General features: G+C 66.1%; 208 protein-coding genes and 3 tRNA genes (1 of these 211 only partly in view). 104 read left to right on the forward strand and 107 right to left on the reverse strand.

Annotated elements, in window-relative coordinates:
• Positions 1-293: 293 nt before the first annotated feature.
• From ilvD to IB258_RS19270, 3 genes are all read right to left on the reverse strand, one after another.
• Entirely contained in the window at positions 294-2,162 is a 1,869-nt protein-coding gene (gene ilvD, locus IB258_RS19260; RefSeq protein WP_054459450.1) for a dihydroxy-acid dehydratase, read from the reverse strand.
• 107 nt (positions 2,163-2,269) lie between these two features.
• Positions 2,270-3,085 carry a helix-turn-helix domain-containing protein gene (locus tag IB258_RS19265; RefSeq protein ID WP_175160906.1) on the reverse strand — a complete coding sequence of 272 codons (816 nt, stop codon included), beginning with the start codon at positions 3,083-3,085 and terminating at the stop codon, positions 2,270-2,272.
• A 64-nt stretch (positions 3,086-3,149) separates the two neighbouring features.
• Positions 3,150-4,040 carry a LysR family transcriptional regulator gene (locus IB258_RS19270; RefSeq protein WP_192353057.1) on the reverse strand — a complete coding sequence of 297 codons (891 nt, stop codon included), beginning with the start codon at positions 4,038-4,040 and terminating at the stop codon, positions 3,150-3,152.
• A gap of 113 nt (positions 4,041-4,153) precedes the next feature.
• Here IB258_RS19270 and IB258_RS19275 point away from each other — a divergent pair, with 113 nt between their 5' ends.
• Positions 4,154-4,699: a GNAT family N-acetyltransferase gene (locus IB258_RS19275; RefSeq protein WP_054459444.1), complete on the forward strand. Its 546-nt coding sequence runs from the start codon at positions 4,154-4,156 to the stop codon at positions 4,697-4,699.
• Positions 4,696-5,886, forward strand: a complete 1,191-nt coding sequence (locus tag IB258_RS19280) for an MFS transporter (protein WP_192353058.1) — start codon at positions 4,696-4,698, stop codon at positions 5,884-5,886. The genes IB258_RS19275 and IB258_RS19280 overlap by 4 nt, the downstream gene beginning before the upstream one ends.
• A 33-nt stretch (positions 5,887-5,919) precedes the next feature.
• On the opposite strand, the gene queC is transcribed toward IB258_RS19280, so the two are convergent.
• Complete coding sequence (gene queC / locus IB258_RS19285) at positions 5,920-6,639, reverse strand: 7-cyano-7-deazaguanine synthase QueC (protein WP_054459441.1); 720 nt, start codon at positions 6,637-6,639, stop codon at positions 5,920-5,922.
• 222 nt (positions 6,640-6,861) lie between these two features.
• Between queC and ppc the strand changes: the two genes are divergently transcribed.
• From ppc to IB258_RS19320, 7 genes are all read left to right on the forward strand, one after another.
• Entirely contained in the window at positions 6,862-9,711 is a 2,850-nt protein-coding gene (gene ppc, locus IB258_RS19290) for a phosphoenolpyruvate carboxylase (protein WP_054459439.1), read from the forward strand.
• 96 nt (positions 9,712-9,807) lie between these two features.
• A complete protein-coding gene (locus IB258_RS19295) occupies positions 9,808-10,329 on the forward strand; it encodes a sigma-70 family RNA polymerase sigma factor (protein WP_054459437.1) in 522 nt (173 codons plus the stop codon).
• 6 nt (positions 10,330-10,335) lie between these two features.
• Positions 10,336-11,337 carry a FecR domain-containing protein gene (locus tag IB258_RS19300; RefSeq protein ID WP_119450272.1) on the forward strand — a complete coding sequence of 334 codons (1,002 nt, stop codon included), beginning with the start codon at positions 10,336-10,338 and terminating at the stop codon, positions 11,335-11,337.
• Positions 11,338-11,457: 120 nt separating this feature from the next.
• Complete coding sequence (locus tag IB258_RS19305; protein WP_192353059.1) at positions 11,458-13,917, forward strand: TonB-dependent siderophore receptor; 2,460 nt, start codon at positions 11,458-11,460, stop codon at positions 13,915-13,917.
• Between the two features lie 279 nt (positions 13,918-14,196).
• The gene (locus IB258_RS19310) at positions 14,197-15,132 is read left to right on the forward strand and encodes a 3-hydroxyacyl-CoA dehydrogenase family protein (RefSeq protein ID WP_125470459.1); all 936 of its coding nucleotides are present in this window, start codon (positions 14,197-14,199) and stop codon (positions 15,130-15,132) included.
• Between the two features lie 180 nt (positions 15,133-15,312).
• Positions 15,313-16,653 (forward strand): short-chain fatty acid transporter, encoded by a 1,341-nt coding sequence (locus IB258_RS19315; protein WP_054459429.1) that lies wholly within the window; start codon positions 15,313-15,315, stop codon positions 16,651-16,653.
• Positions 16,654-16,684: 31 nt separating this feature from the next.
• A complete protein-coding gene (locus IB258_RS19320; RefSeq protein WP_054459427.1) occupies positions 16,685-17,413 on the forward strand; it encodes an SDR family NAD(P)-dependent oxidoreductase in 729 nt (242 codons plus the stop codon).
• A 47-nt stretch (positions 17,414-17,460) separates the two neighbouring features.
• On the opposite strand, the gene IB258_RS19325 is transcribed toward IB258_RS19320, so the two are convergent.
• A complete protein-coding gene (locus IB258_RS19325) occupies positions 17,461-18,243 on the reverse strand; it encodes an IclR family transcriptional regulator (protein WP_192353060.1) in 783 nt (260 codons plus the stop codon).
• 145 nt (positions 18,244-18,388) lie between these two features.
• On the opposite strand from IB258_RS19325, the gene IB258_RS19330 reads away from it, so the two are divergent.
• From IB258_RS19330 to IB258_RS19355, 6 genes are read left to right on the forward strand one after another with little or no spacing between them, the layout of a single operon-like run.
• Positions 18,389-19,078 carry a 3-oxoacid CoA-transferase subunit A gene (locus IB258_RS19330; RefSeq protein ID WP_013396544.1) on the forward strand — a complete coding sequence of 230 codons (690 nt, stop codon included), beginning with the start codon at positions 18,389-18,391 and terminating at the stop codon, positions 19,076-19,078.
• Positions 19,075-19,719: a 3-oxoacid CoA-transferase subunit B gene (locus tag IB258_RS19335; protein WP_013396545.1), complete on the forward strand. Its 645-nt coding sequence runs from the start codon at positions 19,075-19,077 to the stop codon at positions 19,717-19,719. Before IB258_RS19330 ends, IB258_RS19335 begins: the two co-directional genes overlap by 4 nt.
• A gap of 52 nt (positions 19,720-19,771) precedes the next feature.
• Positions 19,772-20,047, forward strand: a complete 276-nt coding sequence (catC, locus tag IB258_RS19340) for a muconolactone Delta-isomerase (RefSeq protein WP_043546701.1) — start codon at positions 19,772-19,774, stop codon at positions 20,045-20,047.
• A 13-nt stretch (positions 20,048-20,060) separates the two neighbouring features.
• Positions 20,061-20,357, forward strand: a complete 297-nt coding sequence (locus IB258_RS19345; protein WP_054459424.1) for a YciI family protein — start codon at positions 20,061-20,063, stop codon at positions 20,355-20,357.
• A gap of 19 nt (positions 20,358-20,376) precedes the next feature.
• The gene (gene pcaD, locus IB258_RS19350; protein WP_192353061.1) at positions 20,377-21,156 is read left to right on the forward strand and encodes a 3-oxoadipate enol-lactonase; all 780 of its coding nucleotides are present in this window, start codon (positions 20,377-20,379) and stop codon (positions 21,154-21,156) included.
• A 5-nt stretch (positions 21,157-21,161) separates the two neighbouring features.
• Positions 21,162-22,202: a cyclase family protein gene (locus tag IB258_RS19355; RefSeq protein ID WP_088159054.1), complete on the forward strand. Its 1,041-nt coding sequence runs from the start codon at positions 21,162-21,164 to the stop codon at positions 22,200-22,202.
• A 78-nt stretch (positions 22,203-22,280) separates the two neighbouring features.
• Here the strand turns inward: IB258_RS19355 and IB258_RS19360 are convergent, their stop codons facing one another.
• The 5 genes from IB258_RS19360 to hemA all read right to left on the reverse strand — a co-directional run bounded on the left by IB258_RS19360 (position 22,281) and on the right by hemA (position 26,553).
• Positions 22,281-22,844 carry a UbiX family flavin prenyltransferase gene (locus tag IB258_RS19360; RefSeq protein ID WP_054457626.1) on the reverse strand — a complete coding sequence of 188 codons (564 nt, stop codon included), beginning with the start codon at positions 22,842-22,844 and terminating at the stop codon, positions 22,281-22,283.
• A gap of 7 nt (positions 22,845-22,851) precedes the next feature.
• On the reverse strand, positions 22,852-23,178 hold the full coding sequence (gene grxD / locus IB258_RS19365) for a Grx4 family monothiol glutaredoxin (protein WP_042797530.1): 327 nt from the start codon (positions 23,176-23,178) through the stop codon (positions 22,852-22,854).
• A gap of 94 nt (positions 23,179-23,272) precedes the next feature.
• Entirely contained in the window at positions 23,273-24,097 is an 825-nt protein-coding gene (prmC, locus tag IB258_RS19370; protein WP_054457627.1) for a peptide chain release factor N(5)-glutamine methyltransferase, read from the reverse strand.
• An 8-nt stretch (positions 24,098-24,105) separates the two neighbouring features.
• Positions 24,106-25,188, reverse strand: coding sequence for a peptide chain release factor 1 (gene prfA / locus IB258_RS19375; protein WP_054457628.1), 1,083 nt, complete (start codon positions 25,186-25,188; stop codon positions 24,106-24,108).
• Positions 25,189-25,278: 90 nt separating this feature from the next.
• Positions 25,279-26,553, reverse strand: a complete 1,275-nt coding sequence (hemA, locus tag IB258_RS19380; RefSeq protein ID WP_042796220.1) for a glutamyl-tRNA reductase — start codon at positions 26,551-26,553, stop codon at positions 25,279-25,281.
• 300 nt (positions 26,554-26,853) lie between these two features.
• Between hemA and IB258_RS19385 the strand changes: the two genes are divergently transcribed.
• The 8 genes from IB258_RS19385 (at position 26,854) to IB258_RS19420 (ending at position 36,097) form a co-directional block, all read left to right on the forward strand.
• Positions 26,854-26,929: transfer RNA gene (locus tag IB258_RS19385), tRNA-Phe, on the forward strand.
• A complete protein-coding gene (locus tag IB258_RS19390) occupies positions 26,895-27,182 on the forward strand; it encodes a hypothetical protein (protein WP_192353062.1) in 288 nt (95 codons plus the stop codon). The genes IB258_RS19385 and IB258_RS19390 overlap by 35 nt, the downstream gene beginning before the upstream one ends.
• Before the next feature lie 620 nt (positions 27,183-27,802).
• Positions 27,803-30,301, forward strand: coding sequence for a mechanosensitive ion channel family protein (locus IB258_RS19395; protein ID WP_192353063.1), 2,499 nt, complete (start codon positions 27,803-27,805; stop codon positions 30,299-30,301).
• Between the two features lie 35 nt (positions 30,302-30,336).
• Positions 30,337-30,412 (forward strand) — tRNA-Phe (locus IB258_RS19400).
• Positions 30,413-30,523: 111 nt separating this feature from the next.
• The gene (locus tag IB258_RS19405) at positions 30,524-32,263 is read left to right on the forward strand and encodes an ABC transporter ATP-binding protein (protein WP_225590460.1); all 1,740 of its coding nucleotides are present in this window, start codon (positions 30,524-30,526) and stop codon (positions 32,261-32,263) included.
• 40 nt (positions 32,264-32,303) lie between these two features.
• The gene (locus IB258_RS19410) at positions 32,304-33,071 is read left to right on the forward strand and encodes a hypothetical protein (protein WP_192353064.1); all 768 of its coding nucleotides are present in this window, start codon (positions 32,304-32,306) and stop codon (positions 33,069-33,071) included.
• 135 nt (positions 33,072-33,206) lie between these two features.
• A complete protein-coding gene (locus tag IB258_RS19415) occupies positions 33,207-33,602 on the forward strand; it encodes a hypothetical protein (protein WP_192353185.1) in 396 nt (131 codons plus the stop codon).
• A 128-nt stretch (positions 33,603-33,730) separates the two neighbouring features.
• Complete coding sequence (locus tag IB258_RS19420) at positions 33,731-36,097, forward strand: copper-translocating P-type ATPase (protein ID WP_370539843.1); 2,367 nt, start codon at positions 33,731-33,733, stop codon at positions 36,095-36,097.
• A gap of 36 nt (positions 36,098-36,133) precedes the next feature.
• On the opposite strand, the gene IB258_RS19425 is transcribed toward IB258_RS19420, so the two are convergent.
• The 6 genes from IB258_RS19425 to IB258_RS19450 all read right to left on the reverse strand — a co-directional run bounded on the left by IB258_RS19425 (position 36,134) and on the right by IB258_RS19450 (position 39,819).
• Positions 36,134-36,985, reverse strand: coding sequence for a nucleotidyl transferase AbiEii/AbiGii toxin family protein (locus IB258_RS19425; RefSeq protein WP_192353065.1), 852 nt, complete (start codon positions 36,983-36,985; stop codon positions 36,134-36,136).
• On the reverse strand, positions 36,982-37,581 hold the full coding sequence (locus tag IB258_RS19430) for a type IV toxin-antitoxin system AbiEi family antitoxin domain-containing protein (RefSeq protein WP_119450257.1): 600 nt from the start codon (positions 37,579-37,581) through the stop codon (positions 36,982-36,984). The genes IB258_RS19425 and IB258_RS19430 overlap by 4 nt, the downstream gene beginning before the upstream one ends.
• Before the next feature lie 39 nt (positions 37,582-37,620).
• Positions 37,621-38,325 carry an RNA polymerase sigma factor gene (locus tag IB258_RS19435; RefSeq protein WP_192353066.1) on the reverse strand — a complete coding sequence of 235 codons (705 nt, stop codon included), beginning with the start codon at positions 38,323-38,325 and terminating at the stop codon, positions 37,621-37,623.
• A gap of 20 nt (positions 38,326-38,345) precedes the next feature.
• Complete coding sequence (locus IB258_RS19440; RefSeq protein WP_370539844.1) at positions 38,346-38,720, reverse strand: cupredoxin family copper-binding protein; 375 nt, start codon at positions 38,718-38,720, stop codon at positions 38,346-38,348.
• Positions 38,713-39,240, reverse strand: a complete 528-nt coding sequence (locus tag IB258_RS19445) for a DUF4142 domain-containing protein (RefSeq protein WP_054457637.1) — start codon at positions 39,238-39,240, stop codon at positions 38,713-38,715. Before IB258_RS19445 ends, IB258_RS19440 begins: the two co-directional genes overlap by 8 nt.
• 117 nt (positions 39,241-39,357) lie before the next feature.
• Positions 39,358-39,819 (reverse strand): Lrp/AsnC family transcriptional regulator, encoded by a 462-nt coding sequence (locus IB258_RS19450; RefSeq protein WP_054457638.1) that lies wholly within the window; start codon positions 39,817-39,819, stop codon positions 39,358-39,360.
• Between the two features lie 192 nt (positions 39,820-40,011).
• On the opposite strand from IB258_RS19450, the gene IB258_RS19455 reads away from it, so the two are divergent.
• Positions 40,012-40,656: a LysE family translocator gene (locus IB258_RS19455; protein ID WP_082401232.1), complete on the forward strand. Its 645-nt coding sequence runs from the start codon at positions 40,012-40,014 to the stop codon at positions 40,654-40,656.
• Between the two features lie 43 nt (positions 40,657-40,699).
• Positions 40,700-41,605, forward strand: a complete 906-nt coding sequence (locus IB258_RS19460) for a DMT family transporter (RefSeq protein WP_082401233.1) — start codon at positions 40,700-40,702, stop codon at positions 41,603-41,605.
• Between the two features lie 31 nt (positions 41,606-41,636).
• On the opposite strand, the gene IB258_RS19465 is transcribed toward IB258_RS19460, so the two are convergent.
• The 11 genes from IB258_RS19465 to IB258_RS19515 all read right to left on the reverse strand — a co-directional run bounded on the left by IB258_RS19465 (position 41,637) and on the right by IB258_RS19515 (position 54,292).
• Positions 41,637-42,212: a hypothetical protein gene (locus tag IB258_RS19465; protein WP_054457639.1), complete on the reverse strand. Its 576-nt coding sequence runs from the start codon at positions 42,210-42,212 to the stop codon at positions 41,637-41,639.
• Between the two features lie 112 nt (positions 42,213-42,324).
• Complete coding sequence (locus IB258_RS19470) at positions 42,325-43,305, reverse strand: tripartite tricarboxylate transporter substrate binding protein (protein ID WP_192330185.1); 981 nt, start codon at positions 43,303-43,305, stop codon at positions 42,325-42,327.
• Between the two features lie 112 nt (positions 43,306-43,417).
• A complete protein-coding gene (gene otnI / locus IB258_RS19475; RefSeq protein WP_054457641.1) occupies positions 43,418-44,203 on the reverse strand; it encodes a 2-oxo-tetronate isomerase in 786 nt (261 codons plus the stop codon).
• 70 nt (positions 44,204-44,273) lie between these two features.
• Positions 44,274-45,227 (reverse strand): hydroxymethylglutaryl-CoA lyase, encoded by a 954-nt coding sequence (locus IB258_RS19480; protein ID WP_054457642.1) that lies wholly within the window; start codon positions 45,225-45,227, stop codon positions 44,274-44,276.
• A gap of 11 nt (positions 45,228-45,238) precedes the next feature.
• Positions 45,239-46,429, reverse strand: coding sequence for a CaiB/BaiF CoA-transferase family protein (locus IB258_RS19485; RefSeq protein ID WP_054457643.1), 1,191 nt, complete (start codon positions 46,427-46,429; stop codon positions 45,239-45,241).
• Between the two features lie 10 nt (positions 46,430-46,439).
• Complete coding sequence (locus tag IB258_RS19490) at positions 46,440-47,162, reverse strand: ABC transporter ATP-binding protein (protein WP_054457644.1); 723 nt, start codon at positions 47,160-47,162, stop codon at positions 46,440-46,442.
• Positions 47,163-47,171: 9 nt separating this feature from the next.
• Positions 47,172-48,938 carry an ATP-binding cassette domain-containing protein gene (locus IB258_RS19495; RefSeq protein WP_192353068.1) on the reverse strand — a complete coding sequence of 589 codons (1,767 nt, stop codon included), beginning with the start codon at positions 48,936-48,938 and terminating at the stop codon, positions 47,172-47,174.
• Complete coding sequence (locus IB258_RS19500) at positions 48,935-49,849, reverse strand: branched-chain amino acid ABC transporter permease (RefSeq protein WP_082401234.1); 915 nt, start codon at positions 49,847-49,849, stop codon at positions 48,935-48,937. The genes IB258_RS19495 and IB258_RS19500 overlap by 4 nt, the downstream gene beginning before the upstream one ends.
• A gap of 78 nt (positions 49,850-49,927) precedes the next feature.
• Positions 49,928-51,130, reverse strand: a complete 1,203-nt coding sequence (locus IB258_RS19505; RefSeq protein WP_054457647.1) for an ABC transporter substrate-binding protein — start codon at positions 51,128-51,130, stop codon at positions 49,928-49,930.
• A 43-nt stretch (positions 51,131-51,173) separates the two neighbouring features.
• Entirely contained in the window at positions 51,174-52,805 is a 1,632-nt protein-coding gene (locus tag IB258_RS19510) for a GMC family oxidoreductase (RefSeq protein WP_192353069.1), read from the reverse strand.
• Between the two features lie 17 nt (positions 52,806-52,822).
• A complete protein-coding gene (locus IB258_RS19515) occupies positions 52,823-54,292 on the reverse strand; it encodes an NAD-dependent succinate-semialdehyde dehydrogenase (RefSeq protein WP_175182025.1) in 1,470 nt (489 codons plus the stop codon).
• Positions 54,293-54,484: 192 nt separating this feature from the next.
• Here IB258_RS19515 and IB258_RS19520 point away from each other — a divergent pair, with 192 nt between their 5' ends.
• Complete coding sequence (locus tag IB258_RS19520; RefSeq protein ID WP_054457650.1) at positions 54,485-55,375, forward strand: LysR substrate-binding domain-containing protein; 891 nt, start codon at positions 54,485-54,487, stop codon at positions 55,373-55,375.
• Positions 55,376-55,401: 26 nt separating this feature from the next.
• Here IB258_RS19520 and IB258_RS19525 read toward each other — a convergent pair whose 3' ends face one another.
• The 7 genes from IB258_RS19525 to IB258_RS19555 form a co-directional block, all read right to left on the reverse strand.
• Positions 55,402-56,598, reverse strand: coding sequence for an ABC transporter substrate-binding protein (locus IB258_RS19525; protein ID WP_192353070.1), 1,197 nt, complete (start codon positions 56,596-56,598; stop codon positions 55,402-55,404).
• Between the two features lie 122 nt (positions 56,599-56,720).
• Positions 56,721-57,953 (reverse strand): dihydrolipoamide acetyltransferase family protein, encoded by a 1,233-nt coding sequence (locus tag IB258_RS19530; RefSeq protein WP_192353071.1) that lies wholly within the window; start codon positions 57,951-57,953, stop codon positions 56,721-56,723.
• Positions 57,954-57,965: 12 nt separating this feature from the next.
• Positions 57,966-58,667, reverse strand: a complete 702-nt coding sequence (locus tag IB258_RS19535; RefSeq protein ID WP_054457653.1) for a GntR family transcriptional regulator — start codon at positions 58,665-58,667, stop codon at positions 57,966-57,968.
• Positions 58,668-58,673: 6 nt separating this feature from the next.
• Positions 58,674-59,396, reverse strand: coding sequence for an SDR family NAD(P)-dependent oxidoreductase (locus IB258_RS19540; RefSeq protein WP_192353072.1), 723 nt, complete (start codon positions 59,394-59,396; stop codon positions 58,674-58,676).
• Positions 59,380-61,590 (reverse strand): thiamine pyrophosphate-dependent enzyme, encoded by a 2,211-nt coding sequence (locus tag IB258_RS19545; RefSeq protein WP_192353073.1) that lies wholly within the window; start codon positions 61,588-61,590, stop codon positions 59,380-59,382. The genes IB258_RS19540 and IB258_RS19545 overlap by 17 nt, the downstream gene beginning before the upstream one ends.
• Positions 61,591-61,629: 39 nt before the next feature.
• Positions 61,630-62,403 (reverse strand): SDR family NAD(P)-dependent oxidoreductase, encoded by a 774-nt coding sequence (locus tag IB258_RS19550; protein ID WP_082401235.1) that lies wholly within the window; start codon positions 62,401-62,403, stop codon positions 61,630-61,632.
• A gap of 171 nt (positions 62,404-62,574) precedes the next feature.
• Complete coding sequence (locus IB258_RS19555) at positions 62,575-64,599, reverse strand: TonB-dependent receptor domain-containing protein (protein WP_370539849.1); 2,025 nt, start codon at positions 64,597-64,599, stop codon at positions 62,575-62,577.
• A gap of 242 nt (positions 64,600-64,841) precedes the next feature.
• Between IB258_RS19555 and IB258_RS19560 the strand changes: the two genes are divergently transcribed.
• Positions 64,842-65,549: a FadR/GntR family transcriptional regulator gene (locus IB258_RS19560; RefSeq protein ID WP_054457656.1), complete on the forward strand. Its 708-nt coding sequence runs from the start codon at positions 64,842-64,844 to the stop codon at positions 65,547-65,549.
• A gap of 36 nt (positions 65,550-65,585) precedes the next feature.
• Here IB258_RS19560 and otnK read toward each other — a convergent pair whose 3' ends face one another.
• The 7 genes from otnK to IB258_RS19595 form a co-directional block, all read right to left on the reverse strand.
• Entirely contained in the window at positions 65,586-66,842 is a 1,257-nt protein-coding gene (gene otnK, locus IB258_RS19565; RefSeq protein ID WP_192353075.1) for a 3-oxo-tetronate kinase, read from the reverse strand.
• Positions 66,839-67,747, reverse strand: a complete 909-nt coding sequence (ltnD, locus tag IB258_RS19570) for an L-threonate dehydrogenase (protein ID WP_125470487.1) — start codon at positions 67,745-67,747, stop codon at positions 66,839-66,841. Before ltnD ends, otnK begins: the two co-directional genes overlap by 4 nt.
• Positions 67,748-67,792: 45 nt before the next feature.
• Positions 67,793-68,767: a D-erythronate dehydrogenase gene (gene denD / locus IB258_RS19575; protein WP_192353076.1), complete on the reverse strand. Its 975-nt coding sequence runs from the start codon at positions 68,765-68,767 to the stop codon at positions 67,793-67,795.
• Entirely contained in the window at positions 68,764-69,564 is an 801-nt protein-coding gene (otnI, locus tag IB258_RS19580) for a 2-oxo-tetronate isomerase (protein ID WP_192353077.1), read from the reverse strand. The genes denD and otnI (IB258_RS19580) overlap by 4 nt, the downstream gene beginning before the upstream one ends.
• A gap of 14 nt (positions 69,565-69,578) precedes the next feature.
• Positions 69,579-70,217, reverse strand: a complete 639-nt coding sequence (locus IB258_RS19585; protein WP_175160850.1) for an aldolase — start codon at positions 70,215-70,217, stop codon at positions 69,579-69,581.
• Between the two features lie 177 nt (positions 70,218-70,394).
• The gene (locus IB258_RS19590; protein WP_054457662.1) at positions 70,395-71,312 is read right to left on the reverse strand and encodes an NAD(P)-dependent oxidoreductase; all 918 of its coding nucleotides are present in this window, start codon (positions 71,310-71,312) and stop codon (positions 70,395-70,397) included.
• Positions 71,309-71,722, reverse strand: a complete 414-nt coding sequence (locus tag IB258_RS19595) for a carboxymuconolactone decarboxylase family protein (RefSeq protein WP_054457663.1) — start codon at positions 71,720-71,722, stop codon at positions 71,309-71,311. The genes IB258_RS19590 and IB258_RS19595 overlap by 4 nt, the downstream gene beginning before the upstream one ends.
• A gap of 204 nt (positions 71,723-71,926) precedes the next feature.
• On the opposite strand from IB258_RS19595, the gene IB258_RS19600 reads away from it, so the two are divergent.
• From IB258_RS19600 to IB258_RS19635, 8 genes are all read left to right on the forward strand, one after another.
• The gene (locus tag IB258_RS19600; RefSeq protein WP_119450242.1) at positions 71,927-73,144 is read left to right on the forward strand and encodes an ABC transporter substrate-binding protein; all 1,218 of its coding nucleotides are present in this window, start codon (positions 71,927-71,929) and stop codon (positions 73,142-73,144) included.
• Positions 73,145-73,163: 19 nt separating this feature from the next.
• Positions 73,164-74,024, forward strand: a complete 861-nt coding sequence (locus IB258_RS19605) for a branched-chain amino acid ABC transporter permease (RefSeq protein ID WP_119450241.1) — start codon at positions 73,164-73,166, stop codon at positions 74,022-74,024.
• Complete coding sequence (locus tag IB258_RS19610) at positions 74,024-74,998, forward strand: branched-chain amino acid ABC transporter permease (RefSeq protein WP_119450240.1); 975 nt, start codon at positions 74,024-74,026, stop codon at positions 74,996-74,998. Before IB258_RS19605 ends, IB258_RS19610 begins: the two co-directional genes overlap by 1 nt.
• Positions 74,991-75,731, forward strand: a complete 741-nt coding sequence (locus IB258_RS19615; protein WP_119450239.1) for an ABC transporter ATP-binding protein — start codon at positions 74,991-74,993, stop codon at positions 75,729-75,731. The genes IB258_RS19610 and IB258_RS19615 overlap by 8 nt, the downstream gene beginning before the upstream one ends.
• Positions 75,728-76,441 carry an ABC transporter ATP-binding protein gene (locus IB258_RS19620; RefSeq protein WP_119450238.1) on the forward strand — a complete coding sequence of 238 codons (714 nt, stop codon included), beginning with the start codon at positions 75,728-75,730 and terminating at the stop codon, positions 76,439-76,441. The genes IB258_RS19615 and IB258_RS19620 overlap by 4 nt, the downstream gene beginning before the upstream one ends.
• Positions 76,442-76,558: 117 nt before the next feature.
• Positions 76,559-77,302, forward strand: coding sequence for a GntR family transcriptional regulator (locus IB258_RS19625; RefSeq protein WP_119450237.1), 744 nt, complete (start codon positions 76,559-76,561; stop codon positions 77,300-77,302).
• Positions 77,247-78,479 carry an alpha/beta fold hydrolase gene (locus IB258_RS19630; RefSeq protein WP_192353078.1) on the forward strand — a complete coding sequence of 411 codons (1,233 nt, stop codon included), beginning with the start codon at positions 77,247-77,249 and terminating at the stop codon, positions 78,477-78,479. The genes IB258_RS19625 and IB258_RS19630 overlap by 56 nt, the downstream gene beginning before the upstream one ends.
• Positions 78,476-79,279 (forward strand): N-acyl homoserine lactonase family protein, encoded by an 804-nt coding sequence (locus IB258_RS19635; protein ID WP_192353079.1) that lies wholly within the window; start codon positions 78,476-78,478, stop codon positions 79,277-79,279. The genes IB258_RS19630 and IB258_RS19635 overlap by 4 nt, the downstream gene beginning before the upstream one ends.
• Before the next feature lie 25 nt (positions 79,280-79,304).
• On the opposite strand, the gene IB258_RS19640 is transcribed toward IB258_RS19635, so the two are convergent.
• Genes IB258_RS19640 through acnA form a run of 4 tightly spaced genes read right to left on the reverse strand, consistent with a single transcriptional unit; the run spans position 79,305 to position 85,160 of the window.
• A complete protein-coding gene (locus IB258_RS19640) occupies positions 79,305-80,300 on the reverse strand; it encodes a GTP-binding protein (RefSeq protein ID WP_175182029.1) in 996 nt (331 codons plus the stop codon).
• A gap of 7 nt (positions 80,301-80,307) precedes the next feature.
• On the reverse strand, positions 80,308-81,036 hold the full coding sequence (locus IB258_RS19645) for an isochorismatase family protein (RefSeq protein ID WP_054457667.1): 729 nt from the start codon (positions 81,034-81,036) through the stop codon (positions 80,308-80,310).
• A gap of 33 nt (positions 81,037-81,069) precedes the next feature.
• Positions 81,070-82,431 (reverse strand): dihydroorotase family protein, encoded by a 1,362-nt coding sequence (locus IB258_RS19650; RefSeq protein WP_125470497.1) that lies wholly within the window; start codon positions 82,429-82,431, stop codon positions 81,070-81,072.
• A gap of 29 nt (positions 82,432-82,460) precedes the next feature.
• Complete coding sequence (gene acnA, locus IB258_RS19655) at positions 82,461-85,160, reverse strand: aconitate hydratase AcnA (RefSeq protein ID WP_225590461.1); 2,700 nt, start codon at positions 85,158-85,160, stop codon at positions 82,461-82,463.
• Between the two features lie 298 nt (positions 85,161-85,458).
• Between acnA and IB258_RS19660 the strand changes: the two genes are divergently transcribed.
• From IB258_RS19660 to IB258_RS19680, 5 genes are read left to right on the forward strand one after another with little or no spacing between them, the layout of a single operon-like run.
• Positions 85,459-86,181, forward strand: coding sequence for a GntR family transcriptional regulator (locus tag IB258_RS19660; RefSeq protein WP_054457670.1), 723 nt, complete (start codon positions 85,459-85,461; stop codon positions 86,179-86,181).
• 21 nt (positions 86,182-86,202) lie between these two features.
• Entirely contained in the window at positions 86,203-87,099 is an 897-nt protein-coding gene (locus tag IB258_RS19665) for an oxaloacetate decarboxylase (RefSeq protein ID WP_054457671.1), read from the forward strand.
• A 10-nt stretch (positions 87,100-87,109) separates the two neighbouring features.
• Positions 87,110-87,829: an SDR family NAD(P)-dependent oxidoreductase gene (locus IB258_RS19670; protein WP_054457672.1), complete on the forward strand. Its 720-nt coding sequence runs from the start codon at positions 87,110-87,112 to the stop codon at positions 87,827-87,829.
• On the forward strand, positions 87,826-88,599 hold the full coding sequence (locus IB258_RS19675; RefSeq protein ID WP_192353081.1) for an SDR family NAD(P)-dependent oxidoreductase: 774 nt from the start codon (positions 87,826-87,828) through the stop codon (positions 88,597-88,599). Before IB258_RS19670 ends, IB258_RS19675 begins: the two co-directional genes overlap by 4 nt.
• Before the next feature lie 60 nt (positions 88,600-88,659).
• Positions 88,660-89,688 (forward strand): tripartite tricarboxylate transporter substrate binding protein, encoded by a 1,029-nt coding sequence (locus tag IB258_RS19680; RefSeq protein WP_192353082.1) that lies wholly within the window; start codon positions 88,660-88,662, stop codon positions 89,686-89,688.
• A gap of 51 nt (positions 89,689-89,739) precedes the next feature.
• Here IB258_RS19680 and IB258_RS19685 read toward each other — a convergent pair whose 3' ends face one another.
• From IB258_RS19685 to IB258_RS19695, 3 genes are all read right to left on the reverse strand, one after another.
• Complete coding sequence (locus tag IB258_RS19685) at positions 89,740-91,995, reverse strand: TonB-dependent siderophore receptor (protein WP_119450227.1); 2,256 nt, start codon at positions 91,993-91,995, stop codon at positions 89,740-89,742.
• 325 nt (positions 91,996-92,320) lie between these two features.
• On the reverse strand, positions 92,321-92,767 hold the full coding sequence (locus IB258_RS19690; RefSeq protein ID WP_054457675.1) for a hypothetical protein: 447 nt from the start codon (positions 92,765-92,767) through the stop codon (positions 92,321-92,323).
• A gap of 49 nt (positions 92,768-92,816) precedes the next feature.
• A complete protein-coding gene (locus tag IB258_RS19695) occupies positions 92,817-93,299 on the reverse strand; it encodes a hypothetical protein (protein WP_054457676.1) in 483 nt (160 codons plus the stop codon).
• 195 nt (positions 93,300-93,494) lie between these two features.
• Here IB258_RS19695 and IB258_RS19700 point away from each other — a divergent pair, with 195 nt between their 5' ends.
• Entirely contained in the window at positions 93,495-93,884 is a 390-nt protein-coding gene (locus IB258_RS19700; RefSeq protein WP_054457677.1) for a hypothetical protein, read from the forward strand.
• A gap of 7 nt (positions 93,885-93,891) precedes the next feature.
• Here IB258_RS19700 and IB258_RS19705 read toward each other — a convergent pair whose 3' ends face one another.
• The 7 genes from IB258_RS19705 to IB258_RS19735 all read right to left on the reverse strand — a co-directional run bounded on the left by IB258_RS19705 (position 93,892) and on the right by IB258_RS19735 (position 102,048).
• Positions 93,892-95,754 (reverse strand): sensor histidine kinase, encoded by a 1,863-nt coding sequence (locus IB258_RS19705; RefSeq protein ID WP_119450225.1) that lies wholly within the window; start codon positions 95,752-95,754, stop codon positions 93,892-93,894.
• Complete coding sequence (locus IB258_RS19710) at positions 95,751-96,443, reverse strand: response regulator transcription factor (protein ID WP_054457679.1); 693 nt, start codon at positions 96,441-96,443, stop codon at positions 95,751-95,753. The genes IB258_RS19705 and IB258_RS19710 overlap by 4 nt, the downstream gene beginning before the upstream one ends.
• Positions 96,444-96,549: 106 nt before the next feature.
• Entirely contained in the window at positions 96,550-97,335 is a 786-nt protein-coding gene (locus IB258_RS19715) for an EAL domain-containing protein (RefSeq protein WP_054457680.1), read from the reverse strand.
• A gap of 81 nt (positions 97,336-97,416) precedes the next feature.
• Positions 97,417-97,791 carry an Hpt domain-containing protein gene (locus IB258_RS19720; protein ID WP_054457681.1) on the reverse strand — a complete coding sequence of 125 codons (375 nt, stop codon included), beginning with the start codon at positions 97,789-97,791 and terminating at the stop codon, positions 97,417-97,419.
• 48 nt (positions 97,792-97,839) lie between these two features.
• Positions 97,840-98,469 carry a response regulator transcription factor gene (locus tag IB258_RS19725; RefSeq protein ID WP_054457682.1) on the reverse strand — a complete coding sequence of 210 codons (630 nt, stop codon included), beginning with the start codon at positions 98,467-98,469 and terminating at the stop codon, positions 97,840-97,842.
• A 13-nt stretch (positions 98,470-98,482) separates the two neighbouring features.
• On the reverse strand, positions 98,483-100,186 hold the full coding sequence (locus IB258_RS19730) for an ATP-binding protein (protein ID WP_192353083.1): 1,704 nt from the start codon (positions 100,184-100,186) through the stop codon (positions 98,483-98,485).
• Positions 100,186-102,048: an ATP-binding protein gene (locus IB258_RS19735; RefSeq protein ID WP_192353084.1), complete on the reverse strand. Its 1,863-nt coding sequence runs from the start codon at positions 102,046-102,048 to the stop codon at positions 100,186-100,188. Before IB258_RS19735 ends, IB258_RS19730 begins: the two co-directional genes overlap by 1 nt.
• Positions 102,049-102,569: 521 nt before the next feature.
• Here IB258_RS19735 and IB258_RS19740 point away from each other — a divergent pair.
• The 10 genes from IB258_RS19740 (at position 102,570) to IB258_RS19785 (ending at position 114,740) form a co-directional block, all read left to right on the forward strand.
• Positions 102,570-103,100 (forward strand): fimbrial protein, encoded by a 531-nt coding sequence (locus tag IB258_RS19740; protein WP_192353085.1) that lies wholly within the window; start codon positions 102,570-102,572, stop codon positions 103,098-103,100.
• Positions 103,101-103,182: 82 nt separating this feature from the next.
• Entirely contained in the window at positions 103,183-103,995 is an 813-nt protein-coding gene (locus IB258_RS19745) for a molecular chaperone (protein ID WP_119450220.1), read from the forward strand.
• Between the two features lie 17 nt (positions 103,996-104,012).
• Positions 104,013-106,517 carry a fimbria/pilus outer membrane usher protein gene (locus tag IB258_RS19750; RefSeq protein ID WP_192353086.1) on the forward strand — a complete coding sequence of 835 codons (2,505 nt, stop codon included), beginning with the start codon at positions 104,013-104,015 and terminating at the stop codon, positions 106,515-106,517.
• A gap of 41 nt (positions 106,518-106,558) precedes the next feature.
• A complete protein-coding gene (locus tag IB258_RS19755) occupies positions 106,559-107,572 on the forward strand; it encodes a fimbrial protein (RefSeq protein ID WP_192353087.1) in 1,014 nt (337 codons plus the stop codon).
• Between the two features lie 35 nt (positions 107,573-107,607).
• Positions 107,608-108,408, forward strand: coding sequence for a winged helix-turn-helix domain-containing protein (locus IB258_RS19760; RefSeq protein ID WP_175160813.1), 801 nt, complete (start codon positions 107,608-107,610; stop codon positions 108,406-108,408).
• Positions 108,409-108,746: 338 nt separating this feature from the next.
• Positions 108,747-109,307, forward strand: coding sequence for a fimbrial protein (locus IB258_RS19765; RefSeq protein ID WP_175182041.1), 561 nt, complete (start codon positions 108,747-108,749; stop codon positions 109,305-109,307).
• Positions 109,308-109,320: 13 nt separating this feature from the next.
• Positions 109,321-110,052, forward strand: a complete 732-nt coding sequence (locus IB258_RS19770) for a molecular chaperone (RefSeq protein ID WP_225590462.1) — start codon at positions 109,321-109,323, stop codon at positions 110,050-110,052.
• Between the two features lie 81 nt (positions 110,053-110,133).
• Complete coding sequence (locus IB258_RS19775) at positions 110,134-112,755, forward strand: fimbria/pilus outer membrane usher protein (RefSeq protein ID WP_192353088.1); 2,622 nt, start codon at positions 110,134-110,136, stop codon at positions 112,753-112,755.
• On the forward strand, positions 112,752-113,513 hold the full coding sequence (locus IB258_RS19780; RefSeq protein WP_225590463.1) for a molecular chaperone: 762 nt from the start codon (positions 112,752-112,754) through the stop codon (positions 113,511-113,513). Before IB258_RS19775 ends, IB258_RS19780 begins: the two co-directional genes overlap by 4 nt.
• Before the next feature lie 36 nt (positions 113,514-113,549).
• Positions 113,550-114,740, forward strand: coding sequence for a fimbrial protein (locus tag IB258_RS19785; RefSeq protein ID WP_054457693.1), 1,191 nt, complete (start codon positions 113,550-113,552; stop codon positions 114,738-114,740).
• A 68-nt stretch (positions 114,741-114,808) separates the two neighbouring features.
• Here the strand turns inward: IB258_RS19785 and IB258_RS19790 are convergent, their stop codons facing one another.
• Entirely contained in the window at positions 114,809-117,835 is a 3,027-nt protein-coding gene (locus IB258_RS19790; RefSeq protein ID WP_192353089.1) for a filamentous hemagglutinin N-terminal domain-containing protein, read from the reverse strand.
• A gap of 80 nt (positions 117,836-117,915) precedes the next feature.
• Entirely contained in the window at positions 117,916-119,604 is a 1,689-nt protein-coding gene (locus IB258_RS19795; RefSeq protein WP_192353090.1) for a ShlB/FhaC/HecB family hemolysin secretion/activation protein, read from the reverse strand.
• A gap of 344 nt (positions 119,605-119,948) precedes the next feature.
• On the opposite strand from IB258_RS19795, the gene IB258_RS19800 reads away from it, so the two are divergent.
• Together IB258_RS19800 and IB258_RS19805 are read left to right on the forward strand one after the other, a co-directional pair.
• Positions 119,949-120,680 (forward strand): response regulator, encoded by a 732-nt coding sequence (locus tag IB258_RS19800; RefSeq protein WP_306650739.1) that lies wholly within the window; start codon positions 119,949-119,951, stop codon positions 120,678-120,680.
• 222 nt (positions 120,681-120,902) lie between these two features.
• Positions 120,903-124,286 (forward strand): ATP-binding protein, encoded by a 3,384-nt coding sequence (locus IB258_RS19805; protein WP_192353091.1) that lies wholly within the window; start codon positions 120,903-120,905, stop codon positions 124,284-124,286.
• A gap of 22 nt (positions 124,287-124,308) precedes the next feature.
• Here the strand turns inward: IB258_RS19805 and IB258_RS19810 are convergent, their stop codons facing one another.
• Entirely contained in the window at positions 124,309-125,835 is a 1,527-nt protein-coding gene (locus IB258_RS19810) for a sulfatase-like hydrolase/transferase (protein ID WP_054457698.1), read from the reverse strand.
• Positions 125,832-126,812, reverse strand: a complete 981-nt coding sequence (locus IB258_RS19815) for a tripartite tricarboxylate transporter substrate binding protein (RefSeq protein WP_192353092.1) — start codon at positions 126,810-126,812, stop codon at positions 125,832-125,834. Before IB258_RS19815 ends, IB258_RS19810 begins: the two co-directional genes overlap by 4 nt.
• A 124-nt stretch (positions 126,813-126,936) precedes the next feature.
• Here IB258_RS19815 and IB258_RS19820 point away from each other — a divergent pair, with 124 nt between their 5' ends.
• Positions 126,937-127,902 (forward strand): LysR family transcriptional regulator, encoded by a 966-nt coding sequence (locus IB258_RS19820; protein WP_175213049.1) that lies wholly within the window; start codon positions 126,937-126,939, stop codon positions 127,900-127,902.
• Positions 127,903-127,941: 39 nt separating this feature from the next.
• Here IB258_RS19820 and IB258_RS19825 read toward each other — a convergent pair whose 3' ends face one another.
• The 4 genes from IB258_RS19825 to IB258_RS19840 form a co-directional block, all read right to left on the reverse strand.
• Positions 127,942-130,080 (reverse strand): LamG-like jellyroll fold domain-containing protein, encoded by a 2,139-nt coding sequence (locus IB258_RS19825; protein WP_192353093.1) that lies wholly within the window; start codon positions 130,078-130,080, stop codon positions 127,942-127,944.
• Between the two features lie 160 nt (positions 130,081-130,240).
• Positions 130,241-130,317 (reverse strand) — tRNA-Pro (locus IB258_RS19830).
• Between the two features lie 161 nt (positions 130,318-130,478).
• Positions 130,479-131,444, reverse strand: coding sequence for an octaprenyl diphosphate synthase (ispB, locus tag IB258_RS19835; protein WP_192353094.1), 966 nt, complete (start codon positions 131,442-131,444; stop codon positions 130,479-130,481).
• Between the two features lie 195 nt (positions 131,445-131,639).
• Positions 131,640-132,803, reverse strand: coding sequence for a fumarylacetoacetate hydrolase family protein (locus IB258_RS19840; protein ID WP_054457703.1), 1,164 nt, complete (start codon positions 132,801-132,803; stop codon positions 131,640-131,642).
• Positions 132,804-132,907: 104 nt separating this feature from the next.
• On the opposite strand from IB258_RS19840, the gene IB258_RS19845 reads away from it, so the two are divergent.
• From IB258_RS19845 to proB, 5 genes are all read left to right on the forward strand, one after another.
• A complete protein-coding gene (locus IB258_RS19845; RefSeq protein WP_192353095.1) occupies positions 132,908-133,666 on the forward strand; it encodes an IclR family transcriptional regulator in 759 nt (252 codons plus the stop codon).
• A 284-nt stretch (positions 133,667-133,950) separates the two neighbouring features.
• Positions 133,951-134,262, forward strand: coding sequence for a 50S ribosomal protein L21 (rplU, locus tag IB258_RS19850; protein WP_006216228.1), 312 nt, complete (start codon positions 133,951-133,953; stop codon positions 134,260-134,262).
• A gap of 34 nt (positions 134,263-134,296) precedes the next feature.
• Complete coding sequence (gene rpmA, locus IB258_RS19855) at positions 134,297-134,557, forward strand: 50S ribosomal protein L27 (protein ID WP_006216229.1); 261 nt, start codon at positions 134,297-134,299, stop codon at positions 134,555-134,557.
• 191 nt (positions 134,558-134,748) lie between these two features.
• Positions 134,749-135,885: a GTPase ObgE gene (gene obgE / locus IB258_RS19860; RefSeq protein WP_054457705.1), complete on the forward strand. Its 1,137-nt coding sequence runs from the start codon at positions 134,749-134,751 to the stop codon at positions 135,883-135,885.
• A gap of 56 nt (positions 135,886-135,941) precedes the next feature.
• Positions 135,942-137,078: a glutamate 5-kinase gene (gene proB / locus IB258_RS19865; RefSeq protein WP_054457706.1), complete on the forward strand. Its 1,137-nt coding sequence runs from the start codon at positions 135,942-135,944 to the stop codon at positions 137,076-137,078.
• Here proB and IB258_RS19870 read toward each other — a convergent pair.
• Positions 137,047-137,757, reverse strand: coding sequence for a response regulator transcription factor (locus IB258_RS19870; RefSeq protein ID WP_192353096.1), 711 nt, complete (start codon positions 137,755-137,757; stop codon positions 137,047-137,049). The genes proB and IB258_RS19870 overlap by 32 nt on opposite strands.
• A gap of 79 nt (positions 137,758-137,836) precedes the next feature.
• Between IB258_RS19870 and IB258_RS19875 the strand changes: the two genes are divergently transcribed.
• The 3 genes from IB258_RS19875 to nadS all read left to right on the forward strand — a co-directional run bounded on the left by IB258_RS19875 (position 137,837) and on the right by nadS (position 138,965).
• Positions 137,837-138,289 carry a helix-turn-helix domain-containing protein gene (locus IB258_RS19875; RefSeq protein ID WP_054457708.1) on the forward strand — a complete coding sequence of 151 codons (453 nt, stop codon included), beginning with the start codon at positions 137,837-137,839 and terminating at the stop codon, positions 138,287-138,289.
• A gap of 81 nt (positions 138,290-138,370) precedes the next feature.
• A complete protein-coding gene (locus IB258_RS19880) occupies positions 138,371-138,673 on the forward strand; it encodes a type II toxin-antitoxin system RelE/ParE family toxin (RefSeq protein ID WP_192353175.1) in 303 nt (100 codons plus the stop codon).
• A 1-nt stretch (position 138,674) separates the two neighbouring features.
• Positions 138,675-138,965, forward strand: coding sequence for a NadS family protein (gene nadS / locus IB258_RS19885; protein WP_119450206.1), 291 nt, complete (start codon positions 138,675-138,677; stop codon positions 138,963-138,965).
• Positions 138,966-139,079: 114 nt separating this feature from the next.
• On the opposite strand, the gene IB258_RS19890 is transcribed toward nadS, so the two are convergent.
• The gene (locus tag IB258_RS19890; RefSeq protein ID WP_054457711.1) at positions 139,080-139,640 is read right to left on the reverse strand and encodes a hypothetical protein; all 561 of its coding nucleotides are present in this window, start codon (positions 139,638-139,640) and stop codon (positions 139,080-139,082) included.
• 372 nt (positions 139,641-140,012) lie between these two features.
• Here IB258_RS19890 and thiC point away from each other — a divergent pair, with 372 nt between their 5' ends.
• Positions 140,013-141,926, forward strand: coding sequence for a phosphomethylpyrimidine synthase ThiC (gene thiC / locus IB258_RS19895; protein WP_192353097.1), 1,914 nt, complete (start codon positions 140,013-140,015; stop codon positions 141,924-141,926).
• 994 nt (positions 141,927-142,920) lie between these two features.
• Here the strand turns inward: thiC and IB258_RS19900 are convergent.
• From IB258_RS19900 to gpmA, 7 genes are all read right to left on the reverse strand, one after another.
• The gene (locus tag IB258_RS19900) at positions 142,921-144,333 is read right to left on the reverse strand and encodes an FAD-binding oxidoreductase (protein WP_175160791.1); all 1,413 of its coding nucleotides are present in this window, start codon (positions 144,331-144,333) and stop codon (positions 142,921-142,923) included.
• The gene (locus tag IB258_RS19905) at positions 144,330-145,049 is read right to left on the reverse strand and encodes a FadR/GntR family transcriptional regulator (protein WP_175182281.1); all 720 of its coding nucleotides are present in this window, start codon (positions 145,047-145,049) and stop codon (positions 144,330-144,332) included. The genes IB258_RS19900 and IB258_RS19905 overlap by 4 nt, the downstream gene beginning before the upstream one ends.
• Positions 145,050-145,151: 102 nt before the next feature.
• Entirely contained in the window at positions 145,152-146,339 is a 1,188-nt protein-coding gene (locus IB258_RS19910; protein ID WP_175182282.1) for a GGDEF domain-containing protein, read from the reverse strand.
• A gap of 107 nt (positions 146,340-146,446) precedes the next feature.
• Entirely contained in the window at positions 146,447-147,202 is a 756-nt protein-coding gene (locus IB258_RS19915; protein ID WP_054457716.1) for a molybdopterin-synthase adenylyltransferase MoeB, read from the reverse strand.
• Positions 147,199-148,644 carry a S41 family peptidase gene (locus tag IB258_RS19920; RefSeq protein WP_054457717.1) on the reverse strand — a complete coding sequence of 482 codons (1,446 nt, stop codon included), beginning with the start codon at positions 148,642-148,644 and terminating at the stop codon, positions 147,199-147,201. Before IB258_RS19920 ends, IB258_RS19915 begins: the two co-directional genes overlap by 4 nt.
• A gap of 59 nt (positions 148,645-148,703) precedes the next feature.
• On the reverse strand, positions 148,704-150,323 hold the full coding sequence (locus IB258_RS19925; RefSeq protein WP_175213042.1) for a murein hydrolase activator EnvC: 1,620 nt from the start codon (positions 150,321-150,323) through the stop codon (positions 148,704-148,706).
• Positions 150,324-150,330: 7 nt separating this feature from the next.
• Positions 150,331-151,083 carry a 2,3-diphosphoglycerate-dependent phosphoglycerate mutase gene (gene gpmA, locus IB258_RS19930; RefSeq protein ID WP_054457719.1) on the reverse strand — a complete coding sequence of 251 codons (753 nt, stop codon included), beginning with the start codon at positions 151,081-151,083 and terminating at the stop codon, positions 150,331-150,333.
• A gap of 162 nt (positions 151,084-151,245) precedes the next feature.
• Between gpmA and IB258_RS19935 the strand changes: the two genes are divergently transcribed.
• The 5 genes from IB258_RS19935 (at position 151,246) to IB258_RS19955 (ending at position 154,765) form a co-directional block, all read left to right on the forward strand.
• On the forward strand, positions 151,246-151,668 hold the full coding sequence (locus tag IB258_RS19935; protein ID WP_059378185.1) for a rhodanese-like domain-containing protein: 423 nt from the start codon (positions 151,246-151,248) through the stop codon (positions 151,666-151,668).
• A 51-nt stretch (positions 151,669-151,719) separates the two neighbouring features.
• Positions 151,720-151,977, forward strand: coding sequence for a glutaredoxin 3 (gene grxC / locus IB258_RS19940; protein ID WP_054457721.1), 258 nt, complete (start codon positions 151,720-151,722; stop codon positions 151,975-151,977).
• Between the two features lie 39 nt (positions 151,978-152,016).
• Entirely contained in the window at positions 152,017-152,547 is a 531-nt protein-coding gene (gene secB / locus IB258_RS19945) for a protein-export chaperone SecB (protein ID WP_054457722.1), read from the forward strand.
• A gap of 94 nt (positions 152,548-152,641) precedes the next feature.
• Positions 152,642-153,724, forward strand: coding sequence for an NAD(P)H-dependent glycerol-3-phosphate dehydrogenase (locus tag IB258_RS19950; protein WP_054457723.1), 1,083 nt, complete (start codon positions 152,642-152,644; stop codon positions 153,722-153,724).
• Positions 153,725-153,772: 48 nt separating this feature from the next.
• Positions 153,773-154,765 carry a tripartite tricarboxylate transporter substrate binding protein gene (locus IB258_RS19955; RefSeq protein WP_192353098.1) on the forward strand — a complete coding sequence of 331 codons (993 nt, stop codon included), beginning with the start codon at positions 153,773-153,775 and terminating at the stop codon, positions 154,763-154,765.
• 50 nt (positions 154,766-154,815) lie between these two features.
• On the opposite strand, the gene IB258_RS19960 is transcribed toward IB258_RS19955, so the two are convergent.
• Entirely contained in the window at positions 154,816-155,286 is a 471-nt protein-coding gene (locus IB258_RS19960) for a tRNA (cytidine(34)-2'-O)-methyltransferase (RefSeq protein ID WP_054457725.1), read from the reverse strand.
• 80 nt (positions 155,287-155,366) lie between these two features.
• Positions 155,367-155,912, reverse strand: coding sequence for a ComF family protein (locus IB258_RS19965; RefSeq protein ID WP_370539845.1), 546 nt, complete (start codon positions 155,910-155,912; stop codon positions 155,367-155,369).
• Positions 155,913-156,199: 287 nt separating this feature from the next.
• Here IB258_RS19965 and IB258_RS19970 point away from each other — a divergent pair, with 287 nt between their 5' ends.
• Entirely contained in the window at positions 156,200-157,132 is a 933-nt protein-coding gene (locus tag IB258_RS19970) for a methyltransferase domain-containing protein (RefSeq protein ID WP_119450202.1), read from the forward strand.
• Between the two features lie 56 nt (positions 157,133-157,188).
• Here IB258_RS19970 and IB258_RS19975 read toward each other — a convergent pair whose 3' ends face one another.
• From IB258_RS19975 to rsmB, 7 genes are all read right to left on the reverse strand, one after another.
• On the reverse strand, positions 157,189-158,433 hold the full coding sequence (locus IB258_RS19975; RefSeq protein ID WP_054457728.1) for a YbdK family carboxylate-amine ligase: 1,245 nt from the start codon (positions 158,431-158,433) through the stop codon (positions 157,189-157,191).
• A 308-nt stretch (positions 158,434-158,741) separates the two neighbouring features.
• A complete protein-coding gene (locus IB258_RS19980) occupies positions 158,742-160,211 on the reverse strand; it encodes a TrkH family potassium uptake protein (RefSeq protein WP_054457729.1) in 1,470 nt (489 codons plus the stop codon).
• Between the two features lie 51 nt (positions 160,212-160,262).
• The gene (gene trkA, locus IB258_RS19985; RefSeq protein WP_054457730.1) at positions 160,263-161,642 is read right to left on the reverse strand and encodes a Trk system potassium transporter TrkA; all 1,380 of its coding nucleotides are present in this window, start codon (positions 161,640-161,642) and stop codon (positions 160,263-160,265) included.
• Positions 161,639-162,331 carry a response regulator gene (locus IB258_RS19990; protein ID WP_119450201.1) on the reverse strand — a complete coding sequence of 231 codons (693 nt, stop codon included), beginning with the start codon at positions 162,329-162,331 and terminating at the stop codon, positions 161,639-161,641. Before IB258_RS19990 ends, trkA begins: the two co-directional genes overlap by 4 nt.
• An 11-nt stretch (positions 162,332-162,342) precedes the next feature.
• The gene (locus tag IB258_RS19995) at positions 162,343-164,658 is read right to left on the reverse strand and encodes an ATP-binding protein (RefSeq protein WP_192353099.1); all 2,316 of its coding nucleotides are present in this window, start codon (positions 164,656-164,658) and stop codon (positions 162,343-162,345) included.
• Complete coding sequence (locus IB258_RS20000) at positions 164,655-165,245, reverse strand: DUF4390 domain-containing protein (RefSeq protein ID WP_082401241.1); 591 nt, start codon at positions 165,243-165,245, stop codon at positions 164,655-164,657. Before IB258_RS20000 ends, IB258_RS19995 begins: the two co-directional genes overlap by 4 nt.
• A gap of 40 nt (positions 165,246-165,285) precedes the next feature.
• A complete protein-coding gene (rsmB, locus tag IB258_RS20005) occupies positions 165,286-166,623 on the reverse strand; it encodes a 16S rRNA (cytosine(967)-C(5))-methyltransferase RsmB (protein WP_192353100.1) in 1,338 nt (445 codons plus the stop codon).
• 92 nt (positions 166,624-166,715) lie between these two features.
• Between rsmB and IB258_RS20010 the strand changes: the two genes are divergently transcribed.
• The 3 genes from IB258_RS20010 to rimO all read left to right on the forward strand — a co-directional run bounded on the left by IB258_RS20010 (position 166,716) and on the right by rimO (position 169,372).
• Positions 166,716-167,348: a LysE family translocator gene (locus IB258_RS20010; RefSeq protein ID WP_192353101.1), complete on the forward strand. Its 633-nt coding sequence runs from the start codon at positions 166,716-166,718 to the stop codon at positions 167,346-167,348.
• Between the two features lie 249 nt (positions 167,349-167,597).
• A complete protein-coding gene (locus tag IB258_RS20015) occupies positions 167,598-167,855 on the forward strand; it encodes a DNA-binding transcriptional regulator (protein ID WP_054457735.1) in 258 nt (85 codons plus the stop codon).
• A gap of 179 nt (positions 167,856-168,034) precedes the next feature.
• Positions 168,035-169,372 (forward strand): 30S ribosomal protein S12 methylthiotransferase RimO, encoded by a 1,338-nt coding sequence (gene rimO, locus IB258_RS20020; protein ID WP_054457789.1) that lies wholly within the window; start codon positions 168,035-168,037, stop codon positions 169,370-169,372.
• A gap of 35 nt (positions 169,373-169,407) precedes the next feature.
• On the opposite strand, the gene IB258_RS20025 is transcribed toward rimO, so the two are convergent.
• Positions 169,408-169,725, reverse strand: coding sequence for a multidrug efflux SMR transporter (locus tag IB258_RS20025; protein WP_042796135.1), 318 nt, complete (start codon positions 169,723-169,725; stop codon positions 169,408-169,410).
• A gap of 81 nt (positions 169,726-169,806) precedes the next feature.
• Here IB258_RS20025 and IB258_RS20030 point away from each other — a divergent pair, with 81 nt between their 5' ends.
• Entirely contained in the window at positions 169,807-170,202 is a 396-nt protein-coding gene (locus IB258_RS20030) for a helix-turn-helix domain-containing protein (RefSeq protein ID WP_192330246.1), read from the forward strand.
• Here IB258_RS20030 and IB258_RS20035 read toward each other — a convergent pair.
• Complete coding sequence (locus IB258_RS20035; protein WP_192353102.1) at positions 170,199-170,759, reverse strand: bacterioferritin; 561 nt, start codon at positions 170,757-170,759, stop codon at positions 170,199-170,201. The genes IB258_RS20030 and IB258_RS20035 overlap by 4 nt on opposite strands.
• A 221-nt stretch (positions 170,760-170,980) precedes the next feature.
• Here IB258_RS20035 and IB258_RS20040 point away from each other — a divergent pair, with 221 nt between their 5' ends.
• Genes IB258_RS20040 through IB258_RS20055 form a run of 4 tightly spaced genes read left to right on the forward strand, consistent with a single transcriptional unit; the run spans position 170,981 to position 173,492 of the window.
• The gene (locus tag IB258_RS20040) at positions 170,981-171,568 is read left to right on the forward strand and encodes a TIGR00730 family Rossman fold protein (RefSeq protein ID WP_054457738.1); all 588 of its coding nucleotides are present in this window, start codon (positions 170,981-170,983) and stop codon (positions 171,566-171,568) included.
• A gap of 37 nt (positions 171,569-171,605) precedes the next feature.
• Positions 171,606-172,172 carry a hypothetical protein gene (locus IB258_RS20045; protein ID WP_175163468.1) on the forward strand — a complete coding sequence of 189 codons (567 nt, stop codon included), beginning with the start codon at positions 171,606-171,608 and terminating at the stop codon, positions 172,170-172,172.
• Between the two features lie 49 nt (positions 172,173-172,221).
• On the forward strand, positions 172,222-172,848 hold the full coding sequence (locus IB258_RS20050) for an HAD hydrolase-like protein (protein ID WP_054457740.1): 627 nt from the start codon (positions 172,222-172,224) through the stop codon (positions 172,846-172,848).
• Between the two features lie 17 nt (positions 172,849-172,865).
• The gene (locus IB258_RS20055; RefSeq protein WP_192353103.1) at positions 172,866-173,492 is read left to right on the forward strand and encodes a pyridoxamine 5'-phosphate oxidase family protein; all 627 of its coding nucleotides are present in this window, start codon (positions 172,866-172,868) and stop codon (positions 173,490-173,492) included.
• Between the two features lie 35 nt (positions 173,493-173,527).
• On the opposite strand, the gene fmt is transcribed toward IB258_RS20055, so the two are convergent.
• Together fmt and def are read right to left on the reverse strand one after the other, a co-directional pair.
• Entirely contained in the window at positions 173,528-174,469 is a 942-nt protein-coding gene (gene fmt, locus IB258_RS20060; RefSeq protein WP_192353104.1) for a methionyl-tRNA formyltransferase, read from the reverse strand.
• Between the two features lie 175 nt (positions 174,470-174,644).
• On the reverse strand, positions 174,645-175,157 hold the full coding sequence (gene def, locus IB258_RS20065; protein WP_054457743.1) for a peptide deformylase: 513 nt from the start codon (positions 175,155-175,157) through the stop codon (positions 174,645-174,647).
• Positions 175,158-175,373: 216 nt separating this feature from the next.
• Here def and dprA point away from each other — a divergent pair, with 216 nt between their 5' ends.
• The 3 genes from dprA to IB258_RS20080 all read left to right on the forward strand — a co-directional run bounded on the left by dprA (position 175,374) and on the right by IB258_RS20080 (position 177,989).
• Positions 175,374-176,486, forward strand: a complete 1,113-nt coding sequence (gene dprA / locus IB258_RS20070) for a DNA-processing protein DprA (protein WP_125471772.1) — start codon at positions 175,374-175,376, stop codon at positions 176,484-176,486.
• Positions 176,487-176,598: 112 nt separating this feature from the next.
• On the forward strand, positions 176,599-177,507 hold the full coding sequence (locus IB258_RS20075) for a hydroxymethylglutaryl-CoA lyase (RefSeq protein WP_054457745.1): 909 nt from the start codon (positions 176,599-176,601) through the stop codon (positions 177,505-177,507).
• A gap of 8 nt (positions 177,508-177,515) precedes the next feature.
• Entirely contained in the window at positions 177,516-177,989 is a 474-nt protein-coding gene (locus IB258_RS20080) for a hypothetical protein (RefSeq protein WP_054457790.1), read from the forward strand.
• 57 nt (positions 177,990-178,046) lie between these two features.
• Here the strand turns inward: IB258_RS20080 and IB258_RS20085 are convergent, their stop codons facing one another.
• Entirely contained in the window at positions 178,047-179,063 is a 1,017-nt protein-coding gene (locus tag IB258_RS20085) for an amino acid ABC transporter substrate-binding protein (RefSeq protein ID WP_054457746.1), read from the reverse strand.
• A 193-nt stretch (positions 179,064-179,256) separates the two neighbouring features.
• The gene (locus IB258_RS20090) at positions 179,257-180,498 is read right to left on the reverse strand and encodes a PLP-dependent aminotransferase family protein (protein WP_192353105.1); all 1,242 of its coding nucleotides are present in this window, start codon (positions 180,496-180,498) and stop codon (positions 179,257-179,259) included.
• Between the two features lie 199 nt (positions 180,499-180,697).
• On the opposite strand from IB258_RS20090, the gene IB258_RS20095 reads away from it, so the two are divergent.
• Together IB258_RS20095 and IB258_RS20100 are read left to right on the forward strand one after the other, a co-directional pair.
• Positions 180,698-181,417: a YggS family pyridoxal phosphate-dependent enzyme gene (locus IB258_RS20095; protein WP_192353106.1), complete on the forward strand. Its 720-nt coding sequence runs from the start codon at positions 180,698-180,700 to the stop codon at positions 181,415-181,417.
• Positions 181,418-181,546: 129 nt separating this feature from the next.
• Positions 181,547-182,515 (forward strand): tripartite tricarboxylate transporter substrate binding protein, encoded by a 969-nt coding sequence (locus IB258_RS20100; RefSeq protein ID WP_192353107.1) that lies wholly within the window; start codon positions 181,547-181,549, stop codon positions 182,513-182,515.
• Positions 182,516-182,604: 89 nt separating this feature from the next.
• Here IB258_RS20100 and IB258_RS20105 read toward each other — a convergent pair whose 3' ends face one another.
• Positions 182,605-186,564 (reverse strand): FAD/FMN-binding oxidoreductase, encoded by a 3,960-nt coding sequence (locus tag IB258_RS20105; RefSeq protein ID WP_192353108.1) that lies wholly within the window; start codon positions 186,562-186,564, stop codon positions 182,605-182,607.
• 133 nt (positions 186,565-186,697) lie between these two features.
• Positions 186,698-187,234, reverse strand: a complete 537-nt coding sequence (locus IB258_RS20110) for a YqaA family protein (protein ID WP_054457751.1) — start codon at positions 187,232-187,234, stop codon at positions 186,698-186,700.
• A 73-nt stretch (positions 187,235-187,307) separates the two neighbouring features.
• Here IB258_RS20110 and ilvA point away from each other — a divergent pair, with 73 nt between their 5' ends.
• Positions 187,308-188,816 (forward strand): threonine ammonia-lyase, biosynthetic, encoded by a 1,509-nt coding sequence (gene ilvA / locus IB258_RS20115; protein WP_054457791.1) that lies wholly within the window; start codon positions 187,308-187,310, stop codon positions 188,814-188,816.
• Between the two features lie 173 nt (positions 188,817-188,989).
• On the opposite strand, the gene IB258_RS20120 is transcribed toward ilvA, so the two are convergent.
• Both IB258_RS20120 and IB258_RS20125 read right to left on the reverse strand, forming a co-directional pair.
• Complete coding sequence (locus IB258_RS20120; RefSeq protein ID WP_192353109.1) at positions 188,990-190,102, reverse strand: porin; 1,113 nt, start codon at positions 190,100-190,102, stop codon at positions 188,990-188,992.
• A 433-nt stretch (positions 190,103-190,535) separates the two neighbouring features.
• The gene (locus IB258_RS20125) at positions 190,536-190,919 is read right to left on the reverse strand and encodes a DUF4148 domain-containing protein (RefSeq protein ID WP_054457753.1); all 384 of its coding nucleotides are present in this window, start codon (positions 190,917-190,919) and stop codon (positions 190,536-190,538) included.
• Between the two features lie 383 nt (positions 190,920-191,302).
• Between IB258_RS20125 and IB258_RS20130 the strand changes: the two genes are divergently transcribed.
• Positions 191,303-192,193 (forward strand): LysR family transcriptional regulator, encoded by an 891-nt coding sequence (locus IB258_RS20130; protein WP_013396712.1) that lies wholly within the window; start codon positions 191,303-191,305, stop codon positions 192,191-192,193.
• A gap of 18 nt (positions 192,194-192,211) precedes the next feature.
• Here IB258_RS20130 and IB258_RS20135 read toward each other — a convergent pair whose 3' ends face one another.
• The 8 genes from IB258_RS20135 to purT form a co-directional block, all read right to left on the reverse strand.
• Complete coding sequence (locus tag IB258_RS20135) at positions 192,212-192,766, reverse strand: adenine phosphoribosyltransferase (RefSeq protein ID WP_054457754.1); 555 nt, start codon at positions 192,764-192,766, stop codon at positions 192,212-192,214.
• A gap of 54 nt (positions 192,767-192,820) precedes the next feature.
• Positions 192,821-194,524, reverse strand: a complete 1,704-nt coding sequence (gene cydC, locus IB258_RS20140; RefSeq protein ID WP_054457755.1) for a thiol reductant ABC exporter subunit CydC — start codon at positions 194,522-194,524, stop codon at positions 192,821-192,823.
• A complete protein-coding gene (gene cydD / locus IB258_RS20145) occupies positions 194,521-196,299 on the reverse strand; it encodes a thiol reductant ABC exporter subunit CydD (protein WP_192353110.1) in 1,779 nt (592 codons plus the stop codon). The genes cydC and cydD overlap by 4 nt, the downstream gene beginning before the upstream one ends.
• A complete protein-coding gene (cydX, locus tag IB258_RS20150) occupies positions 196,296-196,421 on the reverse strand; it encodes a cytochrome bd-I oxidase subunit CydX (RefSeq protein WP_043546919.1) in 126 nt (41 codons plus the stop codon). Before cydX ends, cydD begins: the two co-directional genes overlap by 4 nt.
• A gap of 16 nt (positions 196,422-196,437) precedes the next feature.
• Positions 196,438-197,592 carry a cytochrome d ubiquinol oxidase subunit II gene (gene cydB / locus IB258_RS20155; RefSeq protein WP_054457758.1) on the reverse strand — a complete coding sequence of 385 codons (1,155 nt, stop codon included), beginning with the start codon at positions 197,590-197,592 and terminating at the stop codon, positions 196,438-196,440.
• 13 nt (positions 197,593-197,605) lie between these two features.
• Entirely contained in the window at positions 197,606-199,180 is a 1,575-nt protein-coding gene (locus IB258_RS20160) for a cytochrome ubiquinol oxidase subunit I (protein ID WP_119450190.1), read from the reverse strand.
• A 127-nt stretch (positions 199,181-199,307) separates the two neighbouring features.
• Complete coding sequence (locus IB258_RS20165; RefSeq protein ID WP_192353111.1) at positions 199,308-199,853, reverse strand: GbsR/MarR family transcriptional regulator; 546 nt, start codon at positions 199,851-199,853, stop codon at positions 199,308-199,310.
• 265 nt (positions 199,854-200,118) lie between these two features.
• The gene (gene purT / locus IB258_RS20170) at positions 200,119-201,336 is read right to left on the reverse strand and encodes a formate-dependent phosphoribosylglycinamide formyltransferase (protein WP_054457792.1); all 1,218 of its coding nucleotides are present in this window, start codon (positions 201,334-201,336) and stop codon (positions 200,119-200,121) included.
• Between the two features lie 103 nt (positions 201,337-201,439).
• On the opposite strand from purT, the gene IB258_RS20175 reads away from it, so the two are divergent.
• The 9 genes from IB258_RS20175 to IB258_RS20215 all read left to right on the forward strand — a co-directional run bounded on the left by IB258_RS20175 (position 201,440) and on the right by IB258_RS20215 (position 208,941).
• Positions 201,440-202,429 carry an SIS domain-containing protein gene (locus IB258_RS20175; RefSeq protein ID WP_054457761.1) on the forward strand — a complete coding sequence of 330 codons (990 nt, stop codon included), beginning with the start codon at positions 201,440-201,442 and terminating at the stop codon, positions 202,427-202,429.
• On the forward strand, positions 202,426-203,034 hold the full coding sequence (locus tag IB258_RS20180) for an HAD family hydrolase (RefSeq protein WP_175163476.1): 609 nt from the start codon (positions 202,426-202,428) through the stop codon (positions 203,032-203,034). Before IB258_RS20175 ends, IB258_RS20180 begins: the two co-directional genes overlap by 4 nt.
• Positions 203,035-203,071: 37 nt before the next feature.
• On the forward strand, positions 203,072-203,704 hold the full coding sequence (gene lptC, locus IB258_RS20185; protein WP_054457763.1) for an LPS export ABC transporter periplasmic protein LptC: 633 nt from the start codon (positions 203,072-203,074) through the stop codon (positions 203,702-203,704).
• The gene (lptA, locus tag IB258_RS20190; RefSeq protein WP_054457764.1) at positions 203,701-204,330 is read left to right on the forward strand and encodes a lipopolysaccharide transport periplasmic protein LptA; all 630 of its coding nucleotides are present in this window, start codon (positions 203,701-203,703) and stop codon (positions 204,328-204,330) included. Before lptC ends, lptA begins: the two co-directional genes overlap by 4 nt.
• 32 nt (positions 204,331-204,362) lie before the next feature.
• Positions 204,363-205,157, forward strand: a complete 795-nt coding sequence (lptB, locus tag IB258_RS20195) for an LPS export ABC transporter ATP-binding protein (RefSeq protein WP_054457765.1) — start codon at positions 204,363-204,365, stop codon at positions 205,155-205,157.
• 222 nt (positions 205,158-205,379) lie between these two features.
• Positions 205,380-205,718: a ribosome hibernation-promoting factor, HPF/YfiA family gene (gene hpf / locus IB258_RS20200; RefSeq protein WP_013396726.1), complete on the forward strand. Its 339-nt coding sequence runs from the start codon at positions 205,380-205,382 to the stop codon at positions 205,716-205,718.
• Positions 205,719-206,081: 363 nt separating this feature from the next.
• Positions 206,082-206,537: a PTS sugar transporter subunit IIA gene (locus IB258_RS20205; RefSeq protein ID WP_006389881.1), complete on the forward strand. Its 456-nt coding sequence runs from the start codon at positions 206,082-206,084 to the stop codon at positions 206,535-206,537.
• A gap of 21 nt (positions 206,538-206,558) precedes the next feature.
• Positions 206,559-207,485, forward strand: a complete 927-nt coding sequence (hprK, locus tag IB258_RS20210; RefSeq protein WP_013396727.1) for an HPr(Ser) kinase/phosphatase — start codon at positions 206,559-206,561, stop codon at positions 207,483-207,485.
• 22 nt (positions 207,486-207,507) lie between these two features.
• Positions 207,508-208,941: a PLP-dependent aminotransferase family protein gene (locus IB258_RS20215; RefSeq protein ID WP_192353112.1), complete on the forward strand. Its 1,434-nt coding sequence runs from the start codon at positions 207,508-207,510 to the stop codon at positions 208,939-208,941.
• A 7-nt stretch (positions 208,942-208,948) separates the two neighbouring features.
• Here IB258_RS20215 and IB258_RS20220 read toward each other — a convergent pair whose 3' ends face one another.
• Both IB258_RS20220 and IB258_RS20225 read right to left on the reverse strand, forming a co-directional pair.
• A complete protein-coding gene (locus IB258_RS20220; protein ID WP_054457767.1) occupies positions 208,949-210,232 on the reverse strand; it encodes a cytochrome c in 1,284 nt (427 codons plus the stop codon).
• A gap of 12 nt (positions 210,233-210,244) precedes the next feature.
• Entirely contained in the window at positions 210,245-210,997 is a 753-nt protein-coding gene (locus tag IB258_RS20225; protein ID WP_192353113.1) for a c-type cytochrome, read from the reverse strand.
• A 184-nt stretch (positions 210,998-211,181) separates the two neighbouring features.
• Here IB258_RS20225 and rapZ point away from each other — a divergent pair, with 184 nt between their 5' ends.
• Entirely contained in the window at positions 211,182-212,054 is an 873-nt protein-coding gene (rapZ, locus tag IB258_RS20230) for an RNase adapter RapZ (protein WP_054457793.1), read from the forward strand.
• Complete coding sequence (locus IB258_RS20235; RefSeq protein ID WP_054457769.1) at positions 212,051-213,013, forward strand: septal ring lytic transglycosylase RlpA family protein; 963 nt, start codon at positions 212,051-212,053, stop codon at positions 213,011-213,013. Before rapZ ends, IB258_RS20235 begins: the two co-directional genes overlap by 4 nt.
• Positions 213,014-213,043: 30 nt before the next feature.
• On the opposite strand, the gene IB258_RS20240 is transcribed toward IB258_RS20235, so the two are convergent.
• Together IB258_RS20240 and rsmI are read right to left on the reverse strand one after the other, a co-directional pair.
• On the reverse strand, positions 213,044-213,628 hold the full coding sequence (locus IB258_RS20240) for a methylated-DNA--[protein]-cysteine S-methyltransferase (RefSeq protein ID WP_175182291.1): 585 nt from the start codon (positions 213,626-213,628) through the stop codon (positions 213,044-213,046).
• Positions 213,629-213,631: 3 nt separating this feature from the next.
• Complete coding sequence (gene rsmI / locus IB258_RS20245; protein WP_054457771.1) at positions 213,632-214,567, reverse strand: 16S rRNA (cytidine(1402)-2'-O)-methyltransferase; 936 nt, start codon at positions 214,565-214,567, stop codon at positions 213,632-213,634.
• 66 nt (positions 214,568-214,633) lie between these two features.
• On the opposite strand from rsmI, the gene IB258_RS20250 reads away from it, so the two are divergent.
• The 4 genes from IB258_RS20250 to IB258_RS20265 all read left to right on the forward strand — a co-directional run bounded on the left by IB258_RS20250 (position 214,634) and on the right by IB258_RS20265 (position 217,025).
• On the forward strand, positions 214,634-215,116 hold the full coding sequence (locus IB258_RS20250; RefSeq protein ID WP_175213029.1) for a YraN family protein: 483 nt from the start codon (positions 214,634-214,636) through the stop codon (positions 215,114-215,116).
• Between the two features lie 87 nt (positions 215,117-215,203).
• Positions 215,204-215,797 (forward strand): phosphoheptose isomerase, encoded by a 594-nt coding sequence (locus tag IB258_RS20255; RefSeq protein ID WP_054457773.1) that lies wholly within the window; start codon positions 215,204-215,206, stop codon positions 215,795-215,797.
• On the forward strand, positions 215,794-216,534 hold the full coding sequence (locus IB258_RS20260) for a BON domain-containing protein (protein WP_119450186.1): 741 nt from the start codon (positions 215,794-215,796) through the stop codon (positions 216,532-216,534). The genes IB258_RS20255 and IB258_RS20260 overlap by 4 nt, the downstream gene beginning before the upstream one ends.
• The gene (locus IB258_RS20265) at positions 216,531-217,025 is read left to right on the forward strand and encodes a peroxiredoxin (RefSeq protein WP_054457775.1); all 495 of its coding nucleotides are present in this window, start codon (positions 216,531-216,533) and stop codon (positions 217,023-217,025) included. Before IB258_RS20260 ends, IB258_RS20265 begins: the two co-directional genes overlap by 4 nt.
• 133 nt (positions 217,026-217,158) lie before the next feature.
• Here IB258_RS20265 and IB258_RS20270 read toward each other — a convergent pair whose 3' ends face one another.
• Entirely contained in the window at positions 217,159-217,947 is a 789-nt protein-coding gene (locus IB258_RS20270) for a MetQ/NlpA family ABC transporter substrate-binding protein (protein ID WP_054457776.1), read from the reverse strand.
• A gap of 265 nt (positions 217,948-218,212) precedes the next feature.
• Here IB258_RS20270 and argB point away from each other — a divergent pair, with 265 nt between their 5' ends.
• The 5 genes from argB to IB258_RS20295 all read left to right on the forward strand — a co-directional run bounded on the left by argB (position 218,213) and on the right by IB258_RS20295 (position 223,366).
• On the forward strand, positions 218,213-219,115 hold the full coding sequence (gene argB / locus IB258_RS20275) for an acetylglutamate kinase (protein WP_013396740.1): 903 nt from the start codon (positions 218,213-218,215) through the stop codon (positions 219,113-219,115).
• Positions 219,115-219,861 carry a pyrimidine 5'-nucleotidase gene (locus IB258_RS20280; protein ID WP_192353114.1) on the forward strand — a complete coding sequence of 249 codons (747 nt, stop codon included), beginning with the start codon at positions 219,115-219,117 and terminating at the stop codon, positions 219,859-219,861. Before argB ends, IB258_RS20280 begins: the two co-directional genes overlap by 1 nt.
• A 56-nt stretch (positions 219,862-219,917) precedes the next feature.
• Entirely contained in the window at positions 219,918-220,493 is a 576-nt protein-coding gene (gene slmA, locus IB258_RS20285; protein WP_192353115.1) for a nucleoid occlusion factor SlmA, read from the forward strand.
• Between the two features lie 314 nt (positions 220,494-220,807).
• On the forward strand, positions 220,808-222,301 hold the full coding sequence (locus IB258_RS20290) for a DASS family sodium-coupled anion symporter (RefSeq protein WP_054457779.1): 1,494 nt from the start codon (positions 220,808-220,810) through the stop codon (positions 222,299-222,301).
• 12 nt (positions 222,302-222,313) lie between these two features.
• Complete coding sequence (locus tag IB258_RS20295) at positions 222,314-223,366, forward strand: Ldh family oxidoreductase (RefSeq protein ID WP_119450185.1); 1,053 nt, start codon at positions 222,314-222,316, stop codon at positions 223,364-223,366.
• Positions 223,367-224,304: 938 nt separating this feature from the next.
• On the opposite strand, the gene rodA is transcribed toward IB258_RS20295, so the two are convergent.
• The 3 genes in view from rodA to mreD are tightly spaced (at most 15 nt apart) and all read right to left on the reverse strand, a layout consistent with a single transcriptional unit that may run on beyond the window.
• The gene (gene rodA, locus IB258_RS20300) at positions 224,305-225,441 is read right to left on the reverse strand and encodes a rod shape-determining protein RodA (RefSeq protein WP_054456885.1); all 1,137 of its coding nucleotides are present in this window, start codon (positions 225,439-225,441) and stop codon (positions 224,305-224,307) included.
• The gene (mrdA, locus tag IB258_RS20305) at positions 225,441-227,366 is read right to left on the reverse strand and encodes a penicillin-binding protein 2 (RefSeq protein WP_175213027.1); all 1,926 of its coding nucleotides are present in this window, start codon (positions 227,364-227,366) and stop codon (positions 225,441-225,443) included. Before mrdA ends, rodA begins: the two co-directional genes overlap by 1 nt.
• Before the next feature lie 15 nt (positions 227,367-227,381).
• Positions 227,382-227,757, reverse strand: partial view of a rod shape-determining protein MreD gene (gene mreD, locus IB258_RS20310; protein WP_054456889.1) — the 3' portion only. It continues 191 nt past the right edge of the window; 376 of the gene's 567 nt are visible here — the last part of the coding sequence; the start codon falls outside the window, past its right edge; it ends in the stop codon at positions 227,382-227,384.

Raw genomic sequence — 227,757 nt, forward strand, 5'->3', positions numbered from 1 at the left:
CGTGGGAGGCGAGCAACCTCGATGCGCCCGAGGGAATCTGAAGGGAAGGCCGAAGGCCTGGACGAAGATGACGAAGGGGCAGTCCGGAGCGAAGGCTCCGGACCGCAATCGTGGGCGCTCGCCTCCCACGCGCCGGCGCCGACGGGCGGCCTACGAAGCACTACGGCACCGGCACCGGCACCGGCACCCGCACCCGCACGCACGCACGACGTCAACACCAACCAGCACTCACCAGACGCCAAAAAAAAAGCGGCGCTAAAAAGCGCCGCCCTCTTACCCAACAGCAAGCAAAATCAACGCTTGCCCTTCTGCTTCAGCTGCGACAAATCCCGCACAGCCCCGCGATCCGCCGAAGTCGCCAACGCCGCATACGCTTGCAGCGCCTGCGACACGACACGTTCGCGACCGACCGGCTCCCAGCCATCGGCACGAGCATCCATCGCCGCCCGGCGGCGCGCCAGTTCCTCGTCGGACACCGCCAGATGCATCTTGCGGTTCGGGATATCGATCTCGATCACGTCGCCCTCTTCCACCAGGCCGATCGTGCCGCCTTCCGCCGCTTCCGGCGAAGCATGGCCGATCACCAGACCCGACGAACCGCCAGAGAAACGGCCATCGGTAAACAGCGCGCAAGTCTTGCCCAGGCCCTTGGACTTCAGGTACGACGTCGGGTACAGCATTTCCTGCATGCCCGGACCGCCCTTCGGGCCTTCGTAGCGGATCACCACCACGTCGCCAGGAACGATCTTGTCGCCCAGAATGCCTTCCACCGCATCGTCCTGGCTTTCAAAAACGCGCGCACGGCCGGTAAAGACCCATTGCGACTCGTCCACGCCCGCCGTCTTCACGATGCAGCCCTTTTCAGCCAGGTTGCCGTAAAGCACGGCCAGGCCGCCGTCCTTCGAATAGGCGCTTTCCTTGCTGCGGATGCAGCCCGTCTTGCGGTCGGTATCCAGCGTCAGGAAGGTTGCGTCCTGGCTGAACGCCACCGTGGTCGGAATGCCGCCCGGAGCCGCCCTATAGAACTTCTGCGCCTCTTCGCCAGCGCCGCCGGCCACGTCCCATTGCTTGATCGCATTGCCCAGCGTGCCGCTGTGCACGTTGCCGCAGGACAGATCGAGCAGGTCCGCGCGCGCCAGTTCACCCAGGATGCCCAGGATGCCGCCAGCGCGGTGCACGTCCTCGATGTGGTATTTGTCGGTGGCGGGCGCCGCCTTGCACAGGCACGGCACCTTGCGCGAAATGCGGTCGATGTCGGCCATGGTGAAGTCCACGCCAGCTTCCTGCGCCGCGGCCAGCAAGTGCAACACGGTGTTGGTCGAGCCGCCCATGGCCACGTCCAGCGCCATCGCGTTCTGGAACGCGCTCTTGGTGGCGATGCTGCGCGGCAGGACCGACGCGTCCTCTTCCTGGTAGTAACGACGGCACAGGTCCACCACCAGGCGGCCGGCCTGTTCGAACAGACCCTTGCGCCAGGCGTGCGTGGCAACGATCGTGCCGTTGCCCGGCAGCGCCAGGCCGATGGCTTCGGTCAGACAGTTCATCGAGTTGGCGGTGAACATGCCGGAACAGGAGCCGCAGGTCGGGCAGGCGCTGCGTTCGACTTCCGCCACTTCCGCATCCGACACCTTGGGGTCGGCGGCCTTGATCATGGCGTCGATCAGGTCGATCTTGGCGATGACCTTGCCGTCGGTGGGCGACTTGACCTTGCCCGCTTCCATCGGACCGCCCGACACGAACACGACCGGGATGTTCAGGCGCATCGCGGCCATCAGCATCCCCGGGGTGATCTTGTCGCAGTTCGAGATGCAGACCATGGCGTCGGCGCAGTGCGCGTTGACCATGTATTCGACCGAGTCGGCGATCAGTTCGCGCGAGGGCAGCGAATACAGCATGCCGCCGTGGCCCATGGCGATGCCGTCGTCCACGGCAATGGTGTTGAATTCCTTGGCGACGCCGCCTGCGGCCTCGATTTCCTTGGCGACCAGCGCGCCCAGGTCGCGCAGGTGCACGTGGCCCGGCACGAACTGCGTGAACGAGTTCACTACCGCGATGATCGGCTTGCCGAAGTCGCCGTCCTTCATGCCGGTGGCGCGCCACAGGGCGCGGGCGCCGGCCATGTTGCGGCCGTGGGTCGAGGTGCGGGAGCGGTAGTGCGGCATGGTTTGTCTCTGGCTGTAGCTGTTAGCGTAGGCGGCAAAACGTTAAATAATACGCTGGTTCGGGCCGCCCTCGCCCGTCGGCCGCCCCCGGGACGCAGCCGCGGCCATCAGGCGGACGCCATGCCGCGGGCCGCGAAGGCGCTGGGCGGCTCGCCCACGGCCTTGCGGAACATGGCCGCGAAAGCGCTGGGGCTTTCGTAGCCCAGGTCCAGCGCCACCTCCAGCACACGTTCGCCGCGCGCCAGCCGCTCCATTGCCGCCAGGAGCCGCGCCTGCTGGCGCCACCGGCCAAAGGTCATGCCGGTGTGCCGCAGGAACAGCCGGTGCACCGTCTTCGGGTCCACTCCCAGCGCGCGCCCCCAGTCGGCGGCGCCGTCCTGGCGTTCCGGGTGGCGCACGATGGCGCGGCAAATGCGCGCCAGGCGGGGTTCGGAAGGCTGCGGCAGGTGCAGCGGCAGCACCGGCTCCTGGCGCAATTCGTCCAGCAGCAACATCATCAGCCGGCCGTCGCGCGTGTCGGGCGCCCAGTCCAGCGGCACCTCGGCCGCCGCGACCATCAGCTCGCGCAGCAAAGGGGAAATCGACAACACACAGCAGCTGGACGGCAAGTGCGCGGCCGCGCCCGGCTCCACAAACACGGTGCGCATGCGCGGCTCGCCACTCATGCGCAGGCCGTGCGACACCCAGGCCGGCACCCAGACGCCGCGCGTGGGCGGCACCACCCAGATCCCGGCGTCGGTATCCACCACCATGACCCCGGAGATGGCGTACAGCAACTGGGCGCGGCGGTGCCGGTGGCGGCGCACGCGGTGGCCGTCTTCGTAGTCCACCGCCAATCCGGCCACCGGACGCCGCGAGGACTCATAAGGAAACAGGTCCAGCTCTGCGGGCTTATAGGGCTTGCGGGCAGCAGGCTTGTCCATTTTGCGATGATTGTGATTCAAGTGGCGTGGAATGGTCTGCGCCAGTGTACCCACGTCCTTGGGTTCATCCACGCAACGCCAGCAGCGAGTCCTGCAGATGCCGCAACCCCCGGCTGAGCGGTTTGTCCCTTCGCAGCACGATGGCCAGGCTGCGCGACAGGCGCGGCGCCAGCGAGCGCACCTCCAGCGCCTGGCGCTGGCCCGCGCCCGAAACCGCCAGCCTGGGCAGGATCGCGCAACCCAGGCCCGCGGCGACGATCTCCTTCATGGCCTCGGTGCTGCCCAGCTCCATCACGGGCTTGGCGGCCAGCCCGGCGTCCTCGAACCAGTCGTCCACCAGGCGGCGGGTGCGCGCGCCCGGTTCGAACAGCACCAGCGGCAGCTGCGCCAGCGCCTGCGGCGTGGCGGCCGCGGGTATGGCGGCCGGATCGCGGGCGGGAAAGATCGCCACGAACTCGTCATCCAGCACCGGCGTGACCTGGAACATGCGTCCCGGCGCGGGCAAGGTGACCAGGCCGATATCGAGCGTGTTGTTCTCCAGCCCGCGCAGCATGTCCGCCGTATTGCCGGTGCTGGCCACGATATCCAATGCCGGAAAGCGCCGCCGCAGGTCCGCCAGGATCGGCGGCAGCAGATAGGTGCAGGCGGTGGCGCCCGTGCCCAGCCGGATGCGGCCGGACACCTGCGACGCATGCGCGGTCATGGCAAGTTCGGCCTGCGCCAGCGCCGCGTCGATGACGCGCACGTGCGACAGCAGCTCCAGCCCGGCCGCTGTCGGGCCGGCGCGGCGGCCGATGCGTTCCACCAGCTTCAGGCCGAAGCGCCGCTCCAACTGGCGGATCTGCAGGCTGACGGCGGGCTGCGTCACGCCGCCCCGCTCCGCAGCGGCGGAAAAACTGCCCAGTTCGATCACCTGCGCAAAGGTGCGCAGGTGATCCAGGTTAAGGCCACGCATCGCTGAATCCAAAGTTTTACTTATACAAATCATAATGGACCAAAGCTTTATTAATAAATAAGCTTGCGCGACACTGGCGGCTTCTGTTTTCCTTTCCTGCTCACGGCCCGCCCATGTCGTCCCCCCGCCCCACCGTCCTCATCCGCGACAGCGCGGAAGCCGATCTTCCCGCCATCAAGACCATCTACGCCCACCATGTACAGCACGGCACCGCCTCGTTCGAGCTGGAGCCTCCGTCCATCCAGGAAATGCGCCAGCGCCGCGGCGCCGTACTGGAAAAGGAAATGCCCTATCTGGTGGCCGAGATCAACGGTGAGGTCGTGGGCTACGCCTACGTCACGCCTTACCGCCCGCGCCCGGCCTACCGCCACACGGTCGAAGATTCGGTGTACGTAAAGGCGGGCCGCTCCGGCCTGGGCATCGGCGGCAAGCTGCTGGCCGAGCTGATCGAGCGCTGCACCGCCGCCGGCTGGCGCCAGATGCTGGCCGTCGTGGGCGACAGCCGCAACGCCGCATCGCTGGCGCTGCACGCCAGCCAGGGCTTCCATCCCGCCGGCACCCTGCGTTCGGTGGGGCACAAGCATGGCGAATGGCGCGACACGGTGCTGATGCAGCGCGCGCTGGGCGAAGGCGACGCCACACCGCCGCAACGGCCGTGATTGCGCCGCGCGCCATCGTCTGCCTGGGGCTGACGCAACTGGTCGGCTGGGGCGTGACGTACTACTTGATCGGCGCCCTGGGACCCGCAATGGCCGCCGACCTGGGCTGGAACGCCGCCACCGTCTACGGCGGTTTTTCGGCGGCCATCGTGGTGATGGCCCTGGTGTCGCCGCTGGCCGGCATGGCCGTGGACCGCTGGGGCGGCCATCGCGTCATGCCGCTGGGCGCGCTACTGGGCGCGCTGGGCTGCACGGGCCTGTCGATCGCGCACGCCATACCTTGGTACTTCCTGTCCTGGGCCGTGCTGGGCGTTGGCATGCGGCTGAGCCTGTACGACGCGGCTTTCGCCTCGCTGGCGCGCGCGGCCGGCCCCTTGGCGCGCCGGCCCATGTCGCAGATCACATTGTTCGGCGGACTCGCGTCCACGGTGATGTGGCCGGTAGGCCATGCGCTGTCGGGCTGGCTGGGCTGGCGCGGCGCGGCGCTGGCCTATGCCGGTTTGGCGCTGGCCACGGTGCCGCTTTACCTGGCGCTGCCGCGTGCACGCTATGCAGCGGCCCCCGGCGGCAAGGACAAGGCGCCCGCCGGCCTCACCCGCAACGCCGCCGAGCGCCGCCTGGCGGGCGGACTGTACGCGTTGGTCGCCATGCTGACCAACTTTCTGGCGGCGGGCAACGCGGCCCATCTGATTTCATTGCTGTCGGGCCTGGGCTTGGCCGCGGCCGCCGCGGTCAGCGTCGCGGCCCTGTGGGGCGTCGGCCAGTTCGCGGCCCGTCTGGCCGACGTGGCGTTGGGCTCGCGCCTGCATCCGCTGACATTGACGCTGGCGGTCGGCGCGCTGCTGCCCCTGTGCTTCCTGCTGGCGCTGCTGTCCGGCGGCAACCTCTATGCCACCGCCACCTACGCGCTGCTTTATGGCGCCTGCAATGGCCTCTTGACCATCACGCGCGGCACCCTGCCGCTGGCGCTCTTCGATTTCCGCAGCTATGGCACGCTGGTGGGTTCATTGCTGATCCCCAGCTTCCTGGTCACCGCCGCCTCTCCGGTCGCCTATGCCTACATCGTGGACAGCTACGGCGCACGCGGCGCGATGGGGCTGTCGGTGGGCTTGGCCGCGGCTATCGGTGCGGCAGCGTTCGCGCTGCGGTGGAAGTTCATCGCCAGGACGCGCGCGGCGTTTGCCTGAAGCGCCCGCCGCGCGATGGCGGCGGCCGGCGTCTCAACCCTCGGCGGCGGAGGCCACCACCCATTTTTCCCAACCGATCTTGCGCAGCTTGCAGGCGGGACACTCGCCGCAGCCGTAGCCCCAGTCGTGGCGCGCGCCGCGCTCGCCCAGATAGCAGGTGTGGCTTTCCTCGACGATGGTTTCCACCAGCGCGTCGCCGCCCAGCCGATGCGCCAGCGCCCAGGTCTCGGACTTGTCGATCCACATCAGCGGCGTCTCGATCGTGACCCGCGAGCCCAAGCCCAGGCCCAGCGCCACCTGCTGCGCCTTGATGGTGTCGTCGCGGCAATCCGGATAGCCGGAAAAATCGGTTTCGCACATGCCGCCCACCAGCACGTCCAGCTGACGGCGGTAGCCCAGTGCGGCGGCCAGCGTCAGGAACAGCAGGTTGCGCCCAGGCACGAAAGTGTTGGGCAGGCCGTTGGCCTGCATTTCGATGGCGCGGTCGCTGGTCATGGCGGTATCGCCCACCTGGCCCAGCACCTTCAGGTCCAGCAGATGATCCTCGCCCAGGCGCGGCGCCCAGTCGGGGAAATTGCTGCGGATCTCGCGCAGCACGTTCAGCCGCGCAGTCAGTTCAATGTGGTGGCGCTGCCCGTAGTCGAACGCCACGGTTTCCACATGGGCGTAGCGGTCCAGCGCCCAGGCCAGGCAAGTGGTGGAATCCTGGCCGCCCGAAAACAGCACGAGCGCGCGACGTTGATGATTTTGCATAAATGGGGGCTTCTGGAAAGACGAAGGGACTGAAGGCTTGTACGCACAGGTGACGGCCTGCCTTTAGTGTAAACATGCTGCTGGCGGACTTTAAACCGATGCCGGCGGCTGGCGTAAAAAGTCTGCGTAAAATCTTCCAGATTCTCTTTCCCGGTTTACCTGCAACGCCTCTTCTTTCCTACCCCTTCCCCTCTCTCAGCAGCCTCGACGGATCCCCGCCAGATGAATGCCATGCGCCCGCAGTCCGATTCAGCAGAACCCTTGCGTCACGATATCCGGCTATTAGGCCGATTACTGGGCACCGTCATCGAGGAATGTGAGGGCAAACGCGTCTTCGACACCATCGAAACCCTGCGCCGCACGGCCGTAAAGTTCCGCCGCGAAGGCAACGACGCCGACGGCAAATTGCTGGAGCAGCGCGTCAAGCGCCTGCAAGGCAGCGACCCCAACTCGGTGGCGCGCGCCTTCAGCTACTTCCTGCACCTTTCCAATATCGCCGAAGACCGCGACCAGAATCGCCGCCAGCGCGCCCGCGCCATCGCCAGCGGCGCGCCCGAGCGCGGCAGCCTGCGGGACGCGGTGCAGACCCTGGGCCGCCAGGGCGTGGGCGTAGCCCGCATCCGCCGGCTGCTGGCCGAAGCCTGCGTCATGCCGGTGCTGACCGCGCACCCCACCGAAGTGCAGCGCAAGAGCACGCTGGACGTGCACCGCGAGATCGCCGGCGCGCTGACGCAGCGCGAAGGCACGCTCACGCCGGAAGAGCTGGCCGACCTGGACGCCTCCCTCCTCGGCCGCGTCGCCACACTGTGGCAGACCCGCATGCTGCGCTACACGCGCCTCACGGTGGCCGACGAAATCGAGAACGCGCTGTCGTACTACCGCAGCACCTTCCTGCAAGTCATTCCGCGCGTGTACGGCGACCTGTCCAAGCTGCTGAGCCGCGAGTCCGCCAAGCCCTTCGCCGCTCCGCCCGCGCCGCTGGAGCCCTTCCTGCGCATGGGCAGCTGGATCGGCGGCGACCGCGACGGCAACCCCAACGTGGATGCCAGCACCCTGGAACGCGCGCTGCTGCGCCAGGCCACCGTGCTGTTCGAACACTATCTGCAAGAGGTCCATGCGCTGGGCGCGGAGCTGTCCGTCACCACCTTGCTGATTGGCGTGGATGCCGAACTGCTGGCCCTGGCCGACGCCAGCGGCGACGATTCGCCCCACCGCCGCGATGAGCCCTACCGCCGCGCGCTGGTCGGCGTGTACGCCCGCCTGGCCGCCACCGCGCAGCGCCTGACGGGCCAGGACCTGGCGCGGCGCAGCACCGTCGCGGCAGCCCCCTACGAAGGTCCGCAAGAGCTGTCCGCCGATCTGGCCGTGATCGCCGCGTCGCTGGCCGCCCACCATGGCTCGCCCATCGCCAAGCTGCGCCTGGCCGGCTTGCAGCAGGCCGTGGAAGTATTCGGCTTTCATCTGGCCACGGTGGACCTGCGCCAGAGTTCCGACGTGCACGAGCGCGCGCTGGCCGAGCTGTTCACCCTCGCCGGCACGCAACGCGACGGCAAGCCGCTGGACTACCTGGCGCTCACCGAAGAGCAACGCGTCGAACTGCTGCGCGCCGAACTGGCGCAGGCCCGTCCGCTGGCCTCGCCCTGGATCGCCTATAGCGAAGACACCACGCGCGAACTGGCGGTGCTGCGCGCCGCCGCCGCCGGCCGCGCGCGCTACGGCAAGCAGGCCGTGCGCCAGACCATCGTGTCGCACACCGAAACGCTGAGCGACCTGCTGGAAGTCATGGTGCTGCAAAAGGAAGCCGGCCTCATCGCCCCGGCGGGCCAGGAGATCCAGCCCGAGGACGGCCTGATGGTCGTGCCGCTGTTCGAGACCATTCCCGACTTGCAGCGCGGCGCCGAGATCATGGCTGCCTGGCTGGACCTGCCCGAAATCCGCCAGCGCGTGAAGCTGGCGCAGAACGGCGCGCAGGAAGTCATGCTGGGCTATTCGGACAGCAACAAGGACGGCGGCTTCCTCACGTCCAACTGGTCGCTCTACCAGGCCGAGCGCGCGCTGGTCGACGTGTTCTCGGCCCGCAACGTGCGGCTGCGCCTGTTCCATGGCCGTGGCGGTTCGGTAGGCCGCGGCGGCGGCTCCAGCTTCGACGCCATCCTGGCACAGCCCCCGGGCACCGTGGCCGGCCAGATCCGCCTGACCGAACAGGGCGAAGTCATCCAGAGCAAGTACAAGGACGCCGAGGTCGGCCGCTGGCACCTGGAACTGCTGGTCGCGGCCACGCTGGAATCCAGCCTCGCGCCGCGCGCCGAAGCCACCAGCGCGGAAGACGCGCACATGGCCCAGCACGGCCCGGCCATGTCCTTCATGTCCGAAACCGCGCAGCGCACCTACCGCGGCCTGGTCTACGACACCCCGCGCTTTGCCGATTACTTCTTCGCCGCCACGCCCATCAGCGAAATCGCAGGCCTGAACATCGGCTCGCGTCCCGCCTCGCGCAAGAAAGGCCAGCGCATCGAAGACCTGCGCGCCATCCCCTGGGGCTTTTCCTGGGCGCAATGCCGCCTGATGCTGACCGGCTGGTACGGCATGGGGTCGGCCATCGAGGCCTATCTGGAAACCGGCGCCCCCGACGCGCCCCGCTCGCGCCGCGGCCGCCTGGCCCAGCTGCGCGAAATGGCGCGCGACTGGCCCGCCTTCCGCACGCTGCTGTCCAACATGGAAATGGTGCTGGCCAAGTCCGACCTGGCGATCGCCGCGCGCTACGCGCAGCTGGTGCCGCAGCGCGGCGTGCGCGAACGCATCTTCGGCGCCATCAGCGCCGAGCACGGCCGCACGCTGGCCATGCTCAAGCTGCTGACCCAGCGCGAACTGCTGGCCGACAACCCCACGCTGCAGGCGTCGTTGCGCGAGCGCTTCGCCTACATCGATCCGCTCAATTACCTGCAGATCGACCTGATCCGCCGCCACCGCGCGGCGCAGAAGCATCCCGAGGCCGAGGTCGACAAGCGCGTGCAGCGCGCCATCCACCTGACGATCAACGGGATTGCGGCGGGGCTGCGCAACTCGGGCTAGCGATTGCTGGTGAAATGGCGCGCGGTATAGAATGAGTCTGATTCTCATCCTTTACCCGCGCCATTTTTGCCGCCTTCGCGCGTTGCAGGGGCCCGCATGTCGACCAACCAATCCGCAGCGCAGCAGGGCATCGAAGGCCTGTATGCCGATCATCACAGCTGGCTGAGAAGCTGGCTGCGTCGAAGGCTGGGCAATGCGTTCGACGCGGCGGATCTGGCGCACGACACCTATCTGCGCATCCTGCACACTGGCCGGCTGCCCGAACCGCACCAGTCGCGCCAGCATCTGGCGCAGGTCGCCCGCGGCCTGGTGATCGACCTCTACCGCCGCCGCCAGATCGAGGCCGCCTATCTCGAAGCCCTCGCCGGTCTGCCGCAGGCGCATGCGCCGTCGGAAGAAGCCCGCGCCATGGCGGTACAAGCCCTGGTCGAGATCGACGCCGTGCTGCAGAGCCTGCCAGCCAAGGCGCGCGAGGCGCTGCTGCTGCGCAAACTGGACGGTTTGAGCTACCGCGACATCGCGTCGCGGCTGGCCGTGTCGGTGTCGTCGGTGGAGAAATACGTGGCTTCCGCGCTGCTGGCCTGCTACCAGGCCCTGCACGCGCCCCCTGGCGGCTGACCGGGCATGTCCGCCACGCCCGGCATTCCGTCAAATCCCCAGGGCTTGAATCGGGCCATCGACCCCGCCATCGTGCAGCGGGCAGCCGAATGGATGGCGCGCTTGTGGTCGGAAGACGTCAACCCCACCGACCAGTCCGACTGCGCCCGCTGGCGCGCGCAACATGCCGACCATGAACTGGCTTGGCAACGGCTGCTGGAATTCGAGGACAAGCTCGGCAGCGTATCGCCGCAGGCCGCCAGCCACGCTCTGCGCAAACGCCCGGCTGGCGTCTCGCGGCGCCGCGCGATCAGCCTGCTGGGGCTGGGCGCAACCATCGTGGGCGTGGGCTACATCCTGCGCGGCACCGACTCCTGGCAAACCGCAACGGCCGACTACCGCAGCGGCACTGGCGAAATCCGGACCATCACCCTGCCGGATGGGTCCAGCGTGACGCTGTCCACCGCGACCGCCATCGACCTCAGGTTCACCGCGGACGAACGCGTGGTGGTGCTGCACGCCGGAGAAATCCTGGTAGCAACCGCGCCAGATCTCGCAGCCATGGCCCGGCCGTTCCGGGTGCGCAGCCGCCACGGCTCCATCCAGGCCCTGGGCACCCGATTCTCGGTCAGGGACGATACCGAAACCTCCCGCGTGGCCGTGTTCGAAGGCGCCGTGGAAATCCGTCCCCTCGGCGCACCGGAACAGGCAGTCCTGCTTCAAGCCGGCCAGGGTTCGCGCTTTTCGTCAGGCGGCGCCGCGGCACCTAGTCCTGCGCAGGAAAGCGCGGCGGCCTGGAGCCGCGGGGTATTGGTGGCCGATGCCATGCGCCTGGACGAATTCCTGGCAGAACTGGCCCGCTACCGGCCAGGCCTGCTGCGCTGCGATCCCGAGGTTGCGGGCCTGCTGGTGAGCGGCGTCTTTTCCGTACGCAACACGGACCGGGCGCTGGACAACCTCACGCGGGCTCTGCCGGTGGCGGTTAGCTACCGGACGCGCTACTGGGTGACAGTGCAGGCAGCGCAATGACGGCCAATCGGCTGTCGCCGTTACAAACTTTTCGAGGCGGCAATTGCGGATTCGGCGTTCTTGCTCGGGATATAGGGTGACCCCCTTTCATCTCCAGCACGAACCGCAAGGCATCACCCAATGTCCCGTCACCCGCAGCCCAGGTCCCATTCCCACGCGCCAGCCACGCCAGCGCTCCGCCCCGCGATTCCCCGCCTGATGCGCCTGGCGCTGTTTCTCAGCGTGGCGTTCTGCGTCATCCCTGGCGCGACCGCCACCGCGCAGGCGCAGAGCGTCGAGACCAGGCGCAGCTACGACATCGCCGGCGGCCCGCTGAGCCAGGTGCTCAATGCCTACGCCAGCGCGGCCGGCGTAGAACTGAGCATGGACGCCGCGCTGCTGCATGGAAAGCGCAGCAACGGCCTGTCAGGCAGCTATTCGGTGCGCGAAGGCTTCGGTGAATTGCTGCGCGACCAAGGCCTGCAAGCCCTGCCGGAAAGCAACGGCAGCTACACGCTGCGCCCCGCGCCGGCGTCGCACCACGACGCCACCACTCTCGAAGCCGTGACCGTCACCGCGCAGGCCGCGGAGACCGCCACCGGCCCCCTGCATGGCTACGCGGCCCGGCTCAGCGCGACCGGCACCCGTACCGACACGCCCATCATCGAAACGCCGCAATCGATCTCGGTCGTGGGCGCGGAGGAAATCGACACCCTGAAATCGCAGAGCATTCAAGATGCGCTGGGCTACGTGGCGGGCGTCAGCCGCGCTGAAGGCATGGACCGCACGTCTGACAGCCTGTTCCTGCGGGGCTTCCGCAGCAACCTGGGCAACTACTACCGCGACGGCATGCTGTACACCGTGAACATCTACAACGGGCGGCAGGAGGTGTATGGGCTGGAGCGCATCGAGTTCCTCAAGGGCGCATCCTCCGTCCTCTACGGCTCCGCGTCGCCCGGCGGCATCATCAATACGGTCAGCAAACGCCCCACCGTGGAGCCGCTGCGCGAACTGAACGTTGAAGCGGGCAACTACAGCCGCAAGCAGATCTCCGGCGATTTCGGCGGCGCGCTCGATGAAGATGGCAAGTGGTCGTACCGATTGACCGCCTTGCTGCGCGAGAGCGATACGTTCATCGACCATGTGCCTGACGATCGGACCTACATCGCGCCTGCCATCACGTGGCAGCCAAGCGCCGCCACCTCGCTGACCCTGCTTGCGGAATACCAGAAGGACCACACCGTCTACGTTTATGGCCTGCCGGCGCAAGGCACGGTGCTCCCCAACGTCAACGGCCGGATCCCACGCAATCGTTTTACCGGCGAGCCTGGTTTCGACAAGTTCAACATGGAACGCTATTCGATCGGCTATCTGTTCGAACACGCCTTCAACAGCCAGCTTAAGCTGCGCAACAGTGCACGCTATTTCCATGCGGACAGCACCTATCACTCCACCGACATCTGGCAGCTCGCGCCCGACCAGCGCTGGACCGCCGATCGCGGCGCCATGCCACGCTGGGATCGCTCCTCCGCCCTGATCTCCGATACGTCCTTGCAATACGAGGTGGGCAGCGGCATGGTGCGCCACACGCTGTTGGCGGGCATCGATTACTCGCTGCCCAAACACGAAACCGAACGCTATATCCGCAGCAACAACAACATCGACCTCTACGATCCTGTGTATGGCATGCCGCTAGGCCCCGTCGCGCCGTTCCCCGGGTCCTCCTCCGTCACCGACATGAAGCGCCTGGGCATCTACGTTCAGGACCAGATCAAGATCGCCGACAAATGGGTCGTCCTGCTGGGCGGACGACAGGATTGGGTCACGGTCGACGAGCACAACTTCTTCACCGACGAAAAATATGCGGACGGCGAAAAGAGCAAGGCCTTCACCGGCCGCGCCGGCCTGGTCTACCTGGCCGACAACGGGCTGGCGCCGTTCCTCAGCTATAGCGAGTCATTCGAGCCTACCAGCGGCCAGGACCGCCAAGGCAGCCGCTTCCAGCCCACCACCGGCCAGCAGTACGAAGCCGGGCTGCGCTACCAGCCCGCCGGCTCGGACACCATGCTGTCGGCGGCGGTCTACCAACTGACCCGCAAGAACATGACCGTGACCGACCCCTTGGACACGTCCTATCAGATACAGGCCGGCGAGGCGCGGACCCGCGGCCTGGAACTGGAGGCGCGCACCCGCATCGGCCGCAATGCCAACCTGATCGCCGCCTACGCCTACACCGACGCGCGCACGCTCAAGGCCAGCCCCTTGCAGCCCGACGAGGAAGGCAAGCGCCTGAGCTCGGTCCCCTACAACCAGTTCTCGCTATGGGGCGACTATGGTTTCGGCGACTTCGGCCTGCCTGGCTTGAGAATCGGCGCTGGCCTGCGCTATGTGGGCAGCACCCGCGGCATGGCGCACGGCATGCCGGTGGAGGTGCCATCCTTCACCTTGTTCGACGCCATGATCAGCTACGCGACGGGGCCATGGAAGTTCGCGCTGAACGCGTCCAACCTGACCGACAAGACCTATATCGGCAGTTGCACCTACGGCTGCTTCTACGGCGAACCGCGCCGGGTGATCGGCACAGCCACCTACCGCTGGTGAGGTCAGGCCGGCCCGCGCTCGCGCCAGAGCGCGGGCCGGCGTCCCCTGCCTGCGCACCGTCCACCAGCCGGACACCCAAAATCCCCCATTTGTCCGCCCCCCGCGACTTTTAGTACTATCTCTTTCAGAAATTCTATATACGCACAAATGTTCGTATATAGAACATAAAGATTTTTCTGGCCAGGCGCACAGGAAGGCACACCCGGAAGAGACAGAAAGCATCCTGGTTCCGCACGTGCCCGCCCGCAAGCCCGGCGTGTCAGCACCGAGCGAACCATCATGGATACTCCCCTCAAGAATCTCGCCATCGTCGGCGCAGGCGCCATGGGCAGCGGCATCGCCGCGCTGTTCGCCTCGAAGGGATTGAACGTCGTCCTGATCGACCCGATGGAAGGCGCGCTGGACCGCGCGCTGCAGACCATAGACCGCCAGTTGAATGTCTATGCCCCGGGCAACGTCCAGGAAGCGATGCAGCGCATTCAAGTCGCACCGGGGCTGGAAGCGGCCTGCAACAGCGACCTGGTGATCGAGGCCGTGCCCGAGAACCTGGAGCTCAAGCGCGGCATCTTCGCCAAGCTCGATTCCCTGTGCCCCGCGCACACCCTCTTCGCCACGAACACCTCCGGCCTGTCCATCAACGCCATCGCCAGCGCGGTAGTGCGGCGCGACCGTTTCGTGGGCACCCATTTCTTTACGCCCGCCGACGTGATTCCGCTGGTGGAAGTGGTGCGCAACGACGGCACCTCCGAGGACACGGTCGCCCGGGTGATGGCCACGCTGCGCTACGCCGGCAAGCGTCCGGTGCTGGTGCGCCAGGACATCCCCGGCTTCATCGCCAACCGCATCCAGCACGCCCTGGCACGCGAGGCCATCTCGCTGCTGGAGAAAGGCGTGGCCAGCGCCGAGGACATCGACGAAGTGGTCAAGTGGAGCCTGGGCATCCGCCTGGCCCTGTCGGGACCGCTGGAACAGCGCGACATGAACGGCATCGACGTGCACTACGCGATCGCCAGCTATCTCTACAAAGACCTGGAAAACCGCACCGAACCTTCCGAACTCCTGAAGAGCAAGGTCGAAAGCGGCCAGATCGGCGCCAAGAGCGGCCAGGGCTTCTACACCTGGAGCCCCGAACGCCGCGAGCGCGTGCTGCGCGAGAAAAGCGCCGCGCTAGGCGAACTGGCTGACTGGCTCAACGGCAAGGCCAACGGCTCCTGACGGCCGCGCAAGCAAAGCATTCACTACATAAGGCGCGGGGCATCCCGCCACCAGCGCCAGCGGGCCACAAGCCCAACCACACAAAGAAAGCAATCGTCCCACCCGCCCCCGCCGACACCCGGCGCCGGGCGGCGCAAGACGCGAGAAAACTTAGCCTTACCGGAGTTTGTAGGAGGCACCATGAATAAACTGGCTTCATTCTTTACGGAGCTGATGCGCAAGTATCTGCCCGACCCCTTCGTCTTCGCGATCGCGCTGACCCTGCTCACCGTGCTGCTGGCCATGGGCGTCGAGGGCAAGGGCATCGGCGACATCACGCGCGCCTGGGGCAACGGCTTCTGGAGCCTCCTGGCCTTCACGACCCAGATGGCCGTGATCCTGGCGATGGGCTACGTGCTGGCCACGGCGCCGCTCACCGACCGCATGCTCAACCGCATCGTCAGCCACGTGCACAAGCCGCACACCGCCATCATCGTGGCGACGCTGGTCGGCGGCATCGGCAGCTACCTGAACTGGGGCTTCGGCCTGGTCATCGGCGGCATCGTCGCCAAGAAGCTGGCGCTGAAGGTCAAGGGCGTGCACTACCCCCTGATCATCGCCGCGGCCTACAGCGGCTTCACCATGTACGGCCTGGGCCTGTCGGCCAGCATCCCCGTGCTGGTCGCCACCCCCAATCACCCCACCGCCAAGCAGATGGGCACCATCCCGCTGTCGGAAACCATTTTCTCGGTGCCGATGCTGATCACCAGCCTGGTGATCATCGTGACGCTGCCGCTGCTCAACGCCTGGCTGCACCCCAAGAAGGGCGAGAAGATCGTTGAAGTGGACCCGGCCATCGACCGCGACGCCAACACGTCCAGCGCCGCCGAAGACATGCTGGAAAAAGGCACCATCGCCTCCAAGCTGAACAACAGCCGCATCCTGAGCCTGCTGATCGGCGCGCTGGGCATCGCCTACGTGACCTTCCACTTCATGGACGGCGGTTCGCTGGACCTGAACCTGATCAACTTCATCATCCTGTTCCTGGGCATCATCCTGCTGGGCACGCCGGCCGCCTACGTGGCCAAGCTGACCGAAGGCATCAAGACGATCTCCGGCATCATCCTGCAGTACCCCTTCTACGCCGGCATCATGGCCATCATGGCCGCCTCCGGCCTGGTCACCACGATCTCGCAAGTGTTCGTCGACGTGGCCACGCCCGAGTCGCTGCCGTTCTGGGGCCTGATCAGCTCGTTCGTCATCAACTTCTTTGCGCCTTCGGCCGGCGGCCACTGGGTCATCCAGGGTCCGTTCATGATCGACGCCGCCAAGGAAATCGGCAGCGCGCTGAACCAGACCACCATGGCCGTCATGCTGGGCAACGCCTGGAACGACCTGGTGCAGCCCTTCTGGATCCTGCCCGCGCTGGCGCTGTCCAAGCTCAAGCTGCGCGACGTGATGGGCTATACCGTCATCATGATGCTGTGGGTCGGCGTGATCCACATCACCGCCGTCCTCCTTTGGGGTTATCTGACCCACTGACCGGCGCGCTTACTCTAGGAACGGAACCGATATGAGCAAACCTACTGCGTATCTCGTGACCGGCGGCAGCGCCGGGATCGGGGCTGCGATCATCCGCATGCTGCTGGATGCGGGACACAAGGTCGTCAACATCGACTACAAGCTGCCCGAGAATCCGCCCGCGGGGCTGGTGTCTTATCAGGCCGACCTGACCGACGAAGCGCGCACCAAGGAAGTCGCCCGCGAAGTGACCGCGGCCTACAACATCGTGGGCCTGGTCAACAACGCCGGCGCGACCCGCCCGGGCACGGCCGACACGGCCACGCTCGCGGACCTGGACTACGTGGTCAACCTGCACCTGCGCACCGCGCTGATCCTGGTGCAGGCCGCGCTGCCCGCCATGCGCGAAGCCGGCTTCGGCCGCATCGTGAACATGTCGTCGCGCGCCGCGCTGGGCAAGCCGGACCGCGTGGTCTATTCGGCCACCAAGGCCGGCCTGGTGGGCCTGACCCGCACGCTGGCCATGGAACTGGGCGGCGACGGCATCACCGTCAACGCCATCGGTCCCGGCCCCATCGCCACCGATCTGTTCACCAAGAGCAATCCGGCAGGCGCGCCGCAGACCGAACGCATCATCAACAGCATCGTGGTCAAGCGCCTGGGCACGCCCGAAGACGTGGCGCGCGCCGCGATGTTCTTCCTGTCGCCGGACAACGGCTTCGTCACCGGCCAGATGCTGTACGTCTGCGGCGGCACGACGCTGGGCGTCGCGCCCATCTGAGATCCGCCGTGCGCACGCCAGCCGCCCTCGTCTCTCCCCTGCCCCGCCTAACGGCGAAGCAGGGCGTGGTTGATCTGGTCGGCCGCGCGGCGCAATGGCGGCAGAAACGCCGCCAGCATTTCCTCGCGCGTAAAGCGGTTGGCATGGCCGCTGACGTTCATCGCGGCGATCACGCGACCGCTGCGGTCCATGATGGGCACGGCCACCGACTGCAGCCCCGGCTCCAGCTCCTGCGCGACGCAGGCGTAGCCGTCGGCGCGCACGCCGGCCAGCACGCGCTTCAACTCCGCGAGGTCCGTGACGGTGTGCGGGGTGTAGGACTGGATCTGGCTCAGCGCCAGCACCCGGTCCAGCTCCGGCTCCGTCAGCCCCGCCAGCAACACGCGGCCCATCGAGGTCGCCCAGGCCGGCAGGCGGCTGCCCACGGCCAGGTTGATGGTCATGACCTTGTGCGTGGACAGGCGCAGGATGTAGACGATGTCCGCGCCTTCCAGCACCGAAACGGAACACGACTCCCGCGTCTGCTCGGCCACTTCTTCCATGTACGGCAACGCCAGGTTCCACAGCGGCGTGCCGGACAGGTAGGCGTAGCCCAGCTCCAGGATGCGCGGGGTCAGCGAGAACTTGCGGTCGTCGACGGTGACGTAGCCCAGGTGCTCCAGCGTCAGCAGGATGCGGCGCGCGCCGGCGCGAGTCAGCCCGGTCACGGCCGCGACCTCGGACAAAGTCATCTCGGAACGGTCGGGGCCGAAGGCCCGGATCACGGACAAGCCGCGCGCGAAGGACTGCACGTAGCTGTCGCTGGGTTGCTGGGTATCTTGCTCGGCCATCCGTCTACCGCAAAAAGAGTAAATGGGGATGACGCCGCGCCGGCTCGCCTTGACGCCCGGCTCATCCCCATGAAACGATGTTCTTCAGAAGAACGAAAGTTCTAATTAAGAACAAATTATGACACGCCACCTATGAGCAAACATCATGATTTCTAAGCTTGTTGCAAGCGCGGCGGCCGCCCTGGCGGACGTACCCGACGGCGCCACCGTCATGATCGGCGGCTTCGGCACAGCCGGCCAGCCCATGGAACTGATCGACGCCCTGCTGGAGCAGGGCGCGAAGGACCTGGTCATCATCAACAACAACGCCGGCAACGGCACCACCGGCCTGGCCGCCCTGCTGGGCGCCAACCGCGTGCGCAAGATCATCTGCTCGTTCCCGCGCCAGGTGGATTCGCAGATCTTCGACGGCCTGTACCGCAGCGGCAAGATCGAGCTGGAACTGGTGCCGCAGGGCAACCTGGCCGAGCGCATCCGCGCCGCCGGCGCCGGCATCGGCGCGTTCTTCACGCCCACCGGCTACGGCACGCCGCTCGCCGACGGCAAGGAAATCCGCGAGATCAACGGCCGCCAGTACGTGCTGGAGTATCCGCTGCACGCCGACTACGCGCTCATCAAAGCCGAACGCGGCGACCGCTGGGGCAACCTGGTCTACCGCAAGACCGCCCGCAACTTCGGCCCCATCATGGCCAGCGCGGCGCGCGTGGCGGTGGCGCAGGTGCGTGAAGTGGTCGAACTGGGCGAGCTGGACCCGGAAACCGTCGTCACCCCCGGCATCTTCGTGAAACGCGTCGTGCAGATCGCAGCCACCCCGGCCGCCAAGGAGCAGCAATGAGCACCAAACTGACCCGCGACCAGATCGCCGCCCGCGTGGCGCAGGACATTCCTGAAGGCGCCTACGTGAACCTGGGCATCGGCCTGCCCACGCTCGTCGCCAACCATCTGCCGGCGGACCGCGAAGTCATCCTGCACACCGAAAACGGCATGCTCGGCATGGGCCCCGCCCCCGCCAAGGGCGAGGAAGACTACGACCTGATCAACGCCGGCAAACAGCCCGTGACGGAACTGCCCGGCTGCTCGTTCTTCCATCACGCCGACTCGTTCGCGATGATGCGCGGCGGCCACCTGGACATCTGCGTGCTGGGCGCCTTCCAGGTTTCGCAGCACGGCGACCTGGCCAACTGGCATACCGGCGCGCCCGACGCAATTCCCGCCGTGGGCGGCGCGATGGACCTGGCGATCGGCGCCAAGGACGTGTTCGTGATGATGGAACTGCAGACCCGCGAAGGCCAGAGCAAGCTGGTCGAGGCCTGCACCTATCCGCTGACCGGCGTGCGCTGCGTGTCGCGCGTGTACACCGACGTGGCGGTGTTCGACATCCGCGCCGACGGCGTGACCGTCATCGACATGTTCGGCGACACCACCGCCGACGAGTTGCTGCGCCTTACCGGCCTGCCGCTGAAGTTTTCCCGCTGAATTTTGTGCGCGCTCCGGCATCGCCGGAGCGGCTTTACAGGAGAGAGTCATCATGTTGTTCATGGTTCAAATGCAAGTCAATCTTCCCGTCGACATGCCCGCCGACCGCGCCGACAAGCTGAAGGCCGACGAAAAGGCCCTGGCGCAGCAGCTGCAGCGCGACGGCAAGTGGAAGAACCTGTGGCGCGTGGCCGGCCGCTACGCCAACGTCAGCATCTTCGACGTCGAAAGCAACGACGAGCTGCACACGCTGCTGTCCTCGCTGCCGCTGTTCCCGTACATGGACATCAACGTCACGGCGCTGGCGCGCCACCCCTCGGCAATCTGACCAGGAGCGGCTGATGCCCTACATCATCGAAACCTTCGACAAGCCCGGCCACCAGGAAGTGCGCCAGCAGCATCGCGCCGCGCACCTGGAATACCTGGACGCGAACAAGCAGCTGCTGCTGGCCTGCGGCGCCAAGCTGCAGGACGACGGCAAGGACGCCGGCGGCGGCCTCTACATCGTGGCCCTGGAAACGCGCGAAGCCGCGCAGCAGTTCATCGACGCCGACCCGTTCTCCCAGGCCAATCTGTTCGAGCGCGTGACCATCACGCGCTGGCGCAAGGCCTATGTCGACGGCGTCTGCCACCTGTAAACGCAAGGAATAAACCCGCATGTCTTACGCCGATCTCAGCCAGGCACGGCTGTACTACGTCATCGATGGCCCCGCCGACGCGCCGGTGCTCGTGCTCTCCAACTCGCTGGGCACCTGCTCCGACATGTGGGCCCGCCAGATTCCCGAACTGAGCAAGCACTTCCGCGTGCTGCGCTACGACACCCGCGGCCACGGCAAGTCGTCGATCCCCGAGGGCGAATACAGCTTCGAGCAGCTGGGCAACGACGTCGCCGAACTGCTGGCGCACCTGAACATCAAGCGCGCGCACTTCTGCGGCCTGTCGATGGGCGGCCCCACCGGCCTGTGGCTGGCGCTGGCGCGTCCCGAACTGCTGGACAAGCTGATCCTCTGCAACACCGCCGCGCGCATCGGCTCGGCCGAAGGCTGGAGCGCCCGCATCGCCGCGGTCGCCGAACAGACCCTGGAAAAGATGGCGCCCACGCTGGTCGAACGCTGGCTCACCGACAGCTACCGCGCGGCCGAGCCTGGCCTGACCCAGGTGCTGATCGACATGCTGCGACGCACGCCGGACGCTGGCTACTCGGGCAACTGCGCCGCGCTGCGCGACGCCGACTTCCGCGAACAAGTGGCCTCGATCAAGGCGCCCACGCTGGTCATCAGCAGCACGCACGACCTGGCCGCCACCCCGGCCCAAGGCCGTGAACTGGCTGAGGCCATCCCCGACGCGCGCTACTTCGAAATGAACACCTCCCATATCTCGAACTGGGAGCAACCCGAAGTCTTCACCCGCACGGTCGTCGACTTCCTGAAGGGGTAAGCGGCATGCAGCGCTGGAAAAACCGGCCCGAAGGCTCCAACTGGGGCGACTTCGGGCACGACGACCAACTCGGCCGCCTGAACCTCATTACCGAAGAACAAGTCCTGAAAGGCGCGCGTGAAATCCGCGCCGGCAAGACCTTCTGCCTGTCGCTGCCGCTGGACCTGCCCGGCGGCAACGTGCTCAACCCGCGCCGTCATCCGCCGCAACTGAGCCCCACGCGCCTGGCGGACACGCCCTACCTGAACTTCCCGCTGCGCAACGTCAACCCGGACGCGGTGGACGTGCTCAGCGATGACCAGGTGCTGCTGTCGATGCAGTATTCGACGCAATGGGACGCGCTGGCCCACGTGGGCGCCTTGTTCGACGCCGACGGCGACGGCAAGCCCGAACTGCGCTACTACAACGGCTACCAGGCCGGCGTGGACGTCGTCGGCCCGGCCGACGGCGACCATACCGGCTGCGGCTGCAACAGCGGCGGCCCGTCGGCGGCGCTGAAGCTGGGCGTGGAAAACCTGGCGCAGAAGGGCATGCAGGGCCGCGGCGTGCTGGTGGACCTGTTGCGCCACTACGGCCCCGGCCGCACACTGATCGGCCATGCCGAACTGATGCATGTACTGAAGACGGACGGCATCAGCGTCGAAACCGGCGACATGCTGGTGCTGCGCACCGGCTACGCCGAAGCGGTGGTCGCCATGAACGGCACGCCCGACGCCGAGACGCTGCACACCTACGGCGCCGCGCTGGACGGCACCGACCAGGCGCTGCTGCAATGGATCACGGACAGCGGCATCGCCGCCATCTGCGCCGACAACTACGCCGTGGAAGCCTATCCCGCGCGCGAGAAGACCGGCCCGCGCGCCATGCTGCCGCTGCACCACCATTGCCTGTTCAAGCTGGGACTGCCGCTGGCGGAACTCTGGTACCTGAAGGACCTGGCGGACTGGCTGCACGCCAACGGCCGGCACCACTTCATGCTGACCGCCCCGCCCCTGCGCCTGCCGCATGCAATCGGTTCGCCGGTCACGCCGATCGCAACGGTGTAATCGCCAGCAACCCGGCGCCATCGCGCAAATGAAAAGAGCTCCAGACCTGGAGCTCTTCTTTTTTTGATGCGGCGATCGTTACTTCATGCCTTCCCAATGCGGTCCGGGCACGATGATGTCGAACAGCTCCAGCACCCGCGCCACGGTATGGTCCACCATCTCTTCGATGGAGGCGGGCCGGTGGTAAAACGCGGGCAGCGGCGGAAACACGATGCCGCCCATTTCGGTGACGGCAGTCATGTTGCGCAGGTGCGCCAGGTTGAAGGGCGTCTCGCGCACCATCATCACCAGGCGCCGGCGCTCCTTGAGGGTCACGTCGGCGGCGCGGGTAATCAGGTTATCCGACAGGCCGTGGGCCACGGCCGCCAGCGTGCGCATGGAGCACGGCACGATGACCATGCCGGCCGTCTGGAACGCGCCGCTGGCTAGCGTAGCGCCCACGTCGCGCACGCTGTGCACGTGGTCGGCCAGGGCATAGACATCATGGCGGCTGACGTCCAGCTCGTGCTTGATGTTCAGCACGCCGGAGGCCGACACCACCAGATGCGTTTCGACATCGTCCACGCCGCGCAATGCCTGCAGCATGCGCACGGCGTACAGGGAGCCCGTGGCGCCCGTGATGCCGATGACCAGTCGCCGCATGGGCTGATCAGGCCGTTGCGCCGGACTGGTCCAGCAGCGTCTTCAGTTCGCCGGATTCGTTCATCTCGTTCATGATGTCCGAGCCGCCGATGAACTCGCCGGCCACGTACAGCTGCGGAATCGTGGGCCAGTTGGAGAATTCCTTGATGCCCTGGCGGACTTCGTCGTCCTCCAGCACATTGACGGTGACCAGCTTCTTCACGCCACAGCCCTTCAGGATCTGAATGGCCTTGCCGGAAAAGCCGCATTGCGGGAACTGGGCGGTGCCCTTCATGAACAGCACGACGGGGTGCTGGGTCACGGTTTCGCGGATGAATTCTTGAACGTCGCTCATGGTGGTCTCTTGGACAGGCATAACGGAATACGCCAATTATAGGTACAGCGGGAAAATTCGCCCGGATACCCCGGGCGTCCCGCCGGGAATGCGGTCAGGCGGGCAGCCGGCCGCCGGAAATACGCTCGATGCCGGCCAGGTCCTGGCGGCTGTGCACGTCCTGGAATCCGGCCGCGGCCAGCAGGCCCCGCACGGCTTGTGCCTGGTCCCAGCCATGCTCCATCCACAGGGATCCCCCCCGTTTCAGGTGACGGCCGGCGCCCTGGACGATGCGGGCCAGGTCTTCCAGACCGCCCGCGCCGTCGGTCAGCGCCCCGCGCGGCTCGAAGCGCACGTCGCCCTGGTCCAGGTGCGGGTCGTCGCAGGCAACATAGGGCGGATTGGACACGATCAGGTCGAAGCCCTCGCCGGCTGGCACGGCCTCGTACCAGCTGCCTTCGACCAGGCGCACGGATGCGGCCAGGTCCCAGGCGTTGCCGGCGGCGACCGCCAGCGCGGCGGAGCTGACGTCGGACGCCATCACCCGGGCGTCGCGGCGCGCCAGCGCAATCGAAATGGCGATCGCGCCGCTGCCTGTGCCCAGGTCCAGCACCGCGGGCGCGGCCAGGCCGGCCAGGCATTCCAGCGCGGTCTCCACCAGCACCTCGGTGTCCGGGCGCGGAATCAGCACGTCCGGGGTCACGCGGAAGCGGTGACCCATGAATTCGCGGTGGCCCAGCAGATAGGCCATGGGTTCCCCGGCCAGGCGCCGCTGGGCCAGGGCCTCGTAGGCCGCGGCCGTTTCAGGCAGCAAGGGGTCGGTATCGTGCGCCAGCAGCCAGGCGCGCGGCTTGGCCAGCACGTGCTCCAGCAGCATGCGCACCTCCAGGCGGGGCAGGCGCGTGTCGAGCAGCAGGCTTTTCAGCTGGGGCGGCGTCATGGCCGGGCTCAGATGTCGTCGCCCAGGGCCGCCAGCTGCTCGGCCTGGTGTTCGGAGATCAAGGCGCCGGTCAGCTCTTCCAGATCGCCTTCCATGATCTGCTGCAGCTTGTACAGCGTCAGGTTGATGCGGTGGTCGGTCACGCGGCCCTGCGGGAAGTTGTAGGTGCGGATGCGCTCGGAGCGATCGCCCGAACCGATCAGGCTCTTGCGCTCGGCGGCTTCCTTGCTCTGCCGTTCGCGGGTTTCCTTGTCCTTCAGGCGCGCGGCCAACACCTGCATGGCCTTGTCCTTGTTGCGGTGCTGGGACCGGTCATCCTGGCATTCCACCACCAGCCCCGTCGGCAAGTGGGTGATGCGCACCGCCGAATCGGTCTTGTTGATGTGCTGGCCGCCCGCGCCGCTGGCGCGGAAGGTGTCGATGCGCAGGTCGCTGGGGTTGATGACGATTTCCGACATCTCGTCCGCTTCAGCCATGATGGCCACCGTGCAGGCGGAGGTGTGGATGCGGCCCTGCGCCTCGGTGGCAGGCACGCGCTGCACGCGGTGCGCGCCGGACTCGAATTTCAGGCGGCCATAGGCGCCATCGCCGTCGATGCGTGCGATCACTTCCTTGTAGCCGCCCAGCTCGGATGCGCTTTCGGACATCAGTTCCACGCGCCAGCCGCGCTGTTCCGCGTAGCGCGTATACATGCGCAGCAAGTCGCCCGAGAACAGCGCGCTTTCATCGCCGCCCGTGCCGGCGCGGATTTCCAGGAACACGCTGCGCCCGTCGTTGGGGTCGCGCGGCAACAGCAGCAACTGCAATGCGCCTTCCAGTTCCTCGAGCTTGACGCGGCCGGACTTGATCTCGTCCTCGGCCATGGATTTCAGGTCCGGGTCGGACAGCATTTCTTGCGCCGCGGCCAGATCATCCTCGGTGCGGGCAAAGGCGGTGAACGCCTCAACCACGGGTTCCAGTTCAGCGCGTTCACGCGAGAGCTTGCGGAAACGGTCCATGTCGGACGCGGTTTCCGGTTCGGCGAGCAGCGCGTCGACCTCGATCAGGCGGTGACACAGGTGCTCCAGCCGGCTGCGCATGGAAGATTTCATGGGGAATGACCAAAAAGAAAAGCGGGAAAGCGGATAGCGGGCGCCCAAAAGACGAACGCCCGCCAGGAGGCGGGACGTGGGGCAGAGTCGCTAACGGCGGGAGTCGCGGCCGGGGAACAGGCGCGGCATCCAGGCAAGCAGTTGCTTGCGGTCGTCGCCTTCGCTGCGGTTCAGGGCCGCCAGCGGGCCGTGCAGGTACTTTTGAGTCAGGCCGTGGGCCAGTTGTTCCAGCACGGCTTCCGGCGATTCGCCCCGCGCCAGCAGGCGGCGGGCCCGTTCCAGCTCGGCGCTGCGCACGTCCTCGGCGGCCTGGTGCAGGTCGCGGATGACGGGCACCACTTCGCGGGACTGCATCCAGTGCATGAAGCCCTGGACGCGGGTTTCGATGATGGCTTCGGCCTGCACCACGGCCGCGCGGCGCGCGTCCGTGCCGGTCTGCACCAGCCGGCCCAGGTCGTCCACCGAATACAGATAGACGTCGTCCAGGCGGCCGACCTCGGGTTCGATGTCGCGCGGCACGGCCAGGTCGATCATGACCATGGGGCGGTGGCGGCGCAGGCGCGTGGCCCGTTCCACCATCCCCAAACCGAGGATGGGCAGGGAGCTTGCCGTACAGGAAACGATGACGTCGAACTCGGACAGACGGTCGGTCAGGTCCGACAGCTTCATGGTGCTGGCGGCAAAGCGGTTGGCCAGGACCTCGGCGCGTTCGGCCGTGCGGTTGGCCACCACCATGCTGCGCGGACGCTGCGCGGCGAAGTGCGTGGCGCACAATTCGATCATTTCGCCCGCGCCGATGAACAGCGTGCGGGCCTGGTCCAGATTGCCGAACACGCGTTCGGCCAGGCGCACCGCGGCGGCGGCCATGGACACCGACTGCGCGCCGATGGCGGTCTGCGACCGGACTTCCTTGGCCACCGAGAAGGTGCGCTGGAACATCTGGTGCAGCAAGGTACCCAGCGAGCCGGCTTCGCCGGCCGCGCGCACGGCGTCCTTCATCTGGCCCACGATCTGGGTTTCGCCCAGCACCATGGAATCCAGGCCGCTGGCCACGCGGAAAGCGTGGCGCACGGCGTCGTCCTGATGATGGCGGTATAGATGCGGGCGCAGCGTGCCGGCGTCCAGGCGGTTGTAATCAGCCAGCCAGGCGGGCAGCTGATCGGCCACGTGGCCGTCGGCGGCGCAATAGATTTCGGTGCGGTTACAGGTGGACAGGATGGCGGCTTCGCGGACCGAGCCGCCGAATGCCGAGCGCAGGCCTTCCAGCGCGGGCTTCACCAGATCGACGGGCATGGAAACACGCTCGCGGACCGAAACCGGCGCGGACGTGTGATTCAGACCGAAGGCAAGGACAGCTACCGACATGTGGGAAGGATGGCCGGGCCATCCGCGCGTAAGCGTTAAGTACTGCCACTAAGAACGAGGCGCCGCACCGGGATATTCAAACCTGGATGCAGCGTCAGACCGCTAATCATTATACCCCTGCGGGTTATCCCCAGGCCATTTCACCCCCGGGGCGCGACCCTGGGTCGCACCTTTCGTGCCGTCTGACCAACAGTCAGCCCATGATTCATGCGGCGGCCCGGCCGGGAAACGACATATCTCAGGATTTTCGCCTCCGACTGGCGCAAGCCTCAAAAATTGTGTATAGTTGCGGACTTCGTTGGCCTGGTAGCTCAGTCGGTAGAGCAGAGGATTGAAAATCCTTGTGTCGGTGGTTCGATTCCGCCCCAGGCCACCAAAAGATTCAAGCACTTAGCCCCGCGAAAGCGGGGCTTTTTGCTTTGGTCTGTCGCGACGGCCAGTTCTGCGCCCAGTTCCCCACGTCCATCGATGATGTTCAACACATCTTCCAGGTCATGGCTGTTCATGAAGTCGCCGCCGCCTCGGCTGGCGAAAGCTCCAAGTTTGGTGACAAGCTCACGCTCGCGGGCGCGCCCGGTGCGCAAGGCATCCAACAACGCGAGCAGGCGGTGCAGCGCCGGGTCCGATAGAGCAGCCTGCGGTGTTGTGCGGTAGAGCGGCGAAAGCGTGGGCCCTTTTGATGAGCCCGTGGGGTATGCCCAGACGGGCGCCTCTCCTGGAGCTGCCGTCAATTGGCTGGCCAGGGGGTCGCTGCCGACAGCTATCGGGACGCCACTCTTGACCGGGCCCAGTGTGGCCGGCCAGACGTAGCGCACGCCGTACACGACAAACTCTAGAAGGTTGGCACGTACCGGTGACCATTGGACGCGTGCCGGCGCCACCGCCAAGCCCGAAGCCACGGAACGCTTCACGCTCGCATGGGTTTCCGAAGCGCTCATGGACAGCGCTGCGCCCAGCGCGGCATAAGTCCAGCGCTGCGGCGGATGGGCGGCCACCTTTAGCAATACCAGCAGGTCTTGGGGTTTTAGTTCCATCTCAGGGTGATATTCGCTATTCGCGAATAGCGAATATCACCGACGAGACAGTTTTTGTGCGAGTGTCCTACCTTCTATCCGAGGCCAAAAAAAGCCCAGCCCTCACCGGCTGGGCTTTTTGCTTTCCGGACGCCCCTTTCCCTCAAGCGCGCTTCCGCGATATCGTAAGACGCCATTTTTCGTAGCCCGCCGCATCCATCCACCGGAGCCGCGACATGCGCGCCCAAGCAACAGCAAGAGCAAAAGCGCTTTTCGGTCTGATTGCACTGCTGGCCAGCCTGCTCGGTTCCCCCTACGCGCAGGGCGCCGCGCCGGCGCCGGCCTCCCCCGCCCCGGCTTCCACGCAAGCCCACGCGATCCTGGTGGCAGAGATTCCGCTGCGCGCGGACACCGACCACCGCTATGCCGAAAGCGTCATGGAGCGCATCACGGGGGCCGACCCCACCGACTCGCTGGCGCCGCGCCTGGAATCGATTTCCCGGTCCGTGGACGAAAAGCTCCAGCAATTCCTGCCGGCCCAATTGCGCACCCTGCCGATCATGCGGCTGGAAAGCCTGGAGCGGCACTGGATGTTCGATGCGAGACGTTTCGCCGACTGGCAGGAGGACATGCGCCAGGCGACCGCCGCCTACGCCAGCGATGCCGCCGAGCTGGCGCGCCGCCGCGAAGCCTGGCAGGCGCTCAAGGGAGCCCCCGGCGCCGCCGATCTGCCGCCGGCCCTGACCGCGCGGATGGACTCGGTCATCGCGCAATTGGCTCGGGCCGAACAGGCGTTATCGGTGCCGCTGGGCCGCCAGATCGCGCTGGGCCAGCGCGCCAACTCCGTCGAAGAGCGCATCCAGGCCGGACAGCGCTCGGTGGCCGACGCCATCCGTTACATCGATGCCCGCCTGCTCGAACTGGACGGACCGCCGCTGTGGGCCGCCACCTTCACGCCCACCGCCCGCAGCGATGCAAAGGCCTACCTGCGCAGCGGCCTGGACATGGAATTGCGCTTCGCCCGCCAGTACGCGGCGGCCGATACCGGCAACCAGCTCGCCCTGCACGTGCTGCAAGTGGTGCTGCTACCCCTGTTGCTATGGCTGGCCTGGCACAGCCGCCACGCGATCCGGGCCGGCGAAATGAGCGAGACGGCCGCGCGGGTGCTTGGGCGCCCGCTGTCAGCCTGGCTGCTGCTGGCCATGATGGGCGTGCAGCTGCTGGAGTCGGACGCGCCGCTGATCGTGCTGCAGATCGCCCTGCTGCTGGCGGTCGTCCCGGTACTGCGCCTGCTGCCGCCAACCGCGCGCGAGCAGTTGGACCTGTGGCCCTATGCCATCACCGGCCTGTATCTGGCCGAGCGGCTGGGCATTTTCTTCCTGGCCAGCGAAACGCTGTACCGGCTGCACAACCTCGTCATCACCCTGCTGGCCCTGGCCACGGCGCTGTGGCTGCATGCCCGGGCCAAGCGCCGCGGCAGCGCTGCCCAGGCTCCCGGCCGGCTGCACCGGGCCGTGCGCATCGGCGCCTGGGCCGCGGTGGCGCTGCTGGCCATTGCCGGCGTCGCCAACCTGATCGGCAACCTGTCGATGGCCGAGATGCTGACCAGCGCCGTCATCAGCAGCGGCTATTTCGGGCTGATGCTCTACGCCGGGGTCACCATCATCGTCACCCTGCTGCAACTGATGCTGGCGCGGCCCGGCGTGTCGCGCTTTCGCATCGCGCGCGAGCATGCTCCTCCGCTGGTGCAATTGTTGATCCGCCTGGTGATGGCCAGCGCGGTCGCGGGGTGGGCCATCTACACGATGGACCGTTTCCGCATCCTGCGCGCGACCTACGCCTTCACCACGAAGGTGCTTTCGTACACGCTGGCGCTCGGCGACATCACCATCAGCCTGGGCAACATCCTGGTGTTCGCGATCTCGGTGCTGATCGCGTTCTGGGCCGCGCGCGCGATCCGCCTGGTGCTGCACGACGAAGTGCTGGCGCGCATGCCGCTGCCGCGCGGCGTGGGCAACAGCATCGCCTCGCTGACCTACTACTCGGTGCTGCTGCTGGGACTGGCAGTGGCGCTGTCGGCCGCCGGAGTCAGGACCAGCCAATTGGCCCTGGTGCTGGGCGCCCTGGGCGTGGGCATCGGCTTCGGCCTGCAGAACGTGGTCAACAACTTCGTGTCGGGCCTGATCCTGATGTTCGAGCGCCCCATCCAGCCCGGCGATGTGGTGGAAATCGGCGAAACCTCCGGTCAGGTACGCGAGATCGGGATGCGCGCGACCCGCATCAGGACTTTCGAAGGCGCCGACGTGGTGGTCCCCAACGGCACCCTGCTGTCGGAAAAACTGACCAACTGGACCATGCTGGACCGCAACCGCCGCATCGAGATCAACGTGGGCCTGGCCTACGGCACGGACCCGGCGCAGGCCATCGAACTGCTGGGCTCGGTGGCGCGCGGCACCCTGGGGGTCTCCACCCAGCCGGCTCCGATCGCGCTCTTCATGGGATTTGGCGCCAGCACGCTGGATTTCAGCATCCGCGCCTGGACGCCGGATTTCGATCAGTGGATGTCCATCCGCAGCGACATGCTGTCGCGGATGTACGAGGCGCTGACGCAGGCCGGCATCGAGATCCCCTATCCGCAGACCGACCTGCACCTGCGCAGCATTTCCCCGGAAGCCGGCGCCGTCCTCGCGCAAGCCCGCCGCGCGGCGCCCGATGGCGGGCCGCCGCCCACATGACGCGGATATTGTGTATAGTGGCGGACTTTCGCGTTGGCCTGGTAGCTCAGTCGGTAGAGCAGAGGATTGAAAATCCTTGTGTCGGTGGTTCGATTCCGCCCCAGGCCACCAATGAATTCAAGCACTTGGCCCCGCCTTTGGCGGGGCTTTTTGCTTTGGAGCGCGGTGGCGCCTGTCGGATAGCATAATCATGCCGTGCCCCCCTGACTTCCCCTCCACGCGATGAAGCCTGATTCTTCTTCCCCCTCTTCCTCCGTCGGCATGGGCCGCGCGGCGATCGTGCTGTGTCGCGCGCTCTGGCACTATGCCGACGGCGCGCGGCGGCAGCTGATGGGCGCCATCGCGCTGCTGTCGGGCGCGCAACTGGTCAAGCTGACCCTGCCCTGGCTGGCCTCGCACGCCATCAATGCCTTGCAGCAGAACGACATGCCCACCGCCGGCTTGTGGATCCTGTTCCTGGTTGGCAGCTACATGATGTCCTGGGTATTCCATGGCCCCGGACGCGTCCTCGAAGGCAATGTGGGTGTGCATGTCCGCGAACGGCAGGCCGACGATCTTTATGCCCGCATCGCTGCCGCCCCGTTGACCTGGCGCGACGGCAGGCATTCCGGCGACCTGCAGCATCGCGTATTGCAATCCAGCCGCGCACTGGCCGCTTTTGCCCGCAGCATGTACGGCTACCTGCACAGCGCCTTGAACTTCATCGGCCCGCTGGTGGCGCTGACCTTGCTGTCCCACGTCAGCGGCATCATCGCCGTAAGCGGTTACCTGATCATCGCCCTGGTCACCTTGCGCTTCGACCTCGCGCTGATGCGGCTGGCCCGCGACGAAAACGACCAGGAACGCCGCTACGTCGCGGCGCTGCTCGATTTCGTCAGCAACGCCGGCACCGTGATCGGCCTGCGGCTGCAAGCCGCCTCGCGCAAGATCCTGGGCCGCCGCCTGCAGGCGGTCATGAAGCCCTTGCGCCGTGCCCTGTGGATCAACGAAGTGAAATGGTGCGTGGTGGACCTGGCGGGCATGTGCCTCACCTGGATCCTCGTCGTGGAGTACGTGCTGCGGCACCGCGAGCCCGGACAGGCGCTATTGCTAGGCACCACCTTCATGATCTACCAGTATGCCCAGCAGGCCGCGTCCGTGGTCAGCGCCATCGCCTCCAACTTCCAGAGCTTCGCGCGCATGCACACCGACTACAGCAGCGCCGAACCCATCTGGCAGGCCCCGGGCAACCCCAATGCCGCCGTCCCCGCGGTCCAAGCCGACGCGCCTTGGCAGACCCTGGAGTTGCGCGGCGCCACCTGGCGCTATTCGGACGAAGGACGCGGCGGCCTGCATGGCGTCGACCTGGTGCTGCGGCGCGGCTCGCGCGTCGCGCTGATCGGCGCCAGCGGCGGCGGCAAGAGCACGCTGCTGCGCACCCTTGCCGGACTCTATCCGCCGCAACACGGCGAACTGCTGCGCGACGGCAAGCCGGTGGACTGGGCAGAACTGCGCACGCTGGCCACGCTGATTCCGCAGGAAGCCGAAGTCTTCGAAGCCAGCGTGCAGGAAAACCTCACCTTCGGCGAACCCGCCGACGCGGCCGCGCTGCAAGCCGCCGTGCATACCGGCGTGTTCGACGAAGTGCTGCAACGCATGCCCGAGGGTCTCGCCAGTCCGATGAATGAACGGGGCAGCAACCTGTCCGGTGGGCAACGCCAACGCCTGGCCCTGTCGCGCGGGGCGCTGGCTGCGCAGGGCAGCTCCTTGCTGCTGCTGGACGAGCCCACCAGCGCGCTCGACCCGCAAGCCGAAGGCCGGGTGTTCGACCGCATGTACGCCGCGTTTCCGACCGCTTGCATCGTGGCCTCGGTGCACCGGCCCAGCCTGCTCAGCCGTTTCGATACCATCGTGGTGATGGAAGCCGGACGCGTGGTGGATGCGGGCCCCCGCGACGAAGTGCTGGCCCGGCATCAGCCTTGATGAACTCCCTCTGCCGACCAGGCGTCTACACTCAGCATCCATGACACAGCCGCCCGCCACCCCAACTGCACAGCGCCAGCCCAGTCGACGGCTCGCGAATCTGCTCTTCTATGTCTGCCTGGCGATCAGCCTGACGTTCGTCTACCTGGGCTCGCAAATGATCCGGGACGGCGCCGATGCAGGCATTCCCGTCACGCTGTTCTTCGGCGTCTGCGCCGCGACTGCCGTCCTGCAGATCTGGCCGCAACTGCTGCAGCGCGACTCGCGCTCGGCCGCAACACTGCTGGCGCGGTACCCAGGCCCCCTGGAACTCAAGGCCGCGAAAGGCAAGCTGCTGGCGTTCTCGCTGCTGTCCGCGGGCTTCGGTGGCGTGATCCTGTGGATGCTGCTGCAGGAATCGCTGCCGCCTCTCAAGCAATTGATCCTCTGGCCGGGCGCCGCATTCTTTCTGCTCGGCGCGGTCATGCTGCTGGTGCGCGCCGCCAAGGACGACATCGGCCTGCGCCTGGGGCGCGACGGCTTTCAAGCGCGACAGGTGTGGAACGGCAGGACAATACGCTGGCGAGACACCAGCGAGTTCAACGTGATCAGAGCCAGCCGCGCGGTGCCCAAGCTGATTGTTTTCGACGATGCTGCGGTCGAACGCAGCGGCACTGCCGGGCTCAACAAGCATTTCGTCGGCCGCAATTCCAGCCTGGGTGAAACTTACGGGCTGACCCACGAAGCTTTGGCCGACCTGCTCAATGCTTGGCGCAAGCGCGCGCTGGAGCAGGATGCGATTTTTACGCGATGGCCTGATAACCAATGACCGCCGCATCGTGTCGGATGTACGCCCGCCTGCCCCGCAACATTACAAAAAAGTAATCCGCGCGTAACCTCCTCGCCCCGGTCAGCACTCCAAACTGGAGTTAATGCACTTCCAGACCACAGAAAGGAGCTGACCATGAAGACCCTGACCACCTTGTTCAGCGCGTGCGCGTTGAGCCTGGGATTACTCGGCGCGGCCCACGCGCAGGCGGGGAACGGCGACCATGCCACGCATCATCCCGCGTCGCCTGCGGCGGGCGAATCGGCCACGAAGCCGCAAATGGCGCCGGACGCCGGCATGATGAAGAACATGGAGGCGCACATGCAGGCCATGAACGGCATGCACCAGAAAATGGCCGCCGCCCAGACGCCCGAAGAGCGCCAGGCCTTGATGGCCGCCCACATGAAGTCCATGCCCGCCAATGGCGCCGACATGCAAGGTTGCCGCCAGATGATGGGATCGATGATGAACCCGGCGGGTGATGCACCCTCGGCGGCGGAACCCGCGACTCCCCCGGCGGCCAAGGGCTGATCGCCATGGGCCATCGCTGCGGCCGGCTCCGCGGCGATACCACTGCGGCCAGCGGTTGCGCCGCAAACACCCCAGCCTGGGCATAATAGGCGCACGAAGGATCACACCAGTACTCGAAAGGGATGGGTATGAATCACTCTCGTCACGGCGACGCGGCATCGAAAGACGGCACGCTCTACGTGTGTCCCATGCACCCGGAAATCCGCCAGGACCATCCGGGACGCTGTCCGAAGTGCCAGATGCATCTGGTGCCGCAGGGACAGCCAGAGGATCAGGCTGCGCATGCATACGGCGGCCATGATGCGCACCAGCATCACGGTCACGGCAAGCGCCACGCGGGCCACGACGATGCCACCGCGCTTCCAGCCGCGCCCGCCGACGCCCCCACCGATGTCCCCGCGGGCACGATCTACACCTGCCCCATGCACCCGGAGATCCGCCAGGATCACCCCGGGAACTGCCCCAAATGCGGCATGACGCTCGAACCGCTCATCCCGCTGGACGAGGAAGACAACAGCGAACTCAAGGACTTCCAGCGCCGCTTCTGGTGGACGCTGCCCCTGACCCTCATCGTCGCCGTGATGGCCATGTTCGGCCATCGTCTGGGCTGGTTCGACATGGCGACCCAGAGCTGGCTGGAACTGGCGCTATCCCTGCCGGTGGTGTTCTGGACGGGTTGGCCCTTCTTCGTGCGCGGCTGGCAATCCCTTGTGCATCGCAGCCCGAACATGTGGACCTTGATCAGCCTGGGCACGGCGGCGGCTTTCATCTACAGCGTGGTCGCCACGCTGGCGCCGGGCGTGTTCCCGGATTCCTTTGTATCGATGGGCCGCGTGGCGGTGTACTTCGAAGCCGCCGTGGTCATCATTTCGCTGACCATGCTGGGACAGATCCTGGAGTTGAAGGCGCGTTCGCAGACGTCCGCCGCGATCAAGGCCTTGCTCGGCCTGGCGCCCAAGACGGCGCGGCGTATCAACGCTGACGGCAGCGAGGAAGACGTGCCGCTGAACCATGTGCATGTGGGCGACCTGCTGCGCGTGCGGCCCGGCGAGAAGATCCCGGTGGACGGCGTCGTCACAGAAGGCCGCAGCGCCGTGGACGAGTCCATGCTTACCGGCGAGCCCGTGCCCGTCAGCAAGCGCGAGAACGACAAGCTGATCGGCGCCACCCTCAACACCAGCGGCACCCTGGTGATGCGATCGGAGAAGGTCGGCGCGGCCACCATGCTGGCGCAGATCGTGCAGATGGTCGCCAACGCCCAGCGCTCCAAGGCGCCCATGCAGCGCATGGCGGACGTGGTGGCGGGCAAGTTCGTCATTGCCGTGGTGCTGGTGGCGATCTCCACGCTGCTGGTGTGGGGCTTTTTCGGGCCGGAGCCTAGCTGGGTGTACGGCCTGATCAACGCGGTCGCGGTGCTGATCATCGCCTGCCCCTGCGCGCTGGGGCTGGCCACGCCCATGTCGGTCATGGTGGCCACGGGCCGCGCCGCGGCGCAGGGCGTGCTGTTCCGCGACGCTGGCGCGATCGAGAAAATGCGCGAGGTGGACACGCTGATCGTGGACAAGACCGGAACGCTCACCGAAGGCAAGCCAGCCTTCGACACCGCCATCGCCGCCCCCGGATATACGCCCGACGAAGTGCTGCGCCTGGCGGCCAGCCTGGACCAGGGCAGCGAACACCCGCTGGCCGACGCCATCGTCAGCGCGGCGCGCGCCCAGGGCCTGGCGCTAGCCAAGGCCGGGGACTTCGATTCCGGCAGCGGCATAGGCGTGCGCGGCACGGTGGAAGGCAAGCGCCTGGCGCTGGGCAACACCGCCCTGATGGAGCAGGAAGGCGTGCGGGTGGACGCGCTGCGCGCGGACGGCGAGCGCCTGCGCGGCGAAGGCGCCAGCATCATGCATTTGGCCGTGGACGGCCAGTTCGCCGGCATCCTGGCGGTGACCGACCCGATCAAGCCCAGCACGCATGAAGCCATCCAGAACCTGCACGACAGCGGCCTGCGCATCGTGATGGCGACAGGCGACGGCCTGACCACCGCCCGCGCCGTCGGCGCCGCGCTGCGCATCGACGAGGTGCACGGCGAGGTCAAGCCGGCCGACAAGCTGGCGCTGGTGGAAAAACTGCAGAAGGACGGCCACGTGGTGGCGATGGCGGGCGACGGCATCAACGACGCCCCCGCGCTGGCGCGCGCCGACGTGGGCGTGGCCATGGGCACGGGTACTGACGTAGCCATGAACAGCGGCCAGGTGACCCTGGTCAAGGGCGACCTGCGCGGCATCGCCGCCTCGCGCCAGATCTCGATCGACACCGTGCGCAACATGCGGCAGAACCTGATGTTCGCCTTTGTCTACAACGGCATCGGCGTGCCGATAGCGGCGGGCGTCCTGTATCCGTTCACGGGTTGGCTGCTGTCGCCGATGATCGCGGCGCTGGCGATGAGTTTGAGTTCGGCTTCGGTGATATTCAATGCGTTGAGGTTGCGGGGTGCGAAATGAGCGGTCCAGGACAACCGCAGCCGCGCGATATCAAGGTTACTTTTTCAGTGCTGCCAGCCATAGCGGCCGTATCGCCCCCACGGCTTCGTTCAACGACACTTTCGCCAACCCATTCTTGCGCAGAAAGGCATCCCACTGTTGCACCTTTCTTTCGTCTTGGACGAATTCGTCAGCCAATCCCAAAGGGAAATCTGTCGGAAGCGGTGTTTCGCGGCGTGCAAACGTCGCGCGCACCGCGCGTGCGAGCATCCCATCATCGAGTTCTGCGCGCCGCGCCATCACCCAAAGATCGAAGTAATCCTTCATGCGTGTATTGCCCATGCCCAGTGAAACGATAGCCTCCAGCTTTTCTGCGACAACTGTGTACTGGGGATAAACCTGCAGGCGTGGCGCAGGCATGTCGCCGAAGATGACGGGATACTGCGCCTCTTCCGGCCCAGGAACGACCGCATCTCCAAAGCCTATATCGATCTGTACCGGACATCGTGCGCCGTCCAGAGAGCCGGCCAGATTTACGCGTATGCCCGCATAGTTGGCTTCTTTGCGAATTTCGGCAGCCCTTACCGACTCAGGCCGAAAGGTCATGCCGTCCTCGCAGGCGATGGCGCTGATCTCTTGAAACACGGCCATCAAGTGCGGCACTTCCGCGAGCGTGAATCCGAGAAGATCGGTATCGTGCGTCGGACGATGCGGCATGTCAAACCACAGGTCAAACAGCAACGAACCCTTCAACAAGAACTGCTCGCGGTAGGGTGAGACACTCAGGCGATACAGAATGCGCTCCAACGCATAGCGGGTGAGCAGCAGGTTGAAATTCTGCTTGTCCGCGCGCGCCTTGTTGAGCAGCCGCGCCCGCACCGATGCCGCGATATTGCGAGCGACAGTCATTCCAGACTTTCAAGATAGGGGCGCATTACGTTGGCCACCCTGCATAGCTTCGCATAGCGCCACATTTCATCGCTGGTCATGCGTTTTTCGCGCCACGCTTCACGCAACGCCTCCAGGGCAACGTCCAGGCCAATCTTATTGCGGAACTTGAAGCAATCTGCCACGGTCTTGGCGACTCCCGTGACGTGGATGAGTACACCATCAACCACATGCTCCTCTACCCCTGCGGCCAGCGCAATTGTGGAAAACCGCAGAACACGCAATGGCGGATAGTCAAGCTTCGGGGCCGCCGCTTTGTTGCCGATGGCAAGCCACACTTCACTCGGCGCCTGGGTCGTAAGGCCATGAAAGCGGAGTGCCGACAGCAGACAAACGACTCCCTTGGGTACGCGCCGGGCCGTCTCGGCCAGTGTCGCGTGCTCGGAAATCCGGCGGGATGACAAGCCATACAGTCCACGGCCTATGCGCTGCAATTGGCCCTGGCGCACGGCACGGGTAAGCGTCACGCGGGCAATGCCTTGCGGGACCAAGTCGCGGGCGCGGATCAGCCCCTCGTCGCGGGCCAAGGCCAGAAGTTTTTCAGTGGCGCTCGTCATCCGGCGATGATGTTCCAATAAATAGGTATATGTCAATAATTACCGATTTTTTGGAACACCAACACCCCCGCCCAACCGCGCCAGCGTCCTCGCCACCACCCTGTCGCAATCATCCCCATCGAACTCGAACAAGCTCTTCTCCGCCACCCCGATATCCCGCGACAGCGCCTCGCGCAGCAAGGCATTGGCGCGGAAATGGCGGCTGCGGACGGTGGCCTCGGGGATGCCCAGGCAATGCGCCGTTTCCTCGACGGACAGTTCCTCGACCGAGCGCAGCACGAACACGGTCCGGAACGAGACCGGCAAGGCGTCCAGCCGCGCTTCGAGCAGGCCCCTGAGCTCGGCTCGGGCAGCGGCGTGGTAAGGCGGGTTGAAGTCGTTGATGGTCATCGCATCAACCTCTTTCTCGATGTCGTCGGCGATGGGCAACAGCGCTACGCGGCGGCTGTGCTTGCGCCGCCGGCCGTAGCATTCGTTGAGCAGGAGCCGCGACAGCCAGGTGAACAGCGTCGAATCGCCACGGAACCTGTCGATGTTCCGGTAGGCCGCCAGGTAGGCTTCCTGCAAGGCATCCTCGGCGTCGGCATCGTTGCGCAAGGTGGCCCGCGCCAGGCGGTAGAGCCGCCGGTTGTGCCGCCGCATCATCAATTCGAACGCGGTCTGCTCGCCCGCCGCGATGCGGTGCGCGAGCGCCAGGTCGTCATCCTCGGCCGGCGTCGCCGCCAGCGCTGCAAGTGCAGTCATAGGTCGACCTCCGCCATGCGTCATTGCGCGATCAAGGTGCCCTGCATCGTCGGATGGAACAGGCAGACATAGGCGCTGCTGCCCTCCTCACGCACAGTGTAGGTCCAGGAGGCGCCGGCGGCGATAAGCCCTGAGTCGAACGCCTTGGAAACGGCGGTGGCGGTATGCGGGACCAGGTCCTTGTTGATCCACGTCACCTTGTCGCCCCGCTTGACGGTCAGCTCGGCGGGCGTGAACTGCATCCCTTCGATGGTCACCACATGTTCGGCCAGCCGGGTGCCGGCTGGGTTCTGTTGGGCGGCGGCCAACCCGCCCGCCAGCAACAGGCCCGCAGCCAGCGCGGCCAGGCTTGCGCGTCCGGACCCGCGCGCTCCGGGGGTCGTTCTTTCAGCCACCGTTGAGCCTCTTTTGCAGGGATTTGGCATGCTCCAGGTGCGCGATGAACGCGGGCCGCACCTTGACCAGCAAGGCCTTCAACTCCGCGTTGTGGGCGCCCGGAATCAGGGTCGTGTCCAACGCCTGGATCACGGCCTCGTGATAGGCCACCTCGTGATCCACATAAGCCTTGTCGAAGGCGGCGCCGCTCATGCCCTTGAGCGCGGCGAGGTTCTTGTCGCCGCCCTGCTGCAGGCTGTCGCTGGTCGGGTTCGGTTCGGGGGTGACCTTCAGCTTCTGCACCAGTTCGCCGGCCGACTTGTTGACGGCGGCATGGTCGGTCACCATCAGCGTGGCGAACTCGCGGACATCCTTGTTGCCGGTTTTATCCTGCGCCAGCTTGCCGGCGTCGATGTCGACCTGGTTGGCCACCACCACGATCGCCGCGATCTGCGGATCCGTCGGCCCGTTGCCATGGGCAAATACCCCGCAGCTCACCAGGGCCAGCGCATAGAACCATCTTGCTTGAATCGCTTTCATCTCATCCCCCAAACCCTGGATGCAGGCGCGGCCGGAATGGCCAGGAATCTTGCCTGCTTATGGGGTTGGATGTCGCGAAAACGCGCCGCGTTCCGGCGCAGAAAACATACGGAGAAATCAGCCCACCGGCACCGCCATGCCGTACTTGGCGCGGTTCAGCACCACCAGCGTGGAAAAGCGCTTGACGTTGGGATTGCCCCAGAAATTGCGCTGGGCGAAGGCCTCGTATTCGGCCATGTCGCGCATGGTGATGGTCAGGACGAAGTCCACCTCGCCCGTCACCGACAGGCACTGCATGATTTCCGGCGCGGACTGCATGGCGCGCTTGAACTGGTCGAGCTTGTCGGCGCGTTCGCTCTCCAGCGTCACCAGCACGACCATCATGATGCCGCGGCCCACGGCGGCGGGATCGACCACGGAAACGTCACCCAGCACCACCTTGGATTCGCGCAGCCGCTTCATGCGGCGCAGGCAGGAAACCGGCGACAGGTTCACGCGCTGCGCGACTTCCTGGCTGGTGCGCTGGTTGTCTTCCTGCAGGCTTTGCAGGATCTGGAGGTCGAAATCGTCTAGTTCCATAAGGGTCTCGGAACGGCTGGAAACGGGCTGGAAAGGGCTCGCCAACAGATTCTAAGCCCGGCCGCGCCGGAATCCGGCCCCATTTTGACGGGAAACTTCATTTCCGCGTCCCGCGATGCAGGAATTATTCAGCAGGCTTGCTTACACTGAGAGCCCTCTGCCCGCGCCGCGGGTACGTCCGCCCCTCGTATCATGCCGTCACTCCAGCTTTTCCTGCTGTTCCTCGCCGCCGACGCGGCGCTCAAGCTCACGCCCGGCCCCGACATGGCGCTGACCCTGTCCCGAGGCATGACGCAGGGCTTCCGGCCCGCCTTCCACAGTGTCCTGGGCAACGTCGCCGCCGGATTCATCCAGGTGCCGGCGGTGGTGCTGGGCCTGGCCTCGGTGCTGCAGGCGTTTCCGTCGCTGTTCATGGGCATCAAGGCAGCTGGCGGCCTGTACCTGGGCTACCTGGGCATCAAGGCCATCGTCCGCTGCGCGCGCTCGGCCGACGTATCGCTGGCCGCACGCCCCGGGGATGCGCGCGACGCCTTCTGGCAAGGATTCACGACCAATCTGCTGAACCCCAAGGTGTTGCTGTTCATGATCGCCTTCCTGCCGCAGTTCACCACGCCGGACAACGGGCCGGTCTGGGTGCAGATGCTGGTGCTGGGCGTGACGATGAAAGTGTTGAGCCTGCCCTACGGCAGTTTCTTTGCCTACGGCGCCTCGCGCATCCGCGGCTGGGTGGGGCGCAATCCCTGGTTCCTGCGCATGCAGCAAGGCCTGCTTGGCGCCGTCATGCTTGGGCTGGCGCTGTATGTGCTTTACTCCACCGCCGCACACCTGACGCCCTGAACCTGCCGCCGTTCCCTACGCATTCCGCTTTTCCGCCATCGCCATGACCGCCGCAACCCTGAATACCGGACGCAACGCGTCGTCCTCCACCCTGCTCCCCATCCTGTCGTTGATCGGCGCGATGGCCTCGCTATGCGTCGGCACCTCGTTCGCCAAGTCCCTCTTCCCGATGGTCGGCGCGCAGGGCACGACCGCCTACCGCATCGCCATCGGCGCGCTGATTCTGGTGGCGATCTGGCGCCCGTGGCGCTTTCCGCTGACGCGCCAGGCGGCAGCCAAGATCGCGCTGTATGGCGTGACGCTGGCCTGCATGAACCTGCTGTTCTACATGGCCTTGCGCACGCTGCCTCTGGGCGTGGCCATTGCCATCGAATTCATCGGCCCGTTGACCCTGGCGGTGGCGCTGTCGCGCCGCGCCATCGACTTCGTCTGGATCGGCTGCGCCATCGCCGGCCTGGTGCTGCTGATTCCCACGGGGCAATCGGTGCATGACCTGGATCCGGTCGGCATCGCCTTTGCGCTGGGCGCGGCGGTGTGCTGGGCGCTCTACATCATCTTCGGCAAGATGGCCGGCAACGTGCATGGCGGACAGGCCACGTCGCTCGGGCTGACCGCGGCGACGCTGGTGGCGCTGCCCATAGGTGCAGCGCATGCCGGCGCCGCCCTGCTGGATCCGACCCTGATCCTGGCCGGCATCGCGGTGGGCGTGCTATCCAGCGCCTTGCCCTATTCGCTGGAAATGGTGGCGTTGCGGCGCCTGCCGCAAAAGACCTTCGGCGTGCTGCTCAGCATGGAGCCCGCCATGGGCGCGCTGGCCGGCGTGATCGTACTGAACGAGCAGCTGTCGCAAACGCAATGGCTGGCCATCTGCGGGATCATCGTCGCTTCCGCGGGCTGCGCGGCGACCGCCCGCCGGCAAAACACCGCCCCCACGCCCGCGCCGGACTGAGCGCGGACGCGCGCCGCCGCCCGAGGCCGTTTCAGCCGAATCCGATCTCGCGGCGGGGCGGCGCCAGCGGATCGAAGTCTTCCCAGTGGTTGTTGCGCCAGCGGCCGTTGGCGTGTTCCACGTCCGCGCCGCCGGCATCGCGCAGGATGCGGCACGCCAGCATTTCGCGCTGCGGCCGCGTGCGCACGGCAACCATCACGCCGGCCTGCCGGATCTCGGCATGGGAATCAGGATTGAAGTGGCCATGCTGGGTGCTGCCGTGGCCCGTCACCCAAAGCGCGCCGAAGAGCGATCCCAGATAGGCGCCGACCCCGGCCGCGGCCAGGATCAGTGGCGTGGAATCGCTGATCTCGGACATCACGAACCCGCCAAACACCGCGAAACCTGCTCCCACCCCGCCCGCCCCCAGAAAAGCGCCGATATCGGCGCGTCCCGAGTCCGGGTCGGAACGGCGGTCGCCGCCCAAGGGGTAGCGGCCGTGCTCGCCGGCCGGATTGACGTAGAAGGTATTGATGTCCCAGTCTGGAAAACCGCTGGCGGACAGGCGCTCGGCCGCGGCGTTCGCCGCTTCGAAACCCTCGAACCGGGCTGCTACGATCAGAGACATGATGTGCTCCTTGCCCGGGCTGCCGGGCAGGATATACGTGTCTTTATCGTACGCCCGCGGCGCGGGCGCGAACGCGCCGGTTACACCTTGCGGCGGCTGTTACCGTCCGCCGTCAGTTGGCGGAAATGTTCTTGCTCCGGATCACCGCGCCCCAACGCTCGTATTCCTTGCGCGCATAGTCCGCGAAGGCCTGCGGCGTGCTGCCCGTGGGCTCCATGCCCTGCAGCTTCAATTGCTCGGCCACCTCTGGCGAACGCAAGGCCTGCTCGATGGCCCGGCTGAGTTTCTCCACCACCGGCGCCGGCGTGCCCGCGGGCGCCACCACGCCCTGCCAGGCAGCAGCCTCGAATGCCGGGCCACCCGCCTCGGCGAAGGTCGGCACCTGGGGCAATTGCCCGGAGCGCTGCGCGGCCGGCACCGCGATGGCGCGCAGCTTGCCCGCCTGGATCAGCGGGCGGGCGGCGGCCAGATCGGCCATCATCATCGGCACCACGCCGGACGCCACGTCCTGCAGGGCGGGCGGCGTGCCCTTGTAGGGAATGGCCGTGGCGCGGCCCTGGACGGTATCCAGGAACAGCTCCATGGCCAGGTGATGGGGGCTGCCCACGCCCAGGGACGCATAGCTGCCCGGTTTGTCGCGCTTGAGGTATGTCTTCACGTCGGCCAGCGTATGCATCTGGGTATCGGGCGACACCACCAGCACGATGGGCAGCGACACGAGCGTGGAAACGGGGGTCAGGTCCTTCCCTGGATCGTAGGGCAGCTTCTGATACAGCCAGGGGTTCAGCGCCAGGGTGCTCATCCCCGCCGTCAGCAGGGTGTAGCCGTCAGGCGCGGCGCGGGCGGTTTCCTGGGCGGCGACGATCGTGGCCGCGCCCGGACGGTTTTCCACCACCACCGGCTGGCCCAGCGCGTCGCCCACGTGCTTGGCGACGATGCGGGTGGCGATGTCGCTACCCCCGCCCGCGCTGAACGGCACCAGCCAGCGGATCGGATGATCGGGAAACCCGGCCGCCGCAGCCTGGCCCGGGACGATTGCAGCCCCTGCCAGCGCCGCCGCCAGCAAGGCGCGATGCAGTATGCCTTTGAACATGTGCGCTCTCCTCGCCTGCCTATTTATTTAACATATTAATGATTTATTATCGGACGCAGGACGCTGGCGCACATCACAGGAAAAACCCGCAGTCCAAGCATCAGGACCGGCGTCAGGTGCGCGCGGCGGCCAGCCAGCGCAAGCCGGCCGAAGTGCCGGCGGCCGGCCGGTACTCGCAGCCTATCCAGCCGCCGTATTCCAGTTCGCGCAGCACATTGAACACCCAGCCATAGTCCAGTTCGCCACGGTCAGGCTCCTGGCGCAGCGGCACGCCGGCGATCTGCAGATGGCCGACCCGCCCCGTGGGCAGGTATTCGCGCAGCTTCATGGTGAGGTCGCCTTCGACGATCTGGCAGTGGTAGAGATCCATCTGCACTTTCAGGTTGGACGCATTGACCGCCTGCACCACGGCATGCGCCTCGTCCTGGCGGTTCAGGAAATAGCCGGGTATGTCGCGGGTGTTGATGGGTTCGATCAACACGGTGACGCCCGCCGAACGCGCCTGGCGCGCGGCCCAGTCCAGGTTCTCGCGATAGCAATCCAGCATGGCCTCGCGCGATGCGCCGGGTTGGACCAGGCCCGCCATCACATGGAGATTCGGGCAGGCCAGCGCGGTAGCGTAGGACAGCGCCTGTTCGATGCCCGCCTGGAATTCCGCCTGCCGTCCCGGTTGCGCGGCCAGTCCGCGATCGCCGCGGGCGGCCACGCCGGGCGGCGCGTTGAAGAGCACCTGCGTCACGCCGGCTGCGTCCATGCGTTCGCGCACGAAGGCGGCCGGAGCCTCGTAGGGAAACATGCATTCCACGCCGGCGTACCCGTCCGCCGCAGCGGCCGCGTAGCGGTCCAGGAACGCGTGTTCCGTGTACATCATCGAAAGATTGGCGGCGAACTTCAACATGGCGGAGGCTCCGGACCGGGCGGCATGCATGGAAATTAGCACAACCGCCCGCCCCGCCATCGCCGCAGCGCTAGGCGCCGAAGTCGGGCGCCGGGTGCAGGGTCAGCCGCGGTCCCGCCTTGAGCAGCTGGCTGGGAATGTCGTGCCCCACCAGCGCGGGCAAGGTCGCCGATACGCCAAGTATGGCGTCCAGGTCCACGCCGGTGTCGTAGCCCATCAGTTCCAGCATGTGCACCAGTTCCTCGGTGCAGACGTTGCCGCTGGCCCCCGGCGCGTACGGGCAGCCGCCCAATCCGCCCAGCGATGCGTCGAAGCGGTCGATGCCGGCCTCGATGGCCATCAGCGTATTGGCCAGCGCCATGCCGCGCGTGTTGTGGAAGTGCATGGTGGTGGTCAGTCCCGGGAACAGCTTGCGGACCTCGCGCCCGATTTTGCCGACCTGCGTGGGATAGGCCATGCCGGTGGTGTCGCACAGCGTCACCCCGTCCACCCCCAGCGCCGCGAAGCGTCCCACCAGTTCGAACACCTCGAAAGCATTGATGTCGCCTTCCATCGGGCAGCCGAACACGGTGGACAGCGACACGTTGATGGCGACGCGGCTGCCGCGCACCGCATTGACCACATCGCTCAATTGCTCGAACGACTGCTCCCGCGTCATGCGCAGGTTGGCGCGGTTATGGGTCTCGCTGACCGACATCACCAGGTTGACCTCGTCCACCTTGCACTCCAGCGCCCGCTGCGCGCCGCGCACATTGGGCACCAGCACGGTGTAGACGACGTCCGGATTGCGCTCGATCTCGTGCATCACGATCTCGGCGTCGCGCAAGGCGGGAATGGCCTTGGGCGAGGTAAAGGACGTGGCCTCGATCTTGGCGAATCCGCTGGCGGACAGCCGGTTGATGAAGGCAATCTTGTCCTGGGTTTCGATGAACTGCTTTTCGTTCTGGAAGCCGTCGCGCGGCGCGACTTCCTGGATGTACAGCCGCGGGCGGCTGGCAGTGGTTCCGGGGTTGGTCACATTCATGGCTGCCTTCCTCAGATGATGCCGCGCGCGCGCCAGTCCTGGCGCTGCGCCTCGCCTATGCCCAGCCCGGCCAGCACCTGGTCGGTGTCCTGGCCCAGGGCGGGCGCCGGGCTGCGCACTTCGCCCGGGGTTTCCGACAGCTTGGGCACGATGCCCGGCACCTGCACGGGCGTGCCGTCAGGCAGCGTGCCGTCCAGGATCATGCCGCGCGCCTGGTAGTGCGGGTCGGCCGCGATATCGGCCACGTCATAGATCTTGCCCGCGGGAATCTGGCCGTCATTCAAGCGCTCCAGCACCAGGTCCAGCGGATGCTGGCCGGTCCATTGCGAAATCGCGTCGTCAAGCATGACCACGTGCTTCACGCGCCCGGCGTTGTTCGCCAGTTCCGGCGCATCGGCCAGATCGGGCCGGCCGATCACGCCCATCAGGCGCTTGAAGATGCTGTCGCCATTGCCGGCGATCAGCACGTACTTGTTGTCCTGGCAGCGGTAGGCGTTGCTGGGCGCGATGCCCGGCAGGCTGCTGCCGGCCGGCTGGCGGATCTCGCCGAACACCGAATACTCGGGCAGCAGGCTCTCCATCATGTTGAAGACGGATTCATACAGCGCCACATCGATCATCTGACCCGTGCCATTCTGGTCGCGCGCGCGCAGCGCCAGCAGGATGCCGATGACGCCGTGCAACGCCGACAGCGAATCGCCGATGGACACGCCCACGCGCACCGGCGTGCGGTCAGGCTCGCCGCTGAGGTGGCGCAGGCCGCCCATGGCCTCGCCGATGGCGCCGAACCCGGGCAGATCGCGGTACGGACCTGTCTGGCCGTAGCCGGACACGCGCAGCATCACCAGCCGCGGGTTGATGGCGCGCAGTTCTTCCCAGCCCAGGCCCCAGCCTTCCATGGTGCCGGGCTTGAAGTTCTCGACCACCACGTCGATGTCCTTGACCAGGGACCGGATCAGGTCCTGCGCCTCGGGCTTGCGCAGGTCCAGGCTGACCGACTTCTTGTTGCGCGACTGCACTTGCCACCAGACGGAAGTGCCGTCGTGGATCAGGCGCCAGTTGCGTAGCGGATCGCCCTTGCCGGGCGGTTCGATCTTGATGACCTCGGCGCCGAATTCGCCCAGCATCTTGGCGGCGAACGGTCCGGCGATCAGCTGGCCCAACTCCAGCACTCGGATCCCGCTCAATGGTTTGGATGACATGATTGCCTCGTCAGCTCTTGTGTTTGCCCAGATAGGCCTCGCGCACGCGCTCGCTGGCCAACAACTCCTGGCCCGTGCCCTCCATCACGATGGAGCCCACTTCCAGGACATATGCGCGGTCGGAGATCGCCAACGCCTGGTTGGCCATCTGTTCGACCAGCAGGATCGTCATGCCGCGCTCTTTCAGCGACTTGATGATCTTGAAGATCTCGGCCACGATCAGCGGCGCCAGTCCGAGCGAGGGCTCGTCCAGCATCAGGATGCGCGGCTTGCTCATCAAGGCGCGGCAGATGGCCAGCATCTGCTGCTCGCCGCCGGAAAGCGTGCCCGCGTATTGCGCGCGGCGCTCCTTCAGGCGCGGGAACATCGCAAAGCACTGCTCGATCTCCGCAGCCAGTTCAGCGGGCGATTCCTTGCGCAGAAACGCGCCCAGCATCAGGTTGTCGTAGACGGTCTGGTCGGGGAACACCTGGCGCCCTTCCGGCACGTGGGCGATACCCAGCCCCACCCGCTTGTGCGCGCTGATCCCGCCCAGATCCTGCCCGGCGAACGCGATGTCGCCAGTGGATTTTTCGATGCCCGACAGCGCGCGCATCATGGTGCTCTTGCCCGCGCCGTTGCCACCGATGATGGTCACGATCTCGTTCGTGTCCACATGCAGCGACACCTGCTTCAGGGCATTGACGGCGCCATAGCTGACCGCCAGGTTCTTGATGTCCAGTAAACGGCTCATTGCGGTCTCCTATGCCGGCGCGCCCAGGTAGGCTTCGATGACTTTCGGATTCTCCTGGATGTGGTTCGGCAGGCCCGAAGCGATCTTCACGCCGTAGTCCAGCACCACGATATGGTCGGAAATGGCCATGACCAGATCCATGTGGTGCTCGATCAGCAGGATGGTCAGGCCCATGTCCTTGAGCTTCACGATCAGGTCCGTAAGCTGGTCGGTTTCCGCAGGATTCAGGCCTGCGGCAGGCTCGTCCAGCAACAGCAGGTCCGGCATGGCCGCCACCGCGCGGGCGATTTCCAGGCGGCGCTGCAGGCCGTAAGGCAGGCTGTTGGCGGCATCGTCCGCGTAGCGATCCAGCTCGAAAAACCGGAGAATGGCGTAGGCCTGGCGGCGGATGCGCCGCTCTTCGGCCAGGCTGCCGGGCAAGCCCAGCAGGTTGGAGAAGAAGCTGGACTTCTGCACCCGGTAGAAGCCCACCATCACGTTCTCCAGCGCGCTCAGCCCGTCGAACAGCTTCAGGTTCTGGAACGTGCGGCCAATGCCGGACGCAGCGATCTCATTGGGAGACAAGCCGACCATCTGGCGGTTCTTGAAGCGGATGCTGCCGGCGTCCGGCACCACCAGGCCCGACAGCAGGTTCAGGGTGGTGGTCTTGCCGGCGCCATTGGGGCCGATCAGCGACACGACGGAACCGCGCTCCAGCGAGAACGACACCTTGTTGGTAGGCACCACGCCGCCGAAGGCTTTGTACAGGTCCTTCACTTCCAGGAAGCCGGACGCCGCGCCGCCGCGGTCGGCAGGAGGCGCCGGCGTCCAGTCGGCGGCGCCCGCCTCGGCAGCCAGCGCCTCGCGCTGGCCGCGCTTGGGCAGCACCTTGGCCAGCAGGCCCGCCAGCCCTTCCGGCATGGCGTACAGCGCGAACAGCAGGATCAGACCATAGGCGAAATGCTGCACTTCCGGCCAGCGCGCCAGCATGGCGTCGATCACCGTCAGCACCACTGCGCCCAGGAAAGAGCCCCCCGGCGTGCGGCCGCCGAACAGCACCAGCACCAGGAAGAACACCGACAGGTTGAAATTGACGAAGTCCGAATTGATGTACTGGTTCTGCTGCGCCACCAGGCCGCCCGCGATGCCGCAGGTGATGGCGCTGATGGCGAAGGCCAGGATCTTGAAGCGGTAAACGCTGATGCCCACGCTCTCCGCCGCAATCTCGGACGTGCGCACCGCGGCGAAGCCGCGGCCGAAACGGCCGTTCAACAGCAGCGAGGTCATGGCGTGCAGCGCCAGGCCCAACACCACGACCACCACCACCCACTGGCGGCTGTCCAGCGTGGCGCCGCCGAAGGTCAGGCCGGTGATGCCGTAGAAGCCTTCCTGCCCCTTGAACACGTCGGTCCATTCGGACACGATCTTTTCGATCAGAAGGCCAAAGGCGATGGTCACCATCGCCAGGCTCGGCCCCTTGACCTTCAGCGCCGGAATGGCGATCACCACGCCGAAGACCGCTGAAACAACCGCGGCGCAGCCCAGCGCCAGCCAGGGATCGACTTGGTAATTCACGGTCAGGAGCGCCACCGTGTAGGCGCCGACGCCGAACAGGCCGGCATGGCCCAGCGACTTCTGCCCGGTCTGGCCGACCAGGATGTTGAAGCCGGTGGCAGCGATGTAATAGACCCCGATGTTGAACAGGATCAGCAGATAGAAGTCATTCAGGCCCGAATAGGCGTAGCCGATGGCAAGCGCCGCGATGACCAGCGGAACGAGGATTTTGGAGAGCTTCATACTTTCTCCGCATGCACGCGACCGAGGATGCCGGCCGGACGGAAATACAGCACCACGATGATCAGCGCGAACACCGCGATCTCGCGCAGGTTCGAATACCAGAGGCCGATCAGCGATTCCAGCAGCCCGATCAGAAAGCCTCCAAAAATGCAGCCGCGCGGATTCTCCAGCCCGCCCAGGATTGCGGCCGAAAAGGCCTTGAGCGACAGCAGCGTGCCCACGAACACCGAGGCGGTGGCAATCGGCGCGACCATGACGCCGGCGATCGCGGCCAGCGCCGAACTGATTGCGAACACGGCAATCGCAACCGCGTTGGCATTGATGCCCATCAGGCTGGCGGCGGTCTTGCTGAACGCCACCGCGCGCACCGCCTTGCCCATCTTGGTCTTGTGCAAGGCCCAGTCGAACACGATCATCAGCGCCAGCGTGGTGCCGAACACCAGAATTTCTTGCGGCCGCACGCCGGTACCCAGGACCGTGATGATGCCCTCGCCCAGCGGCGACGCCACCGCGATGGGCGCCGGGCCCCAGACCAGCAGCGCCAGGTTCTGGATGATGATGCCAAAGCCGATGGTGCTCATCACCCAGGACAGCCCCGCCTCGCCCACGAAGTGGCGGATGGCGGTGATGTAGAGCACGTAGCCCAGCAGGCTCAGGACCAGCATGGCGGCCAGCAGGGCGAACAGGAACGTGCCCCAGGTTACGTCCTCCGGATTCGGAAAACCGATCAGCTTGCCCTGGCTGACCAGCAGGATGGCGCTGATGCCGATCAGGCCGGCCAGCGCCAGGAATGCGCCCTGTCCGAAGTTGAAGGTCTTGGTCGTGGTGTACGTGATGCTGAACCCGAACGCGACCAGGGCATAGACGCTGCCCATGGCCAGCCCGCTCAAGATGGCTTGTAGTATTTGCATGCTGGATGCCCCCCTATTGACGACTCCCCGGCGCGCCTCCGCGCACCGGGGAGAGATCTTTCTCGTTGCCGCGCCTTCTTACAGCTTCAGGTCTTCCGGCTTGATGGCGCGGGTGTATTCGTCATCCACCGACACCACCTTGCCGTCGATCCAGCGCACCAGGCGGAAGTCCTTCACCGACAGGGCTTCGTGGCTTTCCGCTGTGAACGGCTTCTCGTAGGTCTTGATGACGCCCTTGGCCTGCGCCAGGTTCTGCAGCGCGGCTTGCACGGCTTCGCCTTCGGTCGACTTGGCCTGCTCCATGGCGGCGGCAATGAGCTTGACCGAGTCATAGGCCTGCGCGGCCATGACGTAGGTCGGCACGCGGCCGTCGCGCTTCATCAGCGTGTCATACAGCGCCTTGGACTCGGGCGAGGAGTCTTCGGTGATCGAAGCCGTGAAGATCATCTTGCTGGCCAGCTCGGGACCCGCGATGCGCAGGAACGGCGAGCTCAGGTTGGCCCAGGAAGCCAGCGTGGTCGGGAAGTAGCTGATCTTCTCGAGGCTGCGCATGACGTGCGCGTTGGAATCCGCCAGCGCGTAGACGATCAGCGTGTCGGCGCCCGAACTCTTGATCTTGTTCAGCTGCGACGACATGTCCGTGTCCTTGGGACCGAACTTCTCGTTGGCCACGGGCGTGATCTTGTGCAGCGCCAGGATCTCGACCGCATCCTTGGCGCCTTGCTGGCCGTAGCCGGTGGTGTCGGCGATGATGGCGACCTTGCCGTTCTTGCTGGCGCGGGCGGCGTAGGCCGCCAGCAGCGCGATCTGGTCGCGGTCGCGCATGGACACGCGGAACACGTAGTTGGCGGGCGACTTGGCGTAGCGGCCGGTGATGTCGGTGGCGGTGGCCACGGGCGAGATCGTCGGAATCTTCTTCTGCTGCACCAGGTGCAGCCAGGCCAGCATGTTGCCGGAGTTGACTCCGCCCAGCATGGCGTTGACCTTGACGTTGTCGACCAGTTCGTTGGTGTTCTGGATGGCCTTGGGCGGCGCGCCAACATCATCGCGCTCGACGATGACGACCTTCTTGCCCAGCACGCCGCCAGCCGCGTTCAGCTCATCGGCCGCCTGGCGCGCGCCGGCCAGCGCGGAAATGCCGAAGTCCGCCGAGCCGGTGGCCGACATGTCGCTGTTGAAGCCGATCTTGATGTCGTCGGCCAGCGCGGCGCCGCTGGCGCCCGCCAGCGCCGCCGCCAGCAGCAGGGACTTCATGGTCTTGGGGAAATGCTTGAAGTACATCTTGTCTCCTTCTGGATCACTCTGGTGACCGCTGATTGGCAATTCAGGGTTGTTTGATGAGGTCGGCGGCCTTGTTGCCGATCATCATCGTGGCCGCGCAGATGTTGGCCGACGGCATGGCCGGCATCACCGAGGAATCGATGACGCGCAGATTGCCCACGCCGTGCACCCGCAACTGCGGGTCGACCACTGCGTACTTGTCATCGGCCTGGCCCATGCGGGCCGTGCCGTTGACGTGATACGACGACACGCCATAGCGGCGCGCGAAGTCCAGCAATTCGGAATCGGATTCGCACAGCGGACCGGGCAGCACTTCGCTGTCGAAATACTGCGAAAGCGCTTGCGAACGCAGCAGCTGACGCGCCAATCGGATGCCGCGTACCAGCGTCATCTGGTCGCGCTCGTTTTCGAGGTAGTTGGCCAGGATCACGGGGTCCTGCAGCGGGTCCGCCGAACGGATGCGCACCTGGCCGCGGCTCTCGGGCCGGTGCTGCCAGACGCCCGCGGTCATGCCGGGGAAGTCATCCAGCATGCCCACATAGCCTTCCTTGTAGCTGGCGGGCGTGAACACGCCCTGCAGGTCAGGCAAAGCGAGGTCAGGCGTGGACTTCCAGAAGTAATGCAGCAGCGACGGGCTCAGCGCCATGATGCTGGGACGCTTCATCATCCAGCGGCTGATCTGGCCGGCCAGGCTCAGGCCCTTGACCAGCTGGTTCATGGTCTGGCTGTTCTTCACGCGCGCCACGACCCGCACCGAATAGTGGTCGCTCAGGTTTTCCCCCACGCCCGGCAGGTCGCACACCACGTCGATGTTGTGCTGGCGCAGCAGGTCCGCCGGTCCCAGGCCCGACAGCTGCAGCAGCTTGGGCGTGTTGATTGCGCCGCAGGACACGATCACTTCGCGGCGCGCGCGCACTGCGCGGACCTGCGAAGGGTGGGCCGGGTGGCAATAGGCCACGCCAGCAGCCTTGCCGCCATCGAACAGGATGCGGGTTGCCTGCGCGTAGGTACGCACTTCCAGGTTCTTGCGGCCCATGGCGGGCTTGAGGAAGCACTTGGCCGTGCTCATGCGCCAGCCGCGGTCGATGGTGCGCTGGAAGTAGCCCACGCCGGCCTGATCCGCGCCGTTGTAGTCGGGGTTGCGCGGGATGCCCTGTTCCACCGCGCCGGCGATGAAGGCCTCGCACAGCGGGTGGATCCAGTCTATGTCCGTGACCGGCAGTTCGCCCTTGCGGCCGCGGTAGCGGTCGTCGCCGCCCATGCGCCGTTCCATGGACTTGAAGTACGGCAGCACCTCGTCATAGGACCAGCCGGTATTGCCCAGCGCGGCCCAGTGGTCGAAGTCCGCCGCCTGGCCGCGGTTGTAGACCAGGCCGTTGATGGAAGTAGACCCGCCCAAGGTTCGGCCCTGCGGAATCGGCACGCGCCGTCCGTTGGTCTGCGCCGTGCCTTCGCTGGAGAACTGCCAGGCGTACTTCTTGTTGAAGACCGCCTTGATGAAGCCGGCGGGTACGTGCAGGTACGGACTGCGGTCCGGCGGGCCGGCCTCCAGCACGCAGACCGTCGAGCCGTCCGCGCTCAGGCGGTTGGCCAGGATGGAGCCGGCCGCGCCGGATCCCACGATCACATAGTCGAACTGATCCGCGTCGCGGAGGGAAGGCTGTGCTTGGCTCATGTCTGGATCCGCGGGCGTCAGGGAATCGCGTTGAACGACTTGCCGGCAAGGCAGACGTACTTGATTTCCAGGAACTCTTCGATGCCGTACTTGGAACCCTCGCGGCCCACGCCCGACTCCTTGATGCCGCCGAAGGGGCCGACCTCATTGGACACGGCGCCGGTGTTCACGCCGACAATGCCGTATTCCAGCCCTTCCATCATGCGCCAGACCCGCTCCAGGTTGGCGGTGTAGAAATAGGCGGCCAGGCCCGAGGCACTATCGTTGGCGCGCGCCAGCACGGCGGCTTCGGATTCGAAGGTACTGATGCCCACCACCGGGCCGAAGATCTCTTCGTGCGCCAGCTCCATGGCATCCGTGATGCCGGCCAGCAGGGTCGGCTCATACAGCAGCGTGCCCGGCTCGCGCAGCTTGCCGCCCGCCAGGAGGCGCGCGCCGCGCGCCGTGGCGTCGTCCACCAGGCGGGCCACCTTGTCCACCGCGCGCTGGTCGATCAGCGGTCCTTGCGTAACGCCTTCTTCCAGCCCGCCGCCCACCTTCATGCGGCGCATTTCCGCCAGCAGCTTGTCGTTGAAGGCGTCTGCGACGCTGGCATGGACGTAGACGCGGTTGGCGCATACGCAGGTCTGGCCGGCGTTGCGGAACTTGGACTGCACCAGGCCTTGCACGGCCTCGTCCAGATCGGCGTCCTCGAACACGATGAAGGGCGCGTTGCCGCCCAGTTCCAGCGACAGCTTCTTGATGTTGGAAGCGCTTTGCTGCATCAGCAGCCGGCCCGTCTGGGTGGAACCGGTGAAGGTCAGCTTACGCACCGTGGGGTTCTGCGTCAGCTCCGTGCCGATGGGCGCGGGGTCGCCGATGACCACGTTGAGCACGCCGGGCGGGATGCCGGCCTGCTCGCCCAGCCAGGCCAGCGCCAGCGCAGTGAACGGCGTCAGCTCGGATGGCTTGAGCACCACCGTGCAACCGGCGGCCAGCGCCGGACTGACCTTGCGCGTGACCAGGGCCGAGGGAAAGTTCCAGGCGATGATCGCCGCGCACACGCCCACGGGTTGCCGGATGGCCAGCATGCGCTGGTCGCCGCGCGTATGGGGCAGCACGTCGCCATACACGCGCTTGGCTTCTTCCGCGAACCATTCGACGAAGGACAAGGCGTAATTCAGCTCGCCGCGGGCTTCGGCCAGCGGCTTGCCCTGCTCCAGCGTCAGCAGCAGCGCCAGGTCGTCGGCGTGCGCCTCGATCAGGGCATGCCATTTCCGCAGGATGGCGCCGCGCTCCTTGCCCGTCCTGGCCCGCCAGGCCGGCAGGGCGTCATCGGCGGCCGCGATGGCGCGGGCCGTCTCGGCCTGGCCCAGATTAGGCACCGTACCCAGCACGCTGGCGTCAAAGGGATTGCGCACCGTAATGGTGGCGCCATTGTCGGCGTCGCACCAGGCGCCGCCGATGTAGGCCTGCTGCCGCAGCAGCTGGCTATTCTGCAGATTCATTTGTCTCGCGCTCCATCCATCATGCTCCGCACGGTCCGCGCTGGGGGGCCGGGCGAAATTTTTTGGGGAGAATAGCCCTGGCGCCCGCCTGCGCAACAGCAGTCATTAGCGATGCCGCCATCACCATCCGCGATGACAAGCCTGCCCATGGCTACAATGGAACTTCTCGTCCGCTTTCCCGCCCGTCCCGCCATGCGTCTCGATCCCACCTCCCTCAAGCTCTTCATCAGCGTGGTCGAGCAAGGCACCATCGCCGCAGCGGCCGAACACGAGCACATCGCCGCGGCCGCCATCAGCAAGCGGATCAGCGAGCTGGAAGAGAACCTCAAGATCCGGCTGCTCATCCGCACCAACAAGGGCATCCGTCCCACGCCGGCCGGCGTCGCGCTGTCCACCATGGCGCGGCGCGCCCTGCACGAACTGGATGAAATCTCGGTCCACATGCGCGACTACTCGCGCGGCCTGCGGGGCTTCATCCGGGTGCACGCCAATATTTCCGCGATCACCCAGTTCCTGCCCCAGGACATCAAGCTCTTCCTGAACGACTACCCCAACGTGCAGGTCGACCTGGAAGAGAAAATCACCTCGACCATCATCAAGTCGGTCGCCGAAAACGCAGCCGACGTAGGCATCTTTTCCGGCACCGCGCCAGACCACGACGTGGAAATCCACCCCTACCGCGAGGACACGCTGGCGCTGGTGGTGCCCGCCGACCATCCCCTGCGGGACAGGCCGGGCTTTCGCTTCGCCGACGCGCTGGAACACGATTTCGTCGGCTTGCACCGCGGCAGCGCCATCAACCGCATCCTGTCCAACGCCGCCAGCGATGAAAAGCGCAACATCCAGCTCAAGGTGCAGGTCACCGGCTTCGACGCGCTGTGCTTCATGGTGAATTCGGGGCTGGGCATAGGCGTGCTGCCGCTGGACATCGCGCGCCGCTACTCGGCCATGTTCGACATCCGCATCATTCCCCTGACCGAACCCTGGGCGCGGCGCCAGATCCAGATCTGCGTGCGCTCCTTCGACGCCCTGCCCACGGCTGCCAAGCTCTTCGTGAACCACCTGAGCAAGCGCCAGCCCTGAACCCGGGCCGGCGCCTGCCTGCCACCCTACTGCTTGAGTTCGTCCGGCTTGATGCTGCGGCTGACTTCGTCGTCGACCGTGACCACCTTGCCATCGATCCAGCGCACCAGACGAAAATCGCGGTACGACAGCGCTTCGTGGTTTTCCTTGGTGAAGGCCGGCGCGTAGGTCTTGATCACGCCGTCTACCTTACCCAGCTTGTCCAGCGCCTGCTGCACCTTCTCGCCGTCGGTGGAATTGGCCTGCGTCATCGCCGCCGCCAGGATCTTGACCGAGTCATAAGCGTGCGCCGCGAACACATATGTCGGCAGCTTGCCGTCCTTCTTGATGATGGCGTCGTAGAGCGCGCGCGATTGCGGCGTGGAATCCTCGGTGATGGAGGCGGTGAAGATCATCTTCTTGGCCAGCTCCGGCCCCGCGATACGCAAGAACGGCGGACTGAGGTTGGCCCAGGAGCCGAGCGTGACCGGGAAGTAATTGATCTTTTCCTGGCTGCGCATCAGGTGGCCGTTGGCGTCAGCCAGCGCATACACGATGACCGTGTCCGCGCCCGCGGCCTTGATCTTGTTCAGCTGCGACGACATGTCCGTGTCCTTGGGACCGAACTTCTCGTTGGCCACGGGCGTGATGCCGTACAGGCTCAGCACATGCGCCGCATCCTTGGCGCCCTGCTGCCCGTACCCGGTGGTGTCGGCGATGATGGCGATCTTCTTGTTCTTGGTGGCCTTGGCGGCGTAGGCCGCCAGGAGCGTGATCTGGTCCAGGTCGCGCATGGACACGCGGAAGACGTAGTTGGCCGGCTCCTTGCCATAGCGGTTGGTGATCTCCGTGGCCGTGGCCGACGGCGAAATCGTCGGCACCTTCTTCTGCTGCACGATTTGCAGCCAGGCCAGCATATTGCCGGAGTTCACCCCACCCAGCATTGCCACGACCTTCTCGTTGTCCACGAGTTCGTTGGTGTTCTGGATCGACTTGGGCGGCGAACCCACGTCGTCGCGCGGCACGATGACCAGCTTGCGGCCCAGCACCCCGCCCGCCGCATTGATCTCCTCGGCGGCCTGCCGCGCCCCGGAGAGGGCCGACACGCCGAAGTCGGCGGAGCCGCTGGCGGACATATCGCTGTTGTAGCCAATCTTGATGTCGGCCTGCGCCCAGGCGCCCGGCGCCAGGGCCACGAAGGCCGCCGCGCAGGCAATGCGGATTAGCTGCTTCTGCTTACTCATTACTTTGTCTCCTGACTAGATGTAATGCTGCTTCGACTTGCTTCCGCCATCGGTCTGTGCGCCGTTCGCGGTCCACCCTGCGCGCTGATGCCGTGGAAATCGTCCAGGTCCCGCCCAGGACGCTAGAGAATCAATTCGATCGGATTCTCCAGCAATTGCTTTACCGCCCCCAGGAAGCGCGCGCCCAGCGCGCCGTCCACCACGCGGTGATCCGCCGACAACGTAAGGCTCATGACGTGGCCCACGCGGATGTCGTCGCCGTCGACCACCGGCTGCCTGACCACGGCGCCCGCGGCCAGGATGACGCTTTGGGGAGGGTTGATGATGGCGGCAAACTCGCGCACGCCATGCATGCCCAGATTCGACAGCGTGAGGCTGCCGCCTTCGTATTGTTCGGGTCGCAAACGGCCACGGCGCGCCTGTTCCGCCAACTGCGCGATCTCGGTGGAGAGCTCGCGCAGGGATTTCCGGTTCGCGTTGCGCACGATGGGCGTGATAAGTCCGGACTCCAGCGCCACGGCGATGCTCAGGTCCACCTGGCCCAGCTGCACGATGCCTTCGTCCGTCCATTGCGCATTGATGCCCGGGACTTGGCCGGCCGCCCGTGCCACCGCCATCGACAGCAGATCGTTAAGGGAATGGCGCATGGGCTCACGCGCAGACTCGCTGCGCGCATTCAATGCGGCACGGGCGGCCAGCAGCGCGTCCATGCGGCAATCCACCGTCAGGTAAAAGTGCGGCACCTGCTGCTTGGACTGCACCAGGCGGCGCGCGATGGTGGCGCGCATGGAACTGTGCGGCTGCAAGCCGGCGCTGGAGACCGGCACGGCGGGGGTAGCCCCGGATTGTGCGGATGCCGCGGCGGCATTCTCGATGTCGATCCGTACGATGCGGCCGTTCGGGCCGCTGCCGGAAAGCGTGTGCAGGTCCACGCCCAGCGCGCGCGCCAGGCGTCGCGCGGATGGGCTGGCGAACAGGCGCTGCTCAGCCAGGCCCGAACGATCCCCGGATGGCAGGTCGGCCGCAAGGGCAGGACGCGTGACGGCCTGGGGAGCCGCTGCTGGCGGGTTCGCGATTGCCGGCGGCGGACTGGCGGCCGGCTGCATCGCACCGCCCCGGCGCAGCAGCGTCGCGATGACGCCGCCTACCGGTACCTCGGCATCGCCCGCGGGCACATGGATGCGGTCCAGCACCCCATCGTCCAGGGCTTCCAGTTCTATGACGGCCTTGTCGGTCTCGATCTCGGCCAGGATATCGCCCACCTTGACCGTGTCGCCGGACTGCTTCAGCCACTGCAGTATCTTGCCCTGCGTCGTGCCCGCGCCTATGGCGGGCATCACGACCTCGATATCCATGTCTTACTCGCTCTATGTGTTGGCCAGATTGCCTGTCTTCTCGATGTACAGGGCTGCGTCCGATATGTCCGCCACGATGGCCGCGCGCGCAGCTTCGCCGTCGCGGCGCTTCAAGGCGTCCAGCAAGGCGGCGTGGTGGCTGAAGGATTCCCAGCTTTCGGACTTGCGGTCCTTGCTGCCCATGCTGAGTGAAAACAGCGGCGCGATCTGCAGCCAGATGTTCTCTATCATCGTGACCAACAGAGGCATTCCGGCCGCCTCATACAGCGTGAAATGCAGATTGCGGTTGGCCTCGATGGTCTTCAAGGTATCGATCTTGCGTTGATGCCCAAGTTTGTCGAACTCGTCGGCGTAGCGCTGTATGCGCGCCACGGTCGCATCCGTCATGATCTGGGCCGCCTCGGCCGCCGCGAAGCCTTCCATGCAGCAGCGGATGCGCACGATCTCGCGGAACTTGGTCAGGCCGGGCTTGGGCACGCGCAGGCCACGGCTGGGCAACATTTCCAACGCCCCTTCGGCGACAAGTTTGTTGACCGCTTCGCGTACCGGCATGGGACTGGTGTTAAGCACCGAGGCCAGCCCGCGCAAGGTGACTTTCTCTCCCGGCGGCACGGCGCCGCTCATCAGGAGTTCACGGGTCCGTTGATAGATCTGATCCGCGACGGTGACGCGTTCCTGCTTTTCGAGCAGGCCTTCCAGTGTGCTGTTGTCCATGTCGTCTCAATTCATGTAGACGCCACCGTTCACGTCCAGGGTGGCGCCGCAGATGTAGCTCGCGCCATCGGAACAGAGAAAGGCGATGGGCAAGGCGATTTCGCGAGGCCGGGCTATGCGCCGCAGCGGAATTCTATTCGCATCGAAGGCCTGCCCACGGGTCATTCCCGTCTCGGTCACGCCTGGCGCGACGCTATTGACGGTGACGGCGGAATCGGCCGCCTTGCGGGCCAGCCATTTGACGAAAGCCTGCGTGCCGCCCTTGGCCGCAACGTAGTGTGGACTGGCGGCCAGCCCTCCCATGCGCGCGGCGACGGAAGACACCAGCACCATGCGGCCGGCGCCCTGCGCGCTCATCTTCGCCAGCACGGCGCGCGTCAGGTGCATCAGCCCCAGCAGATTGACGTCGATGACATGGTGGAAGACCTCGTCCCAGCCCGCCTCGTGCCAGTCGTCCCAGGGGCAATAGCCCGCATTGGCCACCAGCGCGTCCAGGCGCCCGATGTCGGCCACGGCCGCCTCGGCGGCGGCCCGGTCCGTCACGTCGAAGGCGATGGCGCGCGCCGGCACGCCCTTGGCTTGCAACTGCGCAACCAGTTCCTGCGGTGGTTCGCGATCGGCCAGCACCAGCGATGCGCCCTGCTCGCCGCAGACTTCGGCGGTCGCGCGGCCGATGCCGCCGGCCGCGCCGGTGATCAACACGGTCTTGCCCTCAAGCGCGCGCGGCATGAGCTTGCTCCTGTTGGCCGACCGAGAGCGCACTGTCGGCCTGCATTTCACGAATCAGGGCGCGGATGTCGTCCTCTCCCGCCAGCGCCGCGCGCTCCAGCGCCTGCGACACCACGGGAGGCGCCCAGCGGCCGGTGACGCGCTTGACCGGCTGGTCCAGGTAGTCGAAGTAGCGCCGCTGGATCTCGTCGGCGATCAGCGCACCCAGGCTGGCGCCGCGCGTGGTCTGTTCGACGATGGCGACGCGCCCCGTCTTCATGACGGACCGGCCGATGGTTTCGTAATCAATGTCCCGCTGCGACAAGGTGCGCAGGTCGATGACGTCGGCGCGTATGCCCGCCTCTTCCACCATGCGGCAGCATTCATCCACCATGGTCAGGGTCGTCAGCAGCGTTATCTGGTCCCCCTCGCGTACGCGCTTGGCGCGGCCGATGGGGATGTAGTAGTCCAGGTCCTTGGGCACAGGCGTCTTGCGCTTGTGCAGCTGCTGCGGCTCGATGACCAGCACCGGGTCTTTGCAGCGCAGCGCCGAGTTCATCAGGCCCACGTATTCGAAAGCATTGGACGGCGCCACGATGCGCCACCCGGGAAACAGCGCGAACACGCCTGCCGGGTCCATGGAATGCTGCGAGCCATAGCCTTCCGGCCCGGGGATGCGCGCGCGCAGCACCAACGGCACTTCGGCCGTGCCATTGAACAAATGACGGATCTTGCCAGCCTGGTTCAGCAGCTGGTCGCCCGCCACCAGGAAGAAGTCGCTATACATCAGCTCGACCACGGGCTTCAGGCCCGACAGCGCTGCGCCGGTGGCCAGGCCGCAGAATCCGTTCTCAGTGATCGGAGTATTCACCAGCCGGCCGGCGTATGTCTCCGTCAGTCCGCGGGTGGCGCCCACGGTGCCCCCGCCCATGTTGGCCACGTCCTCGCCGAACACGTGGATTGTTTCGTCTTCGGCCATGCGCGCGCCCATGGCCCGCGAGATCGCCTCGATGTAGGACAGGGGTTCCATCTCTTCGGCGGCATAGTCCTCCGCCTCGGCGTAGCGCACGCCATCGAACTCCGACATGTCGCTATTGAGGTGTTCGTCCACGCTGGCCGCCGCCGGCCAAAGGCCGGCGCGTATGCGGGCCAACGAGCCTGCGCCTTCGATGCAGGAGGCGGCGGCCGTTTCCACCGCGTCCGTCACCGCGGCGTCGACGGCCGCCAACTCTTCCTCGCGCAGAATGCCGCGCGCCTTCAGTTCCTGTTGCAGGAACAGCCAGGGATCGCGTGCCTTCCACGCGTTTTCCTCTTCGCGCGTGCGGTAGCCGAAGGCGCTGCCCGGAATCGACGAACTCTGGTGGTAGTAACGGTACACCTCTGCCAGGACGAAGGCCGGGCGCCCGGTGCGGACGATATGGTCTTGCGCCCAGCGCGTGGCCAGCCAAGTGGCGAACGGGTTCATGCCGTCCACCTTGACTCCGGCGATGCCGTGGCCCTGCGGCCGGGTCAGCAATTCCGTCTCGAAAGTGGATTGCTCCACGCTCATGGAGACGGCGTACTTGTTGTTCTCCAGGAAGAAGATCATGGGCAGGCCGTACAGCGCCGCCAGGTTCATGGCTTCGTGGGTGGCGCCCTGGTGCACCGCGCCATCGCCGAAAAACGTGACCATGGTCTTGCCCGAGCCACGCTGCTTTTCCGCGTAGGCGTGGCCGCAAGCGATGGGAATGCCGCCCGCGACGATGGCATTCGTGCCCATGATGCCGAGCTCCGCGCGGCGCAGGTGCATGGAACCGCCACGGCCGCCGGTCCAGCCGTCCTTCAAACCCAGGATCTCGTGCATCATTCCCTGGATTTCCTGGCGCATGCGCAGCGTCAGGCCGGCCGCGGAGGGGTCCAGGTCGCCGTCGTAGAGCGCGTTGATGGCCTTGGCAATGCACTGGTGATGCGCGCGGTGCGTGCCATTCATCAGCGTGTCGACGGGCAATGCGGCGATACAACCGGCCGCGGCGCCTTCCTGGCCGATGCTGGAATGCGCCGGCCCGTGCACCAGGTTCAGCTTGTCCAGCTGCAGGATTTTTTCCTCGAAGCGGCGCGCGGCCAGGAACAGCGTCGTCAGGCGCAGGGCCTCGGCGCGTGTCAGCTGCGCCCAGTCGCTCTCTTCCACCACCAGTTCGTGCACCGGCGTCTTCTGCCGGACTTCTTCGAGTTGCATGCCGTCCCCTCGTTGTGCTTTGCGGCCGCCGCGCGGCGTTCAGATATGCGCGGTCACGCCGCCGTCCACCACCACGCTGGCGCCCGTCATGAAGTCGGACGCGGCGCTGGCCAGGAACAGGGCGGGTCCGACCATGTCTTCCGGTTCGCCCCAGCGGCCCATGGGCGTGGTCGCCACGACGCGTTCCGCGTGGCCAGGAATGTCTACCCGCGCCTGGCGCGACAGCGCCGTGTCGATCCAGCCGGGCTGGATCACGTTGACGGTGATGCCATCGGCCGCCCAGGCGCAGGCCAACGAACGGGTCAGCTGCAGCACCCCTCCCTTGCTGGCCGAATAGGCCGCGGTCATGGCGTTGGACGCCAGTGCCAGGATGGAGCCGATGTTGATGATCTTGCCCTTGCGGCGCGCCTGCATGGATGCGTGCACGGCCTGGCACATATTGAAGCTGCCCTTCAGATTGATGTCGATAATACGGTCCCAGACGTCTTCGGCGTACTGCTCCGGACGCATGCGGGTATTGACGCCGGCGCAGTTCACCAGCACGTCCACCCCGCCGAAGGCGGCCACCGCCTCGTCCACCACCGCGGCGCACGCGGCGCGATCCTCCACCTGCAGCGCGTAGCTTCCGGTCTTGGCGCCGGATCCGCGCAACTCGGACGCCAGCGCGTCGAGCTTTTCCCCCGCCAGGTCGGTCAGCACCAGCGTCGCGCCCGCCTGGGCATACGCCCGGCTGAGCGCGGCGCCGATACCGCCTGCCGCGCCGGTGATCAAGACAATCCTGCCTTCGAGATCGAACAGTTCGTGCTGGGCCATGCTGCGTCCCTTGTTTGCTATTTTTGATATGTGATCACAAATCAAATTCTAGGAACGGCTTTGAAGGCCGTCAACATGCCTGCCATCGGGGTCTACCCGTAGAACGAAAAAAATGGCGGAACGGGGACATGCCCATTCCGCCTTGGAGGCATCCGCCAATGGCTGGAAAAATCAATACGTCATGCGCACGCCCAGCAGCACGCTGCGCCCGGGCAGCGGCGCCACCGTCGAAATGAAGGACGCGTGGTTGTACGCCAGCTTGTTCAGCAGATTCGTGCCGCGCAGGTAGACCTCATAGCCCGTGGCGCCATATTGGCCGCGGTAGGCCACCACCGCATTGACCATGTTGTAGCCAGGCGTGGTCTCCTCGTAGGCAGCGATGTCCTTCTGCGCAAACACGCGCGCGTACTCGACGCCGCCCGACCACTGCTGCCACTTCATATCCGCGCGCACGCCGGCGCGCGCTGCCGGGATGCGCGGCAGGTTGCCATCGCCGCCCGTCAGCTTGCCGCGCACGTAGTCGCCGAATACCGCAGCCGAAAACACCGGGGTGAACTGGTGGCGCAGTTCGCCCTCCACGCCCGTGAACTCTGCGTCGCGCTGGGTGTACTCGATCAGACGAAAGTCTTCGTAGCGGTCCAGCGTGTTGGCATAGATGTAGTTCTTCACGCGATTGTGGAACACGCTGGCCGAGAACGTCGTGTCGCCCGAATGCTTGCGCAGGGTCAGGTCGATGTTGTGCGAGGTCTCGCGGCCCAGGTTCGGATTGCCCAGTTCGTAGGTGTTGGTGGCCAGGTGCACGCCGTCCGCATACAGTTCTTGCGCGGTGGGCAGGCGCTGCGAGCGCGACAGGGACAGGGCCACCGAATACTGCGGCGCGAAGTCCCAGATGGCCGCGGCCGACAAGGACGTGCCGGACAGGCTGCTGCGCTGCGCGCCGCCCGTGGGCGAGATGCGCTGCCAGTCCTGCCGCGCGCCCAGTTCGAAGCGCCAGTCGTTCAACTGGTACTCCTCCAGCACGAACAGGCCATAAGAGCGCGTCTTGCTGCGCGGCAGGAACGCCTCTTCGCCATCGGCGCGGAAATCGCTGTAGGCATTCTGCACGCCCACCACGCCGCGCCAGCCTGCGATGGGCTTGTGCTGCATTTCCACGCGCAGGTCGTAGCCCTTGTTCTTGAAGCGAGTGCCCACCTCGCCGCCTTCGATTTCGTCGTGCTGGTAGTCGGTCAGGCCGCCGCGCACGCGGATTTTCTCGAAGCCCGCAAATGGATCCTGGTACTCGGCGCGCAGATCGAGGCGGTTGCTGCGCAGCTTCACGTAAGGCACGCCGCCGTGTTCGTGCTCATGGTCGTGATCGTGGCCGTCTTCGTCGTGGTCATGATCATGGCCGCCGCAATGCAGATGAGTACCGTGCGGGTGGCAGCCTTCGTATTCGTGGTTATGTCCGGGCAGGCCGTACTTGCTTTCCAGATGCGTGAACGCCAGGCCGACGTAGCCGCGCGGCGTGATCCAGGACATGCCCACCGTGCCCTGCGTCGACTCGCTGTACGAACCTTCCAGCTTGCCGCCCGGCCAATCCGGCACGTCATAGTCGCTGGTGCGGCGCTTCAGGCCTTCCACGCGCACCGCGAACTGTCCTTCGCCCGCGGTGATACCCACCGCACCCGCACGTTCCTTGGTGCCCGTGGCGCCGCGCAGCTCGGCCTCGGCTTCTATGCCTTTTTCCGGCACCGCCGTCGGGATCTTCTTGTCCACCACATTGACCACGCCGCCGATCGCGCCGCCCCCATACAGCAGCGTTGCCGGACCGCGCAGCACTTCGATGCGTTCAGCCAATAGCGGCTCCACCGTCACCGCATGGTCAGGAGAGATGCTGGACGCGTCCATCACCTCGGAGCCGTCGGACAGCACCTTTACCCGCGGCGCAGTCTGGCCGCGGATCACGGGGCGGCTGGCGCCGCCGCCGAAGGTGTCGCTGTTTACGCCGGGCAGGTTCTTCAGCGTGTCGCCCAGGGTGCCGTTGCGCTGCTCGATCAGCGCGTCGCCTTCCAGCACCGAGGCCGGCAAGGTGGTGCTGTTCAGGTCCAGCCCCAGCGGGTTGGCGGAAACCGTGATCGGCGCCAGCGTCCTGGCGGCCGAGCGTGCCGCCGCGGCTTCCGCGGCTTCGTCGGCCTGCGCGGCGGGCGCGGCCAGCATCAGCGCGCAGACCAGGGGCTTCAGCGCACCCCGGCGGCCCGCCCGCAGGGCAACCCTGCCGCCGCGTTCCCTCTGCCACCCCAGTTTCTTGCCATTCATCATCGCCCTCTTTCAAATGTTATAACGTACCAAATAATTGACGAATGATATAACATTTCGAAAATGACGCAAGCTTGCAGACGCAGTGAATGTGCCGCTGCCGCTCATGGCCGGGCCGGCACGGGCGCGCGTATCATAGGGCGATGGTGTTCCCCCGACTTCCGACTCCTCCCACGCTGACCGACACCGTCGCCAAGCGCCTGCTCGCCGAGATCGACGGAGGTCGCGTGCCGCCCGGGGAAAAATTGCCCACGGAAAGCGCGCTGGCGGAGCAGTTCGGCGTCAGCCGCACGGTCATCCGCGAAGCGGTTTCGCGGCTGCGGCAGGACGGCATCGTCGAAGCGCGGCAAGGCAGCGGCGTGTACGTCACCGGCCACGCCGGCAACCGCGCTCTGCGCATCGACGCCGCCGATCTGTCCTCGCTGGACGCCGTGCTGCATATCGTGGATCTGCGCCGCGCGCTGGAAACCGAGATCGCCGCGCAGGCCGCGGCAGTGCGGAAAAAGCAGGACATGGCGGAGATCGACGCCGCGCTGGCCGCCATTTCGCAGGCTGTGGAAAACGGCGGCGACGGCGTGCAGGAAGACGTCGCCTTCCATCGCAGCATCGCCCGCGCCACCGGCAACCCCTATTTCCTGACAACCCTGGCCTTCGTCAGCCAGTTCCTGGAAGCGGCCACGCGCGTCACGCGCGCCAACGAGGCGCGCCACGCCAGCCTGATGCGCGACGTACTGCAGGAACACATCGCCATCGTCGAAGCCATACGCGGCAGGGACGTGGACGGCGCGCGCGAGGCCGCGCGCATCCATATGGTGAATGCGGCCAAGCGGTTGAGCCAGGCGCACCGCTAGACGGGAGCGCCGCGGCGCATGCGCTGCGGCCGGCGCCTAGCCGAATGCCTTGATGAAGAAATCCCGCGTGCCGAAGTTGCCTGATTTCAGCGCGATGCTGATGTCGCCTTGTGCCGCGGGCGCATGACCGGAGCACCAGGGAACGCCGGGATCGATCTGCTCACCGATGGCGATCTGCTGCAGTCCCAACGCCTGCACCACCGCCCCCGAGGTCTCGCCGCCCGCCACGATCAGTTGCCGCACGCCGCGTTCGACCAGACCCGCCGCGATGCGCGCGATGGCGTCCTCGATCATGGCGCCCGCGCGCGCAGCGCCAAGTTCGCTCTGCGCCTGCCTCACCTGCGCGGGCTGCGCGGTGGAGTAGATCAGCACGGGGCCATCGTGCATGCGCGCATCGGCCCAAGCCAGCGCCTCGCCCACGACGTCGTGACCCGCAGCCAGCCGCCGCGGATCCAGCGCCAACGCCGGCCGGCCGCTTTCAATGAATGCAGCCACCTGGCCATTGGTTGCCGCCGAGCAACTGCCCGCCACCACCGCCTGCAAGCCGCGCTGGCGCGGTTGCCGGGCGTCCGCGGACGCCGCCGCCAGCCCCCAGTTGCCGGGCAGTCCGATCGCCACGCCCGACCCCGCCGTCACCAGCGGCATGCCGGCAAGCGCGGGGCCCAAGGCCAGCAGGTCGTCATTGGACACGGCGTCCACGATGGCGATCCCCACACCCTGCGCCTGCAACTCTTGAATGCGGGCGCGGATGGCCTCGCTACCGCGCGCCACGACGCTGTAGTCGATCAACCCGACTCGGCGGGAAGTCTGCGCGGACAGAACGCGCACCAGATTCGGGTCGGTCATGGGCGTCAGCGGATGGTGCTGCATGCCCGATTCGTTCAGCAGCACATCCCCTGCGAACAGATAGCCTTTGAACACCGTGCGCTTGTTGTCCGGAAAGGCCGGCGTGGCGATGGTGAAATCCGTGTCCAGCCGCGTCATCAGCGCATCGGCGACCGGCCCGATGTTGCCCTCGGGCGTGCTGTCGAAAGTGGAGCAATACTTGAAGTAGATCTGTTCCGCGCCCTGCGCCAGCAGCCACTCCAGCGCCGCCAGCGACTGCGCGACGGCCTCGGCCGCGGGCAGCGTGCGGGTTTTCAGCGCGACCACCACCGCATCCGCCGCGCCGCGCAGGGGTTCGCCCGGTATGCCTATGGTCTGCACGGTGCGCATGCCGGCGCGCACAAGGTTGTTGGCCAGATCGGTGGCGCCGGTGAAGTCATCGGCGATGCAGCCCAGTTTGATGCTCATTTGGCCTCCGGCAGGGCGATGCCCGGGAATATCTTGATCACCGCGCTGTCGTCCTCGCGGCCGTGGCCGGCGCTGGAGGCCTGCATGAACATCTGATGCGCGGTGGAGGCCAGCGGCAAGGGAAAGCGGGTATGCCGGGCGGTGTCCAGCACCAGCCCCAGGTCCTTGACGAAGATGTCGACCGCGGAGAGCGGCGTGTAGTCGCCGGCCAGCACATGGGCCATGCGGTTCTCGAACATCCAGCTATTGCCCGCGCTATGCGTGATCACTTCATACAGGGCGTCCGCGTCCACGCCTTCGCGCAGTCCCAGCGCCATGGCCTCGGCCGCCGCTGCGATGTGCACGCCCGCCAGCAACTGGTTGATGATCTTGACCTTGCTGCCCGCGCCGGCGCGGTCGCCCAGGCGGTAGACCTTGCCGGCCATGGATTCCAGCACCGCGCCGCAGGCGTCATAGGCCGCCGCGCGCCCGGCGGTCATCATCGTCATCTCGCCCGAAGCCGCGCGCGCGGCGCCGCCCGAGATGGGCGCGTCCAGGTACAGGATGCCCTGCGCTTCGAGCCGCGCCTCCAGCGCGATGGACCAATTGGGATCCACGGTGGAACACATCACGAACACCGCCCCCGGGCGCAGTGCGGCGGCAAGGCCGCCTTCCCCGTACAGCACCTCCTCGGTCTGCTGGGCGTTGACGACCACGCTGATGACGATGTCGCAGGCGGCCGCCATGTCGGCCAGGGTGGCGCAGGCCACGCCGCCCTGCACCGCGAATGCCGCGCAAGCTTCCTTGCGGATGTCGTACACGTGCACGTCGTGGCCCGCCCGGCGCAGGCTTTGCGCGATGCCCGCGCCCATGGCGCCCAGGCCGATGACGCCGACGCGGCGGGATGGGGTTTGAGGATTGCTCATATCGTTGGCGGCCCGGCTACGGTAGGAATGGAGAGCTGCCGGCGCTCAGCGCGGCAGGTCGTCGGCCATGTAGGCGCGGATGATGTCCGCGAAGTCAGCGTCACCGCGCAGGCCCAGGCGCTCGGCCCGAGCGGTGTCCCAGCGTCCAGGCCAGCTGCCCACGATGCGCTCGACGCGCTCGTCAGGCTTCCAGCCGACACGGCCGGCGACCTCCTCGCCCGCGACCTCTCCCAGCGCTTGCACCATTTCGCTTGCCGTGACCGACACGCCAGGCAAATTGATGGGAGCACGGTCCGCGACGGCGGCCGTCTCGAGCTCGCAGCCGGCGATCAGGGCCTGTATCGCGCCGCGCGGCGACAGCAGCCACAGGCGTGTGTCGGCGCTGACCGGGCAGGCGGCCTCCAAGCCGTTCAAAGGTTCGCGGATGATGCCGCTGGCAAACGACGACGCCGCCGCATTGGGCCGCCCCGGACGCACGCTGATGGTGGGCAGGCGCAGCACGCGCCCGTCCACGTAGCCGCGCCGCGTGTAGTCCGCCAGCAGCAGTTCGGCAATGGCCTTCTGCGTGCCGTAGGACGATTGGGGATTGAGCGCGGTATCGTCGCGCACGGTGTCGGGCAGCGCGCCGCCGTACACCGCGACCGAACTGGTGAAGATTACCCGCGGCTTGTGGCCCAGCGCGCGGCAGGTTTCGAGCAGCGCGCGCGACGCGTCCAGGTTGATGCGCATCCCCAGGTCGAAGTCCGCCTCCGCCTGCCCGCTGACGATGGCGGCCAGATGGAAGATGGCGCGGGTTTGCGTGTCAATGGCCTGCCGCAGCATCGCGGGGTCGGCGATATCGCCAAGCTGCGCATGGATGCGCGGATCATCCGGCCCCTGCGCCTGCACCACATCCAGCAGGTCGATCCGCGTGATGGCTTCGGGCTTGCCGCCATCCAATGCCAGCGTGCCGCGCTCCAGCAGCTTGCGGGCCAGGCGCTGCCCCAGGAATCCGGCGCCGCCGGTGATGAGTATCTTCATATCGCGGTATGCCCCGTGTGTGTCAGATAGGGCCGGGCCCAGCCCAGCCCGGCGGAGGTGCCGGCCCGGGGCCGGTATTCGCAACCGATCCAGCCGGCATAACCCAACGCATCGATCTGTTCGAACAGATATGGATAGTTCAGCTCTCCCAGGTCCGGCTCGTGGCGGTCGGGCACGCCCGCGATCTGGATGTGGCCGATGCCCGCCATGTCGCGCTTGAGCTTGACCGCGATATCGCCTTCCACGATCTGGCAGTGGTAGATGTCGAACTGGACTTTCAGATTGTCTGCGCCGACTTCGGCACAGACGGCTTGGGCCTCGTCCTGGCGGTTGAGAAAGAATCCCGGAATGTCGCGCGTGTTGATCGGCTCGATCACCACCGTCACGTCGGCGGATGCCGCAGCGCGCGCGGCCCACGCAAGGTTCTCCAGATAGACCGCGCGATGCGCCGCGCGGTCCTGTCCGGGCTGTATCAGCCCAGCCATCAGATGCAGCTTGCGGTTGCCCAGCGCAGCGGCATATTCCAAGGCTTGGTCGACTCCGCGCCGAAACTCGCTTTCACGGCCTGGCAGCGAGGCTGTGCCGCGCTCGCCCGCGGCCCAAGCGCCGGGCGGCGCGTTGAACAGCGCCTGGGTCAACCCTTGCGCTTGCAGCCGCGCCTTGAGTTCGACGGCCGGGTACTCGTAGGGAAACAGGAACTCCACTCCCGCGAATCCGTCCCCCGCGGCCGCGGCAAACCGGTCCAGGAAAGGATGCTCGGTGTACATCATGCTGAGATTGGCGGCCAGGCGCGGCATCGCGATTCCTTGATTCAATAGCGCGCGCCGAACACGTCGCGCAGTTCGTCGATCGCCGCCGCGCTCAATGGCGCCGGCCGGGGATCGCTCATCAGCCACAGGCGGGCGGTTTCTTCCAGTTCTTCCAGCGCGTAAGCCGCATGCGCCACGGAACGCTCCCACACCACCGGCCCCAGGCGCTCGAATAGCGCCCCGCGCACCTCGCCGGCCACGGCGGCGACCTCGGCTGCGGCCTGCGGATCGCCGGGACGGCGATAGGGGATCAGCGGAATCCTGCCGACCTTCATGACCTGATAGGGCGTGATCGGCGGCAGCACTTCATCGGGCCGCCATACGCCCGCGAGCGTCAGCGCCACCAGATGCGTGGAATGCGTATGCACGATGCCGCGAGCGCCGGGACTGGCCTGGTAGATGCCGCGATGCAGCTCCAGCGTCTTGGACGGCTTGCCGCCCGAAACATGCCTGCCCGCCGCATCGACCTTGGACAGTTGGACGGGATCCAGCCTGCCCAGGCAGGCATCGGTCGGCGTGATCAGCCAGCCATCGTCCAGGCGCGCGCTGATGTTGCCGGCGGCGCCCACGGTATAGCCACGGTTGTAGAGGCTGGCGCCGACGGCGCAGATCTCTTCGCGGATGCGGGATTCTTCGGTCATGGACGCCCGCCGGCCGGACAAGGGGCGAGCATGCGTAATGTGGATGCCAAGGGCATGACGACGTTGCCTTCCAAGAGTGAAGTCATAATGTCATCATACAAATTTGCCGTAAAGCACAGTGCCAGGGTAAACACTGAGCGATAGACGCGGCCGGACGCCAACCCGGCCGCAACGGTTTCAGTCTTGCTGCCTGGCGCCCAGCTCCACGCCGGCCAGTTGCTCGGACAGGCGGGCGACGGCAGTGTGGTCCTGACCCTTGCCCAGCGTCTTGCCGGCCGAGGCCCAAAGTTCGCGGCACAGCGAGGCAAACGGCGTGGGCGTGCCGGTGTCGGTCGCGATGCCTAGCGCAATGCCCAGGTCCTTGACCATCAGGTCCAGGCCGAAGCCCGAATTGAACTGGCGCGACAGCACGAACTGCTTGAACTTCTTCTGGGTGGAATTGTTCATGCCGGTCGACGCGTTGAGTACGTCGACGATAACGTTCGGATCGAGGCCGAATTGCTGGCCGATCAGCATGGCCTCGACGCCGATCAGGAAGCCGCCTGCCGACACCAGGTTGTTCAGCGCCTTCATGGCATGGGCGCTGCCCACCTCACCCACGGGCGTGATCGTCGTGCCCATGCTGGACAGGGCCGGACGCACCCGCTCCAGCGTCGCCGCGGGTCCGCCGTACATGATGGCCAGTTCGCCCGTGCGGGCGCGCGGCACGCCGCCGGAAACCGGCGCGTCGACCATGACGCCGCCAGCGGCAGCCACGGCCTGCGCCAGGCGCTGGGTATGCGCCGGCACGCCGGAACTCATGTCCACGACCACGCTACCCTGGTGTAAGCCCGCCAGCACGCCCTGTTCGCCGTTCAGCACCTGCTCGACGATCGCGCTGGTGGGCAGCATGGTGAAGATGATGTCGGACTGCGCGGCCAATTCGGCGCAGGTGGCTGCGGCCTGGCCGCCTACTTCCTGGGCGAACTTGGCGGCCTGGCCGGGCACGGCGTCGAACACCGTGACCGCAAAGCCGGCCTGCACCAGGCGGGCCGCCATGGGCCAACCCATGCTGCCGATGCCGATCAGGCCCACCCGCTCTTGCGGGGCGTTCATGCCTTGGACTCCTTGAAAGCGCCCTCTTCTTCCAGCACCTGGTTGGCGACCTTGAACGCGTCCAGCCCCGCCGGGATTCCGCAGTAGACCGTGGCCTGCAGCAGGATTTCCTTGATCTCCTCGACCGTCACGCCGTTGTTCAGCGCGCCCTTGACGTGCAGCTTGATCTCGGCCGGGCGGTTCAGCGCGGTCAGCATGGCCAGGTTGAGCATGCTGCGGGTCTTCTTTTCCAGACCGGGACGGCCCCAGGTATAGCCCCAGCACCATTCGGTGGTGATGTGCTGGAAGGCCATCATGAATTCGTTGGCGCGGGCGATGGAGCCGTCCACGTATTCCGTGCCCAGCACTTCGCGGCGCAGGTTCAGGCCTTGGTCGAACAGGGCCTGGGTTTCGGATTTGATGTCTGCCATGAGTTCCTCTTGTGATGGGGTGACGGGCTTTGCAGGGGATTTACGCCCACTGTTTTGTCTGATTGTCCGGCAATTTTCCCGCGATCGTCAATAGTCTGATTGTCTGACAATCTTCTTGACTGCTTAAAATTTGAGCACAATAATGTGCCGCAGAGCGCCGGGCCGGCAGCCTTGCGCCACACCCAAAAAAGCCAGGAGACAGACATGACAAGACCCCAACAGGCCATGCGCCGCGGGCGCAGGGAATTCGTCGCTGGACTGGGCGCCGCCGCACTGGCCGCCAGCCTGCCCGGCCGTGCGCTGGCAGCGCCGTCGGAAGTCAACGTAGGCGTGATCCTGCCGCTGTCAGGCGCCAACGCGCAGTTCGGCATCAACTCGCGGCAAGGGCTGGAACTGGCCGCCGATGAAATCAACGCGGCCGGCGGCATCAAGGCCATGGGCGGCGCCAAGCTCAAACTCATCGTCGCCGACGCCACTTCCCAGCCCACCACCGCAGCCACCGTGGCGCAGCGCCTGATCACGCAGAACCGCTGCGTGGCCATCATCGGCGCCTACGCCTCGTCGCTGACGCTGGCCGTGTCGGAAGTGACCGAGCGCCGCGGCATCCCCCTGCTCACGATGTCGTTCTCCGATGTGCTCACGGAGCGCGGCTTCAAGCACATCTTCCAGGTGGTCTCCAAGGGCTCGGTGCTGGGCCGCGCGCAATACGACTACGCGGCATCGGTCGTGGCGGGCGCCTCGGACATCAAAAAGATCGCGTTGCTCTACGAAGATACGGCCTATGGCACCTCGCAGGCGGTCGGCGTGCGCAATGCAGCCAAGGCCGCCGGCACTCAGATCGTGCTGGACGAAGCCTATCCGCTGGGCATCACCGACGTCACGCCCCTAATCAGCAAGTTGCGCGGGTCCGATGCCCAGATCGTTTTCCCGATCTCCTACCTGAACGACAGCCTCCTGATCATCCGCGTCATGCGGCAGCAACGCCTGACCGTGCCCATCGTGGGAGGCGCAGCAGGCTACGTGATCCCCGACTTCGCCAAGGCATTGGGCCAGTATTCCGAAGCGGTGCTCTCGATCGCTCCGGCCAACTACGACCAGGCGCCCGAATACACCGAACGCTACCGCAAGCGCTTCGGCACCTTCATGCCGCACGAGGCGCTGGAGCATGCCGTCTGCGCGGGCGTGCTGGCGCAAGCGCTGGAAGTCGCCGCGTCCGACAAGCCGGAAGCCGTAAGCCAGGCCCTGCGCGCGAAAAAGTACGACCAGGGTTGGGCAGGCGTGATGTCCGGCGGCGGCGTGCATTTCGACGCCAATGGCCTGAACACCATGGCGCAGCCCATCATGGTCCAGTGGCAAAAGGGCGAACTGGTCTCGGTCTGGCCGCAGGCATTGGCCAAGGGCCGCGTCATCGCGGCTGCCTGAGTCCGCGCGGAGAACAGTCATGCAATTCCTCCAGGCGCTGGTGGACGGCATTCTGCTGGGCGGGGTCTACGCGGTGATCTCCATCGGGCTCACGCTCGTCTTCGGAGTCGTCTCCATCGTCAACTTCGCCCAGGCCGAATTCCTGATGGTGGGCATGTTCGTGGCGTACTTCGCCTGGAAGCTACTCGGACTGGATCCGTTGCTGGGGTCGCTGCTGTCGTTCGCGGTGGCATTCGTGCTCGGCGTGCTGACGCAGAAATACCTGATCGACCGGGTGCTGAAGGCGCCAGCCGTGGCGCAGATCTTCCTGACGGTGGGCCTGCTCATCGTCATGGAGAACCTGGCGCTGATCCTGTTCGGCTCCGAGTTCCGCTCGGTGCAGACGCCCTACCAGATGACTGCGCTGGCCGTGGGGCCCATCCTCCTCAGCGCGCCCTACCTGCTGGCATTCGTGGTGGCCTCGGTGGCCGGCCTGGCGCTGTGGTGGGTGCTCAAGAAAACCTGGTGGGGCATGGCGGTGCGCGCTACCGCTCAGGACCCCATGGCCGCCAGGCTGTCCGGCATTTCGACCCACCGGGTGCACCAGCTGGCGTTCGGCCTGGGCGTGGGCATGACGGCGCTGGGCGGCGGCATCATCCTGCCCTACCTCACGGCCTCGACCACGGTCGGCGCGCAGTTCAGCGTGCTGATGTTTACCGCGGTGGTACTGGGCGGACTGGGCAGCGTGATAGGCGCGGTGGTGGGCGGCGTGGCGGTCGGGGTGATCCAGTCGCTGTCTTCGCTCGTGCTGCCCATGCAGTTGCAGAACCTGGCGCTGTTCGCCATCTTCATCCTGGTGCTGGCCGTGCGCCCGGAAGGTCTTTTGAAAAGGGCGGGCTGATGACTAGCAACCGACAACTCCTGCTGTGGGCGCTGCCGCTGGCGGCGGCCCTGATCGCGCCATGGCTGATGCAGGATCAGGGCTACGGCATCCGCGTCATGACGCTGGTGCTGCTGTTTGCCGCCATGGGCCAGTCCTGGAACATCGTGGGAGGGCTGGCGAACCAGATCTCCCTCGGACACGCGGCGTTCTTCGGGCTGGGTGCCTACACCTCGACCCTGCTGCTCATGCGCTACGGCATTTCGCCCTGGCTGGGCATTGTCGCAGCCATGGCGGTGGCCGCGGCTGCGGGCGCCCTGCTCAGTCTGCCTACCATGCGCCTGCGCGGACACTACTTCGCACTGGCCACGCTGGCCTTTGGCGAAGTGCTGCGCGCCATCGCCAACACCTGGGCCTCTGTGACCGGCGGACCGGTGGGCGTGTCGATCCCGTTCTCGGAAGGCTTGGCGCAGATGCAGTTCAAGTCCAGCATCCCCTACTACTACCTGATGCTGGGGGCCGCGGTGATCACCTCGGCGGTGTTCGCGCTGATCAGCCGTTCGCGCCTGGGCTACCGGCTGCGCGCGGTCAAGGCCAATCCCCAGGCCGCCGAGGTGATCGGCGTGAACACCGCCCGCACCCGCATTCTCGCCGCCGTCATCTCGGCCGCATTGATGGGCGCCTGCGGCACGCTGTACGCGCAGTTCATCTACTTCTTCGACCCGGACACCGTCTTCTCGCTGGTCGGCGTTTCGGTGCGCGTGGCGCTGATCTGCATCATCGGCGGCGTGGGCACCGTGGCCGGGCCGCTGATCGGCGCGCTAGTCATCATCCCGCTGGAGGAACTGTTCAACGACTGGCTGTCCGGCCATACGGCGGGCGCGTCGCAGCTGGCTTTCGGGCTGATCCTCATCGCCATCATCCTGATCGAGCCGCGTGGCCTGTCGGCGTTGTGGACCCGGCTGCGCAACCTGACACGAGGCCAGCATGCCTGACATCCTGAACGTTTCCCGCATCCAGCGCCGCTTTGGCGGCCTGAAAGCCGTGGACGACGTGTCGTTCAACGTGGCGCGCGGCGATATCCTGGGCCTCATCGGCCCCAATGGCGCGGGCAAGACCACTCTATTCAACCTGCTGGTCGGGTTGTACCGCGGCAACGGCGGACGCATCGAACTGGAGGGCCGCGACATCAGCGGCCTGCGGCCCCACCAGATCGCCGCGCTCGGCATGACCAAGACCTTCCAGAACGTGGCGCTGTTTCCTGAAATGACGGTGCTGGACAATGTGCTGGTCGGCGGACTGCTGCGCCATGACGTAAGCCGCGCGCGCCAGCTGGCGCTGGGCAACCTCGAGCGCGTCGGCCTGGCCGGCATCGCGCGCAAGCCGGCCGGCGAGCTCTCGTTTCCCGAACAGGCGCGGGTGGAGCTGGCCCGCGCGCTGTGCACCGATCCCAAGGTCTTGCTGCTGGATGAGGTGATGGCGGCGCTGAACGAATCCGAAATGGACGCGCTGCTGGATCTGATCCGTGCCCTGCGCGACGACTCGGGCATCACCTTCATCGTGGTGGAACACCACATGCGCGCCATCATGCGCCTGTGCAATCGCATCCTGGTGCTGTCGTTCGGCCAGAAGATCGCAGAAGGCAGCCCGGCGGAGATCGCGGCCGATCCCACGGTAATCGAGGTCTATCTCGGCAAGTCGCTGGAACAGGTGGAGGAACTGGCATGAGCCTCCTGCATATCGAGGGACTGACCGCCGCATACAACCGCAGCCCGGTGCTGCACGACGTGTCGCTGGATGTGCCCGAAGGCGGTTTCATTGCCGTGGTCGGCGCCAATACAGCGGGCAAGAGCACGCTGCTGCGCTGCATATCCGGCCTTCTGGACAAGGTTGGGGGCAGCATCCGGTTCGACGGGGAAGAGATCCTGCGCCTGCCCCCGCACCGCATCCCTGAACTGGGCATCGCCCACGTTCCGGAAGGCCGCCATGTCTTTCCGGAAATGACGGTCGAGGAAAACCTCTACCTGGGCGCGTACACCCGACGCGGGGACATGGCCGCGGTCAAGCGCGGCTGCGACCGCATCTACGCGCTGTTTCCCCGCTTGCTGGAACGGCGCCGCCAGCAGGCCGGTACGCTTTCCGGCGGCGAACAACAGATGGTGGCATTCGGCCGCGCGCTGATGCTGGAACCGCGACTGCTGTTGCTGGACGAACCCAGCCACGGCCTGGCGCCCAAGATCGTCGAGGAGATGCACCAGGCCATGATCGACATCCACCGCAGCGGCCTGACCATCCTGCTGGTGGAGCAGAACACACGTCTGGCGCTGTCGGTGGCGGAATACGCCTACGTGCTGCAATCCGGCTCCCTGGTGCTGTCGGGCCCCAGTGGCACGCTGCTGCAGGACAGCCGCGTGCGGGCGGCCTACCTCGGACTGTAGCCATGGCGCGCCGACGGGATATATTGCGTCTTTACGTAGACACGGCGGTTCGCCGCGGCGCGGCCATGAGCCTGCGCCAACGGACGGATTCGCCGCCAGCATAAGCGAGAGACAGCCATGGCCAGCCCGACCGGCGCGGTATTCGAAAAACCCGGCACCCTGCGCACCCGCGTGGAGGAATTCCTGCGCGCGTCCATCACGGACGGACGGATCAAGGGCGGGGAACGCCTGCGCGAGCAGGAACTGTGCGAGCAACTCGGGATCAGCCGCAGCACCCTGCGCGAAGCGCTGCGCACGCTGGAAGCCGAACGCCTGATCACGATCGAGCCGCACCGCGGTCCTACCGTGATGCGCATCACCGAAAAGGCCGCCCGCGATCTCTACGCCCTGCGCGCCCTGCTGGAAGGCTATGCCGCGCATGAATTCGCGCGCCTGGCGAGCGACGCCGATGTCGAGCGCCTGCGCAAGGCCGTGGATGCCCTGCACCGCCAGGCCAAGGGCAGCAACAAGTCGGCGCTGCTGGCGGCAAAGCGCGATTTCTACGACGTGCTGCTGGGCGGCTGCGACAACGATCTGGTCAAGGACATGCTGCCCGGCCTGCTATCCCGCATCAATCTGCTGCGCGCCACCTCGTTCGCGCGCCCCGAACGCCTGCCGGAAAGCATGGCCGAAATCGACCTGATCTACGAGCGCATCCACGCCCGCGATCCGCAAGGCGCGCAAGACGCCGCACAAAGCCATATCGTCAACGCCGAACGCACCGCGCTCGACGTGCTCAGGCGCCAGCAACAGGAGACATCCGACAGTGAACGCGATCGTTCAGAAGCTAAGAGCCGCGGCGGCCCTGGCGCAGCAGGATAGCGAGTTCATCCTGGCCGCGCGCGGCCTGCCCTGCGCCCTCTGGCTGCAGGCCGGCGCCGCGGCGCAAGAGCGTGTAACCGCCTGGGCCGGCCAGCCCACCGCACCGTCGCAATGCATCACCATCAGCGCGCCGCCGGAAACCTGGCGCAAGCTGCTCAGCGACACCCCGCCTCCGGGCTACCACTCTTTCACCGCTGCCCGCCGCCAGGCCCAAGGCCTGCGAGTCACGGGCGATGCGCTGGCCATCGCCCAGGCCCTGCACCCGCTGGAGCGGCTTTTCGAAATCCTCCGGGGCCAGCTTGACGCCACGCCGGACCTGCTCGACCGCAGCGCGATTGCCGGCTCCTATGCGACCATTGATATCGGCGCGGCGCAGACTTCCATCTACTATGAAACCAGCGGACTGGCGGTCGGGCCGGCGCTGCTGATGCTGCACACGGCGGGCGCGGACTCCCGGCAGTACCACGCGCTGATGGCGGACCCCGGCCTGCGCCGGCAATGGCGCATGATCGCCTTCGACATGCCCGGACACGGGCGCAGCATGCCGCTGCCCGGCCAGGCATGGATCGACGCGGGCCTCTCGCGCGATGCCTATCTGCAGACCTGCCTGGCGGTGATTCGCCAGGTCGCGGGTGGACCGGCGGCCCTGCTGGGTTGCTCGATGGGCGCGGCAATGGCGCTGGTGGTGGCGGCGCACAGCCCAGCCGACGTGGCAGGCGTCGTCGCGCTGGAGGCGCCGTACCAAGCGGCCGGACGCCGCACCCCGATGCTGTGCCATCCTCAGGTCAACCAGGCCGCGCACAACCCCGCCTACGTGCGCGGATTGATGGGCCCCGCCGCCACGCTGCAAGCCCGGCGCGACGCAGCCTGGATCTATTCGCAAGGCGGTTTCAATGTCTACGCCAATGACCTCTGGTTCTACAGCGAGGACTTCGACGCGGCCCGCCATCTGACGGGCCTGAACGCCGACGCCTTCGGCATATCGTTGCTGACCGGTGCCTACGACTACTCGGCCAGCCCGGAGGATTCCAGGCGGGTGGCGGCCCTGATTCCCGGCGCACGGTTTCAGGCCATGCCCGAACTGGGCCACTTCCCCATGGTGGAGAACCCGCAACGCCTGCTGGAATATCTGCGCCCCGAACTGGACCGCCTGCGCGCAACCGGAGCCATCGCATGACACTGCCCCACTACGAGGTCTACGCCTTGCGCTACGCCACGGTAGCGCGGCAGCGTAGCCAGAACTTCATCACGCCCCCGGATCCGCACGACGGCCCGATGCCGATGGATTACTTCGTCTGGGTCATCCGCGACGGCCAGCGCGTCTGCCTGGTGGATACGGGCTTCAACGAGGCCGCAGCCCGGGCCCGCGGCCGCGAGTTCTTGCGCTGCCCGATTGAAGCATTGGAAAAGCTGGGTATCGCGCCCGCGGACATCCGCGATGTCATCGTCACACATCTGCATTACGACCACGCAGGCAACATCCGCAAGCTGCCGCAGGCCCGCCTGCATCTGCAGGAAAGCGAGCTGCACTATGCCTGCGGCTGCAACATGCGCTTCGACATGCTGCGCCACGCCTATGCAGTGGAAGACGTGGTCGACGTGGTACGGGGCGTGTACGACAAACGCGTGGCGTTCTACCATGGCCACGACGAAATCGCACCGGGCCTGCAACTGCTGCACATCGGCGGCCATACCCGCGGACTGCAGGCGGTGCGCGTGCACACCGCGCGCGGCTGGATGGTGTTGGCGTCGGACGCCAGCCACTACTACGACAACATGGGCCTGGACGCACCGTTTCCCATCGTCGACAACGTCGCTGACATGCTGGCGGGCTACGAGATCCTGCTGAAGTTCGCGGAATCGCCCGACCACATCGTGCCGGGGCACGATCCTTTGGTCAGGACACGGTACCCGGGACTGGCCGGCGCGGATACGGAAGTGGTGGCGTTGCACCTGGGCAACGGCGCGCGCCCCTGAACGCCAGCGCGCCAGCGGCGCGGCATCACAATCCCAGCGGCCGAATCGCCTCGTCCACTTCTTCCGCCGACATGTCCTGCACGATGAGGACCATGGCGCCCGCCCGCTGCGAGCCTTCCACTCCCTCGACAGGCTCGGGCACAGAAAAGACATGCCGCACGCCATGGACGGCGCGCAGCGTCCCGTCCGTCCAGCGCAAGAGCCCTTTCGCGCGCAACAGCCGGTCTCCGACCTGGCGCTGCATGTGCCGGGTCCAGCGCGCATAGTCCTCCCAGCCCACCGGCTGGCTCTGCGTAAAGGCGTAGGACACGATTCCGTAGCGCAACACGTGCGCCAGCGGCCCTGCGGCTGGCGCGGCGTTCAGCGCCGCAGCATCCAGATGCTCGGCGCGCAGGTCGTCGAACAGCGCGGGCGCTTCCTCATCCACGGTGTCCGGCGACACCGCGCGGATGGGCGCGCTGGCGTTGTAGCCGCGCAGCGCAGCGCGCATCGTGTCTATCGCAGCCTCATCGGCCAGATCGGCCTTGGTCAGCGCGATGCGGTCGGCGATGGCGATCTGGGTACTGGCTTCGCGGTAGGCGTCCAGCGTCGACAGGCCATGCAGCGCGTCCGCCGTCGCCACCACGCCGCCGAAGCGGTAGTGGCGGGCGATGAGCGGATCCGCCGCCAGCGTATTGATGACCGGACAAGGATCCGCCAGCCCCGAAGTCTCCACCACCACGCGCGTGAACGCGGGAATCTCGCCGCGCTGGCGCCGGTAATAGAGCGACTCCAGCGTGTCCTGCAGCGAACTGGTGGCTGCGCAGCACAGGCAGCCGGAATCCAGCAGCACCACGTCGGTGTCATCGGCCTTGCCCACCAGCATGTGGTCCAGGCCGATCTCGCCGAACTCGTTGATCACCACCGCCGTATCGGCAAAGCGCGGGCTGCGCACCAGCCGCGACAGCAGCGTGGTCTTGCCGCTGCCCAGGAAACCCGTCAGCAGGTAGACCGGCAACGGTCCGGCGGCGGTCGCGGACATGGGCGGCTCAGGCCTGTTCCGCCGCGGCCGGCGCGGGCAGGTTGCGCAGGTAATCCTGCACTTCGCGCGACGGGATCACATCGGCGTACTTGCAGTTCAGGTCGAACAGGCTCATCGCATGGCTGGCCTGGAAGCGGTCGAACGCAGCCTCTTCGGGAATGATGACCTTGAAGTTGTACGAATAGGCGTCCACCGTGGTGGCGCGCAGGCATCCCGAAGACGTGCAGCCCACCAGGATCAGCGTGTCCACGTCCAGGAAGTTCAGGTGGCTCATGAAGATGGTGCCGAAGAAGCAGGACGGCTTCTGCTTGGTGATGCGGATGTCCTGCGGCCGCGGGGCCAACGGCTCCACGGTCTGCGTGGCATGGGTGTTGGCCAGCACGGTCTTCTCGCCGCCGCGATGGTTCTTGCCCACTTGCACGCCGCTGTCCAGAAGGTCGGCGCGGCGGCCGCTTTCGGTATAGAAGACCGGTATGTTCTTGTCGCGCGCCAGCTCCAGCAGCGGCACGATATGCGCCACCGCGTCCCAGGCCTCCCGGCCGCAATGGGTGCGGTACTGCTTCAGGCCTTCCAGGATGTCCTGGGGCGTATCGCCGCAGAAGTTGTACTGCACGTCGATGATGAACAGGGCCGGACGCTTGCCGAAGCCGCCACGCTTGCCGTAGCCGGCCTGCGCCAGCACCTGCTTGTCGCGTTCAGTCAGAAAGTCGTCCCAGATTCGCTTGGTTTCGCTCATGGTAGTGCCTGCCAGAAGAGGAGTAGGTTCAGTTCAAAGACGCTTGAGATAGCGGCCGCCGGGATTGCTGCGCGCAGCATCGGTAATGCGGCCGTCCAGCGCCACAGTGCGCCCGCGCACCAGGGTGCGCACGGGCCAACCCTTCAGGGTCATGCCCTCGTAAGGGGAGTAGTCGGAATTGGATTCGAGCGTGGAGGGATCGACGGTGCGCTCCAGATCCGGATCCACCAGCACCAGATCGGCATCCTTGCCGATCTCGATGCTGCCCTTGGCAGGCATGCGGTAGATGCGGGCAGAGTTCTCCGCGCTGACTTTCATCAACGTTTCCAGCGGCACGCCGCGGCGGTGATAGCCTTCGTGCAGCAGGATCGGCAACATCAAGCCGGTGCCGGGAAAGCCGTTGCTGGCTGCCCAGATGTCGGTGTCCTTGGTGGCACGCTTGCGCGGCACGTGGTCGGTGCCGATGGTGGTAATGGAACCATCCAGCACGCCCTCCCACATGGCGTCCACGTCGGCCTGGCCGCGCACCGGCGGATTGACCTTGGCATAAGTCCCGGCGGGCGATTCGTCGTTCAGGAACAGGTAGTGCGGGCAGGTCTCGACATAGATCGGCGGCGCGTCCGGCGTGCGCCGGTGGCGCCGCGCCTCGTCCAGCGCCTCGCGGCTGCTAAGGTGCACGATGTTGACCGCGGCGCCGGTCTTGGATGCGAAGTAGCAGACGCGGTGCACGTTCTCCGCTTCCAGGAAGTCCGGGCTTTGTTCATTCCAGGCCTTCAGGTCGTCGCGGCCAGCGGCGCGCAGCGGATCCCGCAGGACGGGAATCACTTCCACGTTCTCACAATGCACGCCCATGATCGCGCCCGGGATCGCGGCGGTAGCGCGCAACGCCGAATACAGCAGGCCGTCGTCGATATCGGTAAAGCCCTTGGACAGCCCTGCTGCGCCCTTGTACATCATGTAGAGCTTGTAGGAATTCACGTTGAAGCGGCGCGAAATTTCCTCCAGCGTCTCCACGTGCAGATTGCTGGTGATGCCGAAATGGAAGCCGAAGTCGACGCAGCTCTGCGACAGCGCGCGGTCGCGCACCTTGTCGAAGGATTCGCGGATATCCGCCGAGCGATGAAACGACAGCACGGAGGTCGTGCCGCCGAGGGCAGCGAAGCGCGACTCGGTTTCGAAGTCGGTCTCGGGCGAGCCGAATCCGAAATGCACGTGCGGATCGATCAGACCTGGCAATACCCAAAGCCCTTGGCAATCTATGGTCTCGCGGGCCTCGAACTGCGCGCCTGGCTCGGCGATGATGGCAATGCGACCGTCGATGACGCCGAGTACGCCTTCGGTCAGCCCCTGCTGGGGCAAGTACAGTCTGGCATTGGTAAGCAGCAGATCCAGCATGATGTGGTTTTCCCGATAGATGCGTGTTTTCAGCGATGGGCCGCATCAGCGGCCTGCGTGTCGTTCAAAAAGCCGTTGAGGACGCTGGCAGGAATGCCGCCCTCTGCCATGAGTTTGCGTTCGGCGCGAGTGAGCACCTGGGCGTAGGCCTGGAAGACGATGCGGCGCTCGCCGTCTTCGGCGACGACGGTGATGGGCTCCCCCTTGCGCACACCGTCAGCCACGTTGTCGAAACGCAGGGTTTCCGCCCCGGTCAGGCCCAACTGGCGCCAGCCCTCGCCCGGGGCGAAAGCCAGCGGCAACACGCCCATGCCCACCAGATTCGCCCGGTGGATGCGTTCAAACGATTCCGCGATCACGGCGCGCACGCCCAGCAGCGCCGAACCCTTGGCGGCCCAGTCACGGCTGCTGCCCATGCCGTAGTCCTTGCCGCCCAGAACCACGCTGGCCACACCCTCGGCGCGGTAGGCTTCGGCCGCGTCGACCACCGCCATGCGCTGCCCGCTGGGAAAATGGCGGGTCACCCCGCCCTCCACATCCGGCACCAGCGCATTCTTGATGCGGATGTTGGCAAAGGTGGCGCGGGTCATCACATGGTGATTGCAGCGGCGCGCCACATAGGTATTGAAGTCGCGCGACGCCACGCCCTTGCCGATCAGGTACGCGCCAGCCGGCGTATCCGCCGGGATCTCGCCGCTGGGCGAGATGTGGTCGGTCGTCAGCGAATCGCCGAACGCCGCCAGCACGCGGCCGTGCTTCAGGCTGGCTTCCAGGTCTGCCAGGGCATCGCGGCCGGGCTCGGTCTTGAAGAATGGCGGCTCGACCAGGTATCGCGATTCCGGGTCCCAGGGAAAGCGCAGCCCCGAGGGCGCCGGCAGGTCGCGCCAGATCGCGCTGTCCAGGCTCGCCGGGTCATAGACCTCGGCGAACAAGGCAGGATCCGCGGCCAGCGGCAACAGGGCCGCTATCTCTTCCTGGCTGGGCCAGACGTCGCGCAGATAGATCGGCGCGCCATCGGAGCCCGGCCCCAGCGGTTCGCGTTCGAAGTCCAGGTCTATCCTGCCGGCCAGCGCATACAGCACCACCATGGCCGGAGAGCCGATGTAGTTGGCGCGCAGCAGCTTGTGAATGCGGCCTTCGAAATTACGGTTGCCGGACAGCACCGCCGCGGCCACCAGGCCGCCCTCGGCGATGGCGTCTGCCGCCGCGGCGTCCAGGGGGCCGGACTTGCCGCCGCAAGTCGTGCAGCCATAGCCGATCACGTGAAATCCCTGCGCCTGCAAGGCCTGCAGGAGGCCGGCGGATTCCAAATAGCGCGTGACGGCGCGCGATCCCGGCGCCAGCGAACGCTTGACCCAGGCGGGCGGCGTCAGCCCCAACGCCAGCGCCTTTTTCGCGACCAGGCCCGCGGCCAGCATCACGCCAGGATTGGACGTATTGGTGCAAGAGGTGATGGCCGCCAGCGCCACGGAGCCATGGCCCAAGGAAGCGCGGCTGGACGGATGCGCGGCCAGCGCGGCGGCGTCCACGCCGAACCCGCCTTCCGTCAGGGACTGACCCAGGCGGCGGCGGAAATCCGCCCCGACCTCGCCCACGTCCATGCGGTCTTGCGGCCGTCGCGGACCCGCCACGCTGGGACGCGCCGCCGACAGGTCGATCTCTATCACCCGGCTATATGCGGGCGCCGCGTCGCCGGCATCGCGCCACAGGCTGTTGGCGCGGGCATAGGCTTCGATCAGCGCCAGTTGCTCGTCGCTGCGCCCCGTCATGCGGGCATAGTCCAGCGTGCGGGTGTCTATCGGGAAAAAGCCGCAAGTGGCGCCGTACTCGGGCGCCATGTTGGCGATGGTGGCGCGTTCCGGCACGCCTAGCGCCTGCGCCGCAGGGCCGAAGAATTCGACCATGCAGCCCACCACGCCCGCCGCGCGCAATTGCTGCGTGATCAGCAGGGCGGCGTCGGTGGTGAGCGCGGGCGCCTCGATGGCGCCGCGCAGCCGCACCCCCACGACCTCCGGGATCGGGAACGTGTAGGCGTGGCCCAGCAGGGCCGCCTCGGCGTCGATGCCGCCCACGCCCCAGCCCAGCACGCCCAGGGCGTTGACCATCGGCGTGTGCGAGTCGCCGCCGATGACGAAATCGGGATAGGCCCAGTCGCCGTCCGGCCGTGACTGGCGTATGACCACCGGCGCCAGGTACTCCAGGTTGACCTGATGGATGATGCCGATGCCCGGCGTGATGACCCGCAGACCCTTATAAGCCTGCTGCGCCCATTTCAGGAACCGGTAGCGTTCGTCGTTGCGCTCGAACTCGCGGCGCAGGTTGCGCTGCACCGCGCCTTCGTCGCCCCAATGGTCGACCTGCAGGGAATGGTCCACGATCAGGTCCACCGGAATCCGGGTGTCCACCCGCGCCGCGTCCCCGCCCGCCTGGGCCACCGCGTCGCGCAGCGCCGCCAGGTCCTGCAATACCGGCAGGCCGCTGGAGTCCGGAAGGATCACCCGCGCGACATGCAGCGGCAAGTCGGCGCCGGCATGCGCGCGCCAATCCCAGAGCCTGCCGATCTCATCCTCGGACACGGCGGCGCCCCATGCGCGATGGCGCAGCAGGTTCTCAAGCAGCACGCGGATGACATAGGGATATGCGTGGATGTCGCGCCCCGCGGCTCGGGCGGCGGCGGACAGGTGCGCGTAGCGCAGCGTCCTGCCGCAACAGGGGAAAGACTGGATCATGGCAGCGGTAATCGGGAAAATCTCAACTGAGTCCATCTTACGGCTTACGAAATAATAGTGTCAACACTATAGGCCATCACTGAATCGACAATGGGTGCGTCAAATACAGTTTGGCATAGCCTCATCGAAAGTGTAGATACAAGAACCACCCCCATAGAGCTAGGGATAACCCCGAAAAGTCTCTGTAAAATGGGCGAAACATCAATGGCGACGCCTGTAATCCGGTATCGCCGCCACGACCCTGCCAACTCCAAAAGAGTTGACACTTTTTAAATTCCTTTGATAGGCTGTCAACACTATGAACACCGCCACGACCTCCATCGCCATCAAGGAAGACGCCTCCGGCCCGCTGGCCGACGTGGTGTTCGACCAGGTGCTGGACGCGATCTACCAAGGCCGGTTGGCCCCGGGCAGCGTCATCAATGAAGTCGCGCTGGCGCAGGAATTCGGCGTCAGCCGCGGTCCGGTGCGTGAGGCCGTGCGCCGCCTGCAAGGGATCCAGCTGATCACGCGCGAGCCCTACATCAAGGCGCGCGTGGTGACGTTGTCGGCGGAATCCGCGCTGGAACTGTTCCAGATGCGCATGGCACTGGAAGGCGTGGCCTGCAATCTGGCCACTCGCCGCATGAGCGACGAGGAAATCACGCAACTGCTGGCCGAGCTTGAACAGGACCGCCAGCGGCGCCTGGAAGCGGCCAATGGCGGCGCCCCCGCGCCGCGGGTCTTCGACTTCCATGAGCGCATCGTGCGGGCCAGCGGCAACAACCGCATCATCAACGCCCTTTGCGGCGACCTCTATCACCTGCTGCGCGTCTACCGCCGGCACTCCGGCACCGTGCTGGAGCGCAAGGACGACGCCTACGCCGAACACTGGCAGATCCTGCGCGCGATCCGCGCGCGCGACGCCGAGCTGGCGGAATCGCTCATGCGCTCGCACATCGAACGCGCGGCGCAACACCTTTTTGAACATCTGGCGGAAGGGGCGTCCGGCATCGCCGGGCACCCCGTCTCCGCTGCCTGACACTCTCTGGAGCAGTACGACATGAACAACCCGCGCCACCAGTTCCGGCAATTGCTGAAGAACGAACCTTTCATCGTCTCCCCTGGCGTGTACGATGGATACAGCATCCGCCTGGTCGAGGCCGCGGGCTTCAAGACCGCCTGCACCAGCGGTGCGGCAGTGTCGAACGCCCTGCTGGGCATCGCGGACATCGGCGTGATGGGCCTGTCGGAAAACGTCACCCACTGCCGCCATCTGGCGCGGTCCGTCTCCATTCCCCTCACGGCTGACGCCGACACCGGCTACGGCAACCCGGTGAACGTCTACCACACGGTGCAGATGTTCGAGGAAGCCGGCGTCGCCGGCATCAACCTCGAAGACCAGGTCAGCCCCAAGCGCTGCGGCCACATGCCCGGCAAGGACGTGGTGAGCGAAGCGGAAATGGTCAAGAAGATCGAAGCCGCCTGCCTGGCGCGACGCGACGATGACTTCGTCATCATCGCCCGCACCGACTCCCTCGCGATCGAAGGCATCGAAGGCGCGGTCAAGCGCGCCCGCGCCTACGCCAAGGCGGGCGCCGACATGCTGTTCCCCGACGCCGTGCGCACCGAGGACGACATCAAGCGCCTGGTGGACGCCGCCGGCATTCCGGTCAGCATCAACATGGGATTCGGCATCCGCAACCGTCCCACCACGCCGCTGATTCCGCTGCCGCGCCTGAAGGAAATCGGCGTCAAGCGCATCAGCCTGCCGCGCATGCTGCCTGCCGCTGCGATTTACGGCATGCGCCAGGCGTTGCAAGTCATGCAGGGCGTGATCGCCAGCGGCGAGCCCGCCGACCGTCCCGACCTGCTGGTGGGCATCGAAGACATCATGCAATTGATGGGCTACGAGCAGATGCGCGCCATGGAAAAGCGCCTGACGACGCTGGCCGACTGAGCGCTTCGCCATGACTGAGCGGAATGCGCAGGCGCATTGCGTCCTGACGGGCGCGTCGTCGGGCATCGGCCTGGCGCTGGCCGAGCTGCTGCTGGCGTCCGGCTGGCAGGTGACCGGCGTGGACATCGCGCCGGCGGCCATCAAAGGCCATGGACAGTATCGCCATCTGGTGTGCGACCTGACCGACGCCGCCGCCTTGCGCGGTCTATGCGCGCTGCTGGACGGCTGCGCCCCGACAGCGCTGGCGCATTGCGCGGGCGCAGTGCGCACCGGCGGCGCGCTGGACACGCGCCCGGAAGACGCGGACTGGCTTTGGCAATTGCACGGCGCCGCGCCGATGGCGCTGGTCCGTGCGCTGGCGCCGCAACTGCCTGACGGCCGCGGCCGCATCGTGCTGGTGTCCAGCCGCGCCGTGCTGGGCCGCGCGCAACGCCTGGCCTATGCGGCGACCAAATCCGCCCAGATTGGCCTGGCGCGCAGTCTGGCCGCCGAACTCATCGCGCGCGGCATCACCGTCAACGTCGTCGCGCCCGGCGCGGTCGACACGCCCATGCTGCGCGATCCCAAGCGCGGCGCTCCGCCGCAGGTTGAACTGCCGCTGGGCCGCCTGATCGACGCGGGCGAAGTCGCCGCGGCCATTGCCTTCTTCCTGGGCGCGCAGGCAGGCGCCATCACCGGACAGACGCTCTACGTCTGCGGCGGCGCCTCGCTGGGAGCGATGCCGCTATGACACAGACGAACGCACCCGCGCTGCATGGCAAGGTCGTGATCCTGACCGGCGCAGCCGGTGGATTGGGCCAGGCGATCGCGGCGCAATGCCTGCTTGCCGGCGCCCGCGTGGCCTTGCTGGACCGCGATGCGGAACTGCTCGCGCAAACCCGCCAGGCCCTCGCTGGACCTGATACCCAGATGCTGGCGATCGCCTGTGACGTGAGCGACGCGCAAAGTACGCGCGAAGCCGTGGAAAGAACGACTGCGCACTGGGGTGCGATCCACGTCCTGGTGAACAACGCGGCCACCGTCACGCCGGGCAACAAGATCGCGGACCTTACGCTGGAGCAATGGCGCCAGGCGCTGGACGTGAACCTGACGGGCGCGTGGCTGATGAGCAGATGCGCCATCCCCCACATGGCGCGGGCCGGCAGCGGCGTGGTGTTGAACATCGCCTCGCAGCTGGGCAGCGTGGCCGCGCCGGGCCGTGGTGCGTATGGCGCCAGCAAGGCCGGTCTGATCGCGCTGGCGCGCGCCATTGCCGTGGATCACGCGGCCGACGGCATCCGCGCCTTGAGCCTGTCGCCGGGCGCGGTCCTGACCAGCAGGCTGGTCGCGCGCTATGGCAGCGCGCGGGCCGCCGGCGCCGCGTTGGCGGCCAAATATCCAGCCGGACGCCTCGGCACAGCCGAGGAGATCGCACAGACAGCAGTTTTCCTGATCAGCGACGCCGCCTCATTCATCACGGGTACGGACATACGCGCGGACGGCGGCTACACCGCGCTATAGCTCCAGCCGCCACCATCGACTTCACACAAGACTTACATCACACAGCAAGGGGCTAGAACCATGAAGCACACCAACACCTCCGCAACGCACGGACGCCCGGCGCGCCCTGCCCTCCGCCGCAGCATGCTGGCGCTGCTTGCCGGCGCCATTGGCCTGGCTGCCGCCCCAGTCTTCGCGCAGGGTACGGACAACTTCCCCAACCGCGCGGTCACCATCGTCGTACCCTTCCCGGCCGGCGGCGCCACTGACATCACCGCGCGCCTGGTGGCCGAAGGCCTGTCCAAGAAGTGGGGACAACCGGTGGTCGTGGAAAACAAGCCCGGCGCAGGCGGCAACGTCGGCTCGGAATATGTAGCGCGCGCGGCGCCCGACGGCTACACCCTGGTGCTGGGCGTCACGGGTTCGCACGGCATCAATACCTCGCTCTACAAGAACATGCGCTATGACCCGATCAAGGACTTCGAGGCCATCACGCAGGCCACGCTGTATCCCAATGCCATCATCGTCAACAACGATGTGCCGGCCAACAACCTGCAGGAACTCATCGCCCTGCTGAAGAAGCCCGACGCGCACTACTCGTACGGATCGGACGGCAACGGCACGGCATCGCACCTGGGCATGGAGCTGATCAAGAACCAGGGCAAGTTCGAGATTGCCCACATTCCCTACCGCGGCAGCGCGCCGATGGTGACCGACCTGCTGGGCGGCCAGATCCAGGTGGGCGTCACCGGCCTGCCCGCCGTGCAAGCCTATGCCAAGAGCGGCAAGCTGAAGATCGTGGCGCTGACCACGGCGGGGCGCTTCGCCAGCGCGCCCGACTACCCCACGGTGGCCGAACAGGGCTTCCCCGGCTACGCCGCTCCGCCCTGGTCGGGCTTTTTCGCCCCCAAGGGCACGCCCAAGCCTCTGGTGGAGAAGATATCGGCGGACATGCGCGAAGTCATGGCCGATCCCAAGACCAAGGAAAAGCTCGCCGCCTCCGGCAGCGAATTCACGCCTTCCACGCCCGAGCAGTTCCAGGCTTTCGTGCGGCAGGAAATCGCCAAGTGGGCCGAGGCCGTCAAGATCTCCGGCGCGCGCATCGACTAAGCCGGAATACGCGACGCCAGCGCCGCGGCTGCGGCGCTGGCGTATTGCGCGTCAGTTATAGCGGAACGTGGCGGTCAGCATCGCCGAGCGGCCCGGCGCCACATAGCTGAACAGCCCCACGTGCGAAGCCTCGTAGATGGTCTCGTCGGTCAGGTTGTTCAGGTTCAGCTGCAGGCCGAAGTTCTTGTTGAACTGATAAGCCGCCATCGCGTCGTAGCGCCAGTAGGACGGCAACTGATAGACGTTGGCGTCGTCCACGTAACGCTTGCCGGTGTAGGTGGCACCCGCGCCCACCGTCAGCTCCGGCAGGAACTTGTAGGTCGTCCACAGGCTGGCGCTCTGGCGGGCGATGAATTTCATCTGATTGCCGCTGTAGTCGGTGCCGCCGCTCTGGTAGCTGGTGACCTTGGGGTCCATGTAGCTGTAGCCGCCCCAGACCTGCCACTTGGGCGTGATGGATCCCGCCACGCCCAGCTCGATGCCGCGCACGCGGTTGCTGCCGGACAGCGTCACGTCGCCGGTGATGGGATCGGAGCTGCGGGCATCGGTCTTGCGGGTTTCGAACACCGCTGCCGTCAGCGACAGGCGCTCGTCGAACACGTCCCACTTGGTGCCCAGTTCGATGCTGCGGCTCTTTTCAGGCGCCAGCGCCGCGGTGCCCGCGGTCAGGCGGCCGCCTGCCGCGCCGTCGGCGCCGCCTGACTGGCCTGCCGTTTCGCCGGACGGGTTGGACGAGGTGCCGTAGGACACGTAGATGCTGCCATTGGGCGCGGGCTTGTAGACCAGGCCCAGCTGGTAGTTCCACATATTGTCGGTACGCTCGACGTTGCCGCTGGTCACGCGGTAATTGTCGTAGCGCAGGCCGGCGTTGGCTTCCCATTGCTCGCTGAACTTGACCGTGTCGAACACGTAGGCCGCGCGCGTGATGGTCTTGGCAGCGTCGTAGCGCGGCCCCCAGCTCAGGCTGCCGGTATACGGCTGGCGGGGATTGGGGTTGTACAGGTCGTCCTGCAGGGTCTTGTCGAAGCCGCCCGAGGGCACGCCGTCGCGCTTGCTGATCGTCTCGGTGCTGAACTCCAGGCCGGCCACATAGCTGTGACGCAGGCCGCCGGCGGTGAATTCACCGAACATGTCGGTCTGGTTGATGAAGGAGCGGTTGGTCTGGTTCAGGCTGCGCAGGGCCTTGCTCATCTTCACGCCGTCCGCTTCGTTCGAGCAGGGCGCCACGCCATAGGCGGGGTTGGGCCTGCCACCCACACGCGCCGCGCAATTGTCGAAGGACGGTCGGGTCATCACGTATTCGTTGGTGGACTCGCTATAGCGCGTACCGTTGCGCAGCTTCAGCTTGTCGCTGAACTTGTGCTCGACCATCAGGGTGGTCATGTCGGCCTGGTTCTTGCGATAGTCGCGGCCGATCAGGCCGTAGTAGTTGTTGCGGTCCACCTTGGGCGGCGTGACGCGATCCGGGCGCGACTCGTTCTTGAACGGAATGCCCAGGTCGGGCGTGTCGTCGTTCTGCAGATGGTAGTAGCTGAGCGTGACCTGCGTCGGCGTGCCCAGGCCCCAGGAGAATGAGGGCGCCACGCCCCAGCGATCGGTTTCGACATGGTCGCGGCCCGGGATGTCCCCACCCTGTTTCATGAAATTCAGGCGGAATGCCGAGCTCTCGCCCAGCGCCCAGTTGCCGTCGCCGGTCAGGCGCCAGTTGTCGTCGGTGCCCACGCCGACCGTGCCTTCGGCGAAATTCTCCAGCTTGGGGCTCTTGCTGACCAGGTTGATGCTGCCGCCGGTCGAACCGCGGCCGGAATAGGCGGAGCTGGGGCCCTTCAGGATCTCGACCGACTCCAGGTTGAAGGTCTCGTGCGAGAAACGGCCCAGGTCGCGCATGCCGTCAACCATCATGTCGGTGCTGGCCTCGTAGCCGCGCACGAATGGGCGGTCGCCGGTGGGCGTGCCGCCCTCGCCCGCGCCAAAGGTGATGCCCGGGGCGGTGCGCAACACATCCATGAGCGAGGTCGCCGCGCGGTCGCGCATCAGCTGTTCAGTGATCACGGTGACCGAACGCGGCGTGTCCAGCAGAGGCGCCGTCATCTTCGGAGAGGACGCGATGTTGGCTTCGTAGCCATCGCTGACCGCCTGCCCCTGCACGTGCACCGGCGACAGTTCGTGTACGGCGCCTGGCGCCACGCTGCCCTGCGCCAGGGCCAGGCCCGGCGACATCAGCGCGCCGCACATCGCTGCATAAATGGAGGCCGAAGTATTCCCACCGGCCTTGGCATGGGCCGTCGATGTATCTGCTTTGTTCATTGGACTCTGTCAGAAGCCGCCCCGCGGCGGCTGCGCTATCAGCGCGATCTTGGTTTTTTAAGAGCGCCAATGATATTCATTCTTATTTTTACGTTCAACAAATAGTCAGGATTTATTCAGACAAATGTCAATTTTGTGAAATTTGACCGGTTCACAAGGCCAGAATGCAGCGCAATAACAACAATCCATGCGTATCGATCTGCTCACAGCAGGTGCATATCGGCGCCTATCCTCAGGCTTCAGACATGAAAAAGCCCCTTTCTCCAGATGTCCAGTCATCTGGAGAAAGGGGCTGGGCAAGCTGCCGGTCAGCTACCGTCCAACCTTACAGCGAGTACCGGTAGTCGCAGTTGAGGGTAGCTTTCAGCGGAGTATCGGCCTGCACCCCCGACACGCTGCGGGGCCGTGGAGCCGTCAGCTTGGCCTGGAATTTGCCAGCGGCGTCGCCATTGCTTTCCCGCTTGACCGCCATGCTGGACGGTATCGCGTACAGCGTGAGCGGCTGGCCTTGGGCCGCCACCACCAGCGTGAACACGGCCTGCGGAAAGTCCGCCACGACATAGCTCTGGTTCGCGTCCGAGTCGAACGCCAGGCTGCCGTCCGCATAGCTCAGCTTCAGCTTCATTTCGTCCGATGAGGATGAGGGGATCGCGCCTTCCAGCGCGACCTTGCCGCTTTCGGATACGCAGCTCAATTCTGCGGGCGCCGATCCCGCGTGAGCGATACCGCTCAACAACAAGCCGGCCGCAAGCCAGACTCCACGCACTGCCATGAGACTCTCCTTCGTTAGACCCGGCCCAGGCCGGGATCGGGCCGCCGTATCAATGCGCGCTTTCGTCTGCCGGCTTCAGCACGCCGGCTTCCCGCAGCGTCTCGGCGGCGCTGTGGCGGATCGCCGACAGGCAACGCGCGACTATGCCGCGCAGCAAGGCCTCCGAGGGCAGCGCGTCGGGTGCAGCCACAAAGCTCTCGATCGCCGCCGAAACGCGGTTCGTGACCACATCGCCGCTGCTCTGCGTGATGTACAGCTTCACCGCCTTGCAACGGTTGTTGACCGTATTGATGATCTCCAGCAGCTCGGCGCGCCCCATGCCCAGATCGGTCGCATCGGCGAAGGACGGATAGACCAGGCGCAGGAATTCGGGATCGTCGGCGCTCAGGCTGAAATACAGGGTGCCCAGTTCGGGATGGCGGAACAGGACATCGCCCTCTTCGTCGATCCGGGCGACCAGACCCAGCTCTTCCTGGATCACATGTTGGTAGAGCTCGGCAAGCGGCGTGGCGCCGGCGGTAACGTTGGACATGTTTCGACTCTCTTCGTATGGATCGCACGGCGGTTGCCGCGCTGAACTTCGCGCCGCGAAGCATAGCGCCCATTGCGCGCTCGTGCTTGTCCGATTTGCGCAGACGATCGCCAGCGAGACATGCGCTAGGATGTAGGAACCCGCCCAGGCCCTGCGAAGGGACCAGGCCAGGATGTCCATCAGAAGGAGCTTGCCATGCCATCAATGAGACAACTCGCCCGCGCGGCCGCGCTTGCGCTGTTGCTGCCCGGCGCGGCCTACGCAGAGACCGTCGTGCTGCAGGTGGCGCGCGCCACCGCCGGCGCCGACCCGCAAACCTCCGCCAGGACGGTAGACGTCGAACTCAAGCCCGAAAGCCGCCAGGCCCTTGCCGACTTCACCCGCGACCGCGTGGGCAAACGCATCCAGCTGCGGTCGGGCGGCGTGCTGTTGTCTTCCGCCACGCTGCAAAGCCCGCTGGAAGGCGACAGCTTCCGCATTACCGCGGGGGAACACGGTTTTGCCGGAAAGTCCGCCGAGGAGATCGCCCAGAGCATCATGAAAAGCGGCGGACTGACGGTGGACGACGAGAACACCGCCAAATAGCCGGCCTTCAAGCCTGAGGCGTGCGCAGCCCCAGCGTGGCGGTCAGCGCAGTGCGCCCCGGCTGCGACGCAACGTCCAGCTCGCCCCCTACCCGGGCGATGCGGGCGTGCATGCTGCGCATGCCCACGCTGATGCCCGCGCGCAGCACCGCGGCCACGTCGAAACCGACGCCGTCATCCTCGATGCGCAGCTCCAGACGGTCGGATTCGGACTGCCGCAGTTCCAGTTCCACGCGCCGGGCGCGGCTGTGCTTGAGCACGTTCACCAGCGATTCCTCAACCAGCCGCGTCAGCGCCATGCACTGCAGGGCGCTGGGCGGCGTGCGCCATAGCTCGGGCACCCGCCAGGTGGCGCTGATGTCCAGTTCGTCGAACAGCTGCATGAAACGGTGGCGCAACGGCGCTATCCATTCCCGCGGCGTGGCCGGCACCGTGACGCCCGCGCTGGAACCGCTGTCTATGGTCTGCCGCAGATCATCGCGCAACAGCTTGAGCATGGAAAGAAACTGCTGGCTGTGCAGCGGCGCGCTGGCCTGCTCCACCACGGCCATCATGCGGACCAGGGAGCCTCCCAGCCCGTCGTGCAGATCGTGCGCGATCTGCAGCCGGTCCTGCAGCCGGGCATTCGTCAGCGCCAGCGCATGCTCGCGCTCCAGCGTGGTGGCGAGTTCGGTGCGCGCCTGCTCGATGCCGCTGGCCAGCTCCTGGTTGAAGCGCTCGATGCGGCGCACGCTGCGCGCATGGCGCAGCCCCAGCACTGCGGACATGCATAGCGTGACCACCACGCTGGTGAAAGGCGTGTAGGTGGCCTCGCCGTCGATAAGCCTCAGCATCAGCAGCAGATCGTGCGCGCAGGCAGCGAAGAAGGCCAGCAGGCATGCCGCCAGCATGGCGTGCTCTGGCCGGCGGGTGCGCAGCGCGTGAAACGGAAATTGCAGGCAATTGGCGAAGAAGATCGCCGACACGATCAGCACCACGCTCAGCTGCACTTGCGGCAGATGCCCCTGCGGCACGAAGGCCATCGCCGCCAGCAGCACGGCCGCCAGCAGCCATAGCGCCTTCTCGATGCGCGGCAAGGACTGGTCGCCAAAGCGCCATGTAAAGACGCAGAAGCAGGCCACGTACAGCACCAGCACCATGATGTTGGCCCGAGCCGCCGTCAGGCTGTCGGGGAACGGCCAGGGACTGGTCACCAGCACGTTGGCAATGAACAGCACCCAGAACAGGGCCATCAGCGCGTACCAGCCAAAGGCGCGCTGTTCGCGCCGCATGAGCCAGATGAAGAAACACAGGCCGCCCAGGACGCCCGAGACGATCAGGTTGAGCGTGAACAACGTGCGGTTGCGCCACCACAGGTCTTCGTACTGCTGCAACACCGTCCACTGTCCGCCCAGACGCACCGGCCCCAGGCCGGGCGTCTGCCCCGCCACGCCGACCACGCGGATCCACAAGGTGTTCTCGCCCGGATGCAGCAGGGCGTCGGGAATCACCCAGTAACGCGGCACGTTCCAGCTGCGCGACAGCGGCTCTGTCAGGTGCGGATCGCTCCAGATCCGTTCGTCATTGATATAGACCTCACCCGCCATGACGATGGATTCCAGCGCCAAGGCCACCTGCCCGGACGCCGTGCCAGCGCAATTGCGCGTCCAGCCGATCCGGTACCAGGCGGTACCGCTGTAGCCCGGCCAACGCGCGCTCCAGTCGTCGGGCAGTTCGACCGCCTGCCATTGCGCCGGCTCCGGACGCCTGCCATCGTCACCGCCCTTGGCAACCTGTACCGACAGCACCTGCGCCGTACAGGCGTCAGCGGGCTCCTGGGCCCACGCCGGCGCCAGCCATAGCGCCAACCACAGGACGGCCAGCCACTTCAATCGAGCAAGCCGCGCGTGCGCGCCGCGTGTATGGCACGCGTGCGCGAGGAGACCGCGAGCTTGCGGTAGATGTGCTTGACGTGGCATTCGACGGTGTAGCGCGACAGATGCAGTTCCTCGGCGATCTCGCGGTTGCCCAGTCCCTCGGACACCAACCGCAGGATCTGGCTTTCGCGCGGACTCAGGGTTTCGACGGAATCGCCCGCAGCCTCGTCGGCGCGTTCGGCCCGCCTGGGGCGCAGTTCTTCGATGATGCGTCGGGCCACGAAGGGATCGATAGGCGCCCCGCCCCGCAGCACGCTGCGGATGGACAGGGACACCTCCAGGTCGTCTCGTTCCTTGAGCACATAGCCCGTGGCGCCCGCGCGCAGCGCGGCAAGAATCGCGTCTTCCGTGCTCCATGCCGAAATCACCAGGATCGCCAGGCTGGAATCCTCCGCGTGCATCTCGGCGATCAAATCGGTGCCGTTGCCGTCGGGCAGGCCCAGATCGACCAGAGCCAGCGCAAACGGCTGGCTGGCGAGTTGCTCGCGCGCCTGCGCCAGCGTGGCGGCAAACACCAGCGCCTCCGGCGCGTAGCCAAGCTGCAGCAGCAGGCCTTCCAGCCGGCGGCAGATCAGGGGTTCGTCCTCCACCAGCAGCACCGGGGCAGGCAGGGTCGACTCGGAAGCAAGCATGTGGGCGGTCATCGGATGAGAGCGGGCGGAATTGCCCAGCCTGAACTATGTCTCAGCCGCGCGAAACCGCATATCCCTGGAAGTTGGTATTTTCACAGGAATTTCGCATCAGGTGAGGCTACCGCTTCCGGCTCTCGATGAACTCGGACAACACGACGGGCGGCGACAGCACATAGCCCTGCCCGTGGCTGCATCCCATGGACTGGAGCAGAGCGATGTCCGGCGCGCTTTCGATGCCTTCGGCGATCACGCGCAGGCCGAGCCGCTCCCCCAGCAACACCGACAGGCGCGTGATTTCCCGCGCTTTCCGGTCGCGGCGGATGCGGCGCACGAAGCGTCCGTCTATCTTCAATTCGGCGATGGGCAGCGCGTTCAAGAGCTGCAGCGAGGCATAGCCCGTTCCAAAATCGTCCATGCTGACCTGGCAACCGGCCTTCGCAAATTTCTTCAAGGACTTCCGCAGCATCTCGAGGCGAGTGATGGGCTGGTCTTCTGTCAGCTCGATCCGGAAGCGCGTCAACGGAATGTTCGCCGCGGCGGCGTGACGCGCCAGGACGTCGACCGCATCATGGCTCGACAAAGTTGAGGCCGAGGCGTTGATCGCCAACGGCACGTCGATTCCCTCTTCCTGCAGCGCCTGCGCTGCGGCGACCGCCAGGCGGCAGATCTGCTCAAAAAAAAGCAGGTCCAGGCCCAGTCGATGGACGGCGGGAACGAAATCGGCGGGTCCGATATCGCCCATGGTCGGATGCTTCCAACGAGCCAGACATTCCGCGGCGACCATTTCGCCGTTCATCAGGTTGAATTGCGGCTGTAGGGCGACGCTCAAGCCATCGCCTCGCCATGCCATCGACATGACTTCGTGGTCGCCAAGTTGCTGGCATTGCGCTGCAGCGCGTTTCATACATCATTCCTGGTGGACTGGGGAAGGAAATTCACATACAGCCACTCTACGGCGCTTCGAGAGCGAAAAATGTAGGAGGATTCAGAATGTGCGGTTCACTCGCTCCAGGACTGCACTCAAATTTTTGACGACCGGGACATAGTCGGCCAACAGTTCCTCACGCGCCTGACCATCCTTCCTGCCGAGCATCGCCTCAACGCGCAGGCAAAGTTCAACCAAGGCGCTGCAGCCCAGCAATTGCGCGGTGTTCAGAATCCGGTGCGCATACCGCTTGACCTCCGCCCACTGCTCCTGTTCGATCGCCAGCAGCAAGGCATCGACGTCCTTCCTGTGGTTGACGTGCAGGCTATGCGCCAGCTCGGCGGCAATGTCCAGGTCGTTGCCTACCTTGGAAAGCAGTTCATCGCGCAGCACCGCCACCGCCTGGATCTGCGAGTTTTCCTGCTCGGGATGCATGGCCGAAGCCGCTGGGTTCTGCACGCGGAAATATGCCCTATGAGAAATTCACATCGATATTTTCGATTTTCTGGCGAAATCGACTAATTCAACCAGGGAACCGATCTGCAATTTGGTCATTATCCTGGTCTTGTGCGTGCTGACCGTCTTATTGCTGATGAATAGCGCGTCACCGATTTCCTTATTGCTCAATCCTTGGGCCAGCATCTGCGTGACGACCATTTCCTTGTTGGACAGCAGTTCAAGTTTCTTCTGGTAGGCGTCCGCCACATCCACCTGGCCTGCCGTCTTGGCCGAATTCGGAAACACGCGGTAGCCAGCCAGCACGGACTCGATGCAACGGATCAGTTCCTTGATCTCCAGCCGCTTGCTGGCGTAGCCGCAGGCGCCGAGTTCGGCCACGCGCGACGCGAAGACCGACGGATCATGCGCCGACACCACCAGTATCCGCAAGTCCGGATTGATGGCAAGGATTCTGGATATGGCTTCCAGGCCGCCCATTTTCGGCATGTCCAGGTCCAACACGATGAGATCAGGGCGCTCGCTGCGGGCCAGCGCCAGCGTATCGACCCCGTTGTCCGCCTCCAGTATCCGGCTGGCGCTGGGCAAAAGGGCAATTTGCGTCCTCAGGACCAGACGAAACGCTGGATGATCATCAACAATCAAAACCGTCGACATTTCGCCCCCTTTTTTAATGGACCGTCGTCCCGCCGGACGGCGGCCGCTTGCCGTGCGCGAGGATGAAGGATTGCAGCGTCTGCAGATCCACCGGCTTGATCAGCACGGCGTTCATGCTGGCGCGCGCGCCGGAAGCCAGATCGAGTTCAAGTTCGCTCGCGGTATAGCCCAGCACCGGCGTTGCCGCATTCAGGCCGTCGCCGGCCCTCAGGGCGGCCGTGAACGCGGTGCCATCCATGACGGGCATGACGCAGTCGCAGATGATCAGATCGAACTCCAGCCGTTCCGCCAACGCCAGGCCAGCCGCGCCATTCTGCGCAAATTGCGCGGAATGCTTCAACATCCGCAGTTGGTGCTTGAGCAGCAGGCGGTTGGCTTCGTGATCGTCGATGACGAGGATGCGCAGGCCGCCGGCATCGGCCGCCCTTGGCGCTGGCGCCGACGCCACGGCGGCATTTTCCGAAGGCGGCAGCGCCAAGGGCAACTGCACAGATATGCTAGCGCCCTGTCCGGCCGTGCTGGCAATTTCCATGGAGCCGCCCATCAGCCGCGCGAGTTCGCTGCATATGGACAGCCCCAACCCGATGCCCGCGCCTTGCCCGCCTGACGCGGGTTCAAAGTGCGGCGCGGCCAGCCTGGCCTGGACATCCTCGGCAATCCCTGGGCCGGTGTCCTCGACGCGGATCGTGATCCACTGCACCTCTTCCGTGGCGCGTCCGGCACTCAGCGTGACGTCGATGCGGCCATGCTCGGTAAAACGGACCGCGTTGGACAGCAATTTGTCCAGCAATTGCTTGAGTCGGACCGGATCCGAGAAATGGCGCTCTGCCAGATCGCTGGCGATTTCCAACGATAGCTGCAGCCCCTTTTCCTGGGCAGCAGCCCGGAACGGCGCGAGCGTATCGGCCGCCAACGCGCGCAGGTCGATGCTTTGCCGCCGCAACTGGAAGTGGCCGGTCTCCAGCTTGGAGATGTCGATCAAGCCGCCGATCAGGGACAGCAGCGATTGAGCTGACTGGCGCGACATGGCCAGCCGCTGGTGGGTCTCGCCGGAAAGTCCGCCGCGCGACAGCATCAGTTCCAGCATGCCGATGATCGCGTTCAGGGGTGTCCGGAGTTCATGGCTGATGAACGCAAGATACGTCGATTTCATCAGGTTGGCCCGTTCCATGTTCAACCGGGTTTCGGACACGTCCCGCAGCGTGTCGGGGAAGCCGCGAAAACGCGCGCTGCCCCCGATCAAACCGATGACGGCGCCGTCCGTCCCGCGCAACGGCGCGGCCCATGCGGCCACCCCACACGTGGGGTCATGCTCGAAGGGGTGCTCGCGGACCAGGGTTTCGCCGCTGGCCAACACCTGGCGATAGTCACAGATGACTTCATCCAGGTTGGACGGCAGTTCGCTACCCGGGGCTGGCGCGGACAAGGAATCCAGCGGGACATGCAGAGGACGGCTCCAGCCTTCGCTGCGGCAGATGGCGGCGTAGTCCTTGAGCGCGTCATTGCGCGTCACCAGATTCAGGTCCAGATCCCTGATGAAAATTCCGGCGGGCAGCGTATCCGCCAAGCGCGCCAGCCTGACCAGCTCGCCACGCGGCGAACTGGCGCCGCGGATGCGCAGCGCGACCCAGACCAGCATGACGACCAGCGCCGCCGCCAGCGCCATGTTCAGGAACACGCTAACGGTAAGTACGGAGCCTGTCTCGCGATCGACCACTATGCGGCTCCATCCCGCGCAAGCGCGCTTGCGGCAGCTACGGCCTGCAGGCAGGAAGCAACGGCAGCATCCAGCGCGAACAAACCGGCGGGCTTGGCCAACACCTCGCTCATGCCGGCCCGCAGGCCCGCTACACGCTCTTCCGTGCGCACATCGGCGGTGTATCCCAGCACGGGAACGGTAGCGTTGCGGCCCGCGCCCGCACGCAACGCCCGCATGAACTCGGCGCCGTCCATGTCCGGCAGCGCGTCATCGCAGACCACCAGATCGAAGCTGCCTTCCCTGGCAAACGCCAAGCCCTGCGCGCCAGCATCCGCCGTCTGCACGGCATGGCCGAGGAATTCCAACTGGCTTTTCAACAGCAAACGGTTGCCGGCCTGGCTTTCGACCACAAGCATCCGCAGCCCAGTGGCGGGCCGGGACTTCAACCCGAACACGATCTCCTGCGGCGAGTCGCGCAGCTCGCCGGGCGCCAGCGGCAGCGGCACGCGGACATGGACATGCGTGCCCTCGCCGACAATGCTGGAGATGTGGATGGTTCCGCCCAAGCGGTGCACCATCTGCTGGCAGTAATGCAGGCCCAGCCCGGCGCCATCGGACGAGGCGCTCAGCCCCGCTTCGTAACGGGACGCCGACAGATTCTGCTGTATGTGCGGCTCGATACCGCTGCCGGTATCGATGACCGACAGCGTGAGCCATTGCCGGCCATCCTCCACCGGAGCGCCGTCCAGATGTACCCGGATCCCGCCGCGTTCCGTAAACCGGATGGCATTGGACAGGAAATTGTTGAGCAACTGATTAAGACCCTGAGCATTCGTCCAGTGGCTGGCGGCGACCCCGGGAGCCACCTCCAGCGTCAGGCTTATGCCCTTTTCGTAGGCGCTGGGCGCGAACAGCGCCACCACGTCGGCCGCAACCCTGCGCAGCGAGACGGCCATGCGCACGCACGCCAGATCGCCCGTCTCCATTCTGCGGGTATCGACGATGGCGGGAATCAACTGGAGCAGGGATTGCGTGGAGGAACACACGGTCACCAACATCTCTTTCGACTGCCGGGGCATCGCGGAATCGGCCGATGCCATCTCCAGCAGGCCCGCCATGGCGTTCAAGGGATTGCGCACATCGCGGCTGACCGCCGACAGGAACCGGGTCTTCATGTCGTTGATGCGCTCGGCGCGGCGGCGCGCGCTTACCGAATCGTCCAGCGACTGGCTATGGCCCAGAAAGTACATGCCCATGGAGAGCAGTCCTATGACCTGATCTTCAGCGCCTCGCAACGGAAAAACCCGTGCCTGGATTGGCACCTTGACGCCGGCGACCCCCATCAACTCATGGCCGAAGTCATAAGTGCGCGGTTCGCCGCTGGCCACCGCAGCCTGGAATTCCCGCAAGATTAGGGCAAGTTCGGGCGACACAGGGATCTGATCCTTCTCCGCGCCGGACAGAAATCCCAAATCGAGGTACTCGGGCCTGATCCATCCATTCCTGATGAGGATGTCGGCAATGCTCTGCATGCCGGTGCTTAGTCCGACCAACCTTAGTGATTTTTCCCGGATGGCCATGTCCACGGGCGCCGCGGCGATCAGGCGCGCGGCTTGCCTCAATTGCCATAGCGGATCACGGCTTTCCCTTGTGGCGCTTTTCAGTGCCAGCCCTGCCCATAGCAGGGCCAGAAGCAGGGCGCCGTTCAATACCCAGGACAGGATCGCAGCGGAAGCAAACTGTTCCTGTAGCGACGCGGCAATCGTCGGTGCGCCCAGCGCACCTGTCAGGACTATGAGAATCGCGGCCGCGCCTACCGCCAACCGGGTGCGGACGATGCCGCCGCGCTGCATAGCGCTCGCAAGAACTTCCGGCTTCATTCTGGGAGTGTCGGTGGTCGTGCCTGTGGCTGGATTCAATACGCGCTGCGCAGCCGCGATTTTATCGCAGAAGCCATACCGCCGACCTGTTATGCGAGGTGCCAGCGCCACAAAATTCACCAAGCGTTGCTTTCAAATCACGGAAAAATAGACCCAAGAAATACCAATTAAACCGCCTCATTTCGAAAATATTGGCAATTATTAGCAAGAATCGCCAGTCGTCGTTTTCATATGAAATTTCATACAACAAGAAAAGAGGATTCATACATTTTAGAAATCCTGATTATTTTAACTTTCAACTGCCGACGAAATGCAGGCTGCGGGATTCGGAAGGGCAGGCAAATGGATTATCTGGCTGCACCTTTAAATCAATATTCGAATTTAATCTTGATAACAACGAATCACACGGAAGTTAATTCCTGAAACCCGAAAGAAAGCATTTCGAAAGTCGGTCGCCCTCTGTTTTAAATAATCTCCAGGCGGCGCTTTTGATTATTAATCGACTCAGGATTTTTACTTCCATGAACAAAAACACCATTACCAAGTTTGCCCTGCTCGCCACGGCAGCCGCTATTTCCCAAACCGCCTGGGCCGAAGACGGGCGTATTAATTTCATTGGCGAAATCGTCGACGCCCCGTGCGACGTCTCGCCCCAGGCAACCAACCTGGTCGTCCCGCTTGGAAAAGTGTCCAGGACCACCCTGGACGGCGCCGTGGGCAAGTACTCGACGCCCGCGCAATTCGAACTCCAGTTGGCCAACTGCAGCGCCACGGCCAAGGGCGCCAGCGTGACGTTCACCGGCACCGCGGACACCATCAACACGGACACGCTGGCGATCGGCATCGGCGAGTTGGGCAGCGCCACCGGCGTGGCCGTCGAGCTGCGCGATTCCACCCAGAAAAAAATCAAGCTGGGAGCGGAGTCCCCCGAATACACGCTGCGCGCCGGCACCAACAATCTGAAGTTCGGCGCCGTTTATGTGTCGACCGCCAACACCGTCACCGTCGGCCCCGCCAACGCCACCGCGCAGTTCACGGTGAACTACAAGTAACGCCGCTTTGCCGGACCGCCAGCCCCTCAAAAGCGGGGCTGGCCGCAAGCCTACTCGCAGCAGGCGGTTCCACGAGAACCCGATGGCTTGCGAGCACAACATCGAGATCCCCATGCTGAAAGACATCGCGCAACGGTTCGTGCACAAGGCGCGGCCCTTCATGATTTTCGCCCTGGCGGCCACGCTGGCCCACGCCAATGCGGCAGCCGGCGTGCTGGTCGGCGGCACCCGCGTCATTTTCAACGAGAAGGACCGCGAGTCCTCCATTCCCGTCAAGAACACTGGCGTGTCCCCTTACGTCGTGCAGGCCTGGATCGATGCAGGCGAAGGCGCTGCCAAGGCGCCGTTCGTGGCAAGCCCGCCGCTGTCGCGGCTGGACCCAGGCCAGGAAAACGTGCTGCGCATACTGCGCCTGGCCGGCAATCTGCCTCTCGACCGCGAATCGGTGTTCTGGCTCAACGTCAAGGAAATTCCGGAAAAAAGCCAGGACGAAAACGTACTGCAGATCGCGGTGCGCACCCGCATCAAACTGTTCTACCGGCCGTCGGGCCTGGCGGGCAAACCCGGCGAACAGCGTCAGCAGTTGCAGTGGGCGGTCGCCGCCGGCGGCAGAGGCGCTGTGCTCAAGATCGCAAATCCGTCTGCCTATCACGTCACCTTCGCCACGCTGAACGTCAATGGCGGCCAGCAGGAGATCAACGGCGGCATGGTGTCGCCCGGCGGCACCCTGGAGTACCCCTTGTCCGGGCTGTCCGCGCCCAGGGACGTGGACGTCGTGTTCACGACCATCAACGACTACGGCGCCGAGACCCCCGAGGAAAGAGTCCGCGTACCCAGCGCCCAAGTTCCGGTCCACGTCAAGGCCGAGCCCGTCGCGCCTGCCGCAAGCCGTTAATGCCCGGAGCTCATGCAATGAATGGCGTATCGCAGGGTCGCATGCCCCCTTTCGCGGCATTGGCATCGCTGTTGCTGGGCCTGGCTTCCTTTTCCGCTCAGGCCGCCGAGCCGGCGGGCACGGTCTTCAATCAGGAGTTCCTGGGCACGGGCGGAGACCAGCCGCAGGCAGACTTGTCCATCTTCAGTTTCGGCAATAGCGTGCTGCCGGGCGAGTACCTGGCCGACGTGTTCGTCAACGATCAGTCCATGGGCGCGAGCCGAATCATCGTCGAAGTCCAGGAGGGCCTCAAGCAGCCCTCGGTCTGCCTGACCCGCGGCCAATTGGAGAACTGGGGCGTCAACATGGCCGCGCTGCCCGAATCCGCCGGCGCGGACGGCGCCTGCGTGGACCTGCCCGCGCTGGTGCAAGACGCCGCCGTGAATTTCGATGGCGGCAAGCAACGGCTGTATCTGAGCATTCCGCAGGCCGCGCTCAAGCGCGCGGCGCGAGATTCAGTCGACCCGTCGCGCTGGGACAAGGGCATCACCTCGGCCCTGCTGGACTATCAGCTCAATATGTCGCGCCAGGGCGGAGGCAACTCCTCCAACCGCGGCGCCGAATCGCCCTACGCGGCCTACGCCGGATTGCGCGGTGGCTTGAACTTCGGCGACTGGCGCCTGCGCCACGCCTCCAACTACAACCGCGGCACCAACGGTCGCGGTGAATGGCAGTCGCTGGAAACCAATCTGCAGCGCGACCTGCGCTCGATCAACGGCCAATTGCTGCTTGGCGACGGCAACACGCCGGGCAACTTTTTCGATAGCGTGCCATTCCGCGGCGTGCAGATCTCTTCGGACGACTCCATGCTGCCGGACAGCATGCAGGGCTACGCGCCGACCATACGCGGCATCGCCCAGACCAATGCGCTCGTCACTGTCAGGCAGAACGGCTACATCGTCTACAACGCCTATGTCGCGCCCGGCGCGTTCGTGCTGGACGACCTGTACCCGTCGTCCTCCGGCGGCGACCTGGAAGTCACCATTACGGAGTCGGACGGACGCCAGACCCGTTACGTGCAGGCCTATGCCTCCGTGCCAACGCTGTTGCGCGAAGGCACCTGGCGCTACAGCGCCACCGCCGGACGCTATCGCAGCGCCTCCGGCTCCGACGAGCGTGAACCCACCTTTGTGCAAGGCACGATCGCGCGCGGCCTGGGCCAGGAATTCTCGTTGTATGGCGGCATCACCGCGGCCAGCATCTATCAATCCGCCCTCGTGGGCGTAGGCAAGAATCTGCGCAGTTTCGGCGCGATTTCGTTGGACCTGTCGCACGCGCGCACCTCCACCGAGCGATTGAAAACGCAGGGCCAGTCCGTGCGCTTCCTGTATGCCAAATCCCTCGACGAAATCGGCACCAACTTCCGAGTCGCCGGCTATCGCTATTCCACCAGCGGCTACCGGACCTTCCGGGAAGCGACCGGCGTCGACGATTTCGAGCCGGGCTACAAGATGCCCAGCCGCCGCAACGAACTACGATTCGAGGTAAGCCAGTCGCTGGGCTCTTGGGGTTCGGTCTACGCCTCGGCGCGCCAACAGTCGTACTGGCAGACGAATCAAAAGGAGCGGCTGATCCAGGTCGGATACTCCGGTTCCTACAGACAGGTCAGTTACAACGTCTTCGTCGACATGAACACCGGCCGCAGCGGTTCGAATGACCGCCGGGTCATGCTGTCGATGTCGATTCCGCTGGGCGCCTCGGGCAGCAGCGCCCACTACTCCCTGACCACCGGCAACAATGGCGAGACCAGCCACGCGGCCACCGTTTCCGGCTCCGCGTTCGAAGACAACCGGCTCAGCTACAACCTGACTGCGGCGACCTCCAACCAGAACGGCGTCAACAGCTCCGGCAACGCCTACTACTTGTCCAGGATCGGCCGCTTCGACCTGGGCGCGTCGCAGGGACGCAACTACAACCAGATCAACGCGGGCCTGTCAGGCGGCATCGTCGTCCATGCCGGCGGCGTGACGTTCGGCCAGCCTCTGGGTGAAACCGTGGCGCTGGTGCACGCTCCGTCGGCAGAGAACGTGCGCTTCGAATCGCATCCGGGCGTCAGCACCGATTCCAGCGGCTACGCCATCGTGCCGAGTCTGAGCCCGTACCGTTCCAACCGTCTGGCCATGCTCACCGCAGACCTGGGCGACACCGTCGAAGTCAAGAACGCGGCGGTGAATCTGGTCCCCACTCGCGGCGCGGTGATACGTGCCGGGTTTGAGACGGTGGTTGGCTATCGCCTGATGCTGACGCTGACCCGCAAGGACAACAGCGTGGTGCCGTTCGGCGCGCGCATCGACAACGAGGCGGGCCAGGAAATCGGCATCGTCGGGCCGGACGGCCAAGCCTTCGTGACCGGCGCGCAGCAGTCCGGAACGATGCGCATCGTCTGGGGCCGCGGCGCAGCCGACAGCTGTGGTGTGTCCTACACCCTGCCGCAAGAGGACCGCCCCGCTCCCATACGTGAAGTCGCCTACATGTGCCTGTGATGCCTGGCTTGGCGATTGCAAGCTTGAGGAATGAAAAACAAATGAAAGACTCTCGGATCAAGAAAAAAAGATGCGCTGCCGGCATGCTGGCACTGTCGTGCATGGCGTTGATGCTGGGTGCATATGCGCCGCAAAGCCTGGCAGCGTGCGCCCTGGGAGAAGGTATCGCCCGGAATGTGATCAACATCTCCTTGGGCAATATCGTCGTCCCGCCGGAAAAGGGACCGAGCAGGGTAGTGCCGATCGCGGACAGACGATTCCCCATCAGCCACAAAGGCAACGCGCTCCTCGTCTGCAAGGATGGAGGGGGAAAGGCGCTAGCGTCCCTGCACAAAGGTACGGTCGTAGACGATACCCACATCTATCGCACCAACATTCCCGGTATCGGCATACGCCTCGGAATGCGACCGGGCGATCACGTCGGAACCTTCTATTTCCCGACGACCTGGTCCCTCTCCGGCACAGGCACGGAGACGACTATCGGCAACAAGGGCTGGATTCACGTCCAGCTCTTCAAGATCAGCTCCGACACCGGCAACGGAGCCCTGGAGGAAGGGACTTACGCCACGCTGTACGCGCAGGACGCGCCAGGGGACTCCCTGAAAGTGATACTCACCGGCAGGACCACGGCCATTGTCACTCCGTCGTGCACCGCCGCTCCCACTCCGCCCGTACAGCTGGGAAAGGTCTGGAAGAACCTGTTCAGCTCGGTCGGCAGCACAGCAGCCGAACAACGCTTCAACATCAAGCTGAACTGCCGCGAGGCCAAACCCGAACTGAACGCTGTCTACCTGCGCATGGACGCAAAACCCCACGCGTCAGGCGCGCCCGGCGTGATCGCCTTGAGCCCCGACGCCAATTCCGCCACCGGCGTCGGCATCCAGCTCCTGGACAAGGACCGTCAGCCGGTCAATTACGGCGACAGCGCCTTGGTCGGCATGTCCAAGGACGGCGTCTATGACGTGCCGTTCCACGTCCGCTACTACCAGACCGCAAACCAGGTGACGGCCGGCGCGGCGAACGGCACCGCCACCTTCACGCTTGAATACAAATGATCTTCCCAGCTTCCACGAACCACAGGCCATCGATCATGAAAAAGCCCGCATTCAACCACACCGTCCATGTCTGCGTCGAAGCCATAGAGCCAGCGGCGACGCTAGTCCAAGGGCTGGGCGACCGTGCCCAGATGGTGTGCCTGACCCAATCCGCGCTCCGCTTGCAGGAACAGCTGGCCGAACCCGGATTGCACTACGTCGTCATGCACGGCAGCGTGGAATGGCTGGCCGCCATGCTGGGCGCGCGGCGCGGCCCCTACGTCACCGGACTGGTGGTCATGATCACCGCCAACGATTCCTCCAATGCGCGGGCCGAACTGATATGCGCCGGCGCCGACGCCTGCCTGGCCTCGAACGCGGGCATCGACGAACTGCTGGCGGCGCTGAGCAGCCTGGAACGCCTGTCCTCGGCATTGCGTACTCGCCTGCAGCGCGAAGCCGCCCCCGCCGCCGACGCCCTGGCGCGGCAGCGGCGCGCCTTGACCGGCACAGTCGCGACAGTCCGCGTCACGCCGGTCCGGGAATGGGCCCTGATCGAAGCGGAGAAAACGCTGCGCGCGCCTGACAGCGCCGGCAAGATCGCGTTGAGCAACAAGGAATTTGCGCTGCTGTCGTGCCTGCGCGGGCATGACTTCCAGTACTGCAGCATTGCGGATCTGCACCGCGAAGTGTGGCCGGATGCGGCAAGCCGCCCCATCCACCTGCAACGCGCCATCGTCTCCAGCGTGGTCGGGCGGCTACGCCGACGGGCGCGCATGGCGGGAATCGAGCTGCCGCTGCGCACGAGCTATGGACAGGGCTACACCTTCGTCCATCCGCTGAACAACGCCAACTAGCGGCGACGCCAATCGCGACGCTGCAATGGCGGCGGTTGGCTCCCGATCAACGCGACCCTGCGCAAATTCGTATTTCTCAGATGCGGAAATCGATGTCTTCCGACTAAATTTCCCGCCCCCGCGCCATAAAGTATCCGTACTCGCCGGCCCGCGCAGATTCGAGCGCACAACCGACGGGTACGAGCCGCCTGGATATCGCCGCATTCGCGGCGTCGGGCCTTACATGAATCCCCAAAAAGATCGCTGCCTTCCGGATGCGCAAGGACCGTCCCGGTCCGACCCGCGCCCGGGACGGTCTCGATCGCCGCGGGCAAGCCTAGCTTCAAAGGAAATACAACATGAAACGCAGTCTCGTCGCCTCTCTCCTGGCCTCCGGAGCCCTGGTCTCCGTGCTCGCGCCGGTGCCCGCCCACGCGGTTGACGGCGTCATCAACTTCATGGGCGTTATCCGCGCTCCCGGTTGCGACATCAACGGCAACACCCCGGGCCTGGGCAACACGCAGACAGTGCAGCTGGGCACGCCCACGCCGGAGGAAGTCGGCCTGGGCAATGCCGTCGAAGCCGAGTTCCAGCTGAATCTCGCGGGCGGAGCAGGCTGCACCGACGGCCGGAAGGTCCGCATCATGTTCGACCCGACCAACGCCACGCCAGCGGGCAACCTGGCGCTGCTGGATGCCGACCGCGCGCCCAACGTCGAGATCCAGATCCGCAACAACGCGACCGGCAACACCGGCATCATTCCCATTGGCGGTTCGGAAACCACGCCGCAGGTCGCCACGGTCACGGGCAATCCGGGGACGGCGGAACTGAAGTACGCCGCCAAGTATGTCGAGGTCGGCGGCGCGGCGGGCGCTGGCTCCGGCGCGTCGAGCATCAAGTATCTGCTGTCCTACAACTAAGCGCGGGCCGGTCATGGCGTCGATAGCGCGCATCGTTTCATCCCTGGCTGCCGTCTGCGCCATGACCCTGTGTTCCTGGGCTACACCGGTCCGGGCCGGACTGGTGCTGCAAAGCACGCGCCTGGTCATCTCGCCGGATTCCCGCGACGTGACGCTGGCCATCCGCAACGCGGGCGCCGGTCCCGTGCTGGCGCAGAGCTGGCTGGACGACGGCAATGCAGACAGGTCGCCGGCGGACATGCGCGTGCCTTTCGTCCTGGCGCCAGCGGTCGTGCGGGTGGACCCGGACAGCGGCGCGGTGCTGAGGATCTCATACACCCGCGAGCCGCTGCCCGCCGATCGCGAGAGCCTGTTCTATCTCAACGTGTTGGAAACGCCGCCGCGCGATCCGAACGAAGCCAATGTGCTGATCTTCCAGTTCCGGTCGCGCATCAAGGTTTTCTTCAGGCCAGCCGCGCTGCGTCCTCACGTTCAAGCCGCGCCGGCGCTGTTGAGCTGGAGGCTGCGTGGACGCGCGCTGGAAGTTACGAACCCGACGCCTTATTACGTCTCCTTCGCCAGCGTCGATCTGGTCGCAGGCGACAAGCGCACCGTGCTCGAAGGCGGCATGGTCGCGCCATTCGACAAGGCGCGCTTCGAATTGCCGTCCCGCGCGGCCAAACCCGCGGGCCGGGTCTCGGTCGAGTACGAGGTCATCACCGACTACGGCGGAACCACGAAGACAAAGCAGGCCGTTACCGAGTAAAGGCGCGGCGCAGCTTGCGCCCGCGAACCACAGAGCTGACACGTCCCGATGGAAAATCTACACGCAAGGGCTTGCCCCCGCTTGCCAGACCCCGCTCGTCCAGCGAATCGGCGCCAGGCGGCGGAAAGGCTCGCATCCGGTCTTGCCGCCGCGCTGGCGGTCTGGGTCGCTCCCGTACAAGGCAAGCAGGCGTTCTTCGACCCGCAGATGATGTTCCAAGGCGCAGGCGGCACGACCATCGACACGAGCCGCTTCGAGCGCGGCAACTTCATGGAGCCCGGCCGGCACAAGCTGGACGTCTACGTCAACGGCCAGTGGCGCGGCGTGGAGGAGGTCCCGTTCCGCCTCCTGGCCGGCAGCGCCAGCGCCACGCCGTGCTATGACAGCGCATTGCTGGCGCGTCTTGGCCTGGACGTCGACAAGGCCGCGCGCGGCGAGGGCATGCTTGCGCTATCCTCGACCGCAGCCTGCGGCGAGCTGTCGCGCTACGTGCCCGGCGCGCAGGTCAAATTGGAGGTGGCCGAGCAGAAGCTCTATCTCACCGTGCCCAAGTATTATCTGCGCCTCTCCACGCCCGGCGCCTACGTGGATCCATCGAACTGGGACTTCGGCGTGACGGCGGCGCGGCTGAACTACAACAGCAACCTCTTCACCTCTGAAAGCCGCGGCACGCGCACCACGCGTGGCTATGCGGGCCTGAATGCAGGCGTCAACGTGGGCGCATTCCGGCTGCGCCACTACGGCAGCGCGACCTGGTCGCCGGGCCATGGCGCGAACTATCAGCGCGGCTATACCTATCTGAAGACCGACGTACCGGCGTGGAAGTCGCAGCTGTTGATGGGAGAAAGCTCCACCGACGGCGACCTGTTCGACTCCGTATCGTTCCGGGGCGTGCAGCTGGCCAGCGACGAACGCATGCTGCCCAGCGCGTTGCGTTCCTACACCCCGGTTGTCCGCGGCACGGCCAACAGCAATGCCCAGGTGTCGGTGTACCAGCGTGGCTACCTCGTCTACGAAACCACCGTGGCGCCCGGCCCCTTCGCGCTCGAAGACCTGCAGGCGGCGGGATATGGCGGCGACCTGGACGTGCGTATCGTGGAGGCGGACGGCAGCGCGCGCAGCTTCGTCGTGCCCTTCGCCACCACCGTCCAACTGCTGCGGCCCGGCACCAGCCGCTACAGCCTGACGGCGGGGCGGGCGATAGATCTGGGCATGGGCAGCAGTTCGCAGTACTTGCTGCAGGGCATGTTCAAGCGCGGGCTGGGCGACATGTACACGGGTTACGGCGGTCTCGCTTTCACCCGGCACTATGGTTCCGCGCTGGCCGGCGCCGCGGTGAACACCGCGCTGGGCGCATTCGCGGCCGACGTCACACTATCCCGCGCCGAGCTTCCGGACGAAGGCACACGGACGGGCGCCAGCTACCGCCTGTCGTACAGCAAGAACCTGCCCAATAGCGGCACCAACTTTTCGCTCCTGGCCTACCGCTATTCCACCAGCGGCTTCGTGGGCTTGCGCGAGAGCATCGCCCTGCAAGGCGCGCCACAGCGCTACCGCTGGTTCGGCGACGTGGGCCGCACGCGCGGACGGCTCGACGCCAACATCAGCCAGCAGCTTGGCGTCAACGGCGGAAACGTCTACCTGTCGGGGTCGGCCATCCAATATTGGCAAGGCCATGGCAACACCATCAACTTCGCGCTGGGCTACAGCAACCGTTGGCGCGACATTTCCTATTCCTTCGGCGTGCAGCGCATGCAAAACCTGGCCACCCGAAATTCCTACCGGGGCGGCGGCCGCGACAACTCCACACTGGTCACCGTGAACCTTTCGATTCCCCTGGGCCGGGCCGAGCGCGGCGCTCCCATGCTCAACAGTTACTACAGCGCCGATTCCCGCGCCGGCGCCAACTTCACCACCTCGGTCGCGGGCTCGATGGGCGAGTCCGACCAAGGCACCTATTCGGTATCCGCCTCTCATGCCAGCCGCGAGAACGCCAACTCGGCAAGCGCAAACATCGGCTACCGCCTGCCGCAGTCCTGGGTGGGAGCGGGTATTTCGCAGGGAGCGGGCTTCCGCCAGGCATCGCTGAACGCGTCGGGCGGTGTGCTTGTCCATGCTGGCGGAGTGACCTTCTCGCAGACGCTGGGGGAAACGGTCGCGCTGGTGCGCGCCGACCACGCGCAAGGCGCGCAGATCGGCTACGGCGGTGACCGCCTGGACGCCCGCGGCTATGGCGTCGTCGCCAGCCTGAGCCCCTACCAGCTCAACACCGTCGACATCGATCCGCGCGGCATCCCCGACGACGTGGAGCTGCAGGCCAGTTCGCGCAACGTGGCGCCGCGCGCCGGCGCAGTCGTGCTGCTGTCCTACCCGACCCGCGTGGCCCGGCCGGTGCTGATCGACGCCCGCCAGGCCGACGGCGCCGCGCTGCCCTTTGGCGCGGAAGTGCTGAACGCCGCCGACGGCAAGCCGGTGGGCGCGGTGGGTCAGGGCAGCCGCATCGTCATGCGGGTGGAACAGGATCAAGGCCGCGTCATCGTGCAGTGGGGACCGGGGCCGCAGCAGCGCTGCGCCATCGACTACGCCCTACCCGAGCGCGCGCGGCAGCGCGCCCGGGGTTACGATGAGCTTTCGCTCACCTGCGCGCCGATGCCGGCGGACGGCGGCAGGCCCACGGGCCCCGGCCCGCTGGCGCGCCGATGATGGGCCTGCTGCGCGCATGCGCACCGCGCCTGACCGCCGGCCTGCTGATGGCCTGCATGGCAGCCTGGGCGCATGCGGACCTGACCGTGGTTGGCACACGCTTCATCTATCCAGCGCAAGCCAGGTCGCTGACGATACGCACCGGCAACTCGGGGCAGACGCCCATCCTGGTGCAGACCTGGCTGGACCAGGAGCAAGCGCAGGCGCGCACCGATCCCAGCAAGCTGCCCGTCCCTTTCGTGCTGACGCCCCCGGTCTACCGGCTGGATGCCGGGGAGCGCAAGGCGCTGGAGCTGCGCTACACGGGCGAACCCCTGCCGGGCGACCGCGAATCGGTGTTCTGGATCAATTTCCTTGAAATCCCTTCGCTGCAGCCGTCGCGCCGCAACCAGTTGCAGCTGTCGTTCCGGCTGCGGATGAAGGTCTTGTTCCGTCCGCCGGCGCTGCAAGGCGATCCTCGGGAGGCCCCGGCGCAAGTCGCGTGGAAGTACCGGCGCTCTGGAGACGCCGCTGCGCCATGGCAGCTGGAAGCGCACAACCCCACCCCTTTCCATGTGTCGCTGGCACGGCTGGAGCTTCCCGCCGCGGCGGGCGTGCAGCGCCTGGACGGTTTGACCGTGCCGCCGTACGCCACCTCCCGGTTCGCGCTACCCGCCGGCCATCAACCCCAGGCGCACGCAAGCACGCTGCGCTACGAGGCCGCCGATGACGCCGGCGACCTGATCCACGGCGCGGCAGCGCTCGCAGCCGCAAACTGAGTCCAAGCCGATCCCGGCATCCAGGAGTACACCCTGATGAGCAAGCTCCCTATCCCCGCACGCACCCATGCGATCGACAAGCCTGCACGGGCCGCCCTCCTCCTGCTGGCCGCCGCGATGGCATTGCCGTGCGCCCCGGTTCGCGGCGAACTGGTCATGAACCGCCCTGCCATCCACTGCAGCCAGTCGAACCAGGCCGGCGGCCCCTGGCGTGAAGTCTCGCCGCTGACCAGTTCCTCGCAGATTGGCGATGTGCTGTTCGAGCGGGGCGCCGGGCTTTTCAACAATTTCCAGCTTGGCTCGGGCGTGGGCGCAGGCGTCCTCCACGAATTGGTTGCGGCGGCGCAGTGGGGTCCCAACGCAGGCGTGGCCGCCGACGGCACGGCGCAGACAAACGTACCCGGCATCGGGCTGCAGGTATCCGTCATGGGCGCGGACGGCATCGAAAGACGGATCAAACCCGGCGCGCTGCCCGTGGTCATGGACAAACGTCCCGTGTACTACGACACCGCCGGGTCCGCGTCGCAGAAAAACTCCACCGTCACCGAGTACATCCAGCGCCTGGTACTGACCGACGCCGCGGCCAACCTGCCCAGCGGTGAACTGAAAGTGACGGGCGTGGACCCCAACATCACGCTGATGCTCTATGCCGTCAACTACCAGCAGGGCGCGGTGGGCTACGGCGAGGCCATCCAGAACTTTCCCGTCTGGACACCGGGCATTACCGGCGTCTGCGGCAGTCTGCCGTTTTCCTACCAGGGCACCGGCGTCATCGGCATTGGCGGTGGCACGGGGGTAATCGTCCCCAACAAATGCGAGGTCGGCGCCTACCGGACGATCCCAGTCTCGCTGGGAGACCTGCCCCTCTCGCTCTTCGATACACCGGGAGCCACCTCGCCAGCCAAGGAATTTTCCATCGTGCTGACCCAATGCAGCGCCTCGGCCAAGCCGACCATTACTTTTGCCGACAAGTACGGCCCCAACACCGATCCCCATGTGCTGAACCTGAAGCCCGGCTCCGAAGCCGCCGAGGGCATAGGCATTGCCATGATCAACGATACCGGCAAAGTCCCGGTCCGCTTCGGCGCCGCGTATGACATGCAGCGCGTCGGCGACCAGGCCGTGCTGATGCTGCGAGCCCACTATCTCCGCACGGCGCCGGTCGACGGAGCGGTCAAGGCCGGCATCGCCGATGGCAGCGCGGAGTTCACCTTCGAGTTTCCCTGAGGCCAGGGCGCCTCATGCCAACAGGGCCACGGACGCGCGCGTCCATGGCCCTGTTCATGCACTGTCGATCAACGCTCGACAATCCCGTAGTTCAAGCCCACCGGCGGCACCAGGGATGCCAGCCCCAACGTGCTGTTGGCGCGCAGCACGCCGTAGTTCGCGCCGGCCAGGCCGCCGTAGGTATGCTGAAGGGAGTTCACGAAATTCACCTTGCCGCTCGCGCTGGAATAGGAGATTTCGCCCTGGTTCAACCCAGCAATGCCCCCCAGCAGGGCGCGGCTCGCGCCACCCACTTCGCCCGAGGAAGAGGACTGCCGGACCTCTCCCATGTCGCCGTTCTCTCCCACCACGCCACCGGCACGGCTGTTGACGCCGCCGTAGACATTGCCATTGGCCATCGCCGAAACGATCAGGCCCTGATTGGCGCCGACCAGCCCCCCGACCGCACTGCCCTGCCCCGCTGTCACGTTGCCGCTGGCGTTGACCGTGCCCAGCGTGCCGGTGTTGTAGCCGACCAGTCCCCCGCTGTACCCATAGTGTCCGCCAGCAACCTTGCCGCGGGCGACCGAGGCTTCTATCGTGCCGCTGTTATAGCCGGCCAGACCGCCCGCCCGGCCTCCATTCCGGTTGTAGCCGGCCTTGACCTCGCCACCCGCCTCCGCCGTATCGATGCGTCCATCGTTGGCGCCGACCAGGCCGCCCACATTGACGCCATAGGCGGCCGTCACATCGCCTGCGGCCTTGACGTCCAGCAGCAAGCCGCCGTCGCTGTTGCGCCCTGCGAAGCCGCCGGTGGAGCCGCCGCCCTCGGCACTGACGCCACCTTCGGCGGCCGAGCCTGAAATGGCTCCGCTATTCAACCCCACCAGGCCGCCGGTGTATGCATCGCTGCCGTTCTGCACCCGTCCGGTCGCAAGCGAGCGTTCGATGTCGCCGCCCAGATTGCTGCCCACCAGCCCGCCCACATTGTGGCCAGCTCCCGTGGCTTGCGTGCCGGCGTGGCTGGCGGCGTCCGCGATCAGGCCGCGGTTCACGCCAACCAGACCGCCCATGCCGCCCAGCTCATCGCGCTGCATCGCTCCCGATACGACATTGCGCGAGACGCTGCGCGTAATGACGCCGCGGCTCGTCGCGGAATTCAGGTTTTCACCTGCCAGCCCGCCTATGGCGATCGTGCGCGAACCTGCATATACGCTGCCTGCGACGGTGGCGCGGTCGATACTGCCGCCGGCGTTGGTGCCCACCAGGCCGCCCACCACGTTACGGTGATACGAACTGCCCTTCACGTGCATCCCGGACGTGGATACGTTGACGATCTGGCCCGAGTTGCGGCCCACCAGCGCGCCCACCGACATGGATGCCGCGCCGGTGGCAGGCGCATTGACAGCCATCGACGCCAGGTTGACATTGCTGATGCTGCCGGACGAGGCGGCGAACAAGCCCACGTTGGGACCCGCGCCGCTGACCGAATAGCCGCTGAGCGTATTGCCCAGACCGTCGAAGACGCCTGAAAAGATGCCATGCGGACCGCCTATGGCCTGGATCGAGCCGCGTCCGCTCAGCTTGTTGCCTAGCACGTACAGGCCGCTCAGGTTGCGGTCGATGTCCTGCAGCTGGGCAAGGTTCTGGATCACCGCGTAACGCTGGCCATGCGCGCTGAACGATGCACCTGCGCCGGACAGCGTGATCACCGCCCCTTCGCCCAGAATATGGCCTCCGGGCGCCTGCAAGGACAAGGCACCGTTGATGCCGGTAATGGCAGTCTTGCCGTTAAGCGCGATTTCCCCGCCGGCGGACAGGGCAATGGCGGCGTTCTGGCCGGTTGCGGCCAGGTCTGCGTTGACCGCGATATCACCCGCCGCAACCAAGCCGAGCGTGTTGCCGCTGTGCCACGCGATCGGGCCATTGAGCGCGACGTCGCCCGCAGCGCCTTCCAGCACGATGTTGGTGGCCGCGAGATTGCTGGCGACGGTGTCCGCGTGCACCGTGACGTTTGCCGCGGTGGAGTTTTCGCCCACCGTCACCCCTGCCGACGCGATGCACCAGGTGCCGCTATCGCCGTTCAAGGCCCGCGTGTCGACCTCAGTGCCAAGCCGCACGGCCACCTGCTGCCCCCGCATCTCCACCTCGCCGCCGTTGCCTGGCGAGGCAAGCGCGCTGGCATTCAGCTTGCCCGCAGCCACCACCACACCGGCGCCTCCGCCGTCCAACGTAATCTTGCCGCCTTGACCCTGCAGCGTCTTCGCTTCGATGATGCCCTGGCTGTTGACCACCGTGCGCAAGGCCGCTCCCGCGGCGCTGGCCGTCATCAGGACCTGCCCGCCGTCGGCGCTCAGCATGCCGCCATTCTCGGCCAGGGCGGACAGCGCGGCGCCATCCATCCGCAAATCGAGCAAGCCGTTGCCGTCGAAGTTCACAGTGAACTCTGCGCCGGCTGCCAGCGCGATCCGCCCCAGCCGCGCCTGGATCACACCCTGATTGCTGACCTTGGCGCCCAGCAGCGCGACGCTGCCGCGGTCGCGCGCGGCAATCACGCCCTGGTTCAATACGGAGGCCTCCGATGGCCCGGCGAAGCGATAGTTGCCCGCGTTGAAATCGGTGTCGGAAAGCTGCTTGGTCGACGCTACCAGTCCGCCCACGTTGACCTCCGCGCCCCTGCCGAAGACGATGCCGTTGGGGTTGACGAGGAAAACCTGGCCATTTGCGTCCATGCGTCCCAGGATCGAACTTGGCGACAGGCCGTTCACCCGGTTCAGCGCGATGGATCCGACGCCAGGCTGGTTGAAGGCGACACGTTCGTCGGCGCCGATACTGAAGCTGTTCCAATCGATGATCAGCTTTTGCGTGTGCTGATTGATCGACACCTGTTTCTGGTCCAGCGTGGTGTGGATATCGCCTATGCCATTGCCGGCCGCGATCGTCCCTCCCGTCGGTGCAGCATGCGCGCCAGACAGGCTCGCCAGTCCGATCAGGGCCAGCGCGGCAACGTGACCACGCCTGCCGCCGCCGCATTTTCCATGGCGGCGCGCCGACTCGCGCGCCACGCTCCAACTTTGTCTGGCCTCGTTCCATACCAATGCATATGTCTTGTTCATGATTGCCTCGCGAGAATGGCGCATCCGCCGCCACGGCAGACTGCGCCGGTTGAGAAAACTGCGCGCGTGATGCGCCTGCGTCAGAAGTAGCGCGACGCCTGGAACCACAAGCGGGGCTCGCGGTCCGCTTCCGTCGCGGGTAGCTGCCGGCCCATCGGCCAGGCGATGCTCAGGTTCACCTGATGGTTGGCGCCGTACTTCGTGATGCCGAATCCCGCCGCACTCAGGTCGTTGCGGTTGCCTTCGCGCGTCCAGCGCTGTTTGCTCAGGCGCACGCTGCCGCGGTCCGCAAAGGCGCTCGCCTGCCACCCGGGAGCCATTTGGTAACGCAATTCGACGCCGGCCAGCCAGCCCTCGTCGCCGCTGGCCGCGCCCAGCGGATAGGCGCGTACGCCATAGGGTCCGCCCAGGCTGAATTTCTCGGAACTGTCCAGGTTCTTCGACGCCCATTGCGCGTCCAGCCGCGCATACAGCTGCAGGCGGCCCACGAGCTGCTGCAGTCGGCTGGCCGAAAGATTGGTCTTGGCGAACCCGCCCGCAGTGCGCACGGTCAGACGGTCCTCGCGCTCGGCTTGCGAATCGCCCAGGCGCAGTCGGCCGCGGCCATGCGACAGCTGCAAGATGGTCCTTCCGCCGCCGAGCCATCCGTCCTCGCTGCTGCCGGCCAGGGCCACGGTCCATAGCCCGATACGCTTGCTGCTGCTTACGTCGAAGAGATCCATGCTGTCGACCAGACGCTTGCGCTCGTGCTGCAATTGCAGGCGCAAGCTGGCGCGGCGCGTGCGCACCAAGGGCTGCTGGATGAACACGGTCGACACGTCGGCGCGGCCGTGCGCACCCAGGGGTTCGAAACGCCTGCCGAGTTCGTACCGCATGCTGGACATGCCAATGCCGACGCGCGTGGACCAGGAGCCAAGGGGAAGCTGATAGCCGGCGTTGTAGTAGCGCTGCCCGCCATCGCTCCCCAACAGTCGCAGATTGAGCTGGTCGCCCAGGCGCAGGGGGTTGTTGACGCCGATGCTTCCGCTCAGCCGGTATTCGCCGGTGTAGTAGCCGCCAAAATTGTCCGCGTCCACGCTGCCGAAGACGAGCGGTCCCGCCTCGGCATCCACCAGCAGGCTGGTGCTGCCGGTTTCGGCGCCGGGCCGTAGCGTTCCCTTCACCGCCACGCCGGGCAGCTCGCTGAGCAACAGCAGCGCGCGCTCCAGCTCACGGGCCTGCACTGCATCCCCCGGATGCAGGGCGGAGAGCGGCTGTTCCAGCACAGCATCGCGGATCCGCGAGCGGTTTCGCAGACCGATCTCGCCATAGCTGCCCTCCAGCACGGCGATGCGCAGGACGCCCGCATCGATGTCTTGCGGCGGCAGGTAGGCGCGCGCCAGCACATAGCCCCGATCATGGTAGTAAGCGGTGACGCGATCAGCGGCCAGGCGCAAGTCCGGAAACGTCAGCGCCGTGCCCGCCAGATCGGCCAGCAGCGCCCGCAGCGTCGCGTCGTCAACGGCGCGGTTGCCTTCGAAGCGGAACTCGAGCACCTTGACGGCGGGGCCTGTGGCCGCTTCGCCGGACGCGGCTGCGGGCGGCTGCGGTTCGGGCAATTGCACCTCCGGAGCCGTGCCACCCGAGGGCATGGCGGGCAAGACCGATTGCAGGTCGCGCATGGCGCGCCCCGCATCCGGGATCTGCGCCCGCGAGACGTCCGCACACAACGCCATGACCAGCCCGGCGGCCAGCGCAGCCATCCGATGGCGCGCGTTCTCCCCTGTCATCTCCCGCCCCCTGCTCTCTGCCTTTTTTTCACAGGAAGCGTTTGCCCCCGGGCCGGCTGCCGCTCCTGCCAAGCCGGGCGATTCTCGTCCTGCCGGCAGAATACGGAGCGGACGGGAGTGGAACTGTGGGAAGACTACGAAATCGGAGTCGTACTACTACGATTCGGCAGTCGCCTGCCGCGGAGTTGGGGGTGGCGGCGGCTGCGACGAGCGCCGCACTTTAGTACTCCTCCTATTCTTTGGCGAGGACGCCGTCGGTAATATGGCGGCACGCGGCATCGCCACAGCAGCCGCGCACATACAGCGTTTCAAACGCCTGCTTGCGAAACTTGGCGGCAATCGCCATGGACGCACGGCAGTTCCGCAGCAGGCTCTGGATGAACGGGGAAAGAAACATGTCACACGGCCGCATCCGCGTCATCATTGCCGACGACCATCCCATCGTGTCCCTGGGCGTGAGCCACGAGCTCGCGCGAGATCCGGCCATCGAAGTGATCGGCTGCGCCAGGAACTCCACGGACCTGGTGGCCCTGCTTGAAACTCAACCGTGCGACGCGGTGGTCTCGGACTACGCGATGCCGGGCGGCAAGCACGGTGACGGGCTGGGGCTCATCGGATTTTTGCGGCGGCGCTTCCCGGCGCTGCGAGTGGCCGTGCTCACCATGGTCGAGCATCCCACGCTGCTGCGGGCGCTGCTGGCCGAAAAGAACCTGTGCATCCTCAGCAAGGCAGATTCAACGCGCCATATCGCCGAAGCGATACACGCGATGAGCCGCGGCCGGACCTACTATTCGCCGACGGTGAAGGACATGATCATCCGCGAATCCCTCTCGCCGCAACAGCCGCGGTTGACGCGGCGAGAGGCAGAGATCATCCGTCTGTTTTGCGCGGGCGCAACCATCACCGAGATATCGCGTATTTCCAGCCGCAGCGTGCAGACGGTCAGCTCACAGAAGCGCAGCGCGATGAGGAAGCTGGGCATCGAACGCGACGCGGACCTGGTCCGGTACGGCTGCGCCGCCCTGCCGATGGCCGATATGACGCCACCCGACGTGAAGGGCGAGAAAGCGGCCTGAGTCTCCGGCGGTACCAGTGCTTGCCCCTTGTTCAATGTCGACACGCTGGACGCGACCAGACCCGAGTGGCAGCCGCTTGATCCATGTCAAAGCCGCTGGCAAGCCTTTGCGCCAAACGGGCCGGAATAATGTTCAAGTAGCTGCGCCCGCCCCCAGAAACCCGCAGCGCCCGCCTATCCGAGACGGCATGCCGGCGCCGCCTGACACCCATCCTCCCGCGCCTTGATTCGACTACGCCACCGCCTGAGCCCCTCGCGGCTCGACACCGTGACGCGCTTTCGCCGCTATCAGCGCTGGCAGAGCCTGGGCGGCGGCGTGCTGATCACGGTCGCGGTGCTGCTGACCTTCGCCCTGGAAGCCAAGACCACCGCCGAAAAATATCTGGAGTACGTGCGCCAATCGTTCGTGGCCGAACACGCCGTGCTCATGAAGGAAATCTATACGCGCGAGAACGCCTTCCGCATCAGCCTGGCAAGCGCGGAGCTGATGTGGCGAGAAGCGGCGCCCTTTGACGCGGCCCAGATCGCAAAGTACCGCAGCCGGGGCGAAGAACTGCTGGTGGAGGCCGACGAGGATTCCCGCTCTCAATGGATATTGGGTTCGGGCGGCGGCCGGGTGACGAACGCTGCGACAGGAAAGTTCTTCAATCTGGCCGAGCAGATCGGACGCGTTCCCTCAGGCGGGCCCGCGGCCCATGACAACTCGCTGGCCTCGTTCTTCTTTGGGGTCAATGGCAGCATCGCCGGCCTGGTCCCTGCCCCCGAAGCAGCGGTCCGCCAGAGGATCCTGGCGGACCGCGACCGCTACCTCGCCCTGCTGACCGGCGAAGTCAGCCGGCGCATGCTGATCGCGACCGATGCCGGCACCGACACATGGCGCTCCTTGCGCTGGATCCCTCCCGTCGCTAATCCGATCACGGGCAAGCAGGTCTTCCGCATCGGTGGAACCATACTGGACAAGGGCGTGCCGGTCGCCGTGCTGGTGACGGAGTATTCCCCCCTGCAACCCGGCGCCTCGCAGGCGGCAAACCTGCAGGCGGGCGACTTCGCCATCATGTCCGCCAGCGGCCAACTCATCGCTGCGTCGCCGGGCGGCGGTGTCGGCGACGCGCAGGAAACCGCTCCGGCCGCCGACCTCGCCGATATCCCTGCCGGAACGCGCCAGGAAAGAACGCGCTCTGGCCAGTTCTCGATTTCAGAAGGATTGGGCCCGACGGGCTGGGTGCTGGTCTTCACGCTGGACTGGAGCAGCATCGTCAATGCCATCAGCGCACAGCTGACCACGCCCGCGACCATGACCGCAACCACGCTGGCGTTGATATGGGCGCTGCTGCTCTACTTCGAGCTGCGCGTGGTCCGGCCCTTGATGAACCGTTCCAGGCTGGCGCTGGAGAGCGAGCATCTCAACCGCACGCTCATCGAGACGGCTCCCGTGGGCCTGGGTCTGATCGACGCTGCCAGCGGCAGTCCGCTGTTGCACAGCCCGGCCATGGAGAAGATGACCGCGCGCGTGGGCGTGGGAAAATTCAGCCTTTCGGCAGAGCTGGCCAATCGTTATCGGCGGCGCGCCGGCACGGCCGCAGGCAGGCGCGATACGGATGTGGTGGAGGAAGACCTCTCGTTCGTTGCCTGCGATGGCACTCCCGTCACCTTGTCGGTCAGCATGGCAGGCGCGCGCTATCGCGGATCTAACGTGGTCGTGGCTGCGTTCATCGACGTCACCGAAAAATATCAGCTGGCCCACCGCCTGCGTGAAGCCAAGGCCGCCGCGGACCGCGGCAATGCCGCCAAGTCGGCCTTCCTGGCGGCGATGAGCCATGAAATACGCACGCCGCTGCACGCCATCCTGGGACACCTTGAGCTGCTCTCGCGCTCGCGCCTGGCGCCAATCCAGCGCAATCATCTCGAAACCGTGCGGGTGTCGTCGGGACTGCTGCTGGCCACGATCAGCGACGTGCTGGACTTCTCCAAGATCGAGGCCGGCGAACTGAGCCTGGAGCAGACGGAGTTCGACCTGCTCGAAGTCGCCTCGCACGCCCTATCCATGTTCGCGCCCCAGGCCCAGGCCAAAGGACTGGCCTTGCTCGGCGATCTGGGCGCTGCGCTCAGGCAGCCCATGCGAGGGGATGCCACCCGACTGGGACAAGTGATCCACAACCTGCTCTCCAATGCCATCAAATTCACCGACCACGGCAAGGTGGTGCTGCGTACCCGCACCGACGCGGCCCGCATCGCCGTCGAGGTGGAGGACACCGGCATGGGCATGACGGAAGAACAGACCCGGAGTGTCTTTCGCGCTTTCAGCCAGGCCGACGCGACCATAGGCCGGCGCTATGGCGGCACGGGCCTGGGGCTGACCCTGTGTTGCCGGTTGGTCGAGGCAATGGGCGGCTCCCTGTCCGTGCGCAGCGAACCTGGAAGCGGCAGCCTGTTCGCGTTCTCCTTGCCGCTGGGCATCGAGAACGCCGAGGCCGACAGGCCATGGTTCGCCGGCGAGCAGGTGTTGCTGCTGGCCGCGCGCGACAACTGCCGTCACGGCCTGGAAGCCGTCCTGCGAACCTGGGGACTGCGCGTCAACGCCCACCGCCATCCATCCGAACTGGACGAAGACTCGCTGGACGAAGCGACGGTCCTCATCATCTGGGGCGACAAGACGGACTGGCAGCCGGAGGACGAAGACAGGTTGCTGGACCAATCTTCATGGGTGATCGATTGCGGCATGCTTGGACCCGCCACGCCGCAGGACACGGGACGCAAGCTCAGCGTTTCGATGTACGGATTGCATGGCCTGGCCTCGGCCTTGCGGCATGTGCTGCAGGACGCGCCCCTGTCCACCGCGGCCCCCGCGCCCGCGCCGCGGCATTCGACCCGCTCGTTGCGGGTGCTGGTGGCCGAAGACAATGCCGCCAACCGCGGCCTGTTCGAAGAACAGTTCAAGCTGCTGGGCTGTGAAGTCGATCTGGCGGAGGGAGGTGCGCAGGCTTGCGCACTGCTGGCAGCGCACCGCTATGACGTGCTGGTCACCGATCTCGCGATGCCCGGCGTGGACGGCTACGCGCTGGCCCGACAGGCCCGATCCATGCGGCCGGACATGCCCGTCATCGCCGCCACGGCCTGCGTGACGAAACACGAGCGGCAGCGCTGCAATGAAGCCGGCATCGCGCGGGTGCTAACCAAACCTTTGCCGCTGGCCGAACTCGAACACGCCTTGCTGGACGTATGCGGGCAAGCCGGCCGCGGCCCGCAACAGGCCCCGGCAGCGGCCGATAACGGTCCGCAAGCCTTGACCGGTGGACGCGCCTTCCCCCCGGCGCTGCTGCGCACGCTGGAGCAATCTTGCGCGCAGTCCCTGGACACCATCAAACGCGCTGCCATCGACGAAGACAGCGGCAGCCTGCGCGGCGAACTGCACGCCTTGCGTGGCATGCTGGCCATTTTCCGCCTGCCCGCGCTGGCCGAACAGTGCGCTCAGCTCGATACCCGCCTGAACCAGCCAGGCGTGCGCGGGTCGGCGGACGCGGTGGCGCTCATCTGCGACGACGTGCTCGCCGCAGTGAAAAGCGCCCTGGCCAAGCCTGCCGGCCAACCGACCACCGAACAGGCTTGACCGTCCGGTTTGCGCCGCAAGTTCAAGCGATACCCGATGCCGGCACGCGCGCCGGCAACTGGTCCGCAGGCCGGGTTGCGAGCATGGCGGCCAGTTCCCGCCGTTTCGCGGCATGACCCGGATCGTCGAAGAGATTGTCCATCTCGTCCGGATCTTCGGCCAGGCAATACATCTCGCCCGCGCCGCTGCCCAGTTCGACGGTCAGCTTCCAGTCGCGCGTGCGCACCGTGCGCAGCTTCAGCTCCACGCCGCAGCGCGATGCCGCCACGTCCCATTCGCTCAAGGCGAACTCGCGGGTGGCATCCCCGCCTTCCAGCAACGGACGCAAGCTGCGGCCGTGTTGCGGCCCCAGGGCCGATGCGCCGGCGTAGTCGCAGAAGGTCGCAGCAAGATCCAGCGTGGAAACCGGGTCTTCCACCTTTCTCCCCGCCGCGATGCCGGGGCCGCTGGCCACCATGGCCACGCGCAGCAGGCCTTCATACGGCATGGGCCCCTTGAGCATCAGCCCGTGGTCGCCCAGCCATTCGCCATGATCCGAGGTGAAGATGACGATGGTGTCCTGATCCAGCCCGTACTCGCTCAGCGCCTTCATGATGCGCCCCACCTGATGGTCCACCAGCGAGATCATGCCGTAGTAGTTGGCGATGATCCGGCGCAGCGCCTCGTCTGATTGGGTCGGCATGCGCGAAAAATTCTGCCGTACCGCCTGCACTTCGGCATTGCCCATGGGCTTGCTTTCCATGCTGGCCCTGTGCCACCAGGGCCGGCGATCGTAGTCGGTGACGCGATGGCGCGGCAGATCGACCTCGTCGGGATGATGCAGGCGCGACCAGGGTTCGGGGCAATCAAAAGGGTGATGGGGATCGGGAAACGAAGCCCACAGGCAGAACGGCTGATTGCGATGCTCGCGCAAATAATCGATGGTGCGATCGCCGATCCAGGCGGAGTTGTGCCAGGCCGCCGGCAAAGCGGAATGGAAGGTCTGCGGCGCGCCGCTGGCCGGGCCCAGGTCGGTCTCATACAGCTGGTTGCGCAGTTCGCCCAACCCGTCGCCGTAGTGCCAGCGCGAATGATTCAGGCCGCCGGGCAAAGGCGTGGGCAGCCAATAGTTATGGCCTTCCACCACCAGCTCCACATGCTTGAAGCCCATGTACGGCCCCGCCCAGCCCGGTCCCATGCCCGCCTCGCTGTACTGGCATTCGGGCCGTCCCGTGGCCTGGAAGGTGTGGTGCGTGGAGAAATGCGCCTTGCCGATGAAGCCCGTGTCGTAGCCGGCAGCGGCCAGGCTGCCGGCAAAGCCCGCCTCGCCGGTACGCAGGTCCAGGTCTATGCCGTTGTCGCAGACGCCATGCGTCAGCGGCAGCAGGCCGGTCAGCATGGAGGCGCGCGAAGGCTGGCAGACGACGTTGGGCGTGATGCAGGCCGCGAAATGCGTGCCAGTGCGCGCCAGCAGATCAATGTGCGGCGTCTTGACCCGGCGTCCCGCAAAGCCCAGGCAGTCGCCGCGATGCTGGTCGGTCGTGATGAGAAGAATGTTGGGGCGTTTCATTGCTGCTTGCTGGTGGCGGTCTTGATGTCGGAAAGCACGGGCGCGAGCACACGGATGTCATGGGCGATGCGTTCGTTCAAGCCCAGCCCGTCCTGGTCGCCCACGATCATGCCCTGGGCCTGCATCTTGTCCCGGACCTCGGGACTCTTCAGGACAGCGGCGACGGCGCGCTGCAAATCGGCCAGCACCGGAGCGGGCGTCTGCGCCGGCGCGAACAGGCCGAACCAGCTGTAGAACGTGAAGTCCTTCACTGCGTCCTTCACCATCGGCAGGTCGGGCGCGCCCGCGATGGGCGCGGCTCCCGCGTTGGCCAGCCCCTGCACCTTGCCGGCCTTGATCTGCGGCACGGCCGTGCTGGCGACGATGAACATCAGGTCGACCTGGCTGCCCATCACGCCGACAAAGCCCTGGGGCGCGGCCTTGTACGGCACGTGCTTGAGCGAGATGCCAGCGGCATGCTCGAACAACGCCATCGCCAGATGATGGGTGGAACCCGGACCGCCGCTGGCGTAGGTAATGGAGTCGGGCCGGGCGCGCGCCTGCTCCAGCAGTTCACGCAAGGACTTGAACGGCGCCGTGGGCGCCGCCACCAACACGTACTGCAGGGTCGCCAGCGTCGCGACGGGCGCGAAGTCCTGGGCACGATACGGCACGTCCTGCATCAGGTAAGGCACCGCCGTGAACGAGGCGTCCGGCCCCAGCAGCAGCGTGTAGCCGTCGGGCTTGGCGCGTGCCACCGCCTGGGAACCGATGACGCCGGCGCCACCGGCGCGGTTTTCCACGATGACCGGAACGTTCCATTGTTTGGACATTTCCGCAGCGACCAGACGCCCGACCACATCGGCCGCGCCGCCGGGCACCGAGGGCACGACCAGCGTGACGGGGCGGTCCGGATAAGCCGCGACGGCCGCCTGGGGAACGGCCAGAGGTACGGCCAGACTCAGGGCGGCCAGGGCGCCGCGCACAAGTTTCAGCATGATTGTCTCCATCCCGCGGCTCGCCTCATTCGCGGGCGGCTCGCTGGCAATCATCATCGACCAGCCCATCATTCCAGTCCAATGATATATTTTTCACTTTCCATATCAGAGTTGATATGTGGAGATGAACCCTCCCGACACCATCGCTCCCCTGCAGCAAGACTGGTATCTGCGTGGCCGGCTGCGCCTGCGCCACCTGCAACTCATGCTATTGCTGGACGAAGTCCACAACGTCGGCGTGGCGGCGCAACGCATGGCCACCACCCAGCCAGCGGTGTCGCGCATGCTCGCGGAACTGGAGGACATGCTGGGCGCCCGGCTGTTCGACCGGACCCCGAAGGGCACCTTCCCCACGCCCCATGGCGACTCCCTGATCCGTCACGCCCGCTGGGTGCTGGGTGACCTGGAACGCATGAGCGGCGAATGGTCCGCCGCGCCCGGCCTCGACGCGGAAACCATCCATGTCGGCGTCAACTCGGCGGCGGCGGCTTACCTGGTGCCGCGCGCGCTGCTGCGTTTCGAGCAACAGGCGGCCAATGTCAATGTGCTGGTGCGCGAGGGTTCACTGGAAGCGCTGATGCCAGACCTGCACACCCGCAAGCTGGACCTGCTGGTGGCGCGCATGGGCGCCGCCGTGCGCACGCCCGATACCCTGACGCAAGTGCTGTACGAAGAGCCGATGTGCGTATGCGCGCGCAGCGGACATCCGCTGGCGGACGTGGCCCAGGTCTCCTGGGCGCAACTGGCGGCCTATCCGTGGATCATGCCGCCGCGCGGCAGCCCGGCGCGCATCGGCCTGGACATGCTGCTGCAGCGTCACGGCCAGTACCCGCCGTCGCGCATCGAATCGGCCTCGGCCCTGAACAATATGATGCTGATGGCCAGCAGCGACCTGCTGTCGCTGCTGCCCCGTTGCGTCGCACGCCACCCGGCCGGCAGCGGCGGCGTTGCCGTTCTGGATATCGAGCTGCCTCCCGTATTCGGCCCGCTGGGCATCGTGCGGCACCACAGCCTGGATTTGTCGCCGCGGATGCGGGATTTGATCGAGTGCCTGCGGGCCGAGGCGGCTGACGCGGCGGCGCCACGCTGAACATATGCGGGACGCGTCGCGCGCGTCCCGCATGACGCGCTAGCTCGCGCGGCGCGCGGTCAGCCATTGCGCGGGCTTGAGCGCCTTATCCACGATGCGTATCTCGCCGATGCTGCCGAAGAAGCCGTCGGCGCGTTCGCCGTCCCACGAACCCGCTCCGATCACCCAGGGCATGTCGGCGGCCAGCGTCGCCAGGCCCGGCGCATTGCAGACGTTGCGCAATACCGGCGCGCCCTCGATGTACAGAATGGTCTCGTGCGTGTCGGCGTCGTTGACCACCGCGACGTGGAACCATTTGTCCGCGATGATCTCGCCCGACCAGTTGGTCTTGCCGCCACGCTCACCCGCCACGACCGGCACGATTTCCCACTGGATCTCGCGCAAGCTGGACACGGCGAAGATCAAGGGCGGGGATTCCGGGTCGCCGCCATTGAACCCGGCCAGATCGCCGCGCTTGCCGTCGCGCGTCATCACGTTCATCCAGGCGTGCTTCTGCGCGCTCCAGTCCCGGTCGATCTTCAGGAACGCCTCGACCGTGTAGCCGTTCGGCACCGTGGCGCCGTTGATCGCGGCAGTGGCTTCGGTGGTGAAGTAACTCATGCGCGCAGTGTTCTTATCGGTGTTCAGGAACCGCACTGAACCGGGCGCGGCGGACAGGTAATGGTGATCGTCCGACCACAGCAGGTCGCCTTCCTGCGCGCCCGCCACGCCGTCTATGTTGAGCGCCGCGCGGCGGATCGGATTCAGGCCGGTCAGATCCGCGACGGTCTCGCCCACCTTGACGGACAGGCCGGCCTGCCCGCCGAAGAAGCGCCAGTGCGCCAGCGTCCCCGCCACCAGCGGGTAGTCGTTGACGTCCGCGGCCGGCTTCTGTTCGACGGTCGTGGGATCCGTGTAGTTGGCCAGGATCAGCGCCGAGGCCTGTTCGACCAGCGAGGTATGCGAGGGCGCCGCCGCCTTGAACGTCTTGTTGAAGCCGGAGAAGCGGCTGGCGAAGTCCATCTTGATGGTGAACTGCTCGTTGGGCGCGGTCAGCACCGCCTGGTCAAATGCATTGAGCGTGTCCTTGGGCTTCTGCGGCACCCAGGGCGAGAAAGACAGCACGCGGATCTCGTTGTTGCCCAGATCGAATTCGTACAGACGCATCAGGCCGTTGCCGCCCTGGTAGGCCATCTGGTAATCCACCACCATCTCCTCCACCGCGTTGCCATAGGCGTTGGTCTTGGTCAGGCGGGTGGCGCCATGGTAGTGGCCGTTGAGCGTCATGAAGATCTGATCGTTGTCGCGGATCAACTTGTCCCACAGCATCTTGCCGTAGGGCACTTCCAGCGGACTGACGCCATCCTTGTCGATGTTCAGCAGCTGGTGGTTGATCAGAATGGCGGGCAGCGTGGGATTGGCGCGCAGCACCTGGTTGGCCCAGGCCAGCGCGTCATTCGATGCGCGCCAGGACAGCGACAGCACCAGGAACTTCTGCCCTTCGGCCTCGAACATGTGGTACTCGTGAAAGCCGCTGGCATCGCGGCCGCCGAAGGTGGCCTGCTGCTTGGCGCGCGTGACGCTGAAATGCTGCAGGTAGGGTTCCTTGGCCAGGTCGCGCTGCGCGTCGGTATTGGCCGACTGGCTGCTCTCGTCGACATAGTCGCGGTCGACGATCACGTCGTGGTTGCCCGCCAGGATCGAGTACGGCACCTTGGCGTCTTCCAGCACCTTCATCGCGGCGCTGGCCACCTTCCACTGGTCGGGCTTGCCCTGCTGGTCGACCACATCGCCCAGATGGACCAGGAAGGGAATGTTGAGCGCCTTGGCGTGCTCGGCCACCCAGCGCGTCTGCGCCTGGTAGGGCTCGCTGCCGTACTTGCGCATGAACTGCTGGTTCTCGGCGTCGGTCGCGTAGCGAGAATAGAACTGCGTATCCGGCAGCACCGCCAGCGCAAAGCTCGACACCAGGGCCGGCTGAGGCTTGCCCGTGCCGCCATCGCCGTCATCATCATCGTCATCGTCGCCGCCGCCATTGCAGCCGCTGAGCAGGAAACTTCCGCCCATGGGCAACAGCGTCACGCCCAAGCCGGCGCGCAGCAGGCTGCGCCGCCGGTTGTCGGGCGCCTGCGGCAAGGCATCCGCCGCCTGCTCCACGATCTGCGTATCACCCTGGCCGTGCTTGCTGTCCTTCGTCATCTCTGCTGCCTGTTCGAAAAAGGCGGGAGTCTAGAGACGCGGAATGACGGCGGGATGACTGAATCCGACACGCAAATGCAAAAAAGCCGGCAACGCTTGCGCGATACCGGCTTTCAGCCAAAGGCGTCGGGAAACACCTTCATGAATTCGACCACATGAGTGGTCGGGGCGAGAGGATTCGAACCTCCGACTCCTGCGTCCCGAACGCAGTACTCTACCAGGCTGAGCTACGCCCCGAGTCTTAGTACAACTCTTACTACTACTACTGACTTCGCTGCGCTCAGTGCAACCAAATCATCTTTCGCTTTCACTATCAACCGCCACGTTTCAGGCCACCGGGCTTTCCCATCCGGGTTTTCCCAACACCTGGGTTGCCCCAGATTTTTCGCCTAATTCGCTTAGCGATCTCTGTTCACCGCGAAAGCGCAGAATTCTAACAGAGATTTTTGAAAAGGGGAAATGGGGTAAGCAGAAAGTGCTTTTCGGGCCAGATCCGCTTCGGCCACGGCGGCCTGGCGGGCGTGTTCCAGGGCATCGGTAGCCTGGATGGCGGCGGCCACGGCGGCGAAGTCGGCGTCGCCGGTCTTGATGGCGTCGCGGATCAATTGCTGCTGTTCCGGCGTGCCCACTTCCATCACGCGGATCAGCGGCAGCGTGGGCTTGCCCTCGCGCAGGTCGTCGCCCACGTTCTTGCCCAGGGCGGCGGCGTCGCCGCTGTAGTCCAGCACGTCATCCACCAACTGGAAGGCGGTGCCCACGTGGCGGCCATAGGCGGCCGCGGCGGCTTCCTGCTCGGGGGTGGCGCCCGCCAGCACGGCGCCCACCTGGGCGGCGGCCTCGAACAGCTTGGCGGTCTTGTAGCGCACCACTTGCAGATAGCGTTCCTGCGAGACGTCCGGATCATGCACGTTCAGCAGCTGCAGCACCTCGCCCTCGGCGATCACGGTGGTGGCTTCGGACAGGATGCTCATGACGCGCATCGAGTTCGCTTCCACCATCATCTCGAAGGAGCGCGAATACAGGTAGTCGCCCACCAGCACGCTGGCGGCGTTACCGAAGACCGCGTTGGCGGTTTCACGCCCGCGGCGCAGGTCGGATTCGTCGACCACGTCGTCGTGCAGCAGGGTCGCGGTGTGGATGAACTCAACCACGGCGGCCAGCAACTGGTGGTGCGTGCCATCGTAGCCCAGCGCGCGCGCCACCATCAGTACCATGGCCGGGCGCATGCGCTTGCCGCCCGCGCCTATGATGTAGTCGCCGATCGTGCGGATCAGGACCACCTCGGAATTCAGCCGCTCGCGGATGACCGCGTCGACGGCTTTCATATCGTCTGCAATGGGGGCAACAAGCTCGGGGAGATTCAAGACGTATCCGGGAGAGTGAAACGAGCCGCGGCGTGAACGCGCGCCGGCTCTTACCGCTGGGCCCGCCGCAGACGGCGGGAGGATTCGACCAAGGATTATACGGGGAGTGACGGACGCGAGCCGTCATCCTGGCGGAATCGCCGGCAGGGGTGGCGCCCCGGAGCGCGCCCCTGCCCGGCGCCGTCCTGCGGCGGATCAGGCGCCTTGCCTCGGCAGGCCGCGCGCGGCCAAGCTGGCGTAAAGTGCGCGCACCCCGAAGGTCCAGGGCTCGATCTCGGTGGCCAGACGCACTTCGTTGACCAGCGCGCCCAGGCGCTCGGACGCGATCACGACGCGGTCGCCCAGCTTGTGGGTGAAGCCGGTGCCCGGGCCCATGCGGTCCTGGGTGGGCGAGAACATGGTGCCCAGGAACAGCATGAAGCCGTCCGGGTACTGATGATGCTTGCCGCAGGCCTGGCGCGCCAGGTCCAGCGGATCGCGGCTGATCTCGCGCATGTGGCTCACGCCGTCCAGCACGAAGCCGTCCAGGCCCTCGATGCGCAAGGACACATCGGCCTGGCGCACGCTGTCCAGGCTGAAGTCCCCGTCGAACAGGCGAATGAAGGGACCGATGGCGCAAGAGCCGTTGTTGTCCTTGGCCTTGGTCAGCAACAAGGCGCTGCGGCCTTCGATGTCGCGCAGGTTGACGTCGTTGCCCAACGTGGCGCCGACGACCTCGCCGCGACTGTCCACCGCCAGCACGATCTCGGGTTCGGGATTGTTCCAGCGGGATTCGGGCAGCACGCCGATATGCGCACCCGTCCCCACCGACGCCATGGGCGGCGCCTTGGAGAAAATCTCGGCGTCCGGGCCTATGCCGACCTCCAGGTATTGCGACCACTGGCCGCGCTCGGTCAGCTCGGCCTTCAGCTTGGCAGCTTCGGGCGAGCCCGGCCGCAGGCGGGACAAGTCCGAGCCAATCAGCGCCTGCATGCGGACACGGATTTCCTCGGCGCGGCTGGCATCGCCGCCGGCCTCTTCCTCGATCATGCGTTCCAGCAGGCTGATGGCGAAGGTGACGCCCGCCGCCTTGACGGGCTGCAAGTCGCAAGGCGCCAGCAGGCGCAAGCCCTCCCGGCCTGCCAGGCTGGCTGCCATCAGGGCATGCACATCGCCCAGCGACTCGCCGGCGGCGCTGGCGGCGAGCGCCACGCGGTCGGGACGGTCCAGCAGGTCCGCCATGGTGGACGCGGCCGCCGTGATGTCGATCACCTCGCCGCGGCGCACCGCCACGACGCTGGGACCATGCCCCGGCCTCCACACCCGCCCCACCAGCAACGCCTGTTCCAGATCGACGGGCAGCGCCTTTGCTTGGTCCATGAGTCTCCTCGCCTTGTTCGAATGATGTGTGGGGCAGTCTAGGAGACTTCCATTATCATGTCCAACATCATGAATTTATGTCCAATATGTTGGACAAATAGAGCATGGCAACCGTACACGACGTCCCCGCCATCCGCCGCACGCACGACATCCTGCAAGTGCTGGCCGGCCGCAACACGCCGGTCAAGGCATCCGAGCTGGCCGAATCCTGCCAGCTCGCCCGCAGCACCCTCTATCTGCTGCTGGATTGCCTGGAACAGCGCCGCTGGATCGAGCGCCGTGATGGCGGCTACGTCATCGGCATCGAACTGATGGCGCTGGGCCATGCCTATCTGCGCCAGGACGGGCTGCAGGCGGCGTTCCAGGCGGCCGCGGGCGCTTTCGTGGCGCGGCACAACGAAGTGGTGCAACTGGCGACGCTGGATGGCTTCGACGTGGTCTACCTGGCCCGCGAAGACGCGCGCCGCCCGGTGCGACTGGTGTCGGACCTGGGCCTGCGCCTGCCGGCGCACGCCTGCGCGCTGGGCAAGGCGTTGCTGGCCAGCCTGCCGCCCGAAGACCTGGCCGCCCGCGTGCCGGATACGCTGCCGCGCGTCACCGAGCGCAGCCTCGCCACCCGCGCCGCGCTCGATCAGGAACTGGCCCAGGTGCGCAGCACAGGCCTCGCGCAGGATCTGGAGGAAGTGGCGACAGGCCTGGTCTGCTATGCCGCCTACGTGGGCATGACGCCGCAGGGCAAGCGGGTGGCCGTCAGCACGTCGATCCCCACCGACCGGCTGGACGAGACGCACCGCCATGACGCCATTGCGGGCATCCGCCTCGTGGCACGGGACATCGCCCTGCGGGTGATCCCCGGCGCTTGAAGCGCGCATGCGACACCTAAGCCCTTAGCCTGCAACGGCTTTTTGACTTTCTGAAAGTCCCGGGCTAATATTCCGGATTCGGTCAGCAATGCCCGAATTACGTCGGTTGCATTTGCGTCACCCCTCTGGGTGCCAAGGAAGGTTCTACTTTCCCAGGCATCAAGGCCTTTCCCTCTCTTGCCAGGCTCTGGCGCCAGGAGAAGAAAGCGCCCGCCAGAGCGGCAATCCCGCCCAGCAGGGCAGGCAGCGCGGATGAACCCATTTACCTATTTAAGGAATCCCCCATGTACGCGGTCGTAAAAACCGGTGGCAAGCAGTATCGCGTTGCCGCTGGCGAAAAACTCAAGATAGAACAGATACCGGCAGACATTGGGCAAGAAATCACCCTGGACCAAGTGCTGTCCGTGGGCGAAGGCGACCAACTGAAAGTTGGCACGCCCCTCGTCTCCGGCGCAGTGGTCAAGGCAACGGTTCTTGCGCAAGGCCGCCACGACAAGGTCAAGATCTTCAAGATGCGCCGTCGCAAGCACTACCAGAAGCGTCAGGGCCACCGTCAGAACTACACCGAAATCCGCATCGAAGCCATCACGGCTTAAGAAGCGACTCGGTACCACTTAGCAGGAGCTAAACATGGCACAGAAAAAGGGCGGCGGCTCTACGCGGAACGGACGCGACTCAGAATCGAAGCGTCTGGGCGTCAAGGCATTCGGCGGCGAATTGATTCCCGCTGGTTCGATCATCGTGCGTCAGCGCGGCACGCGCTTCCACGCTGGCGTGAACGTCGGCATGGGCAAGGATCACACCCTGTTCGCGCTGATCGACGGCAAGGTTCAATTCGGCTTCAAGGGCGCGTTGAACAAGCAGACCGTTTCCATCGTCGCTGCCGAGTAATCGGACCAGCACGGTCAGCAACGCGGTTCGCCGCGTTCCAGAACGGCAAAAGCCCTGTCGCATGCGGCAGGGCTTTTTTGTTTTAAGCTTTTCCAGATTTCGGGCAGCAGCCGGACGGTTCCGGCCCCTGCCTCCCGGCGGCGCCGAATGACGGCCCCGCCCCACTCCTTACCACTACACGCGCGGACATCATGAAATTCGTAGACGAAGCCACCATCGAAGTCGTCGCCGGCAAAGGCGGCAATGGCGTGGCGAGCTTTCGCCGCGAAAAATTCATTCCCAGAGGCGGCCCGGACGGCGGCGACGGCGGACGCGGCGGCACCATCTACGCCGTGGCAGACCGCAACATCAACACGCTGATCGACTACCGCTATGCGCGCCTGCACCGCGCCAAGAACGGCGAAAACGGCCGCGGCTCGGACCAGTACGGCGCGGCCGCTCCGGACATCACGCTGCGCGTGCCGGTGGGCACCATCATCCATGACGCCGACACCGGCGAAATCCTGTTCGACCTCAACCAGCACGACCAGAAGGTGGTGCTGGCCGCAGGCGGCCAGGGCGGCATGGGCAATATCCATTTCAAGTCGAGCGTGAACCGCGCGCCCCGCCAGTGGACGCCCGGCAAGGAAGGCGAACACCGCTACCTGCGCATGGAACTGAAGGTGCTGGCGGACGTGGGCCTGCTGGGCCTGCCCAACGCCGGCAAGTCCACGCTGATCACGCGCATCTCCAATGCCAAGCCGAAGATCGCGGACTACCCCTTCACCACGCTGCACCCCAACCTGGGCGTGGTGCGCACCTCGCCGTCGCGCAGCTTCGTCGTGGCCGACATTCCCGGCCTGATCGAAGGCGCCTCCGAAGGTGCCGGCCTGGGCCACCTGTTCCTGCGCCACCTGGCGCGCACCCGCGTGCTGCTGCATCTGGTGGACGTCTCCACGCCCGACCCGGACGCGGATCCGGTCGAGCAGGCCGTGGTCGACGCGCGCGCCATCGTCGAGGAACTGCGCCGCTACGATCCGGAACTGGCCGCCAAGCCGCGCTGGCTGGTCCTGAACAAGCTGGACATGGTGCCCGATCCCGAGGACACCAAGCGCCGCTTCCTTGAACTCTACGACTGGAAGGGCCCGGTGTTCGGCATTTCCGGCCTGTCGGGCGAAGGCACGCAAGACCTGATCTATGCGCTGCAGGACTACCTGGACGCCGAACGCGAAAAGGAACACCTGTCGCAAGACCAGGCCGAAGAGAACTATGTCGCGCCGGACCCGCGCTTCGACGACAAGCGCTCGACCGCCGACCAGCGCCCCGCGCCGCGCGGCGACGACGAATAAGCCATAATCGCAGTCCTTACGATTACGCCTTTTTCTCGCCGCAGCCGGCCGCCATCATGTCTGCTGAAACACCCGCCGTTTCCGTCGTCACCAACGCCCAGCGTCTCGTCGCCAAAGTCGGCTCGTCGCTGGTCACCAACGAAGGCCGAGGCCTGGACCGCGCCGCCGTGGCGCACTGGGCCGCGCAGATCGCCGCCCTGCACAAGCAGGGCAAGCAGATCGTGCTGGTCTCCAGCGGCGCCATCGCCGAAGGCATGGCGCGCCTGGGCTGGCGCAAACGCCCGTCGGTCATGCACGAACTGCAGGCAGCCGCGGCCGTGGGCCAGATGGGCCTGTGCCAGGCCTACGAAGCGGCCTTCGCCGAATACGGCCTGCGCACCGCGCAAATCCTGCTGACGCACGAAGACCTGGCCGACCGCCACCGCTACCTGAACGCGCGCAGCACGCTGTTCGCCCTGCTGCGCCTGGGCGTGGTGCCGATCGTGAACGAAAACGACACGGTCGTCACCGACGAAATCCGGCTGGGCGACAACGACACCCTGGGCGCGCTGGTCACCAATCTGATCGAAGCCGACACGCTGATCATCCTGACCGATCAACGCGGCCTGTACGACTCCGATCCGCGCAAGAATCCCGACGCCAAGTTCATGTCGCATGCCCAGGCAGGCGACCCCGCGCTGGAAGCCATGGCCGGCGGCGCGGGCAGCGGCATCGGCACCGGCGGCATGCTGACCAAGGTGCTGGCGGCCAAGCGCGCGGCGCATAGCGGCGCGCATACCGTCATCGCATCGGGCCGCGAGCGCAATGTGCTTACGCGCCTGGCCCAGGGCGAGTGCATCGGCAGCGAATTGCGCGCCGTGCTGCCCGTGTGGTCCGCGCGCAAGCAATGGCTGGCCGATCACCTGCGCCTGCGCGGACGCGTGGTGCTGGATGACGGCGCCGTGCAGGCGCTGCTGCGCGAAGGAAAGAGCCTGCTGCCCATCGGCGTGACCGAGGTGGAAGGCGAGTTCGGCCGTGGCGACGTGGTCGCCTGCGTGGACGGCCAGGGCCGAGAATGCGCCCGTGGCCTGATCAACTATTCATCGGCCGACACCCGCCGCATCCTGCGACAGCCTTCGTCGCAGATCGCGCGCATCCTGGGCAGCATGACCGAACCCGAACTCATGCATCGGGATAACCTGGTAGTACTCTGAGACCCTGCTCTCTTGCGGCGCCTTCGGGCAGCAGGATGTAGCCCCATCCCCGCACCGCAAGCACGGGCAAGTCGATATTGAGGCGGCGCGCCTTGCTGCGCAGCCGCGACAAGAGCACATCCACCCGCCGCGCCCCTTCCATGGACTTGCGCGTACCGGCAGGGAAAAAACATTCCCGGCGCAGGCAGTAGCCCGGCGCGCTCAACAAGCGGACAAAAAAAGCGCGCTCGGTGACCGTCAACGGCAGGAACTCGCCAGCCGGTCCCGCCAGTGCGCCCACGTGCGGGTCTAGTCGCCAAGGCAAGGCGGTGGACGGCGCGCGCCGGTACAGATTGCGCAGCAGAGCATCCCATTCCAGCGCGTCCATGCCCGCAGGGGTACAGACGTCCGCCCCCGCATCCAGCGCGGCAATGCGATCCGACGCGCTGGCATCCGCGGCCTGCCACAGCACCGCCGCAGCGGGCGCCGCCCGGCGCAGCATGGCGATGAGGCCAGGCACGCCCTTAATACCTCCCAAAAGTACCAGGGCATCAGCGCCCTGCGCCTGCAAGTGTTCCAATACGGCAGCGGACGAATCGAACACGCGGACCTGCCAACGCATCAGACGCAAAGCCTCGGCGAAATCCTCGCGCGCCGTTGCGTCGAGCCGTACGACGAAGACGCTGCCTCGTTGCTCCATGCGCTCACCTTTGATAAATATCACTTAAGTAATATTTATAACCACCAAAGCGCGTGACCAGCAAGCTTCAATCGCCGGTGTGAAAACATTCTCAGACCGACTGAAGCATGCGCGCCTGCTGCGTGGCCACACGCAGAAAGACCTCGCTCGTCTTGCGCGCATTTCGCAAAGCGCCATCGGCAGCTACGAAAGCGGCCTGCGGCACTCAAGCCGCTCGGCCCGCAAGCTGGCACAGGTCTTGAAGGTCGAGGTCGAATGGCTGGAAACCGGCAAGGGCCCGCTGGAACTTCCCGTGGAAGGCTACGACCTCAGCAACACGCTGCCCGCGCCTGGCGTGGCCGAACCCGTGCCGCGTCCCGGCGGCCGGCCGCGTCCGATGGCGCCCTGGCCCTTCCCCAACATTTCGCCTTCGCAGTTCGAATCGCTCACGGCCGACGACCGCCTGATCCTTGAATCGATCACGCAGGCCTACATCGAAAAAACCATCCTCGTCCGTCGCGGCGCCAAGACGCGCGGCCGCAAGCTGGGCTGATCGCAAACTATCTTTGCCGGCCTCGCGCAAGCGCGCGCCCGCCAAGCGCATCCCAGTGACAGATATCGCGCAGTAGCTCCCCTGCCTCCCGGTAAAGCACGTAGGCAAATCACGTCCCTGCTGCCAGATGATGGTTATCGTGAATTGCAGCAAATGCTGCTGGAGGATCCCGCCTGCGGCCATGTGATTCCTGGCGGAGGCGGCATACGAAAGGTGCGCCACGCGCGGCCGGGAATCGGCAAGAGCGGGGGGATACGGGTGATCTATTACTGGCTCACCGATGACGACCAGATTCTGATGCTGTTGGCCTACCCAAAGAACTTGCGGGACAACTTGAGCTCAGCGGAACTTTCTGAACTGCGGGCGTTGGTAAAGGACTTGTGACATGGACAGGCAGTTATTCGCCGATTTGAAGGCGAGTCTCAAAGAAGCGGCAGCGATACGCAAGGGAGAGACGCGTCCTTCGAGAATATCCACGCTTGATCCTCTGGATGTGAAGCGGGTGCGCGAACAGACCAAGCTGTCTCAAGCTGAGTTTGCGGCGGCGTTGCAGGTCAGCGTTCGCACCTTGCAAAACTGGGAGCAAAAGCGCCGGTCTCCTACCGGACCAGCTGCTGCTCTGCTGAAAGTCGTGGCCAACGAGCCTGAGATCGCGCTACGCGCCCTGCACCGTTAGGCGCATGGGACCGCGCAAAAGACGCCAAGCCCTCATCCACCCTCCCCCGCGCATTGTGCGCGGCCATGAAAAAGCCCGGCATGCCGGGCTTTTTTGTCGCTTGCTGTGCTCTGTTCAGGGCTTGGCAGCAGGAGCCGGAGCGGCGCCGCCAGCCGGCGGCACGGCAGCGTCGCCGCGGATCTTGGCGGCGATTTCCGAGGCGGCCTGGGCCGAGGCCACGCCAAAGGCCAGCACGCCGCGGTTCAGCGGTTCGCCGATCAGCGGAGCGGCGACCAGTTCCTGGTCGATCACGAGCGCCAGCATGTTGCCGACGTTCTTGGTGCTGACGTCATTGAGCTTGCGGGCGCCGGCTTCCGAGAAGCGCAGGCCGACGAAGTTCTGACCCTGGCGGTCCACCAGCGCGGCGGCGTCGGTGAGGTCGGCGCGCGTCAGGACGGGCACGGTCTGCATGTAGAGCTTGCCGTCAGGCAGCGCAATTTCGCGCATGCCTGCGCCAGGCTGCTTCTGCGCCAGGTAGAAGTCCACCGAGGCCGCGGCTGCCGGCTTGGCGGCCTCTTGGCCTGCTTGCGGCGTGGCGGTGTCGCCAGACGTCTTAGTCGGGGCGGTCTTGCAACCCGCTAGCGCCAACGTCACGACTACCAGGGCGGGCGCCAATTTGCGTAGGGTCAGTTGCATGCTCGTTTCCTTCTTAATGTGGACTAAGACCAGGCGATGCACTTCATCCCCGGCACTGGGAAAAGTGTACCGAACCTGAATGACGGTGTCGCCATAGTCTGAATCCAATTGTAAAGCGGTAATACCAGCTCCCGCCTGCTCCGGCCGACGCGGCGCAGCAGCCGCGCGATTCGTCGGAACGCGCGCCAGCCTCTATACTTCGCTTTCGCGCAGGGGTACTCGTCCCGCCTACATGGCCGGACGTGTTGAGAGAGTCCCTTCGTACCAGTACGGATAATGCCGATGCTGGGAGCCGTATTCCCGCCATGCGTCTTTGCGCGCGCGGCGGGAATTCCTTCCCGATCGGCTCCAACCACTCGCTTGGAGCTTTCCATGAACGCCAATCCCAAATTCCTGGCCGCTACCGCCGAAGTCGACGCGGCGGCCGTCGCACCGCTGCCCAAATCCCGCCGCGTGTATGAAGTGGGCTCGCGCCCCGACATCCGCGTGCCGTTCCGCGAGATCGAGCAGGACGATACGCCGACGATGTTCGGTGGCGAGAAGAACCCGCCGCTGACGGTCTATGACTGCAGCGGCCCCTACACCGACCCCGAAGCCAAGATCGACATCCGCCGCGGCCTGCCCGAACTGCGCCGCGGCTGGATCGAAGAGCGCGGCGACACGGAAGTGCTGTCGGGCCCGACCAGCGACTACGGCAAGGAACGCCTGACCGATCCCAAGCTGACGGCCATGCGCTTTGACCTGCAGCGTCCGCCGCGCCGCGCCAAGTCGGGCGCCAACGTGTCGCAGATGCATTACGCGCGCCGCGGCATCATCACGCCAGAAATGGAATACGTGGCGATCCGCGAAAGCCTGCGCCGCGAACACTACCTGCAGACGTTGCGCGAAAGCGGCCCCGATGGCGAAAAGATGGTCAAGCGCCTGCTGCGCCAGCATCCCGGCCAGTCCTTCGGCGCCTCGATTCCCGCGGCCATCACGCCCGAGTTCGTGCGCGACGAGATCGCGCGCGGACGTGCCATCATCCCCGCCAACATCAACCACCCTGAAGTGGAGCCGATGGCCATCGGCCGCAACTTCCTGGTGAAGATCAACGCCAACATCGGCAACTCCGCCGTCAGCTCCGGCATCGGCGAGGAAGTGGAAAAGATGACCTGGGCGATCCGCTGGGGCGGCGACACGGTCATGGATCTGTCCACCGGCAAGCACATCCACGAAACGCGCGAATGGATCATCCGCAACTCGCCCGTGCCGATCGGCACCGTGCCGATCTACCAGGCGCTGGAGAAGGTCGACGGCAAGGCCGAGGACCTGACCTGGGAGATTTTCCGCGACACGCTGATCGAGCAGGCGGAACAGGGCGTGGACTACTTCACCATCCACGCGGGCGTGCGTCTGCCGTTCATCCCGATGACGGCCGACCGCATGACCGGCATCGTCTCGCGCGGCGGTTCGATCATGGCCAAGTGGTGCCTGGCGCACCACAAGGAAAGTTTCCTGTACGAGCGTTTCGAGGAAATCTGCGAAATCATGAAGGCCTACGACGTCAGCTTCTCGCTGGGCGACGGCCTGCGCCCGGGTTCGGGCTACGACGCCAACGACGAGGCGCAATTCGCCGAGCTGAAGACGCTGGGCGAACTGACGCAGGTGGCGTGGAAGCATGACGTGCAGGTCATGATCGAAGGGCCGGGTCACGTACCGATGCAGATGATCAAGGAAAACATGGAGCTGCAGCTGGAACACTGCCACGAGGCGCCGTTCTACACGCTGGGCCCCCTGACCACCGACATCGCCCCCGGCTACGACCACATCACCTCGGGCATCGGCGCAGCGCTGATCGGCTGGTACGGCACGGCGATGCTCTGTTATGTGACGCCCAAGGAACACCTGGGCCTGCCGAACAAGAAGGACGTGAAGGACGGCATCATCACGTACAAGATCGCAGCCCACGCAGCGGACCTGGCCAAGGGCCACCCGGGCGCGGCAATCCGCGACAACGCGCTGTCCAAGGCGCGCTTCGAGTTCCGCTGGGACGACCAGTTCAACCTGGGACTGGATCCGGACACGGCCAAGGAATTCCACGACGAAACGCTGCCGAAGGATTCGATGAAGGTGGCGCACTTCTGCTCGATGTGCGGACCGCATTTCTGCTCCATGAAAATCACCCAGGACGTGCGGGATTATGCGGCGGCTCAGGGGGTTAGCGAGAAGGATGCGTTGCAGAAAGGGATGCAGGAGAAGTCTGTGGAGTTCGTTAAGAAGGGAGCCGAGGTTTATCATCGGCAGTGATGTTTTTGCTGCTGCGTGTGCGTTGAGTTCTTGAGGCGCACGGCGCGGCAGTGGCCTGCCGGGCGCGGGGCAACGATTGCGGTCCGAAGCCTTCGCTCCGGACTGCCCCGTCGTCATCGTCGTCCAGGCCTACGGCCTTCCCTTCCGATTCCCTCGGGCTTATCGACGCCCCGCACCCGGCAGGCCACTGCCGCGCCGTGCTCTGTCTGTTGAATTTTCACGATCGCCGAGACGAGCTGTTTGCTTGGCGTTTTCGCCACCGGCGGGGGTGGGCGAGGATCTTGCGGGGCCCGCCCCCGGCCGGCCGCGCGGGCGGCCTTTGGGGGCTTACGCGGTGTCTCGCGTCGAAGGATGACGCTGCGCGCTGGTGTTGAGTGCGTGGAGATGGGCAGGACGGGGGAGTGTGTAAGGGTCCGGCCGTGAGCTACTTGTGCTGGACGCTGGGGTTCTTACTTGATGCTTCACCCATCCCACGGAAGCGTCATGAGGCGGCAAACGTTCGTCATTTCAACTCCGCCGCCGGATGGGCGGCGCGCGAGAGGATCCGCGTGCGCAAGCTTCTGTCCAACGCGCGCCGCCCATCACCGCCCCCCAAAAAACGGCGACAACCACTAGCAAACCGCTCGTCGCATTCGCGCCAGCGCACCCATCACGACGCAAGCAAGCGCGCATGCTCATTGCGGCCGCCCGGGCGGCCGCAATGAGCGGGCCCCGCAAGACTCGCCACTGAACACGGCTCTAGCAACGCAACAAGCCAAGACGCAGATAGCACGGCGGTGCGGGCGGCATGGCGGCGAGCAACCTCGATGCGCCCGAGGGAATCTGAAGGAACCGCCGAAGGCGGTGACGAAGATGACGAAGGGGCAGTCCGGAGCGAACGCTCCGGACCGCAATCGTGGGCGCTCGCCGCCATGCCGCCCGCACCGCCGTGCGGCCTACGAAGCTTCGCTCATGCACACCGCCGAAGCCCCGCTCAAAAACAACCCAAAAAAAACTACAGCAACTTCCCCGGATTCATAATCCCCGCAGGATCCAATACAGCCTTGATTTCCCGCATCAACCGCAACTCCAGCGCGTCCTTGCTATGCAGGAAATGATCCCGCTTCAGCTGCCCGATCCCGTGTTCTGCCGAAATGCTCCCGCCATAGCGATTGACCTCGTCCAGCACCGCATCAGTGATCGCCGCCCCATGCACCGCCACCCAGTCGCGATCGGCTCCGGCCGGGCGCGACAGGTTGTAGTGCAGGTTGCCGTCGCCGAAGTGGCCGAAGATGAAGGGGCGGATGTCCGGGTACAGCGCGCGCACGCGGGCCTCGGCGGATTCCATGAAGTCGGGAATGCGTTCGATCGGCAGCGACACGTCGTGCTTCAGGTGCGGGCCGTCGGCGCGTTGGGCTTCGGAGATTTCCTCGCGCAGCTTCCACAGCGCCTGCAATTGCGCCAGCGACGCCGACACGGCTGCGTCCAGGCACAGGCCGCGTTCCAGCGCCGTGCCGATCACGTTTTCAACAAGGCCATTGAGCGCGGCCTCATCGGCCGTGTCCGCCAGCTCCACCAGCACATAGGCCGGATAGCGCTGGTCAAAAGGTTCCTGCACACCCGCGGCGTGCGCCAGCACCAGATCCAGGCAGTCGCCCGAGAAGTACTCGAACGCCTGCAGCCGCGCACCGCATTGTTCGAACAGGATCTCGAACAGTTGCAGGGCCTGCGCCGGCGACTCGACGGCGGCCAGCACCACCGAGCGCACATCAGTGCGCGGGAACAGCCGCAAGGCGACGGCGGTAATGACACCCAACGTGCCTTCGGAGCCGATCAGCAATTGCTTGAGGTCATAGCCGGTGTTGTCCTTGCGCAGCGTGCGCAGGCCGTGGAAGATCTCGCCCGTGGGCAGCACCGCTTCCAGGCCCAGCACCAGTTCGCGCGCCATGCCATAACGCACCACGTTCACGCCGCCGGCGTTGGTGGCGACGTTGCCGCCGATCTGGCTGGAGTCTTCCGCGGCCAGGCTCAGCGGCAGCAGGCGGCCGGCGTCCTGCGCGGCACGGCGCAAATTGCCCAGGATCGCGCCCGCCTCGGCCACCATGGTGTTGGCGATGGTGTCGATGGAGCGCACGGCGTTCATGCGGTCCAGGCTCAGCACCACATTGCCCGCGGCGGCATCCGGCGTGGCCCCGCCGCACAGGCCGGTGTTGCCGCCGCGCGGCACTACCGGCACGCCTGCCTCCTGGCACAGCGCCAGGCAAGTGGCGACCTCGGCGGTTGTGCGCGGGCGCACCACCGCCTGCGCGTTGCCCTTGTACAGGCCGCGCCAGTCGGACAGCCAGGGCGCAATGTCGGCCTCGGCGGTGATGACGGTATCGGGGCCCAGGGCCTGGACCAGGCGTTGCGTAAAGTCGGATGCGCTCATGATGTCTGCCTTGCGGCGGGAGAGAGGAGATCGAGTTGCAGGCGGCTGGCCGCCTGTTGCAGATGGCGGGCGGCGGCGTGCCGCGCCCGTTCGGGATCGCGCGCGCGGATGGCCTCGAACACGGCCACGTGCTCCTGGTGCACGGCGGCCGTCAAACCGGCCTGCAGGCGGCTGTTGCTGCGCGCAGTGCTGACCGCCAGCCTGAGCTGCAGGTTCAGATACTGCAACAGGTCCTGGTAGCAGCTGTTGTGCGTGGCGGCGGCAATGGCGCGGTGAAAGGCGATGTCGTGCTCCACGCCCTGCTCCGGGTCTTCCAGATGCGATCCCAGGTCAGCCAGGGCGCGCGCCATGGCGGCCAGGTCAGCATCGTCGCGCCGCAGCGCAGCCAGCGCGGCCGCGCCGCCTTCCAGCTCCATGCGCAATTCGTAGACCCCGGCCAACTGCTTGCGGTCCACGGCGATGCCGGCGGACAGCTGGAAGCCCTGCGCGCCCGTGCGCGACAACACGGTGCTGCCGGAACCCTGCCGGCTCTGGATCAGACCCTGGGCTCGCAGGCGTTCGGTGGCCTCGCGGATGACCGCGGCGCTGACGCCGTATTGCTCGGCCAGCACGCGGCCCGCCGGCAGCTTTGCGCCGACGGGATAGGCGCCCCCGGCGATGTCGGCGGCGATCTGGCGGGCGACCTGTTCGGTCAGGGTGAGGCTCTTGGTCAGCATCCGGGCATTATAGGCACACTTCTCAGGTTATCTGATAACTTTTTAGAAAGAAGCCGCTTCCAGATCGGGTTCAGGCTTGATGGATTACGCGAAGCGGGCGGATCAGGCGACGGCGGGTTCGTCGTCCCGGACGGTCTTTTCGGCCTCATCCGCCCCGGCCACCGCGCAACAGCGGCCGCCCTGCGCCTTGGCCCGGTAGAGGGCGGCATCGGCGGAATGCAAGGCAGCTTCCGGACTGCGGTTGGCGCCGGACACAATGGAAATGCCGATGGACAGGCCGACACTGACCCGCGTGCCATCCGCCAGCGTGATCGGCTGGGAAGCGTCATGCAGCAGGTGCTCGCCCAGCCGTAGCGCGGCCGTGGCGTCAATGCCGGTCACCAGCACGATGAACTCGTCGCCACCAATCCGCGCGGCCACGTCGTCCACCCGCAACATGGAGCGCATGCGCTGGGCGATGGTCATCAGCACCTGGTCGCCGGCAGCATGGCCGTAGGTGTCGTTGATGAGCTTGAAGTCGTCCATGTCCATGTACAACAGCGCCGCAGAACTGTCCTGGCCGCGCGCGCTGGCGCAGACGCGCTCCAGCGCGGCCTGCAGGCCGGCGCGGTTGGCCAGGCCGGTCAGCGCGTCTTCGCTGGCGCGACGTTCGCTGTCGCGCTCGGCCAGCATGGTCGACACCAGGATGCGGTTGAGCCGGTGCGAGGCGACACTCATGCTGACCAGGTAGAACGGAATCTGGATGAAGACGATGGCTGTGACGTATTCGCCGGTGAAGGCCGCGCCCAGGCACATCGGCCCCAGGCTCAGGAAGATCATGGCGCCGACCAGCCGCGGCGCGCCGTAGTTCCGGAAGCAGATGCCGCCGGCCATGGCCCCGCAGGACACGCCGGCCAGGGTGGCGGCCAGCCAGTCACCGTTGATGAAGGTGACGAAGACGCCGTAGCCCACGCTGAACGCCCACAGCAGCGCCAGCAGGATGTAGATATCGGTATGGGTATTGCCGCCCTTGGGCGCGGCGCGCAAGGCGGACCGCAGGATCAGCACGCGGACCAGGGCCAGTATCACCTCCATCGCCAGCCAGGACAGGTACAGCGGCTCGGGGCGGCGCCAGGCGACCACGCCGGAGATCATGAGGGTGTTGATGACGCCGCCGGCAAAAATGGGCAGCGTGCCGAACAAGCTGGCGATCAGGGCCGAACGGATGTCCGCAGGGGTGTCGTGCCCGGAATGCGTCAGCCAACGCGTCAGGCGCCATTTGGGCAAACTGAACTTCAGTGCTGTATCCACGCGGTCACGTCCCTGGCCATCTACCCGCTTTCGGGTAGGCTGGCTGGCGTTATAGCAGGTATTTCAAGCCTTTAATATTGTCCGCGGGGCCAATCCCGGGCAGGAAATCAGTGCCCGCGATGGCCGCAGACGGCGCATTCCGGGTCGCGCTGGACGTTGACGCTGCGCCATTGCATGGTGCGCACGTCCAGCCACAGCAGGCGGCCGGACAGGCTTTCGCCCACCCCGGACAGCAGTTTCAGGGCCTCTGCGGCCTGCATGCTGCCGATGATGCCGACGACCGGGGCGAACACGCCCATCGTGGCGCAATTGGCTTGCTCGACGTCGTCCGCTTCCGGGAACAGGCAGTGGTAACAGGGCGCGTTGTCGTCGCGCAGGTCATAGACGCTGACCTGGCCGTCGAAGCGTATGGCCGCGCCCGATACCAGTGGCTTGCGGTGCTGCACGCAGGCGCGGTTGATGGCGTGGCGGGTGGTGAAGTTGTCGGTGCAGTCCAGCACCAGGTCCGCCTGGGCGACGGCGTCGGACAGGGCCTGGCCTTCCAGCCGCTCGACGCGGGCATGGACCCGAGTCTGCGGATTGAAGGCCGCCAGCATGTCCCGCCCCGACTCGGCCTTGTGGCGGCCGACGCTGGCGGTGGTGTGCAGGATCTGGCGTTGCAGGTTGCTCAGCTCGACGACATCGTCATCGGCCAGGGTGATGTCGCCCACGCCGGCAGTGGCCAGATAGAGCGCGGCGGGGGAACCCAGTCCGCCCGCCCCCACGATGAGCACACGCGCCGCCAGCAGTTTTTCCTGCCCTTCGATTCCCAGCTCGTCGAGCAGGATGTGGCGGGCGTAGCGCAGCAGTTGCTCGTCGTTCATTTGTCCTTGCTGGGCTCGACTCCGGTCGGCGTGATCTTCATGCGCTGGGGCGTACCACCGCCGGCCTTGGCATCAGCCTTGGCCTGGGCGCGGGCCGAACCCTTCTGCACCGGCTTGCCGGCCAGCACGTTCAGGGCCTGTTGCAGCTGGAAGTCGTCCTTGCCGCCGAATTCGAACACCTTGGCCGGCACATCGGCGTTGTCTTCGCCGGCGCTGGACTTCACTTCGTTGGCCGTCTGCTGGTTGGACAGGTGGCGCTGCAGGTCGGCTTCGCGCGGCAGGCGGAACAGGTCGCCTTCGGCGGTGTCGGCCACGACGTAGTCGGGTTCGATGCCGGTGGCCTGGATCGAGCGGCCGCTCGGGGTGAAGTAGCGGGAGGTGGTCAGCTTGACCGCAGTGGTTTCGGACAGCGGCAGGATCACCTGCACCGAGCCCTTGCCGAAGGTGCGGTTGCCCAGGACCTTGGCGCGCTTGTGGTCCTGCAGCGCGCCGGCCACGATCTCGGACGCCGAGGCGGAGCCCACGTTCACCAGCACCACCATCGGCACGGTCTTGGTCCAGGCCGGCAGGCCGGCCAGGTAGTTGCTTTCGCCGCGGGCGTATTCCGAAGGCGTGGCCAGGTACTTGTGGCGGGCGTCCGGAGTACGGCCGTCGGTGGTCACCACCACCGAGTCGGGCGGCAGGAACGCGCCGGACACGCCGATGGCGCTGGTCAGCAGGCCGCCCGGGTCGTTGCGCAGGTCCAGCACCAGGCCCTTGGGGGCTTCCTTGGCGCCGAGGTCCTTCAATTGCTTGGCCAGGTCGGCGCCGGTCTTTTCCTGGAACTGGGCGACGCGGACGTAGCCGATGCCGTTGTCCAGCATCTTGCTGCGCACGCTGCGCACCTTGATGATGTCGCGCACGATCTTCAGCACGATGGGCTGCGGACGGTCGGCGCGCATGATGGTCAGCGTGATCGGCGACTTGGGCGCGCCACGCATCAGCTTGACGGCATCGTTGAGCGTCATGCCCTTGGTGGGCGTGTCGTCGATCTTGATGATGAGGTCGCCAGCCATCACGCCGGCACGGGCCGCGGGCGTGTCTTCGATGGGCGAGATGACCTTCACGAAGCCGTCTTCCGCGCCGACCTCGATGCCCAGGCCGCCGAACTCGCCTTGCGTGGCCGTCTGCATTTCGCGGAAGGCGTCGGCGTCCAGGTAGGCCGAGTGCGGGTCGAGGTTCGACACCATGCCGGAGATGGCATTGTCGATCAGGGTCTTGTCGTCGACGGCCTCGACGTAGTTGTTCTTGATGGCGGCGAACACATTGCTCAGCTGCCTGAGTTCGTCCAGTGGCAGAGGGCTGCCGCGCTGGGCGACCGCGGTCACGCCTACGCTGAGCAACACACCAGCCACCGCACCGATGGCAATCAGACCGAAACCGCGAAACTTACGAGTGCCCATGCACACTTCCCGAATTTTGTTTTCGCCGATGGGGTTTGGTAATTACCAACGACATCAATCTACTGCGCCAGCCATTGTGCCGGATCCACAGGAGCGCCACGATGGCGAATTTCAAAGTATAGGCCGGATTCCACTTGGCCGCCGGTCGCCCCGACCGTGGCGATGGTATCGCCACCCGTCACCGAATCTCCCACCCGTTTGAGCAGACTTTGGTTGTAAGCATAGACGGTCAGGTATTGCTGCCCATGATCCACAATGATGAGGTTGCCAAAACCCCGCAGCCAATCGGCGTAGACCACCGTGCCGGGGGCCACCACCTTGACCGGCGTGCCTTCGGCCGCGCGCAGCACCACGCCGCGCCATACGCCGCCATCCGGACGGTCGACCCCGAAGCGCCCCTGCACCTGGCCGCGCACCGGCATGGACAGCCCGTGGCGCAAGCCGTTGCCGCCGCCCACCGCCGGCGCGGCGCGCGCGGTCTGGGTTTGCTGCGCAGGCTCGCTACGGCTTGGAGCGGGTTTTTCCTCTATAGGTTCCGCCTTCCTGGGCGGTTCCGCGGGCTTGGTCTGAGGCGGCGGTTCGGGCGTGGTCAGCCGGGATTGCTTCTGCTCGGCCGGGCGCAGTCCGGCGGCATCCGGGTCGGCCACGGCCACGGGACCGCGGTTCTGGCGTGAGGCGGCTTCGACCTGTTCGCGCGCCTGGGCGGCATCGCGGGCGTCACGGGCGTCGCGCTCGCGCTTGGCGTTGTCGGCGGCCTGCTTGGCATTGTCTGCGGCCAGCTTGCGGTCAGCCTCGGCCTTCTTGCGGGCCTCGTCGGCGGCGCGGCGCTCGGCGTCGGCGCGTTTTTTGGCTTCCTCGGCGGCGCGGCGCGCTTCTTCCGCGCGACGCACTTCCTCGGCCCGCTTGCGCGCTTCCTCGGCGCGGCGGGCGTCCTCGATCTGCTTGGCGATGGCCGCGTCCAGATCGGTGATGAGCCGCGACAGGCGCTGATCATCTCGGCCCAGCTTGTTGGCTTCGGCGCGCTGGGCGGCGATCTGCCCTTCCAGCTGGGCCAGCAGCGTAGCGCGCTCTTTTTGCTGACCGACCAGCGCGGTCTTCTGCTCGGAGGTCTCGGCCACGACTTTTTCGATTTCCGCGCGGCGGGCGTCGGCGCGTCCCTGCAGGGCGGCCAGGCGCTCGATGTCCTCGCGCAGGGCCTGCACGGCCTGGGCGCGGGCCTGCGACACATAATCCAGATAGCCCAGGTTGCGCCCCAGCACCTGGGGATCGTCGCCCGACAACAGGGCGGTCCAGGGCGACAGGCCGCTGGTGTACTGGGTGCGCAGCTGTTCGGCCAGTTCGGTGCGGCGCTTGGCCAGCACCGCCTGCTGGGCGCCGATCTGCTTTTCCAGGCCGGTCAGGTCGGCCTGCGCCTGGCGGTTGGCCTCGGCCAGCTCCCGCAGGCGCAGATTGATCTTGGAAATCGCCGACTCGGACTGCTTGAGCGAGTCGGCGGCTTCCTTGCGGGCAGCCTCGCGGTCATCGATATCCTTTTGCAGGTTCTCGATGCGGTCGCGCAAGGCGGCCTGCTGCTTTTCCGCGTCGGACTGGCGGCCGGCAAGGTCGTTGGGCGCGGCGCGAGCCGACAGCGCCCCACCGGTCAACATGACCGCCAACAACAACCCTGCCGCGCGACGCATAGGAATATCAGTCCTTCTTAGCCTTGCCCTGGGCTGCCACCGCAGCCATGGCCGCCTCGATCTCGGCGGCATCGCCCAGATAATAGTGGCGGATCGGGCGCAGGTCATCATCCAATTCGTACACCAGCGGCTGGCCGGTGGGAATGTTCAGGTTGACGATGTCTTCGTCCGACACGTTGTCCAGGTGCTTGATCAGGGCGCGCAGGCTGTTGCCATGGGCGGCGATCAGGACATTGCGGCCGGCGCGGATGGCCGGAGCGATGGATTCGTTCCAGAACGGCAGCACGCGGGCTACGGTGTCCTTCAGGCATTCGGTGGCGGGCAGCTGGTCGGCCGGCACCTTGGCGTAGCGCTTGTCGAAACGCGGGTGGCGTTCGTCGTCCAGCGCCAGCGGTTCCGGGGCGATGGCGTAGGCGCGGCGCCAGATCAGCACTTGCTCGTCGCCGTACTTGGCGGCGGTTTCGGCCTTGTTCAAGCCTTGCAGCGCGCCGTAGTGACGTTCGTTCAGGCGCCAGGTCACGCCGACCGGGGTGTACATGGCGTCCATGGCGTCCAGGGCGATCCACAGGGTGCGGATGGCGCGCTTGAGCAGCGACGAGTAGGCCAGATCGAAGGTGAAGCCTTCTTTCTTGAGCAGTTCGCCGGCCTTGCGGGCCTGTTCGCGGCCGGTCTCGGTGAGGTCGACGTCGGTCCAACCGGTGAAGCGGTTTTCCAGATTCCACTGGCTTTCGCCGTGGCGCATCAGAACGAGTTTGTGCATGATTTGGGACGCTTGTAACGCGGGTTAAAGTGAAGGAATGCGCTCATTTTATAATTGAGCGATTTTGCCCTTGATTTTGCCCCGGCGCACCCGCCCATTTCTGCGGCGCGGCGCATCAGGGTTCGCCTATACCAGGCTAGTCGCCGCACTTCAGGATGCCCCGTGGACCTTTTGCAATTCTTGATCGATAAAAACAACGTCTTCATCGTCGCCGTTGCCGTGATCTCCGGCATCATGCTGGCCATCCCCGCCCTGCGCAAAGGCCGCACCGGCTCGGCCGTGAGCACGACCGAAGCCATCCAGATGGTCAACCAGCGCCAGGCCGTATGGGTCGACGTCCGTCCCGCCGAACAGTTCCAGGCGGGCCACATCGCCCAAGCCCGCAACGTGCCGGCGGCCGATCTGGAGCAAAAGGCCGCCTCGCTGCCCAAGAACAAGCCGCTGGTCGTGGTTTGCGACAATGGCCGCGATTCTGCCCGCGCCGCCGCCAAGCTGCGCGCCCAGGGTTTCGCCGATGTCGTGCCGCTGGAAGGCGGCATGCGCGCCTGGTCGGCCGCCAGCCTGCCCGTGACCCAGAAGGGTTGAAGCCTGGGGCCGCGCCCCCATCTACCTATTCTTGTACTCACAGGAGCGCCCATGAATAAAGTCGTCATGTACAGCAAGGACTATTGTCCCTATTGCGCCCGCGCCAAAGCCCTGCTGGAGCAGCGCGGCGTGACCGACCTGGAAATCATCCAGATCGACCGGGACCCGTCCCAGCGCGACGTCATGATCGAACGCACCGGCCGGCGCACCGTCCCGCAGATCTTCATCGGCGATACCCACGTCGGCGGTTGCGACGACCTGATGGCCCTGGACCGCTCGGGTGGCCTTGCCCCCATGCTGGCCAGCTAAATCGCCCCCTTTTTGCCCCTCCCACCAACGGAAACACTCATGGCTGATCAAGACCAAAACACCCAGCAAGAAGGCGGCAACGCGCCCTCGTTCAATCTGCAGCGCGTCTACCTGAAAGACCTTTCGCTGGAAATGCCGAATGCGCCCCACGTCTTCCTGGAACAGGAAGCGCCCCAGGTCGAGGTAAGCATCACCGTGGGTGGCCAGCGCCTGGCTGAAACCGTGTTCGAAACCACGGTTACCGTCACCGTCACCACCCGCATCAATGAAAAGGTCGTGTACCTGGTCGAAGGCACGCAAGCCGGCATCTTCGAGGCCGCCAACATCCCCGAAGAACAGCTCGACCCGCTGCTGGGCATCGTCTGCCCGACCATGCTGTACCCCTACCTGCGCGCCAACATCGCCGACGCGATCACCCGCACCTCGATGCCGCCGCTGCACCTGACCGAAGTGAACTTCCAGGCCCTGTACGAGCAGCGCCTGGCCGAGCTGCAACAGCAGCAAAGCGCCGCCAACGGCAACGGCAGCGACTCGGGCATCATCCTGCCCCCCGGCGCGACCCGCCAGTAAAGCAGCCGCGGCGTCCAATGAAAAGAGCCCCCACGCTGCGCCTTCGGCTTGCTGCCCCCCGTGGGGGCGCTTTTCATCTTGAGGCGGCTCGGCGATGAAAAATCCCATCGAGCCACGCCTGCGCGTCGCCGTCCTGGGTGCGGGAAGTTGGGGCACCGCGCTGGCGGCGGCTGCCAGCCGCCGCCACGCCACCGTACTCTGGGCGCGCGATGCCGCGCAGGCCGCCGACATGGCCGCCTCGCACGAAAACGCGCGCTACCTGCCGGGCATCGCCCTGCCGCAGGCACTGAATATCTCCTCCGATCTCGACGCCACGCTGCGCAGCCTGCAAGAAGACGGCGCGCGCCGGCTGATCGTGCTGGGCGTGCCCGTGGCCGGCTTGACCGCCATCTGCGGCGAGCTGTCCCGCCGGCTGCCCGCGCTGGGATTGCAGGACACTCCCATCGTCTGGACGTGCAAGGGCTTTGAAGCCGACACGGCCAGGCTGCCCCATGAAATCATGCGCGAGGCCCTGCCTGGCGCCACCGGCGGCGCATTGTCGGGCCCCTCGTTCGCGCGCGAAGTCGCGCAGGGCCTGCCGGTCGCGCTGACCGTGGCCAGCGACAGCCCCGCCTTGCGCGATGCCACCACTGCCGCCTTCCACGGCGCGGCGCTGCGCGTCTACGCCAGCACCGACCTGGTGGGCGTGGAAGTGGGCGGCGCGCTGAAAAACGTGATCGCGGTCGCCTGCGGCATTGGCGACGGCCTGGCCCTGGGCACCAATGCCCGCGCCGCGCTGATCACCCGCGGCCTGGCCGAGATGACCCGCTTCGGCGTGGCGCTGGGCGCGCAGGCCGAGACCTTCGCCGGGCTGACCGGCCTGGGCGACCTGGTCCTGACCGCGACAGGCGAGCTGTCGCGCAACCGCCGCGTGGGCCTGGAGATCGGCGCCGGGCGCAAGCTGGCCGACATCCTGGCCAGCGGCATCACGGCCGAAGGCGTGCGCTGCGCGCGCGCCGCGCTGGACCGCGCCCGCGCCATCGGGGTCGAACTGCCCATCACCGAAGCCGTCTGCGCCGTGCTGTTCGACGGCGTGGCCCCAATGACGGCCGTGTCCGCCCTGTTGGCGCGCGACGCCCGCTACGAAAGCGGGATAGCCAGCCAGCCGGACGCGTCGCCGGACAACCGGCCCCGCTGAGCCGCCCCAAAAACAAATACCACGCACAACCCCGAGGAGACATCCTTCATGACGCAAACCCGCAAGTTCCGGGTCGGCCCGCTGCTACGCGGCCTGTGCCTGAGCCTGGCCGCCATCCTGCCCGCCGCCGCCCATGCCGACTGGCCCGACCGTCCGATCCACATGGTCGTGCCCTTCCCGCCCGGCTCGTCGCCCGACATCCTGGCGCGCACCATCTCGGAACCGCTGTCGCAGGCGTTGGGCCAGCCCATCGTGATCGACAACAAGCCGGGCGCCGGCGGCAACATCGGCACGCGCATCGTGTCGCAGGCCAAGCCGGACGGCTACACGCTGCTCTACACGATCAACGGCCCGCTGGTCACCGCCCCCACGCTGTACAAAAAGACGCTGGGCTATGACCCGCTGCGCGACCTGCAGCCGGTATCCCTGGTGGGCACCAGCCCCAACGTGCTGGTCGTGCCCAGCAGCCTGAAGGTCGATAACGTCAAGGACTTCGTCACGCTGGTGAAAGGCCGCGGCAATTCGCTTAACTACGGTTCCGTGGGCCCGGGCAGCTCGGCTCATCTGGCGATGGAAATGTTCAAGGAAAGCGCCGGCGTGGACCTGGCGCACATCCCCTATTCCGGCTTCCCGCAGGTCATCTCGGCCATCATCGGCGGCGATGTCCAGGCCGGCTTCATGGTGCCCGCCATCGCCGTGCCCCAGGCCCGCGACGGCAAGGTGAAGCTGCTGGCCGTGACCAGCCTGCAGCCCAGCGAGGCGCTGCCGGGCGTGCCGACGATGGCATCCCAGGGCTATCCGGACTTTGAAGCAATTTCCTGGAATGCCGTGCTGGTTCCCGCCGGCACGCCCACGCCCATCGTCGAACGGCTCAACAGCGAGCTGGCGCGCATCATCGGCAGCGATGCGGTGCGCAAGCAGCTGGCGCTACAGTACTTCACGCCCGCGCCGTCCACGCCCGAAGCCCTGACCGCCCGCATCAAGAATGAAAAGGCGCGCTGGGACCAGGTGATCGAGAAGCTGAATCTGTCGCTGGATTGATTGCAGCCCAGCCGTGACGGGCCAGGCGCGCCGGCTTCAGCGCGCCCCCGTCACACTCCCCCTTCATACCCCTGCTGACGCCAGGCCTCGAACACCGTCACGGCGACGGCATTCGACAGGTTCAGGCTGCGTTGGCCAGCGCGCATCGGCAGGCGCAGGCGCTGCTGGGGCGGGAACATCGCCTGATGTTCTTCCGACAGGCCCGACGTTTCGCGGCCGAATACGAACACGTCGCCCGGCTTGAAGCCGATATCCGCCACGCTGCGTTGCGCATGCGTGGTCAGCGCGTAGATGCTGGACGGCGCGGCGCCGGTATCGGCCAAAGCCTCCTCCAGCGTGTCGTGCACGCGGACGGGCTGCCATTCGTGGTAATCCAAGCCGGCGCGGCGCATGCGGGCGTCGTCGAGCTCGAAGCCCAAGGGACGAACCAAGTGCAATTGCGCGCCCGTATTGGCGCACAGGCGGATGGCGTTGCCGGTATTGGGCGGGATTTCGGGACAAACAAGGATGACGTGGAACATGGCGCTAGGGACTCGGGACGGCTTGCGGCGGAAACGTCGCCGCGCACCGGGAATTGTCGCCGATTTACCTGGGGGCCGGCTCAGGGCGTGCGCGCCGCCACCAGCACCGTGACATCCGCAGCTCCTGCTGCCAGCAGCGCAGCGGCGGCCGCGTTGGCGGTGCTGCCGGTGGTCATGACGTCGTCCACCAATAGCAGCTGCCGGCCGCGCACGTCGCCCACGCAATAAAACAGGTTTTGCGCCCCGAGCCGGCGGGCCTGGCGGCCCTGCGCGGTCTGCCGGGGCGTCTCGCGCCGGCGCCGCAGCAGCCCGCGCGCCAGCTGCAGCCCCAGCTCCGCCGCCAGGCTGCGTGCAATTTCGCCGGCCGGATTCATGCCGCGCTGGCGCAGCGATGCACGGCTGGCGGGAACGGGCACCAGCAAGGCGCCGTCCGACGCAGGCCCGTCGCGGGCCACGGCAGCCGCGATCATCCGGGCCAGCACCGGCGCCATGCTGAGGCGCAGCCGGGTCTTCAGCATCAGGATCAGGGTGTCGGCGGGCGGCGCGTAGTCAAAGGCGGCAATCGTGCGCGAAAACGTCCGGGGCGCGCCCAGGCAGGCGGCGCAGTGCGGCGCATCCGGGCGCAACCGCAGGGCGCAACGAGGACAGCGTGGCGCTGCAGGGCGACGCGCGACCACCCCACTATCGGCCCGGCGGAGAGCATCGCCGCAGATATCCGCCTCGCAGCCCGCGCAAAGCCTAGCACCCGCCACCCGGGCGCCGCACAAGGGGCAGTCGCAACCGACGCGCGACAGCAGCCACCGCCCCATGACCCGTAGGGGCAATCGGAAGCCGCGGCCGGGATGCGCAATAATGGATGCCATCCCTCATGAAACCATGATCCGCCCGCGTTGCAGACGCGGGTGCGACCGAAATGTCCCTGCCAGAATCCGCAACGCTCCCCTCCCTGCCCATCGTCAGCGCCGACGTGCCCCGGCAATTCGCCCGCCGCGGCGACCTGGCCGAGGCCCAGTTCCTGTACGGGGAAATCGCCCGCCGCATGCTGGGCCGCCTGCAATACATCCGGGTCCAGCCGCAAGCCATGCTGGACGCGGGCTGCGGCGCGGGCGACAACCTGCCGCTGCTGCGTGAACGCTATCCCGACGCCGCCTATACCGGGCTGGACAACTGCGAACCGCTGCTGGAACAGGCGCGCAAGCGCCATGCCCCTGCCGGCCTGTCGGCCTGGATCGGCAAGCTGGCGCGCCGCGGCCCGGCCGCCCCTGCCTTCGTCAACGCCGACCTGGCGGCGACGGGCCTGGCGCCCGAATCGCTGGAACTGGTGTGGTCCAACCTGGCCATGCACTGGCACCGCGCTCCGCACGCCGTGCTGGCGGAATGGCGGCGCATCCTGAAAGTGGGCGGACTGGCGATGTTCTCCTGTCTTGGGCCGGCCACGCTGCGGGAACTGCGCCAGGCCCTGGACGACGCCGGCCTGCGCACGGCTACGCCGTCCTTCGTGGACATGCATGATTTCGGCGACCTGCTGGTGGAAAACGGCTTCGCGGATCCGGTCATGGACCAGGAGATCCTGACCCTGACCTACCGCAGCCCGGAAAAGCTGCTGCAGGACGTACGCGCGCTGGGCGGCAACCCGGCCGAAGGCCGGCGCGGCGGCCTGGTGGGCCGCGACTGGCGCGATCGCCTCGGCGCCGCGCTGGAAGCGCAGCGCCGGCCCGACGGCCTGATCGTGCTGAGTATCGAAGTCGCCTACGGCCACGCCTGGCGCGCCGCGGCGCATCGCACCGTGGCCGGTGAAACCCGGCTGTCGGTCAGCGCGATTGGCGGCCGGCACCGCGCGCCCTGACCTGGGCCGCAGGCTGACCGGCAGAGCCGGCGCTTTGCGGGCGCCGGCCTTCCCGTCTAGTGCAGGCGTTCCGGCATCGGCACGCTGACCCCGGGCTCGGAAGCCGGCAACGCCGACATGGGCTCGGAGGTTGCACGAATGCGGCGCCTCAGGACCGCCGTCGGTTCTGCGGGCCCTACGCCGGGCGAAGCCACGCCGCGCCAGGCGTTCGACATGGCCTCCACCACCAGCGGCAGGTCGCGCAAGCGGTGGAACTGGCTGCGCAGCCAGCGGGAATCGTTGCCGCTGCGCATGGATTCATCGCGCAGGGCGGCGATCATGTCGCCCGTGCCCAGCTCTTCAGCCACCGGCATCAGGCGCTGGAACAGGTTGCGCAGGTGGTCCATCAGCCGCAGGCGCTGGCCGTCCGGCGTCACGTAGCTGCCCTGCAGGCCGAAGCGGCAAGCCTGGAAGTGATTGCTGCGGTAGGACAGCCAGGCGCCGTCGCCGGGATCGCCCTCGCGCATCAGCAGCACCGCCAGGGCCTGGGCAAAGGCCGCCAGCTGGCAGGCCCGTTCGACCGTCAGCGGCGTGTCGCACACGCGGATTTCGACCGTGCCGAATTCCGGCTTGGGGCGGATGTCCCAGTACAGGTCCTTGATGCTTTCCGCCAGGCCATAGGCGCGCAGCTGCGCCAGATGGGCCTCGAACTGGTACCAGTCCTTCACCTCGGGCGGCATGTGCCCGGCCAGCGGGAAGCTGTTGACCGCGTTCAGGCGCGAGCACGAGAACAAGGTGTCCACCCCCTCGCAATAGGGCGACGAGGCCGACAGGGCGATAAAGTGCGGCACATAGGGCGACAGGCGGCGCAACAGTTTGATGGAATCGTCGCCGCTCTTGACGCCCAGGTGGATGTGCTGGCCGAAGACCGTAAATTGACGCGCCAGGTAACCGTACATTTCGGCCAGGTACTGGAAGCGCGGGGTGTCCGAAATGGACCGTTCCTGCCAACGCATGAAGGGGTGGGCGCCCCCGCCAGCGACCGATACGCCCACGGCGTCCGCCGCTTCGATCAGGGCGTCGCGCATTTCGCGCATCTCGGCCAAGAGGCCCATGGGGTGCTCGTGCACCGAGGAATTCAGTTCAATCATGGACCGCGTGATTTCCGGTTTAACGCGGTCGGCGATGGGGTGGTTGGCCATTTGGGCCAGCAGCTCGTCCGAGGCTGCGGTCAGGTCAAAACTGCGCGGGTCTATCAGTTGCAGCTCGAGCTCGATGCCCAGGGTGTTGGGGGCCGACGAAATGAACGGGATCTGTTCCATCTCGGACTCCTTTCTGAATGTTTGATGAGGGTGTGCGCCGTTCGACCTTGAAGCCCGGAAACAGCCCGGGGGGCACTAGACGGCAGCTTGTGCACGCATGATAGCCGCTGTTTTGTGGCAAGAAGATGGAAAATCGTGACATTTATGTGCAACATCACGAAGCAATCGGTTTTTCCCTGTGAAGGAAAGTGAGCGAGCGCTCACGGCATAGAAATGGCGCGGCCTCCCGGGCTGCGGCAGCCGGAAAGCAAGCGCTCAAGGGGCTTTCAAGAGGGGGTGGGACAACCCTTATAAGGGTTATCCCTTATCTATTTCCGCCAGAAAATAGGGGTGAACAACACCAGCACCGTCAGCAGTTCCAGGCGCCCGATCAGCATCGCGAAGGTGCAGACCCAGATCTGGAAATCGGACAGGACGGCGAAGTTGCCCATGGGTCCGACGGGCCCCAGGCCTGGTCCGGTGTTGTTGACGCTGGCGAAGACGGCCGAGAAGGCGGTGATCGGATCCAGGCCGGACAGGAGCAGCAGGCTGGTGAAAACGGCGATGGAAAGGCCGTAGAACAGCATAAAGGCCAGCACCGACGACATGGTGCGGGTCTCGACCGCGCGGCCATTGATGCGCACCGGGCTGACCGCGTGCGGGTGCAACATTGTGACCAGCTCATTGCGCGCCTGCTTGACCAGCAGGATCGCCCGGATCATCTTGATGCCGCCCCCGGTCGACCCGGCCGACGTGGCGAAGCCCGACAGCAGCAGCATGGTCAGCGGGGCGAACAGCGGCCATTGCGCGAAGTCGGTATTGGCGTAGCCCGTGGTGGTCGCCATGGAAATCGTGTTGAACATGCCGTAGCGCAGCGCCTGCAGCGGGTCTTCATAGACCCCTTTCAGGAACAGGAACACCGAGATGACCAGCCCGACTCCCAACACCACCACCAGATAGGGGATCGCCTCCGGACACCGCACGTAGGCGCGCGCGCTGCGCTGGCGGAAGGCGTTGAAGTGGGTGGCGAAGTTGATGCCTGCGATCAGCATGAACACCATCGCCACCATTTCCACCGCGACCGAATCGAAATGGGCGAAGCCGTCATCCCAGGTCGAAAAGCCGCCCAGGCCCATGGTGGTGGCCATGTGGCACCAGGCCTCGAACCACGACAGGCCGACCGCCCGGTAGGCCAGGAAGCACAGGATGGAGAACACGAAATACACCGCGTACAGCGCCTTGGCGGTGCTGGCGATGCGCGGCGTGAGCCGCTCGTCCTTCATCGGTCCGGGGGTTTCCGCCCGCACCACCTGGTGCCCGCCGACCCCGAGCAGGGGCAGAATGGCCACGGCCAGCACCAGGATGCCCATGCCGCCGATCCAGATCAGCGTGGCCCGCCACAGGTTGATCGACGCGGGCAAGGTGTCCAGATTGGTCAGGACGGTGGCGCCGGTGGTGGTCAGGCCCGACATGGCCTCGAAATAGGCGCCGGTAAACGACAGCGGCAAGCCGGCGCCATGGAAGTAGAGCAGCAGCGGAATGGCCGCCAGCAGGGGCAGGCCCGCCCACACGGCCGACACCAGCACGAAGCCGTCGCGCGCCCGCAACTCGCAGCGGGCGCGGCGCGTTATCGCGGCCAGGCCGCCGCCTATGCCCACCGAGATCAGGAACCCGTCCAGGAAGGCCTCGCGCGCGCCGTCGCCGCCCACGTAGGCGACGGTCAGCGGGATCAGCATGGTGAGCGCGAACATCACCATCGTCAGGCCCAGGATGTAGAGAGTGCCCAGGACGCGCTTCATGGAGCTATCCGGCCGCGCGCGGCCCGCGCAGAAGGAAGGAGGCGGCGCGCATCAGAAGAACGACGCCGAGACTTGGAACAGCTTTTCCACGCGCGGCATCTGCCGGCGCGAGGGCACGAAGACGATGACGTGGTCGTCGGATTCGATCACGGTGTCGGCGTCCGGCAGGATGATTTCGTCCTCCCGCACCAGCGCGCCGATGCTGGCGCCCTTGGGCAGGCTGATCTGCCCGACCGCGCGCCCCACCACCTTGGAGGTGGAGCGGTCGCCGTGGGCGATGGCCTCCAGCGCTTCCGCCACGCCCTGGCGCAGCCGGTGCACGGCGGCCACGTCGCCGCGGCGCACATGCCGCAGGAGTTCGCTCATGGTGGCCTGGGATGGCGACACGGCGATGTCGATATGGCTGCCCTGCATCAGCTCGCCGTAGGCCTGGCGGTTGATCAGCGCGATCACCTTGCGCGCGCCCAGGCGCTTGGCCAGCAGCGAGGACATGATGTTGTCCTCGTCGTCGCTGGTCAGCGCCAGCCAGGTGTCCATGTCCTCGATGTTCTCGCGTTCCAGCAACGCCTCGTCGGTGCCGCTGCCGTGCAGCACCAGCACGCTGTCGGGCAACTGGGTCGCCAGGTATTCGCAGCGCTTCTGGTCGCGCTCGATGATGCGGACGCTGTATTTTTCCTCGGCCAGTTGGCGCGCCAGGCGCAGGCCGATGTTGCCGCCGCCCGCGATCATCACGCGGCGCACGGCACGCTCGGCCTCACGCAGTTGCCGAACGGCGCGGCGCGCATCGCGCGAGTCCACCACCAGCACCACCTCGTCGCCCGGGGCGACGACGGTACCGCTGCCGGCCCGCAGCGGCCGGCCGCCGCGCAGCACGTCGATCACGCGCGCCTTCACGTCGGGCCAGACGTCGCGCAGCTTGTCGACCGGCGAATGGGCCATCGGGCTGCCCGCCCCGACCCGCACGGTCACGACGCTGACCCGGCCTTCGGCGAACTCCACCACCTGCAGGGCCTCGGGAAATTCGATCAGGCTGTGCAGATAGGTGGTGACGCTGCGCTCGGGGCTGATCAGGGCGTCGATGCAGAAGCCCTCTTCGCTCATGAGTTCCGGGTGTTCGGCGAACTCCACCGAACGGATGCGGGCAATGCGGCGGGGAATGTTGAACAGCTGGCGCGCGATCTTGCAGGCCACCATATTGGCCGAATCCGAGGCCGCACAGGCGATCAGCAGGTCGGTGTCGGCGGCGCCAGCGGCCTCCAGCACCGAAACCTGCGAGCCGTCGCCATGGACGACGCGCAGGTCGAAGTGTTCTTGCAGGTATTGGAGCTGGACAGGATCCGAATCGATCACCGTGATGTCGTTCTCTTCGGACACCAGGTTCTCGGCCACGCTGGTGCCTACGCGACCAGCGCCCATGATCAGGATCTTCATGAGCTCCGCTTGCGGGCGGACTCGATGCCCAATTGCTTGAGCTTGCGATACAGGTGGGTGCGTTCCAGCCCCGTGCGTTCCGACACGCGGGTCATGCTGTGGCTTTCGCGGACCAGGTGGTATTCAAAATAGATGCGCTCGAATTCGTCGCGCGCCTCGCGCAGCGGTTGGTCCAGCGAAATGCTGCCCAGTTGGCCGTTGGACGTGACGGGGACTTCGTTGGACGGCGCGGCGGCCTGGACCGGGGGATCGAGTTCGTCTTCCAGCGCCACCGCGGGGCTGGCCACGGCCGAATGCGCGGCGGCAGGCGCCGGATGCGGCGCGCGGCCGCGCGCCAGGCCGGCGGCGACCGTCTTCAGGAGGCGTTGCAGCGTGATCGGCTTTTCAAGGAAGTCCATGGCGCCGATGCGCGTGGCTTCGACTGCCGTGTCGATGGTGGCATGGCCGCTCATCATGATCACGGGCATGTCCAGCAGGCCTTGCGAGCCCCATTCCTTGAGCAGGCTGACGCCGTCCGTGTCCGGCATCCAGATGTCCAGCAACACCAGGTCAGGACGCATGCGCAAGCGTGCGGCGCGCGCTTGCGCCGCGTTTTCAGCCAGCTCGACCGTGTGTCCTTCGTCGTATAGGATTTCCGACAAAAGCTCGCGTATACCGACTTCGTCGTCAACCACCAGAATTCTGGCCATAAAGCATCCACCTATTGCGTAGCCGCATTATCCTTTTCTTGCGCGGTCGCGTCCATAGTATCGGCCTCGGAAGCCAGCCGGGTCAACAATATGGAGATCCGCGCGCCCCCTTCCTTGCGGTTCGCAAGGTCTATACGCCCGCCGTGTTCTTCCACGATCTTGCGTACGATTGCCAATCCTAACCCAGTCCCGTGGGACTTGGTGGTGACGTAGGGCTCGAACGCGCGCTGCATGACCTGGGGAGGAAAGCCCGGGCCCGTGTCGGCGACCGTGAACCTGAGCGCCTGATGGGCCGCCCGGTCGGGCTGCTCGCTGCGCATGAGCTGCGTGGTCACGCTGACCCGCCCTTGCCCGCCCTGCTCGGCGATCGCGTCGCGGGCATTGGACATCAGGTTATGGATCACCTGCCGCAACTGGGTGGGATCGCCCTCGATGGGCGGCAGGTCCGGCGCCAGCGTCACGTCCAGATTCAGGGCCTTTTCGGCCAGGCGCGACGAACCGCCTTCGGGCTCCCAGCCGTACAGCGACAGCACGTCCGCCACCAGGGCGTTGAAGTCGATGCGTTGCATCACGGCCGGCGGCGTGCGGGCATATTCGCGGAAGTCGTCCACCATCTGCTTGAGCGATGCCACCTGGTTGACGATGGTATTGGTAGACCGTGCCACGATCTGGGCCTCGGCGGGAGGCAGCTTGCCCTCCAGCTTCATCGCCAGGCGCTCGGCCGATAGCTGGATCGGCGTAAGCGGGTTCTTGATCTCGTGCGCCAGCCTGCGGGCGACTTCGCCCCAGGCCACGGTCCGGTTGGCCGAGATCACTTCGGTGATGTCGTCAAACACCACCAGATAGCCGTTGCCGCGCCCGTCCACGCGCAGATGCGTGCCGCGCGCCAGCAGGGTCAGGGGCTGCGAGCCAGCGGGCGCGTCGTCCTGGCCCGGGGCGATCTCGAATTGCTGCTGCCAGTGCTGGCGCTCGGACCCCACCGCGGCGTGGGCGGAAAAAGCCTGCCGCACGATGTTGGCGAACTCCAGCATGCCGGCCACGATTTCCAGCGGCCGTCCGATCACCGAGCGCAGGTCCGCGCCCAGGATGGTCTGGGCGCCCTGGTTGACGGTGGTGACGCGGAACGATTCGTCGAACACCAGCACCCCGGAGGACAGGTTCGACAGCACGCTTTCCAGATAGACATTGGAGCGTTCCAGCTGCTGCCGGTTGCTCTCGACCATGCGGCGGGCCTCGTCGAGCTGGCGTGTCATGGCGTTGAACGAACGCGTGAGCTGGCCGACTTCGTCGCGCTCGGGCGGCTCGGGCAAGGGCCGGTAGTCGCCCACGCCCACGGCCTGCGTGCCGCCCGCCAGGCTGAGCAGCGGGCGCACCAGCCGCTTGGACAATGAGAGCGCCACCGCGATGGCGCCGAAGGCCGCCAGCAGCAAGGCCAGGGTCAGGGTGATGCCGTACAGCTTGCGCAAGCCCAGCCGCGACAGCGCCAGCTCCTGGTAGTCGCGAAAACCCTGCTGCACCAGATTGGCGTTGTGGGCGATCTGCTCGGGTACCGGCTGCAGCAGCTGCAGCCAACGCGGTTCGGATGCCGGTCCCAACAGGTTGTCGTAGCGGTCGGGGCCGGTCAGCGGAATCACCACCCGCAGGTGCAGCCCGCCTTCAGCGCCGGGGGTCACCGGGTCATCGGCCTCGGCGGCGGAGTAGCCGCGCGCCAGCCGCAGCTGGTTCATGACGGTGGACGGCGGCATCGCGGGCAGCAATTGCCCGTACTGGCTGGTGGAGAACGCGATCATGCGCCCGCTGCCGGTAAAAACCATGGCTTCCTGCACGCCGTTGGCCTCGCGCAGCCGCGTCAAGGCGAGCGTCACGCCGCTGTCGGAACTGCGGTTCAGTTCCATGGCCATGGAGCGCGCACGCGCGTCCAGGTCGGCCAGCAGCGAATCCAGCGCGGCGCGGCCCAGGTTCAGGCCCGCCTCCAGCGCCGTGTCCACGCGCACGTTGAACCAGGATTCGATCGAGCGTGACATGAACTGCACCGACACGGTGTAGATCAGGGCGCCGGGCACCACGCCGATCAGCGCAAACGCCAGGGAAAAACGGGCCGTCAGCCGCGCGCCGAACTGGCGTCGACGGATCTGCCGCGCCAGCCTCACGGTCAGCGCCACCACCCAGATGAAGAGCGCCAGCGCAAAAATGCCATTCAGCACCAGCAGCGTGTCGTAGTAGCGCGCAAAGCGCGAGGCATTGCCGGTGGACCACGCCAACAGCCCCAGCAATGCCAGGCCGCTTGCGGCGCCAACCATCAGGGCCAGCCGAAGCACAAGCCTCATGACGGGTCTTTCTCCTTGTCGCTGAGCACGAACGTGAAGTCCATCCACGGCGTCGACTGTACCCAGGAGCTGCTGTTCAGGGCGTTGACCTGGAAGGGCCGCGGCAGCAGCGACGTATCCAGGCGCAGGCGCAACTGGCCGCCGTACAGCACGCCCGCATCGAAGTCGGCGGCGTCCGCCACCGGCCAGTTGCGGATATGCCGGATGACCCCCATGGCGTCATCCAGCGAGGCGACTGGAAAGGTAAGTTCGCCCACGCCCACCCGCCATTGCCGGGTCAGGGCGTTGTAGATGATGCGCCAGGTGCGGGACGTGTCGACCAGGGACTTGTCGAACCACCACCAGCGTTCGCGCGTGACGGTGAGGTCGGCGGTGAGATACAGCGGCACTCCGCGCTGGGCGGCTTCGCGCAGCTGCGAGTTCAGTTCGAACTCGATGTCCGCGTCGATCTGGAGCTGGCCGTCTCGAACCGCCGGGCGAACTTCGGTGACCTTGGGTTCCGCCCCATGCGCCTGCCCGCCCGGCACGAAGGAAAGCAAGGCAGATGCGAGCAACAACCCGAGAAATAAGCGCGGAATAATGGACATACGGCACCGGAACTACGTCATGCCCCCTATTCTTGGCGATTCAGGACTGCTTGGCAAACAAGGCGTAGAAAAACCCGTCGCGCTGCGCCGCAGGTGTTGCATCGACCGCAACTGGCAGCAATTGGCCGGGCGCGTCCAGGCGCTGCGCCTCCGGATGGCGCTGCATGAACTCCAGCGCCTGGCGCGTACCCTCGATCGGGAAGATCGAGCAGGTCACGTAAAGCAGCCGCCCGCCGGGCGCCACGGTGCGCCAGAGCGCGTCCAGGATGCTGGCCTGCAGGGTGGCCGTGCGACGCACGTCGTTCTCGCGCCGCAGCCAGCGGATGTCGGGATGGCGGCGCACGATGCCCGAGGCCGTGCAGGGGACGTCGGCCAGCACGGCGTCGAACGGCTTGCCGTCCCACCAGGCGTCCAGGTCGGCCGCATCCGCCGCTTTCAACTGGACACGATCGCTTGCCAGACCCAGCCGGTCCAGGTTCTGGCCGACACGGGCCAGCCGGTCGGCGTCGGCATCCAGCGCCAGCAGATCGATATCGGCCAGCTCCAGCAGGTGGGCGGTCTTGCCGCCAGGGGCCGAGCAGGCGTCCAGCACCCGCATGCCGTCGGCAGGCGCCAGCAGTTCGGCCGCCAGTTGCGCGCCGGCGTCCTGCACCGACCACCAGCCCTCGGCAAAGCCGGGCAGTTGCGTGACCGGCTTGGGCGTGGCCAGTACCAGGCCGGACTGGCCCACAGGTTCGGCCGCCAGGCCGGCGGCCTGGAAGGCGGCCAACACCTGCTCGCGGCTGGCGCGGCGGCGATTGACCCGCAGAGTCAGCGGCGCGGGCACATTGGCCGCAGCCAGGATCTCGCGCCATTCCCGCGGATAGGCCACGCTCAGCTGCTTGACCCACCAGCCGGGGTGGTTCCATTGGGCCTCGGGGCTGTCCGCCACGGCAGCCTCGAGCGCCGCGCGCTCGCGCAGGAAACGACGCAGGCAGGCGTTGAGCATGCCCTTATAGGAAGCCAGGGCGCGGCTGCGGGAGGCCGCCGTCACGGCCTGGTCCACCACCGTGTGCGCCGCGTAGACCGGCATGCCCGGCAGGGCGGCGGCGGCATCGCCTTCTTCCTTCAGCAGGGTCAGCGACACCAGCAACAAAGATTCGAACAACACGCTGGGATAGCGCTGCACCATCTCGCGACCCACGGCGTCGGCCCAGCCCAGGTAACGCATGGCATGGAACGACACGGCCTGCGTGGCGGGCCGCAGGGACGATTCCACGTCGGCCAGCGCGTCCGTCAGGGAGCGGCCGTCCAGCACGCTCTCGACCACCTCCGCGCTGGAAAGCAGGACGGAGGACAGCGGAGGGGCCAAATTGGGGGAGTCGGAACGCGTGGACATGATGCAAATTCAGGAGATAAGACCGCTATGGTAGCCGGACCTGGACGAATGGCGGCCGTCGCGGCACACTGGCCCCAGCCACGGAGCCCCTCATGACCCTCGCCACCCTGCTGCTCTTCATCCTGGCCTCGGCCGTCACCATCATCACGCCGGGCCCCACCGTCCTGCTCGCCATGAGCAACGGTTCGCGCCACGGCGTGCGCGCTGCCTGCTGGGGCATGGCCGGCGCGGTGCTGGCCGACCTGGTCCTGATCGGCGCGGTGGCGTCGGGCCTGGGCGTGGTGCTGGCGGCGTCCGAAATCGCCTTCCAGCTCATCAAAGGGGTGGGCGCGGCCTATCTGGCGTACCTGGGCTGGAAGATGCTGCGCTCGGACGCGGCGCTGGTCATGCCCGCCGCCCAGGCGGACGCCCGGCGTCCGGCCGGCCTGGCGCTGGGCCTGCGCAGCTTCGCGGTGGCGCTGACCAACCCCAAGGCGCTGCTGTTCATGTCCGCCTTCCTGCCCCAGTTCATCAATCCCGCCGCCCCTCTACTGGCGCAGTACGCCGTACTGGCCGGGGTCATGGCGCTGATGAACGTCGCCGTGATGCTGGCCTACGCCGCGCTGGGCGCGCAGATGGTGCGCGCCTTCCAGGGCGCCGGCCTGCGCTGGCTGAACCGCGTCTGCGGGGGACTGCTGATCGGGCTGGCGGGGACGCTGGCGCTGTATCGGCGCAGCGCGCCTTGATGCAACCTCGATTCCAAATCCCGCGCGGATACACGTTGGGCAGCACCCAACAACGTGGATGCATCGATCCGCCTCGCGACCGCACTACGCGCGGGGATGATTCCTGACAGCAGGCACATCGCGCTATTGGAGCGCCCCGCGCTTGACCTACGGCAATGCCGTATAATTAAAAATTCGCCTTCGCCGCCCATCCTGGCGCGATGGCCTGAACCCTGGGACGCCATACAGGCGCCCGACTTTTGAAGAGCCATGAAGAATGCTGCCCCGACGGCGCGCAGCGTACCGTGGCAGGCGTCGCATATCAGCGAAGCACGCAGCCGCGTGGGCCTGCCGCAAACGGATTTCGCTGAACTGCTGGGCGTGAGCGTACGCACTCTGCAAGATTGGGAGCAAGGACGGCGCACCCCCTCGGGCGCGGCGAAGACCCTGCTGCAGGTAGCAATGATGCATCCCGAGACCCTGCGAGAGCTGCCCCCGTGGCCCGCCAACGAACACGCTGAATCCTGAGGCCAGCCGCCCCGGCCTCGCCCGACACGAACAACACATCCGCCGCGCGACACGCTTGCCGCGCGATTTTTTGGTGAACGACATTGGAAATCCTCGAAACCTCCCGGCCTGGCAAGGGCCCCGGCAAGGCCAACGACGCTGACGCGAACGCGTCCGCCACCTCCGCCCTGGCCGACACCATCGCCGCCGCCAACGCCGACGGCCGGACCCCGCGCGTGGGATTCGTTTCCCTGGGCTGTCCCAAGGCCCTGGTCGACTCCGAGCGCATCCTGACCCAACTGCGCACCGAAGGGTACGTAGTCACGCCCGAGTACAACGATGCCGACGTGGTCGTCGTCAATACCTGCGGCTTCATCGACAGCGCCAAGGCGGAATCGCTGGAGGCCATTGGCGAAGCCCTGGCCGAGAACGGCAAGGTCATCGTGACCGGCTGCATGGGCGTCGAGGAATCGGTGATCCGCGACGTGCACCCCAGCGTGCTGGCCGTGACCGGCCCGCAGCAATACGAAGAGGTGGTGCGCGCGGTGCACGAGGCAGCGCCGCCCAAGAAGGACCACAACCCCTACCTGGACCTGGTGCCGCCGCAAGGCATCAAGCTCACGCCGCGGCACTACGCCTATCTGAAGATTTCGGAAGGCTGTAATCACCGCTGCAGCTTCTGCATCATCCCGTCGATGCGCGGCGACCTGGTCAGCCGGCCGGTGGGCGACGTGCTCAGCGAGGCCGAGCGCCTGGTCAAGGCGGGCGTGAAGGAATTGCTGGTGATCTCGCAGGACACCAGCGCCTATGGCGTGGACGTGAAGTACCGCAGCGGCTTCTGGAACGGCCGTCCGGTGAAGACCCGCATGACCGAGCTCTGTACGGCCTTGTCCGAGATGGGCGTGTGGACGCGCCTGCACTACGTGTATCCGTACCCGCACGTGGACGAAGTGATCCCGCTGATGGCCGAGGGCAAGATCCTGCCCTACCTGGACATCCCGTTCCAGCACGCCAGCCCGCGCATCCTGAAGGCCATGAAGCGCCCGGCCTTCGAGGACAAGACCCTGGCCCGCATCAAGCGCTGGCGCGAGATCTGTCCGGACCTGACAATCCGTTCGACCTTCATCGTCGGCTTCCCCGGAGAAACCGAGGAAGACTTCCAGTACCTGCTGGACTGGATGCAGGAAGCGCAGCTGGACCGCGTGGGCTGTTTCCAGTATTCGCCGGTGGAAGGCGCGCCCGCGAACCTGCTGGACAATCCGGTGCCGGACGAGGTCAAGCAGGAACGCTGGGAACGCTTCATGGAGCTGCAGCAATCGATCTCCGCCGCCCGCCTGGCCAGGAAGGTCGGCCGCGAGATCGACGTGCTGATCGACGAAGTGGACGAAGACGGCGCCGTGGGCCGCAGCAGCGCCGATGCGCCTGAAATCGACGGCTGCGTCTACGTCAGCTCGGACAAGCCCCTGAAGGCGGGCGATCTGGTGCGCGCCCGCGTCACCGATTCCGACGAATACGACCTCTGGGCCGACGCGATCTGAATCCGCTCCCGCGCGCGGCGCCCGCCGCGCGCAGCTCAGGCTTCCAGCAGCTTGAGCCCAGCCACGCCGCCCACGATCATCGCAATGCACAGCAGGCGCGCGGCAGACGGCGAATCCCCGAACAGCATGATTCCCAGCACGGTAATGCCCACGGACCCGATACCGGTCCAGATGGCGTAGGCCGTGCCAGCAGGCAGCTGCTTCATGGCCAGCGTCAGCAGGAACACGCTGCCCAGGGCGGCCGCAATGCCGATCACGCTGGGCCAGAATCGCGTCCAGCCATCCGCATACTTCAAGGCCAGGGCCATCACGATTTCCACCGCGCTCGCGGCGACCAGAATCAACCAGGCCATTGCGGCCTCCTGCCAGAACCAGGGAACGGCTAGCTTAGAGACTATAGTTACCACAAGACAAGTACGCACCTTTTGGTAACTATGAAAAAGCCATCCGCCTCCGTGCCCTCGGGCGACGTGTTCGACGCTGCCTGCCCGTCGCGCCGAGCGCTGGAACTGATTGCCGGCAAATGGGTGCCGCTGATCCTGCCTGCGCTGGAACATGGCCCCATGCGCAACAACGAGCTGCTGCGCAGGCTGGACGGGATTTCACAGAAGGTCATGACCCAGACGCTCAAGGAACTGGAGCGTCACGGCCTGGTGCTGCGCGAGGACCTGGGCACCGTGCCGCCGCACGTGAACTACCGGCTGAGCGAACTGGGCCAATCCCTGAACGTGGCCCTGATCGCGCTGGACCGCTGGGCCGAGAACCATCATGCGGCGCTGGACGCGGCCGCGCGCCGCCATGACGCCCGGGCGGCGCGCCGCGTCCGCTAGCGCTTGGCCAGGAAGTCCGACATGTCGTCGGCGTGCTCTTCCTCCACCGCGAGGATCTCTTCCAGCAGGCGGCGCGTGGTGGTGTCCTGTTCGCCGATGTACTCGATCATCTGGCGGTAGCTGTCGATGGCGATGCGCTCGGCGATCAGGTTCTCCTTGATCATGTCCTCCAGCGACGTGCCTTCGACGTACTCGGAATGGCTGCGCTCCAACAGCCCCTTGGGCGACAGGTTGGGCTCGCCGCCCAGCTGCACGATGCGTTCCGAGAGCCGGTCGGCATGGTCCTGTTCCTGCGTGGCGTGTTCGGCGAATTCGGCGGCCACGGGCTCGGCGTTCAGCCCGCGGGCCATGAAGTAGTGGCGCTTGTAGCGCAGCACACAGACGATCTCGGTGGCCAGCGCTTCATTCAGCAGCTTCAGCACGGTCTGGCGGTCGGCGCGATAGGTGTCGGTCACGGCGCCGGACTCGATGTCCTGGCGCGCCTTGGCGCGTATGGCCTTCACGTCCATGTCGAACGGGCGGCTCGCCTGCGTTTGGGTACGGGTTGCTTGTTCCATATCGTGGCTCCTCTTGGTTAAGTGAAAGCACTGCGACACTGGGCTTCCAGTCTCTCCGTACAACCCAGTCTACCGATCGTGGCGGAACATGCTGTGTCCAAACATTGCCTGCGCCCCCCCAAATTGCCCGGCGAAAACGGTTTTCGATCCTTGCGTAAACTATGGGCTTCCCGAAAACCCGTGACGCAATCTGTAACGGGATGGGCATCACCCGAAGATCTATGACTTTGAAGAACATTTGCGTGTATTGCGGCTCGAACCCGGGCGCCCGGCCGGATTACATCGAGCAGGCCCGCGTGCTGGCCCGCGAACTGGTGCGGCGCGATCTGGGGCTGGTGTATGGCGGCTCGGTCGTGGGCATCATGGGCGTGGTCGCCAATGAGGTGCTGGCCGCCGGCGGCCGCGTGATCGGCGTGATCCCCGAACTGCTGATGAAGAAGGAGCAGGCGCACCGCGGCCTGACCGAGCTGCACCTGGTGCAGAACATGCACGAGCGCAAGGCCATGATGATGGAGAAGGCCGACGGCTTCATCGCGCTGCCCGGCGGCGCGGGCACGCTGGAAGAGTTCTTCGAGGTCTGGACCTGGGCGCAGCTGAACATGCACCAGAAGCCCTGCGGCCTGTTGAACATTGCCGGCTACTACGACGCGCTGGTCCAGTTCGTGGACCATGCGGTCGAGGAAGAATTCATCCGCCCCCAGCATCGCGACATGCTGGTGGTGGAAGAGGACCCTGCTTTGCTGCTGGACCGCTACGCCATGTACGAACCGCCCAATGTCTCGAAGTGGTTCGAACAGATCAAGGCCTGAGGCCATCCATCCACCCGACCACAACGGAAGCCCCGCAATGCCCACCCATGCGTTGACTCCCGCCAGCACCGAGTCCGTCCTGCGCGACTACTTTCATGCCAAGGACGAGAACCGCCCGCACTACATGGCGCGCGCGTTCGCGCCGGACGCCGTGCTGAAGATGGCCTTGCGCACGCAGGCCATCGCCTTCCCGCCCGAGTCGCACGGCCTGGCCGCCATCACCGATACGCTGGTGCGCAAGTTCGGCCAGACCTACGACAACGTCTACACGTTCTATCTGGCGCGACCCGAAGCCGGGGCGCGCCTGCCCGCCTACCAGTGCGACTGGATCGTGGGCATGACGGAAAAGGCCACGGGCAACGTCCGTGTGGGCTGTGGCCGCTATGACTGGGAATTCCAGCCCGAGCCCTATCGCGCGAGCAACCTCGTCATCACCATCGAAACCATGGTGACGCTGCCCGCGCACGACACCGAAGCCGTGTTCGGCTGGCTGCTGGGTCTGGACTATCCCTGGACCAGCGCCGCCCGCGTCGTGGCCGGCGCGCCGCCGCTCGAGGGCCTGGCTCCCGTCGTGCACTATCTGCTGCATCCGAATGGCGCCTAGGGCCGGCACAAGACTATTTTCAGCATCAACAGGCTCAGAGACCCGCGACTTGAAATACGACATCGCCGCTTTTGATTTTGATGGAACCCTGGCGGACACCATGCCATGGTTCAACTCCATCCTGAATACGGTGGCCGACAAATATGGCTTCCGCAAGATCGACGCCTCCGAACGCGACCAGCTGCGCCATCGCGATGCCGCCGAGATCCTCAAGTTTCTGGGCATCCCGCTGTGGAAGCTGCCCGCCATCATGGCCCACGTGCGCACGCTGATGCAGGAAATCGACCCCAGCGTGCACCTGTTCGACGGCATTCCCGACGCGCTGGCGCGCCTGAAGGCGGGCGGGCTGCGGCTGGCGGTGGTCAGCTCCAACTCCATCGAGAACGTGCAGCGCGTGCTGGGCGCTGAAACCGCCGCCCTGTTCGACGACTACGAATGCGGCACCGACCTGTTCGGCAAGTCCGCCAAGATCGACCGCCTGCTCAAGCAGCATGGCACCGCCCCCGAGCGCTTCCTGCTGGTGGGCGACGAAATGCGCGACATCGACGCCGCCCGCAAGGCCGGCGTGCGTATCGGTTCCGTCGCCTGGGGTTATAACCATGTCGAGGCCCTGCGCGAACGCGGCCCCGACGAGCTGTTCCTGACCGTTGCCGACCTGCCAGCCGCGCTGGCCTGAACCTGGAACCCGCAGCCATGCATATCGATCCCGCCCATCTGGTCACCGACGCAAACGCCCTGCAGGCGCTGTATGGCGCGTCCGGCGAAGCCTCCATCAAGAAGGAGGTGGATCATGTGCATCCGCACTACCGCGCCTTCATCGAAGCGGCGCCTTTCGCGGTGCTGGCCACTGCGGGCCCCGATGGCCTGGACGCTTCGCCGCGCGGCGATCCCGCCGGCTTCGTGGTGGTAGAGGACGACAAGACGCTGCTGCTGCCGGACCGCCGCGGCAACAACCGCATCGACAGCCTGCGCAACATCCTGGCCGATCCTCGGGTCGCGCTGCTGTTTCTGGTGCCGGGCGTGGGCGAGACCCTGCGGGTCAACGGCGCGGCGCGCATCAGCGTGGACCCGGCGCTGCTGGCGCGCTTCGAGATGGACGGCAAGCTGCCGCGCTCGGTGCTGGTCGTGGACGTGCACACCGTGTACTTCCAGTGTTCGCGCGCCTTGCTGCGCTCCAAGCTATGGGATCTGGCGACACAGGTGCCGCGCACCGCGCTGCCCAGCGTGGGCCGCATCCTGTCGGACCTGACGGCGGGCACCTTCGACGGCGTCACCTACGACCGCGAATTGCCTGCCCGCGTGGCCAGCACCTTGTATTGAAGAAAGATCCCGGGGCCTGCCTGGCCCCGGCGGGTTCAGGCCGGCTGCCAGCCGCGCGCGAACACGTCCACGGGCTGGCGCTTGCCGCCCGCTTTCTGCAGTTCCAACAGACGCAGCACGCCGTTGCCGGTGGCGATGTCGATGCCCGTGGCATCGGCGCGCAGCACGCTGCCGGGCGCAGCCGTCGTGGCCTGATCCAGCGCCTGCGCGCGCCACACCTTCACCGGATCTGCCAGGCCGGGCAGGCGGATGCTGGCGCCCGGCACGGGATTGAAGGCGCGCACGCGGCGCGCCAGCAGTTCGGCTGGCTGCGTGCAATCCAGCGCGCCTTCGGCCTTGTCGAGCTTGGCGGCGTAGGTCACGCCGGCCTCGGGCTGCTTGCGCGGCGTCAGTCCGCCTTGAGCCAGCGCGTCCAACGCCGCAACGATCGCCTCCCCGCCCGCCAGCGCCAACGCATCGTGCAGTTCGGCCGCCGTGGTGTCGCCGCCGATGGGCACGATGCGTTCCAGCAGCATGTCACCCGTATCCAGGCCCTGATCCATTTGCATGATGGTCACGCCAGTCTGCGCGTCGCCGGCTTCGATGGCGCGCTGGATGGGCGCGGCGCCGCGCCAGCGCGGCAGCAGGCTGGCATGGATGTTCAGGCAGCCCAGGCGCGGCAGGTCCAGCACCCACTGCGGCAGGATCAGGCCATAGGCCGCCACCACCATCACGTCGGGCGCCACACGCTCAAGCAGGGCCCGAGCCTCGCCGGCCTCTTCGGGATAGCGGCCGTCCAGGCGCAGGCTGCGCGGCTGGGCGACATCGATGCCGGCGTCCAGTGCCGCCTGCTTCACGGGGCTGGGCGTCAGCTTCAGCCCGCGCCCGGCCGGGCGGTCGGGCTGGGTCATGACCAGCGGGATCTCGTGGCCTGCGGCGCGCAGGGCGTCAAAGGCGATACGGGCGAATTCCGGCGTGCCGGCAAAGACTAGGCGCATGGGACGAGAAAAGAAGAATGAAATGGAACGGACGTTCAAAGAATCGCGTTGCCCGCAGCCAGGAGGCCTGGCCGATCCGGGGCGCCGCGGATCCGGCTTTGCCGGTTCGCCTGCGCCGCCCCCTGGACGGCGGCCCGCCTGAGGGGGCCCGCGCAGCGGGTAGGGGGTGAGCCCCTTACGCTCGCAACGCTTCGCGCTCGGCCTTCTTGAGCCTGGTCTTGATGCGGTTCTGCTTCAGGCTGGACAGGTATTCCACGAACACCTTGCCTTCCAGATGGTCAAGCTCGTGCTGCACGCACACGGCCAGCAGGCCGTCGGCCTCGAACTCGAAGGGCTTGCCGTCGATATCCAGCGCCTTGCAACGGATGCGGGAGGCCCGCTCGACGTCGTCATAGACGCCGGGCACGGACAGGCAACCCTCTTCGTAGATCTTGTAGTCGTCGCTGCGCCAGGTGATCTCGGGATTGATCAGCACCAGCAGCTGGTTGCTTTCCTCGGACACGTCGATCACGACGACGCGCTCATGCACGTCGACCTGGGTCGCGGCCAAGCCTACGCCCGGCGCGTCGTACATGGTTTCGGCCATGTCGCGCACCAGTTGGCGGATGCGGTCGTCGACCTCGGCGACCGGCTTGGCCTTTTTGTGCAGGCGCGGGTCCGGGTAGCGAAGAATAGGAAGTAAAGCCATTGCGGGGGAAATGCCAGTAGTCAGGTTTACATAAGAGTTTAATTCATTAGACTCTTGATTTCTAATAGTTTTCGGCTAATCCCGGGATTGGCCGGATTGCCATGTCCGCGGCGTTTCCTGGCCGCTCCGCGCCGCAAATCAATCCGCCTCGGGCCCGCGGTCCAGCGCCCCGCATGCGACACTCTCGCACCACCGACGCCCTTACGCGCCCGCACGATGCCGCTTACGCAATCCCCTTCCGAACTGGCCGCCTGGCTGCGCCTGTCCCTGGAACCGAACATAGGCTCCGCCACCGCCTGCACCCTGCTCGGCGCGCTCGGCCTGCCGGAACAGATCTACGCCCAGCGCGCCACCGCCTTGTCGCGCCATCTGCCCGAGGCGCTGGCGCGGCAACTGGCCGCCCCGATGCCGCCAGAAATGGCAGCGCAGGTCGAAGGCGCGCTGGAATGGGTAGCCGCGCCCGGCCGGCACATCCTGACGCTGGCCGATCCGACTTATCCGCAAAGCCTGCTGACCATCGCCGACCCGCCCATCCTGCTCTATGTCGCAGGCGACCCCGCTTTCCTGCAGGGACCGTCGCTGGCCGTGGTGGGCGCGCGCAACGCCACGCCCGGCGGCCAGGAGAACGCCCGCGCCTTTGCGCGGCATTTGGCTGGGCATGGCTGGCGCGTCATCAGCGGGCTGGCGCTGGGCATCGACGGCGCCGCCCATGAAGGCGCGCTGGACGCCGGCCCCGATGGCGCCGGCACCGTGGCCGTCATGGGCACCGGCATAGACCGCATCTACCCCGCCAAGCATCGCGACCTGGCGCACCGCATCGCGGCGCACGGCGCACTGGTGTCGGAACTGCCACTGGGCACGGGCGCGCTGCCGCAGCACTTCCCCAAGCGCAACCGCATCGTGGCCGGGCTGGCGCGCGGGGTGCTGGTAGTGGAAGCCGCCCGCCAGAGCGGATCGCTGATCACGGCCAGGCTGGCGGCTGAAGGCGGGCGCGAGGTCTTCGCCATTCCCGGATCCATCCATTCACCGCTTTCGCGCGGCTGCCATGCGCTGATCCGCCAGGGCGCCAAGCTCGTGGAGACCGCCCGCGACATCACCGACGAATTGGGCGGCGACCCCACGCCGGCCGTGCGCGCCCAGCCTGCCGCCGCGGAGGCCTTGCCTGACCACCCGGTGCTGGACGCGCTGGGCTACGATCCGCTGCACCTGGATGCGATCCAGGCCCGCAGTGGAATGGACACCGCCGACCTGCAGACGCAACTGGTGCAACTGGAACTGCAAGGCCGCGTCGTCCAGCTGGACGACGGCCGTTACCAACGCATGAAATAGGGTTGTTCCCCCTGGACCTCCCTGCAAAACAGGGTCGGCGCTATGGCGCTAATATTGAGCAGATAGCGCCGCCCTGCCGCGCCGCCTACCCCATCCCGAGACAGGAATAGACATGGCTTTGCCCTCCCGCGTGAAGATCGTCGAGGTGTCGCCCCGCGATGGCCTGCAGAACGAAAAGGAATTCGTGCCCACCGACATCAAGGTGGAACTGGTCAACCGCTTATCCGCCGCAGGCTTCCCCAACGTGGAGGCCGCCTCGTTCGTGTCGCCCAAATGGGTGCCGCAAATGGCCGACGGCGCGGAAGTCATGGCCCGCATCGAGCGCCGTCCCGGCACCATCTATTCCGTGCTGACGCCCAACATGAAGGGCTTCGAGGGTGCGCTGGCTGCCGGGGCCGACGAAATCGTGATCTTCGGCGCGGCCAGCGAAGCTTTCTCGCAGAAGAACATCAACTGTTCCATCGCCGAATCGATCGCGCGCTTCGAGCCCGTGGTGCAGGCCGCGCGCGCCGCCGGCATCCGCGTGCGCGGCAGTATCAGCTGCGCGCTGGGCTGTCCCTATCAGGGCGAAGTACCGGTGGAAGCGGTGGTGGACGTGGCGCAGCGCTACCTGGCAATGCAGGTCGACGAGATCGACGTGGCCGACACCATAGGCGTGGGCACGCCCAGGCGCGTGCGCGAAGTGATGACCGCGGTGACGCGCGTGGCCGACCCGGCCCGCATCTCCGGCCACTTCCATGACACCTACGGGCAGGCGTTGGCCAACATCCTGGCGGCGCTGGAAACCGGCATCTCGATTTTCCACACGTCGGTGGCCGGCCTGGGCGGCTGCCCCTACGCCAAGGGTGCCACCGGCAACGTCGCCACCGAAGACGTGCTGTACATGCTGCGCGGACTGGACATCGACACCGGCGTGGATTTCGACGCCGTGGTCGATATCGGCCAGTGGATGTCGGCCCACCTGAACCGCAAGGGCTCGAGCCGCGCCGGCAACGCCATCGCCGCCAAACGGGCGGCATGACGGATCGCATGAATACTCCGGCCAGCACGCCCTCCGCCGAGGAGCACGCGGCGCTGCTGCGGACCATCGGTCCCCTGCCCTTGTCCGGCCAGGCCTGGCCCGACTGGGTCCGCATCCTGACCTGGGTCATCCTGGCAGTGCTGGGCGTGCAGGTGGTCACCACCGCCATCCGCGCGCCCTCGCAGCCCTTCGACACTTTGCTGGCCGTCGTGGTGGGACTGTGCTTCCTGGGGCTGCTGTTCGTTTCCTGGCACATGCAGACATCCATCACCACCATCGATGAACGCGGCCTGCGCCAGACCTGGTTCACGCGCCGCGAAGTCGCCTGGGAAGACGTGCGCTACGCGCGCTTCGTGCCGATGCTGTTTTCCAAGCGGCTGGTGGTGTTCACGCACCGCGGCCGGCCGATGATCTTCCAGGGCGGCACGCGCGAATTGCGCGCCGCGTTCGTGAAGATCGCGGAGTTGTACCGGCGCGGATAAAGCCATCGGGCTTCGCGCACGGGCAATCGAGTACCCAACGCGCGAAACCCGCCGTCATCACCGTATTGGCAACGCGTACATCAGGCCGCCCTGCGTCCATTGCGCATTCAGCCCGCGCTTGATCTTCAGCGGGCTGCCCTGGCCCACGTTGCGCTCGAAGCTTTCGCCGTAATTGCCCACCTGCTTGACGATGTTGTAGGCCCATTTCTCGTCCAGCCCCAGGTTGGCGCCGCTGCCGGGCGTGACGCCCAGGATGCGCTTGATATTGGGGTTGGCGCTCTTGGCCTGCTCGTCCACGTTGGCGGACGACACGCCGTATTCCTCGGCTTCGATCATGGCCGACAACGACCAGCGCACGATGTTCAGCCAGGCATCATCGCCCTGGCGCACGAAGGGGCCGAGCGGTTCCTTGGAGATGATCTCGGGCAGCACCACGTAGTCGTCGGGGTTCTGCAGCTTGGAAATGCGAATCGAGGCCAGGCCCGAGGCGTCGGTGCTGAAGACGTCGCAACGGCCCGCGGCGAAGGCGTTGACCACCTCGTTGAAGGTCTCGATCACGACCGGCTTGTAGCTCACGTTGTTGGCGCGGGCCCAGTCGGCCAGCGTGTTTTCGTTGGACGTGCCGGTCTGCAGGCAGATGGTGGCCCCGTTGATCTCCTTGGCGCTCTTCACGCCCAGGGACTTCGGCACCAGGAAGCCCTGGCCGTCATAGAAGTTGATGCCGGCGTGGATGATGCCCAGTGCCGTATCGCGCTGCTGCGTCACCGTGGTGTTGCGCGTCAGCACGTCCACCTCGCCGGATTGCAGGGCGGTGAAGCGCTGCTGCGAATTCAGCGGCACCACCTTGATCTTGCTGGCGTCGCCGAAGACCGCTGCGGCAATCGCGCGGCACAGGTCGACGTCCAGCCCCTGCCACTTGCCTTGCGCGTCAGGCGCGGAGAAGCCCGCGAAGCCTGTGGTCGTACCGCAAGCCACGGCGCCGCGCTGGCGCACCACGTCCAGCGTGGCCGCTTGCGCGCCCTGCGCCGCTGCCGCCAGCAACGCTGCGCCGATCAACCCTTTTGCAATGTTCATGACCTCGTTTCCTGTTCTGCTTTGCGGGCGCGGGAACGCGCCGAGGCAAGAAGCTTATAGACATGAAGCGCCCAAACCAAATAACCAGCGCTTATTTAGGTATGCGCGCCCCGGCACGCAAGCGCCGGGGCGGACAGGCAGAAGAGCATAGCAACAGGCCGCACAGCGGCGCATGCGCGCCGTCAAGCCGGCATCAGGCGGCCAGCGAGATCGACACTGGTTCGTTGGCCTCGCACGCGTCCAGCGCGCGGCCCAGCCGCACCATGCCCTGGGCGATCTGGCTTTCATTCATGGTGGCGAACGACATGCGCATGGCATGCAGGTCGGCCTGCGCAGCATCCGCGTAGAACGCCTTGCCCGGCACGTAGACGACCTCGTGCTCGATGGCGTAGGGCAAGAGGCGCGTGGCGTCGATCTCGCCCGTCAGGCGGGCCCAGAAGAACATGCCGCCCTCGGGCTTGCTGAAGGTGACGCGGCCGTTGAGTTTGCGGGCCAGCGATTCCGCCATGGCGTCACAGCGCAGGCCGTAGGCTGCGCGGATGCGCGGCACGTGTTCGCCGTAGCGGCCATTGGCCAGGTATTGGGCCACGACTTCCTGGATCCAGGCGGACGAGGCCATGTCGTCGGCTGCCTTGGCGCTGACGCAGCGGCGGCGGACTTCGGGCGGCGCCACCAGCCAGCCGATGCGCAGCGCCGGCGCCATGGTCTTGGACATGCTGGCCAGGTACACGGCCCAGTGGCGCGCTTCGCCCTCGGCCAGCGCGGCGATGGGCGGCACTGCTTCGCCGGCAAAGCGCAGTTCGCTGTAGGGATCGTCTTCAACGATCAGGAAGCGGTGCTTGACCGCCAGTTCCAGCAGCCGCAGGCGGCGCTCGCGCGTCAGGGTCGCGCCGCAGGGGTTGGAGAACGATGCGACCACGCAGACCATCTTGGGCTTGATGCGGCCGGCCAGTTCGTCCAGCGCGTCCACGTCGATGCCTTCGGGACCCGACTGCACCGTATGCACCGTTGCGCCGGTGTAACGCAGCGCCTGCACGGAATTCGGAAACGCGGGCGATTCGATGATGGCATGGTCGCCGGGCTGCAGCATGACGCGGGTCAGCAAAGCCAGGGCCTGCTGCGAGCCGCCGGTCACGACCAGCTCGGTATCCGCGTTGCAGATAAGGCCGCGCTCGGCCGACAGACGCGCCAGCTCGTGGCGCAGGCTGGCCTGGCCGTCGATGTTGGAATACTGCAGGCAGGCGCCCAGGCGGGCCAGGACCTGGGTCGACGCGATCGACAGGCCTTCCACGTCGAACAGTTCCTGCGCGGGATAGCCGCCCGCCAGCGAAATGGTGCCCGGCCGCATGGCATACGGCATGAGCGATCGGATGGGGGAAGCTGGGGGATTCAGGAAAGGCGTGGCGAAAGCGTATTCAGGCGCTGCGGTGGACATGGCGGGAGACTGTGTAGGTTGGATACCGTGTCGCCCGCTGGGGCGGCGCCGGATGGCATAGAACATTGAAATATAAACAAATATCTTCAAATTCTAAGCCTGCCGATCAGACAGGGTCAACGACGCGCACGGGCGCTGTGGCGAAACGATCGGGCGCAGTCCTACACTATGGGACATCCCGTTCCTACCAGAGAGCTGAATGACCGCCGTAGACACCATGGCCGGGCGCCTTGCCCAGATCCAGCAACGCATCGCCGACGCCTGCGCGCGCGCCGGCCGCAGCGCGGACAGCGTGACGCTGCTGCCCGTCAGCAAGACCTTCGGCGTGGACGCCATCCGCGAGGGCATGGCGCTGGGGCTGACCCGCTACGGCGAAAACAAGACGCAGGAAATCCGCCAGAAAGCCGCGGCGCTGGACGGCCTGGGCCTGCAATGGGTGCTGATCGGCCATCTGCAGACCAATAAGGCCCGCGACGCGGCGCGCGACGCGGCCGAAGTCCAGTCGCTGGACCGGGTGGAGCTGGCCGAAGCCCTGCACCGCCGCCTGGCCAACGAAGGCCGGACGCTGGACGTGCTGGTGCAGGTCAAGACTTCGTCCGAGCCCACCAAGTACGGCATGGACTCCGCCGACGTGCCCGCCTTCCTGCGCCGCATCACCGCCGACTTCCCGACGCTACGCGTGCAAGGCCTGATGACGCTGGCCGTGAATTCGCCGGATCCCGCCGAGGTGCGCGCCTGCTTCCGCACCCTGCGCGAGTTGCGCGACCGCCTGCGGCAGGAAAACCTGCCAGGCGTATCGCTGGACCGTCTCTCGATGGGCATGAGCGGAGACTTCGAGCTGGCGATCGAGGAAGGCTCGACCGAGGTGCGTATCGGCTCGGCGATCTTCGGCGCCCGCAGCTATCCCGATCCGCAATAAGCCGCTGAAAGCAGGGCACAAAACATCTGCCGATTGCCGGGGACGCAAGGCATAATAACGGCGCATAACAGGCCCCCCGCATACCCTGCGGCGGCGGCCCATACTCAATTCCGCACTTGGAGACACCCCATGCATAAGCACGCGAAGCGCCTGTTGGCGCTGGCCGCCCTGTCCCTGGCCGCCGGCGCGGCCTCGGCCCAATCCTGGCCCACCCAGCCGATCCGCTGGATCGTGCCCTACCCGGCCGGCGGCGGCACCGACGTCGTGGCGCGCACGGTGGCAAGCGGCCTGGAAAAGCCGCTGGGCCAGACCATCGTGGTCGAAAACCGCCCCGGCGCCGCCACCATCATCGGCGCCACCGCCATCGCCCAGGCCGAGGCCAACGGCTACATGGTCGGCACGGCCGACTCGGGCACGCTGGCCTTCAACCCGTCGCTGTACGCCAAGCTGTCCTACGATCCGTCCAAGTTCACCTACATCGGCGGCATCGCCAAGTTCCCGCTGCTGCTGGCCGTGAACGTCAATTCGCCGTTCAAGACCGTGGACGACGTGATCCAGGCCGCCAAGAAAGAGCCGGGCAAGCTGTCGGCGGCGTCCGCCGGCGCGGGTTCGCCGCATCACCTGGCGCTGGAACTCTTCAAGCAGCGTACCAACGCCAACGTGCTGCACGTGCCCTACAAGGGCGCAGCGCCCGCCGTGCAGGATCTGCTGGGCGGACAGGTGGACCTGATGTTCATCGACCTGGCCTCGGGCTTGCCCAACGTCAAGGCCGGCAAGCTGCGCGTGTTGGCCGCGGCCACTCCGGAACGCGTCGCCGCGCTGCCGGACGTGCCCACCATGGCCGAACAAGGCGTGCCCAACTTCACCGCCTATGCCTGGCAAGGCCTGGTCGGCCCGGCCGGCCTGCCGGAGCCCGTCGTCAAGAAGCTGGCCGCCGACCTGGAAGCCACGCTGAAGTCGCCCGCCGTATCGCAGAAGATCCTGGACATGGGCGTCATCCCGATGCCGATGTCCTCGCAGCAGTTCAAGGCCTACGCCGAACAGGAACGCAGCGCCTGGGCGGACGTGATCAAGAAGGCCGGCATCAAGCTGGAGTAAACCTCCGGCTCACTGCCACAGCTGAAAAAAAACCGCGGCCAGCAATGGCCGCGGTTTTTTCTTGCGCGTATGTTGCGCGGACTGCCGGCCTAGACCAGCACCCGCTCGATGCCGCCCGCGTTGGCGCGGCGCACGTACTCTTCCATCCAGCCTTCGCCCAGGATATGGCGCGCCATCTCGACCACGATGTAGTCCGCGTCCATGCCGGTGTCGCCTTCATAGCGCGACAGACCCTGCAGGCACGACGGGCAGGAGGTCAGCACCTTCACGTCGCCAGTGAAACCGTCGCTGCGCAAGGCGGCATCGCCCTTGAGCAGCTCTTCCTGCTTGCGGAAGCGCACCTGCGTGGAGATGTCCGGACGGCTCACGGCCAGCGTGCCCGATTCGCCGCAGCAGCGGTCGCTCTTGACGGCGTCGTCGCCAACCAGGGCGCGCACGGTCTTCATGGGTTCCTGCAGCTTCATGGGCGTGTGGCAGGGGTCGTGGTACATGTAGCGCACGCCCTTGGCCCCTTCCAGCTTGATGCCCTTTTCCAGCAGGTACTCGTGGATGTCGATCAGGCGGCAGCCCGGGAAGATCTTGTCGAACTCGTAGCCCGCCAACTGGTCGTAGCAAGTGCCGCAGCTGACCACCACCGTCTTGATGTCCAGGTAGTTCAGCGTGTTGGCAACGCGGTGGAACAGCACCCGGTTGTCGGTGATGATCTGCTCGGCCTTGTCCGTCATGCCGTTGCCGCGCTGGGGATAGCCGCAGCACAGGTAGCCCGGCGGCAGCACGGTCTGCACGCCCGCGTGCCACAGCATGGCCTGCGTGGCCAGGCCCACCTGCGAGAACAGGCGTTCGGAGCCGCAGCCCGGGAAGTAGAACACCGCTTCCGTGTCGGCCGTGGTGGCCTTGGGATCGCGGATGATGGGCACGTAGTTCGCGTCTTCGATGTCCAGCAGCTTGCGCGCCGCCTGCTTGGGCAGCCCGCCGGGCATCTTCTTGTTCACGAAGTGGACCACCTGCTCGCGCAGCGGCGGCTTGCCCACCGTGGCCGGAGGCGCGGCGGTCTGCTTCTTCACCAGGCCCGACAGCAGGTCATGCGCGGCGCGCTGGACCTTGTAGCCCACGCCCACCATCGCCTTGCGGGTGGCGTTGATGGTCGCCGGATCCTTGGCGTTCAGGAAGAACATGGCGCTGGCCGTGCCCGGATTGAACGACTTGCGGCCCATGCGGCGCAGCACGGCGCGCATGTTCATCGACACGTCGCCGAAGTCGATGTCGACCGGACAGGGGTTGTAGCACTTGTGGCAGACCGTGCAATGGTCGGCCACGTCCTCGAACTCTTCCCAGTGCTTGAGGCTGACGCCGCGCCGGGTCTGCTCTTCGTACAGGAAGGCTTCCACCAGCAGCGAGGTGGCCAGGATCTTGTTGCGCGGCGAATACAGCAGGTTGGCGCGCGGCACGTGGGTGGCGCATACCGGCTTGCACTTGCCGCAGCGCAGGCAGTCCTTGATGGATTCGGAGATGGCGCCGATGTCGCTTTGCTGCATGATCAGCGACTCGTGGCCCATCAGGTTGAAGCTGGGCGTCCAGGCGTGGCGCAGGTCCGCGCCCGGCATCAGCTTGCCGGCGTTGAAGTGGCCGTTGGGATCGACGCGGCGCTTGTAGTCCTGGAACGGGGCCAGTTCGGCCTCGGTCAGGAATTCGTACTTGGTCAGGCCGATGCCGTGCTCGCCCGAGATCACGCCGTCCAGGTCGCGGGCGATCTGCATGATGCGCTCGACGGCCTGGTGGGCCTCCTGCAGCATGCCGTAGTCGTCCGAGTTGACCGGGATATTGGTATGCACGTTGCCGTCGCCGGCGTGCATGTGCAGCGCCACGAACACGCGGCTCTTCAACACGCGGCCATGGATGGCGATCATCTCGTCGATGATCTTCTTGTAGGCTGCGCCCGAGAACGTGCGCTGCAGGCCCGCCAGCACTTCCGTCTTCCAGGACAGGCGGATGGTGCGGTCCTGCACCACGTCGAAGACGCGTGCGCCGGGCTGCGCCGCGAGGCGGTCCGACAAGGCGGGTTGCAATTCACCCAGGCCCAGGCCGTGCAGCTCGGGCAGCGCCTGCAGGAGCGGCAGGTCCAGGTTGTCCAGCAGCCACTGCCAGCGCTGCCGGACGGCGGCCACCAGTTCCAGCGCCTGGCGCGTGCGCTCGGCCAGCATTTCGGCGCGGGTCGTCTCGACGTCCGTGTCGTCGATCTTGCCGACCGGCAACGGCGTGCACAGATAGGCGTCCAGCTCGCCCAGCAGCTTGAGCTTGTTGCTGGTCGAGAGTTCGATGTTGATGCGTTCGATGTGATCGGTGTACTCGCCCATGCGCGGCAGCGGGATCACCACGTCTTCGTTGATCTTGAAGGCGTTGGTGTGGCGCGCGATGGCGGCGGTGCGCGAACGGTCCAGCCAGAACTTCTTGCGCGCTTCGGGGCTGACGGCCACAAAGCCTTCGCCGTGGCGCGTGTTGGCCAGGCGCACGACTTCGCTGGATGCCGCGGCCACGGCGTCTTCGTCGTCGCCGACGATGTCGCCGATCAGGACCATCTTGGGCAGCACGCCGCGCTTGCTCTTGGTGGAGTAGCCCACCGCGCGCAGATAGCGTTCGTCCAGGTGCTCAAGACCTGCCAGGATGGCGCCGCGGGCGCGGCCTTCGCCGTCCAGGTAGCCCTTGACCTCGACGATCGACGGGATCGCGTCGCGCGCCTGGCCGAAGAACTCCATACAGACGGTGCGCGTGTAGCGCGGCATGCGGTGCAGCACCCAGCGCGCCGACGTGATCAGGCCGTCGCAGCCTTCCTTCTGGATGCCGGGCAGGCCAGCCAGGAACTTGTCGGTGACGTCCTTGCCCAGGCCTTCCTTGCGGAACACGCGGCCCTGGATTTCCAGGGTTTCGGTCTTCAGCAGGCGCTCGCCCGGCTTGCCGCGGCCGTCGAACCACTTGAGCTCGAAGCGCGCCACGTCCACGTCATGGATCTTGCCCATGTTGTGGTCGAGGCGGCTGACTTCCAGCCAGTTGCCGTTCGGGTCGACCATGCGCCACCAGGCCAGGTTGTCCAGCGCGGTGCCCCACAGCACGGCCTTCTTGCCGCCTGCGTTCATGGCGATGTTGCCGCCCACGCAGGAAGCCTCGGCCGAGGTCGGGTCGACGGCGAACACGAAGCCCGCGGCCTCGGCGGCCTCGGAAACGCGCTTGGTCACCACGCCGGCGCCGGCATGGATGACCGCCACGGGCTCGGTCAGCCCGGGCAGCAGACAGGACTCGACCTTGCCCAGCTTGTCGAACTTTTCGGTGTTGATCACCGCCGACTTCCAGGTCAGCGGAATGGCGCCTCCGGTATAACCGGTGCCGCCGCCTCGCGGGATGATGGTCAGCCCCAGTTCAATACAGGCTGTGACCAGCGCGGCGATCTCGTCTTCCGAGTCCGGCGTCAGCACCACGAAGGGGTATTCCACGCGCCAGTCGGTGGCGTCGGTCACGTGCGAGACGCGCGACAGGCCGTCGAACTTGATGTTGTCGCGGGCGGTGATGCGGCCCAGCACCTTCTGCGCCTGCTTGCGCATCATGGCGGTCTGGTCGAATTCGCCCTCGAATGCGGCGATGGCGGAGCGCGCCCGCGCGAGCAGTCCGACGACCTTCTCGTCGCGGTGCGGATCATGGCCGGCCTCGGCGGGCACGTCCGGTTCGCGGCGACGGTCGATTTCGCCCAGGCGGTGATGCAGGGCTTCGATGAGCTGCTTGCGGCGCTTGGGGTTGTCGAGCAGGTCGTCCTGCAGATAGGGGTTGCGGCGCACCACCCAGATGTCGCCCAGCACCTCGTACAGCATGCGCGCGGAACGGCCGGTGCGGCGTTCGCCGCGCAGGTCGCTCAGCAGGCTCCAGGCGTCGTCGCCCAGCAAGCGGCCGACAATCTCGCGGTCGGAAAACGACGTGTAGTTGTACGGGATTTCGCGCAAGCGCGCGGGTGCTGCGGGCGGCATCGCCCCGTTCAAGATGTGGCTAGCGAGTGGGGCGTTCATGGCTGCAAGAAGGGGGCCCTTAAAAAATTATTTTATGCCATAGGCCGAGTCTGGCCCCTAATACCCCTAGGGAAGCGCTCGAAACTCGGAAATGAGAGGGGTGGTGCGTCCCCAATTAAGTGCAATCCTGGCGCTAGATCTGCCCGGGGAAAAACCACAGCAGTCCGGCCGTCATGACCAGATAGCGCAGGAATTTGCCGATGGCCATGTAGACCACGCAAGGCCAGAACGACAGCCGCAGCCACCCTGCCACGGCGCACAGCGGATCGCCCACTGCGGGCAGCCAGGACAGCAGCAGCGCCGGCGGCCCCATGCGGTGGATCCAGTCATGGGCCCGCTCGTTCCAGCGTCCGCGCATGCGTCCGCCTTCGGTCGCGTCAGGATGGGGATGGGGGTGGTGTTCCTTCCAGCGCTGCACGGCGCGCTCGGCGCCCAGGCCCATGGCATAGCTGATGGCGCCGCCCACGGTATTGCCCGCGGTCGCCACCAGGATGGCCGGCCAGAACATGTCCGGCGCCAGCTTGATGTAGCCGAACACGGCGGGTTCCGAACCCAAGGGCAGCAGGGTCGCGGACACCAGCGAGACCGTGAAGATCGCGGACAGGCCGACCGAGGGCAGCGACAGCACCCCCAGCATCCAATGCACAGCGGATAACAGACTTTCTTCCATAGTGGGGCGAGTGTAGCCGCGCGCGGGTGCATAATCTGCCCCACCTTCCTACTTCTTGCCCCGCCCGCTGTCCATGTCCACTGACTATCTGAAACGCATCCTGACCTCCAAGGTTTACGACGTAGCGGTCGAATCGCCGCTGGAGACGGCGCCGCTGCTGTCGCAGCGGATCTCGAACACGGTGCTGCTCAAGCGCGAAGATACCCAGGCGGTGTTCAGCTTCAAGCTGCGCGGGGCTTACAACAAGATGGCCAACCTGAGTCCGGCCGCGCGCAACCGCGGCGTCATCGCGGCCTCGGCGGGCAACCACGCCCAGGGTGTGGCGCTGGCCGCCAGCCGGCTGGGCTGCCGCGCCGTCATCGTCATGCCCACCACCAGCCCGCAAGTGAAGATCGACGCGGTGCGCCGCCTGGGCGGCGAAGTCGTGCTGGCCGGCGAGAGCTTTTCCGACGCCTACGCGCACGCGCAGATCCTGGAAAAGAAAGAGAAGCTGACCTTCGTCCACCCCTTCGACGACCCTGACGTGATCGCCGGCCAGGGCACCGTGGGCATGGAGATCCTGCGTCAGCATCCCGGCCCGATCGACGCCATCTTCGTGGCCATCGGCGGCGGCGGGCTGATCGCGGGCGTGGCCGCCTACATCAAGCAGCTGCGCCCGGAAATCAAGATCATCGGCGTGCAGACGGAAGATTCCGACGCCATGCTGCGCAGCGTGCGCGCGGGCCGCCGCGTGCAGTTGAACGATGTGGGGCTGTTCTCGGACGGCACGGCGGTCAAGATGGTGGGCGCGGAAACCTTCAAGCTCACGCGCCAGTATGTGGACGACTTCGTGGTGGTCAACACCGATGCGATTTGCGCAGCCATCAAGGACGTGTTCCAGGACACGCGCAGCGTGCTGGAGCCGGCCGGCGCGATGGCGGTCGCGGGCGCCAAGCAGTACGCGGCCGAACACAATCTGAAGGGCAAGACGCTGGTGGCGATCGCCTGCGGCGCCAACATGAATTTTGACCGGCTGCGCTTCGTATCCGAACGCGCCGAGGTCGGCGAAATGCGCGAAGCCGTGTTCGCCGTCACCATGCCGGAGCAGCGCGGCAGCTTCCGCCGTTTCTGTGAGCTGGTGGGCGAGCGCAGCGTGACCGAGTTCAACTACCGCATCTCCGACGCGGACCGTGCACACGTCTTCGTCGGCATCCAGGTGTCCTCGGCGTCCGAACCCGACAAGATCGCCGCAAACTTCCGCCGCCACGGCTTTGACACGCTGGACCTGACCCACGACGAAATGGCCAAGACCCACCTGCGCCACATGGTGGGCGGGCGCTCGGCGTTGGCGCGCAACGAACTGCTGTACCGCTTTGAATTCCCGGAACGCCCGGGCGCGCTGATGCGCTTTCTGAACGCCATGAATCCGGACTGGAACATCAGCCTGTTCCATTACCGCAACCAGGGCGCGGATTATGGCCGCATCCTGATCGGCATCCAGGTGCCGCCCGCCGACAAGAAACAGTTCCGCAGCTTCGTCGCGGAACTGGGCTATCCCCACTGGAACGAGACCGACAATCCGGCCTACAAGCTGTTCCTCTAAATCCACGCCCTTCACGCGGGCGCATAAAAAACGAGAGGGCCTCCTTGCGGAGGCCCTTCCCTTCCCTGCTCTATAAACGTCCGGCGGCAACCAGTAGGGGGGGTTCGCTGTCACTCGGCGGCCCACGGAGATGAGCCGCGCATTCAGCAAGGTCTTGCCGGACGTCCTAGCGCTTAGAAACGGTGACGCACACCCACGGCGACTGCCGTGTCGGTCGCATCGCGCTGGAACGCGTAGTTGTCGCCGTAGGAGGCGTACGCGTACAGGTTGGTGCGCTTGGTGAAGTCGTAGGTGTAGCCCAAGCTGTAGACGTTGAACGTTGCGTCGTCGCCCGTCAGCTTGTCGTTGCTGGCGGTCGCGCGCTGCCACGAACCGAAGACCGCGTGGCGGCCCAGCGGCACGGTCGCGCCGATCATGTACGAATTGACGCGGAAGCCATCGGCCAGCTTGAACGTGCCCAGGTTCTGCATGCCAGCGGGCGTGGTGCCCATGTTCTGGCCGACGAACCAGCCGTCGCGGGTCTGGCCGAATGCCGCCGCAACCTTCACGACTTCGAAGTCGTACGAACCGCCCAGGATGTATTCCTGGATGCGGGCTTCGGACTTGCCGCCGGTCTGGCCGTTGGACGGATTGAAGCGGTCATACGCAGCAGCCAGGTTCAACGGGCCGTTGACGTATTGCACGCCCGCGGTCAGCACGCGGTTGTTGTTGCCAGTCTGGAAGCCGGTCTGCGAGGTGTCGCTGACGGCGTCATCGGCGCTGAAGGAGTAACCCACGCCCACCTTGAAGCCGCCCATGCTGGGGGTCTGGTACAGGACCATGTTGTCCAGGCGCATCGTGTTGGCGCTACCGAACGTGGTACCCATGTTGGCGGTGTTGTAGCTGATCGAGAACGGGTCGATCGAACCGAAGTACTTGGAAGCCAGGTTGGTCTGGCGGCCGAATTCCAGGCGGCCCCAGGTATCGCTGTCCAGGCCCACGGTGGCCTGGCGGCCCCACAGGCGACCGTTCTGCAGCGACTTGCCGTTCATGGGGCCGAAGCCGCCTTCCAGCGTGAACACCGCGCGCAGGCCGTCGCCCAGATCTTCGGTACCGCGCAGGCCAAAACGCGAGCCGCTGCTCACGCCCTGCACGCCGCCGAAACGGCTTTGCGAATTGCCGTCGAACTTGACCTTCTCGTAGCCGATACCGGCGTCGATCAAGCCGTACAGCGTCACGGAGTCTGCGGCTTGCGCAACGCCGGCAAAACCAGCCAGCAGCGCGACAGCCAATAGCGTCTTCTTCATATAAGTCCCCAAAATGGCGAGATGAAAGGCAAACCGCAAACCCACCGCGCACAGAGCTGGGAGTCTGCGTGCCGCTGCGAACAAGTTAGCGGCGCATGCACTGAAGCCAGTGTCCAGCCTGCGCCAATTCGAAGTAACCCGGATTTCGAAGAACTACTTTCCATGGTTGGGATAATCACGGCCCTCTTACTAGCTACCCTCTTTGGAAACCTGCGTTAACGTGTTGATATCAAATGCGAATTAAGGCTCGCAAAAAATCAAACAAGCCTCAGACATTCTCCTGCCGCGCCTGACCGGCCAACAAGACTTGTTGGCTGATTCGCACAATTCTGATGCGCAAACGCGACACTATTTGGCAAACGCAGCCGAGCGCACCGCGCAGAAAAAAGCCCCTCGGCGTCCGTAGGGGCTTTTTCCTTGGTAGCGGGGCGACTTAACGGCCTTGGGGCGGATAGTCCAGTTCACCAAAGCTGTACTCGCCGCGCGCCTTGGCTTCAGCCAGTTCCTGGCGCACTTGTTCGCGGCTCTTGCCCGCGGTTTGCGACACGGCGGCTTTGGGCGGGTAGTCCAGTTCAGCAGAGGTCACCTGGCCAGCGGCCTTGGCGCTTTGCAGTTCCTGCTGGACTTGTTCACGCGACAGGCTGGTGCGCTCGACGGTGGCGGGCGGGTAGTCCAGTTCACCAAACGTGACCTGGCCGGCGGCCTTGGCGGCTTGCAGTTCCTGCTGGACCTGTTCACGCGTCTTGCCATCGGCGTGAGCGGCGGACATACCCACCAACGTTGCGGTAACCATGAGTGCGGTAGCTAGGGCTTTCATTGAGATGACTCCATCCTAAACCTTGCACATCGTCTTCTGCCAGGCTGGCAGGTGCGATATGACAATTTGATTGCTGGGACGAAGTATCTGGCGATTGCGGCCTAGTAAAAACCCTTATTTTGGGGAACATATTTGCACAGATGGGACAATTACGGGATGTTATCGCCAGAATCTGCGCATTTTTTGCACGGTTCCCCATACCATCCAGCGACGGCAAGACTTGCCAGCATTCAGCGGGAAGCAAGCTAGGTAAGAGAACATATGCAGCTGGTCGGGTGGATGCGCCGTTCAGCGTGGGGAAATAGACATTTCTACTGGCGGGACAATTATTCCATTTATCATATGAATCCACCCAGAAATGGAATTAAATCGTGAGAGCCCCCATGGATATCCAGCTTAACGACATCGCTCTGTTTGTCGAAGTCGCCAAGCGCAAGAACTTCAGCCACGCGGCCGAAGCCTTGAATATTCCCACGTCCACGCTCTCGCGCCGCGTCAGCGAACTGGAGCGCAGCATCGGCATGCGGCTGCTCAACCGCAGCACGCGCAAGATCGACCTGACCGAGGCCGGCGCCATCTACTTCGAACGCTGCCGTCATATCGTGGAAGAAGCGCGCATTGCGCACGATCAGTTGCTGGACATGGCGGTCCAACCCAAGGGACGCCTGCGCATCTCGCTGCCCACCAGCCTGGCGCAGCTGTTCCTGCCCGCCGTCATCAGCGAATTCCGCGAGCAGCATCCGGATATCGAATGCGACTTCGATCTGAGCATGCGCCCGATCGACCCCATCAGCAATCCGTTCGACCTGATCCTGCGCTTTGGCCAGCAGCCGGACTCCAGCCTGATCTCGCGCAAGATCGTGCTGATGGCCCATCAGCTATATGCCTCTCCCGAGTACCTGGCCCGCCACGGCGAGCCTCGGGTGCCCGCGGATCTCAGCCATCACGAATGTCTGCGCCCCACCATGCGCGAGGAGTCATCCTTCTGGATGCTGCATTCGGGCGACAAGGTGGAACGCGTACAAGTGTCGGGACGCCTGTCGGCCAACAACGTCGGCATGCTCGGACGGCTGGCCGGACAAGGCCTGGGCATCACGCCGCTGCTGGTCTTTGACGCGATGGAACGCGCAATCAAGCAAGCGGGCCTGGTGCGGGTGCTGCCGGAGTGGAGCCTGACGCCCCTGCCGCTCTTCGCGCTGCTGCCTTCGCGCATGCTGCCGGCGAAGACCAAGGCTTTCCTGGATTTCATACAACCCAGGTTGTCGGACGCTTGAGCGGCGGTTGTTGATGAGTTACGCGGGCGTGTCGGCGCTGTACTGACAGACGGTGTAGAGCGGCGTGCCGGTGGCGGCGACCTTGGCGGAACCGCCCAGGTCGGGCAGATCGATGATGGCGGCCGCCTCGACCACGTTGGCGCCCAGGCGCTGCAGCAGCTTGATGGCGGCCAGCATGGTGCCGCCGGTGGCGATCAGGTCGTCCACCAGCAGGACGCGCTGGCCGGTGCGCACGGAGTCCGTGTGCATTTCAACCGACGCGTTGCCGTACTCGAGCGAGTACTCCTCGGCCACGGTGCGGAACGGCAGCTTGCCCTTCTTGCGCACCGGCACAAAGCCCAGATTGAGTTCGTAAGCCAGCACGCTGCCCACGATGAAGCCGCGCGCATCCACGCCAGCCACCAGGTCCAGGCGCTGGCGCATATAGCGATAGACGAAGAGATCGATAAGCACCCGGAACGCGCGCGGATCCTGCAGCACGGGCGTGATGTCGCGAAAAATGACACCGGGTTGGGGCCAGTCTGGAACGCTGCGGATGGTGCGCCGGATGTACTCGGCGTTGTCGGTCTGCATGGAAGACGGCCCTGAAGAATTGAAGCAAGGCGAACTATAACCTCGCAACAGCGCTTAAGCCAGGGTTGCCGTCCGCGATGACAATTCACATTGCTGTAGCCGGCCGCCCTGCAGTGCGTAGCGGCGATCGACCGCCCCTGCGGGCAACGCAGCGTGGGTGGCCAGCACCACGGCGCGTCCCCGCAAGGCGCCCGCCAGATCGCTGAAGAATGCCGCTTCGGCCTCGACGTCCAGACCGGCAGTGGGTTCGTCCAGCACGATGACCGCAGCTGGCGACAACAGCGCACGCGCCAGGCACAAGCGGCGCGCCTGTCCCGCCGACAGCTGCGACCCCGTCTCCCCCGCCCAGGTGTCCAGGCCATCGGGCAGGCCACGCACGAAGTCGCCCAGCCGCGCAGCGTCCAGCGCGCGCCACAAGGCGGCGTCGTCCGCCTCGGGATCGCCGATGAGCAGATTGGTGCGCAGGGTTCCCAGGAACACGGGAGCGTCCTGCGACAGCAGCGCGATGCGCCGGTGCCAATCCGCCTGCGTACAGGCGCGCGCGTCGCAGCCGCCGAAACGCACCTGTCCCGCCTGCGGGTCTTCCAGACGAAGGAGCAGGTGCAACAGTGTCGACTTGCCCGCGCCGCTGGGTCCCACGATGGCGATCCGTTCACCAGGCGCCACGCGCAGGCTTACGCCGTCCAGCACGGGCGGACTCGCGGCCGCTCCCCGGGCGGGATAGGCAAAGCGCACGCCGTCCAGCTCCAGCGCGCCGCTCTCGGGCAAGGCGCTGGGCGTCGTCGGATCCTGCATGTCCGGCTCGCTTTGCGTGACTTCACGGATGCGTCCGGCCGCCGAGATGGCCGAGCCCATGCGCGATGCGCCCCGCATGATCGGGCCGGCCACTTCGAAAATGCCGATGACCGCCAGCAACAATCCGGCCAGCGTGGGACCTTCCATGCGCCCCATCTCCAGCGTGTCCAGGCCGAACCAGAGCAAGGCCAGCACCGATGCGCCGGCGGCGGCCTGCAGGAAAAACTGTCCCCGCGCAGCCACCCGCGCCTGGCTGCGGCGGGCGAGCGCACTGGCGTCGCACAGACGTTCGAAATGCGCGGCCGTCTGCGCCTGCGCGTGCAAGGCCACCATGTCGGCATGCCCATCCACCGCGTCCAGCGTCGCGGCGCGCAGTCCCGCCGCGCTCTCCTGGGCCGCCGCGCCAGGTTTGCGCGCGGCGCGCAGCAGCCACAAGGGCACCAGCACGCATGCGACCAGCAAGGCCAGGGCCAGCGCCAGTGCGGCGGCGGGCACCCACGATCCCAACACCGCGGTCAACACCGCTCCCGCCAGGATGGCGGTGATCAAGGGCGCCAGCACAAACAGGAAGACCGTATCGAGCGCGTCGACGTCGCCCGTCATGCGCGCCACCAGATCGCCGTCGCGATAGCGCGCCAATTGCCGCGGCGTAAGCCGGATCAAGGCCGAGAACACTTTGGCGCGCAGGTCCGCCAGCAGGCGCAGCGTGGCGGAATGGCCCACTACGCGGTCGGCGTAACGCGCCACGATGCGCAGGAACGACAAACCCCGCACCAGCGCCGAAGGCGCAAACAGATTGAACGCGCCGCCCGCCCCCGCCAGCGCCGCGCCGGTCAGGAACCAGCCCGACACGCCCAGCAGGCCCACGCCGGCCGCCACGGTGGCCAGCGCGCAGAACAATGCGAGTAAAAGCCCGCTTTTTCGGCGCACATAGAGCGGCAGGAGCAACAACAGATTCTTCATGCGTCTTCCACTTTTCCGCCAACCACCTGCAACGTCCTGCCCAGCCGGGCCGCCACCGCGGGCGCGTGCGTTGCCAGCAACAAGGTACGGCCGGCCGAGAATTCCAGGATCGCGTCCAGCACGCGCGCCTGCGTGCCTTCGTCCAGATGCGCCGTGGGTTCGTCCAGCAGGATCAAGCCCGGATCGCGCAGGAATAGACGCGCCAGCGCGACGCGCTGCGCCTGGCCGCCGGACAGGCCGTGCCCGCGGCCGCCCAGTTGCGTCGCCAGCCCTTGCGGCAGGGCCTCGGCGAACTCCAGCACGCAGGCGCGGCGCGCGGCCGTCTGCACTTCGGCATCGGAAGCCTCCGGACGCCCCAGGCGAATGTTGTCGGCGATGGATCCCGTCAGCAGCTGCGGCTTCTGCCCAATCAGCGCCACGCGCTGGCGCAGTGCCCCCTCGCCCCAATCCGGCAAGGGCACGCCGTCGATGCGGATATCGCCTTGAAACGGCCGCAGGCGCGCAATCGCCTCGATCAGGGAGGATTTGCCGATGCCGCTGGGCCCCATCAGCGCGGCATGCTCGCCGGGCGCCAAGGTCAGGCCAGCGTCCGCCAGTACCGCCTGGCTGCGGCCTGGCGCGTCAAGGTTCAAACCCGCAATAGCCAGGGCGGCGCCGGGGCCGCGGCTTTCGGAAACGCGTCCCGGGCCTGCGGCGGCCTTGCCTGCGCCAGGCGCTCCATCGGTTGCAGCATCGCCAGCCTGCGGCAAGCCATCGAACAGCAGGGAGATCTGCGAAACTGCCGCAAGCGCGGCCGCGCGATCGTGATAGTGCGCCGCGAACTGGCGCAACGGTGCATAGACCTCCGGCGCCATCAGCAGACAGAAGAGCCCTGCCTGCAGAGTGAGCGGCGACCAGCGCAGATCCAGGAATCCCAGATAGGTCAATCCGATATAGACCGCCACCCCGGCCACGCCCAGCGCCGCGAAGAACTCCAGCACCGCCGATGAAAGAAACGCGATGCGCAGCACCGACATCGTGCGTTGGCGCAGCGCGTCGCTGGCCGCCACGACGGACTCGGCTTCAGCCTCGGCGCGGCCATAGAGCTTCAGGGTGGACAGACCGCGCAGCCGATCGGCAAAGAAGCCCGACAAGCGCGCAAAGGCGCGCAGGTGCCGGCGGCTTGCGCCCTGGGCGCCCCAGCCCACCAGGGCCATGAACAAGGGAATCAACGGCGCCGTGATCAGCAGGACCAGTCCGGCAATCACGTCCATCGGCAGCAGCACCACCGAAAAAGCGACCGGCAGCATGGCGGCCGCGGCCATGGCGGGCAGATACTTGGCAAAGAACCCGTCCAGGGCCTCGACCTGGTCCACCACTGCGCTCGCCAGTTCTCCAGACGCCTGCCCCCGGCTCCAGTACGGCCCCTTCTGCACCAAACGCCGGAAAAGCGACAGCCTCACGTGGCGCTTGATGCGCTCGGCCGCGTCCGCGCCCGCGCGCTCGCCCGCCCAGGAGATGCAGGCGCGCACCAGCATGAGCCCTGCGATAGCCAGGATGTCGCCCAGCAGCTCCTGCCGGGGCGCCTGCCTGACGATGGCCGCGTCGAGCACGCTGGCCAGCAACCAGGCCTGCACCACCAGCAAGGCGCCGCTGACCAGAGGCGCGGCGCCCGCCAGCATCAGCGGCAGCCTGGCCGTCTTGGCGAGCGCCATCAACCACCGCGACTGTTCGCGCGGCGGTTTGTTGAGGGTGGCCGAGGGATCGTGCTCGAGGCTGCTGGCGCCGCCGCTCACTCGTCGTCGCGGCTGGCGCGCGGATCATGGGTATGACCCTCGCGCAGCTCGAACCACATTGCATTGAGGATGGCGAAGGCGCACGCCAGGCCCAGACCGAGTATCCACGAGAAATACCACATGGTGGAGGCTCCTTTATCAGTATGAGTTGGGCGTGTCGCCGACCGACTCATGGGTGACCTTGCCGCGCATGACGCGGTAGACCCAGGCGGTGTAGACGGTCACGATGGGCAGGAAGATGGCGACCGCGATCACCATGATCCATAGCGTCAAGTGGCTGGAGGATCCGTCCCAAATGGTCAGGCCGGCCTGCGGCTTGGTCGACGAGGGCATGATGAACGGGAAGAGCGAAAAGCCCACCGTCAGGATCACGCCAGCGATCGACACCGACGACGCCAGGAACGCCAGCACGTTGGCGCGCACGCTAAGCAGCAGCGCCACCAGGACGGCGCCGCCCACGCCCAGCGCGGGCGCGATCCACATCAGCGGCCATTTCGCGTAGTTGGCCATCCAGGCGCCGTTTTGCACCGTCACGGCCTTGAGCATCGGGTCCGACGGACCGGCCATGTCCACCGCGCTGGTGATCACGTGGCCAGGCAAGCCGCTTGCCACCCAGAAGCCGCCCGCCGCGAACAGCGCCGCGGTCAGCAAGGCGCACAGCCTGCCCCAGTTGCGGGCGCGCGACGAGATCGGGTCTTCCGTGCGCCAGGCCAGCAACACGGCGCCGTGCATGGCCAGCATCACCACGCTGAGCACGCCGGCCAACAACGCGAACGGCATGAACAATTGGTAGAAGTGGCCTTCATAGATCGGACGCAAGGTCACCGGATCGAACGTGAACGGCACGCCCAGGATGATGTTGCCCATGGCCACGCCGAACACCAGCGAAGCCACCACGCCCGAGAAACAGAGCACGCCGTCCCAGCGGTTGCGCCAGCTGGTGCCTTCCATCTTGCTGCGGTACTTGAAGCCGACCGGCCGCAGGATCAGCGCGATCAGCACCAGCATCATCGCCAGATAGAACCCGGAGAACGACGCGGCGTACAGCAAGGGCCATGCCGCGAAAATGGCGCCGCCCGCGGTGATGAGCCAGACCTGGTTGCCTTCCCAGACCGGTCCCACCACGTTGATCACCACCCGGCGCTCGGCGTCGGTCTTGGCTACCACCGGCAGCAGCGCGGCCACGCCCAGGTCAAAGCCGTCCATGACGGCGAAGCCGATGAGCAACGCGCCCAGCAGCACCCACCAGACCACGCGCAGCGTGCCGTAGTCGAAAGGAATAAGAGTATCCATCGCTGTCTCTCCTTCAGGCCCGCACGGCAGCGTGCACAGGATCGGCGGCGGCAGCGCCGGGCGCCGGCCCATCGGATTTCGGTCCCTTCCTCACGGCGTGCAGCATCACCTTCACGCCGATGATCAGCAGCACCGTGTACAGCACCAGGAATATCGTCAGGCTGATCGCCAGGTCGACGATGGTCAGGCCGGAAGCCGCGTAGTAGGTCGGCAGCACGCCTTCGATCACCCAGGGCTGGCGGCCGTATTCGGCAACGAACCAACCGCTTTCGATGGCGACCCAGGGCAGCGGCAGGCTCCACAACGCCACCTTGAGCAGACCGCGCCGGCTGTCCAGCCGCCCGCGCGAGGCCAGCCAGAAGGCCACGCCGAAGAACAGGATCAGGTACATGCCCACCGCTACCATGATGCGGAACGCCCAGAACAGCGGCGCCACGTTGGGCACGGTATCGACGGCGGCCTTTTTGATGTCGTCTTCGGTGACCTTGCTCATGTCGGGCTGATAGCGCTTGACCAGCAGCGCATAGCCCAGGTCGGGCCAGGTCTTGTCAAACACCATGCGCGCGTCCACGTCCTTGGGATTGGCGCGGATCTTCTGCAAGGCGTCATAGGCCACCATGCCATCGCGGATGCGGTTTTCGGCGCGGCGGATCAGGTCGTCGATGCCCAGCAGCGGCGTGGTGAGCGAACGCGTGCCGATGATGCCCATGACGTAGGGAATCTCGATGGCGAAGTCGTTCTTGCGCTCGGCCTGGTTGGGGATGGCGATCAGGTTGAAGGACGCGGGGGCCGGCTCGGTGTGCCACATGGACTCGATGGCCGCGATCTTCATCTTCTGGTGTTCGGTGGTGAGGTAGCCACTTTCGTCTCCCAGCACCACGACCGACAGCGCCGAGGCCAGACCGAAGCTGGCGGCGACCGCCATCGAGCGCTTGGCCAGGTCGATGTGGCGGCCCTTCAGGAGGTACCAGGCGCTGATCGACATGACGAACATGGCGCCCGCGACGTAGCCTGCGCTGACCGTGTGCACGAACTTGGCCTGCGCCACGGGGTTGAAGATCACCGCGGCGAAGTCGGTCATCTCCATGCGCATGGTGTCGGGATTGAAGATCGAACCGACCGGATTCTGCATCCAGCCGTTGGCGATCAGGATCCACAGCGCCGAAAAATTGGTGCCGAACGCCACCAGCCAGGTCACGATCAGGTGGCTGACCTTGGACATGCGGTTCCAGCCGAAGAAGAACAGGCCGACGAAGGTCGCTTCCAGGAAGAAGGCCATCAGCCCTTCGAGCGCCAGCGGCGCGCCGAAGATGTCGCCTACGTAATGGCTGTAGTAGGACCAGTTCATGCCGAACTGGAACTCCATCACGACGCCGGTGGCGACGCCCAATGCGAAGTTGATGCCGAAGAGCGTGCCCCAGAACATCGTCATCCGCTTCCAGATGGCGCGGCCGGTCATGACGTACACGCTTTCCATGATGGCCAGGATGAACGACAGGCCTAGCGTGAGGGGGACGAAGAGGAAGTGGTAGAGCGCGGTCGCGGCAAACTGGAATCGCGACAGATTTACGACGTCGAGATCAATCATTGGGTCGCTCCCAAGCAGTTGAGGTGCCGCGGCAACCGGCATGGTTCCCAGGCCGTCTCTCGCGCCATGTTACGGGCGTTGCATACAACTTCATAGAGGTTTCCTGAAAAATCGGGGCGGATCAGGCTTAGCCCTTGCCCCGCAATTTGCCGGCGAAACCCAGCACCTTCTGCACTTTCGAACCGAGCTTCATCAGGTTCTGCAGGGTTTCTGGCGGCAGTCGTTGAACCTCATCGAACCATCCGGTGGACAGTTCGATGAGCTCCAGCATGTCGTTCATGCGTTGTTGCGCGTATGCCTCATCCGGACCCGACGGGGGTTCCAGCAAGGTGTCCCGCAGCAGGGTCAGCGTGGGATCGATTTCGCGCTTGCGCTTTTCTTCCATCAGGATGCGGAAGATCTCCCAGACGTCCTTGGGAGTTTCGAAGTAGTCGCGGCGGTCGCCGACCTGATGCATGAGCTTGACCAGCCGCCAGGACTGCAGCTCCTTCAGCCCATGGCTGACGTTGGAGCGCGAGAAGCCGAGGGTTTCGGCAATGTCATCGGCGTTCAGCGGCTTGGGCGACAGGAACAGGAGGGCGTAGATCTGGCCGACCGTGCGGTTCACGCCCCACCGGCTGCCCATTTCGCCGAAATGCAGGACGAATCGTTCGTTTTGGGGAGACAGGGCCATGGGTTGCGCTACGCCGGCAAGGCCAGGACGCGTCGCCCTGGCCGATAAAAACAGTTACACCGATTTCAGAAAATTCTGGAATTTCCGAAATTATCAAACAATCCATGCGAAAGCGCAAACCACACCGGCGGCAGGGGGATGATCGCAAGACATGATGTCGCGGCAGTGACAGACGGCTTCCGCGGGTTTGGCAAAAGCCGCGGACAAGCGCAAGCGGCCACCAGCCGGTGAGCTGGTGGCCGCTGGAAAAGGGGAAAAAGAAGCGTTAGCCGGCCTTGACGGACACCGCCGCCGACACCCGCTTGGCCTTGGCGCGAGCCGCCGCCACGTCCTCGGCCACGGCCAGGCCCACGCCCATGCGGCGCTTGACGAAGGATTCGGGCTTGCCGAAGAGACGGAGGTCGGTGCCGGGTTCGGCCAGCGCTTCGGCCACGTTGTGGAACGAGACCGCCGCGGCCTCGACCCCGCCGTAGATGACGCTGCTGGCGCCGGGCTGGCGCAGGCTGGTATCCACCGGCAGTCCCAGGAACGCCCGGGCGTGGAGTTCGAATTCGTTCTGGACCTGGGTGATCATGGTGACCATGCCGGTGTCGTGGGGACGCGGGCTGACTTCCGAGAACCAGACCTGGTCGCCCGCCACGAACAGCTCCACGCCGAAGATGCCCAGGCCTCCCAGGTTGGAGGTGACCGCCAGTGCGATGTCCCGCGAACGTTGCAGCGCGGCGGGAGACATCGGGTGCGGCTGCCAGCTTTCCACGTAATCGCCGTCGACCTGCTTGTGGCCGATGGGTTCGCAGTAGCGGGTCTCGACCTGGCCGTCGGCGCCGCGGGCGCGCACGGTCAGCAGGGTGATTTCGTAGTCGAAGCGGATGAAGCCCTCGACAATGGCGCGCCCGCCGCCCACCCGGCCGCCCTCCTGGGCGTAGCGCCAGGCGGATTCGACGTCGTCAGCGCTCTTGATGACGGATTGGCCCTTGCCCGAGGAGGACATGACCGGCTTGATGACGCAGGGATAGCCGATGCCGCCGTCGATGGCCGCGCGCAGTTCTTCTTCGGTGTCGACAAATCGGTACGGCGAGGTCGGTAGCCCCAGGGTTTCAGCCGCCAGCCGGCGGATGCCCTCGCGGTTCATGGTCAACTGGGCCGCGCGCGCGGTCGGCGTCACCCGGGCCACGCCCGCCTCTTCCAGCTCCACCAGCAAATTGGTGGCAATGGCTTCGATTTCGGGGACAATAACGTGGGGCCGTTCCTGTTCGATGACCTTGCGCAGGGCCTGCGGGTCCGTCATCGAGACCACATGCGCCCGGTGCGCCACCTGGTGGCCCGGGGCGTCGGCATACCGATCCACGGCAATGACTTCCACGCCCAGCCGCTGCAGGGCAATGATGACCTCTTTGCCCAATTCGCCGGACCCGAGCAGCATGACGCGGGTGGCCAAGGGGGACAAAGGCGTGCCAAGGACGGGGCTGGAAATGCTGGACATGGAGCGGGCCTGGAAAAAAGTTGGAAAGCCGTTGAAATGACCCGCCAGCATGCCATACGCCCTTTCCGGGGGCAAACCCGCATACTGATATTAAAATCCACGTATGACTGACCATCCCACAACATCGTCCGAGACCGCGCTGGCATCTGCGCGCAGAACGCTGCAGATCGAATGCCAGGGCCTGATGGACCTGTCCGCCCGGCTGGATGACAGCTTCACGCAGACCGTCGCGATGCTGCTGGCCTGCCGCGGCCGGGTGGTCGTCAGCGGCATCGGCAAGACCGGCCACGTGGCCCGCAAGATCGCGGCGACCCTCGCCTCGACCGGCACGCCGGCCTTTTTCGTGCACGCCGCCGAGGCCGTCCACGGCGATCTGGGCATGATCACCCAGGATGACGTCCTCATCGCGATTTCCTATTCCGGCTCCGGTCAGGAACTGCTGACGATCCTGCCTGTCGCCCGCCGCATGGGCGCCAAGCTGGTCGCCATCACCGGCAATCCGCAGTCCGAACTGGCCCGGCTGGCCGACATCCACCTGGACGCCAGCGTGGCGCAGGAAGCCTGCCCGCTGAATCTGGCGCCCACGGCCAGCACCACCGCTGCGCTGGCCCTGGGCGATGCCCTGGCCGTCGCCTGCCTGGAGGCCCGCGGCTTCGGCCCGCAGGATTTCGCCCGTTCGCACCCGGGCGGCGCGCTCGGCCGCCGCCTGCTGACCCATGTGCGCGACGTCATGCGCCAGGGCGACGCCCTGCCCATCGTCATGGCCGGCACCCCGGTATCCCAGGCGCTGGAAGTCATGTCCGCCAAGGGCATGGGCATGACCGTCGTAACCGACGCGCAGCGTCGCCCCCTAGGCATCTTCACCGACGGCGACCTGCGCCGCCTGATCGCCCGGCAGGGCGACATCCGCAGCCTGACCGTCGAATCCGGCATGACGCGCTCGCCCCGCAGCATCACTCCCGACGCGCTGGCCGTCGAGGCGGCCCAGCAAATGGACAAACTACGGCTCAACCACATGCTCGTGCTGGACAGCGACGGCGTTCTGCTCGGCGCCCTGCACATGCATGATCTGATGGCCGCCAAAGTGGTATGACTATGACTCTTTCTGTACCCGTGACGCATCCGGCCGAAGCGCTGGTCCTGGCCCGCATCCCCGCCGGCGTGCGCGAACGCGCCGCCGCAGTGCGCCTGATGGTGTTCGACGTGGACGGCGTGCTGACCGACGGCAGCCTCTATTACGGCGACAACGGCGAACTCCAGAAGCGCTTCAACGCGCTGGACGGCCACGGACTGCGCCTGCTGATGGAAGGCGGCCTGAAGGTTGCGCTGATGACCGGGCGCTCCGGCCCCATCGTGGCGCGCCGCGCCGCCGAGCTGGGTATCGCCGAGGTCATCCAGGGCGTACGGGACAAAGGCGGCGCCCTGGCCGAACTCGCGCAGCGCAGCGGTGTCCAACTGAACCAGACCGGCTACATGGGCGATGACGTCATCGACCTGCCGGCCCTGCAGCGCGCCGGCTTCGCCGCCAGCGTGCCGAACGCGCCGGGCTACGTCAGCCAAGCCGCCCACTGGGTCTCCACGCACACCGGCGGCAACGGCGCCGTGCGCGAATGCTGCGACCTGCTGCTGGCGGCCCAGGGACGCCTGGGCGCCTTCCTGGCGGCGCCTGGCCTGCTTGGCCCGGGCGCCATCCAATGACCGCCAGGACAACCCATACGCCCTTGCGGCAGACCCGATGAAAGAACGTTTTCCCTCCCTGATCGCGCTGTTCCTGCTGCTGGTGCTGGTCGCCAGCTCTTGGTGGGCGGCGGATTACGCGCAGCGGGCCATCCAGACGGATCCGCCGCGCCGCGTCACCCACGAAATGGACGCCTGGTCGCGCGACTTCGTCATGCTGCGCACCGACCCGAACGGCAAGCCCATCAACCGGCTGGAAGGCGACTACGCCGAACATTTTCCGGATGACGATTCCTACCATGTGACCTCGCCGCGCGCCGTGGGCCAGCGCGAGGACAACCCCATTACCGTGGCCGTCTCCAAGACCGCCGTGATGGAGCAAGGCGGCAAGCGCATCGTCATGAACGGCGACGCCCACGTGCGCCGCCAGCCGGACGCCAATAACGACCTGCTGGACGTGCGCAGCCAGCAATTGATCATCCTGCCCGACGACGACGTGGTCTACACCGACCTGCCGGCGGAAGTCATCAAAGGCCGTTCGCGCATGAACGGCACGGGCATGCACTACAACAACAAAACGCGCCAACTGCAGGTTTCGGCATCGACCGATGTGGAAATTGCCGGTTCCGAAGGCAGGCAGCAACGCCGGACCGAAATTCCCGCCAACAACACTGACCAGAAAAAACCATGACCGACCTCCGGATTCTCCTTGCCCCGACGACCCGCTTGCTCGGCGCCATCCTGCTGACGGCCTCGGCACTGGCCCCGGCCCATGCCGCGGATCCGGCGCCCAAGGCAGCGACGCCGGCGGAAGAGCCCAGCACGCTGATCCTGTCGGACACCCTGCACTACGACGACGTGAAGAAGAAGAGCGTCTTCACCGGCAACGTCAACATGACGCGCGGCCTCATGACCCTGACGTCCGACGTGCTGGAAATGAACGAAGACGCGCAAGGCAACCAGTACGGCACGGCCACCGCCAACAAGGGCAAGATCGTGACCATCCGCCAGGAACGCCCGGAAACCTTCGAGCTCATCGAAGGCACCGGCCTGCGCGCCGAATACGACGGCACCAAGAGCACCTTCGACCTGATCGGCCAGGCGGTCGTGATCCGCTACGTCTGTGGGAAACCGTTCGATACCATTCGCGGCGAGCGGGTACGCTACAACGAGAAGACCGGCACCTACGAAGCCCATGGCGGCCCCAACTCCGCCGCGGCTGGCGGCCGGGTCCGTTCGGTGGCTGAACCGCGCGCCAAGTCGGACGCAGCCATCGCCGAATGCCGCAAGCAGCAGGCAGCCAAGAAGGGGCGTTGAACGCCTCCCATGCAACACCACTCGCAGCCACGATGAACCAACCTTCAGTGCCGACTCCGGTAACCTCCGCGCCCTCGGGCGTCAAGCAGGGCAGCCTGCGCGCAACTGGTTTGCGCAAGACCTATAACGGCCGGACCGTGGTGCAGGACGTATCCCTGTCCGTGGTCAGCGGCGAAGTGGTGGGCCTGCTCGGCCCCAACGGGGCTGGCAAAACCACCAGCTTCTACATGATCGTGGGCCTGGTGCCCGCGGATGCGGGCCGCATCGAGATCGACGGTTCCGTCATCACTTCGATGCCGATCCACAAGCGCGCGCACATGGGCCTGTCGTACCTGCCCCAGGATGCTTCCGTGTTCCGCCGCCTGACGGTGGAACAGAACATCCGCGCCGTGCTGGAACTGCAATTGGGGCCGGATGGACGTCCGCTGTCCACGCCCAAGATCAACGAGCAGATGGAATCGCTGCTGGAAGAACTGCAGATCGGCCACATCCGCAGCAACGCCGCGATCTCCCTGTCGGGCGGCGAACGCCGCCGCGTTGAAATCGCGCGCGCGCTGGCCACCAGCCCGCGCTTCATCCTGCTGGACGAGCCCTTCGCCGGCGTGGACCCCATCGCCGTGATCGAGATTCAGCGTATCGTGCGCTTCCTGAAGGGCCGCGGCATCGGCGTGCTGATCACCGACCACAACGTGCGCGAAACCCTGGGCATCTGCGACCGCGCCTACATCATCAGCGAAGGCAAGGTTCTGACCGACGGCCATCCCGATGAAATCGTGGGCGATCCCGCCGTGCGCCGGGTCTATCTGGGAGAGCATTTCCGCATGTAATGCGGCCCTGGGGAAGACCCCTAGGCGCCGCCTGCGCAAAGCCGCATGCACCCTGGGGCCTCAGCCATAAAAATGCCATGAACTTGCGCTAGGTCAGCTTGTTTTATCGGCCCGAGTCTATACACTAGTACTAAACGAACCCGCTCAATCAAGGAGAACGCCTAACGAATCAGCCGCGCTTTTTGCGCACCCTTTTTTCCTCTTTTAGAAGGAGAGCACACTATGAACCTGAGCATCTGCGGTCGTCACCTCGACGTCACCCCGGCCATCCGGGAATATGTCATGAACAAACTGGCGCGAGTGCTGCGGCATTTCGATCACGTCATCGATACCCAGGTCATGCTCTCGGTAGAGCCCCTGCGGCATAGAGCCGAAATCACCATGCGTCTAAGCGGTAAGGACATTCATTGTGAAGCAACCGATGAAAACCTCTATGCAGCCATAGACCTTCTTGCTGACAAAGTCGACCGTCAGGTCATCAAGCACAAGGACAAGGTACGAAGTCACACGGCGGAGTCCGTGAAGCGGCAAGCGGCAAATCTAACGCCACCCCAGCAGTAACGCGCTTCATGAGCACTCGCACTGCGAGACTAGCTAAACAGCGATTCTAGAAATCCTGCCTGAGTCCCGGTGTCCCGCTAGACGCAACGTCCAGCTGGGGCATCGGCAAACTTCCCCTCCTTGTAGTACCTCCCGCAGTACCCCCCCTTATTTGTCCCCTATTCCCGGTTCCGCCGGCGATTCCGTTTTTCCAGGTTTCCGACGCTTTCCCCAGGGCCAACCCCGCCGCCGGGAGCAAGAATGCCCACAATCCGCCGCTATCGGTCTATGCTGTCGCTCTTGCCGCCCCATGATGCGACCGAGCCGAGGACGCATCTCAGAGGCCGATTATTGCAGTGCGTCATATAACCATATAATGACCCGATGAATCATTTGTCGCGCATCCTACCCGCCGGCAACGTCGTGCTCGATATGCTCGCAACGAGCAAGAAACGTGCGTTCGAACAGGCCGGCCTTCTCTTTGAAAACAACCATGGCCTGGCGCGCGCGCTCGTCTTCGACAGCCTGTTCGCCCGGGAACGCCTGGGCTCCACCGCGCTCGGGCAGGGCGTGGCGGTGCCGCATGGCCGGGTGAAGGGCCTGGAACAGGCCCTGGCGGCCTTCATCCGCCTGGCCCAGCCCATCACTTTCGATGCGCCTGACGGGCAGCCCGTGTCGATGCTGCTTTGCCTGCTGGTGCCGGAAACGGCCACGCAGCAGCACCTGGACATCCTGGCCGAACTGGCGCAGCTCATGTCGAACAAGGCCTTGCGCGAGGCCCTGGCCACAGAGCCCGATCCCGCTGTCGTCCACAAGATGCTCACGACCGGCCAACTCTGAACTCCACGCGGAAGCGCAGCCATGCTCACGGTGCAGGAACTCGTCGACGACAACGCCGACAAAATCCCCTTTAACTGGATTTCCGGCCAAGGCGCCGCGGACCGCGCAATTCCCGACGACGGCATGTCGGCCGCGGACCTCGTCGGCCACTTGAACCTGATCCATCCGTCCCGCATCCAGGTGTTCGGACAGGAAGAGCTGGCGTACTACACCCGCTTCGACCTGCGCCGCCGCATGCATCACATGGACGAGCTGCTGATCGGCGGCGTGCCCGCCATCCTGCTGGCCGACGGCCTGACCCCGCCGCAAGACCTCATCGACCAGTGCGACCAGCATCAGGTGCCGCTGCTCTCCACGCCGGTGGCGGCGGCGCAGTTGATTGACCTGCTGCGCATCTACCTGGGCAAGAAGCTGGCGCCCACCACCACCGTGCACGGCGTGTTCCTGGACGTGCTGGGGCTGGGCGTGCTGATCACCGGCGAATCCGGTCTGGGCAAGAGCGAACTGGCGCTGGAACTGATCTCGCGCGGACACGGCCTGGTGGCCGACGATGCCGTGGAGTTCTCGCGCACGGCCCCCAACATGATCGAAGGCCACTGTCCGCAGCTGCTGCAGAACCTGCTGGAAGTGCGCGGCCTGGGCTTGCTCGACATCCGCACCATCTTCGGCGAGACCTCCGTGCGCCGCAAGATGCGCCTCAAGCTCATCGTGCACCTGGTGCGCGCCACCGCACAGGACAAGTTCGAGCGCCTGCCGCTGCAGGACATCACGCAGGACATGCTGGGCCTGCCGGTGCGCAAGGTCATGCTGCAAGTGGCCGCGGGCCGCAACCTGGCGGTGCTGGTCGAGGCCGCCGTGCGCAACACCATCCTGAAGCTGCGCGGCATCGACACGCTGGGCGAATTCATGGAACGCCAGGCCATGGCGATCCTGCAAAGCAGCAAGTAGGCGCACATCGGCCGGCGGCACCTTGAGCCTGTATGAAACTCTGGCCGCCGAGATCGCCAAGTCGATCCGCGACGGCGTATTGCGCGCGGGCGACAAGCTGCCCTCCGTGCGGGACGCGTGCGCGGCGCGCGGCCTCAGTCCGTCGACGGTGTTCCAGGCCTACTATCTGCTGGAAGCGCGCGGCCTGATCCGGGCGCAGCCGCGCTCCGGCTATTACGTCAACGCCCCTGCCGCATCCCTGCCGCCCGAACCCGGCGCCTCCAGTCCGGACGGAGAGTCGACGGAGCTCGCGATCAGCGAACGCATCTTCGACATCCTCGGCTCGGTGCGCAACCGCGACGTGACGCCGCTGGGCTCCGCCTTCCCTTCCCCGCTGCTGTTTCCGCTGCCGCGGCTGGCCCAGGCCATGGCCGTGCACCTCAAGCGCCAGGATCCGCTGGACACGGTGGAAGACCTGGCGCCGGGCAATCCCGGCCTGCGCCGCCAGATCGCGCTGCGCTACCTGATCGGCGGCATCAACGTGCCGGCCAGCGACATCGTCGTCACCAACGGCGCGCTGGAAGCGCTGAATCTCTGCCTGCAGGCGGTCACGCAGCCCGGCGACACGGTCATGGTCGAGGCCCCCACGTTCTATGGCGCCTTGCAGGCGCTTGAGCGCCATGGACTGAAGGCGCTGGAAATACCGACGCATCCGCGCACCGGCATCGACCTGGACGCGATGCAGGCCGCCATCGAGCGTCATGCGCCGCGCGCCTGCTGGCTGATGACGCAATTCCAGAACCCGCTGGGCAGCCTGATGCCCGATGAGAAAAAGCGGCAACTGGTCCAGCTGCTTGCACGCCACGACATTCCGTTGATCGAAGACGATGTATACGGCGAGCTGTATTTCGGATCGGTGCGCCCGGTACCCGCCAAGGCCTATGACACCCAGGGGCTGGTGCTGCATTGCTCGTCGTTTTCGAAGTGCCTGGCGCCGGGCTACCGCATCGGCTGGACCTCGGCCGGCCGCTACACGCAACGCGTGCAGCGCCTGAAACTGTCGTCGACGCTATCGGCGTCCGGCCCCGCCCAGGGCGCCATCGCCGAATACCTGGAACAGGGCGGCTATGACCGCCACCTGCGCCGCCTGCGCGAAACGCTGCAGACACAGCAGCAGCGCATGGCCGAGGCGATCGCCCAGGAATTCCCGGCCGGTACGCGCGTGACGCGTCCGCAAGGCGGGTTCTTCCTGTGGCTGGAACTGCCGGCCGCGGTGGATGCGCTGACGCTGCATCGCCAGGCGCTGGCGCGCGGCATCAGCGTGGCGCCGGGACCGATCTTTTCGGCCAGCGGCCAGTTCGGCAGCGCGCTGCGCCTGAACTACGGGCATCCTTGGGACGCCGCTACGCAGGCCGCCATCCGCGTGCTGGGGGAGTTGGCGCGCGAGGCCTGCGCACAGGCCGTCAAAGCGCGCTGATTCCGCGTCAGTTCAGCGTCGATGCGGCGCGCGCCCGCTTGACTTCCAGCGGTGTCACACCGCCCGCCTCATTGCCCCAGCTATTGCGGATGTACGTCACCAGCATCGCGATGTCGCCGTCGTTGAGCAGTTGTCCGAAGGGCGGCATGCCGTGCGGCCGCGGATTCGCCGCCGTGGCCGGCGCGTAGCCGCCATCCAGCACCATGCGGATCGCGTTGACGGGCGACGGCGCCGTCACGGTCGGATTGCCGGCCAGCGCGGGCCACGCCGTGCCGCTGCCTTCGCCCGCGGATTGATGGCATTGGACACATTGCTGGCGGTAGATCTTGCCGCCCAGCTCCATGGCCGCCGGCGCGACAGCCGTCCGCGTGCGTTCCGTTGAGGCCGCCGTGGCGGGCAGGGATTTGATGTAGACGCCGATGGCCAGCGCGTCAGCGTCGGTCAGGTGCTGTGTGCTGCCCAGCACCACTTCGGCCATGGGCCCGCTGGCGCTGGAATGCTTCGAAATGCCAGTCTTGAGCAAGGCTGCAATGTCTTCGGCGGACCATCTGCCCATGCCGGTTTCCATGTCGTTGGTGAGCGGCGGAGCGTACCAATCCAGCACCGGAATCACACCGCCGGCCAACGGGTCGGCCGAACGCAACGCCCCCAGGCTATTGCGCGGCGTATGGCAGGCGGCGCAATGCCCCAGCCCTTCGACCAGATAGCGGCCGCGGTTCCACTGCACCGATTGCCCCGCGTCGGCCTCCTGCACGCCCGGCTTGAAGTACAGCGCGCGCCAGGCGGCCAGCAGCGCCCGCTGGTCATAGGGGAATTCCATCTCGGGCGGCCGGTTGGGCTGGTCCACGGGCGCCACGGTACGCAGATAGGCGTACAACGCGTCGGAATCGGCGCGCGTCACGCGCGTGTATTCGGTGTAGGGGAAAGCGGGATACAGCAGCGTGCCGTCGCGCGATTTGCCGTTGTGCAGCGCCTGCCAGAAATCATCCGCGGTCCACGCGCCTATGCCGGTTTTTTCGTCGGGCGTGAGGTTCGGGCCGTAGACCGTGCCGAACGGCGTGGGGATGGGCGTGCCGCCCGCCAGCGCCTTGCCGCCGCGGCTGGTGTGGCAGGCCATGCAATTGCCGGCAAGCGCAAGGTAGCGGCCGCGCTCCACCAGCGTCGCGGTATCGGCCGCGGCCGCGGCGGGACCGGTGCTGGCGTCGTCGCGCGTACCGAACCAGTAGAGGCCGCCGAGGGCGACGACCGCGAGCAGCAACAGGAGGGACAGGACTTTCTTCATGATCGACATCCGGCCTCTCCCTTACCGTTGCGCCTGGCTGCCGCATTCCGCGGGCAGGCGTATCGAATCCGCGGCCTCTGGCGCGTAGGGTTCCACGACGGGTTGCGAGGACAGCCACGCGGCCAGCGCGCCGATGTCCTGGGGAGTGAGTTTGTTGGAGATGTCGGCCATGCAGTCCGGCTCGGCCGCGCGGCGCAGGCCGTTCTTCCAGCTGCCGATCTGCGAACCGATGTAGTCGCGCGGCAGCCCAAGCAAGCCGGGAATGGCGGGCAGCACGCCGCCCAGGGCGGCGCCGTGACAGGCAGCACAGGCGGGCAGGCCGCGCGCCGCGTCGCCATCCAGGGCCAGCTTGCGCCCGGCCTCCAGGGTGGCGGCGGAGACATCGGCGCGGGTCGGCGCCGGATACGGCACATGCTGCGAAGAGAAATACGCGGCGATCTCGCGCAGGTAGTCGTCGGGCAGCCCGGTCAGCAGGTGCGTCATGGGCCGGTACTGACGCCGGTCGTCGCGGAAATTGAGCAACTGGTGGTACAGGTACTCCTGCGGCTTGCCGGCCAGGCGCGGATAGTAGCCATCGGCGCCGGCCTTGCCCTGCGCGCCATGACAGGCCGTACAGGCGGCAACCCGGGCGTCCATGGTGTCCGGACGCAGGATTTCCTGGGGCGCGGGCTGGGCCGGCGCGGGCGCTGCGAGGAAGGCGGCAGCCACCCCAAATAGGGAAATTGCCCAAAAACGCGGCAGTGAAACACTACGAAAGGAAATGAAGGCTAACATCTAGGTCGAATTCCATTCCCCCGAAACGCATGACGGCGGGGCGCGTATGTGAATCTGTCGAGTATCCGGCCCCCAGCTTACGCCAGGGGGACCAAAGCGGTACAGGCGCAGATTGGCAGTTTACGGCCATATCAGATGTCATCCCGCCGGCATCGTCCTCGAAAAGCGTGCCACAATCATGTCCATGTTGAAAGTCGTCCTCGTCACCGGCATCTCAGGCTCAGGCAAGTCCGTCGCCCTGCGCATGCTTGAGGACGCAAGCTATACCTGCGTCGACAACCTGCCGGTGCGGTTCCTGACCGAGTTCATCGCCAACGCCCGGGATGACGGCATGGAGCGCGTAGCCGTCGCCATCGACGTCCGCTCCCCCGGCGAACTGGCCGAATTGCCCGACGTAGTCACCGCGCTGCGCGCCATGGGCACCAGCCTGCGCGTGGTCTTCCTGGACGCCAGCACGGAAACGCTGGTGCAGCGCTATTCCGAATCGCGCCGCCGCCACCCGCTGACCGACCGTCTGCAGCATGGCGGCAAGACCCCGACGCTGTCCGAGTGCATCGCCCTGGAACGCGAACTGCTCGCGCCGCTGCGCGAGCAGGAACACGTCATCGACACCTCGGACCTGACGCCGGGCCAGTTGCGAGTCTGGATCCGCGACCTGATCAAGGCCGACCGCGCGCCGCTGGTGCTGACCTTCGAATCCTTTGCCTACAAGCGCGGCGTGCCGCGCGACGCGGACCTGGTGTTCGACGTGCGCTGCCTGCCCAATCCCTACTACGACCGCGACCTGCGGCCGCTGACCGGCCGCGACGAGCCCGTGGCCGCCTGGCTGGCGGGCTTTGACCTGGTGGGGCAGATGATCGACGACATCGCCGGTTTCCTGAACCGCTGGCTGCCGCAATACACGCAAGACACCCGCAATTACCTCACGGTCGCCATCGGCTGCACCGGCGGCCAGCACCGTTCGGTCTATGTGGTCGAACAGCTGGCGCTGCGCTTTGCCGACCACGACCCGCTGCTGGTGCGCCATCGCACCCAACTGCCTGACGAATCCGCATGACCCTGTCCCGCCCGACCCGCCTGTTCGTGATGCTGCTGCTGGCCATTGCCGTGGCTGGCTGTTCTTCCACCGGCGGACGCAAGAAGGGCGGCGGGTATTACAAGGACGACGGGCCGGACGCGAATCCGCCCTCGAACCTGGACCAGGTGCCCGACGCGGTGCCCAGGATCGAACCCTACGCCAGCGGCGCGAACCGGCCGTATGTGGTGTTCGGCCAGCGCTACGTGCCGGATACCAGCGGCCAGCCCTACAAAAAGCGCGGCACCGCCTCGTGGTATGGCAAGAAGTTCCACGGCAATTCCACGTCCATCGGCGAGTCCTACGACATGTACGCCATGACGGCCGCCCACACCACGCTGCCGCTGCCCAGCTACGCCCGCGTCACCAGCATGGTCAACGGCAAGACCATCATCGTGCGGGTGAACGACCGCGGCCCGTTCCACAGCGACCGCATCATGGACCTGTCCTATGTCGCGGCGTACAAGCTGGGCATCATCGGCCCCGGCAGCGGCCAGGTGATCGTGGAAGCCATCCCCCAGGACGAGATCCGGCGGCTGGCCTCGCAAGGCGCGCCCGCCACGGCCGCGCCCGAACCCGCATCGGCGACGGGCTCCTCGCCCGTGGCCGCGCCCATCGCCGCCGTGCCGGTGGCGCTGGCGGCTGAACCCCTGCCCGGGCCCGCACCCGGTTCAGCGCCGGTGCGCCAGCCGGCCGCAGGCGGCATCGGCAGCGTCTACCTGCAAGTGGGCGCGTTCAGCCAGCCGGCCAACGCGCAATCGCTGGTCAGCCGCATCAACACGCAGCTGGGCGCCGCAGGCGCGCCGCCCGCGTCGGTCGAGCAGTCAAATAACCTCTATCGGGTCAAGATCGGCCCCTACCCCGACCGGCAGAGCGCCTTGGACGCCGTGCAGATCGTGTCGGACCGCATCGGCATCCTGCCCAGCATCGCCTCGCAGTAGCAAGCCTCAAGACCTATCGAGGCTGCCCGCCTACCAAGGCAGTTCGGCCTGCCCGTCGCACACGCGGCGCGCGCTAGCGCTGCGGCTGCGGTAGCGATTGCCTTCATGCGCCAGCAAGGCCTGCTTGCGCGGCAGGCCGCCGCCGAAGCCGGTCAGCGAGGTGTCGGCCCCGATCACACGATGGCAGGGAATGATGATGCTGATCGGATTGCGCCCGACGGCGCCGCCGACCGCCTGCGCGCCCTTGGGCCGCCCCACGGTGCGCGCCAGATCGCCGTAGCTGGCCAGCACCCCGAACTCCAGATCGCACAGGGCATGCCAGACCTGGTGCTGGAAAGTGGTGCCGACGGGGTCCAGCGCCACGTCGAAGACGCGGCGCTGGCCCGCGAACCATTCTTCCAGTTCGCGGCGCGCCTGCTCCAGGATGGGATCCGAGTCCGTGAGAATCCAGCCATCCGCCGCGGGCAGCAGTTCCTGGTCGGTGAACCAGGCGCCGCGCAGGCCCTTGGGACTGGCGACCAGGCGCATGTCGCCCAGCGGCGTAGGAATGTCGCGATAGACCAGGCGTTCGTCGGGATCCGCGGGCTTGTTGGACACGATAGTCGAATACACCATGTCTTACTCCGCCGATTTCTTGCGGGCCAGCGCCCGGTTGTACAGCACGTCCCGCGGCAGGCCGGAAACCTTGGCGGCCACGCGCGCGGCATCGCGCAGCGACAGCGACTCCAGCAAGGCGTCCAGCAGCGCATCGGTGCGCGGATCGGCTTCTTCATCCGCTTCCTGTTCAGCGGGCGCGTGCGCGATCAGCACGAATTCACCCTGCTCGCGGTGCGTATCCGCGGCCAGCCAGGCTGCGCCCTCGCCCATCGGGAAGGTCGCGATCTCTTCGAAGCGCTTGGTCAGTTCGCGCGCCACGGTCAGGAGCCGGTCCGGACCGCACACTTCCAGCAGGTCGGCCAGCGTAGCCGCGAGCCGATGCGGCGATTCGAACATGACGACCGGCGCGGGCAAGGCGCACCAGGTGCGCAGCCAGCGCTGGCGCGCTGCCGCCTTGGGCGGCGGAAATCCGGCAAAGGCATAGCCCGGGTTTTCGTCGGTGGTGACGCCGCTACCCATCAGCGCGGCGATGACCGCGCTGGGACCGGGCACAGGCACCACGCCGAAGCCGGCTTCACGCACGGCACGCACGATGCGTGCGCCCGGATCGCTGACGGCGGGTGCACCGGCGTCCGATACCAGCGCCACGCGCTGGCCCTGGGCCAACCGTTCGCAGATGGCCTGGGCCGCGGCGGCTTCATTGTGGCGGTGGGCGGCCATGAGCGGCGTGCCCACGCCCCAGGCGTCCAGCAAGGCGCGGCTGGCGCGCGTGTCTTCGGCGGCGATCACGTCGGCCCGCTGCAAAGCGTGCCAGGCGCGCAGCCCCAGGTCGCCCAGGTTGCCGATCGGCGTGGCCACGACATACAGCGTCGAGGCAGGCCAATGCTGCCCCGCCACGCGTTCAGAAACGCGGGACCAGGCATCTCCGGCAGGGGGAGGTGAGACATTTTGATTCATTGCAGCCTACAGACACGGGAAACCATGTCAGTGTAGCCGCCTATGCCCGCCACTTCCGGAGCACCCATGACGGACGACACCTTGCGACTGGCCTGCGAACTGGCCCTGGCGGCCCGCCGCCGCGCCGCCAGGCGCCGGCGCCGTTCCACCCGCGCAGCGCCCGCGGATCGTCCGCCGCCACGGCGCTCGCCCGCCCAACGCAAGGGCGACCACCACGAGGACGCCGCCTTGCGCCTGCTGCAGTCGCGCGGCCTGGTCCTGCTGGCGCGCAATCTGCAGACCCGCGCCGGCGAGATCGACCTGGCCATGCGCGACGGCGACACGCTGGTGTTCGTCGAGGTCCGATCGCGTGGGCCCAGCCGCTACGGTGGCGCCGCGGCCAGCATCGGGCCGGACAAGCAGGCCCGGCTGTCCCGCGCCGCGGCCCACTGGCTGCCGGAGCTGGCCCGGCGCCACTGGCGCGGCAGACTGCCGGCGGCGCGCTTTGACGCGGTCGTCTTCGACGCCGGCGATCCCCAGTGGCTGCGCGGCGCATTCTGGCAGGCCTGAAGTCCGCCCCTCCCCCGGTAACGACCTGCCTAACAGTCGTTACGCCTGGACAGAACCACGCCTCGGCCCCGTGAGATAATCGCGCCCATGGATATGACCTCTCGTATGACGTCGCACTTTCGCGACGCCATGGCTGCGTGCGAACAAAGCATGAACGTCCTGGCCGAGCCGCTGGCAGTGGCGGTGGACGTGCTGTTCGGCGCCCTGGCAAACAACGGCAAGATTCTGGCTTGCGGCAATGGCGGCTCGGCCGCCGATGCGCAACATTTCATCGCCGAACTGGTGGGCCGCTTCGAACGCGAACGCCTGCCCCTGGCCGGCATCGCCCTCAACACCGACACCTCGATCCTCACCGCGGTGGGCAACGATTACGGCTTCGACGAGATCTTCGAACGCCAGGTCAACGCCTTCGGCCAGGCCGGCGACGTGCTGGTAGCCATATCCACCAGCGGCAATTCCCCCAACGTGGTGCGCGCCATGGAAGCCGCCAGCGCCCGCGAAATGCACGTGCTTGCCCTGACGGGCAAGGGCGGTGGCGTGATGGGGGAACTCATTACGCCGATGGACGTCCATCTATGTGTTCCCAGCGATCGCACGATGCGCATCCAGGAAGTCCATATTCTGCTGCTGCACGCGCTGTGCGACGGCATTGACGCTCTTCTGCTTGGAGACACCGAATGATTTCTGACGTCCGTACCGCAGTCCGCCCGTTGATGCTCGCCGCGGCGCTCTCCACCGCCGCGCTCTCGCTGTCGGCCTGCGCGCCCCTGATCGTGGGCGGCGCGGCCGCCACCACCGCGGTCGTCGTGACGGACCGCCGCACCTCCGGCATCCAGCTCGAAGACCAGAACATGGCGTTCAAGGCGCAGAGCCAGATCTCGCAGAAGCTGGGCGACACCGCCCGCGTCAATGCCATGGCCTACGGCGGCCACCTGCTGCTGACCGGTGACGTGCCCACCGAAGAAGCCAAGAACCAGGCCACCGCCATCGCCCAGGGCGTGGAAAACGTCAAACAGGTCATCAACCAGTTGAACGTCGGCCCCATCGCCTCGTTCGGCACGCGCTCCAACGACACCTGGCTGACCTCCAAGGTCAAGACCGCCCTGCTCAACACCAAGTACGTGCCGTCCGGCACCATCGCGGTCACCACCGACCACAGCGTGGTCTACCTGATGGGCAAGGTGACGCAGGCCGAAGGCGAATATGCCGCCAACGCCACCGCCGACGTCGGCGGCGTGGCCAAGGTGGTTAAACTGTTCGAGACGATCAGCCGCGAGGAAGCCATCCGGCTGTCGAATACCGGTTCCAAGTCCAACACTTCCACGGAAACCAAAGCGCCCATCGAAAGCGGCGCCGGCGCAAGCAGCGATAACGCGGCCGGCACCAGCAGCGGCGTAGAGGCCATGCCCATCAAATGAAGAAAGCCATCATCGCGTTGGCCGTCCTGGTGGCGGTCGGCATCGGCGCCTGGTTCGTCATGCGCCCCGCCCAGACCGCGCCCGACGTCACCTTCACCACGCTGGAAGGCAAGACCTTCTCGATGCAGGACTTGCGCGGCAAGGTCGTGCTGGTCAAGTTCTGGGCCACCAGCTGCGTGACCTGTGTGAAGCAGATGCCGGAAACGATCTCGGCCTACAACGAGTACGCCGCCAAGGGCTACCAGGCGGTTGCGGTCGCCATGAACTACGACCCGCCCAACTTCGTGCTGAACTTCGCCGAAACGCGCAAGCTGCCCTTCCCGGTGGCCCTGGACACCAAGGGCGACATTGCCCGGGCCTTCGGCGACATCCGCCTCACGCCCACGGCCTTCCTGATCGACAAGCAAGGCCGCATCATCAAGCGCTACCTGGGCGAATACGACGTGGCGGAATTCCATGCCACCGTGGAAAAGGCCCTGGCGGCGGGCTGAGCGCCGCAGCCCCACAAAGGACCGCCCCGACTGGGCGGTTTTTTTTCGCCCGGCAACCGGCCCCTTCGCGACGGCGCCCAAAAGAAAAACCGCCCGATGGGCGGTTTCCAGATCAGGCCACGGCGGGCCGGAATCAGAACGCCGGAACCACGGCGCCCTTGTACTTGTCCTGGATGAACTTCTTCACCTCGGGCGTGTGCAGGGCCTGCACCAGCTTCTTGATGCCGGGCGCGTCCTTGTTGTCCGCGCGGGTCACCAGGATGTTGGCGTAGGGCGAATCCGAGCCTTCGATGAAGAGGGCGTCCTTGGTCGGGACCAGGCCGGCCTCCAGCGCGTAGTTGGTGTTGATCAGCGCCAGGTCCACGTCGTCCAGCGAGCGCGGCAGCATGGCGGCTTCCAGTTCGCGGAACTTCAGCTTCTTGGGGTTCTCGACCACGTCCGCGGCCGTCGCCAGGATGTTGGACGGATCCTTCAGCTTGATCACGCCCTGCTTCTGCAGCAGCACCAGCGCGCGGCCGCCGTTGGAGGGATCGTTCGGGATCGCGACGGTCGCGCCGTCCTTGAGCTCGGACAGGCTCTTGATCTTCTTGGAATAGCCGCCGAAGGGCTCGACGTGCACCAGCGCCACCGGCACCAGCGTGGCCTTGCGGTCCTTGTTGAAGGAATCCAGATAGGGCTTGTGCTGGAAGAAGTTGGCATCCAGCTGCTTATCCGCCAGTTGCAGGTTGGGCTGCACGTAGTCGCTGAACACCTTGATGTCGAGCTCCACGCCTTCCTTGGCCAGTTGCGGCTTCACCACTTCCAGGATCTCGGCATGGGGGACCTGGGTCGCGCCCACCACCACTTTTTCGGCATGGGCGGCGTTCGCCGCCACCAGGAACACCGACGCCGCCAGAGCGGACCGGACAAAGTTCAAACGCATGTGTTGCCTCTTTTATGGGTAAAAAATCGGGGCCGATGCCCCTGCCGGTGTGGCCCGGCCCCCTTTTGCGGGGCCGGCCGTTGCGAAATCGCCCCCAATTTACCTGAATGCCGGTTATTTGTCGGGCATATGAACATGGGTTTAAAGCATAAGAAACCTGTGGGTACTACAATCCGTCGTATGCTTGCGCTACCGCGTCACGAACGCGTTTTTGTGCAGGCATTTTTTCTAACCACTCATACGTATATTTGCCGACTTAGCTGCCATGACCGACACCCCCGACCCTGCTGCCGTTTCGTCTCCTGCTGTCAAAGCCGCTGTGCTGTCTGAAGCACTGCCGTATATCCGACGATTTCACGGCAAGACCATCGTGGTCAAGTACGGCGGCAACGCCATGACGGAAGAGCGTCTGCAGCGCAGCTTCGCGCATGACGTCGTGCTGCTGAAGCTGGTGGGTCTGAATCCGGTGGTGGTGCACGGCGGCGGTCCGCAGATCGACGACGCGCTGCGCCGCATCGGCAAGCAAGGCACCTTCATCCAGGGCATGCGCGTCACCGACGCCGAGACCATGGAAGTGGTCGAATGGGTGCTGGGCGGCCAGGTCCAGCAGGACATCGTCATGATGATCAACGAGGTCGGCGGCAAGGCCGTGGGCCTGACCGGCAAGGACGGCGGACTGATCCAGGCCCAGAAGAAGCTGATGGCCAACAAGGACAATCCGTCCGAACCCATCGACATCGGTTTCGTCGGCGACATCACCATGGTCGAGCCGGCCGTGGTCAAGGCGCTGCAGGACGACCAGTTCATCCCCGTCATCTCGCCCATCGGCTATGGCGAGGACGGCACGGCCTACAACATCAACGCCGACGTCGTCGCCGGCAAGATGGCGGAAGTGCTGGGCGCTGAAAAGCTGCTGATGCTGACCAACACCCCGGGGGTGCTGGACAAGGGCGGCAAGCTCTTGCGCAGCCTGTCGGCCCAGACCATCGACGAACTTTTCGCCGACGGCACGATCTCCGGCGGCATGCTGCCCAAGATCTCGTCCGCGCTGGACGCCGCCAAGAACGGCGTGAACTCCGTGCACATCGTCGACGGCCGCGTGCCGCACTGCCTGCTGCTGGAAATCCTGACCGACCAGGGCGTGGGCACGATGATCAGCTCGCACTGATGCGGGCACAGCGTTACCTGTTGCGGCCGGCGGTGCGCGTGCGCCGCTCGCGCCGCGCGGCCACGGGCGATTCCGAACGCCTGTGGCTGTTCGACCTGGACAACACGCTCCATGACACCTCGCACGCCATCTTCCCGAAGATCGACCACGGCATGACCATGGCCGTGGTCGAGGCGCTGAACGTCGACATCGACACTGCCAACCACCTGCGCTCGCAGTACTGGAAACGCTACGGCGCCACCATGATAGGCATGGTGCGCCATCACGGCGTGGACCCCCATGATTTCCTGCACCGCAGCCACGACTTCGACGTCGGCCCGCTGGTGCGCGCGGAAAAGGCGCTGGCCTACAAGCTGAGCCGACTGCCGGGCCGCAAGGTGCTGCTGACCAACGCGCCGCTGCACTATGCGCGTGCGGTGCTCGCGCGCCTGGGCATCCTGCGCCAGTTCGACAGCCTCTGGGCCATCGAGCACATGCGGCTGCACGGCGAGTTCCGGCCCAAGCCTTCGCCCACCCTGCTGCGCCACGTGCTGGCCCGCGAAGGCGTGCACGCGCGCAACGCGGTGCTGGTGGAAGACACCTTGGCCAATCTGCGCGGCGCGCGCCGGGCAGGGCTGCGCACGGTGCACGTGTATCACCCCGGCACGCCGTTCGCCCGCGGCCGCTCGCAGCGGCCGGCCTATGTCGACTTGCGGGTAAACTCCGTCAGTGATTTGCTGTTACGCCGACGCCCCTTGCGGGGATAGCGGCGCGCTCCTCCCCTCCCCTTCACCGTCAAGCCTGCGCGAGAGCAGACCCTTCCATGGCGAGCAAACCCGGCGAGCGCAAGACCCAGATTCTGCAAACCCTGGCCGAGATGCTGGAGCAGCCGCACGCCTCCCGCATCACCACGGCGGCCCTCGCCGCGCGCCTGGAAGTCTCTGAAGCCGCGTTGTACCGGCACTTCGCCAGCAAGGCGCAGATGTTCGAAGGGCTGATCGAATTCATCGAAACCAGCATCTTCACGCTGGTGAACCAGATCGCCATCGCCGAGCCCGAAGGCCTGACCCAGGCCCACCAGACCGTCTCCATGCTGCTGACCTTCTCGGAACGCAACAAGGGCATGACGCGCGTGCTGACCGGCGATGCGCTAGTCACGGAAGACAACCGCCTGCAGGAACGCATCAACCACATCAACGACCGCATCGAGGCGTCGTTGAAGCAATCGCTGCGCATCGCGGTCACCGATGGCGGCCTGCCGCCGCAGGCCAATGTCGCGGCGCACGCCAGCCTGCTGACGCATCTGGTGCTGGGCCGCTGGCTGCGTTACGCGCAGAGCGGCTGGCGCATCGCGCCCACGCTGCATCTGGACGAGCAGCTGCGCCTGGCGCTGGGCTGAGCGGCCGGGGCTGCCTGCCGGCCCTGGCGCGAATTAGTATCGTGAAACGATCTAATTAATTTCCCATCCGTCTCTATTTCTGCCCATTTGCATTGTTCCATGCAACAATCTCCGCTTGCCGGCGGCGCGGGGCGACGAGCATAATGCCCGTCAGAGGTTTTCCACAAGCCCAAATCTCCACAGGCTTGATCAGTATCAATACGGGTTTTCCGCAATGCCGTCACGATCATGCTGTAGCGTCGACACACCGATTTGACCTATCCCGTTGCTCGCGGGGCGGTGTGTCGGCAGTTTGACCTCAACCGGAGATGGATATGACCGCGCAAGCCGCCGTCCCTGCCTCGCAAGCCCCAAAGAAAACCAAAATTCCAATCGGACTCATCGCCGGCGTCCTAGTGATGATCGGCGTGCTGATGATGCCTTTGCCCGCCGACCTGCCCGTCGCGGGTCACCGGATGCTCGCCATCCTGGCATTCGCAGTGGTGGTCTGGATTACCGAAGCCGTGTCCTACGAAGCCAGCGCGATCATGATCACGACGCTGATGGCCTTCCTGCTGGGCACGGCTCCGACAATCAAAGACCCGCAAGTGGTTTATGGCACCTCGGCCGCGATCAGCATGGCGCTGACCGGCTTCGCGAACTCGGCGCTGGCGCTGGTCACCGGCGCCTTGTTCATTGCGGCCGCCATGACCTTCACCGGGCTGGACCGGCGCATCGCCCTGGTGACGCTGGCCAAGGTGGGCACCAGCACGCGCCGCATCCTGATCGGATGTATCGCCGTGACCATCGTACTGAGCCTCGTGGTGCCCAGCGCCACCGCGCGCAGCGCGGCCGTGGTGCCCATCATGATGGGCGTCATCGCAGCCTTCGGCGTGGACAAGCGTTCCAACATCGCCGCCGGCATCATGATCATCGTGGCGCAGGCCACCAGCATCTGGAACGTCGGCATCCAGACCGCCGCCGCGCAGAACCTGCTGACCGTCGGCTTCATGGAAAAGATGCTGGGCGAACGCGTGGCATGGTCGGACTGGCTGATCGCTGGCGCCCCCTGGTCGCTGATCATGTCGGCCGTGCTGATCATCATCGTGCTCAAGCTGCTGCCGCCGGAAAGCGACAGCATCGCGGGAGGCAAGGAAGCCGTCGAGAAGTCGCTGCTTGAACTGGGCCCCATGACCGGCGCGCAAAAACGCCTGATGGCCGTGTCGCTGATGCTGCTGCTGTTCTGGTCGACCGAAGGCAAGCTGCACAAGTTCGACACCACTTCCACCACCTACTTCGGCCTGGTCCTGCTGCTGCTGCCGCGCTTTGGCGTGATGACGTGGAAAGACGTGCAATCGCGCATCCCATGGGGCACCGTGATCGTGTTCGGCGTCGGTATCAGCCTGGGCACTGCCCTGCTGACGACCCAGGCTGGCCAATGGCTGGGCAACCAGGTCGTGGCGCACACCGGACTGGACCACCTCGGACCGCTGGCGATCTTCGCGATCCTGGCCGCCTTCCTCATTGTCATCCACCTGGGTTTCGCCAGCGCCACCGCGCTGACCTCGGCCATGCTGCCGATCCTGATCTCGGTGCTGGCCACGTTGCCGGGCGAATTCAGCCGCCTGGGCATGACCATGCTGCTGGGCTTTGTCGTCAGCTACGGTTTCATCCTGCCCATCAACGCGCCGCAGAACATGGTGTGCCTGGGAACGGAGACCTTCAACGCCAAGCAGTTCGCCAAGGTCGGCATCATCGTCACCATCGTCGGCTACCTGCTGATGCTGCTGATGGGCATGACCTACTGGCGCTGGCTGGGCTGGCTGTAAGGAGGGCGCGTCATGAAGATTTCGATCGCCCAAGCCAATGAATACGGCCGCCGTGTGCTGATGGCCCAAGGCGTGCCCGAGGACATCGCCCGCGACGTGGCCGAGCACCTGGTCGAGTCCGACCGGGTGGGCTACACCAGCCACGGCCTGTCCATCCTGACGAACTACCGGCGCGTGCTGTCCGAGGGCCTGGCCCAGGCCGACGGCCGGCCCGAACTGGTCAACGACCGCGGCGCAATGCTGGCCTACGACGGCCACCACGGGCTGGGCCAGTATGTCGGCAAGGTCGTCATCGAGAAGGCCATCGAGCGCACACAGGAGCACGGCCAGTGCATCCTGACCCTGCGTCACAGCCATCACCTGGGCCGCATGGGCCACTACGGGGAAATGGTGGCGGCCAAGGGCCTGATCCTGCTGGCTTTCACCAACGTGATCAACCGCTCGCCGACCGTGGCGCCTTTCGGCGGCGCGCAGGCCTGCCTGACCACCAACCCGCTGTGCTTCGCCGGCCCGCTGCCGGGCGGCCGTCCGCCGTTCCTGGTGGACATGGCCACCAGCTCGATCGCCGTCAACAAGGCGCGGGTGCTGGCCGCCAAGGGCGAGGAAGCGCCCGCGGGCTCGCTGATCGACGCCCAGGGCAATCCGACCACGGATCCCAACGCGCTGTTCACCGACCCGCCCGGCGCGCTGCTGCCGTTCGGCGGCCACAAGGGCTATGCCCTGGGTCTGGTGGCCGAACTGCTGGCCGGCGTGCTGTCTGGCGGCGGCACGATCCAGCCGCAGCATCCACGCACCGGCGTGGCCACGAACAACATGTTCGCGCTGCTGCTGGATCCGCAGGTGGACTTCAATACGGATTGGCGGTCGATGGAGGTGGGTGCGTTCATCGACTACCTGCACGCCTGCAAGCCGCAACCGGGCGTCGAAGGCGTGCAGTATCCGGGCGAGTACGAAGCTCGCAACCGGGCGCTTAACGAGGATACGCTGACGTTCGATAGCCGGATTTGGGATGGTCTTACCAAGCTGGCGGTCGACCTTGGGGTGCCTGAGGCGTTGCCTGCTTGAGGTTGTAGGCGGTTCTTGCGGGTAACGTTTATTTGCTTGCTTTCGGGCGTTTTGGGTTCTTAAGACGCCCGTCGCATCGGCGGCCCGCCATGCGCGGGGCAACGATTGCGGTCCGGAGCCTTCGCTCCGGACTGCCCCATCCTCATCCTCGTCACCGCCTGCGGCGGTTCCTTCGGATTCCGTCGGGCTTATCGACGCCCCGCGCATGGCGGGCCGCCGACGCGACGGGCTCGTTCAACTGCAATTCGGCCTCAGCTGGGGCGAGCTGTGTGCTTGGCTTTCTAGCAACGGGTGGGGTATGGCGGTGGATCTTGCGGGGCTCGCCTCGGGCCGGCCGCCCGGGCGGCCTTCCGAGGCTTCCGCGGTGTCTTACGGTTGAGAATGACGCTGCGCGCGTGTGAGACACCCATCAGCGTTAACGCCTCAAGGGTGCTGCTCATCACCGAACGTCACCAGGCCGTTGATCATCACCGACCGCTAAGCCACGGTGCCGGATGGGTGGTGCGCGCGAGAAAATCCTCAAGCGCAAGCCGCTGCCTGCCGCGCACCACCCATCACCGCCCCACCCCAATGATGAGCGGCCACTAGCAAACCACGCTCCGCAAACGCGCAAGCGACCATCGCCACGACGCCCAAAACCACGTATGTAGCTTACGGCCGCCCGCGCGGCCGTAAGCTACGGGCAACGCAAGACTCGTCACCGATCACGGATCTAGCAGCGCAGCGACCCAAGACGTACGTAGCCCGTAGGCGCGGGCGGCGTGGCGGCTCGCAACCTCGATGCGCCCGACGGAATCCGAAGGAACCGCCGCAGGCGGTGACGAGGATGAGGATGGGGAAGTCCGGAGCGAACGCTCCGGACCGCAATCGTGGGCGCGAGCCGCCACGCCGCCCGCGCCTACGGGCGACCTACGAAGAACGCGCAGCCGCCAAAAAGATCAAGTCTTAACCGACCGATGCCGACTAACACTCATCATGATCCCAAACGCAATCCCCATGGTGAACAAAGCCGTCCCCCCATAGCTCATGAACGGCAACGGCACCCCCACCACAGGCAGAATCCCCGTCACCATCCCCACGTTCACGAATACATAGATGAACAGCATCATCGTCAGCGCCCCGACCAGCAACCTGCCGAACTGCGACGATGCCCGTGACGCGATCGTCAGTCCTCGCGCCATCATCAGCCCATACAGCACCAGCATGGCGATGCCGCCGTAGAGTCCGAATTCTTCCGCGTACACCGCGAAGATGAAGTCGGTGGTGCGTTCGGGGATGAAGTCCAGGTGCGTCTGCGTGCCCTTCATGTAGCCCTTGCCGTACACCCCGCCCGAGCCCACCGCGATCATCGACTGGATCGTATGGAAGCCCTTGCCCAGCGGATCGGAACTGGGGTTGAGCAGCGTGCACACCCGGTGCTTCTGGTAGTCGTGCAGCACCACCCAGTCCACGTCTGGCTCGCACAACTGGTCTTCGTAGTAGATCAGCGTGCCTATGCCGATGATGCCCGCCAGCATGACCGGCACCAGCAGCTTGAACGACAGGCCCGCGAAATAGATCACGAAGAAGCCGGCGCCAAACACCAGCAGCGCCGTCCCCAGGTCGGGCTGCAGCACAATCAGGGCGAAAGGCGCGGCCAGCATGGCGGCGGCGGCCAGGAAGTCGCGGATGCGGACAGCGCCTTCGTGGCGCTGGAAGTACCAGGCCAGCATCATGGGCACGGCGATCTTCATCATCTCGGAAGGCTGGATGCGGGTCACGCCCAGGTTCAGCCAGCGGGTCGCGCCCTTGCTGGTTTCGCCGAAGAACTCCACGCCCAGCAGCAGCACCACCCCCACCACGTAGAAGGGCAAGGCCAGCTTCATCAGCCACTTCGGCGGAATCAGGGCCATGGTCCACATGGCAAAGAAGGCGATGATGAAATTGCGCGACTGTTCGGCGAAGCGCCAGTCCGTGCCGCCCACCGCGGAATGCATGACCGTCATGCCCAGCGCGGCGAACATCAGCAGGATCGCCAGCAGCGGCCAATCGAAGGCCGTGAACACACGTAGCAGGATAAGGCCCAGGCGTTTCATTATCGGCGCACCACGTCGGAAGCGATTTCCTCGACCGAGGCCAGGGGGTCGGCGCGGTCGGGCCGCACGATCTTGTCCTGACGGTCCTTGGCCAGCCAATAGTCGAACACCTTGCGCGCGACCGGAGCGGCGACGCTCGCGCCCCAGCCGGCGTTCTCGACGATCAGCGCCACCGCGATGCGCGGATGCTCAAGCGGCGCAAAGCCCATGAACAAGGCGTGGTCGCGCAGGCGTTCGTCGATGGCGCTGGCGCGGTAATGGCCGCCGCGCAGGCTGAACACCTGCGCGGTGCCGGTCTTGCCGGCCGCCTGGTAGGCCGTATTGGCGAACGCGCGCCGCGCCGTACCGGCGCGCACCACATCCGCCATGGCGTTCTTGATCACATCCACGTTGGCCTGCTTGAGGGGAATGCGGTAGTCGGGCGCGGACTCGGTGGCCTTGGCCACGCCGCTGCGCGGATCACGCACCGCGTGCACCAGGTGCGGGCGGCGGTACAGGCCGTTGTTGGCCAGGGTGGACGTGCCCTGCGCCAGCTGCAACAGCGTGAATGCGTTGTAGCCCTGGCCCACCGCCACCGAAATCGTTTCGCCCGCGTACCAGCGCTGGCGGTCCTTGTCCTTGTAGGCCGAGCGTTTCCAGTCGGTCGAAGGCAGCACGCCGCGCTTTTCGCCTTCCAGGTCGATGCCGGTGATCTGGCCGAAGCCGAACTGCTTGGCGAAATCATGCAGCGCGTTCACGCCGATTTCCGGACCCAGCGAATAGAAATAGGTGTCGGACGACACCACGATCGCCTTGTGCATGTCGGTCATGCCATAGGCCGCGCCGCCGGCGTTGCGGAATTTCTGGCCGCCGAATTCGTAATAGCCGGGGTCGGAGATGCGATCGGTGGCGCGGCGTTTGCCCAGTTCCAGCGCGGCCAGGCCCACAAAGGGCTTGTAGGTCGAGCCGATGGGATAGGTGCCGTACAGCGGCCGGTTGATAAGGGGATGGTCCGGCGATTCGTTCAGCATGCGCCAATTGTCCACGTCGATGCCGTCCACGAACAGGTTCGGGTCGTAGGAAGGCTGCGAGACAAAGGCCAGTACCTCGCCGGTATCGGGGTCGATGGCGACCAGCGCCCCGCGCTGCCCCTCGAATGCGGCTTCGGCCACCTTCTGCAGCCCCAGGTCGATGGACAGCATGATGTCGGACCCCGGCACCGGGTCGATCCGGCGCAGCGTGCGCATGGGGCGTCCGCCTGCGGTGACTTCGACTTCTTCCAGGCCGGTGCGGCCGTGCAGCTGCTCCTCCCAGGTCTTTTCGATGCCCTTCTTGCCGATGACGTCGGTGCCGCGATAGTTGCCCAGCTGGCCGGCGCGGTCCAGTTCTTCGATATCGCCTTCGGCGATGCGGCCGATGTAGCCGACCACGTGGGCCGCCGACACGCCCTGCGGATACTCGCGCACCCAGCGCGCGCGCAGCTCCACGCCCGGGAACTGGAACGAATGCGCGGCGAACCAGGCGGCTTCGGTTTCGTTGAGGTTATTGCGCAGCTGCAGGCTGGCGTAGCGGCTGGACTCGGCGGCGCGGCGCTTGAAGCGGCGCTGGTCGGCCGGGCTGATGTACACGACTTCGGTCAGGCGTTCGAACAGCGCGCTGAGGTTCCCTGCCTGTGCCGGCACGACCTCCAGCGTATAGGTGCGGTAGTTGCGCGCCAGCACCTCGCCATTGCGGTCCAGAATCTCGCCGCGTCGCGGCGGGATGGGCACGACCGCGATGCGGTTGCGGTCGGCGCGCTCGGACAGGCCCTCGTAGCGGTCGACCTGCAGGTACCAGAAGCGGCCGATGAGCACGCCGAAGCAGGCCAACGCGAACAGCCCGCCCACCCAGGCGCGCAGGCGGAAACGCTGCTTCTGCTGCTGGCCGGTTTTCTTGAATTCGAACATGACGCGGCGCCGCCGTCAGGCGGAGGAGGATTCAGCGTCGTCGACACCGCGCTGCGGCAAGTGCAGAACCCAGCCCGCCAGCGGCCACAAGGCGGTGGTCAGGAGCACGCTGATGCCCCAGTCCCAACCCGGCCATTTGCCGGCCAGCCATGCGTGGATGATCTGGGTCACGAAGCGGGCAATGAAGAACACAGGCAGCATGTGCATGGCCTGGCTCCAGAGGTCGAAGCGCTGCAGCCGGCGGTGCAGCACCACCGCGCCGTAGGCGACCAGCGTGTACGACAGCGCGTGCTCGCCCAAGAGGCCGGCGTCGTGCACGTCCATCAGCAGCCCAAAGAAGAAGGCAGTGAACAAGCCGACGCGGCGCGGCTCATGCACGCACCAGAAGGCG

Source organism: Achromobacter sp. ACM02 (assembly GCF_014851605.1).
Lineage (GTDB): Bacteria > Pseudomonadota > Gammaproteobacteria > Burkholderiales > Burkholderiaceae_B > Achromobacter > Achromobacter aegrifaciens.

Excerpts from the sequence above, each read along its gene's own strand:
- ilvD (WP_054459450.1), bottom strand. The coding sequence starts at position 2,162 with ATGCCGCACTACCGCTCCCGCACCTCGACCCACGGCCGCAACATGGCC.
- IB258_RS19265 (WP_175160906.1), bottom strand. The coding sequence starts at position 3,085 with ATGGACAAGCCTGCTGCCCGCAAGCCCTATAAGCCCGCAGAGCTGGAC.
- IB258_RS19270 (WP_192353057.1), bottom strand. The coding sequence starts at position 4,040 with ATGCGTGGCCTTAACCTGGATCACCTGCGCACCTTTGCGCAGGTGATC.
- IB258_RS19275 (WP_054459444.1), top strand. The coding sequence starts at position 4,154 with ATGTCGTCCCCCCGCCCCACCGTCCTCATCCGCGACAGCGCGGAAGCC.
- queC (WP_054459441.1), bottom strand. The coding sequence starts at position 6,639 with ATGCAAAATCATCAACGTCGCGCGCTCGTGCTGTTTTCGGGCGGCCAG.
- ppc (WP_054459439.1), top strand. The coding sequence starts at position 6,862 with ATGAATGCCATGCGCCCGCAGTCCGATTCAGCAGAACCCTTGCGTCAC.
- IB258_RS19295 (WP_054459437.1), top strand. The coding sequence starts at position 9,808 with ATGTCGACCAACCAATCCGCAGCGCAGCAGGGCATCGAAGGCCTGTAT.
- IB258_RS19300 (WP_119450272.1), top strand. The coding sequence starts at position 10,336 with ATGTCCGCCACGCCCGGCATTCCGTCAAATCCCCAGGGCTTGAATCGG.
- IB258_RS19305 (WP_192353059.1), top strand. The coding sequence starts at position 11,458 with ATGTCCCGTCACCCGCAGCCCAGGTCCCATTCCCACGCGCCAGCCACG.
- IB258_RS19310 (WP_125470459.1), top strand. The coding sequence starts at position 14,197 with ATGGATACTCCCCTCAAGAATCTCGCCATCGTCGGCGCAGGCGCCATG.
- IB258_RS19315 (WP_054459429.1), top strand. The coding sequence starts at position 15,313 with ATGAATAAACTGGCTTCATTCTTTACGGAGCTGATGCGCAAGTATCTG.
- IB258_RS19320 (WP_054459427.1), top strand. The coding sequence starts at position 16,685 with ATGAGCAAACCTACTGCGTATCTCGTGACCGGCGGCAGCGCCGGGATC.
- IB258_RS19325 (WP_192353060.1), bottom strand. The coding sequence starts at position 18,243 with ATGGCCGAGCAAGATACCCAGCAACCCAGCGACAGCTACGTGCAGTCC.
- IB258_RS19330 (WP_013396544.1), top strand. The coding sequence starts at position 18,389 with ATGATTTCTAAGCTTGTTGCAAGCGCGGCGGCCGCCCTGGCGGACGTA.
- IB258_RS19335 (WP_013396545.1), top strand. The coding sequence starts at position 19,075 with ATGAGCACCAAACTGACCCGCGACCAGATCGCCGCCCGCGTGGCGCAG.
- catC (WP_043546701.1), top strand. The coding sequence starts at position 19,772 with ATGTTGTTCATGGTTCAAATGCAAGTCAATCTTCCCGTCGACATGCCC.
- IB258_RS19345 (WP_054459424.1), top strand. The coding sequence starts at position 20,061 with ATGCCCTACATCATCGAAACCTTCGACAAGCCCGGCCACCAGGAAGTG.
- pcaD (WP_192353061.1), top strand. The coding sequence starts at position 20,377 with ATGTCTTACGCCGATCTCAGCCAGGCACGGCTGTACTACGTCATCGAT.
- IB258_RS19355 (WP_088159054.1), top strand. The coding sequence starts at position 21,162 with ATGCAGCGCTGGAAAAACCGGCCCGAAGGCTCCAACTGGGGCGACTTC.
- IB258_RS19360 (WP_054457626.1), bottom strand. The coding sequence starts at position 22,844 with ATGCGGCGACTGGTCATCGGCATCACGGGCGCCACGGGCTCCCTGTAC.
- grxD (WP_042797530.1), bottom strand. The coding sequence starts at position 23,178 with ATGAGCGACGTTCAAGAATTCATCCGCGAAACCGTGACCCAGCACCCC.
- prmC (WP_054457627.1), bottom strand. The coding sequence starts at position 24,097 with ATGACGCCGCCCCAGCTGAAAAGCCTGCTGCTCGACACGCGCCTGCCC.
- prfA (WP_054457628.1), bottom strand. The coding sequence starts at position 25,188 with ATGAAATCTTCCATGCGCAGCCGGCTGGAGCACCTGTGTCACCGCCTG.
- hemA (WP_042796220.1), bottom strand. The coding sequence starts at position 26,553 with ATGTCGGTAGCTGTCCTTGCCTTCGGTCTGAATCACACGTCCGCGCCG.
- IB258_RS19395 (WP_192353063.1), top strand. The coding sequence starts at position 27,803 with ATGCGCGCCCAAGCAACAGCAAGAGCAAAAGCGCTTTTCGGTCTGATT.
- IB258_RS19405 (WP_225590460.1), top strand. The coding sequence starts at position 30,524 with ATGAAGCCTGATTCTTCTTCCCCCTCTTCCTCCGTCGGCATGGGCCGC.
- IB258_RS19410 (WP_192353064.1), top strand. The coding sequence starts at position 32,304 with ATGACACAGCCGCCCGCCACCCCAACTGCACAGCGCCAGCCCAGTCGA.
- IB258_RS19415 (WP_192353185.1), top strand. The coding sequence starts at position 33,207 with ATGAAGACCCTGACCACCTTGTTCAGCGCGTGCGCGTTGAGCCTGGGA.
- IB258_RS19420 (WP_370539843.1), top strand. The coding sequence starts at position 33,731 with ATGAATCACTCTCGTCACGGCGACGCGGCATCGAAAGACGGCACGCTC.
- IB258_RS19425 (WP_192353065.1), bottom strand. The coding sequence starts at position 36,985 with ATGACTGTCGCTCGCAATATCGCGGCATCGGTGCGGGCGCGGCTGCTC.
- IB258_RS19430 (WP_119450257.1), bottom strand. The coding sequence starts at position 37,581 with ATGACGAGCGCCACTGAAAAACTTCTGGCCTTGGCCCGCGACGAGGGG.
- IB258_RS19435 (WP_192353066.1), bottom strand. The coding sequence starts at position 38,325 with ATGACTGCACTTGCAGCGCTGGCGGCGACGCCGGCCGAGGATGACGAC.
- IB258_RS19445 (WP_054457637.1), bottom strand. The coding sequence starts at position 39,240 with ATGAAAGCGATTCAAGCAAGATGGTTCTATGCGCTGGCCCTGGTGAGC.
- IB258_RS19450 (WP_054457638.1), bottom strand. The coding sequence starts at position 39,819 with ATGGAACTAGACGATTTCGACCTCCAGATCCTGCAAAGCCTGCAGGAA.
- IB258_RS19455 (WP_082401232.1), top strand. The coding sequence starts at position 40,012 with ATGCCGTCACTCCAGCTTTTCCTGCTGTTCCTCGCCGCCGACGCGGCG.
- IB258_RS19460 (WP_082401233.1), top strand. The coding sequence starts at position 40,700 with ATGACCGCCGCAACCCTGAATACCGGACGCAACGCGTCGTCCTCCACC.
- IB258_RS19465 (WP_054457639.1), bottom strand. The coding sequence starts at position 42,212 with ATGTCTCTGATCGTAGCAGCCCGGTTCGAGGGTTTCGAAGCGGCGAAC.
- IB258_RS19470 (WP_192330185.1), bottom strand. The coding sequence starts at position 43,305 with ATGTTCAAAGGCATACTGCATCGCGCCTTGCTGGCGGCGGCGCTGGCA.
- otnI (WP_054457641.1), bottom strand. The coding sequence starts at position 44,203 with ATGTTGAAGTTCGCCGCCAATCTTTCGATGATGTACACGGAACACGCG.
- IB258_RS19480 (WP_054457642.1), bottom strand. The coding sequence starts at position 45,227 with ATGAATGTGACCAACCCCGGAACCACTGCCAGCCGCCCGCGGCTGTAC.
- IB258_RS19485 (WP_054457643.1), bottom strand. The coding sequence starts at position 46,429 with ATGTCATCCAAACCATTGAGCGGGATCCGAGTGCTGGAGTTGGGCCAG.
- IB258_RS19490 (WP_054457644.1), bottom strand. The coding sequence starts at position 47,162 with ATGAGCCGTTTACTGGACATCAAGAACCTGGCGGTCAGCTATGGCGCC.
- IB258_RS19495 (WP_192353068.1), bottom strand. The coding sequence starts at position 48,938 with ATGAAGCTCTCCAAAATCCTCGTTCCGCTGGTCATCGCGGCGCTTGCC.
- IB258_RS19500 (WP_082401234.1), bottom strand. The coding sequence starts at position 49,849 with ATGCAAATACTACAAGCCATCTTGAGCGGGCTGGCCATGGGCAGCGTC.
- IB258_RS19505 (WP_054457647.1), bottom strand. The coding sequence starts at position 51,130 with ATGTACTTCAAGCATTTCCCCAAGACCATGAAGTCCCTGCTGCTGGCG.
- IB258_RS19510 (WP_192353069.1), bottom strand. The coding sequence starts at position 52,805 with ATGAGCCAAGCACAGCCTTCCCTCCGCGACGCGGATCAGTTCGACTAT.
- IB258_RS19515 (WP_175182025.1), bottom strand. The coding sequence starts at position 54,292 with ATGAATCTGCAGAATAGCCAGCTGCTGCGGCAGCAGGCCTACATCGGC.
- IB258_RS19520 (WP_054457650.1), top strand. The coding sequence starts at position 54,485 with ATGCGTCTCGATCCCACCTCCCTCAAGCTCTTCATCAGCGTGGTCGAG.
- IB258_RS19525 (WP_192353070.1), bottom strand. The coding sequence starts at position 56,598 with ATGAGTAAGCAGAAGCAGCTAATCCGCATTGCCTGCGCGGCGGCCTTC.
- IB258_RS19530 (WP_192353071.1), bottom strand. The coding sequence starts at position 57,953 with ATGGATATCGAGGTCGTGATGCCCGCCATAGGCGCGGGCACGACGCAG.
- IB258_RS19535 (WP_054457653.1), bottom strand. The coding sequence starts at position 58,667 with ATGGACAACAGCACACTGGAAGGCCTGCTCGAAAAGCAGGAACGCGTC.
- IB258_RS19540 (WP_192353072.1), bottom strand. The coding sequence starts at position 59,396 with ATGCCGCGCGCGCTTGAGGGCAAGACCGTGTTGATCACCGGCGCGGCC.
- IB258_RS19545 (WP_192353073.1), bottom strand. The coding sequence starts at position 61,590 with ATGCAACTCGAAGAAGTCCGGCAGAAGACGCCGGTGCACGAACTGGTG.
- IB258_RS19550 (WP_082401235.1), bottom strand. The coding sequence starts at position 62,403 with ATGGCCCAGCACGAACTGTTCGATCTCGAAGGCAGGATTGTCTTGATC.
- IB258_RS19555 (WP_370539849.1), bottom strand. The coding sequence starts at position 64,599 with ATGCTGGCCGCGCCCGCCGCGCAGGCCGACGAAGCCGCGGAAGCCGCG.
- IB258_RS19560 (WP_054457656.1), top strand. The coding sequence starts at position 64,842 with ATGGTGTTCCCCCGACTTCCGACTCCTCCCACGCTGACCGACACCGTC.
- otnK (WP_192353075.1), bottom strand. The coding sequence starts at position 66,842 with ATGAGCATCAAACTGGGCTGCATCGCCGATGACTTCACCGGCGCCACC.
- ltnD (WP_125470487.1), bottom strand. The coding sequence starts at position 67,747 with ATGAGCAATCCTCAAACCCCATCCCGCCGCGTCGGCGTCATCGGCCTG.
- denD (WP_192353076.1), bottom strand. The coding sequence starts at position 68,767 with ATGAAGATACTCATCACCGGCGGCGCCGGATTCCTGGGGCAGCGCCTG.
- otnI (WP_192353077.1), bottom strand. The coding sequence starts at position 69,564 with ATGCCGCGCCTGGCCGCCAATCTCAGCATGATGTACACCGAGCATCCT.
- IB258_RS19585 (WP_175160850.1), bottom strand. The coding sequence starts at position 70,217 with ATGACCGAAGAATCCCGCATCCGCGAAGAGATCTGCGCCGTCGGCGCC.
- IB258_RS19590 (WP_054457662.1), bottom strand. The coding sequence starts at position 71,312 with ATGAACGCCCCGCAAGAGCGGGTGGGCCTGATCGGCATCGGCAGCATG.
- IB258_RS19595 (WP_054457663.1), bottom strand. The coding sequence starts at position 71,722 with ATGGCAGACATCAAATCCGAAACCCAGGCCCTGTTCGACCAAGGCCTG.
- IB258_RS19600 (WP_119450242.1), top strand. The coding sequence starts at position 71,927 with ATGACAAGACCCCAACAGGCCATGCGCCGCGGGCGCAGGGAATTCGTC.
- IB258_RS19605 (WP_119450241.1), top strand. The coding sequence starts at position 73,164 with ATGCAATTCCTCCAGGCGCTGGTGGACGGCATTCTGCTGGGCGGGGTC.
- IB258_RS19610 (WP_119450240.1), top strand. The coding sequence starts at position 74,024 with ATGACTAGCAACCGACAACTCCTGCTGTGGGCGCTGCCGCTGGCGGCG.
- IB258_RS19615 (WP_119450239.1), top strand. The coding sequence starts at position 74,991 with ATGCCTGACATCCTGAACGTTTCCCGCATCCAGCGCCGCTTTGGCGGC.
- IB258_RS19620 (WP_119450238.1), top strand. The coding sequence starts at position 75,728 with ATGAGCCTCCTGCATATCGAGGGACTGACCGCCGCATACAACCGCAGC.
- IB258_RS19625 (WP_119450237.1), top strand. The coding sequence starts at position 76,559 with ATGGCCAGCCCGACCGGCGCGGTATTCGAAAAACCCGGCACCCTGCGC.
- IB258_RS19635 (WP_192353079.1), top strand. The coding sequence starts at position 78,476 with ATGACACTGCCCCACTACGAGGTCTACGCCTTGCGCTACGCCACGGTA.
- IB258_RS19640 (WP_175182029.1), bottom strand. The coding sequence starts at position 80,300 with ATGTCCGCGACCGCCGCCGGACCGTTGCCGGTCTACCTGCTGACGGGT.
- IB258_RS19645 (WP_054457667.1), bottom strand. The coding sequence starts at position 81,036 with ATGAGCGAAACCAAGCGAATCTGGGACGACTTTCTGACTGAACGCGAC.
- IB258_RS19650 (WP_125470497.1), bottom strand. The coding sequence starts at position 82,431 with ATGCTGGATCTGCTGCTTACCAATGCCAGACTGTACTTGCCCCAGCAG.
- acnA (WP_225590461.1), bottom strand. The coding sequence starts at position 85,160 with ATGATCCAGTCTTTCCCCTGTTGCGGCAGGACGCTGCGCTACGCGCAC.
- IB258_RS19660 (WP_054457670.1), top strand. The coding sequence starts at position 85,459 with ATGAACACCGCCACGACCTCCATCGCCATCAAGGAAGACGCCTCCGGC.
- IB258_RS19665 (WP_054457671.1), top strand. The coding sequence starts at position 86,203 with ATGAACAACCCGCGCCACCAGTTCCGGCAATTGCTGAAGAACGAACCT.
- IB258_RS19670 (WP_054457672.1), top strand. The coding sequence starts at position 87,110 with ATGACTGAGCGGAATGCGCAGGCGCATTGCGTCCTGACGGGCGCGTCG.
- IB258_RS19675 (WP_192353081.1), top strand. The coding sequence starts at position 87,826 with ATGACACAGACGAACGCACCCGCGCTGCATGGCAAGGTCGTGATCCTG.
- IB258_RS19680 (WP_192353082.1), top strand. The coding sequence starts at position 88,660 with ATGAAGCACACCAACACCTCCGCAACGCACGGACGCCCGGCGCGCCCT.
- IB258_RS19685 (WP_119450227.1), bottom strand. The coding sequence starts at position 91,995 with ATGAACAAAGCAGATACATCGACGGCCCATGCCAAGGCCGGTGGGAAT.
- IB258_RS19690 (WP_054457675.1), bottom strand. The coding sequence starts at position 92,767 with ATGGCAGTGCGTGGAGTCTGGCTTGCGGCCGGCTTGTTGTTGAGCGGT.
- IB258_RS19695 (WP_054457676.1), bottom strand. The coding sequence starts at position 93,299 with ATGTCCAACGTTACCGCCGGCGCCACGCCGCTTGCCGAGCTCTACCAA.
- IB258_RS19700 (WP_054457677.1), top strand. The coding sequence starts at position 93,495 with ATGCCATCAATGAGACAACTCGCCCGCGCGGCCGCGCTTGCGCTGTTG.
- IB258_RS19710 (WP_054457679.1), bottom strand. The coding sequence starts at position 96,443 with ATGACCGCCCACATGCTTGCTTCCGAGTCGACCCTGCCTGCCCCGGTG.
- IB258_RS19715 (WP_054457680.1), bottom strand. The coding sequence starts at position 97,335 with ATGAAACGCGCTGCAGCGCAATGCCAGCAACTTGGCGACCACGAAGTC.
- IB258_RS19720 (WP_054457681.1), bottom strand. The coding sequence starts at position 97,791 with ATGCATCCCGAGCAGGAAAACTCGCAGATCCAGGCGGTGGCGGTGCTG.
- IB258_RS19725 (WP_054457682.1), bottom strand. The coding sequence starts at position 98,469 with ATGTCGACGGTTTTGATTGTTGATGATCATCCAGCGTTTCGTCTGGTC.
- IB258_RS19735 (WP_192353084.1), bottom strand. The coding sequence starts at position 102,048 with ATGAAGCCGGAAGTTCTTGCGAGCGCTATGCAGCGCGGCGGCATCGTC.
- IB258_RS19740 (WP_192353085.1), top strand. The coding sequence starts at position 102,570 with ATGAACAAAAACACCATTACCAAGTTTGCCCTGCTCGCCACGGCAGCC.
- IB258_RS19745 (WP_119450220.1), top strand. The coding sequence starts at position 103,183 with ATGGCTTGCGAGCACAACATCGAGATCCCCATGCTGAAAGACATCGCG.
- IB258_RS19750 (WP_192353086.1), top strand. The coding sequence starts at position 104,013 with ATGAATGGCGTATCGCAGGGTCGCATGCCCCCTTTCGCGGCATTGGCA.
- IB258_RS19755 (WP_192353087.1), top strand. The coding sequence starts at position 106,559 with ATGAAAGACTCTCGGATCAAGAAAAAAAGATGCGCTGCCGGCATGCTG.
- IB258_RS19760 (WP_175160813.1), top strand. The coding sequence starts at position 107,608 with ATGAAAAAGCCCGCATTCAACCACACCGTCCATGTCTGCGTCGAAGCC.
- IB258_RS19765 (WP_175182041.1), top strand. The coding sequence starts at position 108,747 with ATGAAACGCAGTCTCGTCGCCTCTCTCCTGGCCTCCGGAGCCCTGGTC.
- IB258_RS19770 (WP_225590462.1), top strand. The coding sequence starts at position 109,321 with ATGGCGTCGATAGCGCGCATCGTTTCATCCCTGGCTGCCGTCTGCGCC.
- IB258_RS19780 (WP_225590463.1), top strand. The coding sequence starts at position 112,752 with ATGATGGGCCTGCTGCGCGCATGCGCACCGCGCCTGACCGCCGGCCTG.
- IB258_RS19785 (WP_054457693.1), top strand. The coding sequence starts at position 113,550 with ATGAGCAAGCTCCCTATCCCCGCACGCACCCATGCGATCGACAAGCCT.
- IB258_RS19790 (WP_192353089.1), bottom strand. The coding sequence starts at position 117,835 with ATGAACAAGACATATGCATTGGTATGGAACGAGGCCAGACAAAGTTGG.
- IB258_RS19795 (WP_192353090.1), bottom strand. The coding sequence starts at position 119,604 with ATGACAGGGGAGAACGCGCGCCATCGGATGGCTGCGCTGGCCGCCGGG.
- IB258_RS19800 (WP_306650739.1), top strand. The coding sequence starts at position 119,949 with ATGGACGCACGGCAGTTCCGCAGCAGGCTCTGGATGAACGGGGAAAGA.
- IB258_RS19810 (WP_054457698.1), bottom strand. The coding sequence starts at position 125,835 with ATGAAACGCCCCAACATTCTTCTCATCACGACCGACCAGCATCGCGGC.
- IB258_RS19815 (WP_192353092.1), bottom strand. The coding sequence starts at position 126,812 with ATGCTGAAACTTGTGCGCGGCGCCCTGGCCGCCCTGAGTCTGGCCGTA.
- IB258_RS19820 (WP_175213049.1), top strand. The coding sequence starts at position 126,937 with ATGAACCCTCCCGACACCATCGCTCCCCTGCAGCAAGACTGGTATCTG.
- IB258_RS19825 (WP_192353093.1), bottom strand. The coding sequence starts at position 130,080 with ATGACGAAGGACAGCAAGCACGGCCAGGGTGATACGCAGATCGTGGAG.
- IB258_RS19840 (WP_054457703.1), bottom strand. The coding sequence starts at position 132,803 with ATGGACCAAGCAAAGGCGCTGCCCGTCGATCTGGAACAGGCGTTGCTG.
- IB258_RS19845 (WP_192353095.1), top strand. The coding sequence starts at position 132,908 with ATGGCAACCGTACACGACGTCCCCGCCATCCGCCGCACGCACGACATC.
- rplU (WP_006216228.1), top strand. The coding sequence starts at position 133,951 with ATGTACGCGGTCGTAAAAACCGGTGGCAAGCAGTATCGCGTTGCCGCT.
- rpmA (WP_006216229.1), top strand. The coding sequence starts at position 134,297 with ATGGCACAGAAAAAGGGCGGCGGCTCTACGCGGAACGGACGCGACTCA.
- obgE (WP_054457705.1), top strand. The coding sequence starts at position 134,749 with ATGAAATTCGTAGACGAAGCCACCATCGAAGTCGTCGCCGGCAAAGGC.
- proB (WP_054457706.1), top strand. The coding sequence starts at position 135,942 with ATGTCTGCTGAAACACCCGCCGTTTCCGTCGTCACCAACGCCCAGCGT.
- IB258_RS19870 (WP_192353096.1), bottom strand. The coding sequence starts at position 137,757 with ATGGAGCAACGAGGCAGCGTCTTCGTCGTACGGCTCGACGCAACGGCG.
- nadS (WP_119450206.1), top strand. The coding sequence starts at position 138,675 with ATGGACAGGCAGTTATTCGCCGATTTGAAGGCGAGTCTCAAAGAAGCG.
- IB258_RS19890 (WP_054457711.1), bottom strand. The coding sequence starts at position 139,640 with ATGCAACTGACCCTACGCAAATTGGCGCCCGCCCTGGTAGTCGTGACG.
- thiC (WP_192353097.1), top strand. The coding sequence starts at position 140,013 with ATGAACGCCAATCCCAAATTCCTGGCCGCTACCGCCGAAGTCGACGCG.
- IB258_RS19900 (WP_175160791.1), bottom strand. The coding sequence starts at position 144,333 with ATGAGCGCATCCGACTTTACGCAACGCCTGGTCCAGGCCCTGGGCCCC.
- IB258_RS19905 (WP_175182281.1), bottom strand. The coding sequence starts at position 145,049 with ATGCTGACCAAGAGCCTCACCCTGACCGAACAGGTCGCCCGCCAGATC.
- IB258_RS19915 (WP_054457716.1), bottom strand. The coding sequence starts at position 147,202 with ATGAACGACGAGCAACTGCTGCGCTACGCCCGCCACATCCTGCTCGAC.
- IB258_RS19920 (WP_054457717.1), bottom strand. The coding sequence starts at position 148,644 with ATGGGCACTCGTAAGTTTCGCGGTTTCGGTCTGATTGCCATCGGTGCG.
- IB258_RS19925 (WP_175213042.1), bottom strand. The coding sequence starts at position 150,323 with ATGCGTCGCGCGGCAGGGTTGTTGTTGGCGGTCATGTTGACCGGTGGG.
- gpmA (WP_054457719.1), bottom strand. The coding sequence starts at position 151,083 with ATGCACAAACTCGTTCTGATGCGCCACGGCGAAAGCCAGTGGAATCTG.
- grxC (WP_054457721.1), top strand. The coding sequence starts at position 151,720 with ATGAATAAAGTCGTCATGTACAGCAAGGACTATTGTCCCTATTGCGCC.
- secB (WP_054457722.1), top strand. The coding sequence starts at position 152,017 with ATGGCTGATCAAGACCAAAACACCCAGCAAGAAGGCGGCAACGCGCCC.
- IB258_RS19950 (WP_054457723.1), top strand. The coding sequence starts at position 152,642 with ATGAAAAATCCCATCGAGCCACGCCTGCGCGTCGCCGTCCTGGGTGCG.
- IB258_RS19955 (WP_192353098.1), top strand. The coding sequence starts at position 153,773 with ATGACGCAAACCCGCAAGTTCCGGGTCGGCCCGCTGCTACGCGGCCTG.
- IB258_RS19960 (WP_054457725.1), bottom strand. The coding sequence starts at position 155,286 with ATGTTCCACGTCATCCTTGTTTGTCCCGAAATCCCGCCCAATACCGGC.
- IB258_RS19970 (WP_119450202.1), top strand. The coding sequence starts at position 156,200 with ATGTCCCTGCCAGAATCCGCAACGCTCCCCTCCCTGCCCATCGTCAGC.
- IB258_RS19975 (WP_054457728.1), bottom strand. The coding sequence starts at position 158,433 with ATGGAACAGATCCCGTTCATTTCGTCGGCCCCCAACACCCTGGGCATC.
- IB258_RS19980 (WP_054457729.1), bottom strand. The coding sequence starts at position 160,211 with ATGAAGCGCGTCCTGGGCACTCTCTACATCCTGGGCCTGACGATGGTG.
- trkA (WP_054457730.1), bottom strand. The coding sequence starts at position 161,642 with ATGAAGATCCTGATCATGGGCGCTGGTCGCGTAGGCACCAGCGTGGCC.
- IB258_RS19990 (WP_119450201.1), bottom strand. The coding sequence starts at position 162,331 with ATGGCCAGAATTCTGGTGGTTGACGACGAAGTCGGTATACGCGAGCTT.
- IB258_RS19995 (WP_192353099.1), bottom strand. The coding sequence starts at position 164,658 with ATGAGGCTTGTGCTTCGGCTGGCCCTGATGGTTGGCGCCGCAAGCGGC.
- IB258_RS20000 (WP_082401241.1), bottom strand. The coding sequence starts at position 165,245 with ATGTCCATTATTCCGCGCTTATTTCTCGGGTTGTTGCTCGCATCTGCC.
- rsmB (WP_192353100.1), bottom strand. The coding sequence starts at position 166,623 with ATGTCCACGCGTTCCGACTCCCCCAATTTGGCCCCTCCGCTGTCCTCC.
- IB258_RS20010 (WP_192353101.1), top strand. The coding sequence starts at position 166,716 with ATGACCCTCGCCACCCTGCTGCTCTTCATCCTGGCCTCGGCCGTCACC.
- IB258_RS20015 (WP_054457735.1), top strand. The coding sequence starts at position 167,598 with ATGAAGAATGCTGCCCCGACGGCGCGCAGCGTACCGTGGCAGGCGTCG.
- IB258_RS20025 (WP_042796135.1), bottom strand. The coding sequence starts at position 169,725 with ATGGCCTGGTTGATTCTGGTCGCCGCGAGCGCGGTGGAAATCGTGATG.
- IB258_RS20030 (WP_192330246.1), top strand. The coding sequence starts at position 169,807 with ATGAAAAAGCCATCCGCCTCCGTGCCCTCGGGCGACGTGTTCGACGCT.
- IB258_RS20035 (WP_192353102.1), bottom strand. The coding sequence starts at position 170,759 with ATGGAACAAGCAACCCGTACCCAAACGCAGGCGAGCCGCCCGTTCGAC.
- IB258_RS20040 (WP_054457738.1), top strand. The coding sequence starts at position 170,981 with ATGACTTTGAAGAACATTTGCGTGTATTGCGGCTCGAACCCGGGCGCC.
- IB258_RS20045 (WP_175163468.1), top strand. The coding sequence starts at position 171,606 with ATGCCCACCCATGCGTTGACTCCCGCCAGCACCGAGTCCGTCCTGCGC.
- IB258_RS20055 (WP_192353103.1), top strand. The coding sequence starts at position 172,866 with ATGCATATCGATCCCGCCCATCTGGTCACCGACGCAAACGCCCTGCAG.
- fmt (WP_192353104.1), bottom strand. The coding sequence starts at position 174,469 with ATGCGCCTAGTCTTTGCCGGCACGCCGGAATTCGCCCGTATCGCCTTT.
- def (WP_054457743.1), bottom strand. The coding sequence starts at position 175,157 with ATGGCTTTACTTCCTATTCTTCGCTACCCGGACCCGCGCCTGCACAAA.
- dprA (WP_125471772.1), top strand. The coding sequence starts at position 175,374 with ATGCCGCTTACGCAATCCCCTTCCGAACTGGCCGCCTGGCTGCGCCTG.
- IB258_RS20075 (WP_054457745.1), top strand. The coding sequence starts at position 176,599 with ATGGCTTTGCCCTCCCGCGTGAAGATCGTCGAGGTGTCGCCCCGCGAT.
- IB258_RS20080 (WP_054457790.1), top strand. The coding sequence starts at position 177,516 with ATGAATACTCCGGCCAGCACGCCCTCCGCCGAGGAGCACGCGGCGCTG.
- IB258_RS20085 (WP_054457746.1), bottom strand. The coding sequence starts at position 179,063 with ATGAACATTGCAAAAGGGTTGATCGGCGCAGCGTTGCTGGCGGCAGCG.
- IB258_RS20090 (WP_192353105.1), bottom strand. The coding sequence starts at position 180,498 with ATGTCCACCGCAGCGCCTGAATACGCTTTCGCCACGCCTTTCCTGAAT.
- IB258_RS20095 (WP_192353106.1), top strand. The coding sequence starts at position 180,698 with ATGACCGCCGTAGACACCATGGCCGGGCGCCTTGCCCAGATCCAGCAA.
- IB258_RS20100 (WP_192353107.1), top strand. The coding sequence starts at position 181,547 with ATGCATAAGCACGCGAAGCGCCTGTTGGCGCTGGCCGCCCTGTCCCTG.
- IB258_RS20105 (WP_192353108.1), bottom strand. The coding sequence starts at position 186,564 with ATGAACGCCCCACTCGCTAGCCACATCTTGAACGGGGCGATGCCGCCC.
- IB258_RS20110 (WP_054457751.1), bottom strand. The coding sequence starts at position 187,234 with ATGGAAGAAAGTCTGTTATCCGCTGTGCATTGGATGCTGGGGGTGCTG.
- ilvA (WP_054457791.1), top strand. The coding sequence starts at position 187,308 with ATGTCCACTGACTATCTGAAACGCATCCTGACCTCCAAGGTTTACGAC.
- IB258_RS20120 (WP_192353109.1), bottom strand. The coding sequence starts at position 190,102 with ATGAAGAAGACGCTATTGGCTGTCGCGCTGCTGGCTGGTTTTGCCGGC.
- IB258_RS20125 (WP_054457753.1), bottom strand. The coding sequence starts at position 190,919 with ATGAAAGCCCTAGCTACCGCACTCATGGTTACCGCAACGTTGGTGGGT.
- IB258_RS20130 (WP_013396712.1), top strand. The coding sequence starts at position 191,303 with ATGGATATCCAGCTTAACGACATCGCTCTGTTTGTCGAAGTCGCCAAG.
- IB258_RS20135 (WP_054457754.1), bottom strand. The coding sequence starts at position 192,766 with ATGCAGACCGACAACGCCGAGTACATCCGGCGCACCATCCGCAGCGTT.
- cydC (WP_054457755.1), bottom strand. The coding sequence starts at position 194,524 with ATGAAGAATCTGTTGTTGCTCCTGCCGCTCTATGTGCGCCGAAAAAGC.
- cydX (WP_043546919.1), bottom strand. The coding sequence starts at position 196,421 with ATGTGGTATTTCTCGTGGATACTCGGTCTGGGCCTGGCGTGCGCCTTC.
- cydB (WP_054457758.1), bottom strand. The coding sequence starts at position 197,592 with ATGGATACTCTTATTCCTTTCGACTACGGCACGCTGCGCGTGGTCTGG.
- IB258_RS20160 (WP_119450190.1), bottom strand. The coding sequence starts at position 199,180 with ATGATTGATCTCGACGTCGTAAATCTGTCGCGATTCCAGTTTGCCGCG.
- IB258_RS20165 (WP_192353111.1), bottom strand. The coding sequence starts at position 199,853 with ATGGCCCTGTCTCCCCAAAACGAACGATTCGTCCTGCATTTCGGCGAA.
- purT (WP_054457792.1), bottom strand. The coding sequence starts at position 201,336 with ATGTCCAGCATTTCCAGCCCCGTCCTTGGCACGCCTTTGTCCCCCTTG.
- IB258_RS20175 (WP_054457761.1), top strand. The coding sequence starts at position 201,440 with ATGACTGACCATCCCACAACATCGTCCGAGACCGCGCTGGCATCTGCG.
- IB258_RS20180 (WP_175163476.1), top strand. The coding sequence starts at position 202,426 with ATGACTATGACTCTTTCTGTACCCGTGACGCATCCGGCCGAAGCGCTG.
- lptC (WP_054457763.1), top strand. The coding sequence starts at position 203,072 with ATGAAAGAACGTTTTCCCTCCCTGATCGCGCTGTTCCTGCTGCTGGTG.
- lptA (WP_054457764.1), top strand. The coding sequence starts at position 203,701 with ATGACCGACCTCCGGATTCTCCTTGCCCCGACGACCCGCTTGCTCGGC.
- lptB (WP_054457765.1), top strand. The coding sequence starts at position 204,363 with ATGAACCAACCTTCAGTGCCGACTCCGGTAACCTCCGCGCCCTCGGGC.
- hpf (WP_013396726.1), top strand. The coding sequence starts at position 205,380 with ATGAACCTGAGCATCTGCGGTCGTCACCTCGACGTCACCCCGGCCATC.
- IB258_RS20205 (WP_006389881.1), top strand. The coding sequence starts at position 206,082 with ATGAATCATTTGTCGCGCATCCTACCCGCCGGCAACGTCGTGCTCGAT.
- hprK (WP_013396727.1), top strand. The coding sequence starts at position 206,559 with ATGCTCACGGTGCAGGAACTCGTCGACGACAACGCCGACAAAATCCCC.
- IB258_RS20220 (WP_054457767.1), bottom strand. The coding sequence starts at position 210,232 with ATGTCGATCATGAAGAAAGTCCTGTCCCTCCTGTTGCTGCTCGCGGTC.
- IB258_RS20225 (WP_192353113.1), bottom strand. The coding sequence starts at position 210,997 with ATGTTAGCCTTCATTTCCTTTCGTAGTGTTTCACTGCCGCGTTTTTGG.
- rapZ (WP_054457793.1), top strand. The coding sequence starts at position 211,182 with ATGTTGAAAGTCGTCCTCGTCACCGGCATCTCAGGCTCAGGCAAGTCC.
- IB258_RS20235 (WP_054457769.1), top strand. The coding sequence starts at position 212,051 with ATGACCCTGTCCCGCCCGACCCGCCTGTTCGTGATGCTGCTGCTGGCC.
- IB258_RS20240 (WP_175182291.1), bottom strand. The coding sequence starts at position 213,628 with ATGGTGTATTCGACTATCGTGTCCAACAAGCCCGCGGATCCCGACGAA.
- rsmI (WP_054457771.1), bottom strand. The coding sequence starts at position 214,567 with ATGAATCAAAATGTCTCACCTCCCCCTGCCGGAGATGCCTGGTCCCGC.
- IB258_RS20250 (WP_175213029.1), top strand. The coding sequence starts at position 214,634 with ATGACGGACGACACCTTGCGACTGGCCTGCGAACTGGCCCTGGCGGCC.
- IB258_RS20255 (WP_054457773.1), top strand. The coding sequence starts at position 215,204 with ATGGATATGACCTCTCGTATGACGTCGCACTTTCGCGACGCCATGGCT.
- IB258_RS20260 (WP_119450186.1), top strand. The coding sequence starts at position 215,794 with ATGATTTCTGACGTCCGTACCGCAGTCCGCCCGTTGATGCTCGCCGCG.
- IB258_RS20265 (WP_054457775.1), top strand. The coding sequence starts at position 216,531 with ATGAAGAAAGCCATCATCGCGTTGGCCGTCCTGGTGGCGGTCGGCATC.
- IB258_RS20270 (WP_054457776.1), bottom strand. The coding sequence starts at position 217,947 with ATGCGTTTGAACTTTGTCCGGTCCGCTCTGGCGGCGTCGGTGTTCCTG.
- argB (WP_013396740.1), top strand. The coding sequence starts at position 218,213 with ATGACCGACACCCCCGACCCTGCTGCCGTTTCGTCTCCTGCTGTCAAA.
- IB258_RS20280 (WP_192353114.1), top strand. The coding sequence starts at position 219,115 with ATGCGGGCACAGCGTTACCTGTTGCGGCCGGCGGTGCGCGTGCGCCGC.
- slmA (WP_192353115.1), top strand. The coding sequence starts at position 219,918 with ATGGCGAGCAAACCCGGCGAGCGCAAGACCCAGATTCTGCAAACCCTG.
- IB258_RS20290 (WP_054457779.1), top strand. The coding sequence starts at position 220,808 with ATGACCGCGCAAGCCGCCGTCCCTGCCTCGCAAGCCCCAAAGAAAACC.
- IB258_RS20295 (WP_119450185.1), top strand. The coding sequence starts at position 222,314 with ATGAAGATTTCGATCGCCCAAGCCAATGAATACGGCCGCCGTGTGCTG.
- rodA (WP_054456885.1), bottom strand. The coding sequence starts at position 225,441 with ATGAAACGCCTGGGCCTTATCCTGCTACGTGTGTTCACGGCCTTCGAT.
- mrdA (WP_175213027.1), bottom strand. The coding sequence starts at position 227,366 with ATGTTCGAATTCAAGAAAACCGGCCAGCAGCAGAAGCAGCGTTTCCGC.